Below are 225,123 nucleotides of genomic sequence, written 5' to 3' on the forward strand. Positions count from 1 at the left end.
GTAAGGCTCCCAGTAGACGACTGGGTTGATAGGCCGGATCTGGAAGCCAGGTAACTGGTGGAGGTGACCGGTACTAATAGGCCGAGGGCTTGTCCTCAGACGCTCGCGTTCACTGTGTTGGTTCTGAAACCACGAACAGCCCCGCCCGTGATGGGTGGTGTGGCGTTCACAGTTTCATAGTGTTTCGGTGGTCATAGCGTGAGGGAAACGCCCGGTTACATTCCGAACCCGGAAGCTAAGCCTTACAGCGCCGATGGTACTGCAGGGGGGACCCTGTGGGAGAGTAGGACACCGCCGAACTAATCGTGGGGAAACCCCGCATTCTTTGAATGCGGGGTTTTCTGCGTTTAGGATCGGGGCATGCGCATGGAAGAGCGGTACGTCGTCCGGGAGATACGTGCCGATGAATGGCCCACCGTGAAGGCGCTGCGGCTCGACGCGCTGCGGGACCCCGTCGCGCGGCTCGCCTTTCTGGAGACGTACGAGGATGCCGCCGCCCGGCCGGACACTTTCTGGCAGGAGCGGGCGGCCCGGTCCGCTGACGGGGCGGGCGTGGTGCGGCAGTTTGTCGCCGTGGCGCCGGACGGGGTGTGGGCCGGAACCCTGACGGTGCTGATGGAGGAGGCCGGCACCAAGGACTGGGCCGGGTATCCGGTGGAGCGCCGGCAGGGCCATGTGGTGGGGGTGTTCATCAGGCCGGAGCATCGCGGGCGCGGACTGATCGAGACGTTGTTCGCCGTCGGCCTGGAGTGGGCGTGGGAGCGCGGGGCCTCACGGGTCCGGCTGCTCGTGCACGAGGACAACGGGCGGGCGCAGGGCGCCTACCGCAAGGCGGGCTTCGTGCCCAGCGGGGCCACCGTGGATCTCGCCGGGGGCGAGGGCCCGGAGCTGGAACTGGTCGTCGAACGCGGATGACGGCGGGGCCCCTAGACGGGCAGTTCCTGGTGGGGCCAGCGGGTGCGGCCCTGCTCGCGGGAGCGGAGGAGGGCCAGCGTCGGCAGACCCTGCGCCGGCCCGGTGGCCAGCAGCTCCGGGAGCTGAGGGAGCGGGGCCACGGCCGCGACGTCGTCGAGGACGAGGGTCAGTGGTGGGTCGAGCCGACCGGAGGATGACCGTTCGGCCATGCGCCGGCCGCGCTCGACCACGCTGGAGACGAGGGCCGTCAGGAGGGGCATCGCGCCGGGGTTCGTCCTGGGGTCCTCGATGGATTCACCGACCACATAAAGGGTGCCCCCTTCGGCGACGAAGGAATCCAAGGCGAGTGCATCACTTCGGTTCGGGGTGCATGCCTCGCGGATGTTGACCGTGAAGAGCGCGGCGAGTGCCCGGCTCGTCAACTCCTGTGCCATGTCGCGGCGTTCGGGGTGCGCGGTGAGGGCGGCTTCGAGTTCGCCGGCCGCGCCGGGGGCCGCCTTGGGATTGGTGCGGAGGGTGCGTACCGCGTCCTGGATCTGAGTGCCCTGGGTCCAGCGGTGGACGTGGCGGATGGTGCGGCCGTCGACGGCGGCCGCGTGCAGATAGCTGCGGAGCAGCGTCTCGGCCGTGTCCGCGAGGGCTTGGTCCAGCTTGGCCGTGGGTCTGACCGGGGCGAGCAGGGCGGCGGCTCTGTGCCGTGCCGTCTGCTTGTCCTCGCAGCCCGTCGTCGGCGGCCAGTGCAGGCGGGCCGGGGTGTCGCAGCGGTGGGTGGGGTCGTAGAGGTGGGTGGGGCCCAGTTTGGCCCGTGCGTCCTTCGTCTCCGCCCACAGAGCGGGGTTGGAGGTGACGACCAGCGCCGGGCCTTCCGCGTCGTGTACCGCCTGGGCCGCGGTGGCCTGGCGGGACGTGGGGTCGGCGTACAGGACGGCGGCTTCGGCGCGGGGTGTCTCCCAGCCGCCCATCCGTCCGCCGTCGGCCGTGAGGGCGGCGGGGGGTTCCTGGGGCCGGGGTTCGCCGCGGGGCACGGGTACCTCGTGCCGGGGTTCGGGCGGCCGGGTGGGCGCCGGCTTCGGTGCGCTCTCCGGAGCCCGTTCCTGGGCCTGTTCCAGGGGCGGCTCGGGCCGCGGTTCCCGCATCCGCTCGGCCGCCGGTTCCTGTGCGGCGGGGGCGGGTGCCGTGGCCGTCGTGTGCTGGGCGTGGCGGCGCCGGGCCCGGCCGGCCCGCCAGCGGGCCACCGTGCCGATCACGAACACGGTCAGTACGAACAGCACCATCAGCTGGCTGATGAACAGTCCCCAGACCAGTCCGTACCCCGACAGCTGGGCGGGCGGTGTCTGCGGCCAGGCGCCGGGGATGTCGTGCGGTTCGGCGATGAGCTGCCGCATCGCCAGCGGGGTGCGGGTGAAGGTGACGCCGGACGGCCAGGAGCCGTGGGCGAACAGACCCGCGAGGCCCGTGGCCGTCCACACCAGCAGGGCCATGCCGAGGAGGAACGCGAGCAGGCCCACCAGCAGACCGTCGGGGATGCCCCCCTGGCCGCCGCCGCGGCGGCCCCGCTCTTCGGCTCTCATCTCAGGCCACCGTCGACTCGGACGACCCGTCCAGGTCGCCGATGTGCTGTTCCACGAAGGCCGCCGCCCGCTGCTCCGCCTCCAGTTCCGCGGCGTGCAGCGCGTCGTCGGCGGCGACGTCGCTGGCCGACTCGGTCATCGCCCGGTCGGTGAAGACCAGGGGGCGTTCCGTCTCCGTCACCAGGTGCTTGACCACCTGGACGTTGCCGTTGACGTCCCAGACCGCGATGCCGGGAGTGAGGGTCGGGATGATCTCCACGGCCCAGCGGGGCAGGCCGAGGACCCGGCCCGTCGCGCGTGCCTCGTCGGCCTTCTGAGCGTAGATGGTGCGGGTCGAGGCCATCTTCAGGATGGCTGCGGCCTCCTTCGCGGCGGCGCCGTCCACGACGTCCGAGAGATGGTGGACGACCGCGACGAAGGACAGTCCGAGCCGGCGCCCGAACTTGAGCAGCCGCTGGAACAGCTGCGCCACGAACGGGCTGTTGATGATGTGCCAGGCCTCCTCGACCAGGAAGATGCGTTTCTTGCGGTCGGGGCGGATCCAGGTGTGCTCCAGCCACACGCCGACGATCGCCATCAGGATCGGCATGGCGATGGAGTTGCGGTCGATGTGGGACAGGTCGAAGACGATCAGCGGGGCGTCCAGGTCGATGCCGACCGTCGTGGGGCCGTCGAACATGCCGCGCAGGTCGCCGTCGACCAGCCGGTCGATGACCAGGGCCACGTCCAGGCCCCAGGCCCGTACGTCGTCCACGGCGACGTTCATCGCCTCCGCGGACTCCGGTTCCGGGTGGCGCAGTTGCTCCACGATGTCGGACAGCACCGGCTGGCGCTCGACGATCGTCTCGTTGACGTAGGCGTGGGCGACCTTGAGGGCGAAGCCGGACCGTTCGTCCAGGCCGTGCCCCATCGCGACCTCGATGATCGTGCGGAGCAGGGCGAGCTGGCCGGTCGTGGTGATCGACGGGTCGAGCGGGTTGAGCCGGATGCCGTGGTCCAGGGCCGCCATCGGGTCCAGGCGGATCGGCGTTATGCCCAGCTCCTGCGCGATGAGGTTCCATTCGCCGACCCCGTCCTCGCCCTGTGCGTCCAGGACGACGACCTGGCGGTCGCGGAAACGCAGCTGGCGCAGGACGTAGGTCTTCTCCAGCGCCGACTTGCCGTTGCCCGACTCGCCGAGGACCAGCCAGTGCGGTGCGGGGAGCTGCTGCCCGTACAGCTGGAACGGGTCGTAGATGTAGCCCTTCCCGGAGTACACCTCGCGACCGATGATGACGCCGGAGTCGCCCAGGCCCGGGGCGGCGGTCGGCAGATAGACCGCCTGGGCCTGGCCCGTGGACGTGCGCACCGGGAGTCGGGTCGTCTCGACCTTGCCGAACAGGAAGGACGTGAAGGCGTCCGTGACGACGGACAGCGGGTCCCGCATCAGCGCATCAGCCCCTACCTTCGGATTCCGGTGGCGAACGGGAGGGTGTTCACGAAGGCCCGGTGGTGCTCGCGGTCGCACCACTCCAGCTTCAGATACGACTTGCCGGCCGAGGCCCTTATGGTCCGCTTGTCGCGGGCGAGGGCTTCGGGGGAGCGGGCGGAGACGGTGATGTAGCCGACCAGGTTGACCCCGGCGGCGCCGCTGGCCAGGTCCTCGCCGCGCTGGTCGAGGCGGTTGTGGGCGGCGATGTCGCGCGGGTCGACGGTGCGGTTCATCTTGGCGGCGCGGCTGGCCTCGGCCTCGTCGTTGGTCTTCTCGGTCAGCATGCGCTCGATGGCGACCTCGGTGGGTTCGAGGTCCATCGTGACCGCGACGGTGCGGATGACGTCCGGGGTGTGGACGAGCAGCGGCGCCAGGAAGTTCACGCCGACCGGGGTCATCGGCCATTCCTTGACCCAGGCGGTGGCGTGGCACCAGGGTTCCCGGGTCACGGACTCGCGGGTCTTGGCCTTGAGGAAGGTGGGCTCCATGGCGTCCAGCTCGGCCGGCCAGGCGTTCCGTTTCGTCATCGCCTGGATGTGGTCGATCGGGTGGTCCGGGTCGTACATGGAGTGGATGAGGGAGGCGAGCCGGCCCTGGCCGAGCGGCTGGCGGACCCGGATGTCGGCCTCCTGGAGCCGGGAACAGATGTCGGTCAGTTCGCGGGCCATGACGACGGCGAGTCCGGAGTCCCGGTCCAGCCTGCGGCCGGCCTGGGGGCGGGCTGCGCGGGCCATGGCGTGCGCCTCGGCGGCCAGTTCGCGGGAGTAGTGCATGCAGGCCACGAGGTAGGCGCGGTGCTGTTCGCTGCTGGTGGACACCATGGACTGGAGCTGGTCGTAGGACCGGGCCAGCCACTGTGGGGCCTTCTCGTCGCCGCGCTGGGCGACGTCCTTGGCGTGCGCGTCGGGGTCGGCGGGCAGGGTGCGGGCGAGCATCTGCAGCCGGGTGACGAAGCCGTCGCCGTTGGCCACGTGCTTGAGCAGCGTGCCGAACCGGTCGACGAGGGCCTCCTGGTCCTCGGAGTCGCGCAGTCCGACGCCGGGGCCCTCGATCTCGATGGCGGCGGTGACGGTCTTGCGGTCGGCGTGCAGCAGTACGGCGATCTCGTCGGGCCCGAAGGGTGCGGCGAGCCAGCTGATCCGTCCGATGCCGGGGGGTGGGCCGACCTCCACCTCGCGGCCGTCGAGGCCGGTGCCCGCCTCCATGGCCCCGGACCGGTAGACGGTGCCCTGGTGCAGGGTGCGCTTGAAACTGCGGTTGATCTCGAACCACTTGTAGAACGTGCGGTGCTTGTACGGCACGTACACCGCGGCGAGCGCGAGCAGGGGGAAGCCCATCAGCAGCGCGATCCGCAGGGACAGGACGGGGACCAGGAGTCCGCACATCATGCCCAGGAACGCGCCGCCGATGATGAGCGCGATCTCGCCGGTCTCACGGTTGCGGCCGATGACCGCGTTCGGCCGGGCGCGGCCGATGAGATACGTCCGGCGGGGCGTGACCGGATGGGACAGATGGGACTCGGTCGTCAACGCCCTTCACCTCCCGAGCGGTTGCTGCTGCTGTTGCGGGTGTTGCCGGCGTGCGGGGTCTTCGCCGGGCTTGGCTGGCGCGGTGCGGGTGCGGCGGAGGGGACAGATCCGCCGCCACCGCCCGGGGCGCGGGTGCTGTGCGCGGCGACTCCGCCGGAGGCCGGGTTGGCCGGGCGGGCGCCCGCGGAGGACGGCTGGCCGCCGCCTCCGTTGTTGTCGGCGCGGGCGCTGTGCGTCTTGATGCCCTGGGCGACCAGGGTGGCCGGGGAGCTGATGACCGCGGCCGCCTTGCCCTCGGCGCCCTGCATGATGCGGTTGTTGCGGCCGGAGGCGATCTCGTCGCCGAAGCCGGGGACGAAGCGGTAGATCATCGCGCTGGCGAAGATGGCGAGCAGGATGATGGCGAGTCCGGAGACGACGGCGGAGAACGCGTCGGGGCCGTTGTCCGAGGACAGGGCGCCGGCCAGGCCGAGCACGATGACGATGACCGGTTTGACGAGGATGACCGCGATCATGATGCCGGCCCAGCGGCGTACGTGGCTCCACAGGCTCTTGTCGACCAGGCCGGCGTAGACGACGGTGCCGAGGAGGGCGCCGACGTAGAGCAGGGCGGCGCGGATGACCAGCTCAAGCCAGAGGATGCCGGCGGCGAGGATGGAGACGAGCGAGACGACGATCAGCATGATCGGGCCGCCGCCGATGTCCGTGCCCTTGTCCAGGGCGCCGGCGAAGGTGCCGAAGAAGGTGTCGGTCTGGTCGCCTGTGGTCTTCGCGAGGACGTCCGTGACGCCGTCGGCGGCCGACACCACGGTGTAGAGGATCAGCGGGGTGAAGGCGGAGGCCAGCACGGTGAGCCAGAGGAAGCCGATGGCTTCGGACAGGGCGGTGGTGAGGGGGACGCCGCGGACCGCGCGCTTGGCGACGGCGAGGAGCCACAGGAGGAGGGTGAGGATGGTGGACGCGGCGAAGACGACCGCGTACTGCTGGAGGAACTTGGTGTTCGTGAAGTCGACGTTCGCCGTTTCCTGTACCGCGTCGCTGAGTTTGCGGATGGTCCACGAGGCGGCGTCGGCGCAGCCCTTGGCGAGAGAGCTGAGGGGGTCGAGGGTGGAGGTAAGGCTCTTCCGCGACTCCGCCCCACCGGAGTTACTGCCTTGCTCGCAGTAGTCCTTGGCGGGGCCGCGGATCAAGTCGCAGGCGTTGTCCGGGCTCGGCTCGGGGGTGGGTGCGGCGACCGCTCGGGTCGCGAGCAGCACCGCGGTGGTCTGTACGGCTCCGAGAACGGCCGTGACCTTGAGGATGCGGTGGTTAGCGCGCATACGTGAACCCTCCGTATTCCTCCACGGCCTTGGTCATGTCGTCGGCGGTGGAGGCCTTCTGGTCGCGGCCGACCGGGACCGGGCCGTCCTTCTGCTGGAAGTCGGTGACTTTCCAGTCGTCGCCGACCCACCGCAGTTCGTAGGTGGTGGTGTACCAGCTCTCGGACACCGGGTTGGTCGAGGCATCGCCGGACAGCCCGAAGAGCGACGTGTACCAGACTTCTACGGTGGCGTTGTCGTTGCCGGACGACGTGACCTTGGTGCCCACCGGAATGATCCGGGAGACGAAGGTCTGGCCGCGCGGGGTGCTGCCGTCCTTGGCGAGGCCGATGTTGGACAGGAACGACTCGTTGGAGTAGGCGCTGTCCAGGGCCGCCTGTCTGGCGGCTGCGATGTCGGGGGCGTAGACCGTGTCGACGATTTCGTGTCGACGGGCCTTGTTGAACATTTCTGCTGAGCCCAGGGCTACCGCATAGTTGGCTGCTGCGCTTTGGGCGCCCTGTTGGGTGTGGGGGAAGCCTGTGGGGATTCCGGCTGTTGTGGACCGGACCGGGGTGTCGCCGCTTGCCGCGGTGGCGGAGGTGGCCGGCTTGTCGCTGGAGCCGCGGGCCGGGGAGTCGTCGTCGCCGCCACGGTTCGCGAAGGCGATCGCGGCGATCAGGAGGACGACGATGCCGACGACCGTGACCAGGCTGCGTGAGGACGAGCGGCCGCCCCGGCGGGCCCCGCCGTAGGGGTCGCCTTCGGGGAGCCGGGTACGGGTCTGACCCGTGTCGGCGTAACCGCCGGAGGCTCCGTTCTCGTCTCCGAGACTCATGCCGCGTACGCTCCCTCGACGTCGTACAGGAACACTCTGTGCCGGACCGCGTAGGAATACGACGGTAGCCGTGCTGGTTCCCGCGCGGGCGCGGTGTGGTGAGTCGACATCAGGGAAACGCAACCTCAGCCGGTGGGCACGACGGGCGGGTGGGGGTAGAGGGACCGGGCGCGCCCGGAGCGGACAGAGAGGGGGACGGGGGCGGTCGGGTCAGACGGCCATGCCGTACACGATGGTGAACAGCGTGCCGAGTGAGCCGATGATGAAGACTCCGGTCAGACCGGCGATGATGAGGCCTTTGCCCTGTTCGGCGCTGAAGGTGTCCCGGAGGGCCGTCGCGCCGATGCGCTGCTTGGCCGCGCCCCAGACGGCGAGGCCGAGGCAGAGCAGGATGGCTACGGCCATCACCACCTCGATCATCACCTTCGCTTCGTTGCCCAGGCTGCCGAAGGGCCCCCAGTCCGGAGCGATCCCGCCGATGATGGTGTTGATGTCTCCCTTGTCGGCCGCAAAGAGCATGTAAGTCACCGCCCCTGGTGGGTAGTTCCGCTATCCCCTGCGGTGTGCAGAGGTCAGACCTCATTCTCGCCGACAATGACGCCGTCGCATGTCGACTTGACGTCATTGGTTGGCGGGTTTCGTACGAATAGCACGTACGGTCACTCTGTGTATCACGGCAGGTCACGCCGGGCAATGAGGCCTGAGCGGAACCGGTCGTGTGGTTCCCTCGTTGACCTTCTTCACGACCTGGCACGGTTTCTGACGGCTGGTCGGGTGAAACGTAGTGACGATGTTCTCACGGGCGGGGGGACGGGCGGGGGTGCCGGGGGCGTCCTGGACGGTGTGCCTGGGGCCGCCGGTGCCGGTCTGCCGGCGTGGGCTCGGTAACTCGTGGGGTGGGCGCGGGGGTTGGCGGGCCCGTGGGGAGGGTCAGCGTGGGCGCAGGCCGTACAGGATGTGGTGGACGGACTCGTCGATGCCGGCGAGGGCGGCCTCCGCCTCCAGGGCGCCGCTGGCGACGAGTGCGGCGATGCCGTGCAGGCTGGCGGCGGCGACCATGTTGAGCCGCTCGGGATCGCCTTGGATGATCTCGCCCCGCTGCTGAGCCTCGGCGATCAGCTGGATGAGGGAGCCGAGGGACCGTTCGACGGCGGCGGCGAGCAGTGCGGAGCTGTCGGGGCGGTGCTTGCGGGAGAACATCAGCTCCAGCAGCTCGGGGTTGTCGATGGTGAACCCGAGGTAGGCGCGGCCCAGTTCGGTCATCCGCGGTTCGAGCGGCAGCCCGGGGCGGTCGGCGGCCTCCAGGGTCTGTGTCAGCCGCTCGTAGCCGTCGAGGGCCAGGGCGTCCAGCAGGGCCTGCTTGTCCTTGAAGTGCCGGCCCGGGGCGGCGTGGCTGACGCCTGCCTCGCGGGCCAGCTCGCGCAGCGACAGTGCGCCGGCCCCCTTCTCCCGAAGGGTGCGCTCGGCGCTGGTCAGCAGCGCGGCGCGCAGGTCTCCGTGGTGATAAGGGCGGGTCGTGGGCATGTGCATCATCCTAACCTGATGTTGACGATGCCTTCTTTGTTGGCGTCGGCAGCATTGTTGTCATTGACATCATTGTTGGCGTCGCCTACTTTTGCGGCATGGCTACGACGACTGACACGACCGCATGGGACGCGACCCGCCTCCCCGACCTCTCCGGCTGCCGGGCCCTCGTCACCGGCGCGAACAGCGGCATCGGCTTCACGGCCGCGGACGCGCTGGCGCGCGCCGGCGCGCATGTGGTGTTCGCCGTCCGTGACGTGGAGCGCGGCCGGGCCGCCGCCGCGCGGGTGACCGGCAGCACCGAGGTGCGCCGCCTGGACCTGGCCGACCTCGTCTCGGTGCGCGAGTTCGGCGAGGCGTGGCGGGACCCGATCGATCTGCTGATCAACAACGCCGGCGTGATGATGCTGCCCCGGCAGCAGACCAAGGACGGCTTCGAGATGCAGTTCGGCACGAACCACCTGGGCCACTTCGCGCTGACGAACCTGCTGCTGCCGTATGTGACGGACCGGGTGGTCACCGTGTCCTCGGGCGCCCACCGCTGGGGTGACGCGCGGATCCGCTTCGAGGACCTGAACCTGACCCGCGACTACACCCCGCGCGGCGCCTACGCCCAGTCCAAGCTGGCGAACCTGCTGTTCACCCTGGAACTCCAGCGCCGCCTCACGGAGTCCGGCTCGGCCGTCCGCGCCGTCGCCGCCCACCCCGGCTACGCGGCCACGAATCTGCAGAGCCACACCGGGAACCGGCTCGTCCACCTGTTCCTGGCGGTCGGCAACAGGTTCTTCGCCCAGGACGACCGGGCGGGCGCCCTGCCCACCCTCTACGCCGCCACCCAGGACCTGCCCGGCGCGAGTTACGTCGGCCCGAACGGATACGGCGAGATGCGGGGAGCGCCGGCGCTGGTGGGCCGGTCGAGCGCGGCGAGCGATCCGGTCGTGGCGCGGCGGCTGTGGACGGTGTCGGAAGACCTCACCGGAGTGCGCTTCCCGTCGGCCGCCGCTACGCCGGGGAAGTGACCGCCGGAGAAGGGCCACCGGCGGGCGTCGGGCGTCGGGCGAGGCCGGTCCCGGGGTCGGGGTGGGGTGCCTGTGGGTGCCGCCATCGGGCGTCGGGCGAGGCCGGTCCCGAGGCCGGGGCGGGCGTGGCCGTGGGTGCCGACGGCGGGAGCCGGGGGTGGGCGCCGCCGCCAGGCGGTCCGGTTCCTGCGGGTCGGCAGGCCCGACGGCGGTCCGGGGGGTCAGGGTCGGCGCCTGTGCCGCGCGGGCGTGAAAGCCGCGTACGTGAGGCGGGCTGTCGGGCGTTGGCCGGGCGCGGGGCGAAGGTCCGCGGGCGGGCGGACGGGGCGTGAAGGCGACAGGCGCCGGGGATGCGCGTCGGCAGTGCCTGGGCCGGTGGGGGCGTTCGCGGGTCCGTGGGGTTTGCCGGTGGTCTTGCGGACGGGGCATGACGACGACGTACGGCGGGCGGGGTTCACAGGAAAAACTCAGTTAAGGCAGGGGCGGTTTTTCATCTCCCTGGGACAAAGTGGGACCGATGAAGCGCACCTCACGCATCTCGGGTACCTCCGGCACCTCGCACCTGGCGTTGTTCGGCGCCACGGTGCTGCTGGCGGTCACCTCGGCATCCGTGGCCGCCGCCGACAACGGGCCGGGGCCGCTCGGAGTGACGGCGGTGGCGGCCGAGACCCGGCAGAGCGAGCGGGTCGGGGCGCTGTTCGACGCCGACCGTGGATCGGCTCTGGCCGGGGGCCACTTCTGCACCGCCTCCGTCGTGCACAGCCCGCGGCGGAATCTCATCGTGACGGCGGCGCACTGTGTGGACGAGGACGCGTCCGGCCTGGTGTTCGCTCCCGGCTACCGGGACGGGCAGGCGCCGTACGGGCTGTGGAAGGTGGGCAGGTGGTTCCTGCCCGACGGATGGTCCAAGGGGCAGGACGAGGACAGCGACGTGGCCTTCGCGGTGGTGGCGGACGCGGGCGGGAAACGGATCGAGGACGTCGTGGGGGCGAACCGGTTCACGCCGGGTACGGCGACCGGGGCGACCGCGGTGACCGTCACCGGGTATCCCGACTCCGGTGAGACGCCGATCCGTTGCTCCGACAAGCCGTCCGCGCACAGCCGTACCCAGCAGCGGATCGGGTGCCCCGGCTTCACGGGCGGAACCAGTGGCAGCCCCTGGGTCAACGGGGACCACGAGGTCGTCGGCGTACTGGGCGGGCACGAGCAGGGCGGTGCGACGGCGGACGTCTCGTACAGCGTGGTCCTCGGGACGGAGGCGGCGGAGCTGTACCGGGACGCGGTGAGCGGCGGGTGAGGTGCAGCGGGGCGGCCAACTGGGCGTATTGAGGGCGGTGGTTCGGGGGGATGCCGTGGGGGAGGGGTGTCCGGCCCTCGTGTCTGGTTTGCTGTGACCTGGCGTCACGGTTGGCGGATATGGTCATGAACCGCCGTTCTATGGGGGAGTGTTGACCCGTGCGGAAAGTATGGGTGATCGGTGGGGCCGCGGCTGGGCTCGGACTGAGCTTTGTCATGCTGCTGGTCGTCGGGGTGTACATGGTCGCCGGGAACCTGACCAACGGCGTCGGCGCCGGCAGTGTCGGGCTGGCCAAGGGTGCCGTGCCCGCCGCCTACAAGTCGCTTGTGCAGCAGTGGGGCAACCTGTGTTCCGCCATCAACCCCGCGCTGCTCGCCGCCCAGCTCTACCAGGAGAGCGGCTGGGACCCGAATGTGGTCAGCCCGGCCGACGCGCGCGGTATCGCGCAGTTCATCCCGAGCACCTGGGCCAGCCACGGCATCGACGGCAACGGCGACGGCAAGCGCGACATCTGGGATCCGCATGACGCGATTCCGTCGGCCGCGTCGTACGACTGCGAACTGGCGAAGTACGTCAAGGATGTGCCCGGGGACACCAGCGACAACATGCTCGCCGCCTACAACGCCGGTGCGTACCGGGTCATAAGGGCGGGTGGGGTTCCGGCCATTCGCGAGACCCAGAACTACGTCAAGACGATCCGCACCCTGGAGGAGAGCTTCGCCGCGCCCGTGTCCCGGGTCGACCCCAGCCGGCAGGCGGCCGGAGCCATCGCGTTCGCCCAGAAGAAGCTCGGCACGGAATACCTGTGGGGCGGCAACGGCACCGCGGACCAGGGCGGACGGTTCGACTGCTCGGGGCTGACCAAGGCCGCGTACGAGAGCGTCGGGATCACGCTGCCGCGGGTCGCCAACGACCAGTACAACGCCGGACCGCACCCGCCGCGGGACGAACTGCTCCCCGGGGATCTGGTGTTCTTCTCGGACGACCTCACCGATTCCCGCGCGATCCGGCACGTGGGGATCTACGTGGGCGGCGGCTACATGATCGACGCGCCGAGAACGGGGGCTGTGATTCGGTTCGACCCGATTGACACCCCGGACTACTTCGGGGCGACCCGGGTCACCGAAGATGGCGCGAAAGCGCTCCCCACGGCGGTGTGACAGACCGTTAACCCACACCCTGAGCTGCGGCGATGAGTCTCTCTTCGGTAACGTCTGCGTGATCATTCGGTGGAGCGTGGAACGTATCAACTGGGGCCGTGCGTTCCTGTTGACGTAGTCGGGCGGACGGTGAGTGCGCACATCTACACACCACGGGGGTGGGCAGCGGCGACGCACGCGAGGTGCGTCCGGGAGAACGACGAAGGGGCCGTAGCACCATGGCTGTACTCGCCGAATCCGGCTCGAACCCCGACGTCGACCTGCTCTACGACATCAACGGACTCGCCAAGGATGCGCCCCGGTGGTTCGACCGGGTCATGGAGTTCGTGGGTGAGTACGGGCTGCTGCTCGCCATGGTGCTGCTGGTGGTGTGGTGCTGGTGGTCCGTGCGGCGCCGGTCCGACAGCGAGGAGGAGGCCGCCTCGTCGGTCGCCGCTCTGGTGTGGGCGCCGCTCGCGGCCGCCGTCGCCGTGCTGGTGAACGTGCCGATACGGGGGTTTGTGGAGCGGCCCCGCCCCTTCCTCGACCACCAGGGGCTTGAGGTGCTCGTCTCCGGCAAGACGGACTACTCGTTCGTGAGCGACCACGCGACGATCACCATGGCGCTCGCGGTCGGGCTGTTCGTGGCCAACCGGAGGTTCGGGATCGCCGGGCTCGGGCTGGCGCTGCTGGAAGGGTTCTGCCGGGTCTACATGGGCGTGCACTATCCGACGGACGTCGTCGGTGGGTTCGCGCTCGGCACGGCCGTCGTGCTGCTGCTGTCGCCGCCGGCCACGGCCCTGCTCACGCCGGTGATGCGGGCGGTGGGGCGGTCGCCCCGGGCCGGATGGCTGATCCGGCGGCGTACACCGGCGGGCGACGGGGGCCGGGCGATGGTCCCGGGCGCCCGCAAGCCGACACCGTCCGAGGAACGCGACCTGGCGGCCTGACGCCCCACCCGAACCCGGAGCCGATCCGAGCCACCCCACAAGCGGCCTGCCCCACCTCGGGAATGGTCGGCCCCGCCCGGCAATCCGCCCCGGCAACTGATCCGTCGCGCCCGACAAGCGTTCCGACCCGCCCCGGGAGTGGTCTGTCGCGCCCGGTAAGCGGTCTGACTCGCCCGGGGAGGGGTCTGGCTCGGCTCGGGAGTGGTCTGTCGCGCCCGGTAAGCGGTCTGACTCGCCCGGGGAGGGGTCTGGCTCGGCTCGGGAGTGGTCTGTCGCGCCCGGTAAGCGGTCTGGCTCGCCCGGGGAGCGGTCTGGCTCGCCCCAGGAGGTGGCCCGTCGCGGCCCGCAAGTGCCTGCCGTACGTCGCCGCCTGGGACCGAGACTGGCCGGCCGCCGGGCCCGGGTCCGCCGATGTCCGCCGCGCTGCCCGCCCTGACCTTGGTGCGCGCCCCCGCGCGCCAAGGGAAGAGCCCGCCGCGGCCGGACTGGCGCCCCTCGCCCGTGACCCGGGCACCGGCGTGGAGACCGCGGACGCCTTCGCTGGGCTGCGCCGCTGTGACCGTGACCGCCACCACGCTCCGGGCCGGCCCGGCGCGGTCCGGCGCGTCCAGGGGGTGGACCGCTCAAAGTCGGAAGCGGTCGGGCAGGCGCCCGGAGGCGGTCTGTCTCAGCCCGTCGGGGGTCGGTCCCGATCCATGAGGCGGCCTGCCCCGACTCGCAGTGGTACGGGGGTCATGCGGAGGTGGGCCGTCTCAGCCGGGAGGCGTCTGCCGGGTATCCGCGGTCTGGTGCGGGGTGGGGCCGGCGGGGGCGGGTTTACAGGGACTGTGGGTAGGTGAAGGAGTGGTTTGGGTCGTACTGGTTCTTCAGTTGGGTCAGGCGGGCCGCGGCGTCGCCGTAGTACGCCGTGCGCCAGTTCGTCAGGGTCGGGTCCGTGTAGTTCTGGTAGGCCGCGCCGGAGGCGTACGGCTTCATCGCGCCGTGCGCCTCGGTCAGCCAGGACTGTGCGGTGGCCCCCGACGTGCCCGCCCGCCAGGACGCGATGTACTGGGCCAGCATCCGGGAGCGGCGGTGCACGAAGGCCGTCGCGGTGGGGGAGACGCGGTTGACCGCGCCGCCGAGTGCGGTCAGGGCGATGCTGCCCGAGCCGCCGCGGGCGGCCTGGATCTGGTTCAGGAGCGTCTGGACGCCGGCCGCAGAGAGCGAACGGTCGAAGAAGTCGGAGCGGGCGGCGTACGTTTCGCGGCCCAGGGCGCCCTGCGGGGAGCGGCCCGGGGTGGAGCCGGGCAGATGACACTGGGCCGCCGCGGCGAAGGACGAGCAGCCCGCGTAGACCTCCATCGCCTCCGCGTAGCCACGGCGGCGCAGGGACACGCTCGACGCGCTCGCGCCCACGGTGGCGGCCAGGCGGTCCACCGCGTTCTGGAGTTCGCCGTATGTGCCGAGGGAGAAGACGGACAGGGACACGGTGGGGGCGGCGCCGGCCGCGCGCTCCAGGTGCAGGGCCGACCAGATCTCGTCGGGCTGGTCGGGGCCCCACTCCTGCCAGGCCCTGATCAGGGCGGCCGCCCTGGCCCACGGCCAGGTCAGATATCCGGCCACGGCCTGCGGCGCGGGGTGGGTGGCGAAGCGCAGCTCGGTGACGACGCCGAAGTTGCCGTTGCCGGCGCCGCGCAGGGCCCAGAACAGGTCCTGGTTGGTCCGTGCGTCGGTGGTGAGTTGCTTGCCGTCGGCGGTGATCAGGGTGGCCCCGGTCAGGCTGTCGCAGGTCAGGCCGTAGGCGCGGGAGACGACTCCGTGGCCGCCGCCGAGGACGAGGCCGGAGACGCCGACCGTGGGGCAGGAACCCGCGGGTATCGTCGCGCCCTTGGCGGTCAGCGCGCGGTAGACGTCGATCAGTTTGGCGCCGGCGCCGACGACGGCCTGTCCGCCGCTGACCCGGATCCGGTTCAGCCGTGAGACGTCGATGACGAGGCGGCCGTTCCCGGACGACCAGCCCGCGTAGGAGTGGCCGCCGTTGCGTATCGCCACGCGCAGGCCGTGCGCTCCGGCGTACGCCAGGGTGGTCCGGATGTCGTCGGGGTGGGCGACATAGGCCACCGCCGCGGGCTTCAGGCCGTCGAAGCGGGTGTTGTAGAGGAGGCGGGCGGTGTTCCAGGCCGCGTCGCCTGGGCGGACCAGTTGCCCGTCGAGGTCGCGGGCGAGGGCGCGCCAGTCGGCGGCGGCCGTCGCGCTGGTGGTCCTCAGGGGCATGCGGGAGGATGTGGAGCCGAGGGGCGCGCCGGGCGCGCTCGTCGAAGAACCGGCGGAGGAACCACCGCCGCCGGAGCAGCCCGCCGCCACGGCGGCCGTTGCCAGTGCCGCCGCGCCGTGTGAGATGAACGAACGCCGTTCCATGCCCGTGCCCTTCGTACGGCTTTCGTGGATCGAGACGGGGTGTCGGCTCGATGGGTTCCACGGCCGTCGAATATGTGTGCTGGGTGCACGTTACTCGCGCCGTCAAGCGGCTGTGTGGACCGCCTTTGCTCGCGCGGTCGCCGGGACCTCGACGTGCTCTCCCCGTAAGCATTCCGTGACCTAACCGGGCTGATGGCAGGGGTTCACCCTCCGTTCACCGTTGGCCATCGGCGGCTTCACCTGTTCTGCCTAATTTCGGCCGTACCCGGTGCGGTGTGCGGCACAAGAGCGCAGACGCACCACGACGACTACGCGCGCCGCCGACGGTGGCGGCTCCTTGGAAGGAACTCCCGAAAGTGAAGCTTCAGCGCAAGAACCGGCTGCGCGCCCTTTCCCTCGGTGCTGTCGCCGTCTCCGGCGCCCTGGCCCTCACGGCGTGCGGCTCGGACGACACCGGCGACAAGGCCAGCGACTCCTCCTCCTCTTCCTCGTCGGCCGGCACCAGCTCCATCAAGTGCGACGACGCCAAGGGCCAGCTGCTGTCGGACGGCTCCTCCGCGCAGAAGAACGCGATCGACGCCTGGGTGGCCGAGTTCTCCAAGGCCTGCGGCGTGCAGATCAACTACAAGGCCGGCGGCTCCGGTGCCGGTGTCACCGCCTTCAACCAGGGCCAGCTGGCCTTCGCCGGTTCCGACTCGGCGCTGAAGCCCGAGGAGATCACGGCCTCCAAGAAGGTCTGCACCGGCGGCCAGGGCGTCGACCTCCCGATGGTCGGCGGCCCGATCGCGGTCGGCTACAACCTGGAGGGCGTGGACACCCTGGTCCTGGACGCCCCGACCCTGGCCAAGATCTTCGACGGCAAGATCGCCAAGTGGAACGACGCGGCCATCAAGAAGCTGAACCCCGACGCGAAGCTCCCCGACCTCAAGATCCAGGCGTACCACCGCTCGGACGAGTCCGGCACCACGGACAACTTCACCAAGTACCTGAAGGCCGCCACCCCGGAGAACTGGAAGTACGAGGGCGGTAAGGCCTGGCAGGCCAAGGGTGGCCAGGCCGCCGCCCAGTCCTCGGGTGTGGCCGCCGGTGTCAAGCAGACCAACGGCGCCATCGGCTACTTCGAGCTGTCCTACGTCGCCGACGGCATGAAGGCCGTCAGCATCGACACGGGTGCCAGCGCGCCGGTCGCCCCGAGCAGCGACGCCGCCTCCAAGGCGATCGCCGACGCCAAGGTCGTGGGCACGGGCCAGGACCTGGCGCTCGAACTGAACTACGCGACCAAGGCCGAGGGCGCCTACCCGATCACCCTCGTCACCTACGAGATCGTCTGTGACAAGGGCAACAAGGCGGACTCCCTGCCCGCCACCAAGGCGTTCCTCAACTACATCGCCTCCGAGGAGGGCCAGGGCAAGCTCGCCGACCTCGGCTACGCCCCCATCCCCGCCGACATCATCTCCAAGGTCCGCACCACCATCTCGGGCCTGAGCTGAACTGAGAGTGCGGTCCGGTCCCGGGTCTGATCCGGGACCGGGCCGCACCGTCCGGTGCACCGCCGCCATGAGCCGTGCGAGGCGTACGGCTTCGCAGAGCCGTACCTCCCATGCGGCTCCGCAGACCGGAGAACCTGATGGACATAACGACACACAACACAACAGACGCCCCTCCCCCCACCCCACAGCCGACCGAGGTCGAGCGGAAGCGCGCCGCCCGTGGCGCCACCCGGCCCGGGGACCGGATCTTCCTCGGCCTCTCCCGTGGGTCGGGCATCCTGCTGCTGGTGATCATGGCCGCGATCGCGGTCTTCCTCACCTATCGGGCCGCCCTCGCCATCAGCAAGGACCACGGCAACTTCCTGACCACCTTCGAGTGGAACACCGGCATCCAGCCACCGTCCTTCGGTATTGCCGTCCTGGCCTACGGCACGGTGATCTCCTCGATCATCGCCATGGTCATCGCGGTCCCGATCGCGGTCGCGATCGCGCTGTTCCTCACCCACTACGCCCCGCGCCGGCTGAGCGGCCCGATCGCCTATGTGATCGACCTGCTCGCCGCCGTGCCCTCCATCGTCTACGGCCTGTGGGGCGCGCTGGTGCTCGTACCGCACCTGAACGGCCTGTTCGGCTGGCTGAACGACTACCTCGGCTGGACCGGCATCTTCTCCTGGGACGAGGGCGCCCCGCGCTCGATGCTCACCGTCGGCATCCTGCTCGCGATCATGATCCTGCCGGTCATCACCAACGTGAGCCGCGAGGTCTTCCGCCAGGTCCCGCAGATGCACGAGGAGGCCGCCCTGGCCCTCGGCGCCACGCGCTGGGAGGTCGTCCGGATGGCGGTCCTGCCCTTCGGCCGCTCCGGTGTGATCTCCGCCTCGATGCTCGGCCTCGGCCGCGCGCTCGGCGAGACGATGGCCGTCGCGACCGTGCTCTCCCCGGACTTCCTCATCCACGCCAGCCTGCTCAACACGGGCGGCGGCACCTTCGCCCAGAACATCGCCAGCAAGTTCGGCGAGGCGGACGAGTTCGGCCGTGACGCGCTGATCGCCTCCGGTCTGGTCCTGTTCGTCATCACCCTGCTGGTCAACGGCGCCGCCCGCATGATCATCGCGCGCCGTGCGGAGTACTCGGGGGCCAACGCATGAGCAACGCCGCCATCGCCGACAAGCGCCCCAGCGCCCTGCGCGGCGCCAGCCTGCCGAAGTGGTCGCCGTGGGCGATCGCCGCCGGCTCGGTGGCCGTGGCCATCGGCATCTGCCTGGCCGCCGGCTTCGACAGCAAGATCCAGTGGGGTCTGCTGTCCGGGCTGATCTTCCTCGTCGCCACCTACGGCATCGCCGCCCGCGTCGAGGGCCGCCGCCAGGCCAAGGACCGCATCGCGACCGGCCTGGTCTGGGTCGCCTTCCTGTTCGCCCTCGTGCCGCTGGTCTCCCTGGTGTGGACGACCGTCTCGCGCGGCGTGAAGGTCCTCGACGTCTACTTCCTCACCCACTCGATGGGCATCGTCGCCGACGCCCAGCCGGGCGGCGGCGTCTACCACGCCATCATCGGCAGCCTGGAGCAGGTCGGCCTCGCCACGATCATCGCCGCGCCGATCGGCATCCTCACCGCGGTCTACCTCGTCGAGTACGGCCGCGGCAAGCTCGCCCGGGCCGTCACCTTCTTCGTGGACGTGATGACCGGTGTCCCGTCGATCGTCGCGGGTCTGTTCATCCTCAGCCTCATGCTGATCTTCGAGATGGAGCCGTTCGGCTTCGCCGGCTCGCTGGCCCTGGCCATCCTGATGATGCCGGTGGTCGTGCGCTCCACGGAGGAGATGCTCAAGCTCGTCCCGAACGAGTTGCGCGAGGCGTCCCTCGCGCTCGGCATCCCGAAGTGGCGCACCATCCTGAAGGTGGTCCTGCCGACCTCGATCGGCGGCATCACGACCGGCGTCATGCTGGCGATCGCCCGTATCGCCGGTGAGACCGCGCCCGTGCTGCTGCTGGTGTTCGGCAACCGGTACATCAACAACAACCCGTTCGAGGGTGCGCAGCAGTCGCTGCCGCTGTACATCTACCAGCAGTACGCGCAGAGCGCCGGCGCGAACGCGGCGTACGACCGGGCCTGGGCGGCCTCGCTCACGCTGATCGCCTTCGTGATGATCCTCAACCTCGTGGCCCGTGGCATCGCCCGCTGGAAGGCCCCGAAGTCCGGTCGCTGAGGCGACTATCTCCGGCTCCGCCGGGTGGGGCCATACAGCGACCAGACTCCCCCTCGAAAGAAGCAGTGATTTCCATGGCCAAGCGAATTGACGTCAGCGGCCTCAGCGCCTACTACGGATCCTTCCGGGCCATCGAGGACATCTCGATGACCATCGAGCCCCGTACCGTCACGGCCTTCATCGGCCCGTCCGGCTGCGGCAAGTCCACCTTCCTGCGCACCCTCAACCGGATGCACGAGGTGACGGCCGGCGGCCGGGTCGAGGGCAAGGTCATGCTCGACGACGAGAACCTGTACGGCGCCGGGGTCGACCCGGTGGCCGTGCGGCGCGAGGTCGGCATGGTCTTCCAGCGCCCGAACCCGTTCCCCACGATGTCCGTGTTCGAGAATGTCGCGGCGGGCCTGCGGCTGAGCGGCTCGTACAAGAAGAGCGAGCTGGAGGACGTCGTCGAGAAGTCGCTCCGCGGCGCGAACCTCTGGAACGAGGTGAAGGACCGCCTGAACAAGCCCGGTTCCGGTCTCTCCGGCGGTCAGCAGCAGCGTCTGTGCATCGCCCGCGCCATCGCGGTGGAGCCGAAGGTGCTGCTCATGGACGAGCCCTGCTCGGCCCTCGACCCCATCTCGACCCTCGCGATCGAGGACCTGATCGGCGAGCTGAAGGACCGCTTCACGATCGTCATCGTGACGCACAACATGCAGCAGGCGGCCCGGGTCTCCGACCGTACGGCGTTCTTCAACCTCGCGGCGGTCGGGCAGCCCGGCAAGCTGATCGAGATCGACGACACCGAGCGCATCTTCTCCAACCCGTCGGTGCAGGCGACGGAGGACTACATCTCCGGGCGCTTCGGCTAGGCCCGACGCCGCAAGAACCCCTCGCGGTGCTGCATGGCGGTGCCACCGCGGGGACGAGAAGGGCCCGCCCCCGGCTCCCGGGGGCGGGCCCGCTCGTCGTTCCCGGCGGCTACAGGAACGCCAGGTCCAGGACGCCGAACACCGCCGCCGCGACCAGGGCGGCCGCCGGCATCGTGATGAACCAGCCGAGGACGATGTTCTTCGCCACGCCCCAGCGGACCGCGTTGACGCGCTTGGTCGCGCCGACGCCCATGATGGCCGAGGTGATGACGTGGGTCGTGGAGATCGGCGCCTTGAACAGGAACGCCGTGGTGAACATGATGGCCGCGCCGGTGGTCTCGGCCGCGAAGCCCTGCGGCGGATCCAACTCGATGATCTTGCGGCCGAGGGTGCGCATGATGCGCCAGCCGCCCGCGTAGGTGCCGAGCGACAGCATCACGGCACACACGATCTTGACCCATACCGGGATCGGGTCGCCATAGGTCTCATGGCCGGAAATCACCAGTGCCATCACCACGACACCCATGGTCTTCTGGGCGTCCTGGAGGCCGTGTCCGAGCGCCATGCCGGCCGCCGACACGGTCTGGGCTATGCGGAAACCCCGCTTGGCCTTGTGCGGGTTGGCCCGCCGGAAGATCCACATGATGGCCGTCATCACCAGGTAGCCGACGATCAGACCGACCACCGGCGACACGAACATCGGGATGATGACCTTGTCGACCACGCCGTTCCAGAACACCGTGGTGCCGCCCGCGAGCGCCGCCCCCACCAGGCCGCCGAACAGGGCGTGCGAGGACGAGGACGGCAGGCCGAAGTACCAGGTGATGAGGTTCCAGGTGATGGCCCCGAGGAGCCCCGCGCACAGGATGCCCATCCCCTGCGAGCCCTCGGGCGTCTCGATCAGGCCCTCGCTGACGGTCTTGGCGACCCCGCTGCCCAGGAAGGCACCGGCGAGGTTCATCACGGCGGCCATCGCCAGCGCGGCCCGCGGGGTCAGCGCCCGCGTCGACACCGAGGTGGCGATCGCGTTCGCGGAGTCGTGGAATCCGTTCGTATACGTGAAAAAAAGCGCGACCGCGATGGTCACGACCAGGGCGAAGGTGTCCATCGACGCCTCAGGACTCCTTGACGGCGATGGTCTCCACCGTGTTCGCCACGTGCTCGAACGCGTCCGCCGCCTCTTCCAGCACGTCCACGATCTGCTTGAGCTTCAGGACCTCGATCGCGTCGTACTTGCCGTTGAAGAGGTGCGCGAGGAGCTTCCGGTGGATCTGGTCCGCCTGGTTCTCCAGGCGGTTCACCTCGATCCAGTATTCGGTGAGGTTGTCCATGGTGCGCAGGCTCGGCATCGCCTCGGCCGTCAGCTCCGCCGCCCGGGCCAGCACCTCGATCTGCTGCTCGACGCCCTTCGGCAGTTCTTCGACGTTGTAGAGGACGACCAGGTCGACGGCCTCCTCCATGAAGTCCATGATGTCGTCGAGGGACGACGCGAGAGAGTAGATGTCCTCGCGGTCGAAGGGCGTGATGAACGAGGAGTTCAACTGGTGGAAGATCGCATGCGTGGCGTCGTCACCTGCGTGTTCGGCGGCCCTCATACGCTCTGCGATCTCGGCCCGGGCGGGTGCGTCCGCCCCGAGCAGTTCCATCAGGAGTTTCGAGCCGGTGACGATGTTGTCCGCGGATGCGGCGAACATGTCGTAGAAGCTCGTCTCCCTGGGGGTCAGACGAAAGCGCACTTGGGGTCCTCGGTCTGCATTGGTTTCGGTCAGCCTGATGCTAAGCGCATCATCCGGCCACGGCTAAGGGGCCGCCCCCCAGTGTCGCCCATCAGACAAAATGATCAGCACGGGGGCGTACCAAGGGCCCTATACCCAGCAAAGTTCGTTACGATATACCCGCTAGGGGTATGTGTCTGGAGGACGCGATGACGACCACCGAGGCCGGCGCGACGGCGCCCTCCGAGAGCGCGCTCGGGGGCACCGGCGAGAATGTGACGCACGGGTACCACAAGCAGAAGGACGAGCACCTCAAGCGGCTGCGCCGCATCGAGGGGCAGATCCGAGGGCTGCAGCGGATGGTCGACGAGGACGTCTACTGCATCGACATACTCACGCAGGTGTCGGCCTCCACGAAGGCCCTGCAGTCCTTCGCGCTGCAACTGCTGGAGGAGCACCTGCGGCACTGCGTCGCCGACGCGGCCGTCAAGGGTGGCAGCGAGATCGACGCGAAGGTGGAGGAGGCGACGAAGGCAATCGGCCGCCTACTGCGCACCTGAGCCTGCCGCTGCCCTCCGCATCCGCCCCACTCCACCACAACCGCTCGCGAGACCCGGCTGCGCCCCCAGCCCGGCTGGGGCCGATCCCCTCCTCTGCCGGGCTGCCGCCGGTCGCTCGGCCCCCGGCCCGGCTGCCGCCGGTCTCTGGCGCCTCCGACCGGTCGGCGCCGGCCACCTCTTTTGCCAGGCCGCCGCTGTCCGGTCGCGCTTTTGTCGGACTGGCGCCGGTCGCTCGGCCATCCCGGCCCGGCTGCCGCCGGTTGCTGGCCGCCGGGCCCGGTTGGCGTCGGTCGCGCGTGCCTCCGTTGGGCCGGTGTCGGCCGCCCCGGCTCGGCTGGCGCTGGGCACGCGTGTCTGTGCCAGTTGGTGCCGGTCGCCGGCGGCTCTGCCGGGCTGGCGCCGGTCGCTCGGGCGCCCCGACCTGATTGGCGCCGGATCGTCCGCGTCTCTGTCCGGCCGGTGTCGGTTGCCTCCTTTGCCGGGCTGTCGCTGCTCGGTGGCGCCTCTGTCGGGCTGGCGCCCTGGGCCCGGTTGGCGTCGGTCGCCCGTGCCTCCGTTGGGCCGGTGTCGGCCGCCCCGGCTCGGCTGGCGCTGGGCACGCGTGTCTCTGCCCAGTTGGTGCCGGTTGCTCGGGCACCCCGGTCCGGCTGGTGTCGGTCGGTCGTTCCTCGGGGTGGTTTCAGGGGATTGCTGAGTGGGCCGCTGCGTCTGCGCGGGCCTGGCTTCTTGCTCGGCGGGCCGGTCCGCGCCAGCCGCAGGTGCAGCGGGCCACGCAGAAGCTGCCCTGCTCATCGGTCATCGTGCGGTGTTGCTGTCCCTCGCGGGCCCGCTCCGGCCCGTCCTGCTGCGCCACTCCGACAACGTTACCGAGCCCGCGGGCAACAGGACCCCGTGGGCTCGCCCACCCGCCGACACGCGTGACGGCACCCCCTACCCGTCGTTAACCGGAACGACAGGGGGCCCGTGACGGACGTACCGGGGGTAGGCAGGCGATGGATCGGCGGCAGCACAGGAAGGCGGGCGGCACGGTCGTCGCTGTGATCATGCTGGTGGGCTCGGGCGCGTGTGCCACGGGCTGCGCCGGCAGCGGCGTCGCCGCCGACGCGCGCGGCCCGGCCGATCCGGTCACCACCCTGCGCCGCGCCGCCGACGACCTGCGCGCCGCGGGCAGCTCCCGGGCGGGCACGTCGATGGAGATGGCGACCGGCGGCACCCGGGTCACCATCCGCGGCGAAGGCGTCTACGACTACCGTCGGCAGCTCGGGCAGCTCACGGTCGTGCTGCCGCAGGACCCGACGGGAGCCACCGAGCACCGGCCGATCACCGAACTCCTCGCGCCGGGCGCGCTCTACATGAAGAACCGGGGTGCCGGGGTGCCCGTCGACAAATGGGTACGGGTCGACACGGCGACCCTCTCCGACGGCAACCTGGTGACGGGCGGCGCGACCGACCCGTACGCCGCCGCGGAGCTGCTGCGCGGCACGCGGACGGCGAGGTACGCGGGCCGGACCGAGGTGGGCGGCATCGCGGTGCGGCACTACCGGGGCACCGCCGACCTCGCCGCAGCGGCCCGGGCGGCCTCGGCGGGCAACCGGGCAGCCCTCGCGGCGGCGGCCAAGGGGTTCGCGACGGCCGAGGTCCCCTTCGACGCCTACCTCGACGACCAGGGCCGCATCCGCAAGCTCAGGCAGCGGTTCAGCTTCGTCAACGGCCAGCAGCAGACCCCCGTCGCGGTCGCCTCGACGACGCTGTTGTACGACTTCGGCACCGACGTGGACGTGCGACTGCCGCGCCCGAAGGACATCTACGCGGGCCGGATCGCGGAGGACCAGCCGGTGGATCACCCCGGGGAATAGCCCGTCCGTGCCATGCGCGATGTGTAGACCACTGCCTACCCTAGGAAGTCGGTGACGGCAGAGACGAGGTGATGCAGCGTGGCTCCGGGCGGCGGTACGGCGGTGCAGGACCACGTGGCCCTCGCCGAGATCGAACTGTGCGGCGAGCTGATCATCGCGGCGTCGGCGGCCGACGAGGACCGGCTCAGCCTGGAGAGCATCGACGCGATCCTGAGGGTGGCCGAAGAACGCAAGACCCCCACGGGCTGACCCGGAAGGGCTCGCCCGGGGGCGTCAGCTTGACGGGCGCAGGTGTTCGAACCGGCGGACCAGGGTGTCGACGAGGTCCCGGTCGCGTGGCTGGGTGAGACGGGCGCGGGCCGCGGCGGGGGAGAGCCACAGGATGCGGTCCACCTCGTGGTTGGGCGCGAAGCGGCCCGCGGCGGCCTCGGCCGCCCAGTAACGCACCTGTTTCGGGCGGCCGTTGGCCGGATAGCGCAGGGTGGGCAGCTCCCCACCGGGGGCGGCGGCGTACCCGGTCTCCTCCGTCACCTCCCGCAGGGCGCCGGCCAGTGCCTCCTCGCCGCGCTTCAGCTTGCCCTTCGGGTGGGACCAGTCGTCGTACTTCGGCCGGTGGACGAGGCAGATCTCCACCTGGCCGTCGACGGGAGAGCGGCGCCACAGGACGCAGCCGGCCGCCTGGACGGTGGTGTCATTCGTGCTGGTCACCGGTTGGTCACCCTCCTGGTCCGTGAGGCTCCTTCGGATTCGGGGTCACATTCCGGGTCGGAGCCGGGTTCGGCTTCGGGGTCGTGTCATGGCGTTTCGGGGCCGTCGGCGGCCGGTCAGGGCGCGCTGACCGGCTGCTTCTGCCAGGACTGCTGGAACTCGAACCGTGCGGCCTCCACCTCGTGCCGCTGGTCGGCGTGGAGCACGCCGAGCGCGTACGCCGTCGCGGGCGCGATGCGCGGGGTGCGGGCCGCCTGCGCCGCCGCTCCGGCCGCCTCCGCCGCGTCCCGGTGCCGGTCGAGCGCCCGGCCCGCCGTGAGCAGCCGCAGCTCGGCCGGGGGCGTGCCGAGCCCGCCGCCGCACAGCACCTCACGGGCGTAGCGGTGCAGCCGCAGCAGCAGGCGCACCTGGTGCCAGGGGCCGTCCTGCGGGTGCGGGGTGGGCTCCGGGGACAGCCCGTGGACCAGTGCCTCCGCGTTGTACGGGTGCCCGGCGGTGACCAGGGGCAGCGCGGCGATGGCGTCCATGAGCCGCTCCTCCGCCGCCGCGGCGGCCGGACGCAGGTCGGTGCTGACCGCGGCCGGGGTCAGCGGAACCTCGCTGGCCAGGACGGCGACCTTGTCGGCGACCGCGTGGAAGCGGGAGGAGCCGAGGGCCTGGAGGGCGGTGGAGTGGGCCCGGGTCCGGGCCAGGGTGAGCTGGCGTTCGAGCAGGGCGCCCGCCTTGGCCGCGCCCACGGTGAGGTTGCCGCGCTCCTGGGCGGCCGGGCCGGCACCGGTGACCGCCGGGCCGGCACCTGCGGTCACCGACTGCGCCGGGAACGGCGTCGAGCCGGACAGCCGGTGCAGCGCGAGCAACAGCCGCTCCAGACGCGCCTCGTACGCGTGCTCCATCCCCAGCGTCCCCGACAGCCAGGCCAGTTCGGGGCGCATCTCCTCCGACCAGTCGGCGTCGAGGAGCGGGCGGAAGGTGTGCAGGCTGCCACTGATGCGACGGGCCGAGCGGCGCAGGGCGCGCGCCGCGTCGACGGACTCTTCCGGGCCGGCGGACGTACCGGTCTCCCGGTGCAGCCGCAGCGCGCGCAGGAACTCCGTGGCCTGGGCGCGCAGGTAGACCGCGAGGGCGTCTCCGGTCGCCGACCCGGCCGTGGGGTCCGTCGGTTCAAGGTGTTGCTGTGCCACGCCGGCGCCTCCGGGCGTCTATGAGCATCTCCTGGACGTTGCGCAGGGGCTGTCCGTCCGCGTCGGTCGCGTACCGGGTCCACTCGCCGTCGGGGCCCAGGTGCCAGGAGGAGGTGGTGTCGGACATGCCGGTGTCGAGCAGCCGGTTGAGGGCCGCCCGGTGGGCCGGGTCGGTGACCCTGACCAGTGCCTCGATCCGGCGGTCGAGGTTGCGGTGCATCATGTCGGCGCTGCCGATCCACACTTCGGGCTCGCCGCCGTTGCCGAAGACGAACACCCGGGAGTGTTCCAGGAAGCGACCGAGGACGGAGTGGACCCGGATGTTCTCCGAAAGGCCCGTGACGCCCGGCCGGAGCGCGCAGATCCCGCGCACCCAGACGTCCACCGGCACGCCCGCCTGGGACGCGCGGTAGAGGGAGTCGATGACCGCCTCGTCCACCATGGAGTTGACCTTGATGCGGATGAGGGCGGGGCGGCCCGCACGGTGGTGCTGGGCCTCCTTGTCGACGCGTGAGACCAGCCCGTCCCGCAGGGACTTGGGCGCGACCAGCAGCCGGCGGTAGGTCTCGCGGCGCGAGTATCCGGAGAGCCGGTTGAACAGGTCGGACAGGTCGGCGCCGACCTGCGGGTCCGCCGTCAGCAGGCCCAGGTCCTCGTAGAGCCGGGCCGTCTTCGGGTGGTAGTTGCCGGTGCCGACGTGGCTGTAGCGGCGCAGCGTCTCGCCTTCCTGGCGCACCACCAGGGACAGCTTGCAGTGCGTCTTCAGGCCGACCAGGCCGTACACGACATGGCAGCCGGCCTCCTCCAGCTTGCGCGCCCACTTGATGTTGGCGTGCTCGTCGAAGCGGGCCTTGATCTCGACCAGGACGAGTACCTGCTTGCCGGACTCGGCGGCGTCGATGAGCGCATCGACTATCGGGGAGTCGCCCGAGGTCCGGTACAGGGTCTGCTTGATGGCGAGGACGTCGGGGTCCTCGGCCGCCTGCTGGAGGAAGGCCTGCACCGACGTCGAGAACGAGTCGTACGGATGGTGCAGCAGTACGTCCCGGCCGCGCAGGGCGGCGAAGATGTCCGGCTCGGAGGCCGATTCGACCTCGGCGAGGTCGCGGTGGGTGCCGGCGACGAACTTCGGGTACTTCAGCTCGGGCCGGTCGAGGCTGTGGATGCGGAACAGCCCGGTGAGGTCCAGGGGGCCGGGCAGCGGATACACCTCCGCCTCGCTGATCTTCAGCTCGCGCACCAGCAGGTCGAGCACCTCGCGGTCGATGGACTCCTCGACCTCCAGGCGCACCGGCGGCCCGAAGCGGCGCCGCATGAGTTCCTTCTCCAGGGCCTGGAGCAGGTTCTCGGCGTCGTCCTCCTCGACCTCCAGGTCCTCGTTGCGGGTCACTCGGAAGGCATGGTGCTCCAGCACCTCCATGCCCGGAAACAGCTCTTCGAGGTGGGCGGCGATGACGTCCTCAAGGGGGACATAGCGGCCGGGGGCCGCCTCCAGGAAGCGGGAGAGCAGTGGCGGCACCTTCACCCGGGCGAAGTGCTTGTGGCCGCTGACCGGGTTGCGCACCACCACGGCCAGGTTCAGGGACAGGCCGGAGATGTACGGGAAGGGGTGCGCCGGGTCGACCGCCAGGGGGGTCAGGACCGGGAAGATCTGGTGCCGGAACAGGGTGAACAGGCGGGCCTGCTCCTTCTCGGCCAGTTCGTTCCAGCGGACCAGGTGGATGCCCTCCTCCGTGAGGGCGGGGGCGACGTCCTCGTGGTAGCAGGCGGCGTGCCGGGCCATCAGCTCGCGGGAGCGGGCCCAGATCATCTCCAGCACCTCGCGGGGCTGGAGGCCGGAGGCGGACCGGGTGGCGACACCCGCCGCGATGCGGCGCTTCAGACCGGCCACCCGGACCATGAAGAACTCGTCCAGGTTGCTGGCGAAGATCGCCAGGAAGTTCGCCCGCTCCAGCAGGGGCGTCTCCGGGTCCTCGGCGAGTTCGAGGACCCGCTCGTTGAACGCGAGCCAGCTGCGCTCCCGGTCGAGGAACCGACCCTGCGGCAACGGGGCGCCGTCGGTCTGCGACTCTTCATACCCGTCGAGATCGGCGTCGAGGTCGGGTTCCAGGTCGGAGACCGTCGCCGCCACGGTGTGCGGGCGGTGCGCGGCTATGGAGCCCACGGAGGGCTGCGCGTTCGCATGGCTGCCGCGGCCCGCAGGGCCCCCACCGAGGGCGGTGGTGGGAGACGGCTGGGCCTCTGCCCGGGTGTTCTGGCTCATGTTCCCATTGTTCCGCGCGACCAGGGAGAAGGGCGCGTCGGAACGTGCGGGAGGGAGTCTCACGGTCCCGTTCTCACCGGACCCATCGGGGGGCGGCGAAGGTTCTGGCGCGGCGGTCTTCATTGGCTGAGCGTCGCAAGCCCGTCTGAATCAACGGTTACGGCGACATGACGTGCGGGATAGCGCGGGGCGGCTCCCCGGCGTCCACGGAGGCCGCGGGCCCGTACGACGGCCAAGGTCCGACGGGGTCGTACCGGCGGTACGGGTGGCGGGCGCGCGGCGCCGGTGCTGTGGGTTCGCCTTCGGGGCGGGAGGTACGGGACGGGCGGCGTGCCGGGGCCCGTGCTGCGCGGCACGCCGTGCCGCGCAGCGGCGTGGTTCAGGCCGTGGCGTCGGGGCCGCTCACGCGGTGGCCCGCTTGGCGGTCCGGCTCCGACGGGGCGCGCGCCGCCCGTCGGCGAGCGGCGGTGTCGCGGTGCGGTGGCGCAGCAGCCAGAACGACGTGGCCGTGCACAGCCCGGCCACGCCCAGGACGAACGCGCCGGTGGTCAGCTGGAGCGGCCAGTAGTGGGAGGCGGGGTGGTACGTGCTGTAGTAGCCGACCGCGCCGAGCCTCTCGAACGCCTTGTCGCAGCCGTCGGACGTGGCCGCGTAGCACTCGGGCTCGGGGATGTGCGCGCCGCCCGCGGTGACCAGGCCGTGGTCGGCCTGGATCCCGGAGTAGAGGTGTCCGTAGCCCTTGTCGAGGCCGGTCACCTCGGTGACGGCCGGCCACAGGTGCGGCATCAGTTGCTGGGCCGTGCCCCACACGCCCGCGGCCAGCGCGAGGCCGAGCAGCAGCGCGGGCAGGGTGCGGCGCCGCAGCAGGCCCGCGAGGACGCCGACGGCGAGTCCGGCCAGGGCGAGGGCGACGGTGGTCGGGCCGTTGGCGTGGAAGGTCCACACGTCGTGCCACGGCTTGCCGGTGTCGACGCGGCCCTGGGCGGCCGACCACGCCCTGCGGTGCAGCACGACCAGCAGGCTCGTGCCCGCGGTGATCGCGACCGCCGGCACGGCCGTGTGCAGGGCCAGCCAGCGGGTGGGGCTGATGCCCTGGGTCCAGGCGAGCTGCGCGGTGCCGGACTCCAGTTCGCGGCCGGTGAGCGCGGCGCCCGCCCAGGCGGCCACCACGAACGGCAGCCCGACCATGCCGGCCGTGAGGTAGTCGTAGGTGGACTTGTGGAGGAGGATCGCGTCCTGGTCGTAGGTGCACCGCGGGGTCATGCCGCAGGCGTTGTACTGCCGCCAGCCCTCCGCCGCCGCATCGGTGAGCGGTCCGGCGAGCCACAGCAGCAGGGCGGAGCCGAGCAGCACCAGCACCGTCCAGACGATGAGCGCGGGCCGGTGCAGGCGCAGCAGCCAGCGGGTCAGCCGGGGGCCGCCGTGGACGGGGCCGGCGCTGGTGGCGGCCGGGGCGGTGAGGGCGGTCACGCGGCGGTCTCCTCGGTCTGTCCGGTCTGCTCGGTCTGCCGTGTCTCCGCCGGGGCGGTGGTGGTCAGGGCGGGGGCCTCGGGGTTGCGCAGATGCGCGAGGATCAGGTCCTCCAGCGTCGGCGGGCCGGTGCGCCAGTCGGCGGGCAGCGGGGCGGCCCGGCGGATCAGGGCGCTCAGCTGGCGGCCGGTGGTCCGGGACTCCACGACGGTGTGCGCGCTCAGGTCGGCGGAAGCGGCGGGCGCGCTCACCCGGGTGTGGGCGGCCAGCAGTTCGTCGATGTCCCCGGCCAGCCGGATCCGGCCGCCGCCGAGCAGCAGCAGATGGTCACAGGAGTCCTCCAGTTCGGCGACCACGTGCGAGGACATCACGATGGTGGTGCCGTGCTGTGCGGACTGCCCCATCAGCACGCCCGTCAGGTCGTGCCGGGCCAGCGGGTCGAGGTCGGCCATCGGCTCGTCCAGGAGCAGCAGTTCGGTCCGCTTGCCGAGGGCCAGGGCGAGGGCGACCCGGGTGTGCTGCCCGCCGGACAGCGACCGCACCCGGGCGTCCGGGTCGAGGCCGCCCGCGGCCACCACCCGCTCGGCGGTGGCTCCGTCCCAGTGGCCGGGGTTGAGGTCGGCGCCCATGCGCAACGTCTCGGCGACGGTGAGCTGCGGATGCAGCGGCTTGTCCTGGGCGACGAAGCCGACCCGGGCGCGGGCCCCTGCCGGGTCCGTGCCGAGGACGGAGAGGCCGCCCTCGGAGGGGACGAGCAGCCCGGCGGCCAGGGCAAGGAGCGTGGACTTGCCCGCGCCATTGGGCCCGACGACGGCGCAGACGCGTCCCGCGGGCAGCCGGAACGCGCAGTCGCGCAGCGCCCATCCTCCTCGCAGGCCGAAGCGCTTGCCGAGCGCGACCGCCTCCATGGCCGCTCCGGTATGGGTCGTCATGACTGTTCTCCCTGGAAGTGCTGCTCGGCGTGGCTATCGGCGTGCTGCTCGGCGTGCTGATCGGCGTCGTACGCGGCGTTCTTGTCGAGTACGGCGGTGAAGAGAGCGGCGATGTCGTCCCGGTCGAGCCCGGCCTCCCGGGCCCGGACCGCCCATGCCTCAAGCTCGGCGCGCAGGGGCGACTCGGCCGGGGCCGAGCCCAGCGTGCGGCGCACGAAGGTGCCGAGCCCGCGCCGCGCCTCGACCAGTCCCTCGCGTTCCAGCTCCCGGTAGGCCTTGAGGACCGTGTTGGGGTTGATGGCGGTGGCCTCGACGACCTCGCGGGCCGTCGGCAGCTGGTCACCGGGCCGCAGCAGGCCCAGCCGGATGGCCTGTTTGGTCTGCTGGACGATCTGCACATAGGTGGCCACGCCGCTGTGCCGTTCGATGCGGTACTCGACCACTCGGACAACCACCCTTTCACTAATTGAGTAGTGGAAAGGTGGTGTAAGGGCACCGCAAAAGTCAAACGCCCAGCTCAAGCGCGCGGAGGCCCGGCCGCACGGCCGGGCCTCACCTCACCTCTGTGTTCCCGCTGTCCTCGTACGTCCCTGTCCTCACGTCTCCGTGCGGTACATGAGGTCGGTCTCGTGTGTCACGAAGCCCAGCCGTTCGTACACCGACACGGCCGCCGTGTTGTCGGCGTCGACGTACAGCATCGCCGTCGGCAGGCCCTGCGCGGCCAGGTGACGCAGGCCGATGGTCGTCAGGGCCTTGCCGAGGCCGCCGCCCTGGGCGCCGGGTGCCACGCCGAGCACATACACCTCGCCCAGCTGCTCCTCCGCGTGCACCTTGGTCCAGTGGAAGCCGACCAGGTGCCCCGCCCGTTCGGCGAGGAAGAAGCCGGCCGGGTCGAACCAGGGCTCGGCCTTGCGGTCGTCCAGGTCGCGCTGGGTCAGTGAGCCCTGCTCGGGATGGTGCGCGAAGGCCGCCGCGTTGACGGCGAGCCAGGCCGCGTCGTCCCGCCCCGGCACGAACGTGCGTACCGTGACGCCCTCCGGCAGCCGCGGCTCGGGCAGCTGGAGTCCGGTCAACGGCCGCCGCATCTGGCGCAGTTCACGGAACAGGGACATCCCAAGGACCTGGGCGAGGTGACGGGCCGCGGCGTGCCCGCCGTGCGCCCACACCCGCAGCCGCTTTCCGGACGCGGCGAGCAGCGCCGAGCCGAGCGCCCGGCCGTGCCCGTGCCCCCGATGCGAGGGGTGCACGACCAGCTCGGCGGCGGGTGCCTCCACCGGGTCGGTGTCCTCCAGCTGGGCATAGCCGACGAGTTCGTCGCCGACGCTGAGCAGCAGATGGGAGACGCCCTCGCGCGCGCCCCCGCGCAGTTGCAACCTGCCCTGCTCGGACACCGCCTGCTGACCGTCGGTTGCGGCGGCAGCCGCGAGCAGTTCCAGGACGCGCTCGGCCTGGTCCGTGGAGAGCGCCGAGCAGGTCTCGACGGAGCGGGAGGGGAAGGGCGGTGCGTCGTCGTCGCTGGTCATGCGTACGAGGGTACGGGGAGCCCGCGGCAAAGTGGTGACAAGGGCAAACGCAAGGAAGTCGACAAAGGGAAACCAGGATGTAACCGTGAACCCCCTGTCGCGCTACGCGCGTTGAATCTAGGCTGCGCCATCGGATTCACCCGTCACGATCAGCCCACAGGGGGGCACATGCCGACGCCAGCCGATCCGCGTCACCGCGGCAGACGCCGCACGCACACGTTTCTCGCGACCGCCGTTGGTCTCGCCACCGTCGCGGCCCTGGCCGCGGCGCTGCCCGCGCAGGCGCACAACGACCGGGACGACCACGGCGGCCACGGTCGTCCGGGCCGCTACCAGGACGTCCAGCTCCTCTCCTTCAACGACCTGCACGGCAATCTGGAGCCGCCGTCCGGCTCCTCCGGCCGGGTCACCGAGCTGCAGCCCGACGGCACCACGAAGACGGTCGACGCGGGCGGCGTCGAGTACCTGGCGACCCACCTCCGCCAGGCCCGCGCCGGCCATCGATACTCCATCACGGCGGCCGGCGGTGACATGGTCGGCGCCTCTCCGCTGATCTCCGGCCTGTTCCACGACGAGCCGACCATCGAGGCGCTCAACGGGCTGGACCTGGACGTCACCTCCGTGGGCAACCACGAGTTCGACGAGGGCGCCAAGGAACTGGCGCGGCTGCAGAACGGCGGCTGCCACCCGACGGACGGCTGCTACGACAAGAAGAAGAAGTTCACCGGCGCCGACTTCCCGTACCTCGCGGCCAATGTGCTGAACGAGAAGACGGACAAGCCGATCCTGAAGCCGTACTGGGTCTGGAAGAAGAAGGACGTCAAGGTCGGCTTCATCGGCGTCACCCTGGAGAACACCCCGGGCATCGTCTCCGCCGAGGGCGTCAAGGGCCTCAAGTTCAAGGACGAGGTCGAGACGATCAACAAGTACGCCAAGGAGCTGCAGCGCCGGGGCGTCCAGTCGATCGTGGCCCTGGTCCACGAGGGCGGCTTCCCGGCCTCGTCGAGCTACAACTACGACTGCGACTCCTCGGGCGCAGGCGCCGGCATCTCCGGCCCGATCGTGGACATCGCGAAGAACGTCACCCCTGCGGTCGATGCGCTGGTGACGGGCCACACCCACAACGCGTACGTCTGCACCATCAACGACCCGTCGGGCAAGCCGCGCATGGTCACCTCGGCCGCCTCCTTCGGCCGCCTCTACACGGACACCACGCTGACCTACGACCGGGTGACCGGTGACATCGCCCGTACGGCGGTGAAGTCGGCGAACCGCGTGGTCACGCGCACCGTGCCCAAGGCGGCGGACATGACGCAGCTGATCTCCAAGTGGAACACGCTGGCCGCGCCCATCGGCAACCGCCCGATCGGCTACATCTCCGGCGACGTGGCCAACACCGGCACCGAGTCCCCGATGGGCGACCTGATCGCGGACGCACAGCTCGCCCACGGCCGGGAGCTGGACCCGAAGACCTCCCTGGCGCTGATGAACCCGGGCGGCGTGCGGGCCGGCCTGACGTACACGGCCTCGGGCGCCGAGGGCGACGGCGTCGTCACCTACGCCGAGGGCTTCACCGTCCAGCCGTTCGCCAACACGGTGAACCTCCAGGACCTCACCGGCGCGCAGCTGATCCAGGTGCTGAAGGAGCAGGTGAGCGGCGCCAACGCGGCCGCGCCGAAGATCCTCCAGCCGTCGGCCGGGCTGACCTACACGCTGGACCTGACGAAGTCCGGCGCGGACCGCGTGGTGACCGACTCGATCCGGCTGAACGGCGCCGCGATCGATCCGGCCGCCACCTACCGGGTCGCCTCCAACAGCTTCCTCGCGGGCGGCGGCGACGGCTTCACCACGCTCGGCCAGGGCACCAACCCCCTGGTGGGCGCGGACGACCTGACCGCCCTGGCGGACTACCTGACGGCCAACTCGTCGGCCGGCAGCCCGATCACGCCCCCCGCGGCGGACCGGATCACCATCGTGCGGTAATCCGCACAGCGGCTGCTTCCCGTCCCGGGGCCCGGTACGTACTCACGTACCGGGCCCTTTCCGTTCCATAAAACCTGTGTGAGTTGCCAAATGGTTCCGCATTGCATCTGAAAATTCATCTCAGGCCCAATTAACCCAGGTCTCACCGGACCCGCAAGCCCGCCCCGGTCGCGAAGAAGCCGGCGCCGAAGAAGCACACTCCGAAGCGGCGTCCGGTCGGCGGCGAGTGCTGACCAAGAATTCACCTGAGTAAATCACAGGGAATTCCCGGGAAGAGAGGGACGGCAAGTCCCGCCACGAGGCGGGGTCATCGGGTCGGGCACGCTCGCACCGATGACCCCGCCTCGGCCGTGTCCGCACCCGCTTCCCGGGCGCCGTATCCCCTGATCCGTAAGGGAGTTGACCATGGGGGAAGCCCGCCGGGCGTTCCGCCGCTTCTGGCCGCTGACCCGCGGCGACCGCAGCAGGCTGGCGCTGATCGTGGCCTGCGTGGTGGTCTCCGCGCTCACCGAGACCGCCGCCATCCTGCTCTTCGCCGACCTCACCGACCACGCCCTGCAGGCCGGTTCGCTGTCCGCCTTCTGGGGCCCGGCCGCCGCCTGGCTGGGCGTGGCCGCCCTCGGCGCGCTGGTCGGCTACCTCGGCAACTCGCTCGCCACCTGGACCGCCGAGCGGTTCGTGCGGCGGCTGCGCGCGCACGCTTTTGGGCATGTGCAGCGCCTGCCCCCGCACTTCTTCCAGCGGCACCGCCAGGGCGACCTGGTCGAGCGGCTCACCGGTGATGTCGAGGCCATCGAGCAACTCGTCGTCTCCGGGGTGGTCGGCTCGATCGGCGCCGCCTTCTCCGCCGTCTTCTACGCCGCCGCCGCGTTCTGGCTGCGCTGGGACCTGGCCCTGGCCACGTTCCTGCTCGCGCCCCTCTTCCTGCTCGCCCCCCGCCGCTTCGCCGGCCGCGTCAAGAAGGCGTCCCGGGACGAGCGGGTCGCCGACGGCGCCATCACCTCGGTGGTGGGACCGAGGCGCTGGGCAACATCGTGCTCACCCAGGCCTACAACCGTCGCCGCGACGAGGAGGCGCGGCTCGATGCCGAGGCCCGCGGCCGGCAGCGGGCCATCGTGCGCGGCGCGCGGCTGAGCGAGCTGTACGAGCAGTTCGTCGAGGTGGTCGAGACGCTGTGCGTGCTCACGGTGATCGGGCTCGGGGTGTGGGAGATCTCCGCCGGGCGTATGACGCTGGGCCAGCTGCTGGCCTTCGCTGCCTTCCTCGGCTACCTCTACCCGCCCGTGCGCGCCCTCGGCCGGCTCGGCCTCACCGTCACCGAGGCCGTGGCCGGCGCCGAACGCATCGGCGAGATCCTGCACGCCGAGCCCGCAGTCACCGACCCGGCCCGGCCGGTACCCGCCTGGCCGGTACGCGGCCGGGTCGACTTCGAGGGCCCGACGGCTACGACACCCGTATCGCCCCCGGCACGGCCGCCCTGTCCGGCGGTCAGATGCAGCGCCTCGCCATCGCCCGCGCGATGGTCCGGGCCGCGCCCGTCCTCGTGCTGGACGAGCCGACGGCCGGCCTGGACGCGGTGGCCGCCCGTCAGGTGGTGCGGCCCCTGCGCCGGTTGATGGCCGGCCGGACCACGATCGTGATCACCCATGATCTGACGCTGGCCCCGGATGCCGACCGCATCCTGGTCGTGGACCGCGGCCGGCTGGTGGAGGCGGGCACCCACACCGAACTGCTCGCCCACGGCGGCGCCTACGCCCGACTGGCCGCGCCTCGGTCGGCCGGCCGCCCGGAAGACACACTGATCCTCCGGCGGTAGGGCCGGACGGCCGCCGGGGGCGGTGGTACGGGTGCGCAGGTCCCTGCAGAGCCCGGCGAAGGCGAAGCGTCGAGGCATCGCCCCGAGAGGGGCGCGGGGAACTGCGCGTCCAGCCACAACGCACCCGCAGACGAACAACGGCGCACAACGGCCGACTCAGCGGAGCGCCGGGGCGGTTGGTCAGCCCACTGTGGAAAGCGGCGGCACCGTCACGGTACCTGTACCAGTTCCGGTGGGGCCGTGGGTGCGCCGGGCAGGCGGACCGTGGCCACCGTGCCGCCACCCTCCGCGGGGGCCAGGGACACCTCGCCGCCCGACTGCTGGACCGTGCGGGCCACGATCGACAGGCCAAGGCCCGAACCCGGCAGCGCCCGCGCACTCGGGGAGCGCCAGAACCGGTCGAAGACATGCGGGAGTTCCTCGACGGCGATGCCGGGACCGTGGTCCCGGACGGTGAGGACGCCCCTGTCCAGGGCCACGTCCACCGTGCCGCCGTCGGGGCTGAACTTCACCGCGTTGTCGAGGACGTTGACGATCGCCCGCTCCAGCGCGGACGGTTCGGCGCGGACGTACCACGGCGCCAGGTCGGCCGTGATCGTCAGCTCGGGGCCGCGCAGCCGGGCGCGGCGCAGCGCCGTCGCCACGGTGTCGTGGAACGCGATCACCTGGACCCGCTCGCCGCGCTGGCCCTCCGAACGGGACAGCTCCTGGAGGTCACCGATCAGCGACGCCAGCTCCGTCATCTGCGCCTTCACCGACGCCAGCAGCGCCTTGCGGTCGGCCGGCGGCAGGGGGCGGCCGGTCTCCTCGCTGCGGGTGAGCAGTTCCACGTTCGTCCGCAACGAGGTGAGCGGCGTCCGCAGTTCATGACCGGCGTCCGCGATCAGCTGCTGCTGCAACTCGCGGGAGCTGGCCAGCGCGGACGTCATCGAGTTGAACGACCGGGACAGACGGGCGATCTCGTCCTCGCCGTCGTCCGCCACGGGGATGCGGATGGTCAGGTCCTCGGTGCGGGCGACATGCTCCACCGCCTCGGTGAGCTTGTCGACCGGGCGCAGCCCGGCCCGGGCCACGGCGAGACCGGCGGCACCGGCCCCGACGACGCCTATCCCGGAGACCAGCAGCAGCACCAGGGCCAGGTCCTTGAGCGTGGTCTCGGTGCCCTTGAGGTGGACGGCGGCCATGAGGACCGCGTTGGTCTGGGAGACGGGACTGCTGATGGTGATGGGCGTGGTGAGCACGCGCACCCGGTTGCCGTCCGTGTCGGTGCTGTTGTGGAAGACGCCCTTGCGGGTGTCCGCGTTGCCGTTGTCCGCGTTCTTGACCACGTTCTCGTCGGTCTGGGTGACCTTGATCCGGCCGACCGAACTCGGGAAGAGACAGAGGGTTCCGTCCGAGGTGACCACCTGGGCGTAGGTGTTCCAGTTGCCGTTGCTGGCGCCCTGCGGGGTCTGCGTGCAGTTGTTGAGCGCCGTCCGGATGTTGTCGAGGTCCTGGGGGCGGCCCATGAGCATGGCCGTCGCGGACTTCTGCAGGTCCTTGTCGATCTGCTCGTACAGTTTCCCCTGCACGATGAACCAGCAGGTCACCGAGACCGCCGCGACCGCGAACGCCACCGCGGCCGCCACCAGCAGCGACAGCCGCGAGCGGATCGGCAGGGCCCGGAACCGGCGTGCCAGCCGTGTCACTCGGCGCCGCCCTGGCGCAGCACGTACCCCACGCCGCGGACCGTGTGGACGAGCCGCGGCTCGCCGCCCGCCTCCGTCTTGCGGCGCAGGTACATGACGTACACGTCCAGCGAGTTCGACGACGGCTCGAAGTCGAAGCCCCAGACCGCCTTCAGGATCTGCTCACGGGTGAGCACCTGGCGCGGATGGGCCATGAACATCTCCAGCAGCGTGAACTCGGTGCGGGTCAGCTCCACCTGCCGGGTGCCGCGGGTGACCTCGCGGGTCGCGAGGTTCATCCGCAGGTCGCCGAAGGTGAGGGCCTCGTCGTCCGGGGTGGCGCCGGCCAGCGAGGCGGCGTACGAGCTGCGCCGCAGCAGCGCGCGGATGCGGGCGAACAGCTCGTCCAGTTCGAACGGCTTGACCAGGTAGTCGTCGGCCCCGGCGTCCAGGCCGGTGACCCGGTCGCCGACGGTGTCGCGGGCCGTGAGCATCAGGATCGGTGTGGTCTCGCCCGCACCGCGGATGCGGCGGGCGGCCGTCAGGCCGTCCATGCGGGGCATCTGGATGTCCAGGACGACCAGGTCGGGCCGGTACGCGGCCGACTTCTCCAGCGCGTCGGCGCCGTCGACGGCGACCTCGGTGTCGTACCCCTCGAAGGCCAGGCTGCGCTGGAGCGCTTCGCGTACGGCGGGCTCGTCGTCGACGATCAGGATGCGCTGCGGGTCACGGTCGCCTTCGGCGGAGCTCATCGTCGGGGTTCCTCGGGGGTGGGATGGGGCCTGGGACGTCATTCAGCCTCGCATGTTTCCGACCGAACGGGTAAGCACGAGCCGCCGGCGCCGACACCGGTACCGACCGCGGATCGCGTCAGACGGCGGTCCGTGCTCGGGCCCTCGCCCCCCGGGATCCGCCGCTGCGGCCCCGGGCCGCCGCGGCCCCCGGCCTCCCGGTCCCCGGTTCGGGGAGGCCGCGGTGGGCGGGGGTGTCGATGCCGGTGGCCCGGGGACGGAGTCGGCGTCGTGCGGGTGGGGTCGGGACCGGGTTTCCGGCCGCGGGTGGAGCGCCGGGCTCGGCCCTCGCGCGCCGCTCGCGGGTCCGGGTGCACCGCGAACCGGTCCGGGACGGGTTCGGCCGGTCCGGGCTCAGGCGTGGACGGCGGTCAGGCGCTTCAGGGGGATCTTGTGGCGGTGCGGGCGGGCGGCGGGCAGGCGCAGCCCCATCAGTTCGGGGGTGGCGACCTCCGTGGCCCGGGCGGGCGGCCGGGGCGCGTGGAGTTCGTACGCCACCTCAAGGGCCAGGGCGGTGCAGGTCGGGCCGAGCCCGGCCGCCGGGTGCGAAAGCTGCTCGATCGTGTTGATCATGACGTGCTCCCTAGCTCTTCGTGCTGCCGAGCCTTCGTGCTGCCGAGCCCTTCGTGTTCGGGCTCGTCGTGTTCGGGCTCGTCGTGTTCGGGCTCGTCGTGTTCGTGCGTGTGCGCTGCGCTCTCCGCTCCCGCCCGCTCAGCCGGTGGCGCCGGCCCGCAGCTTGGCCAGGTCGGACTTGACGGTGTTGACGGGGATCGCGAAGCCGAGGCCGACGCTGCCCGCGTCCGAGGACGACGAGGAGTCGGTGGCCGAGTACATCGCGGAGTTGATGCCGATGATGTTGCCGCCCGCGTCGATCAGGGCACCGCCGGAGTTGCCGGGGTTGAGGGACGCGTCGGTCTGGATGGCCTTGTACGTGGTGGTGGAGGAGCCCGTGTCGCCGTTGAACTCCTGGCCGCCGAACTGGAACGGCCACCGCCCGTCGCCCTGGCCCTGCCCCTGGCTCTCGTCCGTGGAGACGGTCACGTCACGGTTCAGGGCGGAGACGATGCCGCTGGTGACGGTGCCGGTCAGCCCCTCGGGGGAGCCGATCGCCACGACCGTGTCGCCGACCTGCACCCCGGAGGAGTCGCCGAGGGAGGCGGCCGTCAGACCGGAGGCGTCACGCAGCTTGATCAGGGCGAGGTCCTTGGAACTGTCGGTGCCCACGACGTCCGCCGTGTACTGCTTGCCCTCGCTGGTCCGCACCTTGATCGACGAGGCGCCGGAGACGACGTGGTTGTTGGTGATGATCTCGCCGTCGGAGGTGATGACCACGCCGGAGCCGGTGGACGAGCCGCCCGCGAGCGTCGCGTTGACCTCGACCACGCTCGGGCTGACCGCGGCGGCGATGGCGGCGACATCGCCCTTCTTGCTGGACGGCACCACATGGGTGGCGGCGCTGCTGACCGCGGCGGACTCCTTGCCGGTCAGCTCCTGGAAGGCGTAGGCCGTGCCGCCGCCCACGGCCGCGGCGACGATCGCCACGGCGGCCAGCAGTCCTATCGGGCCCCGGGCGCGCTTCTTGTGCGGGGGGTGCGGGGCGTGCGGCGCGGCGCCGTCGCCGCCCGGCGCGGTCGGAAGGAGAGCGGTTCCGCCGTCGTGCCCGCCGGCGCCGCCCCGACCGGCGTCGGCGGCGAGCGGCGCGGTCGTCGCGGCGGCCCCGCCGCCCGGCCACACGGTGGTTCCCGGCTCGACGGAGACCGGTTCCGCGGGCGGGTGGGCGGGCGGCGGCGGCCATTCCGGGTGCACGGGGGAGGAGGCGTGCTGCTGGGGGTACGCGCCCTGGTGGGCGTCACCCTGGGGGTTCTCGTACGCGCCGCTGCGGCGGAGGCTCTCGGTCATGCCATAGAGCTTTGCCCGCCACCATGAGAGCTTCCTGAGCGCTCCCTGAGAAGCCCGGCAGAACCTCGTTTGCCCGATATAAAGAGGGTTCTCGCAGCTGGGCGGCGACTCTCAGAAAGCCCTCATGGACGCCTGAGAAACCTCACACGCAGCCGCAGGAATGGCGTAGTACCAGCCGGGACGGGAAGGTTTTCAGTCGCTCGCGGCGGGAGCCGGCCACCCGTAGGCCGTCGTCGAGGACGAGGTCCACGGCGGCCCGTGCCATCGCGGACCGGTCCGAGGCGACCGTCGTCAGCGGCGGGTCGGCCAGGGCCGCTTCTTTGATGTCGTCGAAGCCGGCCACGGCCAGCCGGTCCGGCACGTCGAGCCGCAGCTCCCGCGCGGCCCGCAGCACGCCGATCGCCTGGTCGTCGGTGGAGCAGAAGATCGCGGGGGGCCGGTCGGGACCGGAAAGGATCTCCAGGGCGACCCGGTAGGCGTCGTAGCGGTTGTACGGGGCTTCGAAGAGGCGGCCCTCGGTGGGGATGCCGGCCTCGTCCAGGGCGCGCCGCCAGCCCTCGACGTGGTCGGAGACCGGGTCGCCGACGGCGGGTGTGTCGGCCGTACCGCCCATGCAGGCGACGTACTCGTACCCGTGCTCCAGCAGGTGGCGCACCGCGAGCTGGGCGCCGCCCAGGTCGTCGGTGACGACGGCGACGTCGTCGATTGCCTCGGGCCGCTCGTGCAGCAGCACCACCCGGGCGTCCCAGGCCTCGATCTCGGCGGCGGCGAGGTCGTTGAGCGCGTGGGAGACGAGGATCAGACCGGAGACCCGCATCCCGAGGAAGGCCCGCAGATAGTGGACCTCGCGCTCGCCGACGTAGTCGGAATTGCCGACGAGCACCATTTTTCCGCGCTCGGAGGCGGCCTGCTCGACCGCGTGGGCCATCTCCCCGAAGAAGGGCTGGCGCGCGTCCGGCACGATCAGTCCTATGAGGTCGGTGCGCCGCGAGGCCATGGCCTGGGCCACCCGGTCGGGCCGGTACCCCAGTTCCTTGATCGCCGCGAGGACACGCTCGCGCGTGGCCGGGGCCACCGGCCGGGGTCCGTTGTTGATGACGTAGCTGACCACGGCGGTGGAAGTGCCCGCCAGCCGCGCCACGTCATCCCGAGTCACCTTGGCCACGCGCGGAGTCTACGCGGAGAGATTCGCGCTGGGCAGGGGCTATCGCAGCTTGTCTGTGCGCAAGCAACGCCCCGCCCCGGCCGCGGCTATGCCTCGGCCTTGACCTCGGTGTCGTCGAGAACGGCCGATGTGTCCGCATCCTCCGGCTTTGGCCGGGCCGCCTTGGCCTTCGCCTCGTCCGCGGCGCGGTCGCCCTTCTCAGGAGTAACGAATCGATAACCGACGTTCCGGACGGTTCCGATCAGCGACTCGTGCTCCGGGCCGAGCTTGGCGCGCAGCCGCCGTACGTGCACGTCGACGGTCCGCGTGCCCCCGAAGTAGTCGTAGCCCCATACCTCCTGGAGCAGCTGGGCCCGGGTGAAGACGCGGCCCGGGTGCTGCGCGAGGTACTTCAGGAGCTCGAACTCCTTGAAGGTCAGGTCGAGGACCCGGCCCTTGAGCTTGGCGGAGTAGGTCGCCTCGTCGACCGACAGGTCGCCGTTGCGGATCTCCATCGGGGAGTCGTCGTTGACGAGCTGCTGGCGGCCCATGGCCAGCCGGAGGCGGGCCTCCACCTCGGCGGGGCCGGCCGTGTCCAGGAGTACGTCGTCGATGCCCCAGTCGGCGGTGACGGCGGCGAGGCCGCCCTCGGTGACGACGAGGACGAGCGGACAGCCCGGTCCGGTGGAACGCAGCAGCTGGCACAGGCTGCGTACCTGGGGGAGGTCGCGGCGGCCATCGATCAGGATGACGTCGGCGCCGGGGGTGTCGACGAGGGCGGGTCCCTCCGCCGGGGCCACCCGCACGTTGTGCAGCAGCAGTCCGAGGGCGGGAAGCACCTCCGTCGACGGCTGGAGGGCGTTGGTCAGGAGCAGCAGAGAACTCATGTGTCTGGTTCCTCCTCGGTCCCTGCGAGGACGTGTGCGGCGGGAACTGCTCTGCGATCCCGAAGGCCCCGTACACCTGCGGTTTCCCGCTTCGTATACAACGCTTCCGAAAGCACAAAAGGACCCGGGGGCTACGCTGCCCGAGTCCTCTGCCCAGCAGAATAGCCGACATGAGCAACGGTCCGGCAGGTCATGTGGCACGTTCCCGCATTCGTCCGGGGTCCGAGACGAGCAGACAGGCACCTTTGCGGACGTTTCTGCGCACGGCCGACGGGGTTTCCCTCGATTCCGTATACGACCCGGGCGCGGTCGTATACGACTCCTCCGCGCCACTCTCCGGTGACCTGGTGTTCGTCGTCGCCCACGGCTTCACGGGGGACGTGGACCGGCCGCAGGTGCGCCGGGTCGCGGCGGCCCTCGCCCGCAGGGGCGCGGTCGTCACCTTCTCGTTCCGCGGCCACGGGGCGTCCGGCGGGCGTTCCACGGTCGGTGACCGGGAGGTGCTGGATCTGGCCGCCGCGGTGGAGTGGGCCCGCGGGTTCGGGCACGCGCGCGTGGTCACCGTCGGCTTCTCCATGGGCGGCTCGGTGGTGTTGCGGCACGCGGCGCTGCACCCGGGTGCCGACGCCGTGGTCGCGGTGAGCGCCCCGGCCCGCTGGTACTACCGGGGCACCGCGCCCATGCGCCGGGTGCACTGGCTGGTGACGCGCCCCGAGGGCCGCCTGGTCGGCCGCTACGGGTTCCGCACCCGCATCCACCACCGCGACTGGGACCCGGTCCCGCTGTCCCCGGTGGAGGCGGTCCCGCGGATCGCGCCGACCCCGCTGCTGATCGTGCACGGCGACCGGGACGGCTACTTCCCGCTCGACCATCCCCGGATGCTGGCCGCCGCCTCCGGTGACCACGGGGAACTGTGGCTGGAGCCCGGCATGGGCCACGCCGAGCACGCGGCCGACGGGGCACTGCTGGCCCGGATCGGGGACTGGGCGGCCGCCCGGGCGGGCTAGCCTGGCGTGTTGAGACTTACGTACTGGTGTACACACGGACTTGAGGACGAGATGGCAAAGGTCACGGTGCGCTACTGGGCCGCCGCGAAGGCCGCGGCCGGGGTCGCCGAGGAGGCCCATGACGCGGCGACCCTCGCCGAGGCGCTGGCCGCGGTGCGCGAGCGGCATCCCGGCGAACTGCCGCACGTGCTGCGGCGATGCTCGTTCCTGGTCGACGGCGACCCCGTGGGGACCCGCGCGCATGAGACCGTACGGCTGGCCGAGGGCGGCACGGTCGAGGTGCTCCCGCCATTCGCAGGAGGGTGAGCGATGACCCATCAGCCGTATGAGGGCGGTCCGTACGAGGGGTACGACCCCTACCGGCCGCAGCAGCCCCAGCAGGCCGGGCACCAGGCCCCGCAGGCGTGGCCCGCACAACAGGGCTACGACCAGTCCGGGTACGGGCAGCCTGGGTACGGGCAGCCCGGTTACAGCCAGTCCGGGTATGGGCAGCCCGGTTACAACCAGTCGGGTTATGACCAGTCCGGGTACGACCCGCAGCTCACCCAGCAGTGGCAGGGCCAGACCTGGGAGACGCAGGTCCACGCGCCGCTGCCGTCGGCCGAGGAGGCCGCGTCGACCGCGTACCTGCCGGCGCACGGCTACGCCGCCCAGGCCCCCGCCCCCGCCGCGCCCCACGGGCATCAGGCGCCCCAAGTGCCCCAGGTGCCCCACGGGGCGCCCACGGCGCAGGAGGCGCCCGCTCAGACCCGCCCTGCCGTCCCGCAGACGGCAGGGCCCGCGTACGGCCCCGCCACCCTCGCCGGGAACACCCGCGTCACCGACGCCCAGCGGGCCCGCATGGAGGGCCGCTCCCCGATCATCGAGCCGGGGATGCAGCCCGCCGCGCTCACCGCGCTGCTCGGCCTGCTGCTCGCGGGCGCGGCGGCGGTCGGCTCGTACGCCCTGGTCGTGCCGCTGGTCGTGCTCCAGGCCGTGACCGCGGCGGGCTGGTTCCGGCTGAACGGCATGTGGCCCGCCCGGCAGGGCATCGCCCTCGCCTTCGCCGGAGCGCTCACCGCGGATGTGGCGCTGCTGGTCGCGGGCCGTGAGCACGCGCCCGCGGCCATCCTCGGCCCGCTGGGCGTGTGGATCCTGCTCGCCCTGGTCCTGCAACTGCGCTCGCACGCCGACCCGGACGAGCGGATGTACGGGCTGATGGCGACGGTCGCCGCCACCGCGCTCGCGGTCATCGCGACGGGCTACCTGGGCGCCGATCCGCACGCCGCGTCGGTCGGCGCCGCCGCGGTGGCCGTGGCGGTCCTGGCCCGCGCGCTCCCGCTGCCCACCCCGGCCTCCGTGGCCGTCTCGCTCCTCGCGGCGACGGGCGCCGGCATCGCGGTCGGCGGGATGACCGGTCTCGGCGCGAAGGGCGCCCTGGTCGGCGCGGCGGCGGCCGTGTGCGCGCTCATCGGGCACCGCGTGGCCGGCTACGACTACCCGTCCCGCTTTGTGCACTTCACGGCGGGTGTGGCACTGCCGCTGTCGGCCGCGGCGCCGGTGGTGTGGGTCCTCGGCCGGGCCCTGGGCTGACCGCGCACGTCACAGGTGATCGACAAAACCCGGGGACCGGCCCCGGCCGGCGTTACCGTGGCTGCGTTGCCGACTGCCTAGGTGGGGACCCCATGCGCGCGTTGCGAATACTCCTGATCGTCGTCGTGATCCTCGGCGGTCTGTTCGTGATCGTCGACCGCGTCGCGGTCCACTTCGCACAGGGCGAGGCGGCCGACAGGCTCAGGACGACGGAGAACCTGTCCGCCACCCCGGACGTGTCGATCAACGGCTTCCCCTTCCTCACCCAGCTGGCCGGCGGCTCGCTGGACGACGTCGAGGTCGGCATCAAGGACTACCAGGCCCCCACCGGCACCGACGGACAGACGGTCCGTATCGACGGCCTGAAGGCGCACATGAAGGGCGTCGAGTTCTCCGGCGACTTCAGCTCCGCCACCGCGGCGACCGCCGACGGCACCGCGACCATCGCCTACGACGAGCTGCTGAAGACCGCCAAGTCCGACACCACCGAGGTCGCCCCCGGTGTCACCGCCCGCGTGATCGGCCTCTCCGACGGCGGCAACGGCAAGATCAAGGTCTCGGTGGAGGCCACGGTCCTCGGCACCAAGCTGCCTAACCCCGTCTCCGTGCTCAGCACGGTCACCGTCAAGGGCGACTCGGTGCAGGTGCACGCCGACAGCCTGCCCAAGTTCGGCGGTGCGGACCTCGCCGAGGACCGGGTCCGGGAGATCACCGACTTCCAGCAGGCCATCGACCAGCTGCCCGGTGGCATCAAGCTGGACACGGTGCAGGCGGCGCCGGACGGCGTCGAGATCACGGTGAAGGGTTCGAACGTCCGGCTGGCCGGGTAGGACGGACAGCGCCGACCGCCGCCGCGAGGCACCACACGGGCGGGCCTGGGCACCGACGCGCGGCCCACGGCGGCCCAACGGCGTCCGACGGTCGCCGACGGGCCGACACGGAGCGTCCGACAGGCGAGACGGCCATGTCCGCACCGCAGATGCCGGGCGCCGCGGAGGTCCGCGGGCCCGTGCGGGGTGGCGCGGCGCCTCCCTCAATCCCACATTGCGGACGATCGCATCTCATCATGCGACACACCGGTGACATGCCCGCCCGTCCGTCCCTACGATCGAGGCCATGAAGCGACAGGCGGACCTCACGAAGCGGCGGGCAGTAGACCTGTGCCGCGTCTCCGCCATGCTCTGTCGCCCCTTCTGAGCGGGAGCCCCGACTTCCGCGTTCTTCGACCGCCCAGCTGAGGGCACCCGTGCGCGCTCCCCCCGGGGAGTCCGCGCCCCACGCACTCGCACGCCCCGCCGTAACTGCCCCGGAGGAGAAAGAGCATGAGCCGCAGCGACGTCCTGGTCGACGCCGACTGGTTGCAGGAGCACCTCGACGACCCGAACATCGCCGTCGTCGAGGTCGACGAGGACACGACCGCGTACGAGAAGAACCACATCAGGAACGCGATCCGCATCGACTGGACCAAGGACCTCCAGGACCCGGTCCGCCGTGACTTCATCGACCAGGAGGGCTTCGAGAAGCTCCTGTCGGCGAAGGGCATCGCCAACGACACGCTGGTGATCCTCTACGGCGGCAACAACAACTGGTTCGCGTCCTACGCGTACTGGTACTTCAAGCTGTACGGCCACGAGAACGTCAAGCTCCTCGACGGCGGACGCAAGAAGTGGGAGCTGGACGCCCGCGAGCTGGTCGACGGCACCGAGGTGCCCGAGCGCGCCGCGACCGACTACCAGGCCAAGCCGCAGGACAAGTCCATCCGCGCGTTCCGCGACGACGTCGTGGCCGCCATCGGCGCGTACAACCTCGTCGACGTCCGTTCCCCCGACGAGTTCTCGGGCAAGCTGCTCGCCCCGGCGCACCTGCCGCAGGAGCAGTCCCAGCGGCCCGGCCACGTCCCGTCCGCCAAGAACATCCCGTGGTCGAAGAACGCCAACGACGACGGCACCTTCAAGTCGGACGACGAGCTCAAGGAGCTGTACACCGACGAGAACGTGGACCTCGCCAAGGACACCATCGCCTACTGCCGCATCGGTGAGCGCTCCGCGCTGACCTGGTTCGTGCTGCACGAGCTGCTGGGCGTCCAGAACGTCAAGAACTACGACGGCTCCTGGACGGAGTACGGCTCCCTGGTGGGCGTGCCGATCGAGCTGGGCGCCGGCAAGTAGGCAACGCGACCCGTCAAGACCTCAAGACCTCTGACCTCTGGAGAAGCAGTATGTGTGGAGCGAAGGCCGGCGGCCCGGACCCCTCGACGATCAAGCCCGGTGAGACCACGATCCAGGGCCAGGTGACCCGCGACGGCGAGCCGGTGACGGGCTACGTCCGGCTCCTGGACTCGACCGGCGAGTTCACCGCGGAGGTCCCGACCTCCGCCACCGGACAGTTCCGCTTCTACGCGGCCGAGGGCACCTGGACCGTCCGCGCCCTCGTGCCCGGCGGCACCGCCGACCGCACCGTCGTCGCCCAGCAGGGCGGCCTCGCGGAGGTCGCGATCGCGGTCTGAGCAAGCACGTACGGCCAAAGGGCCGCGCCCCACGGGTTGGACGCCCGGGCGCGGCCCTTCGGCCCGTCCGGACCTACCCTGGAGTTATGTACGCACGGCGGCGTCACATGTACTTCGCCATGATGGGCGTGTGCATCGCGCTCTTCATCCTGGCCTGGGGGGTCGTGCGCATCTGGTCCGTGCCGGCGGCCGTCGCGCTGTGTGTGGTGGCCATGGTCATCCCGCCCGTCGCCGCGATGATCGCCAACCGGCGCGGCCCCGAGGACCGCTGGTGGGACGACCCGTCGGGCGACCCGGAGTCCGACGAGTGGTGGGACGAGCTGGACGGCAAGAAGCGCCACTGAGCGCTCCGCTGGAAGTGCCGCTATGGGCCGTGGTCCGTCCGCGGCGCCGTCGTGGCTGGTCGCGCAGTTCCCCGCGCCCCTTTGCGGCGCCGTCCTTTCGGTTCGTTCTCAGTAGACGAGAGCCTGGGTGTCGTCGCCCAGCGCCTCCTGCACGAAGACCTGCGCGCCCGCGATCCGTACGCCCTCGACGACGTCCTTCTCCGTGATCTCACGACGGGCCGCGCACTGTGTGCAGAGCGTGACGCTGCCGCCGACCAGGATCGACTCCAGCAGATCGGGCAGCGGGGCGGCGTGCGGCAGCTCGAACTCGGCGGCCCGGCCCGGCAGCGCGAACCACGACGACTCGCCGGTCAGCCACAGGGAGACCTCGACCCCGCTGGCCACGGCCACCGCCGCAACCGTGAACGCCTGCGAGCAGCGTTCGGGGGCATCGGCCCCCGCCGTCACCTTGATCACGAGCTTCTTCGCCATGCCTGAATCGTAATCAACTTCCCTGCAACGGTGCGTGTTGCCCATGGGTCTCCTGTGCGCGCGATGTGAAAGACGCGCTCAACGTTCTGAGAGGGATGTCGTGGAAGATCCCGAAAGACCGGGTGAGGAAGCGGCCGTCGCCGAAGCGGCCGAGCCGAACGCACCCCGCCCACACCGCCGCGGCCGTACGACGGCGCTGATCGCCGCCGCAGCCGTGCTCGGCATCGTCGCCGGCACCTGCGCCGGCTACCTCGTCCAGGCGGACCGCGCACCGACCACCCGCCGGCCGCTCCACCGCCGCCCAGGGACCGTCGTGTCCTGCGGGCCGTCCTGCGCTGGACCGCCGCGCTCACGGTCTTCGCGGCGGTGGGGGCCGGCACCGCGTACGGGATCACCCAGCTGGACCGTACGGACGTACCCGGGCTCGCCACCCAGTCGGACGGACGCTGGCCCTACCCGCAGATCAGCGCGGCACCGCTGCCGCCCGGCAGCCCCGGCCCGCTGGACCCCGACAACGAGGCCGGTACCCACCACACCGACCTGCGCGCGCTGCTGCTGCCCGCGCCGGACGGGGCGACGGACGACAAGGCGCTGCGCGGCACGGACGGCTGGCTGCCCACGAAGCGGTTCCTGACGGTGTTCGCGGCACGGGAGGACCGGGAGGAGATCGGACAGCTGCTCACCGACTCCGGGCTGCGGCACATCGCCGCCCGCGGCTGGACCACCGGGGACGGCACGCACACCGGCATCTACCTGCTCCAGTTCGACACGGCACTCATGGCCGAGGACGTCCTGGGGGAGCTGGCCGACTACAGCACGCCCGTCTACGCCGCCCGCGGTGCCGCCGCGGCGGAGGCCGACGACGGCTACCCGACCGCCGCCGACATCAGCGGGATCACGCGCTTCGCCTACGACGAGGTGAGGCCGTACGGCGCGGCACACGTGCGGCAGGCCTACCTCGGCGCGGGCGATGTCGTGGCCCTGGTCGTCCAGTCCCGCAAGGGCAGCGCCGCGGCCGTGCCCTTCCAGCAGACGGTGACCTTGCAGAGCCGGCTGCTGGGCTGAACGGCCTGCGCGGGGTGGGGTGCCTTCGTGGAGGGTGGCAAGGAGGGCTGACGTAAGCTGGGGCCGCCCCGGCCCTGTATGCCACCCTCGCTCAAGGAGCACCCGTGGAGATGTTCTTCTCAGCCCTGCTGGTCCTGGTCTGCGTCGGCGTTCTCGCCTTCGCCGGGCTGGCCGTGAAGAAGCTGTACCAGGGCCAGCGCTGAGCCCGTACCCGAACCGATCCAGGAAACACCGCTCATGATCGAGATCCCGTCGGACCTTCACAAGGACCTGGTCCCCCTGGCCTTCCTGCTCGGCGACTGGGCCGGCGCGGGCGTGCACGACTTCCCCGGCTCCGAGAAGTGCAACTTCGGCCAGGAGGTCACCTTCAGCCACGACGGCCGGGACTTCCTGGAGTACCGCTCCCACACCTGGGTGCTGGACAAGGACGGGAACAAGGTCCGCCCGCTGGAGTCGGAGTCCGGCTTCTGGCGGATCGACGCCGACCGCAAGGTCGAGGTCACCATGACCCGCGACGACGGCGTCATCGAGATCTGGTACGGCGAACTGGCCGCCAAGAAGCCGCAGATCGACCTGGTCACGGACGCGGTGGCGCGGACGGCAGGCGCGCGCCCCTACACCGGCGGGAAGCGGCTGTACGGCTATGTGAAGAGCGACCTGATGTGGGTCGGCGAGAAGCAGACCCCCGAGGTCGAGCTGCGCCCCTACATGTCCGCCCACCTGAAGAAGGTCGTCACCCCCGAGGAGGTCGAGCGCTGGGCAAAGGCCCTCCCCGACGACCTCCCGGACAACGGAATCACCTTCTTCAAGTAGCCCCCGCTCCAGTCGCTCACAGGCCGGTCTCCGCCTCCGCCGCGGCGTGGATGGACCGGATTTCCGCGATGGCTTCCGTCGGGTCCTCCGTCCCTGCGCTGATCACTTCCTCCAGATGCCGCAACCGCGCTGCACGGGAAGGGCGCCGCTGAGCCCCTCGGGGGTGAGGGCGGGCATCGGGATCAACGGCTCATGGCGCGATTCCGGATACTGAGCGGTCATGGGGGCTTCCTCCGCATCGAAGGCCGGTGCTGGGGTCGACAGTACCGATCGCGCCGCCCGGCCGAGTACCGCAGCGTGCCGGCCGATGCCCTGGTGAGGGGTGTGCCGGCGGACGAGGCATGATCGGGCGCGTACCGCCCTAGACTGGGTGTGTGGTGAGCACCGACTGGAAGAGCGACCTCAGGCAGCGCGGCTACCGGCTGACGCCGCAGCGGCAACTCGTGCTCGAAGCCGTGGACACCCTGGAGCACGCGACCCCCGACGACATCCTCGTGGAGGTGCGGAAGACCGCGTCGGGGGTCAACATCTCCACCGTCTACCGCACGCTGGAGCTGCTCGAAGAGCTGGGCCTCGTCTCGCACGCCCACCTCGGGCACGGCGCCCCGACCTACCACCTCGCCGACCGCCACCACCACATACACCTGGTGTGCCGGGACTGCCAGAACGTCATCGAGGCGGACGTGTCGGTCGCCGCCGAGTTCACCGCCAAGCTGCGCGCGAACTTCGGCTTCGACACGGACATGAAACACTTCGCGATCTTCGGTCGGTGCCGCGACTGCTCCCTCAAGTGTTCAACTACCGAGTCGTAGGCTTGTCGCATGAAGAGCCCCCTGCTGACCCTGCCCGGCGCCGTCCCCGCCGAGGGTGCGGACGAAGGCGTCGCCGCCCACTACGGCGACCTGTTCCGCGAACAGCGCGCCCTCGCCGACGGCACCGGTTTCGTCGACCTCTCGCACCGCGGAGTGGTGACCGTCTCCGGTGCGGACCGGCTGAGCTGGCTGCACCTCCTCCTCACCCAGCATGTCAGCGAACTGCCCGCGGGCGAGGCCACCGAGGCGCTGGTCCTGTCCGCGCACGGCCACATCGAACACGCCCTCTACCTGGTGGACGACGGCGGCACCGTCTGGGCCCACGTGGAGCCCGGCACCCAGGACGCACTGATCGCGTACCTGGAATCGATGAAGTTCTTCTACCGGGTCGAGGTCGCCGACCGTACGGCCGACTTCGCCGTCGTCCACCTGCCCGCCGGTTCGATCGCCGAGGCCCCGGACGGCGTCGTCGTCCGCGAGACGGCGTACGGCCGTGACCTCTTCCTCCCGCGCGCTGACCTGGAGTCGTACGCCGAGAAGGCCGGCCCGCCCGCCGGGATACTCGCCCACGAGGCGCTGCGCGTCGAACGGCACCGGCCGCGCCTCGGCTTCGAGACCGACCACCGCACCATCCCGCACGAGCTGGGCTGGATCGGCTCCGCGGTCCATCTGCAGAAGGGCTGCTACCGCGGCCAGGAGACCGTCGCCCGGGTGCAGAACCTGGGCAAGCCGCCGCGCCGCCTGGTCTTCCTGCACCTCGACGGCAGCGAGGTGCACCTGCCCCCGCACGGCACCGGGATCCGGCTCGCGGACGAGGACCCCGACGGCCGCAAGGTCGGGTTCATCACGACGTCCGTGCGCCACTACGAGCTGGGGCCGGTCGCCCTCGCCCTGGTCAAGCGGAATGTGCCGGTGGACGCGCGGCTGATGGCCGGGGACACGGCGGCGGCCCAGGAGACCGTCGTAGAGCCCTGATTCACATCTCCAGCAGCACGGTGAACGGGCCGTCGTTCGTCAGTGAGACCCGCATCTGCGCGCCGAACCGGCCCGTCGCCACCGTCGCGCCCAGGGCACGCAACTGGGCGACCACCTCGTCCACCAGCGGCTCGGCGACATCGCCGGGGGCCGCCGCGTTCCAGGTGGGCCGACGTCCCTTGCGGGCGTCCCCGTACAGCGTGAACTGGCTGATGACCAGCAGCGGGGCGCCGATGTCGCTGCACGACCGCTCGTCGTGCAGCATCCGCAGCGACCAGAGCTTGCGGGCGAGCTGCGCCGCCTTCTCCTTGGTGTCCTCATGGGTGACCCCGACGAGGACGCACAGACCCTCGCCCTCGATCGCCCCGACCGTCTCGCCGTCCACGACGACGCTCGCGCCGTCCACCCTCTGCACCACTGCACGCATGCCGACCATGATGCCGGGTGCCCGGGAGCGGCCCGCTGGTGGGCCGAAAGGACCTGTCGGCGAGCCGATTTTTGCGCCTTAACCCCCCATCTGGGGCCGTTCGGGGGCAACTCGGCCGCAGAGTGGCCACTTGGGGTGGCACGATGCTCCCGTACGCCGGTCGAGGGGACGGTAGAGGCACATGAGCACACCGAGTATCGGGCAGCCGCCCGGTGCGATCGCGGCCGCCCTGGCGGGCGGGCAGGAGACGCACCGGCCGCCTGTCCAGCGCAACGACAGCCCGATGCTGGACCCGGACACACCGGAGCACGACCTGACCCTGCTGAGCCTGCCCGAGCTGCGGGCCCTGCGCCGGGACGCCCAGCGCGACGAGGCGGACCTCAGTTACGTACGGCGGCTGCTCCAGGGGCGGATCGACATCCTGCGTGCGGAGCTGGCCCGGCGGGGGCCGGCGTCCGTCGCCGCGGCCGAGGCGGCCTCCGTGGTCGACCGCCTCCCGGAGATCCTCACCGACGCCCCGGCCCGGCAGCGTTCCTCGGCCCGCCATGTCACGGTGGGCACGCCGCACGGCGAGGAGTACCGGCGGCTGGCCGCCGACATGCTCGCCGAGGTCGAGCTGTCCGACCTCACGGCGCGCACGGACCAGGAACTCAGCACGGCGATGGGCCGCCTCGTCCGCTACGAACGGCAGGCATCCCGCCGCCGCCACCACCTCCAGCGCACGGCGGACGACTGCGGCGCAGAAATCACCCGCCGCTACCGAGACGGCGAGGCCCAGATCGACGACCTCCTGCTCTGACGCCGAGGCTTTCCGCCCCCTGGCCGCCATGACCGCCTCGGCGACAGCCCCCGCGGGGGTGCTTGGGCCGACGGGTCGGCTGCGGCCGGGGACGCCGGGCGAGTCGGGTGGGTGGGCCGAAAAACCCGCGACAGCGCAGCGCACCGGACCTACCGTGACCCCATGACCGACGTCCGCCCCGTCACCGAGACCGAGCTGCCCGACTGGCACCGCGCCCTGAACACCGGCTTCCTGCGCCCGCCCACCCCGACCCCCGAGCAACTGGAGGCGCGCCGCCCCCAGTTCGTCCCCGGCCGCCTCCTCGGCGCCTTCGACGGCGACCGCTGTGTCGCGACGTTCCGATCCTTCGCCCAGGAGATCACCGCGGTCGGCGGCGCCACCGTCCCCGCGGACGCGATCTCCAACGTGACCGTTTCCCCCACGCACCGCCGCCGCGGTCTGCTCACCCGCATGATGAACCTGGACCTCGCCGCGGCGAAGGACCGCGGTGACGTCGTCGCGACGCTCATCGCCGCCGAGTACCCGATCTACGGCCGCTACGGCTTCGGCCCCGCCACCTGGACCACGGAGTGGACCGTGGACGTGCCCCGCGCCGGCCTCGACCCCCGCTGGTCGGGCCCGGCGGACGGCGCCCGGATCGACCTGGTGGGCGCGGCCGAGGTCCGCAAGGCGGGCCCGGAGCTGCATGAGCGGGTACGCCGTGCCCAGCCCGGCGCGGTGAGCCGCGACGACCTGTGGTGGCAGGTCAATACGGGCGCCGTACGCTTCAACGAGTGGACCGAGCCGTACTACGTCGCCTACCGCTCCGCCTCCGGCGAGGTGGAGGGCCTGGTCTCGTACCAGGCCGACGACACCTGGCACGGCAAGCAGCCGCAGAACACCGCCGACGTGAACTGGCTGATCGCCTCGACCCCGGCGGCCGAGCGCGCCCTGTGGCACTACCTGTGCTCGATCGACTGGATCACCAAGGTCAAGAGCGGCCGGCGCGCACCGGACGACCTGCTCCCGCTGCTGCTGCCGGACCCGCGCGCGGCCCGGGTCACGACCCACTCGGACTGGCTGTGGGTGCGCATCCTGGACGTGGTACGGGCGCTGGAGTCCCGCACGTACGACGGCACCGGCACGCTGGTGCTGGAGGTCGTCGACCGGCAGGGCCTCGCGGGCGGCCGGTTCCGGCTGGCCGCCTCGCCGGCCGGCGCGAGCTGCACGCCGACCGACGATGCCGCGGAACTCGTCCTGGACATAGCAGAGTTGGCCACGCTGTGGCTCGGTGACGAGTCGGCCGTGCGGCTGCTGGCGCTGGGCCGGGTACGGGACGTACGAGAGGGCGCCGCCCAGGTGGCCGACGCCCTGCTGCACACGTCCGGGCGACCGTGGTGCCCGGACCTCTTCTGACTCCTTCCTCCCGGCCGACCGTGTTCATCCGTAGCGAGCTTGTTCAGTTGTGACTGTGCTGTACGGCTGCTGGGCCGCGATTGTTCAGTTGTCGGTGTTCAGTTGTGGCTGTGCTCCGGCGGCGGCGGTTCGATACACGGTCGAGCCGGACCGACCAGGCTCCCGGCTCCCCTCCGGAAGGGAGCCCGGTCGGCCAACCACCGGGAAGTATGACCAGGTTGCCTAAGTTGGCTACCAACTTCACTGTACTTATCTCCGCTTGGAAGCGGCTCATAACCACCTTCCCATGAACTGCCGAAAGATGGCGGGAAGTTGTAGGGTTTCTTCGTGGACCCGGAACACGCCCCCGCCACTGAGCGGGAGAGGTCACAGCGGCCACAGAAGTCACACCACGAGGTGGCCGACGAGTTGCGCGCCAGGATCAAGTCCGGCGTGCTCCGCCCAGGCCAGCGCATGCCCACGCAGGCCAGGCTGGCCGACGAGTTCGGCGTGGAACGCGGCGCCGTACGACAGGCGTTGCGCATCCTGCAGTCGGAGCGGCTGCTCACCAACGTCTCCAAGGGCGCACCCGCCACCGTGGCCCCCGACCTGGGCCTCGGCCGCGCCCCGGCCGGTCAGGCGGCCCCTCCGCAGCCCACCATGGTGGCCCTCGCGTCCCGGGTGGCCGCCGCCTTCGCGGCCCCGCACGTCGAGATCGACGCCCTGTGCCTGACCTCCGTCTCGCTCACGCTGGCGATCGGTGAGCCGCTGCGTCAGATCCACGCCGGCCGATTGAAACCGGCCAAGGTCGATGTCCGCGTCCTGCTGCCCAGCCGGGACATCGACCTCGCCTTCCCGGCCCCGGTGGAGGCCTCGGCCGCGGGCCTGCTGCACCGCCGCTGGCTGGCCCAGCGCAATGCCCAGGGCCAGGTGTTGCAGCACAACCTGCTGGCGCTGCGCGCCACGCACGGCATCGACGTGCATGTCACGTTCCGTGCACTGCCGTTCACCCCGCCGGTGAAGCTGTACCTGCTCAACGGTGCGGAGGCGCTGTTCGCTTACTACACGCTGTCCCGGCGCGAGCGGGAGATCGAGCACGAGCAGTTGGAGATGTACGACTCCGACGGCACCCGGTCGATGCTGTTCGGCTTCGAGCAGGGTGCCGGGTTGCGGGACACGACGTTCGTCGAGCAGTCCCATCTCTGGTTCAACGCGCTGTGGGAGACGATCAGTTCGGATCTGCAGCTGTCGTCATAGGGCGGGACCGGCCAGCAGGACGGCGAGCAGTACCGCGCCGGCCGAGCTGACCGCCGGGCTCTTCGCCTTGACGCCTATGGTGAGCAGCAGCAGGCCGACAATGCCGGTGGCACCGTACTTCCATTGCACGAGCTGTTCGAAGCCGACGACGAACACGGCGCAGATGAGGGCGAGGGCGGGCACTTGGTTCCCCCTTCGGGCTGCCAGGAAGCAAAACTTCCGCCAATTCCGCCAACTCGGCCAAGTTGGCAACCAACTATGCTTAGGTTGTCCCCACTTGGCTACTATCCATAAACAACTTCTAGGCAACTCCCGTTAGATGGATCGAAGTTGTAGCGTTTGGTCGTGACCCAGGAGAACGTGGCAGTGAACGGCAGCAGAAGGCTCACTCCCCAGGAGATCGCCGACACCCTGCGGGAACGTATCCGCGTCGGAGAGCTGAAGGCCGGCGACCGGCTGCCCACCCAGGCCGAACTGGCCGAGGAGTTCGGCGTCGAGCGCGGCGCCGTACGCCAGGCGCTGCGCGTGCTCCAGGACGACGGCCTGCTCAGCAACGTCAGCAAGGGCAGCCCGCCGCGGGTCGCCGAGCCGGCGCCCGCGCGTGACGAGCCCCAGCCGACCATGGTCGGACTGGGTCCCCGGCTGGCGGAGGCGTTCTCGGCGCCCCGCGTGCGCATAGACGCCGTCTGTCTCACCGCCGAGACCCTGATGCTGGCGATGAGCGAGCCCCTGCGTCAGATCCACGAGGGCCGCATCCGCCCGGAGAAGCTGGACGTACGCATTCTGCTGCCCTCCAGGGACATCAACCTCGCCTTCCCGGTCCCGGTCGAGGGACGCGGCGAGGAGGACCCGGTCCACCAGCGCTGGCTGGCGATGCGCAACGCCCAGGGACAGGTCCTGACGTACAACCTCCACTCGCTGCGCTCCACGCACGACGTCGATGTGCATGTCACATTCCGGGCGCTGCCGTTCACCCCGCCGGTGAAGCTGTACCTGCTCAACGGGACGGAGGCGCTGATCGGCTACTACATGGTCGCGCGCCGCGAGGAGCCCACGGACAGCGGGACGCTGGAGATGTACGACACCCTGGGTTCCAAGTCCGTCCTGTTCTCCTTCGAGAAGCGGGCCGGGCAGCGGGACGCCGCGTTCGTGGAGCAATCGCAGAAGTGGTTCGACGCCCTCTGGGAAACCATCACGTCGGACCTGACACTCTCCTAGTGACTTCTGATACGACGCAGACTGAACCGGTGACAACCGAGACCGAAAATGACAACCCGGGCGGGATCCAGCACGCCACCCAGGACGCGACCGAGCACCTGAGGGAGCTGATCGCGGGCGCCCGCGTCGTGCTCTGGGACTTCGACGGACCGATCTGCCGGCTGTTCGCCGGACACACGGCGGAGCGCGTGGCGATCGACCTCGTGGAGTGGCTGGAGGGGCGGGGCCTGCACGGACTGCTCACGGAGCCGGAACGGGAGTCCCTGGATCCGCACGTCGTGCTGCGCGCCGTGGACCGCAGACACCCCGGCAGCGACCTGGTCGCGGAGCTTGAGGAGCGTCTTACCCAGGAGGAGCTGCGGGCCACGGCCACGGCGATGCCCACCGGGTACGCCGACCCGCTGATCCGCACCTGGACGGCGGTCGGCTGCCGGCTCGCCATCGCCACCAACAACTCCCCGCGCGTGGTGCGGGAATACCTGCTGAGCCGCGGCCTCACCTCCTGTTTCGTCCCGCACATCTACGGCCGTACCCAGGAACTCCAGCATCTCAAGCCGGATCCGCACTGCCTGAACCGGGCCCTGAGCACGATGGGCGCGGCCCCCTCGGCGGCCCTGATGATCGGCGACACCCCCTCGGACCTCGCCGCCGCTAACGCCGCCAAGGTTCCGTTCCTGGGCTACGCGCGTAACGACCGCAAGGAGAAGATCCTCCGCGACGCGGGCGCCACGGCCATCGTGCACTCACTGTCGACGATCCTGGCCCTGGTACGCGCTCAGGCCTGAGTCATCAGCAGGGTGAACACCACGGCGGTCCCGACCGCCAGACCCACCCGCTGCGCCCGTATGCCCACGCCCACCGTCATCAGCAGCAGCACGCCCACGAGCCCGAGCCTCGCCTGCGCCGCCATGCCGAGCAAGAGTTCGAGGAGTGCCCCGGTGACCTGAGGCAGAAGCATGCCCACCACCCCCTATCCAGTTTCGGCGTCCCATCCATGATCAGTCCAATTGGACTGGTTGCCTGATGATGGTCTGCCCCAGTTGGCTGATCGCTTAACCAACCGGCCAATGCGTGCTCCTGGGAGGGGAATTGGTTTGCCAGTGGCCCGAAAGCGGTACGGTCGAGTCGTGGATGCGCAACACACCGGTGACGGCGGCGGAGGCCGGAAGTTCCAGCGGGTCTCCGACGAACTGCGGACCCGGATCACCGACGGCACCTATCCGCTGCGCTCCTTCCTGCCCTCCGAACGCGACCTCGCCGAGGAGTTCGACGTCTCCCGGGACACGGTCCAGCGGGCGCTGCGAGAACTGGCCAGCGAGAACTGGATCGCATCCCGCCAGGGCAGCGGCTGGCGGGTGGCCAAGACCCAGCGCATACACTCCCCGACGCCCAGGGCCACCCGCTCCAGCCGGGGCGTGACGCTCGGCCCCCTCATCAGCGAGGCGTTCGAACAGCCCGAAGTCACCCTGGACGTCTACACGTTGACGTCCGAGTCGCTGGACGCCCACATCCGCCTCCAGGTGGAGCGCATCCGCGGCGGCTTCATCCACCCCGAGCGCATCGCCCTGCGCATGCTGCTGCCCTCCGAAGGGCTGCGGCTGCCGTATCCACGGGTCAAGGACGACCCGGCCGACGAGCGCCCCAGAGTGCGCCTGACGGCCATCAGCCGCCGCCACACGGACTCGCTGCGCGGCCTGGTGAAGGACCTGTCCACCGAGGAACTGGTGGACTCGGTCGACGTGCAGATCCGCCACGTACCGCTGGTTCCGGCCTTCAAGCTCTATCTGCTCAACGGCACCGAGGCACTGCACGGCATGTACGACGTGATCGAACGTCAGATGGAGCTGGACACCGGCGAGGTGATCACCGCCCTCGACGTCCTCGGGCTCGGCGCCACCCTGACCCACCACGTCACGGACGCGGACCCGAACTCGTCGGGTTCGGTGTTCGTGGCCAGCATGCAGTCGTGGTTCGACTCGGTCTGGAACAAGCTCGCCGAATAGCGCCGCTGCCGGGGAAGGGCAGGCGGGTGCGCTACCATTCGCGCACCGCCGGACGACGGCTCCGTCGTCCAAGGGACGGCGAACCGATCCGTCCCCAACGACCCGGACGAGAAGAGTGGCACCCCGACCACCCGTTGTGCGTACTCGCATCTGACTCCGGTCGTGCCCGTCAGCACCCGCCATTACTGTGTGGCATACCTTTCGTCCCTCCTGCGAGTCACCCGGAGCGGCCAGTGGGCGCACCACCTCTTCCCCATCGGCACTACGGGGAACGCGCCGGATCCGACGCCATCGGCGTCTTCGTGGAGCGGGCCGCGGACTTGGGGCAGGCGAGCAGCGGCCACCACAACCAGAACTACGTCCTGCCGCTGGCCGACGACGTGGCCCGGCTGCTGGGCCGCGAGGCCGGCACCTCCGTGACCGTACGGATCCGCCGGGCCGACGCGCTGCCCGTGGTGATCAGGACCTGGCAGGACGAGGCGGAGATCCTGGACGCCCTCCGGGGCATCCTGCCGCACGTCCCGGAATGCCTCGCCAAGGGCGACGGCTACGCCATCCACAGCTACGTCGAGGGCATCCCCCTGTCCAGCGTGTGCGACAACGGCAAGCCGGTCGACACCCTGCTCATCAAGGCACTGGCCGGCCTGCTCGCCCAGATGGCCCAGGTGCGGCGGGAGGCGCTGCCGCCGCTGCCGGCGGTCTGGCCGCGCAACGACAAGGACAGCCAAGGCTTCCTCCAGACACTGGCGCACCTGGCGGACCGGCAGATCAGGCAGCCCAATTGGCGGGCATTCGGTGGGCTGCTCACCGCGCTGGGCATTCCCGAGGACGCCCTGATCCGGCTGGCCGAGCGGGTCCCCGCCATGGCCCGGCGGCCGTACAGCCTGCTCCACGCCGATCTGCACCGCGACAACCTGATCATGTCGTACAGCGGGCTCCCGCCCCTCATCTGCGTCGACTGGGAACTGGCGACCTACGGCGATCCGCTGCACGATCTCGCCACACACCTCGTGCGCATGCAGTACCCGTCCCATCAGTGGGGCGAAGTGATCGACGCCTGGGCGGACGCCATGCGGCTGACCCGCCCCGCGGCCGTGGGCGGCCTGGGCAAGGACCTGCGCCACTACATCGCCTTCGAACGCGCGCAGTCCGTCTACCCGGACGTGATGCGGGCCGCCAACCGGCTCCACCAGGCCGCACCCGACCAGAAGAGCCTGGACGACGCGACCGCCGCGGTGCGCCGCGCCCTGGAGGCGGCGGCCGAACCGCTCAGGCTCCGCAACGTGCCGGACGAGCGGGAGATCGAGCGGATCCTGTTCCGCTGGCGGGCCGCCCGGAACGGCGGCCTCGGCCTGTCCGCGAAGGTCAGCGACTGGAACCCCGACCTGCGGGCGCCCGAGCACCCCGACTTCCCCCGTTCCGCCGTGCGCCCGGCCCTGTTCGCGGAGGGCGCCGCGCCGGCCAGCCGCGTCTTCAAGGGGACCGGCCACCTCAATTCGGTGGTGCGGGTGCCGGGCATCGGCTTCCCCGTCGTGGTGCGCCGCAAGGTGGCCAACGTCTGCCGGCGCGAGCGCGGCTTCCTGAGCGAGCACGCCGTCCTGCGGGCCATCGAACTGTCCCGGGTCGGGGTGTCCGCACCGAAGTTCCTCGCCCTGGGGACCGGCTACCAGGGAGAGCGGTTCGCCATCCACACCTACGAAGGACCGCGCCGCACCGACCAGCCCCCCAACCACCCGGTGCACGGGCTGCTGCCGCACGAGGCGGACCGGCTCGTGGACCAGCTCGGCGCCCTGACGCAGGTGAACTACAAGGCACTCGACCCGGCCGCGGGCGAGGGCGGGTTCTACAACTGGCTGTGCGAACAACTCGTCCTGCTGGTGGGGGAGCTGCCGAAGGAGTCCCAGCAGCTCGCCCGGCTGCTCGGGCTGCCAGACGCACCCCGGCTGCGGCAGATCCTGGCGCGGCACACCGTGAGCCACCGGGAGCCCGCCCTGCTGCACGGCGACCTGAACCCCTGGAACCTGGTCCGCCGCGAGGACATGCTGGCGCTCACCCTCATCGACTGGGAGATGGCCGTCGTCGGCGACCCGCTCTACGACCTGGTCCGGCACATGCATCTCACCCCGACCCGGCCGGAGATCCGCGACCGCATGTTCCGTCGCTGGGAGGAGCGGCTGCCCGAGCGGCATACCGTCGACTGGCGGCGGGACTGGCGGGTGTACCGGTGGATCGAGATCGTACGGTCGGCGTACGTCGACCTCGACCGCCTGGTGACCGGCGCGAGCCTGGACGCGCCCAACGTCCGCCGGGCCGTGGACTCGTACGCCATGACACTGGCTGCGGCGACCGGCTCCCTCGGCCTGCCGACCCGCCCCACCGCGAACCCGTACCTCGCCCGCGCCCTGGCCTGAGGGGGCCTCGCGGCCGGGGGAGCGGCGTGGTGGGGTGGTGGTGCGGCGGGGGAGCGGTGCGGGCTTGTGCCGGTGGCCGTCCGTCGACGGCCACCGGCAACGGCCCGGAGCCGGACCGCGGTCAGGCCACGGGGGTTTCGAGGAGCGGGAGCAACTGCTCCTCCTCGTAGGCCAGATGGGCCTCCAGCTCCTGGGTCAGGCGTATCACCTCCGCCCGGGCTGCGGCGGGGTCACGCGTCGAGACCGCCCGGCGCAACTCCTCGGCCAGCTCGGCGATCCGCTCGTGCTCACGGACCAGCCGCTCCCGCGCCGACGCGAAACCGGGGTGCCGGTCGGCGAGGTGCGGGAACAGGGCGACGTCCTCGCCCTGGTGGTGGTTGTGCAGGCCCTGGCACAGGGTCAGGCAGTTCACCCGCAGCTGCGCGCCCAGCGTGGATCCGTTCCCCCGGTCCAGCTCCGCCCGGATCAGGGCGAGTTCGCGCCGGAAGACGTCGTGGATCAGCCGGATCGCCTCGCCCGGCGAGGCGGCGCTGACATCGGGTGGGCCGGCCTTGGCGATCTCGCGCAGGGCGACCACCGGAATCACCCGGTCCGTCTTCTCCTGGTACTCCGCCCAGCCCGGGTCGGCCTCCACCGCCCGCGCGAAGGCCGCGTCCCGTTCCCCGCCGTGCAGGACGACGGCTTCCGCCTCGTATGTGAACACCCCGCTCTCGACGGTCACCCGGGGGTGCGCGAGGAGGTTGTGGTACCAGTCCGGGTGCCGGGGTGAGCCGCCCGCCGACGCGATCACCAGGACCCGGTCGCCGCCGTCCGGGAGGTAGCCGACCGGGGCGGTGTGCCGGGTGCCGGTGCGGGCGCCCGTCGTGGTGAGCAGGAGCAGGCGGGCGCCTTCGAAAGGGCCGCTCAGCCGGCCGTGGTGGGCGCGGAACTCGTCGATGATGCGTTGGTTGAAGTCATGGGGCACGCTGTGTTCTCTCTTTCTTCTCCGCGGTGGTTTCTGTGGTGCAGAGAAGAAAAACGGGCGGGCCCCTCGCCCTCCCCCGGGCCCCGTCGGCCGCGGGGACCTGCGGCCTCACCCAGAGGCCGGGCACCCAACTCGCTCACGGCCCAAGGCCGACCCGGCAGTCATGCCACGGACGCTACCGCCTCCCGCCCACCCCCGCCACCGACTTTCCCGAGTACGAGCCGGACGCCGCACTGCCGGGGCTCGCCTCACCGACTTTTGCCGAGCATCCGCTGCCGGCCCGCATCGATACACCACTACGACCTGAGACCGGGGCTCGGTGTTCAGTGCAGGGTGAGGGGGGTTTCGGAGGTTACGCGGGTCAGTTTCTCCGGGTTGCGGACGTAGTAGAGGCCGGTGATGCGGGCGTCCTCGACACGGATCGCGACGACGCCGTCGAACTCCCCGTCCACGCGCACGAGGAGCGCCGGGTTGCCGTTGACCACGGTGGGGTCGCCGGTGAGCGTGACGCCGGCCTTGCCGGTGCCGCCGACGATGAAACGGGCCACCTTGCCGGCGCCGACGGTCGGCCGCAGCGCGGCCCTCTTGATGCCTCCGCCGTCGCTGACCATCACGACGTCGGGGGCCAGCACGTCGAGGAGGCCCTGGAGATCGCCGGTTTCGAGCGCGCGCCGGAAGGCGTCCAGGGCCGCCCGGGTGGCGCTCGGGGAGACCGTCTGGCGAGGCCGGCGGGCATCGACGTGCCGGCGGGCGCGGTGGGCGATCTGGTGGACGGCCGCGGGGCTCTTGTCGACGGCCGCCGCGATCTCGTCGTAGCCGACGCCGAAGGCCTCGCGCAGCACGAAGACGGCGCGCTCGGTCGGCGACAGCGTTTCCAGCACGAGCATCAGTGCCATCGACAGGTTCTCGGCCAGCTCGACGTCCTCGGCCACGTCCGGCGCGGTGAGCAGCGGTTCGGGCAGCCAGGGGCCGACGTACGCCTCCTTGCGGCGCTTCAGGGTGCGCAGCCGGTTGAGCGACTGCCGGGTGGTGATCCGGACCAGGTAGGCGCGCCGGTCGCGCACCTGCTCCAGGTCGGCCTCGACCCAGCGCAGCCAGGTCTCCTGGAGAACGTCCTCCGCGTCGGCCGCCGATCCGAGCAACTCGTACGCGACGGTGAAGAGCAGGTTGCGGTGGGCGAGGAAGGCCGCGGTCGCCGGATCGGCGGCGGCCCGGTCGCCCGCCTCCGGGCCTTCCTCCTGCTCGGCCGGCCCCGGTTGCCGAGGGCCGTCATGCGGTGCGTGCACGGCAAGGTCCTTTCTCGTGGGTGATGTCCTCGGCAGCCGTTCGTCCGGTCGGTCCGCGATCGAGGCCAGGGCGCCGCTGCCCGGCCTAGGCCGCTCGTTCAGGGGCGGCCGGGGCCTGTGAGCGCTTGGCCCGCAGCCGTTGTGCGCGCTTGTCGTCCTTGGCCCACCAGGTGCGCACACCGGGCTTGCGCGCCTCGTACGCCAGCTGCCAGACGATGCTCCTGCACACGACCTCCTTGAGTTTCCCGCCCGGGCGTCCGCCGAGGTGGAGCCCGATCGCGGTGTCGTCCTTGTGGGCGAACTGGAAGACGCCGGCGCGGCGCCCCAGGCTGATGCACTGACCGGCGAACCCCACGCTGACGGGTGCGGGCCGCCGACCCGCGATCCGGCTGAGCACCGTCTCGGCGGCCTGCGGGCCCAGCTGGACCGCCGACTGGCAGCCCATCCGGAACGGCAGGTCCGACGGTGCCGCCGAGTCACCGGCGGCGACGATGCGCGTGTCGTCCACGCTCGTCAGGGTCTCGTCCGTGAGCAGACGGCCGTCGGCATCGGTGCTCAGCCCGCTGCGCGCGGCCAGGTCCGGCACGCCGAACCCGGCGGTCCAGACGGTCACCGCGCTCGGCACCGTACGGCCGCCGTCGAGCCGCACGGCATCCCGCGTCACCGCGGTCACCTTCGTGCCGGGGCCGTCGAGCACGGTCACCCCGAGCCGGGCCAGCCGCCCGGAGACCGAGCGTCGGCCCCGGGGGTGCAGATAGGGGCCGAGCGGCCCGCCGCAGACCAGGGTCACGGCACGGCCCTCCTCCGCCAGTTCGGCGGCGGTCTCGATGCCGCTCGGACCGGCTCCGACCACCGTCACCGCGGCCGTCGCGGGCGTTGCGTCGAGCGCCGTCCGCAGGCGCCGTGCCTCCTCCAGGCCGGCGACCGGACAGGCGAACTCGGCCGCTCCGGGCACGCGCGGCTCGGCGCTGCCGCTGCCCACCGCGTAGATCAGGTAGTCGTAGCCGAACGTGCCGCCGGCCGCCGATGTCACGCTGCGCTCGGCCGCGTCGATCCGGGTCACCGCGTCGACCACCAGCCGGACGCCGCCGGCCAGGACCTTCCGGTAGTCGACCACCGCGTCGTGGGACCCGCCCACCAGCTGGTGCAGCCGGACCCGTTCGACGAAGGCCGGGCGCGGGTTGATCAGCGTCACCGTCACGTCGTCGCGCTGCGTCAGGCGATTGGCCGCCATGACACCGGCGTATCCGCCGCCGATCACGATCACCTCGGTGTTCCCCACCATGACGTCTCCTCCGTCCCTCGAACCTCGCCCCCAAGACACCGCCCACTGACGCACCCTGACAGCTTGTGACGCACATCACCCCAGAGCCGTACGCTCGCCATGCGCCAGGTGTCCTGTCCGAGTTAACTGCTGGCATGGTGTGGCCCTGACCTGCTGTGCTTACGGTTGAGCGGAACGAAGGCGCTCTCGGCTCGGAGGTCTCATGCCCCTGCAGATGGAACTGGTCGCGATAACACTCGATTGCCCTGATCCGCCGGCTCTGGCGGCGTTCTATCAGCAGGCCACGGGCTTTGAACCGCACCCGAAGTCGGACGCCGAGTTCGCCGGTCTGAACCGTGGGGACGGACTCTTCATCGGCTTCCAGCGGGTCGCGGACTACCGGGCTCCGAGTTGGCCTGACCAGATCGTTCCCCAGCAGCTTCACATCTGCTTCAAGGTCGCGGAGAGCCTGGACGAGGCCGAGGCCCGGCTGCTGGAGCTGGGCGCGGGCAAGCCCGATCACCAGCCGCATGGCGACAAGGCGAGGGTCCTCACCGACCCAGCCGGGCATCCCTTCTGCATCCTCACACGCTGATCGGCGTCCTGTCGGGTCCTGATCAGCTCGGTGACAAACCAGGGCCTGGCCGTGGTCCGAACGCTCAGTCCGGCGTGATCCCCCGTCGCTGGGCCGTGTCTCTTGTCTGCTGAGGTGAGGCCAGGGGCTTTCGGTAGGCCTCGTAAGGTGTAGGCATGTGGACCCAGCACATCCAGGCTCTGTGATCACGAGGCGTTGAGGGCGATGCCGTAGGGCGTCGCCCTCCTTGGTGTGCCTGTTACGTGATCCATCTTCCTTGCGCTTGCGCCGCCCGCACTGAGGCGGCGGGATGCCGGGCCTCGTTCTTCTCAGGACGGCGGCCTCTGAGAGCGCGTACAGGCACGGTCCCTTCCCTTCACCGTTGCCAGGAGTGCCTCGTGCCTGCGTTGCTTCCCGCTGCCCTCGAACCGTTCCTTGAGTTGCTGTGCTGCCCGGTGTGCCGCGCCCGTCTCGGACCCGACCGTGGCTCACTGCGCTGCCGGGCGGGCCACACCTTCGACATCGCACGTCAGGGCTACGTCAGCCTCCTCACCGGCATCCGCGCCACCAGCGGTGACGACGCAGCCATGGTGCAGGCCCGAAACCGGTTCCTGTCCACCGGCAGGTACGCCCCCGTCCGCCGGGCCCTGACCCGTCTGACAGCCGACGTCCTGCCTGGTCAAGGCACGGTCGTGGACATCGGATGCGGCACCGGCTACTACCTGGCCGGCGTACTCGATCAACTGCCCGGCGCCCGCGGCCTGGGGCTGGACGCGTCAGGACCCGCCCTGCGTTCGGCGGCCCGAGCCCATCCGCGAGCCGCTGCGGCGAGCTGGGACGTCTTCCGCCCCTTCCCCTTGGTCGACCAGGCGGTCGACGTCATGCTGGACGTGTTCGCCCCGCGTAACCCGTCCGAGTTCCACCGAATGCTCCGTCCGACCGGCCGGTTGATCGTGGTGCGGCCCATCGAGCGGCACCTGGCCGAGCTACGGGGCGAGGTCCCCGCGATGGTCACGATCGACCCGGACAAGGAGCAGCGTCTGCAACAGGCGCTGGACCCCTACTTCGAGGCCGCCGGTACCCGGCACATCGAATACACCGCACCCCTGACCAGGCAAGAAGCCATTGACCTGGTGGGGATGACACCGAGCGCACGCCACCTGACCCACGCGGACCTGAGCGATCACGGTCCCCTACCCGACCAGGTCACCGTCTCCGTGCTGGCCACCTGCTACCGGCCTCGGTGACCACGAGCGGCGGACACGCCTGCTGACCGACGCACCAACGGGCGCGCCCGGCGCCCCACCCTTTCCGGCAACTCGGGGAAGGTGGGGCGTCCGTCCGCCGGCCGAGAGGACCAGCCCCGCGCCCTCGGCCTCGCCCCGAACGCCGTGGTGTGGCGGAACACCCTCTGGACGCCGCCGTCAGAAAGATCCGCGCCGACGGGTCCCCCGCCATCGACGACGTGCACCCGGCTCTCGCCGACCGCTTACGAGCACATCAACTTCCCAGGCCGCTACGCCTTCACCCGCGCCGGTCCCACGTCGTCGGCGTGACGCTACTGGGCGATGCCGCCCATCTGATGCCCCCATTGGGGGCGGGCGCGAACCTTGCGATGCTGGAAGGCGCCGAACTCGCCGAAGCCCTCGCACTCTTCGACCAAGTCCAGCCATCCTGACTGCCGAGCGCGAGACCACCGGCACGGACGTTCGTACCGAACGCAACACTCGACGGGAAACCGCAGACATACCGGGAACCGACAGTCATGCACCAGGTCGGCGGGTGTGGGCGGTGTGGGCTGGGTGTACTTTTGCAAGCGGGTGCTTGCAATTGTTAGCGAGGGTGGGGCAAGGTGGACGTATGGCATCGCTCAACGTCGGCAATCTCGGGGAGTACCTGCGCGAGCAGCGCCGCAACGCGCGGCTCTCACTCCGGCAGCTCGCCGACGCCGCCGGTGTGTCCAATCCGTACCTGAGCCAGATCGAGCGCGGGCTGCGCAAGCCGAGCGCGGAGGTGTTGCAGCAGGTCGCCAAGGCCCTGCGGATCTCCGCGGAGACGCTGTACGTCCGCGCCGGGATCCTCGACGCCGAGCGGGACCGCGACGAGGTGGAGACGCGCGCCGTCATCCTCGCCGACCCCACCCTCGACGAACGGCAGAAGCAGGTGCTGCTGCAGATCTACGAGTCCTTCCGCAAGGAGAACGGATTCCGGGGCGAAGGCGGCGTCCGCGGCGCCACCGACGGCGGCGCAGGAGCCGGCCGCGGTGCGGTGGACGCGCGGGCGGGCGCCGACGGGAGCGACGGCCGCGAAGACCGGCACGACGACACGACCACCGTGCAGGACACCCGCACGGACGACGGCAGTGACGCCGACCCGCAGCGGACGGCCGGTTGAGCCGGACCAGGGCACCGGCCGCCCCGCCGCGGACCACACAACCCTCAGCCGAACGTGAATCCGGGAGGACCATCACCATGGCCATCACCGACGATCTGCGCAAGACCCTCAGCGACCCGACCCCGCTGTACTTCGCCGCCGGCACCGCGGACCTGGCCCTCCAGCAGGCCAAGAAGGTCCCCGGCCTGGTGGAGCAGCTGCGCACGGAGGCCCCGGCCCGTATCGAGGCCGTGCGCAACACCGACCCGAAGGCCGTGCAGGAGCGGGCCGCCCTGCGCGCCAAGGAAGCGCAGGAGACCCTCCAGAGCAAGGCCAGGGAAGCGCAGGAGAGCCTTCAGACCAAGGTCAACGAGTTCTTCGGCACCCTCGACGGCGACCTGAAGAAGCTCGGCAGCACGCTCGACGCCGATCTCAAGAAGCTCGGCGAGTCCGCCCAGGACCTGGCCCTGCGCGGCGTCGGCGTCGCCGCCGAGTACGCCGTCAAGGCCCGCGAGACCTACGAGAAGGTCGCCGAGCACGGCGAGCAGACGGTGCGGACCTGGCGCGGCGAGGCCGCCGAGGAGATCGAGGACCTGGCCGTCGCCGTCGAGCCGAAGACGGAGCGGGTGGCGGTCAAGGCCGAGCCGAGGCCCGCCGAGGCCGGGCCCGCGCCCGCGCCGGCGAAGAAGCCGGTGGCGAAGAAGGCCCCGGCCGAGAAGGCGCCTGCGGAGAACGCGCCTGCGGAGAGGGCCCCGGCCCCGAAGACGTCTCCGGCCCAGAAGGCGTCCCCGGCCCAGCGGGCCACCCCCCCCGTCCACAAGCCGTCCCCGGCTCAGAAGACCCCTCCGGCCCAGAAGCCCGCGGTCAAGAAGACCACGCCGCCGGCCAAGTAAGGGGCGTTCTCGCGTACGGGCCGGGCACCCTTGGGGTGTCCGGCCCGTTGTACGGGTACGGTTGCCGCGTAGGAGTCGGGAAGAAACGGGCGGTGGGCGACATGCTGATGTTGGGCTTCGCGGGGTTCCTGGGGCTGTTGAAGATCGTCCTGATGGCCCTGGCCGCGTTCGGGCTGTTCGACGCGGCGTTCCGCCGTGAGGACGCCTTCCGCGCGGCCGACAAGCAGAACAAGGTGTTCTGGCTGATCATCCTCGCCATCGCGCTGGTGGTGAGCTACCTGTTCTCGATCCTGTCGTTCCTGCCGGTCATCGGTGTGATCGCGAGCATCGTCTACATCGTGGATGTGCGGCCCGCGCTCAAGCAGGTGTCGGGCGGCAGCGGCTGGGGCCGCCGCCGTGGCGGAAGCAGCAGCGACGGCCCGTACGGCCCGTACAACGGCGGCCGCTGACCATCGCGTCCCGACGCACCCCGGCCGGCCAGCACCCCGGCCGGCCAGCACCCCGGCCGGCCAGCACCCCGGCCGGCCAGCACCCCGGCCGGCCAGCACCCTGGCCGCCCAGCAACCCGGCCGCTGAGCATCCCGGCCGCCCAGCAACCCGGCAGCCGGGGACCGCGACCGCCGAGCCTTCCGGCTGACCCGTCCGCGCCATGACCGCCGCCCACCACGGTCCTGGGCGCCCGCACGGGTGTGTTGCCGCACGACGGCGGCGACACCAAGGCAGTTGCGGTCCTGGCACCGCCACGCCGGCCACAAAGGGAACCGGGGCGCTGCCGCGGCAGGCACGAACGCCACGTAGGCCACGCGCCGCCCGGGGTCGCCGTTACGGCTGTGGCGTTCGGTCCAGCAGGAGCACCGCCACGTCGTCCGTCAGTTCTCCGCCGTTGAGGTCGCGGACCTCGTGGACCGCGGCCCGCAGCAGGTTCTCGCCGCGCAGGCCCTCGGCGAACTGGCGGCGGATCATGCGCACCATCCCGTCCTGTCCGAGGCGCTCCCCGCCCTTGCCGATCCGGCCCTCGATCAGACCGTCGGTGTAGAGCATCAGGCTCCACTCCGCACCCAGCTCCACCTGCATGCGCGGCCAGCGGGCGCCGTGGAGCAGACCGAGTGCGGGGCCGTTGTTGTCATACGGCAGCAGCCGGGCCGGGCAGTCCGGGCGGGCGAGCAGCGGGGAGGGGTGGCCGGCCAGGCACAGGCCCGCCCAGCGGCCGTCGGGGGAGATGTCCACCGTGCACAGCGTCGCGAAGATCTCCTCGTCCGAGCGCTCGTGCTCCAGCACCTGCTGGAGCGTGCCGAGCAGTTCGTCGCCGCACAGTCCGGCCAGCGTCAGCGCCCGCCACGCTATGCGCAGCTCCACACCGAGCGCGGCCTCGTCGGGGCCGTGCCCGCTGACGTCGCCGATCATGGCGTGCACCGTGCCGTCGGGCGTGCGTACGGTGTCGTAGAAGTCACCGCCGAGCAGCGCGCGCGAGCGGCCGGGGCGGTAGCGCGCGGCGAAGCGCAGGGACGAGCCCTCCAGCAGGGGCGTCGGCAGCAGGCCGCGCTCCAGACGGCGGTTCTCCTGGGCGCGCACCCGCCCCTCGGCGAGTCGCCGCTCGGCCGATTCGGAACGCTTGCGCTCCACCGCGTAGCGGATGGCCCGGCTCAGCAGCCGCCCGTCCAGTTCGTCCCGGACGAGGTAGTCCTGGGCGCCCACGCGCACCGCCTCGGCGCCGCGCTCGGCGTCGTTGGACGCGGTCAGGGCGAGGACGGCGTGCCGGGGTGCGAGTTCCAGGACGTGCTTGAGCACGGCCAGCTCGTCGTCGTCACCGTCGCCGGACCGGCCGGGCGCCGGGAGCGCGAGGTCCAGCAGGATGCAGTGGACGTCGTCGGTGAGCAGCCGTCCGGCCTCGGTGAGGTTGCGGGCGGTGCGGACGCGGATCGGCTTGCCGGCCGAGTCCAGCAGTTCGGGCACGATCGGCGAACCGGCCGGATCGTCCTCGATCAGCAGCAGGGTCAGGCTGGTGCCGGCCGAGGCCGGGGCGCCGGCTTCCCTTCGGTCGGCCTCTTCCTTGAGGGGGCCGCCGACCGCCGACCCGGCCTGCGCCTGACCACTCTCCACGGCCGGGATGGCTCTCTGCCGCGGTACGGGTACGGGCATGGTGTTGGGTTCCTTCCCTCCCCCCGAGGGCGCGGCGGGGCGAGGGACCTCGACCCACCCGACGGGGACCATAGCGGTACTGGCCACCGCAACGGAATGGTGTGAGCCGCGTCGCTCCGCCTCAGGCCACTGTCATATGCCGCGTTCCGTACCGCAGTTGGACACGGTGGCGGTACCGTCGGAATGACGAAGCTCACGTCCCGCCGGGGTTTGCTGGGCGTGCGCTGGGTCACATGGCCCGCGTCACGCTCCCCTTCACGCCACGGCCGGCATCCGTCCCCTGCCCCCGCGCACGCGCCCGGCGCCCCTCGAATCCGGCCTCACGCGCCTGGAATCCTTTGCGCCCGGCTTACGTGCCCGGCGCCCCCTGCATACGGGTTCACGTGCGGGCGCCCCTCGCATACGGGCTCACGTGCGGGCGCCCCTCGTATACGGGCTCACGTGCCCGGCGCCTCACGCGTCCGGTCGTACCACGCCCAGGATCGGCATCGTGCCCGCTCCCGCGATCGTCACCGTCCGTCCGGGGCGGGGGGCGTGGACGATCGCGCCGTCGCCCACGTACATCCCGACGTGGCTGGCGTCGTCGAAGTAGATGATGAGGTCGCCGGGGCGCATGTCCGCGACCTCGATGTGCTGGAGCTGCTTCCACTGCTCCTGCGAGGTGCGGGGGACGGGTCGGCCGGCCGCCGCCCATGCCTGTGAGGTCAGGCCCGAGCAGTCGAACGTGTCCGGGCCCTCGGCGCCCCACTCATAGGGCTTGCCGAGCTGGGCCGAGGCGAACGCGACGGCCTTCTTGCCCGGCGTGGACGCCTTGCCGGTGATCTCCTTGAGTATCCCGGTGTCGAGCCAGGCGGTCTGCGCCTGGTACGCGGCCTGCCGTTCCAGTTCGGCCAGCCGCTTCTTCTCCTGCTTCTCCAGCTGGGATTCCAGCTTCTCCGCGGCGGCGATCTGCTGCTTGATCTTCTTCTTGGCGGCGGCCTTCGCCTTGCGGCCCGCCTCCAGCTTCTCCCACTGGGCGGAGGCGTCCTTCGCGTACTGCTCCAAGTCATGCTGGGTGCGGGTCATTTCACCGATCAGGCCCTTGGTGGCCCGCTGGCCCTGGAGCACCCGTCCCGCGCCGTTCAGGAACTGCTGCGGGTCGTCGCTCAGCATCAGCCGGGCCTCCGGCGGCAGCCCCCCGGTGCGGTACTGGGCGCGCGCCGCGGCGCCCGCGCGGTCCTTCAAGTCGTCCAGTCTGCGCTGGCCTTGGACGATCTTCCGGGCCAGCTCGACGATCTCGGTGGACTGCTCCTTCGCCTTCTCCTCGGCCGCGTTGTAGGCGTCGGTGGCCACCGCCGCGTCGTGGTAGAGCCTGTCGAGCTTCTTATGGACGGCCTCCAGGTCCTTGTTGGGCGGAAGGCTCGGGGCGTTCGACGGCGAGGCGGTGGGGGACGGCGTGGGCGAGGGGTTCGCGAACGCCGGGCCGGGCGCCGCCAGCACGGTGATTGCGCAGACAACGGCCACTGCCGTCATGGTCAGGCCGCGCTTGCCCGGTTCCATACCATGCCCCCAAACTGATTTACCGTCAGTAACTTGTGCGCATGGGGGATCGTGCCATGTCGCGGCGTAAAGCGACAGAGGGGTACTTGGCGAGTCCTGCCCTCTTTCCCGCTCGATCACGACGATCTCCCGCCTTTGTGACGAACGACTCACGTAGATCGTTCCTCACCACGCATAGTGCCGCGCACCTTCGGTTGCATCGGGTCACGGCGCGCGGAACTTGGGCAGCTTGGCGCTGTGTTGATGACCTTCGGCAGGCGGCGGATGAGGACTATCGGCTGTTCATACCGACTACCGCCACCGCCCGGCCGATACGCGCCCCACCCCCAACCCTGGGCCTTAACGCCCCTGCCCCCAGGCCAACCGACACCCGCCCGCCCCCGCCCCCGGGGCGCCGCCGCCCCAAGCTCCCTGCCCCGAGGGGCATCGAGGCCCGGCCGCCCCTGCTGACCCCGGAGATGTCGATTACGCGCCCCACCCTCCGGCCCTGGGGCGCCGCAGCCCTCAAGCCCGCTGCCCCCGGAGGGGCGTCGGAGTCCGGCCGCCCCTGTCGAGCCCGGAGAGGGCGATACGTGTTCCGCCCGACCCCGGGGTGTCAATGCGTCCTACCCCTGGGTCCCCGGCGCCCTGCTACTACAGGGGGACGTCGATGTGGTCCAGTGCGCTGCTGCCCGCGCGGGCCCAACCCCGGTGTGCCGGTGCGCGCTTGGTGCCGTAATGCCGTCGTCCTCTACCCCCGGGGTGCCAACGCCGCCCATTTCAGGGTCACTTCGCCCTGGCGCCAGCGCGGTGGTGAGTCCGTCACCGGCCAGTCGGTCGTCAGGTCCCGTACCGCTCGGATCCAGCGCTGCCGGGCGCCGTAGGCGGCGTAGGGCGCGGCGGCGGCCCAGGCGCGGTCGAAGTCGCGCAGGAAGGCGTGCACCGGCTCGCCGGGCACATTGCGGTGGATGAGCGCCTTCGGGAGGCGTTCGGCGAGGTCGGACGGGCGCTCCAGGGTGCCGAGCCGGGTCGCGAAGGTGACCGTCCGCGGGCCTTCCGGGCCGAGCGCCACCCACACGTGCCGGCGTCCGATCTCGTCGCAGGTGCCCTCGACGAGCAGCCCGCCGCGGGAGCGGCCGTCGGCCGGGGCGAGCCGCGCGCACAGCCGCGTCCAGACGTCGGCCACCTCGGCCTCGTCGTACTGGCGCAGTACATTGGCGGCTCGGATGAGGTGCGGGCGCCGTGGCACGGGGACCTCGAAGCCGCCGTGCCGGAAGCGCAGCCCGGCGCGCTCGTACGGCTTGGCCGCCGCGACCCGGGCCGGTTCGATCTCGACGCCGACCACCTGTGCGCGGGGTGCGACGGCGCGCAGCCGGCCGAGCAGTTCGACGGCGGTCCAGGGTGCGGCCCCGTAGCCGAGGTCGACGGCCAACGGGTCGGCGGCGCGCCGCAGTTCGGCGCCGTGCGTGGCGGCGATCCAGCGGTCCATGCGGCGCAGACGGTTCGGATTGGTGGTTCCGCGTGTCACCGTTCCCACGACGGGGGCGCCCCCGCTTGAGCGAAGCCGAGGGCGGGGGAGGGCGGCGGCGCGGGCTGTCATGCGTACGAGAGTAGGGCGCCGCGGGTGCCCCACGCATTCCGGTATCGAACGGTTGAGCGATCACGGGTAATGGTTGAGTAAAGCCTGTGATCGGGAAAATGATCCGGAAATGGAGCTGCCCCCTCCGCTGTTGCACCACCTTGGAGGGCGTACCACGTCCTGCGAACGGCATGCCCGCGACGAGGAGGAACGCCACGTGAGCCAGTACGTCAGCAGGCTCGGGCGTCGCTCACCGGCCACGCCCCCGCGGCTGCGACTGCACCGCAGACCCCGCCGCGTGGCCATGCTCTCCGTGCACACCTCACCGCTCCACCAGCCGGGCACCGGCGACGCCGGCGGTATGAACGTCTACATCGTGGAGCTGGCGCAGCGCCTCGCCGCGATCAACATCGAGGTGGAGATCTTCACCCGGGCCACCGCGGGCGGCCTCCCGCCGACGGTCCAGCTCGCCCCCGGCGTGCTCGTCCGGCACGTCGACGCGGGCCCCTACGAGGGCCTGGCGAAGGAGGACCTCCCGGCCCAGCTGTGCGCCTTCACCCATGGTGTGATGCAGGCGTGGGCGGGCCACCGCCCCGGCCACTACGACCTGGTCCACTCCCACTACTGGCTCTCCGGCCACGTCGGCTGGCTCGCCGCCCAGCGCTGGGGCGTGCCCCTGGTGCACGCCATGCACACCATGGCCAAGGTCAAGAACGCCAATCTGGCCGAGGGCGACACCCCCGAGCCCGCCGCCCGGGTCATCGGCGAGATGCAGATCGTCACCGCCGCCGACCGGCTGATCGCCAACACGGCCGAGGAGGCGGGCGAACTCGCGCGGCACTACGCCGCCGACCCGGCGAGGGTCGCCGTGGTCCACCCCGGCGTGAACCTGGAGCGCTTCCTGCCGGCCGACGGCCGCGCCGCCGCCCGTGCCCGCCTCGGCCTGCCGCAGGACGCCCTGGTGCCGTTGTTCGCGGGCCGCATACAGCCCCTGAAGGCCCCCGACGTGCTGCTGCGCGCCGTGGCCGTCCTCCTCGACGAGTGCCCCCGGCTGCGGTCGCGGATCGTCGTGCCGGTGGTCGGCGGCCCCAGCGGCAGCGGCCTCGCCAAGCCCGAGGGGCTGCAGAAACTCGCCGCCCGCCTCGGCATCGCCGATGTCGTGCGGTTCCGTCCGCCCGTCGGCCAGGAGCGGCTCGCCGACTGGTTCCGGGCCGCCTCGGTGCTGGTCGTGCCGTCGTACAGCGAGTCCTTCGGGCTGGTCGCGATAGAGGCGCAGGCGGCCGGCACGCCCGTGCTCGCGGCCTCGGTCGGCGGGCTTCCGGTCGCGGTGCGCGACGGCGAGACCGGCTTCCTGGTGCCCGGCCACGACCCGGCCGACTACGCGCGCGTGCTGCGCCGCTTCGCCGAGGACCCGACGCTGTCCGCCCGTATGGGCGCCGCCGCGGCCCGGCACGCGCTGTCCTTCGGCTGGGACACCGCGGCCGCCGCCACCGCCGACGTCTACACGGCCGCGACCCAGGCGCACCGCCGTCGCGTACGCTCGCCCCATGGGTGAGGCTTCACAGCAGCAGCGGGCGGCGCAGGTCATCGAGGATGCGCTGAAGGACGCCGAACTGGAGTGGGAGAGCCCCGAGTCCGGCACCTACGTGGTCAAGCTCCCCGGCACCCGCAAGCTGTCGACGACGGTCTCGCTCATCGTCGGCCGGCACTCCCTCTCGCTCAACGCGTTCGTGATCCGCCACCCCGACGAGAACGAGGCGGCCGTCCACCGCTGGCTCCTGGAGCGCAACCTCAAGCTGTACGGCGTGAGTTACGCCGTCGACCCGCTCGGCGACATCTACGTCACCGCCCGGCTGCCGCTGTCCTCCGTCACCGCCGAGGAGACCGACCGCCTGCTCGGCCAGGTCCTGGAGGCCGCGGACGGCAGCTTCAACACGCTCCTGGAACTCGGCTTCGCCTCCGCGATCCGCAAGGAGTACGCCTGGCGGGTCTCCCGGGGCGAATCCACCCGGAACCTGGACGCGTTCACTCACCTGACTCAACGCCCGGCCGACTGACCGCCCGAAGCGCTCCGTACGACGCTCAGCGCGCGCTGAGCCGGTAGCGCCCCGGGGTGACGCCCACCAGCCGCTTGAAGTGCCGGGTCAGATGGGCCTGGTCGTAGAAGCCGGTCACCGAGGCCACCTCGCCCGCCGCCCGCCCGTCGAGCAGCAGCCGACGGGCGCGCTCGACCCGGCGTGACATCAGGTACTGGTGCGGCGCGATCCCGTAGGCGGAGCTGAACGCCCGCACCAGATGCGCCGGATGGGCGTACAGCAGCCGCGCCGCCTCCTCAAGACCGATGCCGTGCGCGATCCGCTCGTCGAGCAACTCCCGCAGGGAACGGGCCAGCGCGGGATCCCGCCGGACCGGCGCCGCCCCGACCCGGGGCCGCAGATGGGCCCGCAGCCGCTCCTCGACGAGCGTCAGCCGGCTCTCCGCCTCCAGTTCGTCGCCCGGCCGCGCGAGCGCGCCGTGCACCTGTCCGACGCGCCGCCGCAGCAGCGGATCACGCAGGTCGGGGCCGTCGACCGCGGGGCCGATCAGATCGTCGCCGAGCCGCGAGGCGTCAAGGTAGAGGACGCGCTTGCGGAAGCCGTGCGGGGTGGCGGGGGAGCCGTTGTGCGGGACGTGCGGCGGCAGCAGCGAGACCGTGTCGTGCGGGGTGCCGTGCTCGTGCCGGTCCAGGTCGTAGCGGACGGCGCCGTCGTCGACGATCAGCAGTGTCCACGCCTGGTGGACGTGCATCGGATATGCGTACTCGGTGAAACGCGCATGGAAGACCTCCACGACACCCGGGACCCGCGGGCGCCAGGCGGAGACTTCCGGACGCACGGCCATGCAAAGAACGTACAAGACGGCATCCCGGGCCGCCGGGCAGGCTCACTGCATGAGCACGCAGAGCCCGGAACCCGTCCGTTTCGACACCAAGATCGCCGTACTGCTCCGCGCCGACCTGGAGCCCTGGCAGCGCCTGAACGTCACCGCGTTCCTGGTCAGCGGCCTCGGCGCGCAGGCGCCCGAGGTGATCGGGGAGCCCTACGAGGACGCGGACGGCGTGCCCTACCTGCCCATGTTCCGCCAGCCGGTCCTGGTCTTCGAGGGCACCAAGGAGACGCTGACCACCGCCCACGGCCGGGCCCTGACCCGCGCGCTGCCCCGGGCCCTGTTCACCTCGGACCTCTTCACCACGGGCAACGACCGGGACAACCGGGCGGCCGTCCGGGCGGTGCCCACGGCGGAACTGGACCTCGTGGGACTCGCGGTGTACGGGCCGCGCAACGCGGTCGACAAGGTGCTGAAGGGGGCACGGATGCACCCGTGACGCGCGACGGCCCCGGTGTGCAGATCCCGCGCGGACCTCGGGTTCGCTCGTGACGCGCGACGGCCCCGGTGTGCGGATCAGGCCGCCCGGACCTCGGGTTCGCTGCCGTTGGGCGCGGGGGAGGGCGGCGCGGTCCGTTCGGCGGGCAGCCGCCGCATCAGCAGCCCGTACCCGAGGGCCGCGGCCGTACCGACGAGGGCGCACATCCCCCACAGCCACTCCGCGCCGAAGCGGTCGATGACCAGGCCGGACATCAGGGGCGCGACCAGCGCCGCGACGGACCAGGACAGGGTGTACATGCCCTGGTAGCGACCGCGTCCGTGCACCGGCGACAGACGCACCACCAGACCCGTCTGGGTGGGCGCGTTCACGATCTCGGCCAGCGTCCACACGCATACGGTGAGCGCGTACACACCGACCGACCCGGCGAACGCGGTGAGCCCGAAGCCGTACCCGGCGATCAGCGAGGAGATCACGAGCAGCCGCCGCGGGTCCCGGTGCTCGATGAAGCGGGTCACGGGGATCTGCAGGGCGACGATCAGCACACCGTTGACGGCGATCGCCATGCCGTAGTCGGCGGGCGAGAACCCGGCCGAGCCCATCGCCACCGGCAGTCCGACCGCGCCCTGCTGGAAGACCACCGCGACCAGGAAGGACAGCCCGACGACGGCCATGAACCGCCCGTCGCGCAGCACGGTCCGCAGACTCACCTCGTCCTTGGGGCCCTGGCCGCCCTGCTCGCCGACCCGGACCGGCCGCGACTCGGGCAGCTTGACGAACACGACGACCGCGCAGACGGCCGTCATCGCCGCCTCGATCAGGAAGCCGGCCAGATAACTGACCTCGGCGATGAAGCCCGCGCCCATGGAGGAGACGGCGAAGCCCAGGTTGATGGCCCAGTAGTTCAGGGAGAACGCCCGGACCCGGTCCTCGGGCCGGACGATGTCCGCCATCATCGCCTGCACGGCGGGCCGCGAGGCGTTGGAGGCCATGCCGACGAGGAACGCGACGGCGGCGATGGCGACGGGGTCGCGCATGAACCCGAGCAGCGCCACCGAGGCGGCGGTGGCCGACTGCGCGATGAGCAGCGTCGGCCGCCGCCCCAGCCGGTCGGCCATCACGCCGCCGCCGAGCGAGGAGACCACCCCGCCCAGCCCGTGCAGCGAGGCGACGAGACCCGCGTACGACGCGCTGTACCCCTCGTTCACGGTCAGGTAGAGCGCCATGTATGTGGCGACGAAGCCGCCGAGCCGGTTGACGAGAGTGCTGGTCCACAGCCACCAGAACTCGCGGGGCAGCCCGGACACGGTCTGCCGGGCGGCGCGTCTGAGTGCGGCGACGGACATGGACGGACCCCCCGGATGTAAGCGGCTCAAGCGTTGGGCACAACTTACGAGAGCGTCTTCGGCGAGGGCCACTCGATTAACAGATGCCGTCAACCGTCCGGCTTCCGGGCGCTTTCCCGGGGGGCCGAATGCGTGGATTACGCTCTGAGGCATGGCCGACGCACCGTACAAGCTGATCCTGCTCCGCCACGGCGAGAGCGAGTGGAACGCGAAGAACCTGTTCACCGGCTGGGTGGACGTCAACCTCAACGAGAAGGGCGAGAAGGAGGCGACCCGCGGCGGTGAGCTGCTCAAGGACGCCGGCCTGCTGCCCGACGTGGTCCACACGTCCCTCCAGAAGCGCGCGATCCGCACCGCGCAGCTTGCGCTGGAGGCCGCCGACCGCCACTGGATCCCGGTCCACCGCTCCTGGCGCCTGAACGAGCGCCACTACGGTGCGCTCCAGGGCAAGGACAAGGCGCAGACGCTCGCCGAGTTCGGCGAGGAGCAGTTCATGCTGTGGCGCCGCTCGTACGACACCCCGCCGCCCCCGCTGGCGGACGGCGCGGAGTTCTCCCAGGCGGACGACGCGCGCTACGCGTCCATCCCGCCGGAGCTGCGCCCGAAGACGGAGTGCCTGAAGGACGTCGTCGTCCGCATGCTCCCCTACTGGTACGACGGCATCGTGCCGGACCTGCTCGCGGGCCGCACGGTCCTGGTCGCCGCCCACGGCAACAGCCTGCGCGCCCTGGTCAAGCACCTGGACGGCATCTCGGACGACGACATCGCGGGCCTGAACATCCCCACGGGCATCCCCCTGGCCTACGACCTCGACCAGAACTTCAAGCCCCTCACCCCCGGCGGCACCTACCTCGACCCGGCCGCAGCGGCAGCAGCCATCGAGGCCGTCAAAAACCAGGGCAAGAAGAAGTAAGCGTCCACCTTTTGAGCCCCCGGCCTGTGAGTTCTTTGCGGGGTGGGGGCTTTTTGGTGGGGGCTGTTGTGCTCAAGGGAAGCGGCTGTCAGAGGAGCATGATGATGGCGAGGAGGAGGATGCCTCCGGAGGCCATGGCATGGATCCGGGATCATGGTTCAGCCGGTGCGTTGCACCGGCGGTGGGGCCCAGGCTCCGGTGATGGCGGGCTCCTCGGGCCAGTAGAGGCGCAGGAAGAGGTTGAAGCTGCCTTCGGGCGCTGGGAGCCAGTTGCTTTCGCGGTCGGGTCCGGGGGTGTCGTGCTGGATGTGGATGTCCAGGGAACCGTCGGAGTTGGTGCGCATACCGCTGCGGTCGCCGATCGCGTAACGGTCCAGGGGGTTGTCGACGAACAACTGGCGATCGTTCATCATCGTCAGGGACCAGAATCCCCGGACAGGCGGAGTCCGGCCCGCATCGAAGTGCAGGACGTAGCGGTTGGCGCCGTCGAGGGGCTTTCCGCTCGCGTCGGTGGTGGCGTGCGGATAGAGCGCGTCGACGTCAAGGTTGGCGCCATAGCCGACCCAGGTGACGATGGCCCGCTTGGCATAGTCAGTTCCGTAGTCGCCGAGGCCCCGATGAATGGTCCATCCGTTGACCTGATTTCCGGGGGACTCGGCCTGGGCCATGAGATCGTGCAACGTCTTGGGGCCGCGGGCGGCTGCGGCGTTCAGGGCGGCCAGCACTTCCTCCGGCGGGCTGTCGAGAGCCGCCCCGGGCGAGATGCCGAGCCGGGTCAGGCGGTCGAGGAACGCGGCGTCGGCGGGGGAAGGCGGATTGTCGACCATGAGCTGGTTCAGGAGCGCGAAATACTCCCGGCCGCTGAGATGGTCGACCTGGTCGACGGGCGCGGTGGTGGTATCGACTTGGGCCGCGACAGGGACGTCACTCGGCGGAGAGTAGTCGTCGGGATTCCCGGTCCACTGCGACAGAGGAATGAGCCGGGTGCGGTCCTGAAGGCGGTGAACGGCGGGGTAGTCCGATGGGCCGCCGGTGGCATACCGGGCGATGATCCAGTTCACGGCCGTGGGCGATTGCAGCAGCGTCACGCCATCCGGGGCCTGTCCGGACCAGGAAGGCCCGGCCAGGAGGAACGGGCCGGCCGTCGAGCCGTGCTGACGTTTGCCGGGGACAGCGAAGACATCGGACCAGGCGCTGAGGATCGGCACCATCCAGAACCGGTCCCCGAAGTCGGGCAGGCTGAGCACCAGCGGCTCTTCGGAGAGGTCCAGCCATGCGCTGGAGTAAAGGGTGTCGGCATTCGGGGAGACGACCTCGGTGAAGGAAGCATCCGGGGTACGGCGCATGTAGCAGAATTGGTTGACCGGAGCCTTGCGCCGATCATCGTCACGGGTCGCGACTGCTGTCATGACGTCCCTGGACACGGCCGCCGTCATCAGCGGGTACCCATACAGCCACGCCTCCGTGGCCAACTGCTCCAGCTGTTCATCCGCCATCGGCTTCTCCTGGGCACTTGAGCGAATGCTCTCCCGATCCACACTATGAAGCCCGGTCATGACCCGCACCCCAGCACTGGCGACCACCATGTATGACCTTCAATGACCGCCGTCACTCTGGATGGGGTCGCGATAGGGAAGCCGGGCATCCACCGGGCAAGCCGGCGGCGGATGTTGGCGGTGGGGCGGTGGAACGGGGAGTTGGGTGGGGCTGTGTGATGATGCGGGGCGATGGGTGGTCCTGGGGAGGGACCGGGAGATGAGCAGGGGGCGGGGAACGCTTCGTGGGTAAGGGTGAAGGGTCCATATCGGACGAGGAGTGGGAGCGCTTCCTGCGGGAAGCCGAGGCCGGGGCGCCGGGCGCGCCGGAGGAGCCGTCGGCGCGGGCCCGCATGGTGGCGCGACGGCTGCGGGAGGAGACCGGCCCGCCGGAGCCGTGGCGCGGTCACCGACCGGCCCGGCGGCGAGGGGGCAAGGGCTGGTACGTGGTCGGCCTGTTGGCCGCGGCCGGTCTGCTGGCCGCGGCGCTGGCTCCGGGCCGGCTGACCGGCTGGTTCGGGGGTGGCGGCGGCGAGGGCGCGCCGCTCGCCGTGGAGTCGGCGCGTCCGGACCAGCCGCCGCCGACTGAAGCGGCCCAACTGCCCACTCTGGAACGGCCGTTCAAGGGGTCGCCCGCTGCACGGTGGGGGGACGGGACGGCCGGGATCGGGCTGCCCGAGGCTCGGGCGACCGGCTGGATGACCAAGAAGCAGGTCGCGCAGGCACTCGACAGGACCCGGGACTTCCTTGTCGCGTCCAGCCTGAGTCCCGCCGTGCTGCGCGGGGAGCGGCCGGACAGGGCGATCGCCTTGATCAATCCGCATCAGCAGGACGTGCAGGACTACTTGGCGACCGCGTTCCGCGCGCCCAGTCGCGAGAACGATCCCCTGCTGCTGTTCAGCCGGTTCGATGCGGCGCAGGTCCGGCTCGTCGGGGACGTGGTCAAGACACGGGGGCGGATCACGTACCGGGAGGGTGAGCGCGGCGCGGTCGAGGTGTCCACCGACGTCACGTACGTCTATCCGGTCGCACCCGCGGCGGCGGAAGGCGACGAGGTCACGCGGACCGTTGTGCGCCGCGAGGTCGTGATGAGCTGGGACGACCCGGCGAAGGTGGTCATCGAGCCGGGGACGTTCTCCCTCGTCTCCTACAAGGTGGACACCGCCAACGGCGGCTGCGACACCTTCACCGGCTATCTCACCCCCCGGTTCGACACGGACCGCGCGGGTACGGGAGACGGTCCCGAGGTGGACCCGTACGACCGGAGCACGTCGATGGACGCGCGCATGCGGGAGGCCGGCGACGCCGGGTGCGGGACCGCCTCGCGGCTGTGAGCGACCGGCCTACCCGGCCGGCGTGCGCCGAAGGGCCCGGGTGAGGTAAGTCACCCGGGCCCTTCTGAAGCGACGGTTGTCGTCAGCCGCACTGGCAGGGGTTGCCCGACTGGCACCCACAGCCGCAGCCCGAGCCGCAGCCGCACGCGCCGATGAGCGGGAGGTTCCTGATCTCGGCGGGCTGTTCGGTCTCGCGCTCCCGCGTGGGGTCGGGCATGGTGCTGGGGGATTCGGTCATGGGTCCCTCCTGGAGGCCTAGAGGCTGGCGCCTGGTGCCTTTTGCCCATTCCATGCCCGTTCCCTCGGGCGCATCAACGGCGCACGGAGGCGCCCGTACATCGGAAGCGCACACATCCGAGCCCCGCAAGCCCACCACCCGAGCCGGGACCGTCCCCGCACGAGCCGGGACCGTCCCCGAAGGAGCCAGGAGCATCCCCGTACGAGCCGGGGAGCCCCGAAGGAGTCAGGGCCGTCCCCGTACGAGCCGGGGCCCGCCCCCGAACGAGCCAGGAGTGTCCCCGAAGGAGCCGGGACCGTCCGCGCCCGCGCCAGGGAGCCTGCGAGCGCGCCAGGACCGACCCCGGCCCGGTCGTCCGATGCCGGCTCCCGGGCCGCCTGTCCCCGGCCCGACCCCCGGAGGGCTACGCTCCCTCGACCCCCGTCACCGGCTGGATGTCCGGCTGCAGTTCGTCCGCGTGCTCGCCCGTCACCAGGTACACCACGCGCTTGGCGACGGCGACCGCGTGGTCGGCGTACCGCTCGTAGTAGCGGCCGAGCAGGGTGACGTCCACGGCGGTCTCGATGCCGTGCTTCCAGCGGTCGTCCATCAGGTGCTGGAACAGGGCGCGGTGCAGGAGGTCCATCTCGTCGTCGTCCTGCTCCAGCTGGAGCGCCAGATCGACGTCCTTGGTGATGATGACCTCGGCGGCCTTCGCCATCAGCCGCTGCGCGAGCTGGCCCATCTCCAGGATGGTGGCGTGCAGGTCGTGCGGGACCGCGCGCGCCGGGAAGCGCAGCCGGGCCAGCTTCGCCACGTGCTGCGCCAGGTCGCCGGACCGCTCCAGGTCGGCCGACATGCGCAGGGACGTGACGACGATACGCAGGTCGGTGGCCACCGGCTGCTGCCGGGCCAGCAGGGCTATCGCCCGTGCCTCAAGGTCGTGCTGGAGTTCGTCGACCTTCTGGTCGGCCTCGATCACGTTCTCGGCCAGCTTGAGGTCGGAGTCGAGGATCGCCGTCGTGGCGCGCCCGATGGCCGATCCGACCAGCCGGGCCATCTCCACCAGTCCGTCGCCGATCGAGTCCAGTTCCTCGTGGTACGCGTCCCGCATCAGGGTTCCCTCTCGTACGTGTGTCCTTCGGTGGGTTTCCGGGGCCGGGGCCCGTGGTGAAACCAGGCGGTGTGAACCCCACGCTCCCACGGTCCGGCTCGTACGCGTCCGTTTGTGCCACCACAAATGAACCAATACTGGCTCCAAGGTGAACTCTGGGCGACGAGTGTTCGAGGTCGCACTCCGACGGCTGTGGGCATGTCGTACCCCATGCCTAACCTGGATGCATGGACGTGAACGCGGCGGTCGCCGCAGCAGCAGCGATCGCCGGGGTGCTCACCGGCGTCATCGCCATGCTGGCGTTCCGCTGGAGCGAGCGGGAGCAGAAGCGCCCGACACGGACCTCCCTGCACACGGACCCGGTGCTTCCGCCCGGTGTGGACACCGTGCTGTCCGTGCTCCGCTCCTCCGCCGTCGTGCTCGACGAGGCCGACGGCGTCGTCAAGGCCAGCTCGGCCGCGTACGCCCTCGGGCTGGTGCGCGGCGGCAAGCTGGCCGTGGAGCCCATGCTCCAGATGACGCGGGACACCCGGCGTGACGGGGAGATAAGGCAGGTCGAGCTGGATCTTCCCCGGCGCGGGACCGGCCGGGGCGAGGCACTGGCGGTGTCCGCGCGGGTGGCGCCGCTCGGCTCCAGACTGGTGCTGCTCCTGGTCGAGGACCTCACCGAGGCCCGCCGCATCGAGGCGGTACGCCGCGACTTCGTCGCGAACGTCAGCCATGAGCTGAAGACCCCGGTCGGCGCGCTGTCCCTGCTGTCGGAGGCCGTCATGGACGCCTCCGACGACCCGGAGGCCGTGCAGCGCTTCGCCGGCCGCATGCAGATCGAGGCGACCCGCCTGACCAACCTGGTCCAGGAGCTGATCGACCTGTCCCGGGTGCAGAACGACGACCCCCTGGAGGACGCCGAACCCGTCCGGGTCGACGAACTGGTCGCCGAGGCCATCGACCGCTGCCGCCACCAGGCCGGCACCAAGCAGATCACCATGGCCGCGGGCGGCACCGCCGACCTGCATGTCTGGGGGAACCGCGGGCAGCTCGCCGCCGCCCTCGGCAACCTCGTCGAGAACGCCGTCAACTACTCACCGGCGCGCACCCGCGTCGGCATCGCCGCCCGCCGGATCAGCGGGTCGGGCGGCGACCTGATCGAACTCGCGGTGACCGACCAGGGCATCGGCATCTCGGACAAGGACAAGGAGCGCATCTTCGAGCGCTTCTACCGCGTCGACCCGGCCCGCTCCCGGGCCACCGGTGGCACCGGTCTGGGTCTCGCGATCGTCAAGCACGTGGTCGCCTCGCACGGCGGGGAGGTCACGGTGTGGAGCGCCGAGAACCAGGGCTCCACGTTCACCCTGCGGCTGCCGGAGGCGGGTGCGGCCCGCGACCGCGCTCAGCAGCACCCCGACCTCGACGAAGAGGACGGGCAGTCCCCAACCCCAGATCCGACCGCGTACGAAACGCTTTCCGCCCCGGAGGTCCTTCCGTGACCCGAGTGCTCGTCGTCGAGGACGAGGAGTCCTTCTCCGACGCCCTGTCGTACATGCTCCGCAAGGAGGGCTTCGAGGTCGCCGTGGCGGCCACCGGGCCCGACGGACTCGACGAGTTCGAGCGCAACGGCGCCGACCTCGTCCTCCTCGACCTGATGCTGCCGGGCCTGCCCGGCACGGAGGTCTGCCGCCAGCTGCGCGGCCGCTCCAACGTCCCGGTGATCATGGTCACCGCCAAGGACAGCGAGATCGACAAGGTCGTCGGCCTGGAAATAGGAGCCGACGACTACGTCACCAAGCCGTTCTCCTCGCGTGAGCTGGTGGCCCGTATCCGGGCCGTGCTGCGCCGCCGCGGCGAGCCGGAGGAGGTCGCTCCGGCGGCCCTGGAGGCCGGCCCGGTCCGGATGGACGTCGACCGGCACGTGGTCACCGTCTCCGGCTCCAAGGTCGACCTGCCGCTCAAGGAGTTCGACCTGCTGGAGATGCTGCTGCGCAACGCCGGGCGCGTGCTGACCCGGATGCAGCTCATCGACCGCGTCTGGGGCGCCGACTACGTCGGCGACACCAAGACCCTGGACGTCCATGTCAAGCGCCTGCGCGCCAAGATCGAGCCCGACCCGGGCGCCCCGCGCTACCTGGTGACGGTCCGCGGTCTCGGCTACAAGTTTGAGCCGTAGACCTCAGCGCGCACACGTAGATCTCAGCGCACACGGTGAAGGGCGGCGCCCCGAAAGGCGCCGCCCTTTGCCGTACGGCGATGTCGTCACGGGTCGGCCCGGCGGCCGGGCCGGCCGCTCAGTGACCGGCCGGCGTGGCCGAGGCGGAGGCCGGGTCGCTCGCGGTGGCCTCGCCCGCCGTGGCCGACGGGTCCGCGGCGGTGCCGCTGTGCGACGGCTTGGCGCTGTTGCTCGCGGCGGCGCCCGGGGCCGCCGGGGCCGAGGTGGTGGCCGACGGGATCTCGCTCGGGCCCCAGGAGCTGAAGTAGCTCTCGGCGGGCACCACGAAGGCGCGCAGGCTCACATCACCGGCCTTGTTGAAGGTGAAGGTGATCTTCTGGGCGTTGCCGTCCTGGATCGCCTCGCGGCTGCTGGGCAGCACGGCGGAGGCGTTGTTCTTGCCGCCGAGGATCAGCGAGCCGCCCGGCGGGATGGTCAGCGACTGGCCCTTGGCGGGGGAGAGCTGGGCGGACTTGTTGGTGCCGGCGACGACGATCGACTGGAGGGTCTCGTCGGTGCTGCCGTCGTTGAAGATGGTCGCGGCGATCACCGCGGGGCCCGTGGACTGCAGCTCGGGCTGGGTCACGACGACCGCGTTCTGCACCTTGAGATCGCCGACCTTCGTGGCCGCGTTGTCCGGCTTGATCTCCAGGGTCTGGGAGTTGTTTCCGGCGCCGCACGCGGCGAGCGAGGCGATCGAGAACACGATGGCGGATGCGGCGAGGGCGCCGCGTCGAAGGCTGCTGCTCACGGCGGCGGCAACTCCTTGAACGCAGGGGCGGCTCCCTGATAAAGCCGCCCTAAGTATCTGTCGGCGCGCTCAGGTTACCGAGCCGTTCCCGCGCGCCCGCACCCGACCCTCCCCAAGCGCCCCGCATCCCTCCCGCAGGGGGTACGCCCACGCCGCACAAGTGACTCCCGAGTCACTTTGACTCCGTTTGGCTCCACGCTCGTCCGGCATTCACATAACAGGCGGCGCAAAATTTACGTGAAGGAATGCAGGGATGCTTCGGATATTGATCACGTACCGCTCGGCCGGACGGCTGTGATCAATTCCGGATTCGTCTCGTGCCCGGCTCAAGCCGCCGAACGGAGTAGCGGAAGTCGCACGCCTGGAACCGGACAAATGGGGACGTTCGTCCAGTCGGAGGTGCCTCCAGAGGTGTGCAACGCACGCGTTTCTCCCTGGCCGAAGAGGCGCTCCGACCTGCGAATACCTGCTTCCGGTGCCCCCGCGAAGCACGTTCCTGTCGCAGTTGTCAAGCCCCGAGATATGCCCTGACCTGCGAAAACGCCATTCAGAAGACGCCGTATCCGTGTTACCCTGGATAGCCACGGAAGGGGTACCTGTCACATGACGTTCAAGGTTGGCGACACCGTGGTCTATCCCCATCACGGGGCCGCGCTGATCGAGGCCATCGAAACTCGTCAGATCAAAGGCGTGGACAAGACCTACTTGGTGCTGAAGGTCGCCCAGGGTGACCTGACGGTGCGTGTGCCAGCGGACAATGCGGAGTTCGTCGGCGTGCGTGATGTGGTCGGTCAGGACGGGCTGGACCGGGTCTTCGAGGTGCTGCGCGCGCCGTACGCCGAGGAGCCCACGAACTGGTCGCGTCGATACAAGGCAAATCTGGAGAAGCTCGCCTCCGGCGATGTCATCAAGGTCGCGGAAGTCGTGCGTGACCTGTGGCGTCGCGAGCGCGAGCGCGGACTCTCCGCCGGTGAGAAGCGCATGCTCGCCAAGGCTCGTCAGATCCTGGTGAGCGAGTTGGCCCTCGCGGAGAACACCAACGAGGACAAGGCCGAGGCCCTGCTCGACGAGGTGCTCGCGTCCTGACACGAGGCAGGCTACGCCCGCTCTGCTCAGCACAGTGAAATGCCGCGGTGCCCGATGACGATCTTCTGTCGCCGGGCGCTGCGGCATGTCCGTCCCCACAGGCATCCGATATCCCGGATGTGCGTGGTGTCGTACGCCTCGGGGAAAAACCCCCGTGCACCGTGGGGAACCCCCGGATACTCGATGTGCCGGGCCCGGGCAGCAGGCTCGACCGGGGTCACGGAAGGGTCCGGTCAAGGCGTCGCGCCCGGCACTCTCCAGGCCATACCCACGTAGGCCGAGCACACAAACCTGACAGGAACCGATGTCTGACGTTTCGCGCCCTTCCCCCGCGCCGTCCCTCGTCGCCGCCGTGATTCCGGCCGCCGGCCGGGGCGTACGCCTCGGTCCGGGCGCTCCCAAGGCGCTCCGCACGCTGGGCGGCACCCCCATGCTCATCCACGCGACGCGCGCGCTCGCCGCGTCCCGTGCCGTCTCCCTCGTGGTCGTCGTGGCCCCGCCGGAAGGCGCCGCCGAGGTCAAGTCGCTGCTCGACGCGCACGCGCTGCCTGGGGGCACCGCCGGCGGTAGCTGGGGGAGCACGGACTTCCTGGTCGTGCCCGGCGGCGAGTCGCGCCGGGAGTCCGTGCGGCTCGGCCTCGACGCGCTGCCGCCGGAGTACGGCATCGTCCTCGTGCACGACGCGGCCCGCCCGCTGGTGCCGGTGGACACGGTGGACGGGGTGATCGAGGCGGTCCGGGACGGGGCGCACGCCGTCGTGCCCGCGCTGCCCCTCGCCGACACCGTCAAGGAGGTCGAGCCCGCCGCGCGGCCGGGCGCGCCCGAGCCGGTGGTGGCCACGCCCCCGCGGGCCAGGCTGCGCGCGGTGCAGACACCGCAGGGCTTCGACCGGCAGACGCTGGTGCGGGCCCACGAGTCGGTCACCGACGACGTGACCGACGACGCCGGCATGGTCGAGCGGCTCGGCGAGCAGGTCGTGGCCGTGCCGGGCCACGAGGAGGCGTTCAAGGTCACCCGCCCGCTGGACCTGGTCCTCGCCGAGGCGGTCCTCGCCCGCAGGAGGCTCAACGATGGCTTCTGACGCTTCCGGTACCTCGGGCGTCTTTGACGCTTCCGGCGCTGTCGAGCGGGGGCCGCTGCTGCCCCAGGTCGGCATCGGCACCGACATCCACGCCTTCGAGGAGGGCCGCGAACTGTGGTGCGCCGGCCTGAAGTGGGAGGGCGAGGGCCCCGGCCTCGCGGGCCACTCCGACGCGGACGTCGTCGCCCATGCCGCGTGCAACGCGCTGTTCTCCGCCGCCGGCCTCGGTGACCTGGGGCAGCACTTCGGCACCGGGCGCCCCGAGTGGTCCGGCGCGTCCGGCATCACGTTGCTCACGGAGGCGGCCCGCATCGTCCGCGCCGCCGGCTTTCGCATCGGCAACGTCGCGGTGCAGGTCGTCGGGGCCCGCCCGAAGATCGGCAAGCGTCGCGACGAGGCCCAGAAGATCCTCTCGGCGGCGGCCGGTGCCCCGGTCTCGGTCTCCGGCGCCACCACCGACGGCCTGGGCTTCCCGGGCCGGGACGAGGGACTGATGGCGATCGCCACGGCGCTCGTCGTGCGGGTGGATTGAGGGCGTGCGAGGGTACCCGCAGCATCACCGCATCGTCACCGCAGACCAGGAGGTACCCCGCATGTCCGCCGCCCTGTCCGACCGGCTCAAGGCCCTGCTCGACACCCCCGTCTTCATCGTGTTCGGCACGATCCAGCCCGACGGCAGCCCGCAGCTGTCCCCTGTGTGGGTGAAGCGGGACGGCGACCAGATCCTGATCTCCACGACGGCCGACCGCCGTAAGAAGCTCAACCTCGACCGCGACCCCCGGGTGAGCGTCGTCGTGCAGGACCCCGACTCGCCCTACGAGTACGCCGAGATCCGCGGCGTCGCCGAACTGACCACCGAGGGCGGCCAGGAACTCATCGACGAACTCAGCCTGAAGTACACGGGCAAGAAGTACGCCGAGTTCAACCCCGCGTCGGCCCAGGACGCCGAGCGGGTGGTGGTGCGGATCACCCCGCGCAGGGTCGCCGGCTCCGTGTGACCCGCGCGCGATCCGCCGCCGATCGCACCGGGCCCCGCGCGCGATCCGCGCGGTGGCGCACGCGATGTCACGAATGCGCGGCCCTTGGGCGCAAGGTCGCGAGGCACTGCCCCGCGCCCACTACCCTGGAGTGGTGACCATTCGCCTGTACGACACCAGCGCCCGGCAGATCCGTGACTTCACCCCGCTCAAGCCGGGTTGTGTCTCGATCTACCTGTGTGGCGCCACCGTGCAGGCGGCACCGCACATCGGGCACATCAGGTCGGGCCTCAACTTCGACATCATGCGCCGCTGGTTCGAGTACCGCGGCTATGCCGTGACCTTCATCAGGAACGTCACGGACATCGACGACAAGATCATCGCCAAGGCCCGGGAACAGGGCCGGCCGTGGTGGTCGATCGGGTACGAGAACGAGCGCGCGTTCAACGACGGCTATCAGGCGCTGGGCTGCCTGCCGCCGACGTACGAGCCGCGCGCCACCGGCCATGTGCCAGAGATGGTCGAGATGATGCAGGGGCTCGTCGAGCGCGGGCACGCCTACGCGGCGGACGGCAATGTCTACTTCGACGTGCGGTCCTTCCCGCAGTACCTGGAGCTGTCCCGGCAGGAGCTGGACAACCTCCAGCAGCCCGCCGGCGCGGGCGAGACCGGCAAACGGGACCCGCGTGACTTCGCCATGTGGAAGGCCGCCAAGCCCGGCGAGCCGACCTGGCCCACGCCGTGGGGGCCCGGACGCCCGGGCTGGCACCTGGAGTGCTCCGCCATGGCGCACAAGTACCTGGGCGCCGCGTTCGACATCCACGGCGGCGGTCTCGACCTGATCTTCCCGCACCACGAGAACGAGATCGCCCAGGCCAAGGCGTACGGCGACGACTTCGCCCAGTACTGGGTGCACAACGCCTGGGTGACCATGGCCGGCGACAAGATGTCCAAGTCGCTGGGCAATTCGGTTCTCGTCTCCGAGATGGTCAAGCAGTGGCGGCCGATCGTGCTGCGCTACTACCTCGGCTCCCCGCACTACCGCTCGATGATCGAGTACAGCGAGGAGTCGCTGCGCGAGGCCGAATCGGCGTTCGCGCGGATCGAGGGCTTCGTGCAGCGCGTGATGGAGAAGGCCGGGGGAGTCGTCGAGCCCGCGGCCGAGGTCCCGCCCGCCTTCGCCGAGGCGATGGACGACGACCTGGGCGTCCCGCAGGCCCTCGCGGTCGTGCACACCACCGTCCGGCAGGGCAACTCCGCCCTCGCCGCCGACGACAAGGAGGCCGCCGTGGCCCGGCTCGCCGAGGTGCGGGCCATGCTCGGCGTCCTCGGCCTGGACCCGCTGGACGCGCACTGGGCCGGCGAGGCCGACCGCGGCGAGGACCTGCACGGCGTGGTGGACAGCCTGGTACGGCTCGTCCTGGACCAGCGCGAGTCCGCCCGCGCCCGCAAGGACTGGGCCACCGCGGACGCCATCCGCGACCAGCTCAACCAGACCGGCCTCGTCATCGAGGACAGCCCGCAGGGTCCCCGCTGGAGCCTCGGCCCGCGCTGAGCCCGCCGGGAACCCGGTGATCGACGGTGCCGCCCGGCCGTCCGGGCGGCACACCGCACAGACGTATGTACGACGCTTCAACAGACAGGTAGTGGGTCATGGCCGCGAACAACCGCCGCATGTCCGGCAAGAAGGGCGCGCAGGTCGGCAGCGGCGGCAAGCGGCGCCGGGGCCTGGAGGGCAAGGGACCGACCCCGCCCGCCGAGATGCGCAAGGGGCACGCCAAGCAGCGCGCCGCCGCGGCGCGCACCCGCCGCACGCAGGGCCGTCCGCCGCAGCGCCGGGGCGCCGGAAGGTCGTCGTCCGAACTGGTCGTCGGCCGCAACCCGGTCGTCGAGGCGCTGCGCGAGGGCGTGCCCGCCTCCACCCTGTACGTGCAGCAGTTCATCGACAGCGACGAGCGGGTCCGTGAGGCCCTGCAACTCGCCGCCGAGCGCGGCGGCATCAACCTCATGGAGGCGCCGCGCCCCGAACTGGACCGGATGACGAACGGCCTCAACCACCAGGGGCTGGTGCTGCAGGTCCCGCCGTACGAGTACGCCCATCCGGAGGACCTGGTCGACGCCGCCCACGACGCGGGCGAGGACCCGCTGATCGTGACCCTCGACGGGGTGACCGACCCGCGCAACCTCGGTGCCGTCGTCCGCTCCGTCTCCGCCTTCGGCGGGCACGGTGTCGTCGTCCCCGAGCGCCGCGCGGCCGGCATGACCGCCGGCGCCTGGAAGACGTCCGCCGGTGCGGCCGCCCGTACACCCGTCGCCCGCGCCACCAATCTGACCCGTGCCCTGGAGGCGTACAAGAAGGCCGGGCTGGTCGTCGTCGGCCTCGCCGCCGACGGGGAGGCCGAACTCGGCGCCCTGGACGCCCTGGACGGCCCGGTCGTGATCGTCGTCGGCAGCGAGGGCAAGGGCCTGTCCCGACTGGTCGGCGAGACCTGCGACTTCCGGGTCCGCATCCCCATGCCGGGCGGCGCCGAGTCGCTGAACGCGGGCGTGGCGGCCGGCATCGTGCTGTACGAGACGGCTCGCCGACGGGCCTGAACGCGCATGCGTCAGTCCACCCGTACGGATTAATTCCGGCGTCCAGGACATGCTTGACGCGGTCCGGACAGATCCGCCGGGTCCAGGCAGTGTCCTAACTCCGCATCACTCGGTTAGATGAGTGTGGACACCAGAACACCCCGCACACCCACGGGGGACCGCTCGTCGGGATTCGACGACGCTCCCGCGCTGAGCATGGTGAAGGTGCCGAGCGATCCGGCGCAGGTCATCGTCAACCACGCGAGCTTCCGCGTGCAGCTGGGCGCCTCGACATGGCGTAGCCAATACCCGCGCATCGGCGGGCAGTCGCGCGCCGCCCAGGACACCGCGCGCGTCCCCGTCGGCGGCGCCGCGGGTGGCGTGGGCCCGGCCGTGGCGCGGCGCCGACCGGTCATCTGGAGCGGCCGCTCGGCCCCCGACGACAGTGGCGCCCACCGGCTGCTCCAGGCGGTGCGGGGCGGCAGCGTCCGCCACGCCGACGAGCCGTCCCTCGACATCGCGGGCACCCAGGTCATCCCGCGGATCGGCACCGACTACGGCACGTACGGCGGCTATGGCGGCTACGGCGGCTACGACGACCTCGACCGGACCGTCGAGACGCCCGTGGTCGGCCACCAGCGCACGCCCGGCTCCGGCGAGACCAGACTGCTGCCGCACATGCGGACCGTCGGCAGCGCGTACGACGAACCCGGCTACGCCGACGAGCAGTTCGAGGACTTCGACGAACCGGCCGGGACGGACGAGGCGCCCTCGGGCAAGCGGCACGGCGACGACCCGGCCCGGCACGCGTACTACCCCGGCCGCCGGATGAACCTCGGCGTCGTCCTGCTCCCGCTGCGCATCTTCCTCGGCTTCATCTCCGTCTACGCCGGCATGGGCAAGCTCTGCGACCCCGTCTACTTCGACGGCGGCAAGCGCGGCTCGATGGTGAAGTGGCTCAACACCCTGCACCCCTGGGACGTCGCCGAGCCGCTGCGCCAGTTCGCCCTGCAGCACCCCGTCGGCTCCGGGCTGGTCATCGCCTTCCTCCAGGTCGTCGTGGGCGTCCTCACGATCCTGGGCTGCTGGCAGCGGGTCGCCGCGGTGGTCGGCGTCGGGCTCTCGGCCGCGCTGATCGTCACCGTCAGCTGGAAGACCGTCCCCGCCTACGACGCGCCCGACATCATCTACCTCGCCGCCTGGTCCCCGCTGATCATCGCCGGCGCGCCCGTCTACTCCGTCGACGGGCGGCTCGCCGGCCGGGCCTGGCGCACCCTCGGGCCGCGCTCCGACATCTGGGAGCTGCGCCGCTATGTGCTGCGCCGGGGCGCCCTCGTCACCGCCGTCACCGTGGGCCTCACCCTGCTCATCGGTTCTCTCCTCGGCGGTGCCGTGCGTGACTCCAGCCGGGTGGTGGTGCCCCGACCCGGCGAGGCCCCGCGCAACAACGTGCCCGGCTCGCCGCTCCCCGACGAGTCCGGCAGCGGGCACTCGACCAGTCCGTCGGCCTCCAACGCGCCGAGCGGGGGTGCCACGGCCGGCGCCGACCCGTCCGGGTCCGGTGCGGCGACCACCCCGGGCGCGGCCCACTCGTCCGGTACCGCCACCGGCGGCTCACCGAGCCAGACCCAGGGTGCCGTGGGTCAGGCCCCGCCGCGGCGGACCTCGCCGGCCGGGCAGGCCCCGAGCACCAGCGCGGGCCCCAGCTCCGGCGGCACGCAGACCGGCGGCTCGGGCGGTTCCGGCGGCGCCGGCGGCTCGGACGGTTCGCCCGGCGGCACGGGCGGCTCGGGCGGTACGGGCGGCTCGGACGGCGGCGGCTCCTCCACCTCGGGCCAGTCGGGCCGTCTGGTCGGCGGCCTCCTCGGCTGACCCCCGCCCCGGCAGGCCCACACAAGGGGTCCGGCACCATCCATGGCGCCGGACCCCTTCGCCATACCTGAACGCCCATCCACACAGCCCTGCCGAAGCCGCCCACGGCAGGGGGCTGTGGCTGTGTGCTGGGGTGAGCGTCCGCGGTAGGGGGCTGTGGCTGTGTGCTGGGGTGAGCCCGTGGAGGGGGGAGCCGTGGGACGGGGGGCCGACCGCGCCGTAGGGGCCTCGTACCCCTGGGACTCCCGGGCGGGGCCTCCCGTGCTGTGGGGGCCTCGTGTCCCGAGGGCTCCCGGTGGGGGCATTCCGTGCTGGAGGGGCCGTCCGCCGGGGCGCACCGGGGCGTGACGGGTCTCGTGGCCCTGGGGCTTTGGGGTGGGGCGGGGGCGGTGGGGCTCAGTGGCCCAGGGTTGTCAGTTCCTTGGCCGCTTCCGTGAGGTCCTTCGCGGTGTCGATGGCGCGCCAGTAGGCGCCGTGGGGGATCGGGAAGCCGGCCAGGCGGCGTTCGCGGGCCAGGCGCGGGAACGTGGTGCGCTCGTGGTCGCCCCGCTCGGGCAGCATCGTGGCGAACTCCGACGAGAACACATACACACCCGCGTTGATCTCGAAGGTCGACGGGGGCGCCTCGATGAAGTCCGTGATGTGGCCGAAGCCGTCCGTCTTGACGGCGCCCCACGGGATGCGCGGCCGGGCCAGGGCGAGGGTCGCGACGGCGTCGCGCTCGGCGTGGAAGTCCGCCATCTCACGCAGCGAGAAACGGGTCCAGATGTCACCGTTGGTGGCGTACCAGGGCCGGTCGGGGTGGGGGAGACGGGCCGCCGCGTACTTCAGCCCGCCGCCGCGGCCGAGCGGCTCGCTCTCCACGACGGTGCTGACGCGGACCGGCAGGTCGGCCGTGTCCAGCCACTTCTGCAGCACCTCGGCGAGGTGCCCGCAGGAGACCACCACGTCCGTGACGCCCTCCTCGGCGAGCCAGGAAAGCTGGTGGCCGATGATCGGGGTGCCCGTGCCGGGGATCTCGACCATCGGCTTGGGCCGGTCGTCGGTGTAGGGGCGCAACCGGGAGCCCTGGCCGCCGGCCAGGACGACGGCTTGGGTGGGGCGCGACGCGGCGTTCGGATCGGTCATGTCCGAACTGTACGTGGCGCCCCACCCGTGGGGGTCGGTCGCGATCGGCTCCTCGGGCAGCCGTTACCCACTTCTCGACGGCCGCTTGCCCAGGCGGTGGTGCGGCTAGCCGTGCGCGGTCAGCACCCCGGAGGCGAAGGAGGTGTCGCAGACGGGGCGGGCGTACGACTGCGCGCGTGAGGCGCCGTACATGCGCACGGCCGCCTGGCCGAGGGCGCGGGCGATGGACGTGCAGTGCCTGGCCAGCGACGGGCGGCCGTTGACGGCCTGCTGGAGGTGGGTGAGGACCGCGCCCGGGTTCTTCTCCTGCAGTTCGGCCATCAGCTGGTCGCGCAGTACGTCCTGCGGCGCGCGCTGCACGGTCCGGACGGAGCTGCTCACCGAGGAGACGTCGGAGGCGGTGAGCACCGAGTTCGAGGGGTTCCCCGACCAGTTGACTCGGGTGACCGCGAGGGTCCCGGAGAGCACCAGGACGACGGGCAGGACGAGGGCGAGGGTGCGGCCGATCCGGCGGGCGGGGCCCCGGCGACCGCGCCGCGTCTGTTGGGTGGTGGAGTGCTTCACGCGTGTGAGAGTAGCGCCCGGTGATGATTTGGCGACATTTGGTCACCGGTTCGAGGGACAGAGAAGTGCCCTTTCCCATGTGAGGAGTTGACGCACACTGCTCGAAATGCACTCCTTTGCCGGGGAATTTGTCGACAACGGAAAGGGCCCCGCAGCAGCCTGCGGGGCCCTGATTCGTCAACCTGAGTGAATTACCCGGGATTCTTCCGCTCCGAGGGGAGGCCGTGCGGAGGTCAGTCGGAGAGCCGCTCGCCCGTGGAGGTCGAGAACACGTGGGCCTCGCCCGGCCGCGGCACGACGTGCACCTTCGTGCCCTTCTCGGGGACGGAGCGGCTGTTGACGCGGACGACCAGGTCCTTCTGCGTGCCGCCGACCTCGACGGAGCCGTAGACGTAGCCGTCGGCGCCGGTCTCCTCGACGACGTTCACCGAGACCGCAAGGCCCGCCGGGGCGTCCTCGCTGTCCTTGGACAGGGACGCGCTGGCGCCGCCGTTGTGCTCGACCACGTCGAAGTGCTCGGGGCGCACGCCGACCGTGACCGTCTTGTCACCCTTGTCGGTGGCGGCCTTCAGCGCCTCGCGGTTGACCGGGACGACGCTGTTGCCGAACTTCACGCCGCCGTCGGTGATCGGCACCTCGATCAGGTTCATGGCCGGGGAGCCGATGAAGCCGGCGACGAACAGGTTGGCCGGGCGGTCGTACATGCTGCGCGGCGAGTCGACCTGCTGGAGCAGACCGTCCTTGAGGACCGCCACGCGGTCGCCCATCGTCATGGCCTCGACCTGGTCGTGGGTGACGTAGACGGTGGTGATGCCGAGGCGGCGCTGGAGCGACGCGATCTGCGTACGGGTGGAGACGCGGAGCTTGGCGTCCAGGTTGGACAGCGGCTCGTCCATGAGGAAGACCTGCGGCTCGCGGACGATGGCGCGGCCCATGGCGACACGCTGACGCTGACCGCCGGAGAGCGCCTTCGGCTTGCGGTCCAGGTACTCGGTGAGGTCGAGGATCTTCGCGGCCTCTTCGACCTTCTGCCGGATCTCCGCCTTGTTGACGCCGGCGATCTTGAGCGCGAAGCCCATGTTGTCGGCGACCGTCATGTGGGGGTAGAGCGCGTAGTTCTGGAACACCATGGCGATGTCCCGGTCCTTCGGCGGCAGGTGGGTGACGTCGCGCTCGCCGATGCGGATGGCGCCGCCGTTGACGTCCTCCAGACCGGCGAGCATCCGCAGGGAGGTGGACTTGCCGCAGCCGGACGGGCCGACCAGGACGAGGAACTCGCCGTCCTCGATCGCGATGTCGAGCGAGTCGACGGCGGGCTTCTCGGAACCCGGGTAGATCCGGGTCGCCTTGTCGAACGTAACAGTGGCCATGGTGAGCAGGCCCCCTTCTACCGGCAGGAACGTGCCGGACGATCCGAGTAGGAAGGTGGATGGTGTAGTCCACGCGAGTGGACTGGGTCAGGACGGTACCTGGCGTTTCCCTGATCTGTCAGTACCTGGGGGACTGTGAACTTCGCGGAAATTTTCGACAAGGCGCCCCGGGGACCTGGGTACACTGCACGAGCGCGCATCCGCACGCCTCCTTAGCTCAGCTGGTCAGAGCGCCGCTCTTGTAAAGCGAAGGTCGTCGGTTCGAATCCGACAGGGGGCTCAGGGAAGCCCACTCTGACCTGGGGTTTTTCCCGGCTGAGAGGCTTTGTGCGGCCTCGGACTCCTCGTCCGGGGCCGTTCGCGCGCCGGTCCGCCGCGGTCCCGGCTGCCTGCTCCGTCGGCCGTGCGGGAGCCTCCGGCGGACGAGCCCGTCGAAGAAGTCGTCCTGCGTGCCGGCGACAGGCTGTGCCTGCCCCGGGGCCGGCGGCATGCGGTGGAGGCCGCCGGGGGCGGCTCCCTGCCCTGACGGGCGGGCTCCGGACAACGACCGGCGCGGATCTGCCGGGCCGGCTCTCGGACCGGCCGCGGACCTCGGAAACCGTACGTGCGCACCGGCCGTCCTCGCTCCCTCCGCCGCGGGAACCGGCCGCCTGCCCCGAACTCCTCCGCAAGGAGGTCACGGCGCCCACGGCGTCCACGGGGCCCTCCAACGAAAGCGGGACCGGGGGCTTCCCCACCGTGCGGGACGGCGTCGAACCGGGCCGTCCCATGCCGTCACCGCCGTTCCTGCATGCCGCGCGACGACCTGCGTGTCCGGCTCGGCGCCGCCCGGATCCGGCCGGCCGGCGATGCGTTCAGCCGGCGATCCGCTCCGGATCGAGCACCACAGGCAGCTCGGCGAGTCCGCGGAACGCCGGGAAGGGCACGGTCAGCCAGCGCACCTCGTGCGGGGGCACAGCCAGCGTGATCTCGGGGTACCGGCGGAACAGCGTGGTGAGCGCGATGTGCATCTCCAGGCGGGCCAGCGGCGCTCCGATGCAGTAGTGGGGGCCGTGGCCGAACGCCAGATGGGGCTGACCTCCGGTACGCGTGACGTCGAGCCGGTCGGGCTCGGCGTACACCTGCGGGTCGCGGTTCGTGGCGGTGATGGCGATCTGGACGAGCGCCCCCTTGGGGATCACCACACCGCGCATCGGGATGTCTTCGGTGGCGTGGCGGAAGGTGGAGCTTTCCACCGACCCCTCGTACCGCAGCAGTTCCTCCACAGCCTGCTTCAGGGCCTCGGGGTTCGCGAGGGCCTCGCGGCGCTGGTCCGGCTTCGAGAGCAGGTGGTACACGGCGTTGCCGATGAGGTACGCGGTGGTCTTGTGGCCCGCGAAGAACAGCACCCACGCCGTCGAGACCAGCTCATGGTCCGTCAGGGCGCCGTCCTGGTCCTGGGCCGCGATGAGCGCGCTCATCAGGTCGTCGCCGGGCGTGCTGCGCTTGCGCGCCACGAGGTCGACCAGGAGGTCGCGCAGCTTCCCCTCGGCCTCCTCCAATGCCTTCTTCGCCTCCGGGCCGAATCCGGTCTTCGCCACGGTCACCGCCCACTGGTGGGCGCGCTCGCGCTCGTCCTCCGGCACGCCGAGGAGTTCGCAGATGACCTGGAGCGGCAGCGGGAACGCGAAGTTCGGGAGCAGGTCGACGGACGCGTCGGTCGGGCAGCGCTCCAGCAGTTCTTCGGTGACCTGCTGGATACGCGGGCGCAGCGACTCCACCCGGCGCGGTGTGAAGGCGCCCTGCACGATCCGCCGTAGCCGGGTGTGCTTGGGCGGGTCGGAGAACAGCATGTTGTCGTCGAGCGCGATGGAGGAGTCGCCGAAGATGCGTTGGTACGCATCGAGGGCGCCGTACATGTCCTTGCTCAGCCGCGGGTCGGCCAGCGCGGCGCGCGCGTCGTCGTAACGGGTGATCAGGTAGGTCTCCACGCCGTGCGGTGGCTTCAGCGGGCACACCGGGGCGCTCTCCCTCAACTCCGCATACACGGGGTGCGGGTTGGCGCGGAAGTCGGGTGTGCATCGGGAGGCGGCGGCCACGGGGTCCGCGGATCCGGGTTCGGTGTGCATGGGTGTGTGCGTCATGGCCTCGACGGTTCCCGGCGGGCCGCCGCCAGCAAACGTCCTTAGCCCGTCCGGAGCGGCGCTCGGACGTGGGGTCGCGATCGGAGCAACAGAAGGTGCGGGGCCCGTGGAGCGGGCGAAAAGTTGATGCCGATTGGAAACGCCCCGAGTCGCCGTTTTTTGGGGGGTTCGGGGCGTTCGGCTTCGGACGACCGACGATGACGAAAGATGATAGGGGATCAGTCGATGAGCAAACGAGCCGTGGAATCCGTACCGGTTCTGGTGGTAGGCGGCTCCTTGGTGGGCCTGTCCACGTCAGTCTTTCTCAGTCGCCTCGGCGTCGAGCACCTTCTCGTCGAGCGTCACGCCGCGACGTCCACTCACCCTCGCGGCCGTGGGAACAACCTGCGCACCATGGAGCTGTTCCGGACCGCGGGCGTCGAGCAGGACATCCGCGCCGCGGCGGGCGCCCTGGCGGGAAACGACGGCGTCCTCCAGGTGAGCACGCTCTCGGGCGGCGACCGCCGGTGGATCGTCAAGGCGATCGACACGGGTCCGGCCCTGTCGCAGATCACCTCGTCCGGCTGGTGTCTGTGCAGTCAGAACGACCTTGAGCCCGTCCTCCTGCGCTACGCCCGCTCCCTCGGCGGCGACATCCGCTTCGGCACCGAGCTGGTCTCCTTCACACAGGACGCCGAAGGGGTGCACGCGGAGGTACGGGACCGTGACAGCGGCGAGACGCGCATCGTGCACGCCCAATACCTCGTGGCCGCCGACGGGCCCCGCAGCCCGGTGCGCGAGCGGCTGGGCATCACCCAGACGGGACCGGGCGCGCTGTTCCACAACGTGAGCATCACGTTCCGCAGCAAGAAGCTGCAGGACGTCGTCGGCGACCGGCACTTCGTCGTCTGCTACGTCACCGATCCCGCCGGCGAGGGTGCCCTGCTGCCGGTGGACAACCGCGAGCGGTGGGTCTTCCACGCCCCCTGGGCCCGGGACCAGGGCGAGACGCTGGACGACTTCACCGATGCGCGTATCGTCGCCCACATCCGTGCCGCGGCGGGCGTCCCCGACCTCGACGTCGAGGTCACCGGCAAGGCCCCCTGGCATGCGGCGGACCGCGTGGCCGACAGCTACGGCGAGGGCCGGGTCTTCCTGGCCGGTGACTCGGCGCACGAGATGCCCCCCACCGGGGCCTTCGGCTCCAACACCGGTATCCAGGACGCCCACAACCTCGCCTGGAAGATCGCGGCCGTCCTGCGCGGCTGGGCCGGACCGGGGCTGCTCGACACGTATCAGACGGAACGTCGGCCGGTCGCGCTCGCGACGACCGCACGCGCCCTGTTCCAGGCGGGCGAGGAAGAGCACCCGGGCTACACCCCGGAGAAGCGCAAGGACGATCCGGCGGATGCCCTGACAGTGGCCTTGTGCTACCGCTACCCGTCGGGCGCCGTCGTCGGCGCCGACCCGGACGCCGCGATCGTGCCCGCCGAGTTCCGGCTGGGCGGCGCCCCCGGGAGCCGCGCTCCCCACATGTGGGTGACCGCCCGGGACGGCCGGCGGATCTCCACCCTGGACCTCTACGAACGGTCCTTCGTCGTCCTCACCGGCCCCGGAGGCGATGCATGGCGCACCGCGGCCCGCGGCGTCACCGCACGCCTCGGCATCCCGGTGGAAGGCTACGTCGTCGGCGCGGACCACGACCTGGTACCCGAGGACGGGGCCGACTGGGCGGCGCTGCACGGCACGGCGGAGTCCGGTGCCGTCCTGGTCCGCCCCGACGGCTTCGTGGCATGGCGGTCGCCCGGGCTCGTAGCGGACCCGGAAGGGGCCCTCGCGGACACGCTGATGACGGTGCTTCGCCGCGAGACGCCACCGGACGCCGCGGCTGAGCCGCGGGGGACGACCGCGACGGGGCAGCCCCTGGCGACGACATCCGACGGGCGTGTCTGAGCGCCTCCACCCGAACGCCGCTTCTGAACACCGCTTCTGAACGAAGAAAGAGCCCACCATGATATCCACTGACCTCAGTCACCTCTCAGGGTCTGCCCCGGCCGACGACGACGCCCGAACCTCCCGTGTGGACGTCCACCACCACTTCACCGCGCCTGCCTGGCTCGACTGGGCCGAGGCGCAGGGCCTGGTCCGGCGCGACAGACTGCCCTGGTGGACCCGCTGGGACCTGGACTCCGCGCTCGCCCTCATGGACCGCACGGGGATCCGCACCACCGTCATGACCGTGGCCATGCTCGGCCGCATCCAGGAGCGCGGCAAGCGAGAGGAGAGCGCACGGGTCGCGCTGCAGGCGGCGGCGGAAGTCGCCGCGAGCCACCCCACCCGCTTCACCTTCTTCACGCCGGTCTTCCTCGACGACCTCGACCTGTCGAGTTGGTCGCTGAAGTACGGCCTCGACGACCTCGGCGCCGTCGGGGTGAGCACACGCACCAGCGCGGGCGGTGTCTATCTCGGCGACCCCTCCCACGACCGCCTCCTCGCCGAACTGAACGACCGCTCCGCGGTCATCAGCACGCATCCGATGGATGTACCCGGTGGCAACGCCGACGGGGCGGGCGTGCCGGGCCTGCCGCCGTTCATGTGCGACTTCCTCATGGACACGACTCGCGCGGCGATCAACCTCATCCTCAACGGCGTCCTCGACCGCTACCCCGACATCACCTTCGTCCTCCCGCACGGCGGCGGCTTCCTCCCCTATATGGCCACCCGCCTGGAACTCCTCAGCGACCACCTCACCCCCGAGATCGAACCGTCCCGGATACGCGACTACCTGCACCGCTTCTACTTCGACACGGCGGGCCCCATGTCCCCGTCGTCGACCCCCACCCTCATGGCCACGGTCGACCCCGCCCGGATCCTCTACGGCACCGACTGGCCGCCCACCCCCGCCCACATCGTCTCCGACATCGCGGCACCGGCCCTGGACAGCGACCCGGCCATCGCCGACCACCAGCTCCGCGGCATCAACCGGGACAACGCGCTGCGCCTGATACCCGCGCTCGTACGGGCCTGAGCCGGTCGCTCCGGCCAGGCGCTGATCCCGGTGCCGTCGCGGAGCAGTACCCGTTGCCGGGCGGGTGATTCCCGGCAGCCTCGGCCCGACCGGCGGCGCCGTCCACGGCAGGACCTGGGACCCGGCCGTGCCGTTCCGGGTGGTTCCCCGATGAGCCTGCGCGGCCACGGCTCCGGATGATGAAGGCCACCCGTGCCCTTGCGGCGCGGGTGGCCCTCGTGTCACCGGTACTGCCGGTGTCGCCGTCTCAGCTCGTGCGCAGGACTTCCTTGAGGACGCCGCGCAGCTCTGCCTCCGGGTCCGCCACCGCGCCGGAGGACCGCCAGGCCACGAACCCGTCCGGCCGCACCAGGACGGCACCGTCGGCCGTCGTGCCGTGCAGCCGCGTCCAGTCGGCCGGTCCGGCGGCGCTCTCCGTGTCGTATGTCAGGTCCGCGTCGGCGCCCGGTCCGATCCGGTAGGCGTCGAGCCGTACGCCGTCCTGCTCGGCGATCCGGCGGGCCGCGGTGTACCAGCCCGCGTCGTCCGGGGCGTCGGCGAGCAGGACCATGGAGCGCTCGTACAGGTCGATGGTGGAGACCCGCTCGCCGTCGCGGCGCAGCCACAGGTGCGGGGCGCGGCTGCCGGGCTGTCCGGCCAGGCGCAACTCCTCGGGGACGACCGGCTGTTCGGGGTCGGCGCCGACGACGGCGCCCTGCGGGTAGTGGTAGCCGAGGACGACGTTGAGGATGCCGCCGCGCCGGCCGCCGCCGACGCCGGGGGCCGGGACGAAGCCGGGGTGGCTGTGCTCGACCGAGCGGGCGGAGGCGCGGGCGCTGGTCGCCAGGGCCACCGGGCGGCGCTCGGTGCCGTAGGTCTCCAGCAGGCCGGGACCGGCCCAGCCGTCCAGCACCGCGGCCAGCTTCCAGGCCAGGTTGTGGGCGTCCTGGACACCGGTGTTGCAGCCGAACGCCCCGGTGGGGGACATCTCGTGGGCGGAGTCACCGGCGAGGAACACCCGGCCGGACGCGTACCGGTCGGCGACCCGTTCGGCCGCGCGCCACGACGCCTTTCCGGTGATTTCCACATCGAGGTCGGGGACGCCGACGGCCCGCCGGATGTGCCGCTGGAGGCGTTCCTCGGTGAACTCCTCCAGCGTCTCGCCGTGCTCCGGATGCCACGGTGCGTGGAAGACCCAGCGTTCCTGGTTGTCGATCGGGAGCAACGCCCCGTCCGCCTCCGGGTTGTTGAGGTAGCAGCAGATGAAGTGCCGGTCGCCGACCACGTCGGCGAGCACTTTGGACCGGAAGGTGACGCTGACGCTGGCGAACAGGTCACCTGGTCCCGACTGTCCGATGCCGAGGCTGTGGCGCACCGGGCTGCGCGGGCCGTCCGCCGCGATCAGGTAGTCCGCGCGGACCGTGTACTGCTCGTCGGTGGTGCGGTCGAGGACGGTGGCCGTCACCCCTTCGGCGTCCTGCTCGAAGGACTCCATCCGGTGGGAGTAGCGCAGGTCGCCGCCGAGTGCGCGGGCGCTCTGAAGGAGTACCGGTTCGAGGTCGTTCTGGCTGCACAGGCACCAGCCGGTGGGGCTGAACCGGGCGAGTCCGCCGCCCGGGTCGATGTGCTTGAACAGCCATTCTCCGGCGTCGCCGACCAGTGTGGGGGTCTGCAGGATGCCGTGGTTGTCGGCGAGCAGCGAGGCCGCCGCCTTGATGTCCGGCTCGATGCCGGCCACCCGGAACAGTTCCATCGTCCGTACGTTGTTGCCCCGTCCGCGTGGATGGGTCGAGGTGCCGGAGTGCCGCTCGACCAGCATGTGCTGCACACCGAGACGGCCCAGGAACAGGGACAAGGACAGGCCCACCAAAGAGCCGCCCACGATGAGGACGGGAATCCGGTGGTTGGCTTTTTGATGCATCGAAGTCTCCATGGGCAGAGGTGCGCCGATGGGCGCCTGTGATTTTCCATGCCCTCTGGGGGCGGCTCGGTGCGTCTCGGCGTTCCCAATCACCCGCGTGGTTCACAGCCTTGGGCGGGCGGCTCAGAGCGTCTTCGCGGGGCCCATCACCCGCGTGGTTCATACGAGTCGCGCGCTCCTGGGGACCGGCACAGGATCAAGGAACGCTGACGTCGCGTCATCATCGGCCGGCGTCCGCATCTGCACCCGAAGGAGATGTACGCAGATGACCACCATGGCTGAACGTGTGTCAGAAGAGCTGACACGACAGATGTCGAAAGTCTCCCAGTCCGTGTTCGACGGCTCCCGGCTGCGGGTCGTCCTGCTGGTCGACGTCTACGACGGAGCCCAGCAGCAGTTCCTGAAGGCGTACGAGAAACTGTGCAACCAGGTTGCGTCCGTGCCCGGCCACGTCAGCGACCAACTCTGCCAGTCCATCGAGAATCCCTCCCAATGGCTCATCTCAAGCGAGTGGGAGAGCGCCCCGCCGTTCCTCGACTGGGTGAACAGCGAGGAACATGTGGAGATGGTGAAGCCGCTGCACGGCTGCGTCCGGGACACCCGGTCGCTGCGCTTCCACGTCGTGCGGGAGACCGGGGTGGGTGTAGAGCGGTCGCCGCAGCGCCGGCTGCAGAACTCGCCGCGGATCGGTGATGGGCTGATCCGGCACGCGCTGACCTTCACGGTCCGGCCGGGCAGCGAGGAGAAGGTCGAGAAGATCCTCGCGGACTACCGCTCGCCCGAGCCGCGGGTCGACGACAGCACACGGCTGTGCCGGACCTCCCTGTTCATGCACGGCAACCGGGTGGTGCGGGCCATCGAGGTACGCGGCGACCTGCTCGCGGCACTGCGGCACGTCGCCCGGCAGCCCGAGGTGCGCGCGGTCGAGGAGGCCATCAACCCGTACCTGGAGCAGGACCGGGACCTCAACGACCAGGAGTCGGCGCGGATCTTCTTCACCCGGGCGGCACTGCCGGCCGTGCACCACGTGACGACGGACGGGATGGCCTGGGGCGAGCGGTGCGCCCTGTACTACCCGGCGGTGCCCGGCCGCGGCATGCGGCTGGCCGAATTGCTCGCCCAGTACGACGAGATGGTCGCCGAGGACCCGACCAGCCCGGTGCTGCGCAGCACGATCTTCCAGCGCGACGACGTCGTGGTGCGGCTGCTCGACCTGCGCGAGGAGAGCGGCCTCCAGCCCGTGGTGCCTCCGTCGGCGCACGCGGCCGAGCTGAAGTCGCTCCTCGACGGCGAGGCCGCTCGCATGAGCCTGGTCACCGACCGCCGTTCGAACGCCTGACCCGGCGGCCCGATCCGGCGTGGCCCGTTCCGTGGCCACGTCCCTCATCCCGCCGCAGCACACCAACGGAGGAACGTTGTGATCAAACCCCGTCCCAGAATCGTGGACCTCAGCGAGGTCGAGCCCAACGTCCGGCGCGGCGGCGATCTGCGCGCCATGCTCACCCCGGCCACGGTGGGTGCCACCAGCGGTTTCATGGGCGTGGCCATCGTGCAGCCCGGCGACCGCATCGGTGAGCACTACCACCCCTACTCCGAGGAGTTCGTCTACGTCGTCTGCGGTCAGCTGGAGGCGGACCTGGACGGCGAGGCGCACACGCTGCGGCCCGAGCAGGGGCTGATGATCCCCGCCTATATGCGGCACCGCTTCCGCAACGTCGGCAAGGTGGAGGCCCGGATCGTCTTCCACCTCGGCCCGCTCGCGCCACGCCCGCAGCTGGGCCACGTCGACACGGAGGAGACTGAGGAGACCGAGGTGATCGGAGCCGCCGCCGTCACCACCGAGGCGGTCGCGGCGGGCGCCGGCCACGCGGCCGACGCGGGGAAGGTGCCTTCATGACCCGGCGCGTGGCGGTCACCGGCATAGGCATTGTCGCCCCGGGTGGCATCGGCGCACCGGCCTTCTGGGACCTGCTCGCATCCGGCCGTACGGCGACGCGTGGCATCACGTTCTTCGATCCGGCGGGCCTCAGGTCCCGGATCGCCGCCGAGTGCGACTTCGACCCGGCGGCGCACGGGCTGGACGCCGAGCAGGTCGAACGGGCGGACCGCTACATACAGTTCGCGCTGGTCGCCGGTGACGAGGCGGTGCGGGACTCGGGTCTCGACCTGGCCGGGGAGAACCCCTGGCGGGTCGGGGTCTCCCTGGGCACCGCGGTCGGCGGCACCACCCGTCTCGAACACGACTACGTCCTGGTCAGCCACCGGGGACAGCGCTGGGACGTGGACCACCGGGAGGCGGAGCCGCAGCTGCACCGGGCGTTCTCGCCGAGCACGCTCGCCTCGGCGGTGGCGGAACGGTTCGGCGCGCGGGGTCCGGTGCAGACCGTCTCGACGGGCTGCACCTCAGGACTCGACGCGGTCGGATACGCCTTCCACACCGTGGAGGAGGGCCGGGCCGACGTCTGCATAGCCGGTGCCTCGGACTCGCCGATCTCACCGATCACCATGGCGTGCTTCGACGCGATCAAGGCCACGTCCCCCAACAACGACGATCCCGCACACGCCTCCCGGCCCTTCGACAACAACCGTGACGGGTTTGTCATGGGCGAGGGCGGCGCGGTGCTCGTCCTGGAGGAACTGGAACACGCGCGGGCCCGAGGCGCCCACGTCTACTGCGAACTGAGCGGCTACGCCACCTACGGCAACGCCTACCACATGACCGGCCTGACCAGCGAGGGCCTGGAGATGGCACGGGCCATCGAGGACGCCCTCGACCACGCCCGGCTCGACCCCACGGCCATCGACTACGTCAACGCCCACGGCTCGGGCACCCGGCAGAACGACCGGCACGAGACGGCCGCCGTGAAGCGGGCCCTGGGACAGCACGCGTACCAGACGCCCATGAGCTCCATCAAGTCCATGGTGGGGCACTCCCTCGGCGCGATCGGCGCGATCGAGGTCGTGGCCTGCGTGCTCGCCCTGGCCCATCAGGTCGTACCGCCGACCGCCAACTACGAGACCCCGGACCCCGAGTGTGACCTGGACTACGTCCCCCGTGTCGCCCGCGAGCGCTCGCTCAGCAGCGTGCTCTCCGTGGGCAGCGGGTTCGGCGGCTTCCAGTCCGCGGTGATCCTGACCCGGCCCCGGGAGTAGGGAGAGGACACGATGAGCGCACCCCGCGAACGCCGCGCGGCCATCACCGGAATCGGTGTCGTCGCACCCAACGGAACCACCACCGACGCCTTCTGGAAGGCCACCCACGAGGGGCTCAGCGTCCTCGACCGGATCACCCGGGAGGGCTGTGAGCACCTGCCGCTGAAGGTGGCCGGCGAGGTCCGCGCCTTCGACCCGGCGGCGGCGGTCGAGGAGCGCTACCTCGTCCAGACCGACCGGTTCACGCACTACGCGATGGCCGCGGCCGACCTCGCGCTGGACGACGCCCGGCTCGGCGCCGCCGACACCGCCGACGAGCCGTTCTCGATCGGTGTGGTCACCGCGGCCGGTTCCGGCGGCGGTGAGTTCGGCCAGCGGGAGCTGCAGCGACTGTGGGGCAAGGGCAGCCGGTTCGTCGGCCCGTACCAGTCCATCGCCTGGTTTTACGCCGCCTCCACCGGTCAGATCTCCATCCGCCGCGGCTTCAAGGGGCCGTGCTCGGTCGTCGCGGCCGACGAGGCGGGCGGCCTCGACGCCCTCGCCCATGCGGCGCGGGCGGTGCAGCGCGGCACCGACGCGGTCGTGGCCGGCTCGACCGAGGCGCCGCTCGCCCCGTACTCGATGGTGTGCCAGCTCGGTTACGAGGAGCTGAGCACCGCCGAGGATCCGGCCCGCGCCTACCTCCCGTTCACGGCGGCGGCGGCCGGGTTCGTGCCCGCCGAGGGCGGCGCCATGGTCGTGGTGGAGGCGGAGCGGTCGGCCAGGGAGCGCGGTGCGCCGCAGCGCGCCCTGCTCGCCGGGCACGCGGCGACGTTCACCGGCGCCTCCCGCTGGGCGGAGTCCCGCGCGGGTCTCGCCCAGGCGATCCGGGGCGCCCTGGACGAGGCCGGCTGTGCGCCGGAGGAGATCGACGTGGTCTTCGCCGACGCGCTCGGCGTGCCGGAGGCGGACCGCGCGGAGGCGCTGGCGATCGCCGACGCGCTGGGCGGGCACGCCGCGCGGGTGCCCGTCACCGCGCCCAAGACGGGCATCGGCCGGGGCTATTGTGCGGCGCCCGTGCTGGACACCGCGGCGGCGGTGCTCGCGATGGAGCACGGTCTGATCCCACCCACCCCCAACGTGTTCGACGTCTGCCACGACCTGGACCTCGTGACCGGCCGGGCCCGCGCCGTCGAACTGCGTACGGCGCTGGTCCTCAGCCGGGGGCTCATGGGGTCGAACTCGGCGCTGGTGCTGCGGCGCGGCGCCGGCGAAGGGGTCTGAAGAACCTGACGCCTCCTACGGAGGCCGTCTCACAGCATCTCCCGGAGAGAAGGAGAACAACGCATGAGTGCCCACATCACCGTGGAAGAGCTGTCCGGGCTCATGAAGCAGGCCGCCGGGGTCACCGTCGCCCCGCAGGAGCTGGAGCAGCGGTCCGACACCGGCTTCGACGCGCTCGGCGTCGACTCGCTGGGCCTGCTCGGCATCGTGGGCGAGCTGGAGAACCGGCACGGCACCCCGATGCCGCCCGACGCGGAGCGCTGCAAGACGCCCCGGCAGTTCCTCGACCTCGTCAACAGCACCCTTATGGCAGGAGCCTGACATGGCAGGACACACGCAGAACGAGATCACCATCGCCGCCCCCCTGGACCTGGTCTGGGACATGACCAACGACCTGGAGAACTGGCCCCAGTTGTTCAGCGAGTACGCGTCGGTCGAGATCCTCTCCCGGGAGGGCGCGAAGACGACGTTCCGGCTGACCATGCACCCGGACGACAAGGGCGTCGTGTGGAGCTGGATCTCCGAGCGCGAGCCGGACCGCGAGACGCTCACCGTCAAGGCCCGCCGGGTCGAGACCGGGCCGTTCGCGCACATGGACATCCACTGGCGCTACGAGCAGGTCCCGGCCGGCACCCGGATGGTGTGGACCCAGGACTTCGCGATGAAGCCGGACGCCCCGGTCGACGACGACTGGATGACCGACAACATCAACCGGAACTCCAAGATCCAGATGGCCCTGATCCGGGACAGGATCGAGAAGGCCGCGGCCGGGCAGCGGTCCGCGGCCGCGCTGGCCGACTGAGCACGGAAGGACGCATCCGATGCACCAGGCCCTGATCGTCGCCCGCATGGCCCCGGGCTCCGCCCCCGACATCGCCAAGGTGTTCGAGGAGTCCGACCGGGGGGAGCTGCCGCACCTCGTCGGGGTCGTCCGGCGCAGCCTCTTCCAGTTCGGCGATGTGTATCTGCATCTCGTCGAGTCCGAGCGCGAGCCCGGACCGGCCATCGCCAAGGTCACCGGGCACCCGGAGTTCCGGGACATCAGCGAGCGGCTGTCGGCGTACGTCAGCGCGTACGACCCCGAGACCTGGCGCTCCCCGAAGGACGCCATGGCGCAGCGCTTCTATCTGTGGGAGCGCGACTGAGCAGGCCGCCCCCACGGACACCGGTCGCCGGGCCCGCCCTGCCGCGGGCCCGGCGACCGGTGTCCGTGTGTGCCGGTGCGCCGCGTCCTTGCTGCCCGGCCGCGGCAGGGCTTGTCGAGCAGACCCCGCAGCCGGGTGCCGCCTGCACGGGAGGCACATCGGCCTGACACCCCGCACCGCCCGGCCGTGGCCCGGTCGGGCGGTGCGGCCTCAGTGGGGGTGGGACACACCGCCGTCCGCCGATGGCCGCGCCCGCATCGCCGGCAGCCGGGACCGCACGGACATACCGCCGTCCTCACCCGCACCGGCGGAAGCGGGCCCGCACCGGCACACCCCCGTCCGGGTCAGCCCGGGACGTGGCAGTCGAACGCGTCCAGGTACGGGTTGACCGGACTGATGGCGTCGACGACCAGGCCGGCCGAGGTCAGCCTGGTCACCATGGAGTCGGTGGTGTGCTTGGCCCCGCCGACGTTGAGCAGCAGCAGCAGGTCCATGGCGGTGCTGAAGCGCATCGAGGGGGTGTCGTCGACGAGGTTCTCGATGACCACGACCCGGGTGCCCGGGCCGCCCGCACCGATGACGTTGCCCAGCAGCCGGGCCGTGCTCGCGTCGTCCCACTCCAGGATGTTCTTGATGACATAGACGTCGGCCTTCACGGGGACCGCCACCCGGGCGTCGCCGGGCACGATGCGCACCCGGTCCGCGAGGTCGCCGCCCTTGCGCAGCCGCGGCACGGCGTTGTCCACCACGCGCGGCAGATCGAGCAGGCTGCCGTGCATCGAGGGGTACTTGTCGAGCAGGCTCGCCACCACATGGCCCTGGCCGCCGCCGATGTCCGCCACCGAGGCGCTGCCGGACAGGTCGAGCAGAGCGGCCACGTCCCGCGCCGACTGCTCGCTGGACGTGGTCATCGCACGGTTGAAGACGTCCGCCGACTCGGGGGCGTCCTCGTTGAGGTAGGTGAAGAACTCCTTGCCGTACAGGTCCTCGATCACGTTACGGCCGGTGCGCACGGCCTCGTCCAGCCTGGGCCAGGCGTCCCAGGTCCACGGTTCGGTGCACCACAGGGAGATGTCGCGCAGGCTGTTCGGGTCGTCCTCGCGCAGCAGCCGGGACATGCCGGTGTGCGCGAAGGTGCCGTCCGGCCGCTCCTCGAAGACGCCGTAGCAGGACAGGGCCCGCAGCAGCCGGCGCAGCGGCTTCGGTTCGGTCTTCACCGCGGCCGCGAGGTTCGCCACGGTCATGGGGGAGTCCCCGAGGGCGTCGGCGACGCCCAGCCGGGCGGCGGCCCGGACGGCGGCGGCACAGGCCGCGCCGAACACCAGTTCTCTCAGCCGCATGGACGGCGGCGGGGACGCCGGTCCCGCCTTGTCGTGCGGGATCGACGGATTGGCGGAGGTTGCGGTCGTCATGCGCCGCCTTCCTTCCTGGGGTCGGGCTTGTGGGGGCTACGGGAAGCGGTGGCCGCCGGTCAGCACATGCCCGAGGGCTTGGAGGCCCGGCAGGAGTTGCCGCTGAACGTGTTGCCCCGGCCGGGGTCCGTGTTGACGAGGTCCGCGGGGGCGTTGTCCCCCAGCAGGTTGTCGCTGATCCGGTTCCGCTCGCTGGTGACGCCCACGAAGCTCTTGAACAGGACGACGCCGCCGGACAGCGGTGACCTGCCGGCGTGGCCGGTGATCAGGTTCCGGGTGACCAGGGTGTCCTCGGCGCCGGTCAGCACGATCCCGGAGCCCTGCAGCTCGGGCAGCCGGTCGGTCTTCGGGCAGGCCCTGTTGTTCTGTGTGATCCGGTTGTCCCGCACGGTCAGGGCGCCCGCCCGCGGCTTGTTCTCGTCGCCGACGACGAACATGCCGACGCAGTTGCCGGTGACGTAGTTGTCCGCCACGGTGAGATTGCGCAGCCGCCGGACCGTGACGCCGATGCGGTTGCCCTCCAGCCGGTTGCTCTCGACCAGCGCGCCCCCGGTGTCCTGGGCGCCCTCCTCGGCCGTGACGGTGTTGGCGAGGAAGAGGCCGGCGTCGCCGTTGTCCTTGGCGTAGTTCTGCCGGAAGGTGCCGTGCACGGACCGCTGCTGGGCGATGCCCCAGACGCCGTTGCGGACGGCGTACACCTTGCTCACCGTCATCCCGTCGGTTCCCATGCCGAACACGCCGGCCCGGGGGAAGCCGGTCACGGTCAGGTCGGCGACCGTGACGCCCTCCACGTTGCGGGTCTTGGTGCCCATCACACAGATGCCGTTGCCGCGCTCGGCGCATTCGGTCGTGGCCTTCTGCCCGGACGGCTGGAGCACCGTGCCCTGGCCCATGCCGCGTAGGGTCAGTCCGGGCGTGCTCACCGTGACGCTCTCGCGGTAGCTGCCGGGGGTCAGCAAGACGGTGTCACCGGGCCGGGCGGCGTCGACCGCCTTCTGGATGGACTGGCCCGGGCGGACCACATGGGTCGTGGGGGAGGCGGCGGCCGGAGTGGTGGCACCGAGCGCCGCGCCGGCGAGCGCGCCGGCGCAGGCCAGATACGCGATATGGCATTTCGTCATATTCGGTACGCTATGGCTGATTAGCCGATGATCGGGGTGGATGGGCCAACCGGTGGCGTGTCATCCGCGCAGTGCACGCCCGATCTCCAACTGGGCGGTCTCCAGCGGCCGTCCGTCTTCTGTCTCCCACAGACAGTTCTGCAGCACCCGCCCCAGCGTCCAGGCCCGCGCCCGCTCCCGGTCCAGGCCCAGGGCGTCGGTCAGCGCATCGAAGCGCCAGTGGGTCTCGGCCGGGTCGTAACGGTTGTCGATCGCGGGGAGCAGCTCGAATCCGGGGTCGCCTGCCAGCGGCTTGGGGTCGATGGCCAGCCAGTCGGCCCGCCGTGCCGCGAGCACGTTCTCGAAGTGCAGATCCCAGTGCAGCAGCCGGTCGCCGGGCTCGGCCAGCACCTCCCGAACGGCCGCCGCGCAGTCCGCCACCAGCCGCCGGTCCGCCGGGTCCGGGATGCGGTCAAGGGCCCACGGCACCTGTTCCAGCATCAGCCGTGCGATGTCCCCGAGCCGCCGCATCCCCGGCGGGGCCGGCCGCGCGGTCAGCCGGGCCAGCAGCGCGCCGATGACCCGCACGGCCGCCCGGGCGTCCGGCACGTCGCCCAGCATGCGGCCCTCGTCCAGCCGCTCCAGCAGCAGCGTGCAGGTCGGCTCGTCGTGCTCCAGCAGCCGTACCGACCCGTCGCCGTCCCAGGCCTGCAGGGCGAGGGGTTCACCCGCGCTCTCCTCGTCGAGCGGCTGGAGCTTCAGCGCGGCCGGCCCGCCGTCGGCGCGGACCACCGGCAGGACCAGCGCGCACACCCCGTACATGGCCGGACCGTCGATCCGCAGCTCCCACCGCCGCAGGAACTCCGCGGCCCGCCGTGGCAGGTCCGCGACGAACGCGCGCCCCGCCTCCCCGTTGAACTTCTCCTGTGAGGCGGCCAGCTCGCCAGGCACTTCGATCACCTAGCCGACCATACTGACGGGTGTGAACCGGGTCATCCGAATTCGGCGCCGGCTCAGGGCGGTGGCGGGCTATGTGCGCAGCGCCCCGGGGACCTACGTCTGGCTGCTGATCCTGTTCGTCACCACCGTTGCCCTGCACTACATGTCGCCGGCCTTCGAGCGGGAGTTCCTGCGGCAGCGCTCGACCAACATCCACGAGCTGTCCCGGGACCCGGTACGGGTGCTGATCAGCAGCGCGATGTGGATCGACGGCGGCCACTGGCTGCCGTACGCCGCCCTGTACACGGTCTTCCACGCCCAGGCCGAACGCTGGCTGGGCACCCTGCGCTGGCTCGCGGTGTGCGTCGCCGCCCATGTGCTGGCCACCCTGATCAGCGAGCTGACACTGCTGAACGCCATCCGGGAGGGTGCCGCACCGCCGCGGGCCGTCGACACCCTCGACATCGGCGTGAGCTATGCGCTGGCCGGTGTGGTCGGCGTGCTCACCTATCGGATCGCGGCACCCTGGCGGTATCTGTATCTGGCGGCCGTGCTCGCGATCGTCCTGGTGCCGCTCGTCACCGGCGCCACCTTCACCGATTTCGGGCACTTCCTGTCCGTACTGGTCGGCCTGGCCTGCTATCCGCTGGTCAGGGGCCGGGGGAAAGCATGGGATCCAAAGGAGACACTGACCGCCCTCAGGGGTTAGCGTCCGCCCATGAGCAGCACGGCGAGCACTGTCGTCCACGGCGGCACCTCCTTCTGGTACGCGCGGCCCGAGCCCTTTTGCCCACGGGGCCGGGCGGCGGGGCGGCGCCCGTGATCCGCGCCGCGACCCCCGCCGACATCCCCGTCATCCACGCCCTGATCCGGGAACTGGCCGCCTACGAGAAGGCCTCGGACGCGGCCAGGGCCACCCCCGAGCAGTTGCACACCGCGCTCTTCGGGCCGCACCCGGCGGTCTTCGCGCACCTGGCGGTGGACGACTCGACCGGGGAGGCGGTCGGCTGCGCGCTGTGGTTCCTCACCTTCTCCACCTGGCGCGGCGTCCACGGCATCCATCTGGAGGACCTGTACGTCCGGCCCGCCGCGCGCGGCGGCGGCCACGGGCGCGCCCTGCTCGCCGAACTGGCCCGCATCTGCGTGCGGCGCGGGTACGCGCGTCTTGAGTGGTCGGTCCTCGACTGGAACGAGCCCGCGATCGGCTTCTACCGGTCCCTCGGCGCACACGCGCAGGACGAGTGGCGTGCCTACCGCCTGACCGACGCCGCACTCACGGCCCTGGCCGCACGACCCACACAGGGCACCCCGGCCCCCTGACCCGGCCGCGCTTCCGGCTCGGCGGCTGCCGGCCGGGGTGCGGTCCTGACCTGACCGGGGGAGCCGGCCGGGGCATGGCGCGGCTTGGCTGGGGGAGCCGGTCGGGGCGTGTTGTGGCTTGGCTGGGGGAGCCGGTCGGGGCGGGGATCCGGACTGGTTGGTGGTCTGTCCCGGTCATGGTCCGGCGCGGACAAGGGCCCTGGCCGGGCTGCGCTTCCGGCTCGGGTGCGGGGCCTGGCCGGGGTGCGGTCCTGGTCTGACCGGGGGAGCCGGTCGGGGCAGGGTTCCGGACCGGCCGGTCATCCGTCCCGGTCATGGCCCGGCCCGGACAAGGGCCCTGACCGGGCTGCGGTTCCGGCTCGGCGGGCTCTGGCCGGGGTGCGGCCCTGGTCTGAGTCTCGGGCGATCTCCGGCAGAGACAGCCGACCGATCTCCCCAATGGCACCGCCCTGGCACAGTCGACTATGGCCGTCAAATCCGAGCTGAAGCCGCGCGCGGCTCCTGGATCAAGGGGAGGATCGCAGATTCGGGAAGACCGGTGTCCATCGCCTTCATCCCTTTTTCTTCTCAATCGACTTGACAGCCTTGACGACTTCCAACGCACGCCAATGGTTTGAGGGTACTACCCTCCCGGACAGAATGGCTTTCTGTGCCGAATCACATGCTTCGTCGAGCCGGTCCGCCTTGAGAAGAATCAAAGCCAGATCGATATTCGCTGAAGCTACACGCCGTGGCCACTGGCTTACGTCGTCACTCGGGCTCCAATCCGGCCTCCCGGGGCCGGAACATCGAGGCTACGAATCACGTCTCTCAGCAGCACTTCATCACCACCTGTGGGATCCGGCCCGCATACAGGGGGGCCGAGCCCGGCACATGCGGGCCACGCCGAAGTTCTGAGAAAGAAAGGACCCCGGCGTCCCTCGCGTCTACGGGGCGGATACCGGGGCCATCTCTGCGTTGTGGGGCGCCATCAAAAACTAACGGGTGTTGCGCGCGACCATAATTCTTCGGCGTGCTCGGTAAACCGCTCGAATAGCCCGTCCTGATCGCGTCGACGTAGATGCAACAGCGGGGAATCGTGGCCCACAAGCCTGGCAAGGTGAGGTGTCACGAGAGCCTGAGAATCGAACCGGAACACAGAAAGGCTCACGTGATTCGCTGCATCTTCCGAGACGCTAAAACGCGTTTCGAGCTTTTCCGCGCTGCCCAACTTGCGTAGATTCTCTAGCGTGATACGGATGCGCGTGGAGACAGACAGGGCAACATCTTCAATAGCTTCACGCTGGCGCGTGATTTCACTTTCAGGGTCGCCCAGAAGAAATCGGACTCGGCATCCGTTTTCCAGTTTTTTGCGCAGGGCGGCTACAAAGTTCGGCTGGTCGATGAATAGGAAGTAGTTCGTGTATCCGGCGAAGAACAGGTCTTCTTTCGTGCTGGCCACAAGCTCGCCCCAGACCGTTGACGGGCATGCGGAGCGGTAGGGGTAAGTCCGCACGATTTCCAGGTCTCCGCCCGTCTTTAGGCGATCCTTTACTACCTGGGGCCAGAGCATTTCCTCATCTACCTTCAGCGCTTCGGCGGCGTCTGCCCTGTTTCGAGCATGCGGAATCAGGTTCTCATCCGCGACCCAACGTTCAATGGTCTTGCTCGCAACTCCCACACGGACCGCAAGCTGTCGGGGGGACAGCCCGGCATCGTCCATAGCTGACCGTAGGACTCGGTTCAAGTCCCCTCCTCTGGACGTTTGGGCGTTTTCAACGCTACCGCCCAACCGGCCCAACTGTCCGTCGATGTCAGGCGATACGGCCACCAGAGGTCAGGACGATTGAGCGCACAAGAGACCCCGGCGACCGCGCGAACGGTCCCGGGGCGTGGCCAACGCTTCAGAGGAGCGCTGACTGTGTCCTACCTATCACAGGCACTCGAACGGGTGAGAGCCGTCCTGTTCGGGCGCCGTACGCCCGGCAAGCACACTGCCGCCCATACACCCCCCGCAGCGACCCCGGTGCCCCGCAGGAGCCCTACGCCGGACGTCTTGGGGACACGGCTGGTCGTCGCCCGCGGGCGCCGCGCGGCTGGGCGGCAAGGGGAGCCTGGGAGCACAAAGGGCCTGTTGTCCGGCCCAACGTCGACGCACAGGGCGGAGCCGACCAGGAACAGCCGCGCAGGCGCCCAGATGGACCCCTGGGGGCGCGTCCAGTGATGACGATCGAGGTCTACAGGGTGAACCCAGAGACAGGCGCCCGTACGCAGGTGCGCGAAAAGCACACCGTGAAACCGTCGGACGCGCCGGACTTCTCCAGTGGGTACCCGCCCTGCGCGTGTCCGCGCTGTACCGCGCCCGGCAGTCGCAGCAGGCTGCATGCCCTCGTGACCGAAGTAAACCGGCGCAGTAGGGGGAACTGTGATGCGCGCGATCATCAGTGCCGCTGAATGGACCCTCGGGGCCGAGACGGCCGAAGGGGCGCCCACAGGCATCTACTCGGCCGAGTGCCGCACGTGCGCGGCGCAGGCGCAGCCGACTGGCTATGGGTGCTTGCGAGACAACCCGTACGCCGAGCAGGAGGCCCGGGGCGCGCCCAGCGCACCAGTTGCACCCCCAATGGCTGCCGCTCCGGGGCGCTGCAAGGCGGACAGCCCGTGGGGTCAGTTCTTCTACGCCCTGGTTCTGGCCGTCCTCATGGGCGCCCTCGTGGCCGGTATGGGCCGCTGACCCACTGACCGGCTCCGGTCGCTCGCGCCCCAGGGGGCGGCCGGAGCCCCCATAGCGCCCGCCGGCTTCCCGCTCCCGGCTCTCCCCCACGGGGGGCCGGCGGGCCCGGCCCGGCACACCCGGCCCCGTGATGCCCTGCGGTGTGCCGGGCCGCCACCCCCGACATAGGAAGGTTCTCGATTGTGTTGCCTCCGGCACCGCCAGGCGTCGTCCCGTACATCGCCGGATGGAGCGAGGAACGACTCCTGACCCGCCCGCTCGTCCGCCGCCGCGTGGGCCCGGGGATCGCGTACGCGGATGAGACGCCGTACGACCGGGACAGTTTCGGTGTGCTCTGGGTCCGGTACGCCCTGCGGCCGAAGCAGCGCAGGGGCAGCCCGCAGTTGCGGAACGTCCACCCCTACCGGCAGCGCCGAGCGATGCTGAACATGATGTGCCAGGTCTGCTCCCGCATGCCGCCCGACCCGCACGGCCCGCACCTGTTTCTCCTGCGGGACAGCGTCGGCCCGATCCGCGAAGGCGAGCGCACGACGAGCCCGCCGGTGTGCGTACCGTGCGCCGGGATCTCCATCCAGCTCTGCCGCGCCCTGCGCGGTGGCCGGTTCGTGGCGGCGTGGGCGAGGCGCGTACCCGCGTGGGGTGTGGTCGGTCCTCTCCATCATCCCGTGACGCTCCAGCCGGTTCCGGGGTGTCACATGGAGCAGGTGAAGTACGGGTCGGAGTGGGCGCCATGGGTCCGGGCCGCCCGCACGGTGGTGGAGCTGCGCGGGGTGACACCGGCGGACCTGAACCGGGAGTTCGCGGCCCTCGGACGCGACCGCCTGGAGGAAGAGTTCGCCCGGGTCGCGGAGCTGGCGGCGGTCGCCTGACGGCCCGGCCCGCTCCGAACCATCACCAGTGCACGGTACGGGCATGGTTTCGTACCGTACGCGTGGTGTTCGGAGCCAGTCCTACGTGGCCTCGTGCTTAATCCTCCTGGACCTCGCGCCAGCCGTGTTCGGGCCGTCGCCTCCGACCCGACCGCCCCGGCCTGGTCGACACCCTCAACCGCCGGACGCCTCACGCGATCCGGGCCGCCCCCGATGTGCCGGGTTTCCCGGACGCCGCGCGCGGGCTCCTTCGGCTCGCCGCTTGCCGTAGGGGCTGCGGTGCGGCGCAGTGCGCAATACCTCCGTGCTGCAAGCACGGTCAGCATGCGGCGGTTCAGTCGGTGGCAGGTCTCGCGGGGATGGCCGCGACTGCCGCTGCGGTCATCTGCCGTGCGGTGGTCACGAGGCTGGCGATCGCGTCGTCGGGGGTCAGGCCACAGAGGTCGACCAGGGCGAACAGCGACTCAGCGCTGATCACGAGGGCGAGACCGCGGACCAGTTGTTCCACGTCCGCGCGCTGCGCGGGGCCGCACCTGTCGGCCCACGGGGCAAGAGCGTGCTCGATGAGTCCGAAGCGGTGGGCGGGACGATCCTTGGACGTCGAGGGTTTCGCGATGGTCGAGGCGACGACCACCCGGACGGCACCCTGCCTGCGCAGCACCGCCCGGCCGAGGATCTCCGCGGCCTGACCGATCCGTTCGACCGGGTCGTCGCCGCGCGTCGCCGATCGCAGGACCGCGACCAGATCCTCCGTCATCACGGCGGCACGCAGGAGCGAAAGGAGGTCGGGGAAGTAGCGATAGGCGGTCGCTTCGGAGCCCCGTGCCTCGGCCGCAACCCCCGGCATCGTGATCTCCGCCCCGGTGTCGGCGAGGTTGCGCGCGGCCGCGACGATCGCCGACCTGGTGCGTTCCATCTGATTGCTGAGCCCGCTCGGGCGACTCCGCTCGGCCATGATCATCCTTCCGTGCCGACCGAAAGCACCACCGCCTGGGGATGGGTGAGATCACCATCCCCCAGCACACCGCCGGTCCTCCGCAGCACCGCCATGCACAGCACGACGAGGGCTTCTACATACTTTCGGACAGCGTGCGGTTCACCGTCGGGCAGGACGACTACGACGCCGGAGCCGGTACGTGGGTCATGGTCCCGCCCGGCGCACCGCACACCTTCGCCAACGTGACCGACGACACGGCGGTCATGCTCAACACCTTCACTCCGGACCTGTACGTGCAGTACTTCCGCGACCTCAAGGCCATGGTCGAGTCAGGGCAGCCGTTGTCACACGACGCCGTCGCAGAGGTCTGGACGAAGTACGGCACCGAACCGTCGGCCGAGTACGCCTCGTGAACGTTCTCTTGGGGGGGCCAACGCCGTCGCCGCGGTCGCCGGGATCCCCTTCGCGCTGGTGGGAGGCGTACGCCCGGCGGCGCTGAGTGAGAGCGGTACGCCGACCGCCGGCGAACGCTTCTACGGCTGGATGTACGCGACCAGGGGAGTGCCACTGGTGGGTGGCGGCCCTCAACGTTCTCTTGGGGGGGCCAACGCCGTCGCCGCGGTCGCCGGGATCGCCTTCGCGCTGGTGGGAGGCGTACGCCCGGCGGCGCTGAGTGAGAGCGGTACGCCGACCGCCGGCGAACGCTTCTACGGCTGGATGTACGCGACCAGGGGAGTGCCACTGGGGGTGGCGGCCCTCGTCGCACCGCTCGCGTGGTCGGGTCCCGCCGGCTCGCTGATCCTGTGCGCGGCCGCCGCAGCCCAGGTGGGCGACGCCGTCATCGGAGTCGCCACTCGGAAATGGACGATGATCGCGGGTGCCTCGCTCCTGACCGCGATACACGTCGCAACGGCTGTCACCACCGCGTGAGCGCGGCTCGCTCTCGCTGAAGGCCGGACAAGTTCCGCAACCGGCACTGTTTGAGCGTGGTGCCGGGGTTTGGGCGGCTCGGGGCATCCGAGCCGGATCGTGACGGGATACATGCTCGCCGAGACAATCGCGGCGGTCCTGGGGCCCGCCGACTCTGGTCATTTCACCGTGATGCCCCGGTAGTCGGTCCATGCCCGGGACGACGCAACCATGGACTTCAGCCAGTCCGCATCCGGGTTTCGCTCGGCGCGTTCGCTGTACATCCGCAGGTAGGCGGCGGCGAAGGCATTGATCGCCCCTGGAGCGGCCTTGCGCCACGCAGGCAACGGGGCCACCCACTTCTCTGCACTGTCCGGGGTGTCCCCGGCCGCGATCGGGGGAGCCGGCCGGGGCATGGTGCGGCTTGGCTGGGGGAGCCGGTCGGGGCAGGGTTCCGGGCCGGTCGGTCGTCCGTCCCGGTCATGGCCCGGCCCGGACAAGGGCCCTGACCGGGCTGCGGTTCCGGCTCCGGCATGGGCCCGGCCGGGGTCGCGCTTCCGGCTCAGGCGCGGGCCCGGTCGGGGTCACGGTTCCAGGACCACCTTGCCGATCGTCGCGCGGGTCTCCAGTGCTCGGTGGGCTGCCGCCGCCGCGGTGAGCGGGAAGCGGGTGACGGCGGGCCGCAGGCGGCCCGCCGCCGCCTCGGCGAGCGCGCGCAGCTCCAGCGTGCGCATCGGGTCGGTGCCGCCCGCCCGGCCCAGCATCACCGGGCCCAGCACCTGCTCGGAGACCCCCTCGACGAGGTACGGCCCGCCGGCGCCGATGCCCTCGGCCGACCAGCCGAAGACGAGGTGCCGCCCACCGTCCCCGAGCAGCGCGACCGCCTCCCGGGCCACGTCCCCGCCGACCCCGTCGAAGACGACCGTGGCCCGCCGCCCGCCCAGGTACGCGCGGACCTTCTCCGGCCAGCCGGCCTCCGTGTAGTCGACGGCGAGGCCGGCGCCGTCCGCCCGTACCCGCGCGACCTTCCCGGGCCCGCCAGCGAGCCCGATCACCGTCGCGCCGGCGTGCCGCGCGTACTGCACCAGCAGCGTGCCGATGCCGCCCGCCGCCGCGGGGACCACGACCACCGAGTCCGGGCCCAGCTCGGTGAACTGCAGGATCCCCATCGCCGTACGGCCCGTGCCGATCATGGCGACGGCCTCGGCGAAGTCCAGGTTCTCCGGGATCTCATGGACCCGGTCGGCGCCTGCGACGGCGAGTTCCGCATAGCCGCCGGGCGCGAACCCGAGGTGGGCCACCACGCGTCGGCCGCGCCACGGCTCGGCGACCCCCTCGCCGAGCGACTCGACGACACCGGCCACCTCACGTCCGGGCACGGTGGGCAGGACGGGCGGCTCGGGCAGCGGGCCGAGATGCCCCTGCCGCAGCGCGGTGTCGAGGAGGTGGACCCCGGCCGCGGCCACGGCGATCCGGACCTGGCCCGGCCCCGGCACGGGATCGGCGACCTCCTCGTGCACCAGGTTCTCGGCCGGGCCGAAGGCGTGCAGGCGTATGGCGTGCATGAGGGTCCCCCCGTGAGGCGTTCCGGTGTCCTTCCGCCGCCCACCCTTCAACCTCAAGCAGGCTTGAAGTCAAGCGTGCTTGAGGTCAAGCGTGCTTGAGGTCGAGCACGCGCCGGCCGAGGGCCAGTGACACGGCGGTCAGGGCGCTGTTGAAGGACACCTCCGACAGCACACCGGGCGCCGCGACCTGGTCGCCGGCGAGGTACACGCCGTCGCCGCGGTCGATGCCCGGCCGGTCCCGCCAACCGGTGCCCGGCAGGTCCACCGCGCCGGTACGGCCCCGTGCGACGGCCTCCCGCCGCCAGGTCACCCGTTCCCGCCAGCCGGCGAACCCCAGGTCGAGCAGCTGCTCGGCGCGGGCGACGCCGTCCGCCCGTGACCCGCCGGGCTCGATCGGGATCTGCCCCTGGATCAGCTGTTCACCGGCCGGGGCGAGGGACGGGTCCGCGGCGGTGAACCGCTCCAGCCAGCCGGGCGCGTCGAGGTCCGACACGGCGAAGGCGTCGCCGCGCCGGGTGCGCACCGCCATGTCGACGAGGACCGCGCACCCGCTGGGCCAGGCCAGCGAGTCGTCGCCGAGCAGCCCGCGGGCGGCGTCCAGCGACGTGGCGACGATCACGGGCGTGTCGGTCGGCACGGTGTCGACGCGGGAGAGCGTCTCCATCCGCACCCCCAGGTTCCAGGCACGCGCGGCCATCCGGTCGATGACACTCGCCCAGCCGCCGCGCGGATAGTGCGCCTCCGGTGGCAGCCGGGTGGCGCGGCGCAGCCGCTCCTGTACAAAGGCGGCGGACAGCGAGCCCGGGTCGTGGTGGAAGAGCGCCACGGCGCAGTAGTACGCGGCGGCCCGGGCGCCCTCCTCGCCCGCGACGGACGTCGCCCAGCCGAGGAAGTCCCGGTCGACGGGGGCCTTCGGGGCGCCTGGGCGCAGCAGCTTGAGCATCGCGAAGGGCGGGGTGCGGCGCAGCACACCGCGGTGACGCAGCCGCAGCCCGGCCGCCGCCAGCGGCGGGACCGGGGCGATCGGCCCGAGCAGACCGCGCCGCTTGAGCCACGCCCAGTGCGGGCCGCCGCTGTACAGGGCGTGCGGGCCCTCGTTCGTCCGGTACGGTCCCTCGGCGGTCCGCGCCCGCCCGCCGAGGGTGTGGTGGGCTTCGTGGACGGTGACCTTGGCGCCTGCCTCCGCGGCGGCGACGGCCGCGGTGAGCCCGGCGAAGCCGCCGCCGATGACGGTGATGCGGTGCATGGGTTGGTCCTCCTCCGGGCCGGGACGGCCCTGCGGTTGCGTTCTGGGCGTTCGACGTTCTGGGTGTTCGACGTTCTGTGTTCGACGTTCTGTGTTCGACAACAGGACTGGTGACGGCACCCGGAATGTGACATGCGTGGCATCGCCGCAGGTCAGGACGGACTGTCAGAGGCGTGCGGCAGGATGAGGGCATGGCGAGGAAAGTGACGGGGGGCACCGGCGGGTCCGGCGGGCCGGGCCGGACCGGGGTGCGGGCGGCGCGCCGCCCCGAACTGCGGCTGCCGCCGCTGGCGCCGTACGACGGACGGGAGCTGCGGCCGGACGGTGACTACGACGGCGTCGAGTTCCGGGAGGCGGACCTGGCCGGCCAGGACGGCGCGGGCGCCCGCTTCATGGACTGCGCGCTGACGGGGTGCGTCCTCGACGAGACGCGGCTGCGCAGAGCCCGGATCCTCGACACCGCGCTGACCGGGATCCGGGGCGTCGGCACCGACCTCGCCGACTCGACCCTGCGGGACGTCGAACTGCTCGACGCCCGCCTGGGCGGCACCCAGGTGCACGGCGCGGTCCTGGAGCGGGTCCTGGTCCGCGGCGGCAAGATCGACTACCTCAACCTGCGCACGGCCAGACTCAAGGACGTCGTCTTCGAGAACTGCGTCCTGGTCGAACCGGACTTCGGCGGAGCCCGCCTGGAGCGGGTCGAGTTCGTCGACTGCACGCTGAAGGGCGCGGACCTCGGCGGTGCCACCCTCACGGACGTGGACCTGCGCGGCGCCGTCACGCTGGAGATCGCCCGTGGCGTGGAGCGGCTGTCCGGCGCGGTCCTCAGCACCGCTCAACTACTGGATCTGGCACCGGTGCTGGCGGCCCAACTGGGCATCCGCGTACAGGACTGACCGACAGCCATCACCCCGGCGGCGCCTGCGACGGCGGTGCCCGCGACGGCGGTCTCCGCCAGGGCGGACCTCACCAGGGCGGTGCCCGCGACGGCGGACCTCACCACGGCGGTCTCCGTCACGGCGGACCTCACCACGGCGGTGCCTGCGACGGCGGTGCCTGCCACGGCGGTGCCCGCGACGGCGGACCTCACCACGGCGGCCTTCGTCACGGCGGACCTCACCACAGCGGTCTCCGTCACGGCGGCCCGACCACGGGTCCGCGACCACGGGTTCCGGTCACGGATCCGTGACCATGGGGCCCGCCATGGGGACCCGTCACAGGCCGCGGCCTCGGGCGCCGCGACCGCGGGCGGCCCGGTCCGGCTCACGGCATGCGGGGGAAGCGGGCCTGGAGTGTCCATACGGCCGGGTTCTCCGCCAGGGATTCGTGCAGGTCGGTCAGGTCGGCGAGCAGGTCGTGCAGAAAGTCCCGTGCCTCACGGCGCAGTTCGGCGTGGGAGAAGGACAGCGGGGGCTCCTCGGCCGGCATCCAGTCGGCCTCGATGTCCACCCAGCCGAAGCGGCGTTCGAAGAGCATGCGGTCGGTCGACTCGGTGAAGTCCAGTTCAGCCCGCTGCGGCCTCGACGCCCGCGAGCCCGCCGGGTCCCGGTCCAGCCGCTCCACGATGTCGCACAGCGCCCACGCGAAGTCCAGCACCGGAACCCATCCCCAGGCTGTGGACAGTTCCCGGTCCGTCTCGGTGTCCGCGAGATAGACGTCCCCGCAGAACAGGTCGTGCCGCAGCGCGTGGACGTCCGTCCGCCGGTAGTCCGTCTGCGGCGGGTCCGGGAAGCGCGGGGAGAGGGCGTAGCCGATGTCGAGCACGGGTGCGATGGTGTCACGCCCGCGGACCCGCACCGCGGCGGCCCTCACGGCAGCAGCCGCCGTTCCTTCGCCACGGCCACCGCGCCCGCCCGGGTGTCCACGCCCAGCTTGTCGTAGATCCGGCTGAGATGGGTCTTCACCGTGGCCTCGCTGATGAACAGGGCACGCGCGATCTCCCGGTTGCCGAGGCCCTGCGCGAGCTGCGCCAGGATGTCACGCTCGCGGTCGGTGAGCGTGGGGCGCGGGCTGCGCAGCTGGGCCATCACCCGGCCGGCCACCGGCGCGGAGAGCGCCGTACGGCCCTCGGCCGCGGCGGCGATCGCCGCGAACAGTTCCTCGGGGCGCTCCGCCTTGAGCAGATAGCCGGTCGCGCCCGCCTCGATGGCACGGGTGATGTCGGCGTCCGTGTCATACGTCGTCAGGACCAGCACATGCGGGGTGGCACCGGGCCCGCGGACCAGCCGCCGCGTGGTCTCCACACCGTCGATGCCCGCCCCCAGCTGGAGGTCCATCAGCACCACGTCCGGCGTCAGCTTCGCGGCCATGGCCAGCGCCTCCTCGCCCGTGCCGGCCTCCCCGACCACCTCGATGCCGGGGGCGCTGTCGAGCAGCGCGAGCAGCCCGGCCCGGACGACGGCGTGGTCGTCGCACACCAGGATGCGCACGGCACCGCGGTCACTCATCGGACGGCCCTGCCTTCCTGATCATTGGGAAGCCTCCAGGGGGACGACGACGGACAGGACCGTGCCCTCGCCGGGCGCCGACTCCACGGTGAGGGCGCCGCCGAGCTGCCGCACCCGGGCGCGCATCGCGGGCAGCCCGTACCCGCGCAGCCCGGACGCCGCACCGGACCGGGCGGCGGGATCAAAACCGTGGCCGTCGTCGGCGATGTCCAGGACGACCCGGTCGTCGAGCAGGGTGAGGGTGAGCGCGGCGGTGGTAGCGGCGGCATGCTCACGGACGTTGGCGAGCGCGCCCTGCGCGATGCGCAACAGGGCCGACTGCACCCGCTCGGGCAGCTCCGGGGCCCGTCCGCCGTCGTCCACATGCACCCGCACACCGAGGTGCCCGCCGGACTCCCGGGCGGCGAGGGCGCGCAGCGCCGCCCCGAGCCCGCCGTCGCCGGCCAGATCGGCGGGGGCCAGATCGCGCACGAAGCGCCGGGCCTCGGCCAGGTTGTGCTCGGCGACGGACGCCGCGCTGCGGACGTGCGCACGGGCCTTGGCCGGGTCCCGCTCCCACATCCGCTCGGCCGCCTGGAGCAGCATCCGCTGGCTGGACAGGCCCTGGGCGAGACTGTCGTGGATCTCCATGGACAGCCGCTGGCGTTCCGCGAAGACGCCCTCGCGACGTTCGGACGCGGCCAGTTCGCGGCGGGTGCGCAGCAGATCGTCGATCAGGTCGCGCTGGCGGGCCGCCTGCCGCTGCGCCTGGAGGAAGACGGTGGTGGCGAGGGCGGCGACCGCGGGCGGGGCGAACAGCAGGTTCGGGTCGAAGCGGCCGGCGAACCTCAGCTGCGCGGCCACGACGAGGACCGTCAGGACGACCACCAGAGCGACCGCCGCCCGCGGCGGCAGGGTGCGCAGCCCGGCGTAGAAGAGGGGAATCGCGCACCAGGCGAAGCTCGGCGCGAGCACGACCAGCACGGTCCACACCATGACGACGAGGCCGAGCCAGGCGTGCTGCCACCGGGCCGGCCAGGGCCCCGTGCCGCCCAGCGTCGGTCCGAGGACGTACAGCAGCGCGAGAACCACGGGCAGGGCGATGATCCACGGGATGAGCGGATCGCCCGGGTGCCGCAGCAGAAAACCGGTGAGCGCGCCGCCGAGCAGCAGGAAGAACGCCGCGTGCAGCACGGCGGACGGCCACCGGGCGTACGGCTCGTACGACTGCGCCACCCGCCCGCCCTCCCCTCCGACCGTCTGAACTGGGCGAACCCCCTTCATTGTGGCCTTCATTGTGACCAGCCCCTGCGGCCTCTCGGGTCAGCCGATCGGATGACCAGGGCGTCCCCCGAACGAGCCCCGCCGAGCACTCGCCGTGAGGGGCGGGCCGGGTCGGGTCGTCAGGCGACCGCCGCCAGCTCCGCGACCCGGGCGAACTCCTCCTCCAGGCGGTCGCGTCCGAGGGCCGCGAACTCCCGGTTCAGGTCCGCCGGTGTCACCCCGCGCAGCTCCACCACCGTGCGGGCGGCCCGGACCCACGGCGCCCACTCCGACCCGTACTTCACCTGCTCCATGTGACACCCCGGGACCGGCTGAAGCGTCACGGGGTGATGGAGGGGCCCGACCACACCCCACGCGGGTACGCGCCTCGCCCACGCCGCCACGAACCGGCCACCGCGCAGGGCGCGGCAGAGCTGGATGGAGATCCCGGCGCACGGTACGCACACCGGCGGGCTCGTCGTGCGCTCGCCTTCGCGGATCGGGCCGACGCTGTCCCGGAGGAGAAACAGGTGCGGGCCGTGTGGGTCGGGCGGCATGCGGGAGCAGACCTGGCACATCATGTTCAGCATTGCGCGGCGCTGCCGGTAGGGGTGGACGTTCCGCAGTTGTGGGCTGCCCCTGCGCTGCTTCGGCCGCAGGGCGTACCGGACCCAGAGCACACCGAAGCTGTCACGGTCGTACGGGGTTTCATCCGCGTACGCGATCCCCGGGGCCACGCGGCGGCGGACGAGCGGGCGGGTCAGGAGTCTTTCCTCACTCCATCCGGCGATGTACGGGACCACGCCTGGCGGTGCCGAAGGCAACACAATCGAGAACCTTCCTTGTCGAGACGAGAGCGACGGCCCGGCACACCGCTGGACATCACGGGGCCGGATGTGCCGGGCCGGGCCCACCGACTCCCCGTGGGGGAGAGCCGGGAGTGGGAAGCCGGCGGGCGCTATGGGGGCTCCGGCCGCCCCCTGGGGCGCGAGCGACCGGAGCCGGTCAGTGGGTCAACGGCCAATACCGGCCACGAGGGCCCCATGGGGGCGGCCGCTCCTCCAGATGGGGGCGTCGAGTTGAGTGCGGACCATCTCTGAGGCAGGCGAGTCTTGCGCTTCCTCCCGGGTGTTGCGCTGTTCCACGGAGATCACCGCTCCGCCTTCGGGGCGCAGTCCGTGTGCCAGTACGCCACCAGCGCAGGAGCGTCACGGCGGGCCAGCATCCCCCGGCGGCACGCCTCAAGGCTCTTGATCGCATTACCGCATGACGGGCACGTTTCACCGGGCGGGGCGTACGTTGTGTATTCCATCTGCCGTGCGTCGGTGCCCCCTCCGGCCCGCTCGGGACTTCGCGGGAGTCTGGTTGTAGCTTTGGGCACTGTCGTCAACCCCTTGATGGTTGGTGACCAAGCCCCCGGACGTTCGCCCGTCGCGGGGGTCTCTGTTGTCATGAGTCAACGCCCCATCCGCCCGGCCGACTTGCACACTCCTTGCACAGATGCCGGGCGGGTTGCACGTGCGTTTGGGACCATGGGACGTGAGGACGTCACCGAGCGGGGAAGACGCAAGGTATGAGCGCTACGCAGGTACCCGGACCAGGCGCCAACGTCGCTGCGCGCCGGAAGGAACTCGGGCTGAGTCAGGTTGCCCTGGCCCGTAGGGCGGGGGTGTCGGTATCCCTTCTCAGCAAGATCGAGGTAGGGGACCGGGCACTTACTCAGGGCGTGGGCGCCGCCCTTGCTCGCGCAATGAACCTCACCCTTGATGAATTGCTGGGCAGCGCCCCGGAAGCGAACCTGAACGAACTCAACTGGTCTCTCCGGCGATTCGATGTTCCAGGTGAGCCACCGGAGCATCCCGAGAGGCTTCAGCAGGAAGTCGACGAGCTGAACAAACTCCGATGGAATACGGAGCTTTCCAAGGTTCTCCGGAGGCTTCCTGGGATTCTCACGAGAGTTACCAACCATGCCCATCTGACGAGCGAACCGAAAGCATGGGGCTTGGTCGCGGACGTATACAGCGTCATTTATTGGCTGGCTGCTCGTCACAGGTGGATGCATCTTGCCGAATTGGCGACGCTGAAACAGCGCATGGCAGCCGAGAGGGCAGACCCGATTGCGGCGATCGTCGCAGCTCGGGACGACGCGGGTACGTTCCTGAACGCCGGTGACTTTGCTGGTGGACTGGCCATCATCGACCGAGCCGTCGTTCAGGCGGAGTCGATGCTCACCGGACGGGACCGCGCCTACGGTCTCGGCATTCTGCACCTGCGAGGCTTGACCCTCGCCGGGCGCCTGAAAGACAAGCAAACGACCAACCGGCACATCGAAGCGGCATGGCGCGCGGCCGAAGAATTTCCGGAAGATATCGCCGAGCACGGAATCCATTTCGGCCCGGAAAATACGGCCACTCATGTGATCTCCACCGCATCGGATATGGATCAGCACCGCCGAGCGCTGGATACGGCGGACGACTTGATCAGGGGCGGTATGTCTCTTCCGGCAACCCGTGTCGGCCCTCTGTATATGAACCTTGGCCGTTCCCAGCTCGCACTCGGGGACCAGGACGGGACCTTGGAAAGCCTGGAGAAGGCTTGGGGAATCGCTCCCGAGATGGCAGCCGTTCACCCAACATCATTGGAACTCACCCGCGTTCTGATCTCCAAGCACAAGAGGAGCAATGAACGGCTCACCAGGATCGCGGAAAGGTCCGGTATCCACGTCTGAGCCGTAGAGACCCATTCGATAGGAAACGCACCCAGGCCGCGCGCCCCCTTAGTAATTTCAGTACGCCCCGACATTACGTTCCGGGATGCGGCCGAGAGGTGGCGCTAGTCCCGTATCGGTCGAACATGGCAAGGGCTGTCCGGCAGCATCTGAACGCGTACGCCTATCCGGTGTTCGGGGGCAAGCTCCTGTCTGCGTTCTACCCTTCGGATATGCAGACATGGGGGATCAGCCTGATGACGACCTCACGCCGCACCGGTCCCCAGGAAGCGTGTACAGCCGCTCACGGCCGAACACGTACAGGCACTGGCCGAACGGTGTTGAATCTGCCGCCCTCGCACCGCAACAACGGGATCGTCGTCTCCGCGCTGCGGGTCCGGCATGCGCTGATGGCCGGTCCCGCGCGCATGGCGGGCGTCGCCCGAGATCTCCGCGTGGAGATCGATGCTTTCCCGGCGAGCCGACCCCGCACTGCGCCGGCGGTAGAGTCCGCGCCATGCATCCGGTCGCTCGTTCCGGCACTCGCCTCGCCCTCCGCGAACTCGCCATCGAGGACGTGGACATGGTGCTCGCCGTTTACGGCAGCCCTGAGGGCAACGGAGCACCTGTCGTTCGAGCCGCGCACCCGCGACCAGGTCGCCCAGATCGTGACCCGGTCCATCGCCGCCGCCACGGCGGACCCGCGCAGCGAGTACGCGCTCGCCGTCGTCAAACGGGACACAGACGACGAGATCGGGTTCGGCCGGATCGCCATGGACCCCCACCAGCAGCCGCCCACACCGGCGCGGGCATCCGCCGCTGGGCGAAGAAGAACAAGGTCGAGCTGTGCTTCAGCCCGACCTACGCTTCCTGGGCCAACCCGATCGAGGCCCGCTGCGGCAGTTCACCCTGGCCAACTCCCACCACCGCAGCCACCCTGCGCAAACCCAGGCACTGCACCGCTACCTGCGCCGGCGCAACACCAACGCCCGCCACCCCGACGTACTCGCCGCCCAACGCAAGGAACGCGCCTGCACCCGCGGCGAAAAGGGCATGCGCTGGGGCGGATGCCCCCTCGACACCGCGGCCTGACCAACCGCGAACAGCAGCCCCCGAACGCCGACGGGGCAAGTTCAGGAGAAGGACAGCGACAGAAGGATGACTCAGGAGGCGAACGGCTCGATCTCCCCCGCGAAGACGATGACCTGGTCGATGAGGCTCCGTCGCAGATGGACGACATCCGTTCCCGCCAGGCGGGGGCCTCCATCAGGCGTGGTGAAGACCCACTGGTACCGGGCCCATTCGTCAGGCATGTCCACTGCTGAGCAGCGCACCATCGTGCCGGTCCCCGCCGGGTGGCGTCGGATGTCCAGTACGAACCGCTCGACCGCCCCGATTCCTTCGCTGCGACCCAACGGCCCCCAGAAGATCACGTCTGAGGTCAGGGCCTGGGAGAGCAGGGCAGTCACATAGCTGTCGTCCGAGGCGTTGAACGCGGAGATGAATGTGTCGATCGCGGAGCGTGCGGTCTCTTCCTGCATGCCCCAGTAATACCAGCCGTTTCGCGTGCGCTCGTCCCACGAGCCGCCTTCCGATCACGGTGAACCTTCCCGGTCACAGCACTCGCCGCGCCTGGACGGCCCACCGCTGGGACAACCGGCCCAACCGCCGCCCGTGAACACCCGCCCGATGGCGCGTCGAGCGGTTCATTCCTCGTCGTCGAAGCCCTCGTCGTCGAAGCCCTCGTCGTCCAGGCCCTCGACGTCGACAGGCTGCGTTCCGTTGAACGTCACGAGGATTCCGTAAGGGTCCGCCAGTCGGAACCTGCTCTCCGTGAAACGGATCGCCCAGCTCTGGTCGGCCCACACGGTTGCTTCGGGAACTGCCAGTGGCAGCTCCGGAAGGTCCAGCCAGCTCAGTTCCTCAGCTGTGAGTTCGAACTGCGATTCCCTCAGTCGGGTGCGGCAGTACTCCACAGCTTGGTCGACGAGGACATCGAAACGGCTCATGACGTCGTGAGCGAAACGGAGGGTGGCCTCTTCCGGCGGGGCGGCCGGCTCGATCAGCAGACTCAATCCGGTCTCGACCGCGCCTGCCGGTTCCGGGAAGCAGCCGGACCAGCAGGCCAGCGATGGAGGGCTCTCCACCCTTGTCAGCACAACCTCGGCGATACGCACGGTCTCGGGCAGTTTCGCGTCAACGCCAGGCTCTTCAGCGGCCGAACTGCTCGGTGGTGCGCCGTTGTCGGACATTGGCTCAGCATAGGTCAAGCCCGGCACGATGATGATCGACAGCCGAGGCACGTGGCCATCCGCGCGGCCACATCTGCCACCCCGCGCCCCGAGCCCACGCGTACACCCCGCTGCCCGGTCTGCACGGCGTGGACCTGGATCGGGTGCTTGCGCCACGGGCAGGCGGGCGGCCCCCTCGGTCTGGCGGCTGGGTGGAAGCCGCGGTTGGAGGCGTGGAGCGCGATGAGTTCGACGCGGCCGGGCCCGGACCGGTCCTCCCCGGTCCGGGCCCGGCCGCGTACGGGTCAGACGTTGACGCCGAAGTCCTGGGCGATGCCGACCAGCCCGGACGCGTAGCCCTGGCCGACCGCGCGGAACTTCCACTCGGCGCCGTTGCGGTACAGCTCGCCGAAGACCATGGCCGTCTCCGTGGCCGCGTCCTCGGAGAGGTCGTAACGGGCGATCTCGGCGCCGCCGGCCTGGTTGATGATGCGGATGTAGGCGTTGCGGACCTGGCCGAAGTTCTGGCCGCGGTTCTCGGCGTCGTAGATGGAGACCGGGAAGACGATCTTGTCGATGTCGGCCGGGAGGGCCGCCAGGTTGACGTTGATCGCCTCGTCGTCGCCCTCGCCCTCGCCGGTGCGGTTGTCACCCGTGTGGACGATCGTGTTGTCCGGGGTCTGCTTGTTGTTGAAGAAGACGAAGTGGCCGTCCGAGTAGACCTTGCCCTGCGTGTTCACCGCGATCGCGGAGGCGTCCAGGTCGAAGTCCGTGCCGGTGGTGGTGCGGACGTCCCAGCCGAGGCCCACGGTGACGGCGGTCAGGCCCGGAGCCTCCTTGGTGAGCGAGACGTTGCCACCCTTGGACAGGCTTACAGCCATGGTTTGGGAGTCCCTTCCCTCGTTACGTATGTACGGCTTCGTACTGGGGACGAAGCTACCGTCATCGGGAAGAACGCCAAGGGGGGCCCAAGAGGTTCCGCATGCCTTTACCTTTTTTACCTTCCGCTAATTCGGGTGACGCGGAGCGGGTGGGGACGCGACCATGGACGCATGTCCGGTCCTTACGTCATCCGTGGCTCCGTCTCACTCCCCGAGGCCGAGCTGATGTGGCGTTTCTCACGCTCCTCGGGGCCCGGCGGACAGCATGTCAACACGAGTGACTCCCAGGTGGAGTTGCGCTTCGACCTGGCGCGGACCGAGGCGCTTCCCCCGGTGTGGAAGGACCGGGCGTTGCGGCACCTCGCGGGGCGGCTGACCGATGGCGTCATCGCCGTCCGCGCCTCCGAGCACCGGTCCCAGTGGCGCAACCGTGAGGCCGCCGCGGTGCGCCTCGCGGCCCTGCTAGCGCAGGCGACGGCGCCGCCGCCCAAGCCCCGCAAGCCGACCCGGATCCCCCGTGGCATCAACGAGCGGCGACTACGGGAGAAGAAGCAACGCTCGGAAACCAAACGAGGCAGAACAGGCCGCGACTGGACCTGACCCCCGCCGCGTCAAGGCGCTCCACCCACCGGCCTGCGTCACCACTGTGCCGGCTTCAGCACCCCACCCCGAGTCGGCTCCGGCGGATCGCTCTACGTCAGCTCCCATACCCCGACCGTCTGGTCGCCGCTGGTTTCCGTGGTCGTGTGGAAGCCCAGGCGTCGGTAGAAGTTCTCCGGGCCGGTCGGGCCGGGGTGCCAGGTGGCGTAGAGGTGGCTGTCGCCGCGGCGGCGGAGTTCGGCGGCGACGGACTCGACGGCGAAACGGCCGTACCCCCTGCCCTGTTCGCCGGCCGCGATGTTCAGCCGCCACAGGCCCGAGCGGAACACGCTCCCGTCGCCGTGCCAGTCGATGCCGAGGAAGGCCATCAGGAAGCCGACCGGGCGGTCGTCGTCGCCGTCCACGATCAGTCGCGGCCAGGCGACGCCCGCGGGGTGGGCGTATGCCTCGGCGAGGGAGTGGGCGACCGGCCGCACCGCGTGCTCCTGCTCGGGCCGGACCCGGACGCCGAGGGCGGCGTCGACGGTGCGCGGCGTGATCTCTTCCAGGCGGGGTGTCATCCCGGCACGCCAGACCGGATGCCGATCACGGACCATGGAATTTCGCCTCCACCGCGCGAACCCTCCCGTTCCTCCCGTCCTCACCCCAACTGCCGGTAGCGGCCCTGGAAATACAGCAGCGGTCTGCCGTCCGCGCTGGGCAGTTCCGCGGTCAGTACGCGGCCGATCACCAGCGTGTGGTCCCCGGCCGCGACCCGTTGTTCGGTCCGGCACTCCAGGGTCGCCAGGGCGCCGCGCACCAGGGGCGCGCGGGAGGCCTCGCCGCGGGCGTAGGGGATGTCCTCGAACAGCAGCCGGTCGCTGAGGCGGCCCTTCATGGCGAAGCGGCCCGCGATGTGGCGCTGGCTCTCGGAGAGCACGGAGACCCCCCACAGGGGCTGCTCGGCGAGCAGGTCGTCCATGCGGGCGCCCGTGCGCAGGCTGACCAGGACCAGTGGCGGGTCCAGGGACACGGACAGGAAGGCCGTGGCCGTCATGCCGGCGTCCTCGCCGGCCGGCGCCCCGGGGTCGTCCGGGTCGAGCGGCGGCTCCTGCGCGGACACCAGGACCACGCCCGCGGCCAGCCGGGACATGGCGGCCCGGAACTCGTCGTTGCTCACCCCCTCAGCATGCCCGGGAACGGCGGGGGCGGCGGGGGAGGGCAGCGGAGTTGGAGTGTTCAGCACGCCGGAAACGCTAATCTTCGCTGCGAGCGGGTCGCATCGGGCCTCCGCCCGAACCTGGTCCTAGGTCCCTGGAACGAAGAAGAACGATGAAGAACGAAGAAGAACAAAGAAGAACGAAGAAGGCGGACACTCTTCTCAATTGTTCATGTTCTCCTGTGACTTGAGTCACAAGACAGATGAATTGTTGACCCTGTGTACCGAGTGGGCAGCGCGCTGTGATTCAGTGGCGGGGAAGCTGCTGCAAGGGCACCACCGAAGAGAAGCGCCGAAGAGCACCCTTGATTCGCTGCGAGGTCTCGGGGGGAGGGCGAGCATGGAAATGGAGTCGGAGCCCTACGTCCGTCTTGCGTCCCTCCGGCAACTGCACCAGGCCATGGCCGACATGAACACGGCACGCAGCCTGGCGGACACGCTGCAGACCGTCGCCGACGGCGCCGTCACCGCCCTCGGGTACGAGATAACCTGCGTCAACCTCGTGCGCCCCGACGGCGACCTCGTGGTCGCCGCCTTCTCCGGGAACTCCGCCGCCGAGGCCCTCATCACCGGCCGGGTCGGCTCCCGCGAGTCCTGGGAACGCCGGCTGACCATGGGCGAGGCCTGGGGCGACCTGCGGTTCATACCCCACACCGAGGGCTGGGTCCTCGACGACGACGACGTTCCGCAGTGGTACACCGACGGGCCCGCACCCCGCTTCGAGGACGAGTGGCACCCCGCCGACCGGCTCTTCGCACCCATGTACGCGCCCGGCGTGCAGGGCGGCGGCTCCGGCGAGCTGCTCGGCGTGATCTCCGTGGACCGGCCGCGCAACGGCCGGCATCCGGGCGCCTGGGGCCGCGAGGCCCTCCAGATGTACGCGTTCCAGGCCGCCATCGCGATCAGCAACGCCCGGCTCAGGTCCAACATGCAGCGCGCCCTGGTCCGCCTGGAGCGCGAGCAGCAGGCGCTGCGCGCGAGCGAGGAGAGTTTCCGGCAGGCGTTCGAGTACGCCCCCTCCGGCATGGCGATAGCCGAGATGGGCGGGGACCAGCACGGCCGCATCCTGCGCACCAACGACGCGCTGTGCCGCCTGCTGGGCCGCCCGGCCTCCGCGATGCGCCGCTACTCCTTCTCCGACCTGGTGCACCCCGAGGACATCGGCACGCTGCTGCGCACCTCCGCCGAGGGCGGCCGCGCGGAGCTGCGCCTCGGCCGCCGCGACGGCTCCTACGTCTGGGTGTCGCTGCGCAACTCCGTCGTCGCCGACGCCGCCGACGGCCCGCGCTTCCTGCTCACCCACGTCGAGGACATAGAGGAGCGCAAGCGCCGCGAGCTGCAGCTCGCCCACCGCGCCTCGCACGACTCCCTCACCGGCCTGCCGAACTCCGCCGAACTGCGCTCACGCCTGTCGGCCCGTCTGTGCCGGCGTCCCGCGCACGGCGACGAGCTGGACTCCCTGGACGCCGCGTACGGCCATCCCGCCTACGACGTCAACGGTCACGGCTTCGACTTCGCCTCCGGCACGGACGCCTACGACGGCTTCGACCACCATGTGCACACCGTCGCCCCCGAGGACGACCGCGACGACGGCACCAAGGGCCTCGCGGTCCTCTTCTGTGACCTGGACGGCTTCAAGTCGATCAACGACCGGTTCGGGCACAACGCGGGCGACGCCGTCCTCATCGAGGTGGCGCGCCGGCTGTCGCGGGGTGTGCGGGACGGGGACACGGTGGCCCGGCTCGGCGGCGACGAGTTCGTCATCCTGGCCGACGGCCTCGGCAAGGCGGACGCCCAGGACCTGGCCGTACGCCTGCGCAACGAGATCATCCAGCCGATCCGGGCCGAGGGCCGGGCCGTGCGGGTGGGCGCCAGCTTCGGCATCGGCTGGGCCCACTGCGGCATGACGGCGGACGAGGTGTTGAAATCCGCTGACGAACGGATGTACGTCGAGAAACGATCTCGTCCCAAACAGCACCGTCGGGCCGGATGAACCCCAGGTCAGTGGGCTGAAGCACATCGAGCCACCCGATTGGGTCAGTGAGAGCGGGTAGGCTCGCTCTCCAATACCCGTCTTCACCTGTCTTCCGTATCCGTACCGCATCCGCCCGCACCTGTTGAGGAGTACCTAGGGATGACGCCCGGCGACAACGGCGCGAGCACGCCCGAGGACGACGACCCGTTCGGCTACCTGTACGCCGACGGGCAGGCCAGGGGAGCCCAGCCGCCGTCCGGTGGCTACGGCTACCCGAACTCGGTCAGCAGGGTGCGTGCGGTCGGCGAGCGCCAGTACGGCCAGCAGTCCGCCCCCTACGGGCAGCAGTCCCAGGCCGCCGCCTACGGGCAGCAGCAGACCGTGCCCCCGCAGCAGGGCGCCTACGGCCAGCCGAACGCCCACTACCAGGCCCCGGAGACCTTCCCGGGCGGCCCGCCGGCCGGCCAGCAGCCGCCGCAGGCCGGCGGGGGCGGCGGCCGGGGCGGTCGCGGCCCGAACACCAAGGGACTGCTGATCGGCGCGATCGCGGTGGTAGCCGCGGTCGTCATAGGCATCAGCGTCGCCATGCTCAACGGCAACGACGACGACAACAAGACCGGCGACCAGGCCGCGGACACCACCCCGACGCAGTCCGAGAGCAGCTCACCGAGCCCGTCCGCCAGCGACTCGGCGGCCGGCGAGGGTGAGCTGCCGACGATCGATGCCAAGGCGCTGCGGCTGGGCGGCAGCGCCGCGCTGGCGTCGGACGTCGAGGGCGCGCAGGCGGACGGCGGCACCTATGTGGGCAACCTCAACCAGCCCGGCAACTCCGTCACCTGGACCGTCAACGGCATCCCCGACGACGGCGCGTACACCGTGTTCGCGCACTACAGCACGGCCGGCGACGACCAGTCGATGACGCTCACCATCAACGGCAAGGCGTTCGGCAGCAAGCTGAGCCTCAAGAACTACGCCAAGGCCGACGACGGTGACTTCGCCAAGGGCTGGACCACCACCTTCGCCTGGCCCACCCTCAACAAGGGCACCAACACGATCACGCTGTCCTGTGAGAACGGCGACAAGTGCAACGTCCTGCTGGACCAGCTCTGGCTGAAGAAGGGCCAGGTCAAGAAGTAACCCCGGCCCCGACCGCGCCGACAACCACCGGCGGCAGACCCCGGGGAACCCCTGTGGAACCAGCCGTGTAGGGCTTCAGGCGAGTGGGGATCAGGCGGCGTTGGTCTCCTTGGTGACCGTGACCTGGGGGCGTAGCTTCTCGTAAGTTGCGCGGTCGAATTCGCCTGCTGTCGGTGCTGCCACGGTCGCGGCGGACAGGGCGATCGCGCGGGTCAGCCGGTCCGGCCAGGGGAGGCGTTCCACGAGGCCCGACAGCAGGCCCGCCACCGCCGAGTCGCCGGCGCCGGTCGGGTTGCCGTGCACGGCGGAGGGCGGGGTGGCCCGCCAGTGGCCCTCAGGGGTGTGGGCGAGCAGCCCCTGCGGCCCGAGGGAGGCGACCACCGCTTGCGCGCCGCGCCTGCGCACGTCCCGGGCCGCCCGCAGCGGCTCGTGCGAGCCGGTGAGTTCGGCCAGTTCGTCCGCGTTGGGCTTGACGATGTCCGGGCGGGCCGCCACCCCGCGGCGCAGCGGCTCCCCGCTGGTGTCCAGCAGCACCGGGACACCGGCCGACCGGGCCGCCCGTATCAGGCCCGCGTACGCCCCCACCGGCACCCCGGGCGGCAGACTGCCGCACAGTGCCACCGCCGCGGCCGGCCCGAGCAGACCCTCGTAGGCCTCCTGGAACGCGTCCCACTCGGCGGTGGTCACCTGCGGTCCTGGCTCGTTCAACTGGGTGGTGTCGCCGGTGCTTTCGTCCACGACGGCGATCGTGCGCCGGGTGGCATCCGCGATCGGGACCAGCGCGTCCGCCACGCCCGGAATGCCGGTGAGCCGGTCGCGTACCTCCCGGCCCGTGCCGCCGCCCGCGAACCCGGTGACCGTCACCTCGTGCCCGAGGGCCGCCAGCACCCGGGCCACGTTCACACCCTTGCCGCCCGGCCGTTCGGCGACCGCGGACACCCGGTGCGAGGCGTGCGGCCGCAGCGACCGCACGCGGTAGGTGAGATCGAGAGCGGTGTTCAGTGTGACCGTGAGGATCACCCGGGCCGACCTCCCTCGCTGTTGAGCTGTGCCGTGAGTTCTGGTCCCGATCATGCCAAACAGTTGGCGAGGGGCCCAGACCACGTGCGGTCACCGGCTCTCGTCGGCGGCCCGGCCGGGGGACGTATCAGGGCAGTCTGGGATCGACCACCCAGGCGCCCCGTCGCATCACGCCCTTGACGTCGAAGTCCGCGTCGAGGAGTACCAGGTCGGCGTCCTTGCCGGGTTCCAGGGAGCCCACCCGGTCGGCCAGGCCGAGCAGCCGCGCCGGGTTGGCGGACAGGGCCGCCACCACGTCCGGCACCGGCAGCCGGTCGACCGTCACCGCCCGCTTGAAGGCGTGGTCCAGGGTCAGGGTCGAGCCCGCGATCGAGCCGCCCCGCACGAGCCGGGCCACGCCGTCGCTGACCTCGACCTCCAACGGGCCGAGCATGTAGCAGCCGTCGCCGATACCGGCCGCGTCCATCGCATCGGTGATGAACGCGACCCGCCCGGCGCCCGCGTGCCGGAACGCCAGTTCCAGCGCGGCCGGGTGGAGATGGGTGCCGTCGTTGATCAGCTCGACCGTGACCCGTTCGTCCGCCAGCAGGGCGGCGACCGGGCCGGGGGAGCGGTGGCCGAGCGGCGGCATCGCGTTGAACAGGTGGGTGGCGACCGTGGCGCCCGCGTCGATCGCCTGCACCGTCTGCTCGTACGTCGCGTCGGTGTGCCCGACGGCGGCGATGACGCCGTGCTCCGCCAGGAGCCGTACCGAGTCGATGCCGCCCGGCAGTTCGGCGGCGAGGGTGACCATCCGGGTCCAGCCGCGTCCCGCGTCGATCAGCCGGCGCACCTCCTCCGGGTCCGGGTCGCGCAGCAGCTCCTCGGAGTGCGCGCCCTTGCGGCACGGCGAGATGAAGGGGCCCTCGAAGTGGACCCCGGCGAGATCGCCCTGTTCGGCCAGCTCGGACAGCAGCCCGGCCTGCTTGACCAGGAAGTCCATGTCGTCGGTGACGGTGGAGGCGAGCAGCGTGGTGGTGCCGTGCTGCCGGTGGGTGCGGACGGCCGTCAGGATCTCGTCGGCCGTGCCCGAGAACGAGGCGCCCCCGCCGCCGTGGTTGTGCAGGTCGACGAAGCCGGGCACCAGCCAGTGGCCCCGTACGTCGATCACCTCGGCGTCCGCGGGGGCGGCGGCCGTGATCCTCGTGCCCTCGACGATCAGGCGTCCGTCGGTCACGATCCCGGTGGGCAGCACCACCCGGGCGCCGGCAAGAACCGTACTGGGGGCCATCAGGCGGTTACCTCCGAAGGGTCAGTGGTTTCGAGGAGATCCCGGGCGAGGAGCCCCGCGCCCAGGCAGCCGGCGGTGTCCCCGAGGGCGGCGGGGACGATCGACGGGAGTTTCTGGAAGGTGACGCGGCGCCGGACGGCGTCCCGCAGCGGCCGGAACAGGGTCTCCCCCGCCTCGGCGAGCCCGCCGCCGATGATCAGCGTGCGCGGGTCGAGCAGGGTGAGCGCGGTGACCAGCCCGTCGGCCAGCGCGTCCACCGCCTCCTGCCAGACCCGGACGGCGTTCGGATCACCGGACGCGACGGCCTGCGCGCAGTCCGCGGCGTCCGCGTCGGGCCTTCCCGAGGCGGCCGCCCAGGCCGCGCTCACCGCCGACGCGGAGGCGTACCGCTCAAGGCAGCCGCGCTGCCCGCACGGACACGCGGTCCCGCCGGGCCGTACGACGATGTGGCCGATCTCGCCCGCGAAGCCGTGCGCGCCCGCCTCCACCCGGCCGTCGAGGCCGATGGCGCCCGCGATGCCGGTGCCCAGGGGCACGAACAGGAAGCGGTCCGCGCCCCGGCCCGCGCCGATCCGGCCCTCGGCCAGCCCGCCGGTGCGCACGTCGTGGCCGAGCGCCACCGGGATGCCGAGCCGGTCGGCGAGCAGGGCGCGCAGCGGCACGTCGCGCCAGCCCAGGTTGGCCGCGTAGGCGGCGATACCGCGTTCCTCGTCGACGATGCCCGGCACCGCGATGCCGGCCGCGACGGCGGGTTCGCCGCACCGCTCGGTGCCGTATGCGCGCAGTTCGGCGGCGAAGCCGAGGATGCCCTCGACCACCGCCTCGGGCCCGCGTTCGCGCCCGGTCGCGCGGCGGTCCTGGTGCAGCAGTTCGCCGCCGTCCCCGACCAGGGCGGCCTTCATCCCGGTGCCGCCCACGTCGAGGGCGATGACATGTCTCACGGGGAACAGTGTGGACCGCGGACCCGTAAGAGGTCTAGTCCACTTACGCCACGGCCCCGGGAACGAGCCGCTGTCGGTGCCCGGCGCTACCGTTCACCCATGGAACCGGACGACCGCCACGAGCTGGGCCGCCGCGAACAGGCCATCCTCACGCTGGAGCGCCGGGGCTTTCCCGGCCCCGGCGCCAAGGAGCGCGCGATACGCGAGGAGCTGGGCCTGGCCCCGGTCCGCTACTACCAGCTCCTGAACGCCCTGCTGGACGACGAGCGCGCACTGGCCCACGACCCGGTGACGGTCAACCGCCTGCGCAGGACCCGCGAGACCCGCCGCACCGGGCGCTGACCCGCGCTGCCAGGCGTGCGGGGTGGACCGCGTGGATAGGGTCGGGTCATGGGCACCCATATGACGGACTCGACCGAGCCCCAGGACGCGCTTCCGACGCCCGTGACACAGGCCGGGCGGGACGGGCTCGCCGCGCTGATCGCACGGCCCCGCACCGCGGTGATCGGCCTCGACTTCGACGGCACGCTCGCACCGATCGTCGCCGACCCCGAGCAGGCACGCGCACACCCGGACGCCGTACCCGCGCTCGCCGCCCTCGCCCCGAAGGTGGCCTCGATCGCGGTGGTCACCGGACGCCCGGCCGGCGTGGCGGTCCGCTACGGCGGCTTCGCGGGCGTACCCGGCCTGGAGCACCTGGTCGTCCTCGGCCACTACGGCGCCGAACGCTGGGACGCGGTCAGCGGCACCGTCAGCGCCCCGGCCCCGCACCCCGGCGTCGCCGCCGTCCGCGCCGAACTGCCCGGCTTCCTCGACCGGATCGGTGCCTGGCGGGGCACCTGGATCGAGGAGAAGGGGCGGGCCGTGGCCGTGCACACCCGCCGCGCCGAGGATCCGCAGGCCGCGTTCGAGGCGCTGCGCGGTCCCCTCGCCGAGCTGGCCACCCGGCACGGCCTGATCGTCGAGCCCGGCCGCCTGGTCCTCGAACTGCGCCCGCCCGGCATGGACAAGGGCGTCGCCCTGCTGGAGTACGTCCGGGAGATCGGCGCCGAGTCCGTCGTGTACGGCGGCGACGACCTCGGTGACCTCCCCGCCTTCGCGGCCGTCGACAAGCTCCGCTCCGACGGCGTGCCCGGACTGCTGGTGTGCAGCGGCAGCAGCGAGGTGACCGAACTCGCCGCGCGCGCCGACCTGGTCGTGGACGGCCCGGCCGGGGTGGTGCGGCTGCTGCGGGCGCTCGCCGATCAGCTGGAACGGCCGGCCTGAAGGGCGTGCAGCTGGTCCAGGAACCACTGGGCCGGCGGCAGCGCCGTGGCCGCGGCGGCCAGCCGCTTGGTCCGCTCCGCCCGCTCGTCGTCCGGCAGGGTGAGCGCCCGGTGCAGGGCGTTCGCCGTGCCACCGATGTCGTACGGGTTGACGGTGATCGCGTCCTCGCCCAGTTCCTCGTACGCCCCGGCCTCCCGGGACAGCACCAGCGCGCAGCCCTGGTCGGAGACGACCGGCACCTCCTTGGCGACCAGGTTCATGCCGTCCCTGATGGGGTTCACCAGGGCCACGTCGGCCAGCCGGTAGGCGGCCAGTGAGCGGGCGAAGTCGTCCTCGACGTGCAGCAGCACCGGCGTCCAACCCGGCGTCCCGTACCGCGCGTTGATCTCCTCCGCGACGCGCCGCACCTCGGCGGTGTACTCCCGGTACACGGCCAGGTCCTGGCGGGAGGGGTAGGCGAAGGCGACGTGCACGACCCGCTCGCGCCACTCGGGGCGGTCCGCCAGCAGCTGCCGGTACGCCAGCAGCCCGCGCACGATGTTCTTGGACAGCTCGGTGCGGTCCACCCGCACGATCGCCTTGCGGTCCGCGCCGATCTCCGTGCGCAGCGCCGTCATCCGTTCGGCCACGTCCGGCTCGTGCGCACGCGCGCGCAGGAAGTCCGCGTCGGCGCCCAGACCGTGCACGCCGATGCGGGTGCCGGCCGGGATGCCGGGCCCGAGGACCAGGTGGCAGCAGTCGGTGAAGGCGTCCGCCCAGCGCCGGGTGAGGAACGCCGCGCGGTCCGCGCCCAGGATGCCGCCGAGCAGTTCGGCCGCGATGTCGTCGGGCAGCAGCCGGAAGTAGTCCGGCGGCGCCCACGGGGTGTGCGAGAAGTGGCCGATGCGCAGGTCGGGGCGGAGCTGCCGGAGCATCCGGGGGGCCAGCGCCAGGTGGTAGTCCTGTACGACGACCGCCGCGCCCTCGGCCGCCTCCTCGGCCAGCGCCTCGGCGAACGCCCGGTTGTAGGTCCGGTACGACGCCCACTGGCGGCGGAACTCCGCGTCGAAGACCGGCTCCAGCGGGGTCTGGTAGAGCATGTGGTGCACGAACCACAGCACCGAGTTGGCGATGCCGTTGTAGGCGTCGGCGTACACGTCGGCCGGGATGTCCAGCATCCGTACGCCGGGCTCGCCGACCCCGCGGCGCACCGCCTGGCGGTCGCTGTCGGACAGCGCCGAGCACACCCACAGCGCGTCCGCGTCGGGGCCGATCGCCGAGAGCCCGGAGACCAGCCCGCCGCCGCCCCGCCGGGCGACCAGCGAGCCGTCCTCCTGGACGGAGTAGGAGACCGGGCCGCGGTTGGACGCGACCAGTACCTGGGCAGCACCGTGCGTGGAAGCCATACGCCTCAACCTAGCCCGACCCACAAACCCTCAAACGTACGACCCACTCCCCACACCCCGCCCCCCACAACCCACGCCCACCTCCCACCGCGTTTCGGTTCGCGCCGCGTTTTGGCTCGTGCCTTGCCTCGGACCGTGCCGTGCTTCGGCTCGCGCCGCGTTTCGGCTCGTGCCTTGCCTCGGCCCACGCTTGCCCCGGCCTGTGTCCGGTTTCAGGCCGTGCCTTGCCTCGGCTCACGCCTGTCCCGGCTCGCGTTGTGTTTCAGCCCGCGCCCTGTCCCGACTTGCGCCCCGGTTCGGCCCGCGTGCCTTGCGCCGGCCCGCGCCGTATTTCGGGCCGTGTCCTGTTTTTGGGGGCTGTGTGTTGTGGGGTCAGGCCACTTGGCGGGTGGCGTATTCCGTGATCTGCAGCATGGGCGGCCGTTCCTCCGTGTCCACCGGGTAGGTGCGCGGCTCGAAGCCGTCCGTGCCCCGCTCGAACTGGGTGAGGGAGGGCCGCACGAGGTGCCCGCGGGCCAGCCGCAGCTGCGCGGTGCGGTAGATCGCGGCGGCCATCCGGCCCAGCGCCTGCCCGTCCTGGTGCCGGTGCTTGCGCACACCGACGTCGACCTGGGCGAGGGCGTCAAGGCCCACCAGGTGCAGGGCGTCGACCAGCATGCCCAGTTCGACGCCGTATCCGACGGGGAACGGCAGCCGCTCCAGCAGTGAACGGCGGGCCGCGTACTCGCCGCCGAGCGGCTGCACGAAACCGGCCAGCTGCGGCCAGTGCAGGTTGAGCAGCGGTCGGGCCATCAGCTCGGTGACCCGGCCGCCCTGGCCGGCCGCGCCGGCCAGCGGGCGGTCGTACATGGCCTTGACCAGGTCGACGTCCGGTTCGGTGAGCAGCGGCCCGACGATCCCGGTGACGAAGTCGGAGGAGAACTCCCGCAGGTCCGCGTCGACGAAGCAGACGATGTCCCCGCCGGTGACGAGCAGCGAGCGCCACAGGACCTCGCCCTTGCCGGGCGCGGTGGGCAGCCGCGGCAGGATGGCGTCGCGGTGCACCACCCGGGCGCCCGCCGCGGCGGCCACCTCGGAGGTGCGGTCGGTGGACCCCGAGTCGACGACGACGATCTCGTCGACCAGCGGCGCCTGCCGCATGAGGTCGTGCCGGATGACGGCGACGATGTCGCCGACCGTCTCCTCCTCGTTGAGCGCGGGCAGCACGACGGAGACCGACTGGCCCGTACGCTGCTTCGCGGCGAGGATCTTGTGCAGCGGCCGGTCGGTCACGGACCAGGAGCGGGTGGCCAGCCAGCGCTCGACTTCTTCCAGCACAGTCAGCTGCTCCTCACTGTCGTGATCACACCTGGTGCCTGTGTGATCCATCTCGCGGTTCGGACGACTATCTCAACTGTCCAGGCCGTCGGTTACAGTCTTGAACAACGCGGATGACCATCGCATGTCGGGGGTCTTCGGCGTTCACAACCGCATACAGCTCATCCAGAGGGGCAGAGGGATACGGCCCGATGAAGCCCCGGCAACCCTCCAGCCGGTACTCGTACTGATCGCTGCGCAAGCCGATCGTTTCCGCGAGGCTCCCGGCTAGGGAAGGTGCCAAATCCGTCTCACGGCGAGATGCGTCGTGAGGAAGATGAGGAGAAAGGGCCTCGCCTCACATGGCTGTGCAGACCGTTGCAAGCACCACGAACCAGTCGGTGGACCTCGGTACCGCCGCGGCCCTCAGCTGCCGCGAGTGCGGTCACCGGGTGCCGCTCGGCCCGGTGTTCGCCTGCGAGGAGTGTTTCGGCCCGCTGGAGATCGCGTACGACTTCTCGGTGTACGACACCGAGGAGCTGCGCCGGACGATCGAGGCGGGTCCCGCGAACATCTGGCGCTATGCGCCGCTGCTGCCCGTCCCCGCGGACGTGGCCGAAAAGCCCAACCTGAACCCGGGCTGGACCAAGCTGGTCCAGGCCGACAACCTGGCCCGCGAACTCGGCGTCACCGGCGGCCTGTATGTGAAGGACGACTCCGGCAACCCGACGCACTCCTTCAAGGACCGGGTGGTCGCCCAGGCGCTGGAGGCGGCGCGCGCCTTCGGCTTCACGACCCTGTCCTGCTCCTCGACCGGCAACCTCGCCGGGGCCGTCGGCGCCGCGGCGGCCCGGGCCGGCCTGCGCTCCTGTGTGTTCATCCCGTACGACCTGGAGCAGGGCAAGATCGTCATGGCCGCGATCTACGGCGGTGACCTCGTCGGCATCGAGGGCAACTACGACGACGTGAACCGCTTCTGCTCCGAGCTGATCGGCGACCCGGCGGGCGAGGGCTGGGGCTTCGTCAACGTCAACCTGCGCCCGTACTACGCGGAGGGCTCCAAGACCCTGGCGTACGAGATCTGCGAGCAGCTCGGCTGGCGGCTGCCCGACCAGCTCGTCGTGCCGATCGCCTCCGGCTCCCAGCTCACCAAGATCGACAAGGGGCTGCGGGAGCTGATCGCGCTGGGTCTGGTCGAGGACCGGCCGTACAAGATCTTCGGCGCGCAGGCCGAGGGCTGCTCGCCGGTGTCCACCGCGTTCAAGGCCGGTCACGACGTGGTCCGCCCGCAGAAGCCGAACACGATCGCCAAGTCCCTGGCGATCGGCAACCCGGCCGACGGGCCGTACGTACTGGACATCGCGCGCCGTACGGGCGGTGCGGTGGAGGACGTGACGGACGAGCAGGTCGTCGACGCGATCAAGCTGCTGGCGCGCACCGAGGGCATCTTCGCGGAGACGGCCGGCGGTGTCACCGTGGGTGTGACGAAGAAGCTCATCGAGCAGGGTGTCCTCGACCCGGCGCTCACCACGGTCGTCCTCAACACCGGCGACGGCCTCAAGACCCTCGACGCGGTGGCCGGCACCGGCCTGACCGCCACCATCCGCCCGAACCTGGACTCCTTCCGAGAGGCTGGCCTCGCATGAGCGTGACCGTTCGCATCCCCACCATCCTGCGTACCTACACGGGTGGCCTGTCGGAGGTGAGCGCCGAGGGCGCGAACCTCGCAGAGGTGATCGCCGACCTGGAGAAGAACCACACCGGCATCTCCGCACGCGTCCTGGACGACCAGGGCAAGCTGCGCCGCTTCGTGAACGTGTACGTCAACGACGACGACGTCCGCTTCGAGCAGGGCCTGCAGACGGCGACGCCGGACGGTGCGGGCGTGTCCATCATCCCGGCGGTGGCCGGCGGCTGACGGTCCCTTACCCTCGGTAACTTCGGTTACCGGCTGTTCATCAGATGGCCCCCTCCGTGAGAGAAGCGGAGGGGGCCATTCAGTGGGGTTGAGCGCGGTAGAGTTGGGGAACGCGTTCCCGGCCCCCGGGTCGGAAGCCCCGGATTCAATCCGCGCAGCCGCCAAGAAGTCGCCAAAGTCCATGCGTTCTTCGCGGCTTTTATTCCTTTTATAGGGCCCGACTTGCCCTGAATTCTGCCGAATTCTCGGCAGATTCCCGACCGAGTACGTCCAGATTTCTCGTCCGACTGACCTGTTGCAGACGGCAGTTGGACAGATACATTCAGCCGCGGTCGACGCGTTCCGGCGCACGCCCCCAACCTTGGGGGGTGAGGTCTGACCCGGGTCCGCGAAGTGTGGATCTGTGCAAGGGCCAGTAATAGGGGAGTTAGGCATGGCTCAGGGCACCGTCAAGTGGTTCAACGCGGAGAAGGGGTACGGCTTCATCGCGGTCGACGGTGGTGCGGACGTCTTCGTCCACTACAGCGCGATTCAGATGGACGGCTACCGCACCCTGGAAGAGGGCCAGCGGGTCGAGTTCGAGATCTCGCAGGGTCAGAAGGGCCCGCAGGCCGACATGGTTCGCCTCACCGCCTGAACATTCTCAACGCGAAGGGCCCGCACCCCCCGGGGTGCGGGCCCTTCGCCGTGCCCATGCCGCAGGGCCCGTACCGCGGTGTCCGGGCCGTCGTGCCGGGGGCGCGCGCCCCGTCGTCACCACCCGGCCGCACCCCCCGCGACGGACCCGCGGCACGGCCGCATCTTGCACTCGGGTGGGTCGAGTGCTAATCATTGGCGTTAGCACTCTGAAGGTGAGAGTGACAATGAAGGACCGGGTCGGTGAGGCCCGCAGGCCGGGTGGGGCAAGGAACCACAAGGCCGGTGAGCCGTCCGTCGCGGGCGCGGGCGCGGTCCGAAGGAATCACCCCCAGTCCTGGAGGGACCACTTCACATGGCCAAGATCATCGCGTTCGACGAGGAGGCGCGGCGCGGCCTTGAGCGCGGTATGAACCAGCTCGCCGACGCCGTCAAGGTCACCCTCGGCCCCAAGGGCCGCAACGTCGTCCTTGAGAAGAAGTGGGGCGCCCCCACGATCACCAACGATGGTGTGTCCATCGCCAAGGAGATCGAGCTGGAGGACCCGTACGAGAAGATCGGCGCCGAGCTGGTCAAGGAAGTCGCCAAGAAGACCGACGACGTCGCCGGTGACGGTACGACCACCGCGACCGTCCTCGCCCAGGCCCTGGTCAAGGAGGGCCTGCGCAACGTCGCCGCCGGCGCCAACCCGATGGCCCTGAAGCGCGGTATCGAGAAGGCCGTCGAGGCCGTCTCCGCCGCCCTGCTGGAGCAGGCGAAGGACGTCGAGACCAAGGAGCAGATCGCCTCCACGGCCTCCATCTCCGCCGCCGACACCCAGATCGGCGAGCTGATCGCCGAGGCCATGGACAAGGTCGGCAAGGAAGGCGTCATCACCGTCGAGGAGTCGCAGACCTTCGGCCTTGAGCTTGAGCTCACCGAGGGCATGCGCTTCGACAAGGGCTACATCTCGGCGTACTTCGCCACCGACATGGAGCGTATGGAGGCGTCGCTCGACGACCCGTACATCCTGATCGCCAACTCCAAGATCAGCTCCGTCAAGGACCTGCTCCCGCTCCTGGAGAAGGTCATGCAGTCGGGCAAGCCGCTGCTGATCATCGCCGAGGACGTCGAGGGCGAGGCCCTGTCGACCCTGGTCGTCAACAAGATCCGCGGCACCTTCAAGTCCGTCGCCGTCAAGGCCCCGGGCTTCGGCGACCGCCGCAAGGCCATGCTCGGCGACATCGCCATCCTCACGGGCGGCGAGGTCATCTCCGAGGAGGTCGGCCTCAAGCTGGAGAACGCGACCCTGGACCTCCTGGGCCGCGCCCGCAAGGTCGTCATCACCAAGGACGAGACCACCATCGTCGACGGTGCCGGCTCCTCCGAGCAGGTCAACGGCCGGGTCAACCAGATCCGTGCCGAGATCGAGAACAGCGACTCGGACTACGACCGCGAGAAGCTCCAGGAGCGCCTGGCCAAGCTGGCCGGCGGCGTGGCCGTCATCAAGGCCGGTGCCGCCACCGAGGTGGAGCTCAAGGAGCGCAAGCACCGCATCGAGGACGCCGTGCGCAACGCCAAGGCGGCCGTCGAGGAGGGCATCGTCGCCGGTGGTGGCGTGGCCCTGCTGCAGACCACCAACGTCTTCGAGAAGCTGGAGCTGGACGGTGACGAGGCGACCGGCGCGCAGGCCGTGAAGCTCGCCCTGGAGGCCCCGCTCAAGCAGATCGCGGTCAACGCCGGCCTTGAGGGCGGCGTCGTGGTCGAGAAGGTCCGCAACCTCACCCCGGGTCACGGCCTGAACGCCGCGACCGGCGAGTACGTCGACCTGGTCGCCGAGGGCATCATCGACCCGGCGAAGGTGACGCGTTCCGCCCTGCAGAACGCCGCGTCCATCGCTGCGCTGTTCCTCACCACCGAGGCCGTCATCGCCGACAAGCCGGAGAAGGCCGCTCCGGCCGCCCCGGGCGGCATGCCGGGCGGTGACATGGACTTCTGATCCTTCCCGAGGATCGGACCCGTCCGCCACACACCGAGGGCGGCACTCCCTGAACCCCAGGGAGTGCCGCCCTCGGGCATGTCACACCCCGTCGCCGCGGCTTGGTGGGCGGCAACGAGCGCCAGAAGCCGCACCCCAGGACCTCCCCCCACACCCGGCCCGCCCCACGGTCACCCGTCTCCGGACCCCACGGTCACCCGTCTCCGGACTGGGCCGTCGGCCGTTCCCGGACTGGGCCGTCGGCTGCCTCCGGACTCGGCTGTGCCCGAACCACCGGACGCACGAGGGGAGATCACGCCCGACTGCCGCTCCCGCACGCATCCCGACCCCGAAGGCCTCAGCACGCCGGCGAGCACCGGCTCCCCGAACGACAAGGGCGCCGCCGAACTCCGCACGGCCAAGGGCATACCGGATGCGGCACAGCGGCCGATCGCCGCCCCGGCCGCGACAACGCAAGCGGTGCAGCCGCTCCCGGCCTCGGCCGTCAGCCGTTCTCGGACTGGGCCGTCGGCCTTCCCAGAACTCCGCCGTCGGCCGTCCCGGAACTCCGTCGGCAGGCGCTCTCGGAGGCGCCGCTCGCGGGCACAGCGACCCGGCGGTGGGACGGTCGGTGTACCGGAGGAGTCCGGCCGTTATCGCGCCGCGGCTGAACCCGGACGGGCGACGGACCGGATGCTCGCGGGGGGCCGGTCCGCGTACGCGGGTCAGTCGGTCGTGTCTGGCAGCGCGGCGCGCAGATGGCCGTCGGACTGTTTCAGAAGGCGGGCGGCCGTCGGGCCGTCGACACCGGCCAGGATGGCCAGGATCGCGTTCTTCACCTCGCCGCCGGTCTCGGTCAGGGCCCGCACGATCTCCTCGTCGGCCGCGCCGGTGGCGAGGGCCACGATACGGCGGGAGCGAGCGCGCAGCTTGTCGTTGGAGGCGCGCACGTCGACCATCAGGTTCCCGTACGTCTTGCCCAGCCGGATCATCGTGATCGTCGACAGCATGTTGAGGACCAGCTTCTGCGCCGTGCCGGCCTTCAGCCGGGTCGAGCCGGTGATCAGCTCGGGGCCGACGACGACCTCGATGCCGTGCTCGGCCGCCGCCGCGAGCGCGCTGTCCGCGTTGCAGGCCAGGCCGACGGTCAGGGCGCCCAGGGCGCGGGCGTGTTCGACCGCGCCGATCGCGTACGGGGTGCGGCCGGAGGCGGAGACGCCGACCACCGTGTCGTCCGAGCCGAGCGCGAGCGAGTCGAGGTCCTTGCGGGCCAGTTCCTTCGAGTCCTCCGCGCCCTCGACGGAGGTCACCATCGCCTCGGCGCCGCCCGCGATCAGGCCGACGACCCTGGCGGGGTCGGTGTTGAAGGTGGGCGGGCACTCGGAGGCGTCCAGGACGCCGAGGCGGCCCGCGGTGCCCGCGCCGGCGTAGACCAGCCGGCCGCCGCGGGCCATGCGCGCGGCGATCGCGTCGACGGCGGCGGCGATCTGCGGGAGGCGTGCGGCGACGGCGGACGGCACGGCGGCGTCCTCGCCGTTCATCAGCCGGGCGATCTCCAGGGTGGGCAGCCTGTCGATGCCGGCGAGTTCGGGCCGGAAGGCCTCGGTGGTGAGCGTCTCCAGTTCGGCGCGGAGCTGACGGTGGTCGGACGTGGAGGTCATGACGGGCGGCTCTTTCCGTGCTTCTTGTGCCTTCGGTGCGGGTGGGGGCGTGCGAAGTCCGCCGCGGTCCGGCAGCGGCCTGAAAGGGGCGCGAGAAACTGCGCGACCAGCCACGGTGTTGCGGCAGCCGAACGACGACGCACAACGGCCCGGCCGGCGGAGCGCTCGGCGCTCAGCGGTGCCGGTGGGCCAGCGCCTCGTAGGAAGCGGCCAGCGCGGGCGCGGCGGTCTCGTACGTGCGCTGCGCCACTCCGATGAACAGGCAGTCCACGACGAGGAGTTGACTGGTCCGGGAGGACATCGCGGCGGGCCGCAGCTCGCTCTCCCGGGAGATGGAGGTGGTGAGCACGTGGTCGGCGTACTGGGTGACCGGTCCGCTCGGCCGTCCGGTGATGGCGATGGTGGTGGCCCCGTGCTCGAACGCGGCGCGCAGCGGCTCGATGACGTCCCCCGTCGAGCCGGAGTGGGTGATCGCGATGGCCACGTCCCCGGAGCGCAGCTGCACCGCGTTCGTCACCGCGAGATGCGGATCGCTGTGGGCGTGGGCTATCAGCCCTATCCGCAGCAGCTTCTGGGTGAGGTCCTGGGCGACCAGCCCGGACGCGCCGATCCCGTACACATCGGTGCGCCGTGCGCCGACGAGCGCGGCGACCGCCGCGCCCAGCTGCACGGTGTCGAGCCCGGCGGCCGTGTCGGCGAGGGTCTGCTGCTCGTCGTAGGCGAGCTTGGCGACGACGTCGGCGATCGGGTCGTCGACCGCGATGTCGGTGGTGAGGGCGGGGGCGCGGCCGGACTGCTGCTGGGCGGCCAGGCCGGCGAGGGCGAGCCGCAGGTCGCGGTAGCCCGGGTAGCCGAGCAGCCGGGCCGTCCGTACGACCGTGGCCTCGCTGGTGCCGGTGAGTTCGGCGAGCCCGGTGACCGTGAGGGCCGCGCAGCCGGCCGGATCGCCCGCCACGGCCTCGGCGACACGTTGCATCGAACGGGTCATGGTGGGGGCGAGCGTGCGCACCTTGGCGGTGAGGGCGGCCGGGGCCGGCGGCGCGCTTCCCGGGCCGCCCGGTTTGCCGAAAGTTTCCTTCATGTCCTGGGTCACAGATGAAAGGTATTTTCGGCTGGTGTCGGGGTCAAGACCACGCACAATGGGTCCATGGAACCCATCAACCCGCTGGAACGTGCCCTGCACACGGCTCGCGCCCGCGTGCTCGCCGACCTGGTCGCCGGAGAGGTCGCCGAGGCGGACGTGGTCTCGCTGGTCGAGGACTCGGTCGCGCAGCGCCGCTGGTGGGTCGAGCAGTGGCCGGACGGGGCGGCCTATGTGGCCGGACTGGTCGCACAGGACGTGCAGGACGCGCTGCTTGAGCGGTACGGACGCTGGCCGCTGTGCCCGGTGTGCGGCTCCGGCGACCCGCACGCGCTGGACGTCGAGCCGGAACTCGGCCCCGACCCGCACTGGGTCTGCCACCAGGCGGGCGTGAAGGTCGCGGCGGTCGGCTCCCTGGGACGGGCCACAGGCGGAGTGCCGTCCTCATGAGGCACCCATGGTGACGGCGTACACCGCCCCCGCCGACCTGACGCCCGCCGGCGTGGTGGCGGCCGGGCTGTCCGAAGGGGGCTGGGCTGCCGGAAGGGGTTGCCTGCCGTGAGGCCGGGCTGTCTGAAGGGGTTGCGCGCCGTGGGGCCGGACTCTCCGAGGGGGTTGCGCTGCGGGGTTGGGCTACCCGAGGGGGCCGCGATTCAGGGCCGGGCTGTCTGAAGGGGTTGCGCGGCGCGAGGTCGGGCCGGCCATGGGGCTGCGCCGCCGCGGGGGCGCGTCGATCGGAGGGCTGTCAGGCGCGGCGGACGTACAGGCCGAGCGAAGGGTCGGAGCCGTGCCGCTCGGCGTACGCGGTCTCCTCCGCCGCCCCGGCCCGGCCGAACCCGGTCCGGGCCAGCACGCCCTGCGACGGCAGATTGGCATGGTCGACGCGCGCGAACAGCAGGTCCACCTCGTCCCGGGCCAGCGCCCACTCGGCCAGCGCGCCCAGCGCCTCGGTCGCATAGCCCCGGCCGCGGGCGGCCTCGACGAGGTCGTAGCCGATCTCCACGCGGCCGTCCTCGTCCGGGGCGGAGTGGAAGCCCAGGCCGCCGACCGCCCGGCCGTCGTCCCGGCGCACCACCACGAACAGCCCGAACTCGGGCCGGTGCGACCCGGATTCATACGCCTCGACCAGCATCCCGGCGGCGTCCCGGGTGCCCTGGTACGGCCCGCCGTCGATCCAGTCGAAGCCGCCGTCGCCGCCCAGCCGCAGATCGCGCGCGGCGGCGGGCCGCACGCCCTGGAGGGTGAGCCGCCTGGCCGGGACGACCAGGTTGTTGTACCAGCGCCAGCCGGTGACCGGGGCCCGGCCGGGCAACTCGCCGCGGCCGGTCGCCCACAGCAGCGTCGGCCAAGGCGCGGGGCCGGGCCGGACGTGCGGGAAGATGCAGGCCAGGACGGACTCGGCGAGTTCCGCCGGCGGCTCGTAGGGCAGCCCGAGCCCCGCGGCCATGTCGTGCGTGTGCAGCAGTACCTCGGCGATGCCCATCGCGGCGAAGCCCGCACGGTCCGCGCTCCCGAAGGGGAACGGGTGGAACGCGCGCACCTCGCGCGGGGTGGTGCGGACGGTGGTGGCGAGCAGCACGCCGGTGGTCTCGATCACCTGGAGGACGCCGGCGTTGTCGGCCGCGTGCATGCCCTCGTCGCCCTCGCCGTCGAGGGTGATGTCGAAGGGGACGTACGCGTCCTGTGCCCGCCCCGCCAACTGCCCGGCGTACGCGATGAGATCGCTCGCGACATGCACGGCGGTCCGCCGGACGCTCCAGTCCAGCCGGCCCGCCCGCACCGCCGTCCAGTCCCGGTCCACCGCCGTGCGCAGCGTCGCCACACAACCCGCTACGGCCTCGTTCACCTGGTCCCCGCCCACTTCCTGCATGCGGCGCAGACTAGGTCATCGGATCGGTGCGCGAACCTGGTTTTCCGGCTGGCCGGCGTCGGCCCCGGCGACGACGCGGGACGCGGACGCACGGCGGTGCAGCCGCAGGGAGACGCCGGCCGCGCCGATCGCCGTGAGGGTGAGGCCCGCGCCCGCCCAGGCGGGCGACGCATAGCCGAGGCCGGCGTCGATGACGGTGCCGCCGAGCCAGGGGCCGCCGGTGTTGCCCAGGTTGAACGCGGCCGTGGTGGTGGCGCCGGCCAGCGTCGGGGCGGCCGAAGCGACGTTGAACAGGCGGGCGTTGAGGGCGGGCGCGGTGAAGAACGCGGAGAAGCCGAGGAGGAGGGAGCAGCCGACGGCGGCCGCCGCGACCTGGCCGAGGAGCGCGAGAAGGACGAGGATCACCGTCGAGGCCGCGGTCCCGGAGAGCAGGACACCGAAGAGATGCGCGTCGGCGATCCGGCCGCCGGCCGTCGTACCGGCGATCGCGCCGATCCCGAACAGCGCGAGCACGGTCGGCACCCAGCCGTCGGAGAGCCCGGCCACGTCCGTGAGCAGCGGCGCGAGATAGCTGAAGGCGCAGAACACACCGCCCGCGGCCAGCGCGATGAGCACGATGCCGAACTGGACCTGTCGGTCGCGGTAGATCCGCAGCTCCCGCCGCAGCCGTGGCCGCTCGGCGGGCAGCGGGATGCGCGGCACGAGCGTGGAGACGCCGATGAGCGCGATGCCGGTGGCGAGCGCGACGGCCCAGAACGCCGAGCGCCAGCCGAGGTGTTCGCCGAGGAAGGCGCCGGCCGGGACACCGAGGACGTTCGCGACCGACAGTCCGCCGATCATCACGGCGAGCGCGCGGGCCCGTACGCCCGCGTCGACCATGGCGACGGCCACCGCCGCGCCCACGGCCCAGAAACCGGCGCAGGCCAGCGCGCTGACCACGCGGGACGCGAACAGCACCCCGTACGACGGGGCGAGCGCGCCCGCGACCTGGCCCAGGCCGAACACGGCGAGCAGGCCGATGAGGGTGGTACGGCGGGGCAGCCGCAGCGTGGCCACGGCCAGCAGGGGCGCGCCGACCACCATGCCGATCGCGAAGGCCGAGATCAGCAGGCCGGCCCGGGGGATCGACACGTTCATGTCGTCGGCGACGGCCGGCAGCAGGCCCGAGAGCATGAACTCGCTGGTGCCGAGGGCGAAGACGGACAGTCCCAGAATGCGGACGGCGAGGGGCATACGGGCGGAGCGTATGTCGGGTGCGGGCATACCGGGTGCGAACATCCGCGCTGCTCACGGCATTCCCCGCCCGTCAGCCGGTGAGCAGCTCCAGCTCGGCGGAGAGGTTGTAGCGGGCGGTCGGCTCCCACTCACGCTGCCCGTACGGGGTGCGGAACAGCCGGGGCAGCTCCAGCAACTGGCGCAGGATCGCGGCGCGGCCGTCCCGGAAGGCGTCGTTCGGAACGAAGTGGTACTCCGCGCGGACGGCCGCGGTGTAGGCGGCGTACGCGGCCGGCGGCGCCGCCAGGATGGCCAGATCGGCGTCGCACAGCACCTGTCCGTCACGGTCGTCCGCGGCCGGGTCGTGGGTGGCGGTGAGCCGGACCAGCCGGGCCACCTCGGCGGTCCTGTCCGCCGGGACGCCGGCCTCCGGCAGCGCCCGCTCGGCGAGGCGGGCCGACCGCTCCTCGTTCTCGGAGCGGTCGGGGAGGTAGACGGCGTCGTGGAACCAGGCGGCCAGGCGTACGACGTCGGGGTCGGCGGCGTACTCCGCCAGGGTGTCGACGTGGTCCAGGACGGCGGTGAGATGCGCGAGCGTGTGATACCGACGCTGCGGCTCCTGCCAGCGGGCGAGCAGCCGATCCGCGTACGCCGCCGGATCGGGCCCACCACCGGCCCCCCGAACCCCTACCAGAGCCCTGCTCCACCGCCCCCGCAACCCCTCAACATCAACCATCCCCCCATCCTCCCGCACCCCGAACCAACATGAGCCTGCATCGAAGATGCGGCTCCGCCCCGCTAGGGGCGCGGGGCTGTATTGATATGCGGCTCCGCCGCGTGGGCGCGACAAGCCACGACGTGCCCGCACGGATCGACGACGCACCAGCCCCCTCACCGTCGTCAGCCAACCGGCGGAGCCCTACCGTGGGGGCCATGACCGACACACACGAACCACGGGACCCCGAACTGCCCGGCCGGCTGCTCGCCGTAGAACGCGACGCCCTGCTGCCCCTGCTCCGCTCCCTGCCCGACGCGGATTTCGCGCGGGCGATCGCGGCCTGCCCGGGATGGACCGTACGGGATGTGCTCGCGCACTGCGCGGCCGTGCTGACGCGGGTGGTGGAGAACCGCTTCGAGCGAGGGGTGTTCTCGCCCGAGTCGAACGAGCGGGACATCGCCGAACGTGCCGAGCGCACGCACGCGCAGGTCGTCGACGAACTGGAGCGCGGGATGACCGAGGCCGGGCCGCTGATCGCGCGGGCCGGCGGGGTGCTGGACATGATCGCGCTGGGCGAGTGGGTGCACGCCGGCGATCTGCGCGAAACGTTCGGCGTGCCGGGTGCCTACGCCGGGCCGGGGACGCCGCACGCGCTCGCCCTGCTGGCTTGGGTGACCCGCGAGAAGGGGCATCTGCCGGTGCACGCCGACCTGGACGACGTGGACGAGCCGCTGCGGCTGGGCGCGGCCGACGGGGCGCGCACCCCGGCGCGCTTCATCGGGGACAGCGCCACGCTGGTACGGCTGTACGCGGGCAGGCCGCTCGCCGGGGTGTCGTACGAACTGGTGGGCGCGGCGGCACCGGAGCTGAACATCTTCGGCTGACGGGGGCGATCTCGCGGGGCCGGGCCGGGCGGGCGTACCCTTTCGATTGGACTAGACCTGTAGCAGCTCCAGGGAACACCGTCGGAAAGGGGTCCTATGAGCACGCGTGCAGTCCTGGAGGTGATCGCCCTCGGCGTCGAGGACGCGGTCGCCGCGCAGGCCGGAGGCGCGGACCGCCTCGAACTGGTCACCGACATGGCGGCCGACGGGCTGACCCCGTCGGTGACGACCTTCACCGGGATCCGTGCCGCCGTCGACATCGACCTGCGCGTGATGCTGCGGCTCTCCGACGGGTTCGCCGCCGGCGGGCCGCACGGCGTGGAGCGGCTGGTGCGGGCGGCCAGGGAGCTGCGGTGGGCGGGGGCCGACCAGTTCGTGCTCGGATTCCTGGACGCCGGCGGCGGACCGGACCTGGACGCGCTGGAGCGGGTCGTCGCCGAACTGGACGGCTGCCCGTGGACCTTCCACCGCGCGATCGACCGGGCCGCCGACCGTGACGCCCTGCGCAAGCAGCTCGCCGATCTGCCCGGCCTCGACGCCTACCTGACCGCCGGGTCGGCGGCCGGTGTCGACGACGGGCTGCCCACGCTGCTCGCGGAGGCCTGGCGCGGACAGGAGCCGGGCTACGAGCCGACGGTCATGGTCGGCGGCGGCCTGCGCCTCGACCATGTCCCGGCACTCCGCTCCGCGGGCGTCACCGCGTTCCACATCGGCGGCGCGGCCCGTCCCGACGGCTGGGCGGGCCCCCTGTCCGCCCGGTCGGTGACGCAGTGGCGCCGAACCCTGGACGCGACCGACGAGTCCTGAAGGGCCAACATGGCAACAGCAGCACGATCTACGCGATGGACGTCGATCAAGTCAGTGCAGACACAACCCAAGCGGACTGACGCTGCGGAAACTGCCTCTGCCGACCCCGGGAGTGCGATTACCACCCTTGTTAGCCTCGGCCTTTCGTGACGGCCCGTCGATTTCGCGATGGGGGCCGGGGTCAGGTCAGTTGGGGTGGGAGGGGGGTCGTGTGGGTGATGATCAGACCTGATACGGCTCGGGTCAGGGCCACGTACAGGCGGCGCAGGCCGGTGCGTTCGTCCGGTTCGGCGTCGACCACGGCCCGCGGCTCGTCGAGGACCACGTAGTCGTACTCCAGGCCCTTGGCCAGCGATGCCGGGACCAGGGTCACGCGCGCCTCCCGCGTCGTCTCCTCGCCCGGTGCCAGATACGTGATCCCGGCCGCCGTGAGCGCTTCGGCCAGCGCCGGGACCCGCGCGTCGGCCGCGATCAGGCCGGTCGAGCCCTCGTTGCGCAGCAACTCCTCGCAGGCCGCGACGACATCACCGGTGCCGTCGACCGCGCGCAGGTCGAAGAAGCCCGGGTTCTCCCGGACCGAGGCGACCGGCGTGAGGCCGGGGGCGATGTGCGGCAGCAGCCGGGAGGCGTACGCGATGACGTCCGTCGGCACCCGGAAACCCGCGGTCAGTTCCTCGATCACGCCGTCCGTCTTGCCCAGGTGCGCCAGCGCCTCGTCCCAACTGCGGGTCGCCCACGGGGTGGTGCCCTGCGCCAGGTCGCCGAGGACGGTCGCGCTGCCGGTCGTGCAGCGCCGGCCCACCGCCCGGTACTGCATCGGGGACAGGTCCTGCGCCTCGTCCAGCACCACATGCCCCAGCGAGTGCGTGCGCTGCACAAGGTCGGTGGCCTCGTCGATGAGCACGGCGTCCGCGGCCGACCACCTGGCCGACTTCACGCTGCGCACCGGCTTCGACCACAGCAGCATCTTCTGCTCGTCCTGGGACAGCAGCCCTTCCGCGTGCGCCGCGAGGAAGTCCGCGTCCGTCAGCAGCCGCAGCACCAGCTTCGCCGGATCGACCGGCGGCCAGATCGCCTTGACCGCCGCCTTCACCGCGCTGTTGCGGGCCACCGCGTCCTGCACCCGGTCGTCCGGCGCCTCGCCCGCCCGCTCCATCTGCACCAGCACCGCATGCGCGATCCGCTGCGGCAGGGCCTCGCGGGCGGCCCCGTACCGGATGTCACGGGCCAGCAACTCGCGGACGATCTCCTCCAGTTCGTACGCCGGAACCCGCCAGCGCCGCGAGCCGCGCACCACCACGACCGGCTCGGTCGGCATCGTCACCTGCGCGTACAGGGCCCGCTTCAGCACCTCGGCGAGCCGTGCGTCGCCCTTGACGAGCGCGGCCGCCGCCTCGTCCGTGCCGCGCACCTCCACCTGCCCGACCAGGTCGTCGACGGTGGCCTGCCGCACCGCCAGCTCGCCGAGCGCGGGCAGCACCTGCTCGATGTAGTGCAGGAAGGACCGGTTCGGCCCGATGACCAGGGTGCCGGTGCGGGCCAGCCGCTCCCGGTGTGCGTAGAGCAGATAGGCGACCCGGTGCAGTCCGACGGCGGTCTTCCCGGTGCCGGGGCCGCCCTGGACGCAGACCGTACCGGCCAGGCCGGAGCGCACGATCTCGTCCTGCTCCGGCTGGATCGTGGCGACGATGTCCCGCATCGGGCCCATGCGCGGCCGTTCGATCTCCTGCTGGAGCAGCTTGCTGGTGCGGGCCTCCTCCGTCGGGTCCGACAGATGCTCGTCCTCGTACGCCGTCAGATCCCCGCCGGTGTAGCCGAAGCGGCGGCGCAGCGCGACGTCCATCGGGTCCTTCTTGGACGCCCGGTAGAACGGCTGGGACACCGGCGCACGCCAGTCGATGACCATCGGATCGCCCCCGGCGTCGTGCACATGCCGCCGCCCGATGTAGAACCGCTCGCCGGGCGCGCCCTCGGCCCGGTCCGCGCCCGGCGGGCGCAGGTAGTCGAGCCGGCCGAAGAACAGGGGGGTGTCGCTGAGGTCGGCCAGCGCCTTGATGCGCTCGTCGATCTGCCGGGCCAGCACCTCCGCGTTGACCCAGTTCGCGGTGACATCACTGATGTCGAGGGATTCGACGTCCTCGCGCATGGCGCGCAGGGCGGCACGGGACCGGGCGAGATGGGAGCGTTCCCGGGCGAGCGGGTCGTCCAGCGGGTCGTGGGCGGGCGTGGACAAGGCGGTGCCTCCGGTCGGCTGCTCAAGGCGGGTGCACGGACAGCGCGCGGACGGGCGCGCCTGCGTGACGGGAAGCCGTCCGGTTTCCGGCCGGACGGCGGCGCTCCGGGAGGGAGGCGGGCAAGAGCGGAGATTCTAATGACGAGCCCCGGACCGAAGCCAATGCTTTTCCGCCCCCCTTTTTTTCTGCCCCCTGTTTCCGTTCCTCTCTTTGCCTCCCCTAGGGGACGCCTCCGCCTCGCCTAGGGGGACCGGGTCCCTCCGGAGGGGTACGTGCGGGGTCCGGGATTGGCTCCGGAGACCGATGACGACCTGGTGCCCGGCGTTCCACCATGGAGACATGAGCGCTGCAACCATCCACCCGGCCCCCTCCGGCCCGGCCGGCGCCACGGCCGTCGTCGGCAACCACCACCACCGCCTGGGCAACGTCCTGCGTGCCGTCAAGGTGTTCGCGGAGGCGGCGTTCGGCGTCGTCATCCTCGGCGAGTACGGCGAGGAAGCGGGCGTTCGCCGTAAGTAACCCATAGGTTCACCTCCGTGGCACAACGGACGGTGACGCCTTACCTCCTCCTGACCCTGTCCCTCCTCTCCTTCACCGCCCTGTGCGTCCTGCAACGCGCCCCGATGGCCGACGCGCTGGTCTACCGGGCCGAGGGCGAGGCCGTCGTCCACGGCGGCGACCTGTACGGCTTCACCGTCACCGAGTGGCGGCTGCCGGCGACCTACCCGCCGTTCGCGGCGGTCCTGTTCGTGCCGGCGACCTGGATCCCCGTCCCGGCCATGAAGGCGGCCTTCGTCGCGGGCAATGTGCTCCTGCTCGCCCATCTCGTCGTCCTCTCGGCCCGGCTCGCGGGCCGGACGGCCCGGGCGCCGCAGGTGTGTGCGGCCACCGCCCTGGCCCTGTGGCTCGAACCGGTCTTCCAGACGGTCCTGTTCGGCCAGATCAACCTGGCGCTCGCCTGCCTCGTCCTGTGGGACCTCACCCGCCCGCCGGGCGCCCGCGCCAGGGGACTCGCCCTGGGCGTGGCGGCCGGGATCAAACTGACCCCGGCCGTCTTCGTCGTGCACCTCCTGCTGACCGGGCGGCGACGGGAGGCGGCGACGGCCACGGCCGGCTTCGCCACGACCCTCGCGGTCGGCGCCGTCCTGCTCCCGGCGGCCAGCGCCGATTTCTGGACCGGAGGGCTCTTCGAGACCGGCCGGGTGGGCAAGGTCTGGATCGTCGACAACCAGTCGCTGCCGGGCCTGATCGCACGGGCGGCGGGCGATCAGGCACCGGGTGCGGCGTGGGCGCTCCCGGTCGCCGTCGTGGCCGTCGCGGGCCTGTGGTCGGCGGCACGGGCGACGCGGGAGCGGCACGGCATCCTGCTGGCGGCGGGCACCGCCCTGCTGGTCTCGCCGATCAGCTGGTCCCACCACTGGGTGTGGTGCGTCCCGTTGATCGCCGTACTCCTCGCGGAGGGCCGCGTCCCGCTCGCGGCGCTGACGGCGGCCGTGTTCACCGCCCGCACCATGTGGTTGCTGCCGCACGAGGGCGACCTGGACCTGCGGCTCGCGTGGTGGCAGCAGCCGCTCGCTTCCCCGTACCCACTGCTCGCCCTCGCCCTGCTGATCCGTACCGTCGTCGGATCCCCGGACACCTCCGCTGACCGGGCCACCGGCTCCCCCTATCGCGCTTCCCCGAGCCGTCGACCGGACGGGGCCACGGTGGGCGACAGGTCTGACCAAGGGCGGGGGGCGGAGGGCGGCGCGTGGCTCAGGTCTCGGTCAGGATCTCGTCCGCGTCCATGATGTGGTAGGCGTACCCCTGCTCCGCCAGGAAGCGCTGGCGGTGTGCGGCGAAGTCCTGGTCGATGGTGTCGCGGGCCACCACGGAGTAGAAGTGGGCCTGGTGGCCGTCGGCCTTGGGGCGCAGCACCCGCCCGAGCCGCTGGGCCTCCTCCTGCCGGGAGCCGAAGGTGCCCGACACCTGGATGGCGACCGTCGCCTCCGGCAGGTCGATGGAGAAATTGGCGACCTTCGACACGACGAGCACGCTGATCTCGCCCTCACGGAACGCGTCGAACAGCTTCTCGCGCTGCGCGTTGGACGTCTCCCCCTTGATCACCGGCGCGTTCAAGTGCTCGCCCAGCTCGTCGAGTTGGTCGATGTACTGGCCGATGACGAGGATCTGCTGTCCGGCGAACCGGCGCACCAGGGCCTCGGTGACCCGGCGCTTGGTGTCGGTCGTCGCGCAGAAGCGGTACTTCTCCTCCGTCTCCGCGGTCGCGTACGCGAGCCGTTCCGCGTCGGTCAGGTTCACCCGGACCTCGACGCAGTCGGCGGGCGCGATATAGCCCTGCGCCTCGATCTCCTTCCACGGCGCGTCGAACCGCTTGGGCCCGATGAGCGAGAACACATCCGACTCGCGGCCGTCCTCGCGCACCAGCGTCGCGGTCAGCCCGAGCCGGCGGCGCGCCTGCAGATCGGCGGTGAACTTGAAGACGGGAGCCGGCAGCAGATGCACCTCGTCGTAGACGATGAGCCCCCAGTCACGGGAGTCGAACAGCTCCAGATGCGGGTAGACGCCCTTCCGCTTCGTGGTCAGCACCTGGTACGTGGCGATGGTGACCGGCCGGATCTCCTTCTTCGTACCGCTGTACTCCCCGATCTCGTCCTCGGTCAGCGAGGTCCGCCGCACCAGCTCGTGCTTCCACTGCCGGGCCGAGACCGTGTTGGTGACGAGGATCAGGGTGGTGGACTTGGCCTGCGCCATCGACCCGGCGCCGACCAGCGTCTTGCCCGCACCGCAGGGCAGCACCACGACCCCGCTCCCGCCGTGCCAGAAGTTCTCCACGGCCTGCTTCTGGTAGGCCCGCAGTGCCCAGCCGTCCTCGCGCAGCTCGATCGGGTGCGCCTCCCCGTCCACATACCCGGCGAGGTCCTCGGCCGGCCAGCCCAGCTTCAGCAGCACCTGCTTGATCTGGCCTCGTTCGGAGGGGTGCACGGCGACGCTGTCGGGGTCGATCCGGGCCCCGACGAGCGGCGCGATCCGCTTGGACCTGAGCACCTCCTCCAGGACCGGCCGGTCGCTGCTGGTGAGCACGAGGCCGTGCGCCGGGTGCTTGCTCAGGGTCAGCCGCCCGTAGCGGTCCATGGTCTCGGCGATGTCCACGAGCAGCGCGTGCGGCACCGGGTAGCGGCTGTACTGCACGAGCGCGTCGACGACCTGCTCCGCGTCATGACCGGCCGCCCGCGCGTTCCACAGGCCGAGCGGCGTCACCCGGTAGGTGTGGATGTGCTCCGGCGCCCGCTCCAGCTCGGCGAACGGCGCGATGGCCCGACGGCAGTCATCGGCCCGCTCGTGGTCGACCTCCAGGAGCAGGGTCTTGTCGGACTGGACGATTAGGCAGGACACACATACCTCCAGGGATAAGGTCGTCTCATGACAGAAACAACGCCTGTCACAGCACGGGCTATGCCCCGTGCCCGACGCCGGAAGGGCGTCCCGGCCAGCGCGCCGGGGATGCGCGCCGCTATCTATGTTCGCCTATCGCGCGAAACCGACGAGACGACTTCGCCGGAACGCCAGCGCGCGGCCTGTGAAGCGTTGTGCGAGGCACGCGGCTGGGAGGTCGTGGCCGCCGAGGAAGACATCGACGTCTCGGGCTTCTCACGCGGGCTCGACCGGCCGGGACTGCAACGCATCCTGACCAGGCTCGCCGAGCTGGACGTGATCGTCTTCTTCAAGATCGACCGGCTTGCGCGCTCGACGGTCGACTTCGCGGAGATCATGCGACTCGCCGAGCACCAGAGCGTTGCGCTCGCGTCGGCGACGGAGCCGCTGGACCTCACGTCGTCCATGGGTCGGGCCATGGCAAAGGTGATCGCGGTCTTCGCTGAGCTGGAGTCCGACACCATCGGGATGCGGGTGTCCAGCGCGCACGAGCACCTGCGCCGCGAGGGCCGCTACACCGGCGGTCGGGTCCCCTATGGGTACATGGTCGTCCCCAATCCCAACGGGGCGGGCAAGGTCCTTGCGGTCAACGAGGACGAGGCCAAGACGATCAAGCGGATCGTGGAGCGGGTCCTGACCAAGGACTCGCTCATGCAGATCATCAACGACCTCAACAAGGAGGGCGTCCCGTCGCCCGGCCACTTCTCACGCCAGACCACGGGAAAGCGCAGCGACTCCAAGCAGTGGTACACGACGACGCTGCGCAGCATGCTGGGCAACCCCCAGTTGCTCGGCCAGGTCATCGAGGACGGAAAGCCGATCCTGCGGACGGACGGTCTGCCCTTGGTCAACCGGCCGCCGATCCTCGACACGGACACCTGGCAGGCGCTCCAGGACGAGTTGGAGCGCCGGGCCAACCCCGGTGAGAAGCGCCGGGAGGGTACGTCGTTGCTGCGCGGCATCATGCACTGCGGAGTCTGCGGCGAGCGCATGTACACCTTCAGCGGGCGCAATGGTCAGCTTCGGTACCGGTGCATCGGCCCGCTGAAGTACCGCCAGCGGGCGGCCAAGGGGGAGGAGAAGCCGGGCGAGAAGTGCTACGGGCCGACCGTGGCGGGGGTGACCACCGAGGAACATGTCACCGAGCAGTTCCTTGCGAAGTACGGGCACCTTCCCGTGATGCGGATGGTCCAGGAGGCGGGTGAGGACTTCCGCCCGCAGATCAGGCAGGCCGAGGAAGCGCTGGCCGACCTGCAAAAGGATCGCTACGACCGGGGTCTGTTCAGAGGCGACGACGGAGCGATCCGGTACGCGGAGCAGTACGCCAAGCTGGAAGAGCGACTGGCGACCCTGAAGGAGAGGCAGCGAACGGCGAAGCCGGGCGGCGTGAAGGCGGAACCGACCGGAGAGACGCATGCCGAGCAGTGGAAGCGCTCGGACGTGGCCGGTAAGCGAGATTTGCTGTTGAACGCGGGCGGCTACGTGGAGGTGGCACCCGCGAGGCGCGGCGGCAAGAAGCTGGACACGTCGCGTCTGTCGGTGTACTTCGGCGAGGAGGGGCACATGCGGCGGGCGGCAGCGGCGAAGGAGAGCGAACAGGAGACCGAGGCGGCTGACAGCCAGGGCTGACGCCGACGTCACCGGACACACGCGGCGGCGCCCCCACCGGACGGACGAGGTGGGGGCGCCGCTGTCTGTGTGCAGGTCAGATGGCGTGCTGGTCGGGGTTGCGCCAAGGGCCAATGACCTTGATAGAGGGGCGGCAATACGACAGCGCCACACCGTCGCGGGTTGTGAACTCGACTGTCTCGGCAGCGAGTTCGCAGAGGGCGTCCCCGTCCGTCTCGGACAGTGCCGTCTTCAGCGTGGGGACAGACTCTGCCAGGTCCCATGAGGCGGAACTGAGGCGGAAGCCGCCGAGGGCGTGTGCGTCGGCGAGGCGGAACGAGAGCCGAGTACTGGGCCGGGGTTCATAGCGAGGTGCGGCTGTCAGCAGGCCGGCCCTGATGGATTCGGGGCCGGAGATGACGACCCGCATGGAGGTTGATCGGGGCAGAACTTCAAAGTGGTCGGCTTCGTGGCTGTCATGGGACGGCGATTGCCTGCCGAAGAGCTGCCTGATGACCGTGGCGACTTCCTCAGTCCCAGTGGAGACCCGCCAGGAGCCTTGGCCGCAGTGGAAGCGGCCGACGAACGTCGTCTTGCGGTTGGTCATGAGAAATCCCCCTCCTGCTTGAGGCGTTGGGTGTGGGATATGTCGTGGCGGACCTGGGCTGCGAGGAACTCCTCACCGGGGCGGTAGCCGCTGCTGAGGTAGGTCCAGGAGGAGGCGGTGACGAGGGTCGTCTCGTCGGTGGCGGGGAGGCCGGCGCGGGTGCGGGCGGCTTCTGCGTGGGCGAGACGCCAGGCGCGGCGTACGTCGCGGAGCGCGCCGAGGGTGGTGGAGTAGGCGCGGGATTTGCTGGAGAAGTGGCCGCGGAAGCCGAGCATGTGGGCCCACTTCCAGAGCTTGAGTTCGGCGAACTCTGGCAGGTGGCCGAGGGCCCAGGCGGTACGGATCATCTGGCGTACGTGCTGCTGGATGGGCAGGGCCTTGATGGGTTCGGCCTGTCCGGTGCCGTCGCAGTCGGGGCAGCGGTCGTGGAATCCGTCAGGGCCGCGCAGGTAGCCGCGTCCGGCGCAGGGGCGGCAGATCAGGGTGCGGTCCACGGTGCCCGCACCTTCGGCGTTCTTGGTGGCGTACTTGGCGATGTATCCGGCGACCTTGGCGTCTGTGTATTTGGCAACCCTGGCGTCGGTGAGTTCGCCGTCGCCCAGGGCGGTGATGGGGTCCACCTTGAACCGGTCGCCCCAGGCGATGACGCGTTCGCCGATGGAGTCGGACTCGATAGTGAGCCGGGCACGCTTGACCGCCAGGCCCACGGCGACACGGAGGGCGTCAAAGGTGGCCCAGGCCGGGGGCGGGGTGGTGTGGCCCTCGGGTCCGTCGAAGCGAATCACGGCATGGAAGTGGACCAGGCCGCGCTTCTGGTACTCGGCGACTTTGGCGAAGGAGACGCGCAGGGCGGAGTTCAGCGCCTTCTGCGTCATGCCGAGGTGTTCGGCCAGGGTGCGGCGCAGGTAGGTGGTGAAGCGTGCCCAGAGCTGTCCGGCGTGCGCGTTCCAGAGGACCGCCCCGGCGTAGTCGTAGGTAGCCGGGTTCAGCGGGGTGCTCAGGGCCGGATCGTCGTCGGTGTGCTGGGTTCCGCAGCGGCAGCGGCGGGGTTTGCCCGCGCTGTCGGTGTGGCGGTGGACGGGGCCGAAGGAGGGGGCGGTGAGGGTGACGAAGGCGCGGGGGTGGTCGCGGACGGTTTCGGCGACGTTCTTGCCGCCGGACAGTCCGGCCTTGATCAGGTGGTAGGTGTCGGCGGCGTAGACGCGGGAGCAGGCGGGGCAGCGGGAGGCGCGGCGGTTGCCGCAGGTGGTCAGCAGGCGTCCGGTGGGTTCGTCTTCGGAGTGGTAGGAGCGGACCACTTCCTTGGTGGTCTGGTCGGTGGTGATCGTCCAGCCGTGGAGGTTGACCGGGTTGGTGCAGCCGCGCAGGTTGCGGACCTGCTCTTGTACGCGGTCGAAGTCGTCAGTATTGGCCAGTTCGATCAGGTCCCGCAGGCTGGGGCTGATGACGTGGCGCAGGTCGAGGGGGCGGCGCATGAGTGGCGGGGTCTCCTCTCTGGCGCGAGGGTGGGGACCTGCGGGCAGCAGCGAACAGTGCGCTCGGGCTGCTGCCCGCAGGCATGACGGACTGGGCCCAGGGACGGGCGAGGGTGGGAGATGCCGGGAGGTCGGCGGGGAGAGCGCCGCCTACAGAGCGGCGTGGAGGGCGGTGGCCATGGGCAGGCCGATGCCGAGTCGCCTCTTGAGCTGTGCCGCCGTGATGGGTTCGCCGTGCTCGGCGTGGTGGGATGCGGCGACGGAGCGTGCTTCGGCGAGCAGCGGCTCAGGAACCTTGACCGCAGGCGCAGGAACAAGCGCCGGGGCGCTGGGCGCGACGACCGGGGCCGGTTCCGGCGTGACGGGTGGAGCAGGCGTCGGGGTTGGTTCCGGCTCAGTGGAGGCCGGAGCGGGCTCTTGGGCGGGTTCCGTCTCGGCAATCGAGTCCGGGGCGGGCTCGTGGGTCGGTTCCGTGTCGGCCGCCGGGGCCGGGGCGGCTGCATCGGTGGCGACTGCGTGGAAGGAGCGCAGGAGCTGCGGGCCGACCGTTCCCCAGCCGAGGAGCAGTACCGGGGCCACGGCGTCCACGGCGGCGCGGCCGTAGTGCCGGGCGACGATGGGTTCGGCGATGTTGAGGGCCAGGGTCAGCAGCCCGGAGACGTGCATGAGGCGGGTGGCCGCCTTCATCTGCTCGGACGGGACGCCGCGCAGGGAGAGGTAGCGCAGGGCGACCAGGAGCCCGACCACGGACAGGTCGACCATGGGGGCGATCAGGGGCGCGATGGGGGCGGGGACGCCCAGGCGCAGGGCCAGGGCCCAGACGTTGCCGAAGGAGAAGACGAACGCCAGGGCGGCGATGATGCCCATGACCACGGTCACGGTGCGCTGGGTGATCCGGTCCTCAGACATTGGGAGTTCACCTCCTCTCGTGGTGTCGGCGGGGAATAGGCGGGGGTGGTCAGGGCCTGGGGGCGAGGCCGGCCCGGCGGGCGGCGTTCGGGCCGAGGTAGGTCTCCAGGACCCGACGTTCGTTGGCGTTGGCGAGGCGGTAGGCGGCGATGCCGATCCGAGCGGCCCTGTCGTAGTCCTGGGCGGTGATCGCCTTACGCATGTGCCGGATGTAGATCCTCATGAATCGGCGCACGTCAGGCCGCCATGGCGGGGGGCTCGGGGTCGTCCTTGGTGAGGTCCACGACCGTCCGTCCGGTCAGGTCCTCCAGGAGCCGGGCCGGATGGTGGACCAGGTGGGCGGTGGCTTCGGCGACGCGGGCGGCGTCCTCGTCGGCGACGTAGGGGGTGCGGATGCGGATGAAGCCGGGGCGGCCGTGCTGGGACATGACCGCGACACCGACGTACGCGGGGTCCTGGAGAAGGACCGGGCTCGCGTCGGGCCACTCGCGGATGTCGTCGCCGAGCGCGGCCACGGCGGCGTCAGCGGTCTTCTGCGCGAAGGACAGGCCGACCGGGCAGACATCGCGGATGAAGGTGGGGATGGCGTCTCCGGTGGTCTTCTGCGTGGTGAGCAGGGTCAGGAAACCGACTGAGCGGCCCTTCTTCACCAGGTCCTCCGTGAGTCGGGCGTTCTCCGCAGCGAACGCCGCGAGCCGCTTCGTGGCCGGGTCGGAGCCCTTGTGGTCGCGGAAGTAGGTATGAGCCTCGTCGATGACGACGACGATCAGGGGCCAGTCAGCCGACGGGCCGACGTGCCACATGTTCTTCCTTCCCAGCACCTTGCGGATGCTCGCGGAGCGGGCACGGCGCAGCTCCACCAGCTCCTTGAGGAGCTTGTTCGCTTCTTCCAGGTCGTCCCCGCAGAACGCGAACGCCCGCTGTACGAGGTCGGCGTAGTCGCCCTCGTAGGCGTGGGACACCTTCCCGTCGAAAAAGACGAACTGCACGGCCGGCGAGGGCGCCCAGTCACACACCAGCCGGTTCACACACGAGGTCTTCCCGAAGCCCGGCAGGCCGCCGACAGCCACTCCGGGCACTTCCTTGAGGGGCACGAAGACGGGCATGCCGAACTCGTCCACCCCCAGGTCCCACCTCGCGTACTCCTCAGGTGGCCGTCCGGTGGGCACGTGAACGGTCGGCGTGATCAGCGGGTCCACGCGCACACCGCGCAGCATGACCTGTCCGGGCTTGTCCCCCGGCAGCGCTGACACTCGGGTCATACGCCAGGCATCCGCCAGGTAGGGGGCCGCCTTCTGGAACTCCGCCAGGCCGACCCCGGGCAGGCACCCTGCCCGTGCGATCACCCCGTACGCGTCGTGCGTGACCTTCAGCGCGGGGACCAGGATGCGCGGCTTGACGGGCTTGCCGTCCGTGTTCGCCAGCGAGGCCAGCGGGGTCGGCATCCTGTCCGTGGCGCACAGCTTCAGCATCTGCGCGAGCCGCTTCCACGTCCGCCGCACCCGCACCGCCTGCCGGATGGACTGCCGGGTCATGGCATCGGCCCGCAGGTAGCGCACCACCCACCACACCGACCAGCCGACGAGCACGGCCAGCGCCACGCCGACGACCAGGGGGCCGTAGCCGAAGGCTCCTCCGGTCGGGTCGTTGTCCTTCATGTGTTGCTCTCCTGAGAGTTGTAGAGGAAGGCCGCGAGGGCCGTTTCGAGGGCCGCCCGATCCGGGGCGGCGAGGCGGGGGAAGCCGTAGCCGACGAGCACGGCCGCCACCGAGTTGATGAGGGAGTCACTGAGCCGGGCATCTGGCCCGGCGTGAGGCAGTGGGTAGCTGCACTCGACGCCGGACCGGAACGCACTACCGCTCACGCCGCCTCAGCGGCCGAAGCCGGACCGCCGACCAGGTCCAGCCGCTCCGCGCGGTAGGCGATGCCGTCCGAGAGCGATCCGTTGAAGATCCGGGCCCACGGAGTGGCGAACAGCTCCACCGGCATGACCGGCAGCCCCGGCTTGAGGCCGTTGGGGAGACCGGTCTCCGGAACGGTGATCTTCAGGGCCTCGGCGCGGTCCTCCTCCATGAAGAAGAGCGTGACCGTCATCAGCTTCGCCTTGGTCTCCCGGTCCCTGGCGAACTCGGTCTTCTCGGCGTCCGTGTACTTCGGCACCGGCAGGGTGCCGACCATGAACGACGCGGTGGGCAGCAGCCCAACACGGATTCGAGCCATGGGTGTTACGTCCTTTCGGTAGGTGCTCCGCTTGGGGTGGCGAAGCGAGATCGACAGTGCACCACCTGCCATGGGTCCATCAAGCGCCTAGCGCACATCGCGCCTATGGCGGGGAGGTGTATGTGGAAAATAGGAGGTGCAACAGGGTCTTACTGCGGTAGACGGGCCAGGCCCGCTACCCTCGGGCTATGAAGCTGCCCAAGGATTCCGACACCCCGCCATACCGTCTGGTCGCCGAGGAGCTGCGGCGGCAGATCCGAGCCGGCCGCCTCAAGCCGGGCGAGCGGGTTCCTTCGTCCCGCGACCTGGAAGCGACCTACGAGATCGCGAATATGACCGCGCGTTCCGCCCTGCGCATGCTGCGCGACGAAGGGCTGATCAACACCATGCCGGGGCGGGGCAATTTCGTCGCGGATCCTCTGCCAGAGGCCGACCCGAAGGCCGGCGCTCCCGAGGCGGCAAGCGGCGGGCAGATGCCCACGCCGGAATACATCGAGCTGTCGGAACGACTGGATGCCATAAACGCAAGGCTGGACACTCTGTTCCAGGTCTTCGGGCAGCTCGGCGGCGTCACCGAGGCGAAGAAGTCGCCGAAGAAGTAGTACGGGCGTTTTCGAGCACCCGACGCGCCAGATCTTCCAGCCGCGTCACCTTGTCTTCAACTTCCTTGAGCTTCGCCGCAATCAATGCTGCCTCGTGCTTGTTCATTTCCACCCGTTCGTTGTTGTGCCGTTGCTGCGTGTCGAGTTCAGCCAACCGCCGGGGGCTTGCCCGAAGGCTTGCCCAGCGGTCATCCACCTCCGGATCAGGGCTTGCCCGTGCCGCTCGGCAAGCCGTCATCGCGGCTGTCGAGCCAGGTCTACCGGCCGGACCGGACAGGCGCGAGGGGCATGGCGCCGCGCTCCCGCCGGGCGGGCAACAACCTTTCTTCACGTCCCGCCGTACGGGCCCGTGCCTTTTCAGCGCGCTCATGTCGCTTGTCCTTCCAGTCGTCCGGACAGTGCATCAATGGTCTGGAGAAACGCCGGTTTGGGTAACCGGCGATCGTCGGCTATGTTTCGCCGCCCCGCTTTGAGGGACGTCCATAGAGGCTGGCTTTTCGGGTCTCGCGTGACCCTGCACAGATGTGATGCCGATCACTTCTTACCTCTTCCGTGCCTAGCTCCGCCGGGCCCTCCGGTGTGCGCGACAGCAGATCATCGAAAGCGGACACCTCCACCGCGACGAGCGATCCCCTGCACTTGCTACAGGTTCGAAAACACGCTCCGGTGTGACGCCACCTCTCGTGACCTGCCTCACAGATCACCGGGCATCCGTGCTGCCAGCTCACCATTCGCCACCGACCACGCCACCTACCACGGAGGGGCGGCCAAGGTCACGAGCGCATAACGGCCGCACGTGAGTACCAAGCGACCAGCACGCCCCACTGACCAGACCACCTACCACTAGAGCACCCCCAAGGTCACGAATACATAACAAAGGCTGTGGTAAGCCGCTGGCTTTTCCACAGGCGCCAACCATGCATCGGCCGACTTGTGGATACTTTCCGCAGACCGCTGGGACGAATAGGCAGTTGTGCCGCCATAGGTATCCATAGCGGTTGGGAAGCTGCGGAACGGATGGGAAGGCAGGGTCAACGCATGGCCGCATGGCCGCATGGCCGCATGACCGGCCACGGGTCCAGCGCAGCGGAGCTGTTCAAAGTTTCTTTACTGGATCAAGGCGGCCCGCTGACGCGGGCCGCGCGGCGCGGCGGCCCCAGGCCGCCGCTGGCTCCATGTCTCCGCCACCGCCCGCGACGGCCCCCGCCCGCTCGCGCCGCAAAAGCCCGAGAAGCGGGCAGCCAGACCCACGAAGAACCCCGACAGCCGCCCCATGGCGAGCACGGGCAGCAGGAGCAGAGCGCATGCCAAGTCCGCACCAGTCACCGCGGATTGCCGTTCAATCAGCCCTGACCCGGGCAGCCGGCCCCTGCCCATCCGTCAGGCAACGCGTACGGCAACGCTCAGGCCGGGACGGGGTCGAGGCCGTGACGGATCGGGGAAGCGTGGCTGGGGCCGGTGGGTGGTTGCTGGAGACACACGTGGCGGGTGCTCGTTCGGCGCGCCCGCCGTCGTGGCTGACTTTCTGTGGCTGAGGTCGCCAACGGTATGGGTCAGCTGACCAGAGAAGGCGGCGCGATCGTTCGTGCGCGGTCGTAGAGGTCCCGCGCAGTGGTGTTCTTCAGGTGCGGCCGGAGAAGGCCGAACATGGTTCTGATCCGGTCGTCGGCTCGGCCGGACTGCACCATGGGGTAGTCGTCGAGCGCCTGGTGCCAGGTGTCGCAGGCCGCTTCCAGGTGGCCGATTTCCAGTTGTCGTTCCGCCAGCATGGCGCGGTGTCGGACGCGGGCGCGGCGGTAGACGCTGTAGCGCACCTTGTCGGACTGCTGCATGGCTTCGATGGCGCCGGAGACATCGCCGAGTTCGTAACGAACCTGGCTGATGTGGTAGTTGAGCGATGCCGGGTCGTACGAGCCGAACGCCTTGCCGCGCGACTCGGCGCGATCCATGGCGGTCTCGGCCTCCCGGATGTATCGCAACGCCCGAGTCCGGTCGCCGGTCTGCGCGGCGGCGTGTGCTTGCTGGCCGGCGAGGAACGCCAGCATGCGAGGTCCGGCCTTCGGGGAGGCGGCTGCTGCGGCGTCTGCCAGTTCCATGGCCTTTCCCCCGTGGCGAAGGTCGATCGCCTGGACGCTCATGCCGCGCAGAGTGGTGCAGTAGGTCAGGTGGTCCTCGGCGGCGCCCGCCAGTTCCAGCGCCTTGACGTAGTAGCGCTGCGCGAGGCCGTGCAGCCCCTCGTCCACGGCCATGTAGCCCGTCAGGTACAGCAGGTCCGAGGCCGCGGACAGCATGGCCTTCCGCACGTCGTCGGGGGCGTCGGCGCGCAGGTAGGACGCCACGGTGTTCACCATGAACGAGGCGGCCATGGGGCGTGCGTGGCGACCGCCGAACTGGTCGTCCAGTTCCGAGACGCGCTCGGTCATGGCGATGACCATGTCCACTTCGTTCATGCCGATCCGGCGGGCGCGGCCGGACTGGATTGCTTCGGCACGGCCGATGACATCCGGCCACCCGGGAATCGTGAGGGCGACGGAGAACAGGCCGGCCCCCAAGACACTGCGGCGCGATGGGTCCATGTCCTGCCTCCCGAGGTCGATCAGCCCCTCCACGGTATCCGCGGCTGTCGGGGAGTGATCGCGGGGAACGGGTAGACCGGCCTCAGCGTGCGTTACGGGCCGCCCCAGACGCCGAGAGAGGGCTTCCAGGACGCACACCCGCACGGCTCCGCGAGGCACGGTGCCGCCCAGCCAATGGCTCACTGCCGACTCGTCGTATCGCAGGGGCGTACCCATCTCGGTGCCCACACGGTTCACTGCCCGAGCGAACTGGCGGTAGGTCCAGCGGCTCTCGGTGAGCAGGCGCCCGAGCGCCCCGTTCGGTTCACGCTTGGCCATGCCCTCAACTCCCCGTGCCCTTGCGAACTTTCAAGGCTTTCAAGTCCCGGCGCTGCTGCAACGGTACCGCTGTGCGTGGTCACGCGGTTGCGTAGAGGCAGCAGGGAACGGCGAGACCTCGCCGCAGCCATCGTCTGAGGGACTGAGGGATGAAAAGCGAAGCGCGGGCCCGACTGGCCCAGTTGACCGAAGAGCGCGGCGTGGACGGGGTGCTGAGTATCGACACCTACGAGGGCGCGGATCCGCCGCCGGGCTCGAACCTGTTCCCCCCGTGTGAGTGCCCGCAGCACAGCCGTCCCGAGCATCAGCACAGCGCGGCCGAGCTGAGCATCGCCGTGCGCGAGGCGAACGAGCGCAGTCGCGGCGAGCGGCTGTGAGGCGGTTATCCGCAGTCATCGGCCGTTACGCCGGACCACTGCTGATCATCACCGTCTCCGCATCGGTCGGCTTCGTCCTGGGCGTGGCCGCCGCCTCCACCCCCACCTGACTCCTCCCTGCCACATCCAACCCCACGTGTGGCGAGGGAGGGCCCACCGCCGGAAGCGGTGGGCACCCCGTCCGGCCGCCCTCTTCGCAAGGGACCGGCAGCCGGACGGGATCAACTCCGCAGCATCAGCCGCGGGGTTCGGGTTCAACCGTAAGAGGAGAACGCGATGAACGTGGACGAGCTGTTCACTGGCGACCTGATCACCGGCGTCCCGGCCGTCGAGGCCACGCTGCTCGACAAGATGCCCGGCGGTGGCGACAACAACGGCGACCACTGCTCCAAGTGATCCAGGGCTGACGCCAGGCGGGGCGCGGTCGTTCGCGGCCCCGCCCCGCCGCATGACTTCGGAAAGGGACGACATGCTGTCGATGCGTCTGCGCCTGGCCGATCTTCAGGAGCCCCGATGGAGGCCGGAAGGAGGTCGCTGGGTCAGCGGCGAAAGCTGGATCGAGGCCGCGAACGTGTCCGCGCTGGTCATGGAGGTCCGGGACGACCAGGCGCCATGTGTGCGGATGAGGGTGAAGGAGTACAAGCACGGCGATCCCGACTTCGTCGAGGTCGTCATGACGGCCGGGGAAGCCCGTCTCACGGCGGGCGTCTTCGGGACAGCCCCGCTGTACCTGCTGGAGAAGGTCGGCGAGCTGCACGCGTCATGGGATGTGGCGGCACTGGGGCCGCATCTGTCGGCCGATCGCCTAGCGCCGCGTGTCGTGGCGCGGACGCTGACGAGGCAGCATCGCTACACCTCCGAGACGTTGTTCGAGGGCGTCTACCGCCTGACTGAGCGGGCGTCGGCCACGTTCACTGCTTCCGGACTCAGCATCCACTACCCGGAACCTGCCGTACACGTCCTGGAGCCCCGCGCGCTGCGGCCCGGTGTCGATCCACTCGCCATGCTCGACGAGTTGCTGACCGACGTGATCCGCGAAGCGCCGAGCGCCACGGGGTGCGTGGGTGTCGAACTGTCGGGCGGCGCGGACTCCGGGAACGTCGCCCTGGCCGTGAAGGCGGCGCGCTTCCCGGAGGCGCACAGCTTCGGCTTACTGGTCGGGGGAAGCATCGGCAGGCAGCAGCGCGAGCGCCGCCAGGCGTACGCGGATCACTGCGGCTTCCGAGACGTGGCCATTCCCGCCGTGCAGCACCCGCCGTTCTGCCCCGGCGGCGTACGTGCTCTGCGCCGGCCGCATGATCCGGCGGGGGCGTTCTACCAGGAAGCCTTCGACGTCGTACGCGAGCAGGCAGCCGCCCGACGGTGCGAGGTCATGTTCACCGGCAGCGGAGGGGACGAGGTGAACGCCCACCACTCCAGGACCGACGCGCAACTGCCGACGCCGGAACCCGTTCCGTGGCTCGGTCCGAAGGCGGTCCGCGCCCTGACCGAGGTGAACGAGCACCTGGCGCCCATTCCCGTCCTGCCCGTGCCGACCCTGATGGCGTTCGGGATGCACAATCCCGGCTTCCTGCGGGCCGGCGTCTGGCCGGTGAGCCCGCTCGTACACCCGCGGATCGTCCGGTTCATGCAGCAGCTGCCACACGAGTACAAGCGAGGCAAGGCGCTGTTCCGTGAGCGGATCAGGTGGGCGGGACTGCCGGAGTCGGTGGCGGCGCCGGCCGAACCGGAGAACTTCCTGGCCGTCCTGGAGAAGGGGCTGCGCTCCTACGGCCTGCCCGTACTGGACGACATGCTGAAGGAGTCCGTCCTGGTCGATCTCGGCTACGTTGACGGCAAGGCACTCGCTCAGGCCCGCAAGGACGCCGACGCCGCCCCGACGGTCCCCGATCTGCTGTGCGATGTCCTCGCGCTTGAGGTCGGACTGCGGAGCCTGATGTGACCAGCCACTACACGGAAGCGGAACCAGTGGAAGCGACGAACCTCCTCTACCGGGACCCGGTCCTGTACGACGTGATCCAGTCCGACAGCACTGGTGCCGGGACGTGTCAGACCCTGATCGAGACGCATCGGCCGGACGCCCGGACGCTGGTCGACTTCGGATGCGGCACCGGCAGGGACCTGGAGATCCTGGCCAAGCGCTTCGAGTGCATCGGCCTCGATCTCCAGCCCGGCATGGTCGACTACGCCCGCCAGGTCCGGCCGGAGCTGGACATCCGCGTCGGAGACATGCGCACCGCGCGACTCCGGCGGTGCATGGACGTGGTGACCTGCATGGGCAACAGCCTCGCCTACGTCCACGACAACGACGAGATCACCCAGGTCTTCGCCACCTTCGCGGCCCACGCCCAGCGGGGCACCCTGCTCGTCCTGTGCTCCCCTGTCGCACCCATCACCGGGACCGATCCGATGACCGCCACGGTCGACACCCCGAGCGGCCCGGCGACCGTCACGATCCGCCACGAGTGGGACCTGCGGACGCAGATCAACACCATGCACCGGCACTGGGCGCTCCCCTCAGGGGACGAGGCCCAGGACGAGATCCGCAGACGCGTCCTCTTCCCACGCGAACTCGAACAGTACGCAGAGCGCGTCGGCTTCGAGATCCTGGACATGACCGACAGCTCCGGAGGCACACTCACAGGGCCGACCGCGTACACGGTGGCCCGGTACACCTGACAGCCAGGTGCCGGTGGGCCAGGTGTGGACCGACAGAGGTCGTGAGGGCTCTCAGGGCAGGGAACGAGCAGGTCAGGAGCGCCAGACTGCCAAGCGCTCCCGACGCGCGCGACACTCATCCCGCGCATGTACCGCCTCCTGATGAGAGAAGATCCCACGCCCGGAGTGAGGAGTGCGAGTCTGTGAGCATGGACCTCGAAGAACTACTGCGCGCCATGGACCGTACGGCGGCCAACCTGAGAAAAATGGACAGCGTGTGGGAGCGCGCAAAGCCGTTCATTCCATCCGGCCCGCAACGCGGCTCAGATGTCCAGTACGAAGCCCTTCGGGCGGCCTGGGCGGATCTGCTCCCTGGGCTCCCGCGAATCGATGGCTGGACGATCACTGAGCCGCTCCCGGACATCGACGAAATGGGCCAAGCCTTCATCGACTACCTCGACATCGGCGAGCACCCCACCGCCGTACATGCTGCCGGGGAGACACCGGGAGCGGATCTTGCTGCCTACCGATACCGCCTGGACAGGGCTCGTCGGCGTGCCGCACGGAGTCGACTGGAGCAACTCGTCTCCACGGTCGACGCAGCGCTCCCCCTCGCATTGGGAGACACCGCGCGAGACGCCGTTGAACGCCTGGAAAACGAACAGACCGACGAAGTCGAGACTGCGATCGGGGAAATCGCAAGGCTCCTGGGCGAAGACGCCGAAAGCATTGATCGTTGGTGGGATCTGCAGCGGCACATGCGCTTCAGTCAGGGGCTCGACTGGCACGACATCGCTGAACTCGACTGGCCGGCCGTGCGCGCCGGCATCGAGGCCAAGTCTCTCGGCGACAGCGATCCGCTACCGGTCCCGGACATCGATCTCGGACAGGCGGCCGCGGGCAACCTCACAGGGGCGGCCACGTTGGCGCTTCCATGGGAGTTGCTGAACGACGACGGGTTCGAACGGCTCCTCTACGACCTACTGCGAGACATTCCGGAGCACCAGAACGTCGAGTGGCTGATGCAAACCCGTGCCCCCGACCGAGGGCGTGACCTCTCCATGGACCGGGTTCTTCGAGACGGGTCCGGTGGTGTCCGCACCGAGCGTGTAATCGTTCAGGCCAAGCACTGGCGCAGCCGCTCGGTCAACGCGGCCGCCGTTAGCGAGACGGCAACGGCAGGAAAGCTATGGGGACCCCCGCTCGTGCGAGGGATTGTCATCGCTACGAGCGGCAGATTCACCGCTGATGCGGTGTCCTGGGCGGCACCCTTTCCTTATGGCCACAGTCCCGGCCAAACGTCCAGTGTGCCCTACCGGCAGCTGATCACGGCGAGTCCCCGTTCAGTCGGCGGCCAGCTCCGCGACCCCCGTGACCCGGTGCAGCGGATAGGTCCGTACCTCGTCCGCCGTGTGGTCGTACGCCGTCACGAAGCCGCCCTCGACCCGGATGGGCGCGATGACGCGCTGGCTCGCGGTGCCCTCGGCGTTCACGTATCCGATCCACAGGGCCTCGCCCGTCAGGACGGCGGCCTGCATGGTGGCCAGGGTCTCGGCGGAGCTGGTGCGCGGCAGGTCGCCGCCCGCCGTCGCCGCGCCCGCGGGCCTGCGCGAGGTCGTGGCCGCCAGGTCGCCGGCGCGGATCGCGCGGATCGCGGCGGACAGCAGGGTCGCGTCGGGGACGGGCGGGCCGTCCGGGACCGGCTCGGGGGCCGTGCGGGGCGGGGTGCGGTGGGCGTGGGCGCGGGCGATCAGCACATCGCCCTCGGCGGACTCGGCGGCGGGCGCGTACCCCATCGCGCGCAGGCCCTCAAGCAGCGCCGCCGGGTCGGCCTGCGCCGCCAGCACGGTCGGCGCCAGCCTGCGCAGCCGCAGGGCGGCCGACCGCCGGTCGGCGAGGATCTCGTTCAGCAGCGCGTCGTCGTCGCAGCGTACGTACGCGGAGGCCGCGCCCACCCGTAGCCGGCCGTGCTTACGTGCCACGTCGTCGATCAGATACGTCAGCGGCTGCGGGACCGGGGTGCGGGAGTGCGCGGCGAGGAAGGCGTGCAGGTCGGCGGCGGTCCGGCCGGCGTCCAGGGCGCGGCGCACGGAGGCGGGCGTGAAGCGGTAGACCGTCGCGCCGCCCTTTGACTCCACGTCCGCGAGCACGCCCAGCGTGTCGGCCAGCGGTCGCTCCAGCGGCCCCGGCGCCACCGCCGTCAGGTCCGCCTGGAGCAGCACGTGGTCCAGCGGCTCGGGCAGCAGCGGCGCGAGCAGCCCGGCGGCCACGGTGGCGGCCGCCGCACGCTCGGCCGGGGCAAGGGGCTCGCGGGGCACGGGCGGGCGCCGGTGGTGATGCGCGGGCAGTTTGTCCCCGGGCCCGTCCGCCGGGCCACCGCTACCGGTCCCCGGGCCGCCGTCGGACCGGCGAGGGCCCCTCGACGAGGCGGGCGCCGAGGCGGCCGTGCCCGCGGGCCCGAACGCGCCGAGCAGCGCGCGGCCGTGGGCAGAGAGGGCGCCCCGGCCGGTGATGCCCAGCAACTCCGCCTCCGCCGGTGTCCAGCGCGCGATCCGGGACCGCAGGTCCTCCTCGCCGCCCCGCGGCCGGCCGGCCTCGCGCTCCGGGGCGCCCACCGGGCCGCGCAGCGGACGCTCCCAGCGCAGCCGGGCCAGCATCGAATCGGGGTCCGGCGCGGCGCCCTCCGGCAGCGCGGCCAGCAGCCCCAGCACCCGGCGCCGCACCTCGGGCGCCACGGAACGGTCAAGACCCGGCCCCAACGCCGCCAACGTACGGTCCTTGGTGTCCCGCCCGCCGACCAGACCCGGCGTCCGGGTCGCCGTCAGCCACGCCTCGGCGAGCCGCGCCCAGCGCTCGGCCGGGGGCAGCTCCAGCCACTCGTCGTAGGCCGGGGTCGCCGCGTACCGCTCATCCGCCTCGCCGTCGGAGGCCAGCAGGCCCGCCGCATAGGCCAGTTCGACCCAGAAGGCGGCGACCGGTTCGGACACGTCGAGGGCGACGGCCGTCCGCTTCAGGTCACGGACGCTGAGCCCGCCGGCCCGCAGCACCGTTGGGCCGCCCTCGTCCCAGTCCTTCAGCAGGTCCGCCACGGTCGCCAGCGCGGTGTACGCCTGCCCGGCCGCCGTCGCGTCCACGACCTGAGCGGGATGCGTCGCGGCCGTCTCCACCGGCGGCGGTACGGCCTCGGGCGCACGGTGGGCGCGGCCCTCGCGCAGATGCAGGGCGACCTCGCGGGGCAGTACGACGGTGCCGGGCGCCGTCGGCAGCAGCAGACCGCGGTCGAGCAGCCAGCGCAGATGGGCGGCCGGCTCGGCCGTGACCTGGCCGTACGGCGGCCCCCAGACGAGCCGGGCCAGCACCTCGCGGGACTCCGCCGGGGCGCCGGACAGCAGCGCGGCCATCCGGGCGCGATCGGTGAACAGGGCGCTGAGCGCGGCCACGGCGGAGACCGAGTCATGGGTCGAGGGCAGGCCCGCGGCCGTCACGATCTCCTGGATACGGCCGGGTGACATGCCCGCGGTGGCCTCCCGCACGGTCGGGCCGAGGCCGGTCGGGGACGGGTGCTGTGGGGTCGGGGCCAGCACCTCACGGGCCGTGCGGACCAGGCGCAGCCGGTCGTCACCGCCCCACACCAGGGCCTGTTCACGCAGGGTGGCGAGGGCGTCGGGCAGGGCGGCGGCGACGGCCCGGTCGCCGGCGTCGCCCGCCATCAGGCCCAGCAACTCGTCGTAGGACGCCGGGTCCGCCGCCACGGCCAGGGCCTGGGCCGTCTGCAGGACGAACAGGTCGAGGCGCTCCAGGGCGCGCAGCACCGAGGCCCGGGTACCCGCCCGGGTGGCGAGCTGGGTGAGGTCGCCGGGCACGGGGGTGACGAGGTCGGGTCGGCTGCGCAGCAGCGCGGCCAGGGAGGCGTCGTCCCTGGCGCGGAGCGCCTCCGCGAGGGAACGCGGCGGTGTTGCCGGGTTGCTCATCCGACCCACGGTAGCGGGTACGGGGTCGACGCCGGGAGCACATGCCCCTGGCGATCGCATCCGCCGTACCCGTGCGCTCCGCCCCCGCTCGACGACGCGCTACCCGCGGGCGTGCGCGCCGACGTGAGCGGCGGCCTGCGCTACCGTCGTCCCGACGGGGTATCCAACGCACCGGCCCCGGAGGGGACTTCGTGGGTATCGAGAGCGACCGGGTCGTCTACGAGTATCTGAGCCGCGTCGGCGACATCGCGCAGCAGCGCCAGTTGCCGTCGGCCGACCGCATGCGCCTGGTGTCCGAGCTGCGCAACGAGATCGACCGGCACCGGGCCAGGACCACCGTGGACAGTCCCGCCGCCGTGCGCCGCATCCTCGCCCGGCTGGGCACGCCGGACGAGGTCGTGGCGGCGGCGGGCGGGGGCAGCGGGGTGCCGCAGCCGCCGCCCCCCGCCGTGCCCGTACAGCCCGCACCGCGCGAGCCCGAATCGAAGGGGTTGCTGGGCCCGAAGGGACTGCTGGGGCAGTGGGGCTCGGGTGCGAAGGGCAACGGGGGCAACGGGGGCAACGACAAGGGGCCACGGGAGAGAGGAAAGGGGCTGCGTCGGGTCGTACCCCGGCCGCGCCCCGCTGAGCCGGAGGCCCCCGCCCGTTCGGACGCCACCTCACCGCCTCACCTCGCCGGGGAGGACGAACTCGGCGACAGCGCGCTGCAGCCCGACTGGTGGCGGGTGGACGACAGCCCGTTCGGGGGCGGGGACAGCGTGCCCGGGTTCGTCGGGGGCGTGGAGATCCCCGAACTCCTCAAGCCGCCACCGAAGGAACCGGAGGCCGAGCAGAAGGGGGCCGCGAAGGCGGCGACGGAACCGGCGACGGAGCCGGCAGCGGTCCCCGAACCCGCCGCGGCCGAGACGGCCGACCGGCCTTCGCGTCGCCGGCTGCCGCTGCCCCGCCCCGCCGCGGGCTGGACCAACCCGCTGCTCCTGCTCGCCGCCGCGGCCCTGGTCGCCGGGGCGGTGCTCGGCAACTGGTTCGCGCTGATCCTCGGCTGGCTCATCGCCTACGGCTCCCGTCGCCTCACCTCGGCGGAGAGCAAGTGGGCCGTCCTGGGCCTGCCCGGTCTGGCGCTCGTGGGCGGCCTGGTCTGGCTGTGGGGCAGGAGCGAGGGACGCTGGGGCGACCCCATCGCCCAGGGCCAGATGAGAGACGCCCTGGCCGAAACCTGGCCCTGGACGGTCCGGGCCGCGGCCCTGACCTCAGCCGCCTACGTCCTCTGGCGCTCCCAACGCCCCCGCTGACCGCGTCCGCGGCTTCGGCCGGGCTGCCCGGTGCCGTCGGCCGGGCCGGCTCCGGCACCGGCCCTGCAGCCCCGCCCGCTGCCCGACAGCTCGGCCGCGCTGAGCGCGGGCCCCCGACCTGGGTCTTCTGGTGCAGCGCTGGCCTTCGCTGTCCCGTGGCGTCGGATGGTCGGCCGCGTCGCGGGGGTGTGCGGGGCTGCTGAAGGGTGGGCGTCCGCCGGGTTGCTCGCGGTCACCGGTCGCCCGAGCACGGTCATCCGGTCCGTCGCCTGCGCCGACAGCCTGGGCCAGGTCTGTCGCGCCGCCCCTGCCGGAGCCCAAGGGGCGGGCGCAGCTCCCGGCCGGCGGCCTGCTCGTCCCGGTGGCGTCGGCTGGGTACGGTCTCCTTCGTTCGGCCGCGCACTACCGGACCGCCGGTCGGGACGGGCTTGGCCGCGTCGCGGGGGTGTGCGGGGCTGCTGAAGGGCGGGGTTCCGCCGGGTTGCTCGCGGTCGCTGGGTGTTCGGGCGCACCCATCCGGTTTGCGGCACGCCCACTCGACAGCCCGGGGCACCTCGGCTGTGTGCCTGGTGTCCCCGCCCGCTGCCCGACGGCTCGGGCGCGCCGAGCGTGGGCCTTTGGCTGGTGCGGTTTCTTTCGGTCGGCTGCGTCGCGCGCTGCCGGACCGTCGGTCGGGGCGGGGTGTTGCTCGCGGGCGCCGGGCGCAGCCGTCCGGCCCATGCCGCCCCCGCTGACAGACCCGTGCACCTCGCCTTATGCATGGTGCCCCTGGGCGCAGGGGCTGGACGGGGGCTCCGGCTGCCCGTCCCGGAGGGGCGGGGCGGTCGGGTGCCGGAGGCGGTGGGCACAATGGCGGATATGAGTTCTCGCGTGCTGACCGTCGGGTTCGACCTCGACATGACCCTGATCGACTCCCGGCCCGGCATCCACGCCTGTTACACGGCGCTTGCGGAGCGGACGGGAACCTACATCGACGCCGATCTGGCCATCACCCGGCTCGGGCCTCCGCTCGCCGACGAGTTGGTCAACTGGTTCCCGGCCGAGCAGGTCGCCCCGATGGCGGACCTGTACCGCGAGATGTACCCCGCGATCGCCATCGCCGCGACCCCCGCGATGCCCGGCGCCCGCGAGGCGATCGCGGCGGTGCGCGCATCCGGCGGCCGGGCGATCGTGGTCACCGCGAAGTATGAGCCGAACGCCAAGCTGCACCTCAGCCACCTCGGCATGGAGCCCGACGCGGTGGTCGGCGACCTCTGGGCGGAGCGCAAGGCGGAGGCGCTGCGCGAGCACGGCGCAAGCGTCTACGTCGGCGACCACGTCGGAGACGTACGCGGCGCCCGTACCGCCGGTGCCCTCTCCGTGGCCGTCGTCACCGGCCCGTGCGACGCGGAGGAACTGCACACCGCGGGCGCGGACGTCGTCCTCGACGACCTGTCCGCCTTCCCGCGCTGGCTGGCCGGCTACCGCGAGGCGCCCCGCGCCTGACGCCGGCCGGCCGCGATCGACCGCAGGACCCCCGCGCCGGCCACGAGGAATCCGACCCCCATGAACATGCTCAAACCGAACATGTACGTCGGAAAGGGCTCCGCGCCCAGGAACAACGGGGCCACGGTGACCAGAGTGGCCACGGCACCGAGGAAGAAGACGACGGCACCGGCGCGGATCAGCCCGTCACCGGGCGCGGCGGAATTCGCTTGGGTTTTGTCACGCACCGGACCAGAGTAGTTCCCGGCCCGGAGGAACAACCGGGCGACGTCTTGTCCCCGTCTGCCGGCCGGCCGTGAACAGTGCGAAGGTTCCCGGGCGCAGGTATTGCACGGGTTGTCCGGTGAACGCACAGGAGTATTTCCAGAAAGGCGGCTCTCCCGGTCGGGCGCGAGGAGGAAAGGGCCGCCCGACGAGTTGACGCGACCGAGGAGTATGCCGTCACCCGATCAGCGGCCGCTCGGCTGCCGGCTGCTCGAAGACCGCCGCGTCCGCAAGCCCGACCGGCGCACCGGGTGGCCGACACACTTCCCTCACCTCGCTGAGCCGCTATCCCGCCACTCACGGCGCATGGGGGCCCAGCGCCGTTTTAACGCATGTCCCGCTGGAGAGACCCCCGGTAAGGTGTCATGACGGCAGTTCAACCGGCGTCTGGGGCGTCCGGGACCGATCGAGGGAGCGTGTGCTTTGCCGACTGGCAAGGTCAAGTGGTTCAACAGTGAGAAGGGCTTCGGCTTTCTCTCCCGTGACGACGGCGGTGACGTCTTCGTCCATTCCTCGGTTCTCCCTGCCGGAGTCGATGCGCTCAAGCCGGGACAGCGCGTGGAGTTCGGCGTGGTCGCCGGCCAGCGGGGCGACCAGGCCCTGTCGGTGGTCGTCCTCGACCCGACCCCGTCGGTCGCGGCGGCCCAGCGCAAGAAGCCGGACGAGCTGGCCTCCATCGTGCAGGACCTGACGACCCTCCTGGAGAACATCACCCCGATGCTGGAGAAGGGCCGTTACCCCGACAAGGCCTCCGGCAAGAAGATCGCCGGTCTGCTGCGCGCGGTCGCCGACCAACTGGACGTGTAGCCGGCGGCCCGCGGAGCATCCCGCCGGGCCGCGCCCCGTCAGGGGAAGTCGAGCGCGGTCGGACGGAGGGCAGGGACGAGCCCTTCGGCCGCCGCGCGGGTGAGCAGGCCCCGGATCGCCGCGTACCCGTCCTCGCCGAGGTCCGACGTGAACTCGTTGACGTACAGCCCGATGTGCTGGTCGGCGACGGCGGGATCCATCTCCTGGGCGTGTTCCATGACGTAGGGCCGGGATGCCTCGGGGTCGTCCCAGGCGGCGTGCACGGACGTACGGATCGACTCGGCGAGCAGCCGCAGCGTGTCCGCGCCCAGCGACCGTTTGGCGACGATCGCGCCCAGCGGGATCGGCAGTCCGGTCGTGGCCTCCCAGTGTTCGCCCATGTCGGCGAGTTTGTGCAGCCCGTAGTTCTGGTAGGTGAACCGCGCCTCGTGGATCACAAGCCCCGCGTCGATCTTCCCGTCCCGCACGGCCGGCATGATCTCGTGGAACGGCATGACGACGATCTCGCCGACGCCCTCCGGCAGGGTGTCCGCGGCCCACAGCCGGAACAGCAGGTAGGCGGTCGACCTCTCGCTCGGCACGGCCACGGTCCGGCCGGTGAGGTCCGCGTCCGGCTCCCGGGTGAGCACGAGCGGCCCGCAGCCCCGGCCCAGCGCGCCGCCGCAGGGCAGCAGCGCGTACGCGTCGAGGACGTACGGCAGCACCGCGTACGACACCTTCAGCACGTCGAACTCGCCGCGCTCGGCCATGCCGTTGGTGATGTCGATGTCCGCGAAGGTGACGTCGAGGGCGGGCGCGCCGGGGATACGGCCGTGGGCGAGGGCGTCGAAGACGAAGGTGTCGTTCGGGCAGGGGGAGTAGGCGATCTGCAGCGGTCGGCTCTCAGGGCTCATGCGGGTTCCAACTCTCCAGTGCGGGCGCGAGCTTCCCGAAGCCCTCGGTGAGGGCCGCGAGGGCGTCGCCGATGCGCCAGGCGGTGCGGTCGCGCGGGCCGACGGGGTTGGACACCGCGCGTACTTCGAGGATGGGCACCCGGTGCGCGGCAGCTGCTTCGGCCACCCCGAAGCCCTCCATGGCCTCCGCGAGCGCCCGGGGGTGGCGGGCGCGCAGCGCGTCGGCGCGGGCCGCGGTCCCGGTCACGGTGCAGACGGTGAGCACGGTTCCGGCGCGCGCCCCGGTCGCCGCGGTCACCTCCCGTACGAGTGTTTCCGGCGGACGGTGGCTGACGGTGCCGAACCCGAGTCCGGTGACCGGGAGGAAGCCGTCGGCGGTCTCGGCGCCCAGGTCGGCCGCGGTGATCTCGTCGGCGACGACGAGCGATCCGACGGGCGCCGCGGGCCAAAAGCCGCCGGCGATCCCGGCGCTGACCACGAGCGCGTACGGGGAGCCGTGCAGGGCCGCGGCGGTCAGGGCGGTGGCGGTGGAGGCGGCGGCGAGGGCGGGGCCGACGCCGGCGGCGAGCAGGTCGTAGGTGTGCGCGCCGGTGATCCGGTGGAGGGTGCCGCCCGGCAGGCGCACCTCGCGCGCCGTGCCGGGAAACGCCTGTGCCACCGCGTCCCGCTCGGCGGGGACCGCGGTGGCCACGAGGAAACGCTTGCCGGACGTGGTCAGGAGGCCTTCTTCAGCTTGAAGGACCACAGTCCCTTGACGGTCTTGTCGCCCTCCTTGACCGACACCAGGGTCGAGTTGCCCTGCGCGCCGTACTGGGCGTTGAAGAAGACGCTGCCGGGGATGGTGCGGTACGTCTTGCTGCTGGAGTCGGTGAGCGGCTGACCGTTCATCAGGATCGTCCAGCCGTTGTCGGCGATCTTCGGGTCGACACCGAAGCGGACGGTCTCCTCCGGGTCCACCGTGATGGACTTGATGTCGGTGTCCTTGAGGCAGTTGCCGAGGGCGGCCGTGTCCAGGGCCTTGCCGTCGTTGTAGCAGGTGGCTTCGGAGCTGACCGAGTTGGTGCCGACGGTGACCGTTGCGATCGGGGTCGGCTTTTCGCAGGCCGTGAGGACGAGCAGTCCGGCGGAAACGGCGCCGGCGGCGGCGACGGCGCGGCGGCGTCGCGGAGCGGATTGCATGGTCATGGCCGAAGGCTATCGGGCACCCGGGGGCCGTCCCCCACCTGGGGGGCGGCGTGCCCGGTTCGTTACGCCACTCGCGGCCGGGCCGCCCCGCCGTGCCGGGCCGAGGCGAGCAGCCCGCGCACGGTCGCAAGCCAGCCGACGGCCACGAGGACGGCGGCCACGGCCAGGCCCAGGGTGCCGTTGAGCGGCATCACGATGCCGACGGCGCCGCCGAACACCCACGCCATCTGCAGCAGCGTCTCCGAACGCGCGAACGCCGACGTGCGGACCGGTTCCGGCACGTCCCGCTGGATCAGCGCGTCCAGGGACAGCTTGGCCAGCGCCTGCGCGAACCCGGCGACCGCCGCCAGGCACGCCACCAGGAACGCGCCGAAGAACACCGCGGCGACGACCGCCGTGCCCAGCGCCACCGCGACCACGGTCACGATGATGATCTCCGGTGCCCGGGACCGCAGCCAGGCCCCGACCGCCGTGCCGAGCGCGTTGCCCGCGCCGGCCGCGACGCCCACTATCCCCAGCGAGACGGCCGCGCTCTCGCCGGTCAGCGGGTGCTCGCGCAGCAGGAAGGCGAGGAAGAAGATCAGGAAGCCGGAGAGACAGCGCAGGGCGGCGTTCGCGCCCAGCGCGTGGGTGACGGCCGGGCCGACCGTGCGCAGCCCCGGGCGTCTGGCGCCGGTGCGGCGCGGGCCGTGCAGATGCTCCGCGTCCGCGGCGAGCAGGGCGACGTCCTCGCCCTTGGCGGAGTCGACCTTCCGCGGCAGCGAGAACGACAGGAACGTACCCGCCGCGAAGATCACGAAGGCGCCGTACAGCGGCCAGGGGTCGCCGACGGCGTGCAGGCCCGCCCCGATCGGGGCGGCCACCCCGGTGGCCAGCAGCCCGGCGAGGGTCACCCGGGAGTTCGCCTTCACCAGTGAGAAGCGGGGTGGCAGCAGCCGGGGCACGACCGCGCTGCGGACCACGCCGTACGCCTTCGACGCCACGAGCACCCCGAGCGCGGCGGGATACAGCTCCAGGCTGCCGCTCGCGACCGCCCCGGAGATGATCAGCGCCAGCAGGGCACGGGCCAGCATCGCGGCGGCCATCGCGGCGCGCCGGCCGTGCGGCAGCCGGTCGAGGAGCGGGCCGATCACCGGCGCGAGGACCGTGAACGGGGCCATGGTGATGGCGAGGTAGAGCGCGACCCGGCCGCGGGCCTCGTCCGTCGGCACCGAGAAGAACACGGTGGAGGCGAGCGCCACGGTGATCATCACATCGCCGGCGCCGTTGACGGCGTGCAGTTCGATCAGCTTGCCGAGCCCGGACTCGCCGGCGCCGTGCGCATGCGTGGCCCTCCTGATGCCGCGGGCCGCGCCGGCGACCGGGAGGTGCAGGGCACGGCCGACCGCGCGGACGGCACCGCCCATACGGCCCGGACCGCCACCTCGACTGCTCCCCTTGACTCCGCCGACGCGGGCGGTGCCCTGGGGCGACCTCGCGGCTGCCACGACGTTCATAGTGCCCTGAGAATCCGTTTCCTAGAGCACTTGTCGCCGAGCGAGTCGGTGGCATCACAACCGGGGAGCGGCTGAAGGATCGGCCGAAGAACGGGGGACGTCGCTGGTGAGGCGGGTGGCGGGGCCCGGCCGGGGTGCCGGGTCGCAGCGGTGGAACCGGCGGCGGGGCGGCCGGACGGCCGGTGGTGTCCCAGCCCGTGGAGGCCCCGGAGGCGGACCGGAAACGGCGTCGGGCGGCTGTGAAGCGGCCGTCGGTGTAGGCCGAGCGCACACGAACAGGTAGCGTGCGTATCTCAGCCATCCCGCAGAATGGATGACAGAGGTGCGCCCGAGCGCGATCGGACGCGGACGTCGATGCGGCCCACAGGTCCGCTCCGTCCGCCCCACCGCCTTCAGGCAGGCGCACCCGTGAGACGGCGTAGGAGAGAAGCGATACCTGTGAGCGCAGCGACAACGCGAAGCCGCACCCCCGACCGCCTGTGCGCCGAGGCCGTCGACCTCGCCCGCGCCGCAGCAGAGGAGGCGGCCGCGCCCGGCGTGGTCGGCGAGCACACCGGACTGGTATCCGAGGGCGACCGTGTTGTCACGCACTTCTTCGAGTGCAAGGAACTGGGCTACCGGGGCTGGCGCTGGGCGGTGACGGTGGCCCGTGCCTCGCGCGCCAAGGTGGTCACCCTCGACGAGGCGGTCCTGCTGCCCGGCCCCGACGCGCTGCTCGCGCCGGAGTGGGTGCCGTGGAGCGAGCGGCTGCGGCCCGGCGACCTGGGCCCCGGCGACCTTCTGCCCACCGAGTCCGAGGACCTGCGGCTGGAGCCGGGCTACTCCGGCGAGGACGAGCCGCCGGTGCACTCCGCGGTCTCCGAGGAGATGGCGGAACTGGCCGAGGCGGAGGACGCGGAGGTCACCGCGGGCGCCCCCGCGACACTCCCGGCGGCGCCGACCCGGGGCTCGATCTCGGCGGTGGCGGAAGAACTCGGTATGCGCCGCGCCCGGGTCCTGTCCCGTTACGGCCTGCACCTGGCCGCCGACCGCTGGGAGGAGGCGTTCGGCCCCCGGACGCCGATGGCGCAGGCGGCGCCCGCGCCCTGTGTCAGCTGCGGCTTCCTGCTGCCCCTCGGCGGCTCCCTCGGCCAGGCCTTCGGCGTCTGCGCGAACGAGTTCGCCCCGGCGGACGGCCGCGTGGTCTCCCTCGCGTACGGCTGCGGCGGCCACTCCGAAGCGGCCGTCATGCCCAAGCCGCCCCAGCCGGCGGCGCCGGTGATCGACGAGACGCGGGTGGACCCCTTCCCCCTGCGCCCGGCGCCGGACTCCGGCTCGGTACCGACGATCACCGACGAGTCGACAGCGGAACTCGGCCACTCGTAGCCTCGGGCTCCGTTCGCCACGCACTGTCGGGTCGCTCGGGGCGTAATCCGCTTGCCTGTGCCGTCGGTCGTCTGCGGCGCCGTTGTGGCTGGTCGCTCCCCCAAGTTCTCGGCTTCGCTCGAACAGGGGGACCCCCATCGCGGCGGAGCCGCATGTCGATACAGCCCCGCGCCCCTTCGGGGCGCGCTGTCGAACCGTAACGCGGGCGTGCGGGGCTACCTTGGCAGCACACCGTGGCACGGGTCCGCCGTTCGCCCGGCCCGACCCGGCACCCCGGTGCCGCAGGAGCGGTACCTTCGTCGTCACCGCCCCGACGAGGAGAGTGAACGTGAGCAAGTTCGTGCGGCCCGCGGCCGAGGGTGCCGACCCCTTCGGCACGGCCCGTCTGCGCCGCGGTGTCCTCGACGCCTGGGCCACCAGCCCCGCCCGCTTCCGCGAGGACGCCAACGCGGAGGAGGACCTGGTACTCGGCGGCTACCGCGACCGGCTCGTGATCGAGCTGGCGCAGAACGCCGCCGACGCCGCGGCCCGCGCCCACGTGCCCGGCCGGTTCCGTCTCACCCTTCGCGACGGCGTCCTGTTCGCCGCCAACACCGGCGCCCCCCTGGACGCGGTCGGCGTCGAATCGCTCGCCACCCTCCGGGCCTCCGCCAAACGCGACGACGCCGACGCCCGAGCCGCCCAGGACGCCGAGGACGCCGAGGACGCGGACGCCACCGGGGTCACCGGCGCCACCGGCGCGGGACACGGCGCCGTCGGCCGGTTCGGCGTCGGCTTCTCCGCCGTGCTCGCCGTCACCGACGAGCCCGCCGTCGTCGGCCGGCACGGCGGCGTCCGCTGGTCGCTCGCCGAGGCCCGCGCACTCGCCGCCGACACCGCCCGGCGCAGCCCCGGCCTCGGCGACGAGATCCGGCGCCGCGACGGACACGTACCGCTGCTGCGGCTGCCGTTCGCCGCCGAGGGCACCGCCCCGGACCCGTACGACACGGTCGTCATCCTGCCGCTGCGCGACGCGGCCGCCGCCGACCTCGCCGAACGCCTCCTGCACGCCGTGGACGACGCCCTGCTGCTCGCCCTGCCCGGCCTGGCGGAGGTCGTCGTCGAGATCGACGGCGCCGCACCGCGCACCCTGCGCCGCAGCACGGACGCCACCGGCACGGTCGTGGCGGACTCGCGCGACGGCACCACCCGCTGGCGTACCGTCGCCGCACACGGCCCGCTCACCCCCGCCCTGCTCGCCGACCGCCCGGTCGAGGAACGCCTGCGCCCGCACTGGTCGGTGACCTGGGCCGTGCCGGTGGGCCCCGACGGCGCCCCGGCCCGCCCCCGCACCGCGCCCGTCGTGCACGCCCCCACCCCCAGCGACGAGTCCCTGGGCGTCCCCGCGCTGCTGATCGCCTCCTTCCCGTTGGACACCACCCGCCGGCATGCCGCGCCGGGCCCGCTGACCGACTTCCTGGTGCAGCGGGCGGCGGACGCGTACACCGAACTCCTCGCCGGCTGGCGGCCGGTGACCGAGGGCATCATCGATCTGGTGCCCGGGCCGCTCGGCAAGGGCGAACTCGACGGTGCGCTGCGCCAGGCGATCCTGGAACGCCTTCCGCGGACCGCGTTCCTGCCCCCGGCCGCCGAGGCCAAGGAGGACGACGCCGAGGACCTTCCCGAGACGCTGCGCCCCCGGGACGCCGAGATCGTCGAGGGCGCGGGCGCCGACACCGTGCACGTACTCGCCGAGGTGCTGCCCACGCTGCTGCCCGGCGGCCTCGAACGCCGCGTGGAACTGCGCACGCTGGGCGTCGCCCGGCTGCCGCTCGCCGACGCGATCGACCGGCTGGCCGGGCTGGAGAAGGAGCCCGGCTGGTGGCGGCGGCTGTACGACAGCCTGGCCGGGGTGGACCCGGACCGGCTGTCCGGACTGCCCGTCCCGCTCGCCGGCAACACCGGCCAGGGTCTGGGCCCGGGCGCGGTGCGCACCACCATCGGCCCCCGCCAGGTGCTGCTGCCCACCCCGGACGCCGCCCGCATCGATCCGGGGACGCTCGCCCGGCTCGGCCTGAAGGTCGCGCACCCGGACGCCGCGCATCCCATCCTGGAGAAGCTGGGCGCGCTGCCCGCGACCCCGCGTGCCGTGCTGACCACGCCCCAGGTGCGCGCCGCGGTCGCCGCCTCCCTGGACGAGGAGGGCGCCGTCGGCTGGGAGGAGGACGCGCCGGACGCCGAGGAACTGGCGGACACCGTCCTCGCCCTGGTCCGGGACGCGGGCCTGGAACCCGGCGACGAGCCTTGGCTGGGCGCCCTGGCGCTGCCCGACGAGGACGGCGAACTCGCCCCCGCCGGTGAACTGGTGCTGCCCGGCAGCCCGTTCGCCCGGGTCATCCGCGAGGGAGAACTGGCCGCCGTGGACGCCGAGTTGGCGCAGAGGTGGGGCGAACAGCCGCTGGCCGCCTGCGGGGTGCTGGCTGATTTCGCGCTGGTGCGGGCCACCGACGTGGTGCTCGACCCGGATGAACTGGAGCCCCGCGAAGGGGACTTCGCCGAACCGGACGACGCGGGACTGCTGGACGCCGTGGACGTGTGGTGCGAGGACATCCTCGACCGCTTCCCGGACACGCCGGTGCCCCCGGTCGCCACCGAACTGGTCGCCGTACGCGACCTCGACCTCGTCGACGACGACCACTGGCCCGAGGCGCTTGCCCTGCTCGCCCGCCCGCCGCTGCGCGACGCGCTCACCCAGCCGGTACGCATCCTGCTGCCGGACGGCACCCACGAGGTGGTACGGCCGTACACGGCGTGGTGGCTGCGCGGGCACCCGGTGCTGGACGGCCGGCGGCCCGCCGGGCTGCTCGCGGCGGGCGGCGATCCGCTGCTGCACGGGCTGTACGACGAGGCCGACGCGACCGGTTTCGCCGACGAGCAGGTGCTGCGGGCCCTCGGCGTGCGCACGTCGGTCGCCGCGCTGCTCGACGAACCGGGCGGGGCCGCCGAACTGCTGGACCGGCTCGCCGACCCGGACCGGCCCGTCACCCCCGCCCAACTGCACGGACTGTACGGTGCGCTGGCCGAGCTGGAACCGGAGCAGGTGACCCTGCCGGACGAGCTGCGGGCCGTCGTGGACGGCCGGGTCGAGGTGGTGGACGCGGCCGACGCCGTCGTCGTCGACTCGCCCGATCTGCTGCCCTTCACCGCGGGCGTCCCGCTGCTGCCGGTGCGGCCCGCCCGCGCCGCGGAGCTGGCGGAACTCTTCCAGGTACGGCGGCTGAGCGAGTCCGTCACCGGGCAGGTGGACTCGGCCGGAACCGAGCACGAGGTGCCGGACGCGGTGCGGGTACTGCTCGGCCCGCGCACCCCCGGCAGCTATGTCGAGCACGAGGAACTGGTCGTCGACGGCGTCGACATCGACTGGCGGCTGACGGCCGACGGCGTGCTGCACGCCGCGACCCTGGAGGGTGTCGCCGCGGGACTCGCCTGGGCGGCCGGCCAGTGGCCGCGCCGCTTCGAGGTGGCGGCCCTCCTGGAGGACCCGTCCCGCACAGAGGAACTGTCCCGCAACCGCTGGTTCGACTGAACCGGGGGCGGCCCGGGACGGTGGGCGGCAGGTGGGTTCCGCCGTGGCGGGGGACGTCGCGCTCGGCGAGCCGCGCCGCCGTTGCGATCTTGGTAAATCCCTCACAGTTTCTTCAACTTCCGTACAACCATCGCCCGCCGTCGTGGATCAGACCACCTGAGTCAACAGACTCCACGATCATTTGGGCCCCGCGGTGACGAGCCGCGCGCGACGACCGCCGACGGGGCCCCTCTCTCCATGCAGGGGAACGCATGCGCATTCGTGCCACCGTGGCCGCCGTCACCGGCGCCCTGGCCCTGTCCGCCCTCGCCGTTCCGGCGGCGCACGCCGCCGGCGGCTCCTCGTACGACCGCGACGACGTCGTGAAGGCCGCGCAGGCCGCCCACCGGGCCGTCGCCGGCAAGTCCGCGTTCAGCAGCGCGGGCGCCCAGGACACCGGCGTGCCCTACGCGCTGGACCTCTCCTTCTCCAACGTGAAGATCAACAACGGCAAGCCGATCGTCGTCGGGACCACCAACAAGGTCCGCGTCCCGGTCAGCTACACCGTCACGCACGCCGCCGACATCGACCTCCAGGCGCCCGACTTCGTGCTGGACGTCGAGATCTACCGCGGCTCCTACGACGCCCCGAAGAACTTCCTGATCGGCGACGACTGGCCGACCTGCGTCGACAACTCGGCGACCAAGGCCACCTGCAAGGGCACCATCGACGTCTACCCGGACTACGAGCTGACCAACGCGGACGCCACCACCTGGAAGGCGAACGGCTACGCGATCGACTTCAACGACCAGGACCCGACCTCCGACACCATCGACTGGAGCAAGGTCGGTTACGCCGAGCAGGACGCCCTGGCCACCACCAAGCTGCAGCGCTTCTCCAAGCTGACGGTCAACGCCTCGCCGGAGCCGGTCAAGAAGGGCAAGACCATCACGGTCACCGGCAAGCTGTCCCGGGCCAACTGGGACGACGGCAAGTACCACGGCTACGCCGGCCAGTCGGTCAAGCTCCAGTTCCGCAAGAAGAGTTCCAGCACCTACACCACGCTGAAGACCATCAAGACGAACTCGACGGGCAACCTGAAGACCACGACCAAGGCCACGGTCGACGGCTACTACCGCTACAGCTTCGCGGGCACCTCGACCACCCCGGCGGTCAGCGCCCCGGGCGACTACGTCGACGTGAAGTAACCCCCACAGCAGCCACCACCCCCTTCGGCCCCGGGAAACCCCGGGGCCGAAACGGTGTCGGCTGCGCCGCCCTGCCTAGACCGGGAAGCGGTGGTCGACCCATTTCCACAGGAGTTCCAGGGCCGCCGCGCCGAGTACCGCGATGCCCACCGCCGTCCACGGCATCGTGACGCCGACCAGCTTCAGCGCGAAGAAGTCCTGCAGGGCGGGCACCGCCAGGACGAACAGGAAGGCCACGCCCATCGCGGCGACCAGGGCCACCCGCCACCAGGTGTAGGGGCGGGCGATGATCGCCAGCACCCACATGGAGATCAGGAACAGCGTGAGGGTGGCCGCGCTCGTCTGCGCGGGCAGCGCGTCGGGGCCCGTGTAGTGGTGCCGGGCGAGCAGGTACGTCACGAAGGTGGCGACGCCGGCCACCACCCCGCCCGGGATCGAGTAGCGCATCACGCGCCGCACGAAGTGGGGTCTCGCGCGCTCCGTGTTCGGGGCGAGCGCCAGGAAGAAGGCCGGGACGCCGATGGTCAGCGTGGACAGCAGGGTCAGGTGCCGGGGCAGGAAGGGGTACTCGACCTGCCAGCACACCACCAGCAGGGCCAGCAGCACCGAGTAGACGGTCTTCACCAGGAACAGCGTGGCCACCCGGGTGATGTTGCCGATGACCCGGCGGCCCTCGGCCACCACCGACGGCAGCGTGGCGAAGCTGTTGTTGAGCAGCACGATCTGGGCGACCGCGCGGGTGGCCTCGGAGCCGGAGCCCATCGAGACGCCGATGTCGGCGTCCTTGAGCGCGAGGACGTCGTTGACCCCGTCGCCGGTCATCGCGACCGTGTGCCCGTGGTGCTGGAGCGCGCCGACCATGTCCCGTTTCTGCTGCGGGGTGACCCGGCCGAAGACGGTGGCCCTGTCGAGCGCGTCCGCCATCTCGGTCCGCTCGACGGGCAGCCGGCGCGCGTCCACCGCCGCCCCGTTCAGCCCCAGCTTGGCGGCGACCGCCCCGACCGACACGGCGTTGTCGCCGGAGATGACCTTGGCATGGACGTTCTGCTCGGCGAAGTAGCGCAGGGTGTCGGCCGCGTCGGGGCGCAGCCGCTGCTCCAGGACGACCAGGGCGGTGGCGTGGGCGCCCTTGGCGACGTCGGTGTCGTCCAGGTCGCGGACGGCGCGGGCGAGCAGCAGGACCCGCAGGCCCTGTTCGTTGAGCCGTTCGGTCTCGGCCAGGGCCGGGTCGCCGTCGGTGAGCAGGACGTCCGGGGCGCCGAGCAGCCAGGTGCTGTTCTCGCCGTCCGCCTCGCTGAGGGTGGCCCCGCTGTACTTGCGGGCGGAGGAGAAGGGCAGCGACTCCACGCAGCGCCACTCCTCGCTGTCCGGGTAGGCGTCGATGATCGCCTGGAGGGAGGCGTTGGGCCGGGGGTCCGACTCGCCGAGCGCGCCGAGGACCTTGCGTACGTATGTCTCGTCGCTGCCGCCGAGCGGACGCAGCTCGGTGACGTCCATGCCGCCCTCGGTGAGCGTGCCGGTCTTGTCGAGGCAGACGGTGTCGATGCGGGCGAGACCCTCGATGGCGGGCAGTTCCTGGACGAGGCACTGCTTGCGGCCGAGCCGGATCACGCCGATCGCGAAGGCGACCGAGGTGAGCAGCACCAGGCCCTCGGGGACCATCGGGACGATGCCGCCGACGGTGCGGGCGACGGCGTCCTTCACGTTGTTGTTCTTGACGACGAGCTGGGTGATCACCAGGCCGATGGCGGCCGGGACCATCATCCAGGTCACGTACTTCAGGATGGTGGAGATACCGGTGCGCAGCTCGGAGTGGACGAGGGTGAAGCGGGACGCCTCCTCGGCGAGCTGGGCGGCGTAGGCCTCGCGGCCGACCTTGGTGGCGACGAAGGCGCCGCCGCCGGCGACGACGAAGCTGCCGGACATGACCCGGTCGCCGGGGTGCTTGACGACGGGGTCGGCCTCGCCGGTGAGCAGTGACTCGTCGATCTCCAGACCGTCGGTCTCGGCGCACACGCCGTCCACGACGATCTTGTCCCCGGGTCCGATCTCGATGAGGTCGTCGAGGACGATCTCGGAGGTGCCGATCTCGACGGCGTCGCCGTCGCGGCGGACGGTCGGCCGGGCCTCGCCGATGACGGCGAGCGAGTCGAGGGTCTTCTTCGCGCGCCACTCCTGGATGATGCCGATGCCGGTGTTCGCGAGGATCACAAAGCCGAAGAGGCTGTCCTGGATCGGGGCGACGACCAGCATGACCAGCCACAGGACGCCGATGATCGCGTTGAAGCGGGTGAAGACGTTCGCGCGGACGATCTCGGCGAGGGAGCGGCTGGAGCGGACCGGGACGTCGTTGACCTGGCCGCGGGCGACGCGCTCGGCGACGTCGGCGGCGGTCAGACCGGTCGAGGGGGTCGACGGAACGGGTACCGGGTGCACAGGGTCGAGTTCGGCGCCCGCGTCGATGTGCGTCATGCCATCGACGGTACGTGCGGTCCTACGGCTTCACCCGCCGAGGGGGCAGAAGATCCGACCTGGGGAGGAGACGGGTCGTGCGGTGGTAGTAGGGGCCCCGCCTCCGGGTCATTCCGCCGTCGTCGGACGGCCGGTCGCCTGCTGGTCGGCCGCCCGCTTGATCGCCGCGTCCCGCTTGCGGACGTACCAGACGCCGATCAGTCCGAGGCCGCCGCCGGCCAGGCAGGTCCACAGCCACCAGGTGTGGCCGTGCTCGTCGAACCAGCCGTAGAAGGGGAGTTGGACGAGGAAGAGGACGAACCAGATGATCGTGCCGCCGGTGATGGTGGCGACGACGGGGCCTTCCAGGGGCTCCGGTGCCTCGTGCTTGGGGGATCCGGACGAGAAAGCGGCCATGCGCACAGCTTACGAGGCGTTGCGCCGCCGCCCGCAGCCCCCGTGGTCTACGCGCGGAGATAGCGATCTGGGACCTTATACGTTCATACTGAAACCGTTTGTCTCTGGCCACTTCTGATCGTATGAAACTCCAACGCGGTAAGGGGGAATCCCGTTGGTGATGAGGTCCCGCATGTCCACCTCGGCACCCGCCAAGGTTCCCGCCCCGGAGCAGCCGGGCGGGGCGCCCGCCTTCGCCGCCCTCGACCGCTACTTCAAGATCTCCGAGCGCGGCAGCACTCTGGCGCGCGAGATCCGTGGCGGCTTCGCCACGTTCTTTGCGATGGCGTACATCATCGTGCTGAACCCGATCATTCTCGGCAGCGCGAAGGACATGTACGGGCATCAGCTCGATCACGGCCAGCTGGTGACGGCCACCGCCGTGACGGCCGCCTTCACCACCCTGCTGATGGGCGTCATCGGCAATGTACCGATCGCGCTCGCCGCCGGCCTCGGAGTGAACTCCGTCGTCGCGCTCCAGCTCGCGCCGCGGATGGCCTGGCCCGACGCCATGGGCATGGTCGTCCTCGCCGGCTTCGTGGTGATGCTGCTCGTCGCCACCGGACTGCGCGAGCGCGTCATGAACGCCGTGCCCTACGGCCTGCGCAAGTCCATCTCCATCGGCATCGGCCTGTTCATCATGCTGATCGGGCTCGTCGACTCCGGCTTCGTCAGCCGCATCCCGGACGTCGCCCAGACCACCGTCCCGCTCCAGCTCGGCGGGGACGGCCACCTCAACGGCTGGCCGGTCCTCGTCTTCGTGCTCGGCGCGCTGCTCACGCTGGTGCTGCTCGTGCGCAAGGTCTCCGGGGCGATCCTCATCTCGATCGTCTCCATGACCGTGCTCGCGCTGATCATCAACGCCGTCGCCACGGTGCCCTCCTGGGGCCTGACCACCCCGAAGTGGCCCGGCAACCCCGTCGCCACCCCCGACTTCGGACTGCTCGGCAAGGTCAGCCTCTTCGGCGGGTTCGACAAGGTCGGCGTCCTGACCGGCATCCTCTTCGTCTTCACGGTCCTGCTGTCCTGTTTCTTCGACGCCATGGGCACGATCATGGGCGTCAGCGACGAGGCCAGGCTGACCGACGCACAGGGGCAGATGCCCGGCATCAACAAGGTCCTCTTCGTGGACGGCATCGCCGTCGCCGCCGGCGGCGCCAGCTCCTCCTCGGCCACCACCTGCTTCGTGGAGTCCACGGCCGGCGTCGGCGAGGGCGCCCGCACCGGCTTCGCCAACATCGTCACCGGCGCGCTGTTCGCGCTGGCCCTGTTCCTGACGCCGGTCGCCACGATGGTGCCGTCGCAGGCGGCCACCCCGGCGCTGCTCGCGGTCGGCTTCCTGATCCTGGCCGGCTCGGTCCGGGAGATCGACTGGTCCGACTACACGATCGCGATCCCGGCGTTCATCACGATGCTGATGATGCCGTTCACCTACTCGATCACCAACGGCATCGGCATGGGCTTCATCACCTTCGTGGTGCTGCGCCTCGCGGCCGGCCGCGCCCGGGAGATCCCCGTACCGATGTACGTCGTCTCCGCGGTCTTCGCCTTCTACTACCTGATGCCGGCCCTCGGCCTGACCTGAGCCGCCCGCCCGCTCACGTGACCCCGTAGAACCTCTCCGTCTCCTCGACGGCGGCCTGGAACCGTTCGTCGAAGTCGTTCCGAATGAGCGTCCGGACCACATAGTCCTGGACGCTCATTCCGCTTCTGGCGGCATGGTGCCGGAGCCGTTCGAGCAGGTCGTGGTCTATCCGCAGGCTGAGCACACTGGTCCCCATGGAGACGAGGGTCGCCGCAGTCACCGGAGCGGTGGGTCACGTTCCGCATCCACATCACCCGTATGAGTGATGTCCGGAATCAGTGGCCGGAGTCACGGGCATCCGTGGCGCCTGGAGTGGTCTTTAGTCAGGGTAATGAGTTACCCTAACAAACATGTCGGACCTCACCCATGGCGACGATGCCGCCGCCGTGAACTCCCTGCGTTCCGCCGTGATGCGGCTGTCCCGTCGGCTCAAGCACCAGCGGGTCGACGAGTCGCTGAGCCCCACCGAGATGTCGGTGCTCGGCACCCTGTCCAACTGCGGCCAGGCCACCCCCGGCGAACTGGCCCGCAAGGAACACGTCCAGCCGCCGTCGATGACCCGCATCGTGGCGCTGCTCGAAGCCAAGGGACTGGTCCGTCTGGAGCCGCACCCCGAGGACCGGCGCCAGAAGGTCGTCACCAGGACCGAGCAGGCCGAGGCGATGCTTGAGGAGAGCCGCCGCAAGCGCAACGCGTTCCTGGCCGGCCTGGTCGACGGCCTCGACGAGGACGAGTGGGCCAAACTCCGCGCCGCCGCCCCCGTCCTGGAAAAGCTCGCACACCTGTGAACCCCGCCCAGCCCGTCCCGTTCCGCGAGTGAGCCGCAGGGGCGCACCCGCACCGGCGCAGCGCGCCGGAGGCGGACGCCCCGTTCACAACGGACCAATCCAAGAGGAGGCGAACCCTTTGAGTACGGGATCCGGAGCAGCTTCCGCCCCCGCACCGACCACTACCACCACCCCTCGCACCGCCCGGTCCTCGATGTTCAGCTCGCTGAAGATCAGGAACTACCGGCTCTTCTTCATCGGCCAGGTCGTCTCCAACACCGGCACCTGGATGCAGCGCATAGCCCAGGACTGGCTGGTGCTCAGCCTCACCGGCTCCTCCACGGCCGTCGGCGTCACGACGGCCCTGCAGTTCCTGCCGATGCTGCTGTTCGGCCTCTACGGCGGCGTCCTCGTCGACCGCCTGCCCAAGCGGCCCACCCTCCTCGTCACCCAGACGTCGATGGCCGTCACCGGCCTCGCGCTCGCCGCGCTGACCCTCTCCGGCCACGTCCAGGTGTGGCACGTCTACCTCGCCGCCTTCGCCGTCGGACTCGCCACCGTCGTCGACAACCCGGCCCGCCAGTCCTTCGTCTCCGAGATGGTCGGCCCCGACCAGCTGCAGAACGCGGTCAGCCTGAACTCCGCGAACTTCCAGTCCGCCCGGCTGATCGGACCCGCCGTCGCGGGCGTACTGATCACCGGCGTCGGCACCGGCTGGGCCTTCCTGTTCAACGGCCTGTCCTTCGTCGCCCCCCTCGCCGGACTCCTGCTGATGCGCGCCCGTGAGCTGCACGTCGTCGAGCCGACCCCGCGCGGCAAGGGCCAGCTGCGGGAGGGACTGCGCTATGTCGCGGGCCGTCCCGAGCTGATCTGGCCGATCGTCCTGGTCGGCTTCATCGGCACCTTCGGTTTCAACTTCCCGGTCTGGCTGTCCGCCTACGCGGACGACGTCTTCCACGCCGGCGCCGGCGCCTACAGCCTCTTCAACACGCTGATGGCGGTCGGTTCGGTGGCCGGCGCGCTGCTCGCCGCCCGCCGTGGCACCGCCCGGCTGCGAATCCTGACCGCCGCCGCGGTGGCCTTCGGCACCCTGGAGGTCGTCGCCGCGCTCGCCCCGTCCTACTGGCTGTTCGCGCTGCTCATGGTCCCGATCGGGATCTTCGGACTGACGGTCAACGTGACCGCGAACACCTCGGTCCAGATGGCCACCGACCCGGCGATGCGGGGCCGGGTGATGGCCCTGTTCATGATGGTCTTCATGGGCGGTACGCCGCTGGGCGCCCCCGTCGTCGGCTGGATCACCGACGCCTACGGCCCCCGGGTCGGCTTCGCCGTCGGCGGCGTCATCTCGGCCGCGGCGGCCGCCGCCATCGGGGTGCTCCTGGCCCGCATCGGCAGACTGCGCCTCTCGGTCGGCTGGAACCACGGCCACCCGCAGGTCCGCTTCGTACGGCGTGAGCCGGAGCGCGAGCCGGAGCTGGCGGCGGCCTGACATCCCGCGGGGGTGGGCCGGGGCGGCACCCGCCCCGGGTCACACCCTGCGGGCCAGCACCTGCCCGGGCCAGGCATGCTCGCCGACCGTGAAGGACTCGGCCGGCGTGAAACCGTTGCGCTCGTAGTAGGCGACCAGCTTGCGGTCGCCGCCCGCGTAGCAGTCCACCCGCAGCAGCGAGACGCCGGAACGACGGGTCTGCGCCACCGCGTGCGCGAGCAGTGCGGCCCCGACACCGAGGCCCTTGAAACGGCGGTCGGAGGCCAGGATGTGGATGTAGCGCTCGGGCTCGTCCGCGGGCCGGACATAGGGTGCGGGCGCGTCGGTGAGGGTGAGCGTGGCCGCCGGCACCCCGTCGTACTCGGCGATGAACGGGGCGCCCTCGGTGACGTACCGCTCGACCAGCGCCACCGCCCGCGGATTCGCCGACCAGGGCGTCGACCCCCACTGCTCGGTGCGCCCCTGCGCGACCAGCCACTGGACGCCGCTGTCGAACATGCCGAGGATCAGCGGGACGTCGTCGGCCCCTCCCGCCCTGATCGAGATCTTCTCGCTTCGCTCCACGCCCGCCATGATGCCCCGGTCCGCCCGTCTGGGAGGGTGAGGTATGAGACTTTTCGCCGCCGTGCTGCCCCCGGAGGACGTCGCCGGTGAACTCGCCGCCGAGATCGCCCGGTTGCGGCGGCTGCCCGGCGCGGACGGGCTGCGCTGGACCGGCCGCCCCGGCTGGCACTTCACCCTCGCCTTCTACGGCGAGGTCGACGACACGCTTGTAGCGGACCTGTCGGCCCGCCTGGCGCGCGCGGCCGGGCGCAGCGCCCCGTTTCCGCTGGCGCTCGCGGGCGGCGGGCAGTTCGGCCGCGGGCAGGCGTTGTGGACCGGGGCGCGGGGCGATCTGGAGGCGCTGCGCCGGCTGGCCGGGCGGGCCGAGGCGGCTGGGCGGAGGGCGGGCCTGCCCATGGGGGAGCACCGGCACTACAAGGCCCATCTGACCGTGGCCCGCGGCCGTGACTCGGTGGACGCCCGGCCGTACGTCCGGGCCCTCGCCGCCTTCACGAGCCGCACCTGGACCGTGGCCGACCTCGTCCTCGTGCGCAGCAACCTGCCGAGGTCCGGGGTCCCCGGCGAGCAGCCCCGTTACGAGTCGGTCGCCCGCTGGGCGCTCGGCGGGGCCGGTTAACCTCGGGTACGTGGACCCGAAAACACGGAACCGGATCATGGCCGGTGCGCTTGTGCTGATGCTCGTCGTGGTGGCGCTGGCGGCGGCGTTCGGCTGAGCGCTGACGCTCCGCGATGTGCCGTCGGCGATTTGCGGCGCCGTTGTGGCTGGGCGTGCCGTTCCTCGCGCCCCTTTTTGGTGGTGCCTGTCGTTTGTTGGGTGCGGGGGCGTTGTGGTTGTTTGCGCCGTTCCCCGCGCCCCCTTTGGGGGACGCCTGTCGTTCGTTGGCTGCGGCGCCTTCGTGGTTGATCGCGCCGTTCCCCGCGCCCCTTTGGGGGCGGCTGCGGTGGGCGTATGTCGATGCGGCCGAGCGCGGGGTGCTGTCGGCCGCTCCATGTCTTTCCCGCGCCGTCGTCGGGAGGCGTTCCGGGCGCAGGATGTTTGGCGGAGGCCCCGGCGATGACTGCCGGGGCCTTCGGGGTCGTTACCAGGCGAAGGCCTCCGGGGAGGGGCCCGGACCGGGGAAGATCTCGTCGAGGCCGTCCAGCAGTTCCTGGGACAGCTCCAGCTCCACCGCCCGCAGGGCCGACTCCAACTGCTGCGCGGTGCGCGGGCCGACGATCGGGCCGGTCACACCGGGCCGGGTCAGCAGCCAGGCCAGGGCGGTCTCGCCCGGGTCGACGCCGTGCTTGTCGAGCAGGTCCTCGTACGCCTGGATCTGCGCCCGCACGGAGGTGTCGGCGAGCGCGTCCGCCGACCGGCCCGAAGCGCGCCTGCCGTCCTGCACCTGCTTCTTGAGCACGCCGCCGAGCAGCCCGCCGTGCAGCGGCGACCACGGGATGACCCCGAGGCCGTATTCCTGGGCCGCCGGGATGACCTCCATCTCGGCGCGGCGCTCGGCGAGGTTGTACAGGCACTGCTCGCTGACCAGCCCGATGGTCCCGCCCCGCCGCTCGGCGATCTCGTTGGCCTGGGCGATCTTGTAGCCGGGGAAGTTGCTCGACCCGACGTAGAGGATCTTGCCCTGCTGCACGAGGACGTCGATCGCCTGCCAGATCTCCTCGAAGGGGGTGCTGCGGTCGACGTGGTGGAACTGGTACAGGTCGATGTGGTCGGTCTGCAGTCGCTTGAGGCTGGCGTCCACCGCCCGCCGGATGTTCAGCGCGGAGAGCTTGTCGTGGTTGGGCCAGGCGTCGCCGTCGGCGGCCATGTTGCCGTACACCTTGGTGGCGAGGACGACCTTGTCGCGCCGCTCGCCGCCCTTCGCGAACCAGTTCCCGATGATCTTCTCGGTGCGGCCCTTGTTCTCACCCCACCCATAGACGTTCGCGGTGTCGAAGAAGTTGATGCCCGAGTCCAGCGCCGCGTCCATGATGGCGTGACTGTCGGCCTCATCGGTCAGCGGGCCGAAGTTCATGGTGCCGAGGACGAGTCGGCTGACCTTGAGTCCCGTGCGTCCTAGCTGCGTGTACTTCATGGACACCCAGCCAACGACTTGGAGTGCGCTCTATGCAAGCGCATGAAGAAGACGGATGCGGCCGGACCGGAAGAACTCCGTCCGAGCCGGTCCCGTGGGAAAGGCGTCCGTCGTGAGCCGCAGACGCCTGCGAATCGACAGGCAGTGTGCGGCATCGCGGTCTCCCCGTCCTCAAGTTGATCGCGATCAGCCGAACAGCCGGGAACCGAGCGGGTGTTGCCGGTCGAAGCCGGGGAGGATCAGGAAGGTCGCGCTGGCGGTTGTGGTGGTGAAGGACAGCAGTGCGTCGGAGGTGTCCATGTGGGTGAGCGTGGCGGTGAAGGTCCGCAGGTCGTTCTGGAAGCTGATGAAGAGCAGGCCGGGGGCGGGCTCGTCGGTGCTGTAGGAGCGGCGGAGCATGAGTCCGACCCCGACCACGGTGGCGTGCGCTCTGCGCGCGTGGGCGTCCGCGGGGACGAGATAGCGCCCGTCCGGTGTCTTGGCTCCGAGTTCCGGGCCCGAGGCGGCGGTGCCGCCGGAGAGGGGGACGCCGCTGGCCCGGCGCCGCCCGAAGACCGCTTCCTGTTCGGCTACGGACAGGGCGGCGAACCGCGGCAGATCGAGTTCCATACGCCGCAGTACGGCAAGGGTGCCGCCGGCGACCGCAGGGGGCCCCGCCAGCCACAGGTCGCGTTGTTGTTCGGCGGCCGTGTGCGGGCCCACGATGCCATCGATGAAACCGAGCGGGTTGCGTGGCGCGGTGAGGCCGTTGCCGACGGACACGTTCGCACCGCGGCGTGCGGACTGGCGCCAGCGTTCACGGACGCGGTCACCGGCCTGGTCCAGAAGCGCGGCGGCGACGACCGGTAGGAGCAGCGCGTCGCTGGCGCAGATCTGTATCAGCAGGTCACCGCCGCGTGCTTGCGGGGCGATCCGCTCGCGGGAGAACCGCGGGAGGTCGGCCGCGCCGGGCAGCGAGGCACCGGCCGTGCGCACCAGCCGGGGGCCCACGCCGACGGTCACGGTGAGGTCGCCGGGCGGCAGGCCCAGCAGCCGCCTGTCGGTCCCCGCCGTGAGCGTGCGGATGGCCTGGCCGAGGTCGGCCAGTAACGGGCCGGGAGCCACGGTGGCACCGAGGTCGGCCACCACGGCGAGCAGGTTGGGCTGGGCCGGCTGGGGGAGCGTGATGCCTGCCTGATGGCGGCCCGTCGCCGGAACCGGCGTTGGCGTGGCCCCCGGGGCAGGGGCGTGCCGGCCTGGCTGGGCGGAGTCCGATGTGCACCCGGCGGCCAGACCGGCGGCCATCATGGCGCCGGTGACATCGAGGAACCTGCGGCGTGACGGGGGTTGATCGGCTCGGCGCATGGGATGCAGAATGTCACAGCCGTATAGCGCGGGGCCGGTCAACCCCGCGATTCTGGCGTGCGATTGGGCGCGTCATGCCAGAATGGGATCATGTCTCGATCAGCTCTTCGCGTGTTGGCGGCGGTAGTGGGCACGCTGACCCTGGTGGCAGGCTGCGGCGGCGATGGCGGATCGGACAAAGGCCGGCGTCCGGCCGGTGCGCATGTGACGATCCGAGTACCCGCCGATGCCCCGACGATCTCGGATGCGGTGTCCTTGGCGCGCCCCGGTGACCTGGTGCTGGTCGCGCCGGGCGTGTATCACGAGTCGGTGAAGATCGACACGGCGCGCATCACCCTTCGCGGTTTGTCCCGGGACAAGGTCGTCATCGACGGTCGGTTGCAGCAGCCGAACGGCGTCGTCGTCTCGGCGCCCGGGGTGGCCGTGGAGAACCTGACCGTGCAGAACAACACGCAGAACGGGGTCCTGGTCACCGGTTCGGCGAAGGCGGCCGCCGGCCTGCCGGGGGGAAGCGGCGGCTACGACACCGGCGACGAGCCCGTCACCTTCCTGAAGTCGTTCCTGGTCTCCCACGTGACCGCGACCCGCAACGGTCTGTACGGCATCTACGCGTTCTCCGCCCAGAACGGTGCCATCGAGCACTCGTACGCGTCGGGCGGCGCCGACTCGGGGATCTATGTCGGCCAGTGCAAGCCCTGCAACGTCGTGGTGCGGGACAACGTCGCCGAACTCAACGCGGTCGGTTACGAAGGCACCAACGCCAGCGAGGACATGTATGTGGTCGGCAACCGCCTGGTCGGCAACCGGGTCGGACTCACCACCAACTCCGACCACCAGGAGAAACTGCTCCCGCAGAAGGGCTCCGTCATCGCGGGCAATCTGATCGCCGCCAACCAGCAGACGGCCACCCCGGAGCAGGCCGACGGCGGGTGGGGCATCGGCGCCGGCATCGACGGCGGCAGCGACAACCGGTTCATCCGCAACCGCATCGCCGGCAACCGCAGCACCGGGCTGGTGATCACCGCGACCGCCGACATGCCTCCGGTCGGCAACCAGATAGTGGACAACACGTTCACCGGCAACGGCGTCGACGTCGGCTGGACGTTCCCCACCGCCACGCGGGGACGGGGCAACTGCCTGCGGGGCAACGATCTGCGCACCACCGTGCCCGCCCGGCTGGCGACGACTGCGGTCTGCCCCCTTCCGGCCGGGTCGTCCTCGCCGGCCGGCACATGGGAGGCGCCGAAGGCACCCGGTGGCATCCCGTTCACCGAGGTCGCTGCGCCTGCTCCGCAGCCGCAGTTCCCCGACGCCGGCACCGCGGGCGCCACCGCTGTCCCGCCCGTGCCGGCCCTGCCGAAGACGGAGGACATCCGGCTGCCGCCGGCGTCCCTGCTCGCCGCGAACGCGCGGGTGCAGACGTCCTGAACGGCGGCTACCGGGCCGGGGTGGTTCCGGGCACCGGCTTGACCGGAACGTACTTGTGGGTGTCGAAATCGATGACTACCGGCTCCGGCTGCGAACCCACGCTGACGCGGACCCGGTACATGGTGCCGTCGGAGCCGATCCAGTAGCGCACGTTGCCCGCCGTACCGGAGCGGTCAGGGGAGGACGGTCCGGTCATGACGTCCACCCAGCGCCCGTCCACCTGCTCCCGCCCCCGCCAGGCGGCGCCGTTCTGCGGCAGCAGTTCGGCGTTGTCCGGCCGGTCGCCGCCGAGACCGAGCGCGATGGACAGGGAGGTGTCCAGCGCGCTGCCGGACGCCAGCAGCGGACGGTCGTACCAGCCCGGACGGGGCGGCGACGCGGGTGCGTGCGCCGGGGCGTCCGTCATCGGGCGGACGCGCACCGAGGTGGGCGTCCACTGGATCAGCCCGTCACTGGACTTGTGGCGCCCGGTGCCGTGCACCACGCCGTAACCGACCTTGTGCCGATAGTCGACGGACCCGGTGACGGTCAGCCCGCCGGCCGTGCCCGGCACGGTGATCGTCATCGCGCGGCCCTGCGCCTGGTAGTTACGGAATCGCGTGATCGCCAGTCGGCTCGCCTCATCCGCCGTCAGCGGGCGCGGACCGTCGGCGCCGGAGCCGCCGTCGGCGACCAGGAACGCGGCCACCGCGGCCACCGCAACGGCCGCGATGCCGACGACGACCGCGACCCGGCGCGACCGCGGCCATCGGCGCCGGCCGGCCGGACGACCCGGTGGGGCTTGCCGGATTCTCACACTCCGCACGCGGTTCGACGCTGACACTCTCCGATTCATCCTTTCGATCACCACACCGTCCGGCCGCCGCGGGCTCGCGGCGGCCGGACGGCAGTCCGGTGGCAGACCACGCCAAGGCCGGCCCTCGTGGACCGGCCTAGACGTGATCTGCCCGTCCGCACCGTCCGGATCGTGGACGGGCAGATCACCGTTGTGCGGTTCGTTCAGTGTTGCCGGGCGCGACGATTCCGGGTCACGAACGCGATGACCAGGCCCGCACCCACCAGCAGACCGACGATGCCGATCATCTCCGCCAGCCCGGGCGTACCGGTGCTCGCCAGCGAACCCCCGCCTCCACCGGCCGGGGCCGGGTGGTTGGCAGGCGGCGCGGGCGACGGCGGTGTGGAGGCCGCGGGTGGCGTCGGAGTCGGCGTCGGAGTGGGAGTCGGCGTCGGGGTCGGGTCCGGCGTTTCCTTCGGGATGTACACCCCGGCGTCGATCGTGTGATCGACCCCGCCCGGCTTGTCCGGCGCCGTGACAGGCGCGTAGCCGTTGCACAGCGGTCCGGTGGTCGGCGGGGTCACATTGGAGTCGTGCGCACGGCTGGCACCGGCCCGCGGGAGCGTGAACCTCAGCTCGCTCGCCGGGGGCTGCTCGGGCACCTGGCCGGTGTCCGCGGTGCACACGTCGAACTGCACCGTGTACTTCGCGCCCGGCGTCAGCTCGTACGCGGCGCCGACACCACCGAAGTAGTACTCGCCGGCGGCGTTGGTCCTGGTCGTGGCGACCTGTTTGCCGTCCGCGTCCAGCAGGTTGATCGTCGCCCCCGGCAGCAGCACGTGCCCCGGGTCCTGGATCCCGTTGTGGTCGCCGTCGAACCACACGACGTTGCCGATCTGGATCGGCGCGTTCGCCGCCGCGTACGCGATGTCACCGAGCCCGCCGGCCTTGCCGAACCCGCCCTGTTCCCGGCTGACGAACTGGAACCCGTTGGCGGTCGGGTTGTTGCCCGGGCCCTGACCGGTCGTGATGTCGTGGTAACCGGTCCCCGATGTCGCGACGTTGACGACCGGGTCGAACTCCGTGCTGACGACCCACTGCTGCTGCGGGATATAGGCCACCGACCCCAGCGAGGTCTCCTGGTGCGCGGTGGTGTAGAAGTCGCCCGGGAAGTATTCGACGACATCGGCGGCCTGGCCGCCATTGTTGGCCGGGGTGGCGTGGTTGGGGCAGCTCCCGGTGCCTTCCCACTGGTATTCACCGGTGGGAGTGGCGCAGACCATGGTGATGTCACCACCGGACATGCCGTTTTCCGCCGTGTCGTTCCCCGGGCGGGGGTCAAGACCTCCCCAACCGAGCACGTCCATGAACCGGTCGCGGAAACCCAGGATTATCGAGCCGTCGCGGGCGAAGGCGAGGGAGGCCAGCTCCGGCTGCGGATCGACGAAGACGTTGCCCGACTTCCGGTCGTCCCACGTGTCCAGGCTGGTGTTCCACGGGTTCCAGCCGCTGCCCTTGTCGCTGGAACCGAAGACGTTGCCGCGTTTGGCCGTGAGCGGGTGGTTCAGCACCGTGGTGAACCGCTTGCCGTCGTAGGTGGAGACGACGGCTTTCAGGTCCGCGCGCTGCTGTGTGCTCTCCGCGCTGCACACGCCGCCGACGTACAGCGTGTTGTTGTGGACCTGGAGACCGAACGGCCGCCAGTCGTCGGGGCTCGCGCACCCCGGGTCCGGGATCGGGACCGTCGACTTGGGCGCCGCGGCGGTGTCCCCTGTCGCGTCGAAGCTCACCAGGCTGCGGGTCCGCAGGTTCACCGCGTACAGCGTGGAGCCGTCCGCCGACAGGGCCAGGCCACCGATGCTCTCCTTGCCGGGCGCGTCGGTGAACCCGGCATCCTTGATCATGTTGGCGGTGTCGTGCTGCGTCACCGCGGCGTCCGGCACCCGCGCGAACAGCTCCGGCGCACCCGAGCCGTTGACCGGCACCGTGTAGATCGCGCCTCCGCCCTGCGGCCCGTACGCGGCGTACCGGCGGGCGAACGCGCTCTGGAACAGCCGGGTCCGGTCCTTGTCGTACGCCAACCCGAACGTCGTGCCCACCTGGTCCTGCGTGGCCAGCGTGGTCGGGCACGCCACATCGGTGGGACATGTGCCCCGGGTCTTCGTCCCGAACGCCACCAATGCCCGGTTGTCGGTCCCGTTGGCGCCGTTGTGGACCGGCACGAAGTACCGCGAGTCCGGCAACGCGTAGTCGGCCGGGTCCCACACCCCCGTCACCACAGAAACGTTTCTTCCGGCCGACACATCGACGAACGACGTGAAGCTGTCGAAGTGGTTCTCCGCCGTCGACGCGGGCGCCGCCTTCAGATAGTCGCTGTACGGCGCCGGGATGCTGACGTCGACGCGGTACTGGCCGCCGCTCAGCACGGTCGACTGCGACACCACGACCTTGCCGGTGGCATCCGTGACGCCGTTGACGACGTGCCCGGCGGGGTCGGAGATCTCCACCTTCATGCCCCGCTGCGGCACGTCCATGGTCGCGTTGATCACGCCGGTGCCGAAGAAGTCGCGCAGCACCTCAACCGTCAGCGTGCCGTCGTCGGTTGAAGCGGCGGCCGGTCCAGCCGTCGCTCCCACGGCGCCGCCTGCCAGCAAAAGAACAGATAAGGCGATGCGCGCCGGCGGCTCCACAAGGCTCCGGGCCAACCGGCGCGAGTCTCTGCCGAGTCGGTTCATGGCACCACACTCCACACGTCTCTAGTCGTGAAAACGAAGCACTTGCTTCTCACGAAATCTCCACTTACGTCACGGGGAGAAAAAAGGGGCCCACTGCTGTTGCATGGACCACTTTGTGGTGATCGTATGAGGATGTTGTCGGTGAGTTGTAAGCGCCGCGGGCCAGGAAAAAGCACTTCTTGTAGCTCAATTGCGGTGCCTTCGCCCCTACCCCCGACCTCACCGACCGCCATCGCGAGCAGCGCGCAATATCCTATCCCCCGATAGTCGACGAGCGCTCAGAGAACGGCGAACGGAAGGATGTGCGACAGCGAAGTGATGGCCGAATCTGTACGACTGACTCACCGTCCGCTACGAGGCCACCGTCCAACTCGCCTTGACAGGGCAGGCACTTGCGACCACATCCCGAACACGCCCTAGTCCAGGGGGAACTCGTCCGTCCTGAGGGTGAGGTCGACCACCGTTCCGGTCAGGTCGATGTCGGTGCCGAAGGCCACCCTCGTCTGCACGGCGTAGTCACCGCCCTTGGGGTCGGTGTAGACGTGGCACCGCCCCTGGTACGGGTCGGCGATGACGTAGACGGGGACCTCGGCGACCGCGTACGCGGTCTTCTTGGGGCCGTAGTCGTTGGCGGCCGTGCCCTTGGAGATGACCTCGGCGATGAACTCGACGTCCTGGTAGCGCCAGTGGCCTGTGTCGTCCGGCTTCGCCGAGTCCTTCAGCACGGCGACGTCCGGGCAGAAGCCGTTCTCGTAGCCCGGGAAGTCGATCCGGACGTCCGAGAACACCTTCACCCCCTTTCCGAACCTGCCCCTGACGGCCTGAGCGATCTCGAAGATGATCTCCCAGTGGCTGCTGCGCTGCGGCGTCATATAGACGTAGCCCCCGACGATCTCGACCCGGAATCCTTCGGGGACGGGCATCCGCTCAAGGCGCTCGAACCACTCGTCCAAACGCTCGGTGTTGGCGTCGGCGTCGGCCATCTCGATCCTGTCTGCAAGGACGGTCATCGTGGCGCTCCTCCCCGGCCGCCCCACGGACGGGTGCGGCCGCGCGGTACAACGATATGCACCGCAGCCAGGAGACGCCGGAAACCGGTCAGCTTGGTCCGGCCGCGTACTGGTGTCCGATCCCCCACGCCCCCCACATCGCCCCCGCGAACGCCCCCGCCAGTTTGTGTTCGCCGCTCCGGTTCGGGTGGGTGCCGTCGTAGGTGTCCGCGTGGATGTCGTACGGCTCCGGTATCGAGGCCAGCAGGAGCGGGGAGGACGGCTCGTCCAGGTCCGCCACCGCCTTTGCCAGCAGTTCGTTGAACCGGGTCACCTGGTCGGCGAAGAGCGGGTCCGTCGTGGCGCGGATGTTCGGGATGACCGGGAGCAGCACCATGCGGACGGCCGGGTCGGCCTCGCGTGCGGCGGCGACGAAGGCGCGGGCGTTGCGGGCGGTCTGCTCGGCGTCCGTGTAGAAGCCGAGGTCGATCAGGCCCAGCGACACCAGCAGCACGTCCGGCCTGCGCTCGCGCACCGCCTCGCCGATCAGCGGAGCCATGTGCAGCCAGCCCTCGCCCCAGCCGGCCAGGTGGCCGCGGGGGAAGTCGGGGTCGGCGTAGGCGTAGGAGGTCGGCGCGTCCGCGGACTTGTCGTAGAGCGTCTCCCGCGGGCCGACGAGCGTGAACGGGCCGCCGTACGTAGCGCACAGGTGCCGCCAGAGCCGGTAACGCCATGTGTGGTCGCCCGTGCTTCCGATGGTCATGGAATCACCGACGGGCATCAACCTAAGCATCCGCTCATGATGGTTGATCACGGCGGCGGGTGGGATGTGAGGCCCACCACGTCGGGCCGGCCGCGGGTCGGGATGGCAGGCTTGGGGCATGCGTCGATCGTTGGCCCTCTTCGCCGGGGCTCTGCTCACGGGTGCCCTCGCCGTGCCGCCCGCCACCGCGGCCGACGGTGACGGGGGGTTCACGATCAAGGACCCTCGGATCACCGAGTCCAGCGGCCTGGCCGCCTCCCGCCTGCACCCGGGCATCTACTGGACGCACAACGACAGCGACGACGGGCCGTACCTCTACGCCGTGGACGGCGCCACCGGCAGGACCGTCGCCACGGTGACGCTGAGCGGCGTCGGTTCCCCGCGCGACGTCGAGGCGATCTCCATCGGACCCGGCAACCAGATCTACGTCGGTGACATCGGCGACAACCTCGACGGCTCGTGGCCGTACGTCTGGATCTACCGGCTGCCCGAGCCCGAGACACTGAAGGACCAGACGATCCGCGCGACGCAGTACGTGGTGAAGTACGCGAACGGCGCGCGGAACGCGGAGTCGCTGGCCGTGCACCCCAAATCGGGGCGGGTGTACATCATCGACAAGAAGGAGGACGGCGGGCATCTGTACGAGGGGCCCGCGCGGCTGTCGGCGTCCGGCACCAACGTCTTCAAGCCGGTCGCGCCCGTCGACCTGTGGGCCACCGACGCCGCCTTCTCGCCGGACGGCCGGCAGCTCGCGGTGCGCGGCTATTTTGGCGGGATCCTGTACGACTGGAACGGCGGCGACATCCGGCGCCGGCAGCGGCTCAATGTGCCCTTGCAACGGCAGGGGGAGTCCGTGACCTACTCCGCGGACGGTACCAAGCTCCTGTACGGCAGCGAGGGCGCCGACAGTTCGGTGACGGCCGAGGACGCGCCCGGGGGCGGCGGAGGCTCCGCCCCGTCCTCCGGGAACGGGCACGCCGCGGCCGACGGGGCGGGCGGCCCGAGTGCCGGTTCCGGACTGAAGGTCGCCGCCCTCGTCGCGGTGGCCGCCGCCGCCCTGCTCTGGCTGCGTCGGCTGCGCCGCCGCGACTGAGCGCGGGCGGGCGCGTGCCGCCCATCTTGACGCGTGCATGGTGTGCCAGTTTGCTGGGTGGTGCGCGGTACATGGGAGCGCTCCCATGAGTTCCGGGGCCGCGCCTCCTTGAGAGGACCCAGTCATATGCCCCGCTGCCATACGTTCCGCCGCCATATGTCTCGTGATCACACGTCTCGTGGCCACACGTCCTGTGAGCACACGTCTCGTGGTCACCTGTCCTGCTGCCACATGTCCCGTGATCACATATCGCGTCTCCGCGGATGGCGAAGGGCGCTGTGTGCCGCCGTCGCGGCGCTCCTGTTACCGCTGCTCTCCCTGGTCGCCCTGGTCTCCGCCGGACCCGCGCACGCCGCGGCCGAGGCCGGGGCGGGCTACTGGCACACCAGTGGCCGGCAGATCCTGGACGCGGCCGGACAACCGGTGCGCATCGCCGGCATCAACTGGTTCGGCTTCGAGACCGGCAACCACGTCGTGCACGGCCTCTGGTCCCGCGACTACAAGAGCATGATCGACCAGATGAAGTCGCTCGGCTACAACACCATCCGGCTGCCCTACAGCGACGACGTCCTCAAGGCCGGCACCGTCCCCGACAGCATCGACTTCTCCGGCGGCAAGAACGCCGACCTCCAGGGGCTCACCTCGCTCCAGGTCATGGACCGCATCGTGGCCCGCGCGGGCCAGGACGGCATGAAGGTCATCCTCGACCGGCACCGCCCCGACTCCGGCGGCCAGTCGGCGCTCTGGTACACCGCGGCCGTCCCCGAGTCGACGTGGATCGCCAACCTCAAGGCGCTGGCGACCCGTTACCGGGACCAGGACACCGTCATCGGTATCGACCTGCACAACGAGCCGCACGACCCCGCCTGCTGGGGCTGCGGCGACCAGGCCACCGACTGGCGGCTGGCCGCCCAGCGCGCCGGCAACGCCGTCCTGTCCGCCAACCCCGACCTGCTGGTCTTCGTCGAGGGCGTGCAGACGTACAACGGGGTCTCCGGGTGGTGGGGCGGCAACCTCATGGGCGTCGCCCAGTACCCGGTCCAGCTCGACGTGGCCGACCGGGTCGTGTACTCCGCCCACGACTACGCCACCAGCGTCGCCCAGCAGAGCTGGTTCAGCGACCCCACGTTCCCCGCCAACATGCCCGGCGTCTGGGACAGGTACTGGGGCTACATCTTCAAACAGAACATCGCTCCCGTGTGGGTGGGCGAGTTCGGTACGACGCTCCAGTCCACCGTGGACCAGAAGTGGCTGGCCGCCCTGGTGGACTACCTCCGGCCGACGGCGGCGTACGGCGCCGACAGCTTCCACTGGACGTTCTGGTCGTGGAACCCCAACTCCGGTGACACCGGCGGCATCCTGAAGGACGACTGGACGACCGTGGACACCGTGAAGGACGGCTACCTGGCGAGCGTCAAGGCGCCCGGCTTCCCGGGCGGCGGCGGTGGCGGCGACGGTGGGAGCAAGCCCGCGTGCAGCGCCGTATACACCGTCAGCAGCGACTGGGGCAGCGGCTTCAACGCCGATGTGCGGATCACCAACACCGGCACCACCCCCATCACCTCCTGGAAGGTGACCTGGACGTGGAGCGGCGGCCAGCGGGTGACCTCCCTGTGGAACGCGACGTACACGCAGAGCGGGGCGGGCGTCACGGTGGTGAACGCCGCGCACAACGGGGCGATCGCCGCGGGCGGTTCGGCCGGATTCGGCTTCGGCGGCGCACCCGGCGGCGGCACCGTGCCGAGCCCGACCTGCACGGCCACCTGACCGACCCGCACGAACGAAGGGCGCCCGGCGAGCACCGGGCGCCCCTGCGCCGTACGGGAGGCGGCGGGTCACCGCCGTACGGAAGCGGTCAGAGCTTCTCGATCACGTAGTCCACACAGTGGGTCAGGGCCTCGACGTCCGCCGGGTCGACGGCCGGGAACATCGCGATGCGCAGCTGGTTGCGGCCGAGCTTGCGGTACGGCTCGGTGTCGACGATGCCGTTGGCGCGCAGCACCTTGGCGACGGCCGCCGCGTCGATGTCGTCGGCGAAGTCGATCGTGCCGACGACCTGGGAGCGCTTGGCCGCGTCGGAGACGAACGGGGTGGCGTACTTGGACTCCTCCGCCCAGGCGTACAGGCGGGTCGAGGAGTCCTTGGTGCGGGCCGTGGACCAGGCGAGGCCGCCCTGGCCGTTGAGCCACTCCAACTGCTGGTTCAGCAGGAAGAGGGTGGCCAGCGCCGGGGTGTTGTACGTCTGGTTCTTGCGCGAGTTGTCGATCGCCGTGGGCAGCGAGAAGAACTCGGGGACGTGCCGGCCGCTCGCGTGGATCCGCTCGGCGCGCTCGATCGCCGCCGGGGAGAAGACACCGATCCACAGGCCGCCGTCGGAGGCGAAGGACTTCTGCGGGGCGAAGTAGTAGACGTCGGTCTCGGCGACATCGACCGGGAGGCCGCCGGCGCCGCTGGTCGCGTCGACCAGCACCAGCGCGCCCTCGTCGGCGCCGGCCACCCGCCTGATCGGCATGGCGACACCGGTCGAGGTCTCGTTGTGTGTGAAGGCGTAGACGTCGACGCCCGCCTCGGCCCGCGCCTCCGGGTGGGTGCCGGGGTCGGTGGCGATGACCGTGGGCTCGGCCAGCCACGGCGCCAGCTTGGCGGCCTTGGCGAACTTGGACGAGAACTCGCCGAACGTGAGGTGCTGCGACTTGTTGTCGATCAGCCCGTGGGTGGCGATGTCCCAGAACGCCGTGGAGCCGCCGTTGCCGAGGACGACCTCGTAGCCGTCCGGGAGCGAGAACAGGGCGCCGATGCCCTCGCGCACCTGGCCGACCAGGTTCTTCACCGGGGCCTGGCGGTGGGAGGTGCCCAGCAGGGACGTACCGGTGGCGGCCAGCGCGTCCAGCGCCTCCACCCGGACCTTGGAGGGACCCGCGCCGAACCGACCGTCCGCGGGCTTGATGTCAGCAGGAATCTGGATCTCAGCCACGAGGTGAGGTTAGCCGCGGAAGAAACCCGGGCGAAAGCTCGTCCGTCGGCTGAGACGGCGTTTCGGGTGACGCGCCCTCGCGGGCTGACGGCCATGCCCCCCGCGCGCGGGGGCTCAAGCGCCGGCGCGCACGGCCTCCGGCCCCGGGCCTGTGACGGTTTCGACGCCGCGCGGCGGCGATGGTCCGATGGGTGCCCCGGCCCTTGACGGCAACCTTGACGGCCGCCACCGCGGCCCCCGTTCACACGCCTGCCTGCCCGCTGCGGGCGGCCCCTACACTCCGTCCGCGCCCGATGGCCGTTCCCGTGCCCGATGGGCCGTTCCCGTGCCCGATGGCCGTTCCCGTGCCCGCAAGGCTCAGCGTCCTTGTGCGCAGGCGCTGGCTCCCGCGCGTGCAGGACCCGCGTCGTCCGGCGGAGCGGGGTTTCGGGGGCCTTGGCTTCCCGTGCGCGCCCGAGGATCTTGTCCCCCGTGCTCGAAGGCTTCCGCGTCCGCGCCCGAAAGCCTCGGCTCCCGCGGGTGTGGGCCACGCCCATGTGCCCGAGCCCCTTGCCGTCCGTGACCGAGGGCCCGGCTGCCGAGGGCAGGGCTCAGCGTTCTTGTGCGAAGGCACTGGCTGCCGTGCGCGTCGCCCGCGCGCAGGCCGCGGCCCTCGTGCGCGTAGGCCCCGGTGCCCCATGTGTGGGGGCGCGCATGCGTTCCGGGGGCTGCGGTACTCGCCGGCCGGCTGGTTTGCTGGGCGTATGACGGATCTTGCGGCCGAGCTGCGTGGGGCCGTCCGGGGTGAGGTCGCCTTCGACGTCACGTCCCGGGCGTTGACGACCATGGACGCGTCCAACTACCGGCGGATCCCGCTCGGGGTGGTGGCCCCGCGGGACGCCGACGACGTCGCCGCCGTCCTCGACGTGTGCCGGGCGCGCGGGGTGCCGGTGGTGGCCCGCGGCGGCGGTACCTCGATCGCGGGGCAGGCGACCGGCACCGGCGTGGTGCTGGACTTCACCCGCCACATGAACCGGGTCCTCGACATCGACCCCGGCACCCGCACCGCCGTCGTCCAGCCCGGCCTGGTCCTCGACCGGCTCCAGGAGGCCGCGGCGCCGCACGGCCTGCGCTTCGGACCCGACCCGTCCACCCACGGCCGGTGCACGCTCGGCGGGATGATCGGCAACAACTCCTGCGGCGCGCACTCGGTGGCCTGGGGCACCACCGCGGACAACGTCCGGGAACTGGACGTGTGCACCGCGCGCGGGGAGCGGCTGCGGCCGGGACCGGACTGGGCGGGCGCCCCGCAGGGGCTGCGCGCCCTGGTGGAGGGCGAGTTGGCGCTGCTGCGCACCGGTTTTCCCGAGCTGCCCCGCCGTATCTCCGGGTACGCGCTGGACGCGCTGCTGCCCGAGCGCGGCGCCGACGTCGCCCGCTCCTTGTGCGGCTCGGAGGGCACGCTGGCCGTGCTGACCCAGGCGGTCGTACGGCTCGTCGAGGACCCACGCGCGCGTGCCCTGGCGGTGCTCGGCTACCCCGACGAGAGCGCCGCGGCCGACGCCGCCGCCGGTCTGCTGCCGCACAGGCCGCTCACCGTGGAGGGCATGGCGGCCGACCTGGTGCCGTCGCCTGCCGGGCTGCCCCGGGGCGGGGCCTGGCTGTTCGTGGAGACCGGCGGGGAGTCGGCGGCGCAGGCATGCGCGCGTGCCGAGGAGATCGTCCGCGCGGCCGACGCCGTCGACGCGCTCGTCGTCACCGACCCCGGCGCCCAGCGGGCCCTGTGGCGGGTGCGGGAGGACGCGAGCGGCACCGCGACCCGGATGCCGGACGGCAGGGAGGCCTGGCCCGGCTGGGAGGACTGCGCGGTACCGCCCGCCCGGCTCGGCGCCTACCTGCGGGACTTCCGGGCTCTGCTGGTCGCGCACGGGCTGCGCGGCACGCCCTACGGGCACTTCGGTGACGGCTGCATCCACGTCCGCATCGACTTCGATCTGCTGACCGAGGCCGGCATCGGCCGCTTCCGGCGCTTCTCCGAACAGATCGCCGACCTGGTCGTGGCGCACGGCGGATCGCTGTCCGGGGAGCACGGCGACGGGCAGGCGCGGGCCGAACTGCTCCCGAAGATGTACGGCACGCGGCTCGTCGGCCTCTTCGAGCGGGCCAAGGCCGTATGGGACCCCGACGGCCTGCTCAACCCCGGCATGCTGGTCCGTCCCGCTCCCCTCGACGCGAACCTCCGCTTCTCCGCCCTGCCCCGCGAACCCGTCCCCGTCGCCTTCGGCTACCCCGGCGACGGCGGCGACTTCTCCGCGGCCGTCCGCCGCTGCGTTGGCGTCGCCAAGTGCCGTACGACGACGGCGGCCGGCGCCTCCGTCATGTGCCCCTCCTTCCGGGCGACGGGCGAGGAGGCGCACTCCACGCGCGGGCGTGCCCGGCTGCTGCACGAGATGCTGGCCGGCGAACTGGTCACGGACGGCTGGCGCTCGACCGAGGTCCGGGACGCGCTGGACCTGTGCCTGTCCTGCAAGGGCTGCCGCTCCGACTGCCCGGTCGAGGTCGACATGGCCACCTACAAGGCCGAGTTCCTGCACCACCACTACGCCGGTCGGCGCCGCCCGGCGGCCCACTACACCATGGGCCGGCTACCCATGTGGCTGTGCTGGGTGGCGCGCACCCACATGGCGCCTGCGGCCAACGCGCTCGCCGCCGTACGGCCTCTCGCGCGCCTGGCGAAGCGGGCGGCCGGGATCGCGCCCGAGCGGGACCTGCCGCGGCTGGCCGGACAGCCGTTCGGCCGCTGGTGGCGGCGGCACGAGCAGGCCCCGGCGGACGGCGGTGACCTCGTCGTGCTGTGGCCGGACACCTTCACCGAGCACTTCTCGCCCGCGGTGGGCCGGGCGGCCGTACGCGTGCTGGAGGCCGCCGGACTCCGCGTGGCCCTCCCGCCGACCCTGCACCTGGCGGCGCCCCCGGTCGGCGGAGGCAGGTCGGCCACCGTGAACCCGCTCGCGATCCTCCGGGGCCGGGGCCGGGTCTGCTGCGGGCTGACCTACATCTCCACGGGCCAGCTCGACGGGGCCCGCGCGGTGCTGCGCCGCACCCTCGACCTGATGGAACCGGTGCTGCGGGCCGCGGTGCCCGTCGTCGTCCTGGAACCCAGCTGTGCCGCCACCCTCCGCACCGACCTGCCCGAACTGCTCCACGACGACCCGCGCGCGGCCCGCCTGGCGGCGGCGGTCGTCACCTTCGCCGAGGCGCTGGAGCGGTACGCGCCCGACTGGACCCCGCCCGCGGTGGACCGGCCCGTGGCCGGCCAGACCCACTGCCACCAGCACGCGGTCCTCGGCGACGCGGCCGAGCGGCGGCTGCGCGAGGCCGCGGGCCTGACCGGCGACCTCAGCGGCGGCTGCTGCGGTCTGGCGGGCAACTTCGGCTTCGAGAAGGGGCACTACCAGGTGTCCGTGGCCTGCGCGGAGGAACGCCTCCTGCCCTCCGTACGCCAGGCAGCCGAGGACACGGTGATCCTGGCGGACGGTTTCTCCTGCCGCACCCAGCTGGCGCAGCTGGCCGGGGTCAGGGGGCGGCACCTGGCGGAGGTGCTGGCCGCGGCCCTGGACGACGACGGCGACGCGGGGGAAAGGCGAGCGCATGCCGTGTGACCGCATCGCCGTGCTCTCGGACGTCCACGGCGTGCTCCCCGCCCTGGAGGCCGTACTCGCCGAGCCCGACGTGGCCGCCGCCGACCGCATCGTGCTCACCGGTGATCTCGCGGCCGGTCCGCAGCCCGCCGAGGTGATCGACCTGCTGCGGGCGCAGGGCGAGCGGGTCCTGTGGATCTCGGGAAACGCGGACCGCGAACTGGTGGAGTTCCGGCGCGGCGAACGCGACGACATCCCCGATCCCATCGCCCCGTTCGCGGCCGAAGCCCTGCGCGCCGACCAGGTCGACCTGCTGGCCGGCCTGCCCACGTCCCTGACCCTCGACGTCACCGGCCTCGGCCCGGTCCTGTTCTGCCACGCCACGCCCCGCGACGACGAGGAGGTCGTGCTCGTCGACTCCCGCGCCGAGCGCTGGGCGGAGGTCTTCACCGGCCTCGATCCCGCCGTCCGCACCGTCGTCTGCGGCCACACCCATATGCCCTACGTCCGCCTGGCCCACGGCCGCCTCGTCGTCAACCCGGGCAGCGTCGGCATGCCCTACGGCCGGCCCGGCGCCCACTGGTGCCTGCTCGGCCCCGGTGCCGACCTGCGTGTCACGCCGTACGACATCCCGGCCGCCGTCGCCCGCCTGGTCGCCGAGTGCGCCTACCCGGACATCGCCGCATGGGCCGACTACTTCCTGCACGCGCGGGCCACGGACACCGAGGTGCTGGAGCAGTTCGGGCCGCGTGACGGGCGGCGCTGAGGCCGCCGGCGGACTTAGCCGTACTCGGCTCGTCTCGGCATCCAGGACAGTGGCATACCGGGTTCACACACCTGACGGGAGTCAACTACTCTGGACTCGAAAGTACACCATGATGAACACCTCCTGATCGATCCCCTGGACCGCCCGTGACCACCCGCAGCGCCGCCACACCGACCACCGCCTCGACCACCGCCCCGCCCGGGACCACACCCGCGCAGGGCGCGGCACCGCGCCGGTTCGGGGCGCTCGGACTCGTCCTCTCCGGTGGCATCTCGGTTCAGTTCGGCGCGGCGCTCGCCGTGACCCTGATGCCGCGCGCCGGCGCCTTCGGCGTGGTGACGCTGCGGCTGCTCGCGGCGGCCGTGGTCCTGCTCGTGGTGTGCCGGCCCCGGCTGCGCGGCCACTCGCGCACCGACTGGAGCACCGTGATCGTCTTCGGCATCACGATGGCCGCGATGAACGGCCTGTTCTACCAGGCGGCCGACCGCATCCCGCTGGGCGCCGCGGTCACCCTGGAGGTGCTGGGCCCGCTGGCGCTGTCGGTGCTGGCCTCCCGCCGGGCGATCAACGCCGTCTGGGCGGCCCTCGCACTGGCCGGGGTCTTCCTGCTGGGTGGCGGGGGCTTCACCGACCTCGACCCGCTGGGTGTCGCCTTCGCGCTCGGGGCGGGGGCCATGTGGGCCACCTACATCGTCTTCAGCGCCCGCACGGGCCGCCGCTTCCCGCAGGCCGACGGGCTCGCGCTGGCCATGGGGGTGGCGGCGCTGGTGTTCCTGCCGCTGGGCATCGCCGAGTCGGGCAGCAGGCTCCTGAACCCGACCACCGTCGCGCTGGGCTCGGCGGTGGCGGTGCTCTCCTCCGTCCTGCCCTACACCCTCGAACTCCTCGCCCTGCGCCGCCTGCCCGCCTCCACCTTCGCCGTCCTGATGAGCCTGGAACCGGCCATCGCCGCCACCGCGGGCTTCCTGATCCTCGGCCAGTCCCTGACCGTGACACAGTCCCTGGCCATCGCCCTGGTCATCGCGGCCAGCATGGGCGCGGTCCGCACCCAGGTGGGCCGCGGCAGGAAATCGACCTGACCGGCGGGTTACTGCGTGGCGTGAGCCAGGAAGCCGGCCCAGGCGGGACGGGACGTCACCGACAGCGGGATGGGCTGCCGATCCGGGGCGGCACTTCCCCGCGGTGCAGGCCGATCCTTGAGACGACCCGGGGCACGTGGGCGTTGCTTGCCCGGGACGGGCGTCCCGTGGACCACCCGAGGTGGGCAGAGTACGGGATCGCCCCGGAGAAGGAGGCCAAGATCCTGGCCTCCCTGTGATCACGCTTCGAGAGCGAGCAGCCCGACGTGCGGGCCGATCTGATGCGGTGGGGAAACCCGGTTGAAGTCCTCGATCCGTTCCCGGATCTGCCCGGCGAGCTGCGCGCCGTGGTACGCCGGGCGCGACAGGTGGCGGTAAACACGGGCGGTACGGACGTCCGAGAGCCGCCCGAATCCCGCCGCCCGCACCGCGCCGACGCCGTCCGAGAGCGCCGCCATCCACCTCTGGGCCGTGCCAACTTCGCAGGGGGTGCCGCCAAGTGAGGGCCGCAGGTGCAGAGCGGCGGCCCGTTTCGGTGAGGGGGCCGCCGTGGTGGGGTTGGTCAGCGGGTGGCGCGGATCATCACGGTGAGGAGTGGGGAGGCAGGCGAGGGCTGGCTGTGCCCGATGTCCTGGTAACCCCACGACTGGTAGAGGGCGTGCACCTTGCCGTCACCAGCCGCCGCGTTGACCATGAGCGTCACGTACGGCTCTTCTCGGGTGGCCAGGAGGGCGTCATGGATGCGACGGGCGGTGCCGGTCTTGCGCCAGGACGGCCGTACGCCGATCTCCTTGATGGCCAGGGCCGGGCGTTCGGTGTACTGGTCCGCTGGCGGCGGGGTGGTGCGCTGCCAATATCGGTCCCCGTGCTTGATGGTGTTGGCGTAGGCGTATCCGACCGGCTGGTCGTCCGCGTACGCGAGGACGGCGACGAATCCCGGCTCGCCGCCATGGCGGTCCAGACGCTCGCCGAATGAGGTGACGGCGTAGTTCGGCAGGTGCAGCAGGGGCGCGCGGACCTCGGCGTAGACGTCCAGCAGGTCGCCGCGGACATCCTCAAGCGTGGTGAACGTACGGAGTTCGACAACGGGTGCTGTGGTCATGCGCTGGTCCTCCAGGCGGCCGTGTGCTCGGTCCAGGTCTGCACGGTGGGGCTGCCGGGCGCCTTGGCCCGGAGCGCGGCCCCGAATTCTTGCAGCATGCGGGATACGCGGGCGTGTTGGGTAGCGGCAGTGGCGGGTACCTGCATGGCCGCGGTGGTGGCGGCGTCAGCGTCGCCTTGGTGGAGTTGAGCGTGTGCGAGCCGGGTCGTGGTGATGGCACGGGACCTGACCATGTGGGGTCGCAGGCTGGCCAGACAGCGGTGGCCGTGGGACTCCGCCGTCGGGTAGTCGCCCAGGGTGAGGTAGGCGGACAGCGCCAGGGAGTGCAGCTCCGCCTGGTCGTAGAAGGCGATGAGCCATACCGGCCGGACGGCGTGCGGGTCGGCGCGGTCCATGGCGTCCTGGGCCTGGTCGAACGCGCGGCGGGTGCCGGTGCGGTCCTGGGCGACGCCGTGGATGGCCGCCTGTCGGGCCAGGCCGAGGGAGGCGAACATGGGATCGCGGCGCGTGATGTTCAGGTTCCGGGCCACGTCGTTGGCTGCCAGGGCGTCAGCAGGGCGGCCCATGTGGCGGTACATGGTGCCGGCGTGGCTCCAGATGCGGAACTTGATCGCCTGGTCGCCGGACATCTCGGCGAGGGCCTGGGCCTCTCGCATGTGCCGCTGGGCGTCGTCGTAGCGGCGGCCGTCGATCGCCGCCCACATCGCCGAGGAGCGGAAGGAAGCTGCGCAGGCGTACAGGTGGCTGCGGACGCGCTGGGTCGCCGCGCCGGAGTTCTGGAGGTTCAGCGCTTCGTCGGCGAGCGCGGCGGCGCGCTGCTCGATGCTGAGTTGTCCACCGTGGCGGTGGTCGCTGGCGATGATCTCGGCGAATCGCTGCTGTAGGCGGTCGACGTCGCTCATGCCGATGCGGCGGGGGGCGGTGCCGGGCGCGGCTGCAGCGGCGGCGGCCACAGCGATGCCGCCGACGAGGGTACGGCGCTTCATGTCGGGGTCCTCCTGCTGGGGGGCGGGGGTGGACTGAGCCCGGCCCCGTGGCACGAACCCTAATTCGGTGGCGGGTAGGCCCGTGACGAGTTCAAGGGCCTTGCGTGTCACCGCATTCGGCCATCGGATACGGCCGGATTTCCAGGCACGGACGGATGAGCCGTCGTGGCCGCCGGTCCGGCCGGTCAACTGCTCGGCGGCCGTATTGACCGCCTCGGCCAGGCTGTTGGCGCTGTGGCCGTGCTCCTTCATCCACGCCTCAAGGACCGTGTTGCGCGTGGTGTCCATGAGCGCACCGTAGCGCTGCAACCCCGGTCCGTCATGCAAACGGCAAGTCAAGTCCCCCTAGGGAACGAGGCTGAATCCCTGGCGCATTGCCCTAACCGGCCAACTGTCATCAGGAGTTGTCTGGACGTCAGCCGCCCGCCGCATGTGCGCGGTGGCCTGATGGCCCGGCCCGGCCCCGAGCACCGCGAGGGGAGGACGGGGCTGCCCCAACTCACCCCAGAGGCAAGGCGTGACGATGTCCAGAGCAGCCGCGCAGAAGACCACAGCGAGCGAGGAGCGGCCGCGACCGTCCTGGCGGCCGGTCGCCTCGGTCACCGGAGATCCGGCCTACAGCGGGGTACTCCTACGCGACGAGCAGGCCGCCGAGGATGCCCGAGCCATGGTGGCAATGGTGCTGGCCGTGTGGCACCTTCCACAGCTTGCCGATGACGCCACACTGGTGGCCACGGAACTGGTGAGCAACGCCGTCCGGCACGCCCGTGGCGCGGTCGTGAGAATCACCGTGGCGCGCATCGCCCGCGACCGGGTGCGTCTGGCCGTCACGGACAAGAGCCGGGAGCTGCCGCGCATCCAGCTCGCGGACCCACTTGCCGAGACGGGCCGCGGCCTGCTCCTGGTCGACGGACTCTCCAGCACCTGGGGGGTCATTCCCTACACCTGGGGCAAGAGCGTGTGGGCGGAGGTGGGCACGGCATGACCGCCCTCAAGGCGATACCGGCAGGCGTGCTTGTGGAGTCCTACCTCGCTTCAGCCGCGGCTGCTCAGGACGGACGGTGGCGATGCGTGTGAGGCCGGACAGTCCGAAGGGCCAGTTCTTCTACGCGTTGGTCCTGGCCGTCCTGATGGGTGCCCTTGTGGCCGGTATCGGCCGCTGACCTCATGACCGGCTCCGGTCGCTCGCGCCCCAGGGAGCGACGGGAGCCCCCCAGGTGCCTGCCGGCTTCCCGCTCCCGACTCTCCCCTGCGGGGGCCGGCGGGCCCGCCACTCTCGTTTCGACATAGGAAGGTTCTCGATCGTGTTGCCTCCGGCACCGCCAGGTGTTGTCCCGTACATCGCCGGATGGAGTGAGGAACGGCTCCTGTCGTGTCCGATCGTCCGCCGCCGCGTGGCCCCGGGGATCGCGTACGCGGATGAAACCCCGTACGACCGGGACAGTTTCGGTGTGCTGTGGGCGCGGTACGCCCTGCGGCCCAAGCGGCGCCGGGGTAGCCCGCAGCTGCGGAACGTCCACCCGTACCGGCAGCGTCGGGCGATGCTGAACATGATGTGCCAGGTCTGCTCCCGCATGCCGCCCGACCCGCACGGCCCCCACCTGTTTCTCCTCCGGGACAGCGTCGGCCCGATCCGCGAAGGGGAA

At 71.3% G+C, this 225,123-nt stretch carries 206 protein-coding genes, 1 tRNA gene, 2 rRNA genes, 5 pseudogenes and 1 riboswitch (1 of these 215 only partly in view); of the genes and pseudogenes, 111 read left to right on the forward strand and 103 right to left on the reverse strand.

Annotated elements, in window-relative coordinates; all coding sequences use genetic code 11:
• From ACFYTE_RS22020 to ACFYTE_RS22030, 3 genes are all read left to right on the forward strand, one after another.
• A 23S ribosomal RNA gene (locus tag ACFYTE_RS22020) occupies window positions 1-97 on the forward strand; the annotation flags it as partial.
• An 86-nt stretch (window positions 98-183) separates the two neighbouring features.
• Window positions 184-300: ribosomal RNA gene (gene rrf / locus ACFYTE_RS22025) — 5S ribosomal RNA — on the forward strand.
• Between the two features lie 60 nt (window positions 301-360).
• Window positions 361-915, forward strand: coding sequence for a GNAT family N-acetyltransferase (locus ACFYTE_RS22030; RefSeq protein ID WP_388712868.1), 555 nt, complete (start codon window positions 361-363; stop codon window positions 913-915).
• Between the two features lie 11 nt (window positions 916-926).
• Here ACFYTE_RS22030 and ACFYTE_RS22035 read toward each other — a convergent pair whose 3' ends face one another.
• The 7 genes from ACFYTE_RS22035 to ACFYTE_RS22065 all read right to left on the reverse strand — a co-directional run bounded on the left by ACFYTE_RS22035 (window position 927) and on the right by ACFYTE_RS22065 (window position 9,155).
• Window positions 927-2,486, reverse strand: coding sequence for a type VI secretion protein (locus ACFYTE_RS22035; protein WP_388712871.1), 1,560 nt, complete (start codon window positions 2,484-2,486; stop codon window positions 927-929).
• 1 nt (window position 2,487) lies between these two features.
• The gene (locus tag ACFYTE_RS22040; RefSeq protein WP_388712874.1) at window positions 2,488-3,912 is read right to left on the reverse strand and encodes an ATP-binding protein; all 1,425 of its coding nucleotides are present in this window, start codon (window positions 3,910-3,912) and stop codon (window positions 2,488-2,490) included.
• A gap of 14 nt (window positions 3,913-3,926) precedes the next feature.
• A complete protein-coding gene (locus tag ACFYTE_RS22045) occupies window positions 3,927-5,486 on the reverse strand; it encodes an SCO6880 family protein (protein WP_388712877.1) in 1,560 nt (519 codons plus the stop codon).
• Complete coding sequence (locus ACFYTE_RS22050; RefSeq protein WP_388712880.1) at window positions 5,483-6,805, reverse strand: hypothetical protein; 1,323 nt, start codon at window positions 6,803-6,805, stop codon at window positions 5,483-5,485. Before ACFYTE_RS22050 ends, ACFYTE_RS22045 begins: the two co-directional genes overlap by 4 nt.
• On the reverse strand, window positions 6,795-7,622 hold the full coding sequence (locus ACFYTE_RS22055; RefSeq protein ID WP_388712883.1) for a hypothetical protein: 828 nt from the start codon (window positions 7,620-7,622) through the stop codon (window positions 6,795-6,797). Before ACFYTE_RS22055 ends, ACFYTE_RS22050 begins: the two co-directional genes overlap by 11 nt.
• A 210-nt stretch (window positions 7,623-7,832) precedes the next feature.
• On the reverse strand, window positions 7,833-8,141 hold the full coding sequence (locus ACFYTE_RS22060) for a hypothetical protein (protein ID WP_016436843.1): 309 nt from the start codon (window positions 8,139-8,141) through the stop codon (window positions 7,833-7,835).
• Window positions 8,142-8,552: 411 nt separating this feature from the next.
• On the reverse strand, window positions 8,553-9,155 hold the full coding sequence (locus tag ACFYTE_RS22065; protein ID WP_388712887.1) for a TetR/AcrR family transcriptional regulator: 603 nt from the start codon (window positions 9,153-9,155) through the stop codon (window positions 8,553-8,555).
• Window positions 9,156-9,244: 89 nt separating this feature from the next.
• Here ACFYTE_RS22065 and ACFYTE_RS22070 point away from each other — a divergent pair, with 89 nt between their 5' ends.
• The 4 genes from ACFYTE_RS22070 (at window position 9,245) to ACFYTE_RS22085 (ending at window position 13,551) form a co-directional block, all read left to right on the forward strand.
• Window positions 9,245-10,165, forward strand: coding sequence for an oxidoreductase (locus tag ACFYTE_RS22070; protein WP_388712890.1), 921 nt, complete (start codon window positions 9,245-9,247; stop codon window positions 10,163-10,165).
• A gap of 517 nt (window positions 10,166-10,682) precedes the next feature.
• Window positions 10,683-11,462: a trypsin-like serine peptidase gene (locus ACFYTE_RS22075; RefSeq protein ID WP_388712892.1), complete on the forward strand. Its 780-nt coding sequence runs from the start codon at window positions 10,683-10,685 to the stop codon at window positions 11,460-11,462.
• Between the two features lie 158 nt (window positions 11,463-11,620).
• Complete coding sequence (locus ACFYTE_RS22080) at window positions 11,621-12,622, forward strand: NlpC/P60 family protein (RefSeq protein ID WP_388712895.1); 1,002 nt, start codon at window positions 11,621-11,623, stop codon at window positions 12,620-12,622.
• Between the two features lie 218 nt (window positions 12,623-12,840).
• Entirely contained in the window at window positions 12,841-13,551 is a 711-nt protein-coding gene (locus tag ACFYTE_RS22085; RefSeq protein ID WP_388712898.1) for a phosphatase PAP2 family protein, read from the forward strand.
• Window positions 13,552-14,367: 816 nt separating this feature from the next.
• Here ACFYTE_RS22085 and ACFYTE_RS22090 read toward each other — a convergent pair.
• Window positions 14,368-15,948 (reverse strand): FAD-binding oxidoreductase, encoded by a 1,581-nt coding sequence (locus ACFYTE_RS22090; RefSeq protein WP_388712900.1) that lies wholly within the window; start codon window positions 15,946-15,948, stop codon window positions 14,368-14,370.
• Between the two features lie 356 nt (window positions 15,949-16,304).
• Between ACFYTE_RS22090 and pstS the strand changes: the two genes are divergently transcribed.
• The 4 genes from pstS (at window position 16,305) to pstB (ending at window position 20,495) form a co-directional block, all read left to right on the forward strand.
• Entirely contained in the window at window positions 16,305-17,438 is a 1,134-nt protein-coding gene (pstS, locus tag ACFYTE_RS22095; protein ID WP_388712903.1) for a phosphate ABC transporter substrate-binding protein PstS, read from the forward strand.
• A gap of 137 nt (window positions 17,439-17,575) precedes the next feature.
• Entirely contained in the window at window positions 17,576-18,586 is a 1,011-nt protein-coding gene (gene pstC, locus ACFYTE_RS22100) for a phosphate ABC transporter permease subunit PstC (RefSeq protein ID WP_388712906.1), read from the forward strand.
• On the forward strand, window positions 18,583-19,644 hold the full coding sequence (pstA, locus tag ACFYTE_RS22105) for a phosphate ABC transporter permease PstA (RefSeq protein ID WP_388712909.1): 1,062 nt from the start codon (window positions 18,583-18,585) through the stop codon (window positions 19,642-19,644). Before pstC ends, pstA begins: the two co-directional genes overlap by 4 nt.
• Before the next feature lie 74 nt (window positions 19,645-19,718).
• Complete coding sequence (gene pstB / locus ACFYTE_RS22110; RefSeq protein ID WP_388712912.1) at window positions 19,719-20,495, forward strand: phosphate ABC transporter ATP-binding protein PstB; 777 nt, start codon at window positions 19,719-19,721, stop codon at window positions 20,493-20,495.
• A 109-nt stretch (window positions 20,496-20,604) separates the two neighbouring features.
• Here pstB and ACFYTE_RS22115 read toward each other — a convergent pair whose 3' ends face one another.
• Entirely contained in the window at window positions 20,605-21,603 is a 999-nt protein-coding gene (locus tag ACFYTE_RS22115; protein WP_388712915.1) for an anion permease, read from the reverse strand.
• A gap of 7 nt (window positions 21,604-21,610) precedes the next feature.
• The gene (locus tag ACFYTE_RS22120) at window positions 21,611-22,231 is read right to left on the reverse strand and encodes a DUF47 family protein (protein ID WP_351734678.1); all 621 of its coding nucleotides are present in this window, start codon (window positions 22,229-22,231) and stop codon (window positions 21,611-21,613) included.
• Window positions 22,232-22,419: 188 nt separating this feature from the next.
• Here ACFYTE_RS22120 and ACFYTE_RS22125 point away from each other — a divergent pair, with 188 nt between their 5' ends.
• From ACFYTE_RS22125 to ACFYTE_RS22135, 3 genes are all read left to right on the forward strand, one after another.
• Window positions 22,420-22,770, forward strand: coding sequence for a metal-sensitive transcriptional regulator (locus ACFYTE_RS22125; protein ID WP_388712917.1), 351 nt, complete (start codon window positions 22,420-22,422; stop codon window positions 22,768-22,770).
• A gap of 992 nt (window positions 22,771-23,762) precedes the next feature.
• Window positions 23,763-24,626, forward strand: coding sequence for a hypothetical protein (locus ACFYTE_RS22130; RefSeq protein WP_388712919.1), 864 nt, complete (start codon window positions 23,763-23,765; stop codon window positions 24,624-24,626).
• A 78-nt stretch (window positions 24,627-24,704) separates the two neighbouring features.
• A complete protein-coding gene (locus tag ACFYTE_RS22135; RefSeq protein ID WP_388712922.1) occupies window positions 24,705-24,875 on the forward strand; it encodes a hypothetical protein in 171 nt (56 codons plus the stop codon).
• 24 nt (window positions 24,876-24,899) lie between these two features.
• On the opposite strand, the gene ACFYTE_RS22140 is transcribed toward ACFYTE_RS22135, so the two are convergent.
• From ACFYTE_RS22140 to mshD, 7 genes are all read right to left on the reverse strand, one after another.
• Entirely contained in the window at window positions 24,900-25,334 is a 435-nt protein-coding gene (locus ACFYTE_RS22140) for an NUDIX hydrolase (RefSeq protein WP_388712925.1), read from the reverse strand.
• Window positions 25,335-25,450: 116 nt separating this feature from the next.
• A complete protein-coding gene (locus tag ACFYTE_RS22145; protein WP_388712928.1) occupies window positions 25,451-26,515 on the reverse strand; it encodes a CHAD domain-containing protein in 1,065 nt (354 codons plus the stop codon).
• Window positions 26,496-28,901 carry an RNA degradosome polyphosphate kinase gene (locus tag ACFYTE_RS22150; RefSeq protein WP_388712931.1) on the reverse strand — a complete coding sequence of 802 codons (2,406 nt, stop codon included), beginning with the start codon at window positions 28,899-28,901 and terminating at the stop codon, window positions 26,496-26,498. The genes ACFYTE_RS22145 and ACFYTE_RS22150 overlap by 20 nt, the downstream gene beginning before the upstream one ends.
• 279 nt (window positions 28,902-29,180) lie before the next feature.
• On the reverse strand, window positions 29,181-30,248 hold the full coding sequence (locus ACFYTE_RS22155) for an ABC transporter permease (protein WP_388712934.1): 1,068 nt from the start codon (window positions 30,246-30,248) through the stop codon (window positions 29,181-29,183).
• A complete protein-coding gene (locus ACFYTE_RS22160; protein WP_388712937.1) occupies window positions 30,245-31,180 on the reverse strand; it encodes an ABC transporter ATP-binding protein in 936 nt (311 codons plus the stop codon). Before ACFYTE_RS22160 ends, ACFYTE_RS22155 begins: the two co-directional genes overlap by 4 nt.
• Entirely contained in the window at window positions 31,177-31,623 is a 447-nt protein-coding gene (locus tag ACFYTE_RS22165) for a GntR family transcriptional regulator (RefSeq protein ID WP_388713423.1), read from the reverse strand. The genes ACFYTE_RS22160 and ACFYTE_RS22165 overlap by 4 nt, the downstream gene beginning before the upstream one ends.
• A 153-nt stretch (window positions 31,624-31,776) precedes the next feature.
• On the reverse strand, window positions 31,777-32,703 hold the full coding sequence (gene mshD, locus ACFYTE_RS22170; protein ID WP_388712940.1) for a mycothiol synthase: 927 nt from the start codon (window positions 32,701-32,703) through the stop codon (window positions 31,777-31,779).
• Between the two features lie 168 nt (window positions 32,704-32,871).
• On the opposite strand from mshD, the gene ACFYTE_RS22175 reads away from it, so the two are divergent.
• Both ACFYTE_RS22175 and ACFYTE_RS22180 read left to right on the forward strand, forming a co-directional pair.
• Window positions 32,872-34,686, forward strand: a complete 1,815-nt coding sequence (locus ACFYTE_RS22175) for a bifunctional metallophosphatase/5'-nucleotidase (RefSeq protein WP_388712943.1) — start codon at window positions 32,872-32,874, stop codon at window positions 34,684-34,686.
• A 405-nt stretch (window positions 34,687-35,091) separates the two neighbouring features.
• A pseudogene (locus ACFYTE_RS22180) lies at window positions 35,092-36,502 on the forward strand (ABC transporter ATP-binding protein).
• Window positions 36,503-36,711: 209 nt separating this feature from the next.
• On the opposite strand, the gene ACFYTE_RS22185 reads toward ACFYTE_RS22180, so the two are convergent.
• The 6 genes from ACFYTE_RS22185 to ACFYTE_RS22210 form a co-directional block, all read right to left on the reverse strand.
• Window positions 36,712-38,190, reverse strand: coding sequence for a sensor histidine kinase (locus ACFYTE_RS22185; protein ID WP_388712946.1), 1,479 nt, complete (start codon window positions 38,188-38,190; stop codon window positions 36,712-36,714).
• Complete coding sequence (locus ACFYTE_RS22190; RefSeq protein ID WP_388712949.1) at window positions 38,187-38,921, reverse strand: response regulator transcription factor; 735 nt, start codon at window positions 38,919-38,921, stop codon at window positions 38,187-38,189. Before ACFYTE_RS22190 ends, ACFYTE_RS22185 begins: the two co-directional genes overlap by 4 nt.
• A 393-nt stretch (window positions 38,922-39,314) precedes the next feature.
• Window positions 39,315-39,533 (reverse strand): hypothetical protein, encoded by a 219-nt coding sequence (locus tag ACFYTE_RS22195; protein WP_388712952.1) that lies wholly within the window; start codon window positions 39,531-39,533, stop codon window positions 39,315-39,317.
• Window positions 39,534-39,671: 138 nt separating this feature from the next.
• Window positions 39,672-40,859 carry a S1C family serine protease gene (locus tag ACFYTE_RS22200; protein ID WP_388712955.1) on the reverse strand — a complete coding sequence of 396 codons (1,188 nt, stop codon included), beginning with the start codon at window positions 40,857-40,859 and terminating at the stop codon, window positions 39,672-39,674.
• 142 nt (window positions 40,860-41,001) lie between these two features.
• Window positions 41,002-42,024 (reverse strand): LacI family DNA-binding transcriptional regulator, encoded by a 1,023-nt coding sequence (locus ACFYTE_RS22205; RefSeq protein WP_388712958.1) that lies wholly within the window; start codon window positions 42,022-42,024, stop codon window positions 41,002-41,004.
• An 86-nt stretch (window positions 42,025-42,110) separates the two neighbouring features.
• Window positions 42,111-42,890 (reverse strand): winged-helix domain-containing protein, encoded by a 780-nt coding sequence (locus ACFYTE_RS22210; protein WP_388712961.1) that lies wholly within the window; start codon window positions 42,888-42,890, stop codon window positions 42,111-42,113.
• 170 nt (window positions 42,891-43,060) lie between these two features.
• Here ACFYTE_RS22210 and ACFYTE_RS22215 point away from each other — a divergent pair, with 170 nt between their 5' ends.
• From ACFYTE_RS22215 to ACFYTE_RS22250, 8 genes are all read left to right on the forward strand, one after another.
• Window positions 43,061-43,897 carry an alpha/beta hydrolase gene (locus ACFYTE_RS22215; RefSeq protein ID WP_388712964.1) on the forward strand — a complete coding sequence of 279 codons (837 nt, stop codon included), beginning with the start codon at window positions 43,061-43,063 and terminating at the stop codon, window positions 43,895-43,897.
• A gap of 51 nt (window positions 43,898-43,948) precedes the next feature.
• Window positions 43,949-44,203: a MoaD/ThiS family protein gene (locus ACFYTE_RS22220; protein WP_388712967.1), complete on the forward strand. Its 255-nt coding sequence runs from the start codon at window positions 43,949-43,951 to the stop codon at window positions 44,201-44,203.
• Between the two features lie 3 nt (window positions 44,204-44,206).
• On the forward strand, window positions 44,207-45,469 hold the full coding sequence (locus tag ACFYTE_RS22225; protein WP_388712970.1) for a hypothetical protein: 1,263 nt from the start codon (window positions 44,207-44,209) through the stop codon (window positions 45,467-45,469).
• 92 nt (window positions 45,470-45,561) lie between these two features.
• Entirely contained in the window at window positions 45,562-46,299 is a 738-nt protein-coding gene (locus ACFYTE_RS22230) for a DUF2993 domain-containing protein (protein WP_388712973.1), read from the forward strand.
• Between the two features lie 286 nt (window positions 46,300-46,585).
• Window positions 46,586-46,666, forward strand: coding sequence for a putative leader peptide (locus tag ACFYTE_RS22235; RefSeq protein WP_362163317.1), 81 nt, complete (start codon window positions 46,586-46,588; stop codon window positions 46,664-46,666).
• A gap of 125 nt (window positions 46,667-46,791) precedes the next feature.
• Window positions 46,792-47,637 carry a sulfurtransferase gene (locus ACFYTE_RS22240; RefSeq protein WP_388712976.1) on the forward strand — a complete coding sequence of 282 codons (846 nt, stop codon included), beginning with the start codon at window positions 46,792-46,794 and terminating at the stop codon, window positions 47,635-47,637.
• 50 nt (window positions 47,638-47,687) lie between these two features.
• Window positions 47,688-47,975: a DUF1416 domain-containing protein gene (locus ACFYTE_RS22245; protein WP_351734724.1), complete on the forward strand. Its 288-nt coding sequence runs from the start codon at window positions 47,688-47,690 to the stop codon at window positions 47,973-47,975.
• 86 nt (window positions 47,976-48,061) lie between these two features.
• Complete coding sequence (locus ACFYTE_RS22250; protein ID WP_388712979.1) at window positions 48,062-48,319, forward strand: DUF3099 domain-containing protein; 258 nt, start codon at window positions 48,062-48,064, stop codon at window positions 48,317-48,319.
• A 108-nt stretch (window positions 48,320-48,427) separates the two neighbouring features.
• Here ACFYTE_RS22250 and ACFYTE_RS22255 read toward each other — a convergent pair whose 3' ends face one another.
• Complete coding sequence (locus tag ACFYTE_RS22255) at window positions 48,428-48,790, reverse strand: DsrE family protein (protein WP_388712982.1); 363 nt, start codon at window positions 48,788-48,790, stop codon at window positions 48,428-48,430.
• A 366-nt stretch (window positions 48,791-49,156) separates the two neighbouring features.
• Between ACFYTE_RS22255 and ACFYTE_RS22260 the strand changes: the two genes are divergently transcribed.
• The 4 genes from ACFYTE_RS22260 to ACFYTE_RS22275 all read left to right on the forward strand — a co-directional run bounded on the left by ACFYTE_RS22260 (window position 49,157) and on the right by ACFYTE_RS22275 (window position 52,455).
• Complete coding sequence (locus tag ACFYTE_RS22260; RefSeq protein ID WP_388712985.1) at window positions 49,157-49,855, forward strand: hypothetical protein; 699 nt, start codon at window positions 49,157-49,159, stop codon at window positions 49,853-49,855.
• A 237-nt stretch (window positions 49,856-50,092) separates the two neighbouring features.
• Window positions 50,093-50,668 (forward strand): FABP family protein, encoded by a 576-nt coding sequence (locus tag ACFYTE_RS22265; RefSeq protein ID WP_388712988.1) that lies wholly within the window; start codon window positions 50,093-50,095, stop codon window positions 50,666-50,668.
• Window positions 50,669-51,042: 374 nt separating this feature from the next.
• Entirely contained in the window at window positions 51,043-51,480 is a 438-nt protein-coding gene (locus tag ACFYTE_RS22270) for a Fur family transcriptional regulator (RefSeq protein ID WP_388712990.1), read from the forward strand.
• Between the two features lie 9 nt (window positions 51,481-51,489).
• On the forward strand, window positions 51,490-52,455 hold the full coding sequence (locus ACFYTE_RS22275; protein WP_388712993.1) for a YgfZ/GcvT domain-containing protein: 966 nt from the start codon (window positions 51,490-51,492) through the stop codon (window positions 52,453-52,455).
• Between the two features lies 1 nt (window position 52,456).
• On the opposite strand, the gene dtd is transcribed toward ACFYTE_RS22275, so the two are convergent.
• Window positions 52,457-52,882 carry a D-aminoacyl-tRNA deacylase gene (gene dtd / locus ACFYTE_RS22280; RefSeq protein WP_388712996.1) on the reverse strand — a complete coding sequence of 142 codons (426 nt, stop codon included), beginning with the start codon at window positions 52,880-52,882 and terminating at the stop codon, window positions 52,457-52,459.
• Between the two features lie 181 nt (window positions 52,883-53,063).
• Here dtd and ACFYTE_RS22285 point away from each other — a divergent pair, with 181 nt between their 5' ends.
• The 3 genes from ACFYTE_RS22285 (at window position 53,064) to ACFYTE_RS22295 (ending at window position 56,312) form a co-directional block, all read left to right on the forward strand.
• Complete coding sequence (locus ACFYTE_RS22285) at window positions 53,064-53,681, forward strand: aerial mycelium formation protein (RefSeq protein ID WP_388712999.1); 618 nt, start codon at window positions 53,064-53,066, stop codon at window positions 53,679-53,681.
• Window positions 53,682-53,843: 162 nt separating this feature from the next.
• Window positions 53,844-55,076 carry a GNAT family N-acetyltransferase gene (locus ACFYTE_RS22290; RefSeq protein WP_388713002.1) on the forward strand — a complete coding sequence of 411 codons (1,233 nt, stop codon included), beginning with the start codon at window positions 53,844-53,846 and terminating at the stop codon, window positions 55,074-55,076.
• Window positions 55,077-55,403: 327 nt separating this feature from the next.
• Window positions 55,404-56,312, forward strand: coding sequence for a GntR family transcriptional regulator (locus ACFYTE_RS22295; RefSeq protein ID WP_388713004.1), 909 nt, complete (start codon window positions 55,404-55,406; stop codon window positions 56,310-56,312).
• On the opposite strand, the gene ACFYTE_RS22300 is transcribed toward ACFYTE_RS22295, so the two are convergent.
• Complete coding sequence (locus ACFYTE_RS22300; RefSeq protein WP_388713007.1) at window positions 56,307-56,495, reverse strand: hypothetical protein; 189 nt, start codon at window positions 56,493-56,495, stop codon at window positions 56,307-56,309. The two genes, ACFYTE_RS22295 and ACFYTE_RS22300, sit on opposite strands and share 6 nt — an antisense overlap.
• Window positions 56,496-56,651: 156 nt before the next feature.
• Between ACFYTE_RS22300 and ACFYTE_RS22305 the strand changes: the two genes are divergently transcribed.
• Both ACFYTE_RS22305 and ACFYTE_RS22310 read left to right on the forward strand, forming a co-directional pair.
• Complete coding sequence (locus ACFYTE_RS22305; RefSeq protein ID WP_388713010.1) at window positions 56,652-57,530, forward strand: GntR family transcriptional regulator; 879 nt, start codon at window positions 56,652-56,654, stop codon at window positions 57,528-57,530.
• Window positions 57,479-58,315, forward strand: coding sequence for an HAD family hydrolase (locus tag ACFYTE_RS22310; RefSeq protein ID WP_388713013.1), 837 nt, complete (start codon window positions 57,479-57,481; stop codon window positions 58,313-58,315). Before ACFYTE_RS22305 ends, ACFYTE_RS22310 begins: the two co-directional genes overlap by 52 nt.
• Here ACFYTE_RS22310 and ACFYTE_RS22315 read toward each other — a convergent pair.
• Window positions 58,306-58,488, reverse strand: a complete 183-nt coding sequence (locus ACFYTE_RS22315; RefSeq protein WP_388713016.1) for a hypothetical protein — start codon at window positions 58,486-58,488, stop codon at window positions 58,306-58,308. The genes ACFYTE_RS22310 and ACFYTE_RS22315 overlap by 10 nt on opposite strands.
• 169 nt (window positions 58,489-58,657) lie before the next feature.
• Here ACFYTE_RS22315 and ACFYTE_RS22320 point away from each other — a divergent pair, with 169 nt between their 5' ends.
• Window positions 58,658-59,533 (forward strand): GntR family transcriptional regulator, encoded by an 876-nt coding sequence (locus tag ACFYTE_RS22320; protein ID WP_388713019.1) that lies wholly within the window; start codon window positions 58,658-58,660, stop codon window positions 59,531-59,533.
• 233 nt (window positions 59,534-59,766) lie between these two features.
• Window positions 59,767-61,944 carry a phosphotransferase gene (locus tag ACFYTE_RS22325; protein WP_388713022.1) on the forward strand — a complete coding sequence of 726 codons (2,178 nt, stop codon included), beginning with the start codon at window positions 59,767-59,769 and terminating at the stop codon, window positions 61,942-61,944.
• A gap of 121 nt (window positions 61,945-62,065) precedes the next feature.
• On the opposite strand, the gene ACFYTE_RS22330 is transcribed toward ACFYTE_RS22325, so the two are convergent.
• From ACFYTE_RS22330 to ACFYTE_RS22340, 3 genes are all read right to left on the reverse strand, one after another.
• Window positions 62,066-62,908 (reverse strand): nitroreductase/quinone reductase family protein, encoded by an 843-nt coding sequence (locus ACFYTE_RS22330; RefSeq protein WP_388713025.1) that lies wholly within the window; start codon window positions 62,906-62,908, stop codon window positions 62,066-62,068.
• A gap of 323 nt (window positions 62,909-63,231) precedes the next feature.
• Window positions 63,232-64,074, reverse strand: coding sequence for an RNA polymerase sigma-70 factor (locus tag ACFYTE_RS22335; protein WP_388713426.1), 843 nt, complete (start codon window positions 64,072-64,074; stop codon window positions 63,232-63,234).
• Window positions 64,075-64,279: 205 nt separating this feature from the next.
• Window positions 64,280-65,479: an NAD(P)/FAD-dependent oxidoreductase gene (locus ACFYTE_RS22340; RefSeq protein ID WP_388713028.1), complete on the reverse strand. Its 1,200-nt coding sequence runs from the start codon at window positions 65,477-65,479 to the stop codon at window positions 64,280-64,282.
• 202 nt (window positions 65,480-65,681) lie between these two features.
• Between ACFYTE_RS22340 and ACFYTE_RS22345 the strand changes: the two genes are divergently transcribed.
• The 6 genes and pseudogenes from ACFYTE_RS22345 to ACFYTE_RS22370 all read left to right on the forward strand — a co-directional run bounded on the left by ACFYTE_RS22345 (window position 65,682) and on the right by ACFYTE_RS22370 (window position 69,747).
• Window positions 65,682-66,053, forward strand: a complete 372-nt coding sequence (locus ACFYTE_RS22345) for a VOC family protein (protein ID WP_388713031.1) — start codon at window positions 65,682-65,684, stop codon at window positions 66,051-66,053.
• Window positions 66,054-66,430: 377 nt separating this feature from the next.
• Window positions 66,431-67,279, forward strand: coding sequence for a putative RNA methyltransferase (locus ACFYTE_RS22350; RefSeq protein ID WP_388713034.1), 849 nt, complete (start codon window positions 66,431-66,433; stop codon window positions 67,277-67,279).
• Between the two features lie 293 nt (window positions 67,280-67,572).
• Window positions 67,573-67,683 (forward strand): annotated as a pseudogene (locus ACFYTE_RS22355) (FAD-dependent monooxygenase); the annotation flags it as partial.
• A 209-nt stretch (window positions 67,684-67,892) separates the two neighbouring features.
• Window positions 67,893-68,426, forward strand: a complete 534-nt coding sequence (locus ACFYTE_RS22360) for a helix-turn-helix domain-containing protein (RefSeq protein ID WP_388713037.1) — start codon at window positions 67,893-67,895, stop codon at window positions 68,424-68,426.
• A 77-nt stretch (window positions 68,427-68,503) separates the two neighbouring features.
• Window positions 68,504-69,298 carry a hypothetical protein gene (locus ACFYTE_RS22365; protein ID WP_388713040.1) on the forward strand — a complete coding sequence of 265 codons (795 nt, stop codon included), beginning with the start codon at window positions 68,504-68,506 and terminating at the stop codon, window positions 69,296-69,298.
• A 101-nt stretch (window positions 69,299-69,399) separates the two neighbouring features.
• On the forward strand, window positions 69,400-69,747 hold the full coding sequence (locus tag ACFYTE_RS22370) for a DUF2516 family protein (protein WP_351734894.1): 348 nt from the start codon (window positions 69,400-69,402) through the stop codon (window positions 69,745-69,747).
• 373 nt (window positions 69,748-70,120) lie between these two features.
• Here ACFYTE_RS22370 and ACFYTE_RS22375 read toward each other — a convergent pair whose 3' ends face one another.
• From ACFYTE_RS22375 to ACFYTE_RS22385, 3 genes are all read right to left on the reverse strand, one after another.
• A complete protein-coding gene (locus ACFYTE_RS22375) occupies window positions 70,121-71,437 on the reverse strand; it encodes a PP2C family protein-serine/threonine phosphatase (protein ID WP_388713043.1) in 1,317 nt (438 codons plus the stop codon).
• A gap of 453 nt (window positions 71,438-71,890) precedes the next feature.
• Complete coding sequence (locus ACFYTE_RS22380; RefSeq protein ID WP_388713045.1) at window positions 71,891-72,976, reverse strand: NlpC/P60 family protein; 1,086 nt, start codon at window positions 72,974-72,976, stop codon at window positions 71,891-71,893.
• A 730-nt stretch (window positions 72,977-73,706) separates the two neighbouring features.
• The gene (locus tag ACFYTE_RS22385; RefSeq protein WP_388713048.1) at window positions 73,707-74,555 is read right to left on the reverse strand and encodes a class I SAM-dependent methyltransferase; all 849 of its coding nucleotides are present in this window, start codon (window positions 74,553-74,555) and stop codon (window positions 73,707-73,709) included.
• A gap of 196 nt (window positions 74,556-74,751) precedes the next feature.
• On the opposite strand from ACFYTE_RS22385, the gene mshA reads away from it, so the two are divergent.
• Together mshA and ACFYTE_RS22395 are read left to right on the forward strand one after the other, a co-directional pair.
• Window positions 74,752-76,089 carry a D-inositol-3-phosphate glycosyltransferase gene (mshA, locus tag ACFYTE_RS22390; RefSeq protein ID WP_388713429.1) on the forward strand — a complete coding sequence of 446 codons (1,338 nt, stop codon included), beginning with the start codon at window positions 74,752-74,754 and terminating at the stop codon, window positions 76,087-76,089.
• Complete coding sequence (locus ACFYTE_RS22395; protein ID WP_388713050.1) at window positions 76,082-76,591, forward strand: YbjN domain-containing protein; 510 nt, start codon at window positions 76,082-76,084, stop codon at window positions 76,589-76,591. The genes mshA and ACFYTE_RS22395 overlap by 8 nt, the downstream gene beginning before the upstream one ends.
• 25 nt (window positions 76,592-76,616) lie before the next feature.
• Here ACFYTE_RS22395 and ACFYTE_RS22400 read toward each other — a convergent pair whose 3' ends face one another.
• The gene (locus ACFYTE_RS22400; protein WP_388713052.1) at window positions 76,617-77,414 is read right to left on the reverse strand and encodes an AraC family transcriptional regulator; all 798 of its coding nucleotides are present in this window, start codon (window positions 77,412-77,414) and stop codon (window positions 76,617-76,619) included.
• 49 nt (window positions 77,415-77,463) lie between these two features.
• On the opposite strand from ACFYTE_RS22400, the gene ACFYTE_RS22405 reads away from it, so the two are divergent.
• A complete protein-coding gene (locus tag ACFYTE_RS22405) occupies window positions 77,464-77,898 on the forward strand; it encodes a DUF2000 domain-containing protein (RefSeq protein ID WP_351734794.1) in 435 nt (144 codons plus the stop codon).
• A gap of 77 nt (window positions 77,899-77,975) precedes the next feature.
• On the opposite strand, the gene ACFYTE_RS22410 is transcribed toward ACFYTE_RS22405, so the two are convergent.
• Window positions 77,976-79,244: an MDR family MFS transporter gene (locus ACFYTE_RS22410; protein ID WP_388713055.1), complete on the reverse strand. Its 1,269-nt coding sequence runs from the start codon at window positions 79,242-79,244 to the stop codon at window positions 77,976-77,978.
• Between the two features lie 151 nt (window positions 79,245-79,395).
• Between ACFYTE_RS22410 and ACFYTE_RS22415 the strand changes: the two genes are divergently transcribed.
• Window positions 79,396-80,157, forward strand: coding sequence for a phosphoglyceromutase (locus ACFYTE_RS22415; RefSeq protein ID WP_388713058.1), 762 nt, complete (start codon window positions 79,396-79,398; stop codon window positions 80,155-80,157).
• A gap of 158 nt (window positions 80,158-80,315) precedes the next feature.
• Here ACFYTE_RS22415 and ACFYTE_RS22420 read toward each other — a convergent pair whose 3' ends face one another.
• Window positions 80,316-81,743 carry a DUF1254 domain-containing protein gene (locus ACFYTE_RS22420; protein WP_388713060.1) on the reverse strand — a complete coding sequence of 476 codons (1,428 nt, stop codon included), beginning with the start codon at window positions 81,741-81,743 and terminating at the stop codon, window positions 80,316-80,318.
• A 194-nt stretch (window positions 81,744-81,937) separates the two neighbouring features.
• Between ACFYTE_RS22420 and ACFYTE_RS22425 the strand changes: the two genes are divergently transcribed.
• The gene (locus tag ACFYTE_RS22425) at window positions 81,938-83,026 is read left to right on the forward strand and encodes a hypothetical protein (RefSeq protein WP_388713063.1); all 1,089 of its coding nucleotides are present in this window, start codon (window positions 81,938-81,940) and stop codon (window positions 83,024-83,026) included.
• An 82-nt stretch (window positions 83,027-83,108) separates the two neighbouring features.
• Here ACFYTE_RS22425 and ACFYTE_RS22430 read toward each other — a convergent pair whose 3' ends face one another.
• Entirely contained in the window at window positions 83,109-83,264 is a 156-nt protein-coding gene (locus ACFYTE_RS22430; RefSeq protein WP_388713066.1) for a hypothetical protein, read from the reverse strand.
• Window positions 83,265-83,667: 403 nt separating this feature from the next.
• Window positions 83,668-84,357 (reverse strand): phosphate signaling complex protein PhoU, encoded by a 690-nt coding sequence (gene phoU / locus ACFYTE_RS22435; RefSeq protein ID WP_388713069.1) that lies wholly within the window; start codon window positions 84,355-84,357, stop codon window positions 83,668-83,670.
• Between the two features lie 227 nt (window positions 84,358-84,584).
• On the opposite strand from phoU, the gene ACFYTE_RS22440 reads away from it, so the two are divergent.
• Both ACFYTE_RS22440 and ACFYTE_RS22445 read left to right on the forward strand, forming a co-directional pair.
• Window positions 84,585-85,844 carry a sensor histidine kinase gene (locus ACFYTE_RS22440; protein WP_388713072.1) on the forward strand — a complete coding sequence of 420 codons (1,260 nt, stop codon included), beginning with the start codon at window positions 84,585-84,587 and terminating at the stop codon, window positions 85,842-85,844.
• Window positions 85,841-86,521 (forward strand): response regulator transcription factor, encoded by a 681-nt coding sequence (locus ACFYTE_RS22445; RefSeq protein WP_076087010.1) that lies wholly within the window; start codon window positions 85,841-85,843, stop codon window positions 86,519-86,521. Before ACFYTE_RS22440 ends, ACFYTE_RS22445 begins: the two co-directional genes overlap by 4 nt.
• Before the next feature lie 118 nt (window positions 86,522-86,639).
• Here the strand turns inward: ACFYTE_RS22445 and ACFYTE_RS22450 are convergent, their stop codons facing one another.
• Window positions 86,640-87,311 (reverse strand): DUF461 domain-containing protein, encoded by a 672-nt coding sequence (locus ACFYTE_RS22450; RefSeq protein WP_388713076.1) that lies wholly within the window; start codon window positions 87,309-87,311, stop codon window positions 86,640-86,642.
• Window positions 87,312-87,914: 603 nt separating this feature from the next.
• On the opposite strand from ACFYTE_RS22450, the gene ACFYTE_RS22455 reads away from it, so the two are divergent.
• The 7 genes from ACFYTE_RS22455 (at window position 87,915) to ACFYTE_RS22485 (ending at window position 94,901) form a co-directional block, all read left to right on the forward strand.
• The gene (locus ACFYTE_RS22455; protein ID WP_003953493.1) at window positions 87,915-88,397 is read left to right on the forward strand and encodes a CarD family transcriptional regulator; all 483 of its coding nucleotides are present in this window, start codon (window positions 87,915-87,917) and stop codon (window positions 88,395-88,397) included.
• Window positions 88,398-88,701: 304 nt separating this feature from the next.
• Window positions 88,702-89,478: a 2-C-methyl-D-erythritol 4-phosphate cytidylyltransferase gene (gene ispD / locus ACFYTE_RS22460; protein WP_388713078.1), complete on the forward strand. Its 777-nt coding sequence runs from the start codon at window positions 88,702-88,704 to the stop codon at window positions 89,476-89,478.
• Window positions 89,468-90,010: a 2-C-methyl-D-erythritol 2,4-cyclodiphosphate synthase gene (ispF, locus tag ACFYTE_RS22465; RefSeq protein ID WP_388713081.1), complete on the forward strand. Its 543-nt coding sequence runs from the start codon at window positions 89,468-89,470 to the stop codon at window positions 90,008-90,010. Before ispD ends, ispF begins: the two co-directional genes overlap by 11 nt.
• Before the next feature lie 61 nt (window positions 90,011-90,071).
• A complete protein-coding gene (locus ACFYTE_RS22470; RefSeq protein ID WP_388713084.1) occupies window positions 90,072-90,476 on the forward strand; it encodes a PPOX class F420-dependent oxidoreductase in 405 nt (134 codons plus the stop codon).
• A 133-nt stretch (window positions 90,477-90,609) separates the two neighbouring features.
• Complete coding sequence (cysS, locus tag ACFYTE_RS22475) at window positions 90,610-92,010, forward strand: cysteine--tRNA ligase (protein WP_388713087.1); 1,401 nt, start codon at window positions 90,610-90,612, stop codon at window positions 92,008-92,010.
• Between the two features lie 98 nt (window positions 92,011-92,108).
• Window positions 92,109-93,050, forward strand: coding sequence for a 23S rRNA (guanosine(2251)-2'-O)-methyltransferase RlmB (gene rlmB / locus ACFYTE_RS22480; RefSeq protein WP_388713090.1), 942 nt, complete (start codon window positions 92,109-92,111; stop codon window positions 93,048-93,050).
• A 117-nt stretch (window positions 93,051-93,167) separates the two neighbouring features.
• The gene (locus ACFYTE_RS22485) at window positions 93,168-94,901 is read left to right on the forward strand and encodes a DoxX family membrane protein (RefSeq protein ID WP_388713092.1); all 1,734 of its coding nucleotides are present in this window, start codon (window positions 93,168-93,170) and stop codon (window positions 94,899-94,901) included.
• 396 nt (window positions 94,902-95,297) lie between these two features.
• Here the strand turns inward: ACFYTE_RS22485 and ACFYTE_RS22490 are convergent, their stop codons facing one another.
• The 3 genes from ACFYTE_RS22490 to ACFYTE_RS22500 all read right to left on the reverse strand — a co-directional run bounded on the left by ACFYTE_RS22490 (window position 95,298) and on the right by ACFYTE_RS22500 (window position 97,963).
• Window positions 95,298-96,029 (reverse strand): NDP-sugar synthase, encoded by a 732-nt coding sequence (locus tag ACFYTE_RS22490; protein WP_388713095.1) that lies wholly within the window; start codon window positions 96,027-96,029, stop codon window positions 95,298-95,300.
• A gap of 105 nt (window positions 96,030-96,134) precedes the next feature.
• Window positions 96,135-96,593: a hypothetical protein gene (locus ACFYTE_RS22495; RefSeq protein ID WP_388713098.1), complete on the reverse strand. Its 459-nt coding sequence runs from the start codon at window positions 96,591-96,593 to the stop codon at window positions 96,135-96,137.
• 233 nt (window positions 96,594-96,826) lie between these two features.
• A complete protein-coding gene (locus tag ACFYTE_RS22500) occupies window positions 96,827-97,963 on the reverse strand; it encodes an ABC transporter ATP-binding protein (protein ID WP_388713101.1) in 1,137 nt (378 codons plus the stop codon).
• A gap of 206 nt (window positions 97,964-98,169) precedes the next feature.
• Between ACFYTE_RS22500 and ACFYTE_RS22505 the strand changes: the two genes are divergently transcribed.
• Window positions 98,170-98,243 (forward strand) — tRNA-Thr (locus tag ACFYTE_RS22505).
• A gap of 574 nt (window positions 98,244-98,817) precedes the next feature.
• On the opposite strand, the gene ACFYTE_RS22510 is transcribed toward ACFYTE_RS22505, so the two are convergent.
• Window positions 98,818-100,086: a cytochrome P450 gene (locus ACFYTE_RS22510; protein ID WP_388713104.1), complete on the reverse strand. Its 1,269-nt coding sequence runs from the start codon at window positions 100,084-100,086 to the stop codon at window positions 98,818-98,820.
• Between the two features lie 225 nt (window positions 100,087-100,311).
• On the opposite strand from ACFYTE_RS22510, the gene ACFYTE_RS22515 reads away from it, so the two are divergent.
• Together ACFYTE_RS22515 and ACFYTE_RS22520 are read left to right on the forward strand one after the other, a co-directional pair.
• Complete coding sequence (locus ACFYTE_RS22515) at window positions 100,312-102,018, forward strand: FAD-dependent oxidoreductase (protein ID WP_388713107.1); 1,707 nt, start codon at window positions 100,312-100,314, stop codon at window positions 102,016-102,018.
• Between the two features lie 127 nt (window positions 102,019-102,145).
• Window positions 102,146-103,093 (forward strand): amidohydrolase family protein, encoded by a 948-nt coding sequence (locus ACFYTE_RS22520; RefSeq protein WP_388713431.1) that lies wholly within the window; start codon window positions 102,146-102,148, stop codon window positions 103,091-103,093.
• A 247-nt stretch (window positions 103,094-103,340) separates the two neighbouring features.
• Here ACFYTE_RS22520 and ACFYTE_RS22525 read toward each other — a convergent pair whose 3' ends face one another.
• Complete coding sequence (locus ACFYTE_RS22525) at window positions 103,341-104,993, reverse strand: FAD-dependent oxidoreductase (RefSeq protein ID WP_388713110.1); 1,653 nt, start codon at window positions 104,991-104,993, stop codon at window positions 103,341-103,343.
• A 265-nt stretch (window positions 104,994-105,258) separates the two neighbouring features.
• On the opposite strand from ACFYTE_RS22525, the gene ACFYTE_RS22530 reads away from it, so the two are divergent.
• The 7 genes from ACFYTE_RS22530 (at window position 105,259) to ACFYTE_RS22560 (ending at window position 110,554) form a co-directional block, all read left to right on the forward strand.
• Entirely contained in the window at window positions 105,259-106,332 is a 1,074-nt protein-coding gene (locus ACFYTE_RS22530; RefSeq protein WP_388713113.1) for a SchA/CurD-like domain-containing protein, read from the forward strand.
• Between the two features lie 78 nt (window positions 106,333-106,410).
• Complete coding sequence (locus ACFYTE_RS22535) at window positions 106,411-106,890, forward strand: cupin domain-containing protein (RefSeq protein WP_388713116.1); 480 nt, start codon at window positions 106,411-106,413, stop codon at window positions 106,888-106,890.
• Window positions 106,887-108,146 (forward strand): beta-ketoacyl-[acyl-carrier-protein] synthase family protein, encoded by a 1,260-nt coding sequence (locus ACFYTE_RS22540; RefSeq protein ID WP_351734842.1) that lies wholly within the window; start codon window positions 106,887-106,889, stop codon window positions 108,144-108,146. The genes ACFYTE_RS22535 and ACFYTE_RS22540 overlap by 4 nt, the downstream gene beginning before the upstream one ends.
• Before the next feature lie 12 nt (window positions 108,147-108,158).
• The gene (locus ACFYTE_RS22545; protein WP_388713121.1) at window positions 108,159-109,409 is read left to right on the forward strand and encodes a beta-ketoacyl synthase N-terminal-like domain-containing protein; all 1,251 of its coding nucleotides are present in this window, start codon (window positions 108,159-108,161) and stop codon (window positions 109,407-109,409) included.
• A 63-nt stretch (window positions 109,410-109,472) separates the two neighbouring features.
• Window positions 109,473-109,730: an acyl carrier protein gene (locus tag ACFYTE_RS22550; protein ID WP_388713124.1), complete on the forward strand. Its 258-nt coding sequence runs from the start codon at window positions 109,473-109,475 to the stop codon at window positions 109,728-109,730.
• A 1-nt stretch (window position 109,731) separates the two neighbouring features.
• Window positions 109,732-110,211, forward strand: coding sequence for an SRPBCC family protein (locus ACFYTE_RS22555; RefSeq protein WP_388713127.1), 480 nt, complete (start codon window positions 109,732-109,734; stop codon window positions 110,209-110,211).
• 19 nt (window positions 110,212-110,230) lie between these two features.
• Window positions 110,231-110,554: a TcmI family type II polyketide cyclase gene (locus ACFYTE_RS22560; RefSeq protein ID WP_388713130.1), complete on the forward strand. Its 324-nt coding sequence runs from the start codon at window positions 110,231-110,233 to the stop codon at window positions 110,552-110,554.
• Window positions 110,555-110,898: 344 nt separating this feature from the next.
• On the opposite strand, the gene ACFYTE_RS22565 is transcribed toward ACFYTE_RS22560, so the two are convergent.
• From ACFYTE_RS22565 to ACFYTE_RS22575, 3 genes are all read right to left on the reverse strand, one after another.
• Entirely contained in the window at window positions 110,899-111,894 is a 996-nt protein-coding gene (locus tag ACFYTE_RS22565) for a methyltransferase (RefSeq protein WP_388713434.1), read from the reverse strand.
• Window positions 111,895-112,025: 131 nt separating this feature from the next.
• Window positions 112,026-113,087 carry a nitrous oxide reductase family maturation protein NosD gene (locus ACFYTE_RS22570; RefSeq protein ID WP_388713133.1) on the reverse strand — a complete coding sequence of 354 codons (1,062 nt, stop codon included), beginning with the start codon at window positions 113,085-113,087 and terminating at the stop codon, window positions 112,026-112,028.
• A gap of 60 nt (window positions 113,088-113,147) precedes the next feature.
• Window positions 113,148-114,026, reverse strand: a complete 879-nt coding sequence (locus ACFYTE_RS22575) for an aminoglycoside phosphotransferase family protein (protein ID WP_388713136.1) — start codon at window positions 114,024-114,026, stop codon at window positions 113,148-113,150.
• Between the two features lie 22 nt (window positions 114,027-114,048).
• Here ACFYTE_RS22575 and ACFYTE_RS22580 point away from each other — a divergent pair, with 22 nt between their 5' ends.
• A complete protein-coding gene (locus tag ACFYTE_RS22580) occupies window positions 114,049-114,714 on the forward strand; it encodes a rhomboid-like protein (protein ID WP_388713139.1) in 666 nt (221 codons plus the stop codon).
• A 110-nt stretch (window positions 114,715-114,824) separates the two neighbouring features.
• Window positions 114,825-115,325 (forward strand): GNAT family N-acetyltransferase, encoded by a 501-nt coding sequence (locus tag ACFYTE_RS22585; protein WP_388713142.1) that lies wholly within the window; start codon window positions 114,825-114,827, stop codon window positions 115,323-115,325.
• A gap of 970 nt (window positions 115,326-116,295) precedes the next feature.
• Here ACFYTE_RS22585 and ACFYTE_RS22590 read toward each other — a convergent pair.
• Window positions 116,296-117,027: a DUF5919 domain-containing protein gene (locus tag ACFYTE_RS22590; protein ID WP_388713145.1), complete on the reverse strand. Its 732-nt coding sequence runs from the start codon at window positions 117,025-117,027 to the stop codon at window positions 116,296-116,298.
• Window positions 117,028-118,220: 1,193 nt separating this feature from the next.
• Between ACFYTE_RS22590 and ACFYTE_RS22595 the strand changes: the two genes are divergently transcribed.
• A complete protein-coding gene (locus ACFYTE_RS22595) occupies window positions 118,221-118,907 on the forward strand; it encodes a hypothetical protein (protein ID WP_388713148.1) in 687 nt (228 codons plus the stop codon).
• 334 nt (window positions 118,908-119,241) lie between these two features.
• On the opposite strand, the gene ACFYTE_RS22600 is transcribed toward ACFYTE_RS22595, so the two are convergent.
• A complete protein-coding gene (locus ACFYTE_RS22600; RefSeq protein WP_388713150.1) occupies window positions 119,242-119,862 on the reverse strand; it encodes a TetR/AcrR family transcriptional regulator in 621 nt (206 codons plus the stop codon).
• A 29-nt stretch (window positions 119,863-119,891) separates the two neighbouring features.
• On the opposite strand from ACFYTE_RS22600, the pseudogene ACFYTE_RS22605 reads away from it, so the two are divergent.
• Window positions 119,892-120,257: pseudogene (locus tag ACFYTE_RS22605) on the forward strand (cupin domain-containing protein); the annotation flags it as partial.
• Between the two features lie 58 nt (window positions 120,258-120,315).
• Window positions 120,316-120,774 (forward strand): hypothetical protein, encoded by a 459-nt coding sequence (locus ACFYTE_RS22610; RefSeq protein WP_388713153.1) that lies wholly within the window; start codon window positions 120,316-120,318, stop codon window positions 120,772-120,774.
• Between the two features lie 158 nt (window positions 120,775-120,932).
• On the opposite strand, the gene ACFYTE_RS22615 is transcribed toward ACFYTE_RS22610, so the two are convergent.
• From ACFYTE_RS22615 to ACFYTE_RS22625, 3 genes are all read right to left on the reverse strand, one after another.
• Entirely contained in the window at window positions 120,933-121,109 is a 177-nt protein-coding gene (locus ACFYTE_RS22615; RefSeq protein ID WP_388713155.1) for a hypothetical protein, read from the reverse strand.
• A gap of 228 nt (window positions 121,110-121,337) precedes the next feature.
• Window positions 121,338-122,318 (reverse strand): zinc-binding dehydrogenase, encoded by a 981-nt coding sequence (locus tag ACFYTE_RS22620; RefSeq protein WP_388713158.1) that lies wholly within the window; start codon window positions 122,316-122,318, stop codon window positions 121,338-121,340.
• 85 nt (window positions 122,319-122,403) lie between these two features.
• Window positions 122,404-123,564, reverse strand: coding sequence for an NAD(P)-binding protein (locus ACFYTE_RS22625; protein WP_388713161.1), 1,161 nt, complete (start codon window positions 123,562-123,564; stop codon window positions 122,404-122,406).
• A gap of 191 nt (window positions 123,565-123,755) precedes the next feature.
• On the opposite strand from ACFYTE_RS22625, the gene ACFYTE_RS22630 reads away from it, so the two are divergent.
• A complete protein-coding gene (locus tag ACFYTE_RS22630; protein ID WP_388713164.1) occupies window positions 123,756-124,460 on the forward strand; it encodes a pentapeptide repeat-containing protein in 705 nt (234 codons plus the stop codon).
• 367 nt (window positions 124,461-124,827) lie between these two features.
• On the opposite strand, the gene ACFYTE_RS22635 is transcribed toward ACFYTE_RS22630, so the two are convergent.
• From ACFYTE_RS22635 to ACFYTE_RS22650, 4 genes are all read right to left on the reverse strand, one after another.
• Entirely contained in the window at window positions 124,828-125,328 is a 501-nt protein-coding gene (locus ACFYTE_RS22635; protein ID WP_388713437.1) for a hypothetical protein, read from the reverse strand.
• A gap of 44 nt (window positions 125,329-125,372) precedes the next feature.
• Window positions 125,373-126,011 carry a response regulator gene (locus ACFYTE_RS22640; protein WP_388713167.1) on the reverse strand — a complete coding sequence of 213 codons (639 nt, stop codon included), beginning with the start codon at window positions 126,009-126,011 and terminating at the stop codon, window positions 125,373-125,375.
• Between the two features lie 21 nt (window positions 126,012-126,032).
• Window positions 126,033-127,226: a sensor histidine kinase gene (locus tag ACFYTE_RS22645; protein ID WP_388713171.1), complete on the reverse strand. Its 1,194-nt coding sequence runs from the start codon at window positions 127,224-127,226 to the stop codon at window positions 126,033-126,035.
• 167 nt (window positions 127,227-127,393) lie between these two features.
• A complete protein-coding gene (locus ACFYTE_RS22650; protein WP_388713174.1) occupies window positions 127,394-128,080 on the reverse strand; it encodes a hypothetical protein in 687 nt (228 codons plus the stop codon).
• A gap of 746 nt (window positions 128,081-128,826) precedes the next feature.
• On the opposite strand from ACFYTE_RS22650, the gene ACFYTE_RS22655 reads away from it, so the two are divergent.
• Both ACFYTE_RS22655 and ACFYTE_RS22660 read left to right on the forward strand, forming a co-directional pair.
• On the forward strand, window positions 128,827-129,981 hold the full coding sequence (locus ACFYTE_RS22655; protein ID WP_388713177.1) for a helix-turn-helix domain-containing protein: 1,155 nt from the start codon (window positions 128,827-128,829) through the stop codon (window positions 129,979-129,981).
• 637 nt (window positions 129,982-130,618) lie between these two features.
• Window positions 130,619-131,052: pseudogene (locus ACFYTE_RS22660) on the forward strand (IS630 family transposase); the annotation flags it as partial.
• 71 nt (window positions 131,053-131,123) lie between these two features.
• On the opposite strand, the gene ACFYTE_RS22665 reads toward ACFYTE_RS22660, so the two are convergent.
• From ACFYTE_RS22665 to ACFYTE_RS22675, 3 genes are all read right to left on the reverse strand, one after another.
• The gene (locus ACFYTE_RS22665; RefSeq protein WP_388713179.1) at window positions 131,124-131,501 is read right to left on the reverse strand and encodes a nuclear transport factor 2 family protein; all 378 of its coding nucleotides are present in this window, start codon (window positions 131,499-131,501) and stop codon (window positions 131,124-131,126) included.
• A 165-nt stretch (window positions 131,502-131,666) separates the two neighbouring features.
• Window positions 131,667-132,212 (reverse strand): hypothetical protein, encoded by a 546-nt coding sequence (locus ACFYTE_RS22670; RefSeq protein WP_388713182.1) that lies wholly within the window; start codon window positions 132,210-132,212, stop codon window positions 131,667-131,669.
• 284 nt (window positions 132,213-132,496) lie between these two features.
• Window positions 132,497-133,072, reverse strand: coding sequence for a TerD family protein (locus tag ACFYTE_RS22675; protein WP_388713185.1), 576 nt, complete (start codon window positions 133,070-133,072; stop codon window positions 132,497-132,499).
• A gap of 171 nt (window positions 133,073-133,243) precedes the next feature.
• Here ACFYTE_RS22675 and arfB point away from each other — a divergent pair, with 171 nt between their 5' ends.
• Window positions 133,244-133,672 (forward strand): alternative ribosome rescue aminoacyl-tRNA hydrolase ArfB, encoded by a 429-nt coding sequence (gene arfB / locus ACFYTE_RS22680; RefSeq protein WP_388713187.1) that lies wholly within the window; start codon window positions 133,244-133,246, stop codon window positions 133,670-133,672.
• 92 nt (window positions 133,673-133,764) lie between these two features.
• Here arfB and ACFYTE_RS22685 read toward each other — a convergent pair whose 3' ends face one another.
• Window positions 133,765-134,232, reverse strand: coding sequence for a GNAT family N-acetyltransferase (locus ACFYTE_RS22685; RefSeq protein WP_388713190.1), 468 nt, complete (start codon window positions 134,230-134,232; stop codon window positions 133,765-133,767).
• An 80-nt stretch (window positions 134,233-134,312) separates the two neighbouring features.
• Complete coding sequence (locus tag ACFYTE_RS22690) at window positions 134,313-134,897, reverse strand: flavin reductase family protein (protein WP_388713193.1); 585 nt, start codon at window positions 134,895-134,897, stop codon at window positions 134,313-134,315.
• Window positions 134,898-135,210: 313 nt separating this feature from the next.
• Here ACFYTE_RS22690 and cdgB point away from each other — a divergent pair, with 313 nt between their 5' ends.
• Entirely contained in the window at window positions 135,211-136,863 is a 1,653-nt protein-coding gene (cdgB, locus tag ACFYTE_RS22695) for a diguanylate cyclase CdgB (RefSeq protein WP_388713195.1), read from the forward strand.
• A gap of 141 nt (window positions 136,864-137,004) precedes the next feature.
• On the forward strand, window positions 137,005-137,982 hold the full coding sequence (locus ACFYTE_RS22700; protein ID WP_388713198.1) for a carbohydrate-binding protein: 978 nt from the start codon (window positions 137,005-137,007) through the stop codon (window positions 137,980-137,982).
• A gap of 90 nt (window positions 137,983-138,072) precedes the next feature.
• Here the strand turns inward: ACFYTE_RS22700 and ACFYTE_RS22705 are convergent, their stop codons facing one another.
• From ACFYTE_RS22705 to ACFYTE_RS22715, 3 genes are all read right to left on the reverse strand, one after another.
• Window positions 138,073-139,002 carry a 1-phosphofructokinase family hexose kinase gene (locus tag ACFYTE_RS22705; protein ID WP_388713201.1) on the reverse strand — a complete coding sequence of 310 codons (930 nt, stop codon included), beginning with the start codon at window positions 139,000-139,002 and terminating at the stop codon, window positions 138,073-138,075.
• Window positions 139,003-139,129: 127 nt separating this feature from the next.
• The gene (gene nagA / locus ACFYTE_RS22710) at window positions 139,130-140,272 is read right to left on the reverse strand and encodes an N-acetylglucosamine-6-phosphate deacetylase (protein WP_388713203.1); all 1,143 of its coding nucleotides are present in this window, start codon (window positions 140,270-140,272) and stop codon (window positions 139,130-139,132) included.
• A complete protein-coding gene (locus tag ACFYTE_RS22715; RefSeq protein WP_388713206.1) occupies window positions 140,272-141,213 on the reverse strand; it encodes an ROK family protein in 942 nt (313 codons plus the stop codon). The genes nagA and ACFYTE_RS22715 overlap by 1 nt, the downstream gene beginning before the upstream one ends.
• Before the next feature lie 99 nt (window positions 141,214-141,312).
• Here ACFYTE_RS22715 and ACFYTE_RS22720 point away from each other — a divergent pair, with 99 nt between their 5' ends.
• Entirely contained in the window at window positions 141,313-141,555 is a 243-nt protein-coding gene (locus ACFYTE_RS22720) for a DUF3263 domain-containing protein (RefSeq protein WP_388713213.1), read from the forward strand.
• Window positions 141,556-141,603: 48 nt separating this feature from the next.
• The gene (gene otsB, locus ACFYTE_RS22725) at window positions 141,604-142,479 is read left to right on the forward strand and encodes a trehalose-phosphatase (protein ID WP_388713216.1); all 876 of its coding nucleotides are present in this window, start codon (window positions 141,604-141,606) and stop codon (window positions 142,477-142,479) included.
• On the opposite strand, the gene ACFYTE_RS22730 is transcribed toward otsB, so the two are convergent.
• Window positions 142,458-143,864, reverse strand: coding sequence for a trehalose-6-phosphate synthase (locus tag ACFYTE_RS22730; protein WP_388713219.1), 1,407 nt, complete (start codon window positions 143,862-143,864; stop codon window positions 142,458-142,460). The two genes, otsB and ACFYTE_RS22730, sit on opposite strands and share 22 nt — an antisense overlap.
• Window positions 143,865-144,236: 372 nt before the next feature.
• Window positions 144,237-145,181, reverse strand: coding sequence for a glucosyl-3-phosphoglycerate synthase (locus ACFYTE_RS22735; protein WP_388713222.1), 945 nt, complete (start codon window positions 145,179-145,181; stop codon window positions 144,237-144,239).
• Between the two features lie 158 nt (window positions 145,182-145,339).
• A riboswitch (SAM riboswitch) is annotated at window positions 145,340-145,504 on the forward strand.
• 18 nt (window positions 145,505-145,522) lie between these two features.
• On the opposite strand from ACFYTE_RS22735, the gene thrC reads away from it, so the two are divergent.
• The 4 genes from thrC (at window position 145,523) to groL (ending at window position 149,692) form a co-directional block, all read left to right on the forward strand.
• The gene (thrC, locus tag ACFYTE_RS22740; protein WP_388713225.1) at window positions 145,523-146,806 is read left to right on the forward strand and encodes a threonine synthase; all 1,284 of its coding nucleotides are present in this window, start codon (window positions 145,523-145,525) and stop codon (window positions 146,804-146,806) included.
• Window positions 146,803-147,078 (forward strand): MoaD/ThiS family protein, encoded by a 276-nt coding sequence (locus tag ACFYTE_RS22745; RefSeq protein ID WP_388713228.1) that lies wholly within the window; start codon window positions 146,803-146,805, stop codon window positions 147,076-147,078. Before thrC ends, ACFYTE_RS22745 begins: the two co-directional genes overlap by 4 nt.
• Window positions 147,079-147,511: 433 nt before the next feature.
• Entirely contained in the window at window positions 147,512-147,715 is a 204-nt protein-coding gene (locus tag ACFYTE_RS22750; RefSeq protein WP_219092312.1) for a cold-shock protein, read from the forward strand.
• A 354-nt stretch (window positions 147,716-148,069) separates the two neighbouring features.
• Window positions 148,070-149,692: a chaperonin GroEL gene (gene groL / locus ACFYTE_RS22755; protein ID WP_388713231.1), complete on the forward strand. Its 1,623-nt coding sequence runs from the start codon at window positions 148,070-148,072 to the stop codon at window positions 149,690-149,692.
• 704 nt (window positions 149,693-150,396) lie between these two features.
• Here the strand turns inward: groL and murQ are convergent.
• Both murQ and ACFYTE_RS22765 read right to left on the reverse strand, forming a co-directional pair.
• A complete protein-coding gene (gene murQ, locus ACFYTE_RS22760) occupies window positions 150,397-151,332 on the reverse strand; it encodes an N-acetylmuramic acid 6-phosphate etherase (RefSeq protein WP_388713234.1) in 936 nt (311 codons plus the stop codon).
• A 172-nt stretch (window positions 151,333-151,504) separates the two neighbouring features.
• Entirely contained in the window at window positions 151,505-152,425 is a 921-nt protein-coding gene (locus tag ACFYTE_RS22765; protein ID WP_388713237.1) for a MurR/RpiR family transcriptional regulator, read from the reverse strand.
• Between the two features lie 54 nt (window positions 152,426-152,479).
• Here ACFYTE_RS22765 and ACFYTE_RS22770 point away from each other — a divergent pair, with 54 nt between their 5' ends.
• Window positions 152,480-152,863 carry a hypothetical protein gene (locus ACFYTE_RS22770; protein WP_388713239.1) on the forward strand — a complete coding sequence of 128 codons (384 nt, stop codon included), beginning with the start codon at window positions 152,480-152,482 and terminating at the stop codon, window positions 152,861-152,863.
• A gap of 295 nt (window positions 152,864-153,158) precedes the next feature.
• Here the strand turns inward: ACFYTE_RS22770 and ACFYTE_RS22775 are convergent, their stop codons facing one another.
• From ACFYTE_RS22775 to ACFYTE_RS22785, 3 genes are all read right to left on the reverse strand, one after another.
• Window positions 153,159-154,283: a GNAT family N-acetyltransferase gene (locus ACFYTE_RS22775; protein WP_388713241.1), complete on the reverse strand. Its 1,125-nt coding sequence runs from the start codon at window positions 154,281-154,283 to the stop codon at window positions 153,159-153,161.
• A 15-nt stretch (window positions 154,284-154,298) separates the two neighbouring features.
• Window positions 154,299-155,516 carry a Cmx/CmrA family chloramphenicol efflux MFS transporter gene (locus tag ACFYTE_RS22780; protein WP_388713244.1) on the reverse strand — a complete coding sequence of 406 codons (1,218 nt, stop codon included), beginning with the start codon at window positions 155,514-155,516 and terminating at the stop codon, window positions 154,299-154,301.
• 73 nt (window positions 155,517-155,589) lie between these two features.
• The gene (locus ACFYTE_RS22785) at window positions 155,590-156,234 is read right to left on the reverse strand and encodes a hypothetical protein (protein WP_388713246.1); all 645 of its coding nucleotides are present in this window, start codon (window positions 156,232-156,234) and stop codon (window positions 155,590-155,592) included.
• Between the two features lie 197 nt (window positions 156,235-156,431).
• Between ACFYTE_RS22785 and ACFYTE_RS22790 the strand changes: the two genes are divergently transcribed.
• Window positions 156,432-157,100 (forward strand): maleylpyruvate isomerase family mycothiol-dependent enzyme, encoded by a 669-nt coding sequence (locus ACFYTE_RS22790; RefSeq protein ID WP_388713249.1) that lies wholly within the window; start codon window positions 156,432-156,434, stop codon window positions 157,098-157,100.
• Between the two features lie 96 nt (window positions 157,101-157,196).
• The gene (locus ACFYTE_RS22795; RefSeq protein ID WP_388713252.1) at window positions 157,197-157,907 is read left to right on the forward strand and encodes a copper homeostasis protein CutC; all 711 of its coding nucleotides are present in this window, start codon (window positions 157,197-157,199) and stop codon (window positions 157,905-157,907) included.
• Between the two features lie 181 nt (window positions 157,908-158,088).
• On the opposite strand, the gene ACFYTE_RS22800 is transcribed toward ACFYTE_RS22795, so the two are convergent.
• Window positions 158,089-160,140 (reverse strand): HelD family protein, encoded by a 2,052-nt coding sequence (locus ACFYTE_RS22800; protein WP_388713255.1) that lies wholly within the window; start codon window positions 160,138-160,140, stop codon window positions 158,089-158,091.
• Window positions 160,141-160,480: 340 nt separating this feature from the next.
• On the opposite strand from ACFYTE_RS22800, the gene ACFYTE_RS22805 reads away from it, so the two are divergent.
• A complete protein-coding gene (locus tag ACFYTE_RS22805) occupies window positions 160,481-160,660 on the forward strand; it encodes a hypothetical protein (RefSeq protein ID WP_388713258.1) in 180 nt (59 codons plus the stop codon).
• 104 nt (window positions 160,661-160,764) lie between these two features.
• Window positions 160,765-161,931: a glycosyltransferase 87 family protein gene (locus tag ACFYTE_RS22810; RefSeq protein WP_388713440.1), complete on the forward strand. Its 1,167-nt coding sequence runs from the start codon at window positions 160,765-160,767 to the stop codon at window positions 161,929-161,931.
• On the opposite strand, the gene ACFYTE_RS22815 is transcribed toward ACFYTE_RS22810, so the two are convergent.
• Window positions 161,897-163,537, reverse strand: coding sequence for a DNA repair helicase XPB (locus tag ACFYTE_RS22815; RefSeq protein ID WP_388713261.1), 1,641 nt, complete (start codon window positions 163,535-163,537; stop codon window positions 161,897-161,899). The genes ACFYTE_RS22810 and ACFYTE_RS22815 overlap by 35 nt on opposite strands.
• Before the next feature lie 108 nt (window positions 163,538-163,645).
• Between ACFYTE_RS22815 and ACFYTE_RS22820 the strand changes: the two genes are divergently transcribed.
• Window positions 163,646-165,205 carry a recombinase family protein gene (locus ACFYTE_RS22820; RefSeq protein WP_388713264.1) on the forward strand — a complete coding sequence of 520 codons (1,560 nt, stop codon included), beginning with the start codon at window positions 163,646-163,648 and terminating at the stop codon, window positions 165,203-165,205.
• 76 nt (window positions 165,206-165,281) lie between these two features.
• Here the strand turns inward: ACFYTE_RS22820 and ACFYTE_RS22825 are convergent, their stop codons facing one another.
• The 7 genes from ACFYTE_RS22825 to ACFYTE_RS22855 all read right to left on the reverse strand — a co-directional run bounded on the left by ACFYTE_RS22825 (window position 165,282) and on the right by ACFYTE_RS22855 (window position 170,395).
• Window positions 165,282-165,791 carry a hypothetical protein gene (locus tag ACFYTE_RS22825; protein WP_388713267.1) on the reverse strand — a complete coding sequence of 170 codons (510 nt, stop codon included), beginning with the start codon at window positions 165,789-165,791 and terminating at the stop codon, window positions 165,282-165,284.
• Window positions 165,788-167,266, reverse strand: a complete 1,479-nt coding sequence (locus ACFYTE_RS22830; protein WP_388713270.1) for a replication initiator — start codon at window positions 167,264-167,266, stop codon at window positions 165,788-165,790. Before ACFYTE_RS22830 ends, ACFYTE_RS22825 begins: the two co-directional genes overlap by 4 nt.
• Window positions 167,267-167,416: 150 nt before the next feature.
• Complete coding sequence (locus ACFYTE_RS22835) at window positions 167,417-168,175, reverse strand: DUF2637 domain-containing protein (protein ID WP_388713273.1); 759 nt, start codon at window positions 168,173-168,175, stop codon at window positions 167,417-167,419.
• 49 nt (window positions 168,176-168,224) lie between these two features.
• Window positions 168,225-168,398 (reverse strand): hypothetical protein, encoded by a 174-nt coding sequence (locus tag ACFYTE_RS22840; RefSeq protein WP_388713276.1) that lies wholly within the window; start codon window positions 168,396-168,398, stop codon window positions 168,225-168,227.
• A 13-nt stretch (window positions 168,399-168,411) separates the two neighbouring features.
• Window positions 168,412-169,833, reverse strand: a complete 1,422-nt coding sequence (locus ACFYTE_RS22845) for an FtsK/SpoIIIE domain-containing protein (RefSeq protein WP_388713279.1) — start codon at window positions 169,831-169,833, stop codon at window positions 168,412-168,414.
• Complete coding sequence (locus tag ACFYTE_RS22850; RefSeq protein ID WP_388713283.1) at window positions 169,830-170,039, reverse strand: hypothetical protein; 210 nt, start codon at window positions 170,037-170,039, stop codon at window positions 169,830-169,832. The genes ACFYTE_RS22845 and ACFYTE_RS22850 overlap by 4 nt, the downstream gene beginning before the upstream one ends.
• A complete protein-coding gene (locus ACFYTE_RS22855) occupies window positions 170,036-170,395 on the reverse strand; it encodes a hypothetical protein (protein WP_388713286.1) in 360 nt (119 codons plus the stop codon). The genes ACFYTE_RS22850 and ACFYTE_RS22855 overlap by 4 nt, the downstream gene beginning before the upstream one ends.
• Window positions 170,396-170,583: 188 nt before the next feature.
• Between ACFYTE_RS22855 and ACFYTE_RS22860 the strand changes: the two genes are divergently transcribed.
• On the forward strand, window positions 170,584-170,997 hold the full coding sequence (locus ACFYTE_RS22860; RefSeq protein WP_388713289.1) for a GntR family transcriptional regulator: 414 nt from the start codon (window positions 170,584-170,586) through the stop codon (window positions 170,995-170,997).
• On the opposite strand, the gene ACFYTE_RS22865 is transcribed toward ACFYTE_RS22860, so the two are convergent.
• Window positions 170,966-171,193: a hypothetical protein gene (locus ACFYTE_RS22865; RefSeq protein WP_388713292.1), complete on the reverse strand. Its 228-nt coding sequence runs from the start codon at window positions 171,191-171,193 to the stop codon at window positions 170,966-170,968. The genes ACFYTE_RS22860 and ACFYTE_RS22865 overlap by 32 nt on opposite strands.
• A gap of 1,357 nt (window positions 171,194-172,550) precedes the next feature.
• Window positions 172,551-173,891 carry a tetratricopeptide repeat protein gene (locus tag ACFYTE_RS22870; protein ID WP_388713295.1) on the reverse strand — a complete coding sequence of 447 codons (1,341 nt, stop codon included), beginning with the start codon at window positions 173,889-173,891 and terminating at the stop codon, window positions 172,551-172,553.
• Window positions 173,892-174,040: 149 nt separating this feature from the next.
• On the opposite strand from ACFYTE_RS22870, the gene ACFYTE_RS22875 reads away from it, so the two are divergent.
• The 3 genes from ACFYTE_RS22875 (at window position 174,041) to ACFYTE_RS22885 (ending at window position 176,947) form a co-directional block, all read left to right on the forward strand.
• A complete protein-coding gene (locus ACFYTE_RS22875) occupies window positions 174,041-174,268 on the forward strand; it encodes a hypothetical protein (RefSeq protein ID WP_388713297.1) in 228 nt (75 codons plus the stop codon).
• 448 nt (window positions 174,269-174,716) lie between these two features.
• The gene (locus tag ACFYTE_RS22880; protein WP_388713300.1) at window positions 174,717-176,210 is read left to right on the forward strand and encodes an asparagine synthase-related protein; all 1,494 of its coding nucleotides are present in this window, start codon (window positions 174,717-174,719) and stop codon (window positions 176,208-176,210) included.
• Window positions 176,207-176,947 carry a class I SAM-dependent methyltransferase gene (locus ACFYTE_RS22885; RefSeq protein WP_388713303.1) on the forward strand — a complete coding sequence of 247 codons (741 nt, stop codon included), beginning with the start codon at window positions 176,207-176,209 and terminating at the stop codon, window positions 176,945-176,947. The genes ACFYTE_RS22880 and ACFYTE_RS22885 overlap by 4 nt, the downstream gene beginning before the upstream one ends.
• Before the next feature lie 302 nt (window positions 176,948-177,249).
• Here the strand turns inward: ACFYTE_RS22885 and ACFYTE_RS22890 are convergent, their stop codons facing one another.
• Window positions 177,250-177,684, reverse strand: coding sequence for a hypothetical protein (locus ACFYTE_RS22890; protein ID WP_388713306.1), 435 nt, complete (start codon window positions 177,682-177,684; stop codon window positions 177,250-177,252).
• Between ACFYTE_RS22890 and ACFYTE_RS22895 the strand changes: the two are divergent.
• Window positions 177,685-178,182 (forward strand): annotated as a pseudogene (locus ACFYTE_RS22895) (restriction endonuclease); the annotation flags it as partial.
• Window positions 178,183-178,269: 87 nt separating this feature from the next.
• Here the strand turns inward: ACFYTE_RS22895 and ACFYTE_RS22900 are convergent.
• Window positions 178,270-180,897 (reverse strand): helicase-associated domain-containing protein, encoded by a 2,628-nt coding sequence (locus tag ACFYTE_RS22900; RefSeq protein ID WP_388713309.1) that lies wholly within the window; start codon window positions 180,895-180,897, stop codon window positions 178,270-178,272.
• A gap of 191 nt (window positions 180,898-181,088) precedes the next feature.
• Here ACFYTE_RS22900 and ACFYTE_RS22905 point away from each other — a divergent pair, with 191 nt between their 5' ends.
• Together ACFYTE_RS22905 and ACFYTE_RS22910 are read left to right on the forward strand one after the other, a co-directional pair.
• A complete protein-coding gene (locus tag ACFYTE_RS22905) occupies window positions 181,089-182,189 on the forward strand; it encodes a hypothetical protein (protein WP_388713311.1) in 1,101 nt (366 codons plus the stop codon).
• A gap of 849 nt (window positions 182,190-183,038) precedes the next feature.
• Window positions 183,039-183,674: an HAD family hydrolase gene (locus ACFYTE_RS22910; RefSeq protein ID WP_388713313.1), complete on the forward strand. Its 636-nt coding sequence runs from the start codon at window positions 183,039-183,041 to the stop codon at window positions 183,672-183,674.
• Here ACFYTE_RS22910 and ACFYTE_RS22915 read toward each other — a convergent pair.
• Window positions 183,650-183,901 (reverse strand): hypothetical protein, encoded by a 252-nt coding sequence (locus ACFYTE_RS22915; RefSeq protein ID WP_388713316.1) that lies wholly within the window; start codon window positions 183,899-183,901, stop codon window positions 183,650-183,652. The genes ACFYTE_RS22910 and ACFYTE_RS22915 overlap by 25 nt on opposite strands.
• 460 nt (window positions 183,902-184,361) lie before the next feature.
• On the opposite strand from ACFYTE_RS22915, the gene ACFYTE_RS22920 reads away from it, so the two are divergent.
• A complete protein-coding gene (locus ACFYTE_RS22920) occupies window positions 184,362-184,745 on the forward strand; it encodes a cold-shock protein (protein ID WP_351214051.1) in 384 nt (127 codons plus the stop codon).
• Between the two features lie 38 nt (window positions 184,746-184,783).
• Here the strand turns inward: ACFYTE_RS22920 and ACFYTE_RS22925 are convergent, their stop codons facing one another.
• The 4 genes from ACFYTE_RS22925 to ACFYTE_RS22940 form a co-directional block, all read right to left on the reverse strand.
• Window positions 184,784-185,638, reverse strand: a complete 855-nt coding sequence (locus ACFYTE_RS22925) for a 1,4-dihydroxy-6-naphthoate synthase (protein ID WP_388713319.1) — start codon at window positions 185,636-185,638, stop codon at window positions 184,784-184,786.
• Entirely contained in the window at window positions 185,628-186,329 is a 702-nt protein-coding gene (locus ACFYTE_RS22930; RefSeq protein ID WP_388713322.1) for a futalosine hydrolase, read from the reverse strand. The genes ACFYTE_RS22925 and ACFYTE_RS22930 overlap by 11 nt, the downstream gene beginning before the upstream one ends.
• 23 nt (window positions 186,330-186,352) lie before the next feature.
• Window positions 186,353-186,823 carry a DUF2771 domain-containing protein gene (locus ACFYTE_RS22935; protein ID WP_388713324.1) on the reverse strand — a complete coding sequence of 157 codons (471 nt, stop codon included), beginning with the start codon at window positions 186,821-186,823 and terminating at the stop codon, window positions 186,353-186,355.
• 62 nt (window positions 186,824-186,885) lie between these two features.
• Complete coding sequence (locus tag ACFYTE_RS22940; protein WP_388713327.1) at window positions 186,886-188,310, reverse strand: MFS transporter; 1,425 nt, start codon at window positions 188,308-188,310, stop codon at window positions 186,886-186,888.
• Window positions 188,311-188,757: 447 nt separating this feature from the next.
• Here ACFYTE_RS22940 and ACFYTE_RS22945 point away from each other — a divergent pair, with 447 nt between their 5' ends.
• From ACFYTE_RS22945 to ACFYTE_RS22955, 3 genes are all read left to right on the forward strand, one after another.
• Window positions 188,758-189,684, forward strand: coding sequence for a DUF3027 domain-containing protein (locus tag ACFYTE_RS22945; RefSeq protein ID WP_388713330.1), 927 nt, complete (start codon window positions 188,758-188,760; stop codon window positions 189,682-189,684).
• Window positions 189,685-190,012: 328 nt separating this feature from the next.
• Window positions 190,013-193,249: a molecular chaperone Hsp90 gene (locus ACFYTE_RS22950; RefSeq protein WP_388713333.1), complete on the forward strand. Its 3,237-nt coding sequence runs from the start codon at window positions 190,013-190,015 to the stop codon at window positions 193,247-193,249.
• A 251-nt stretch (window positions 193,250-193,500) separates the two neighbouring features.
• A complete protein-coding gene (locus ACFYTE_RS22955; RefSeq protein WP_388713336.1) occupies window positions 193,501-194,436 on the forward strand; it encodes a hypothetical protein in 936 nt (311 codons plus the stop codon).
• Window positions 194,437-194,511: 75 nt separating this feature from the next.
• Here ACFYTE_RS22955 and ACFYTE_RS22960 read toward each other — a convergent pair whose 3' ends face one another.
• Both ACFYTE_RS22960 and ACFYTE_RS22965 read right to left on the reverse strand, forming a co-directional pair.
• Window positions 194,512-196,908: a cation-translocating P-type ATPase gene (locus ACFYTE_RS22960; protein ID WP_388713338.1), complete on the reverse strand. Its 2,397-nt coding sequence runs from the start codon at window positions 196,906-196,908 to the stop codon at window positions 194,512-194,514.
• 108 nt (window positions 196,909-197,016) lie between these two features.
• Window positions 197,017-197,304 carry a DUF2530 domain-containing protein gene (locus ACFYTE_RS22965; RefSeq protein ID WP_388713341.1) on the reverse strand — a complete coding sequence of 96 codons (288 nt, stop codon included), beginning with the start codon at window positions 197,302-197,304 and terminating at the stop codon, window positions 197,017-197,019.
• A 172-nt stretch (window positions 197,305-197,476) separates the two neighbouring features.
• On the opposite strand from ACFYTE_RS22965, the gene ACFYTE_RS22970 reads away from it, so the two are divergent.
• Window positions 197,477-198,928 (forward strand): NCS2 family permease, encoded by a 1,452-nt coding sequence (locus ACFYTE_RS22970; protein ID WP_388713344.1) that lies wholly within the window; start codon window positions 197,477-197,479, stop codon window positions 198,926-198,928.
• A 13-nt stretch (window positions 198,929-198,941) separates the two neighbouring features.
• Here ACFYTE_RS22970 and ACFYTE_RS22975 read toward each other — a convergent pair whose 3' ends face one another.
• Window positions 198,942-199,124: a ribbon-helix-helix protein, CopG family gene (locus ACFYTE_RS22975; RefSeq protein ID WP_351739239.1), complete on the reverse strand. Its 183-nt coding sequence runs from the start codon at window positions 199,122-199,124 to the stop codon at window positions 198,942-198,944.
• Between the two features lie 154 nt (window positions 199,125-199,278).
• On the opposite strand from ACFYTE_RS22975, the gene ACFYTE_RS22980 reads away from it, so the two are divergent.
• Together ACFYTE_RS22980 and ACFYTE_RS22985 are read left to right on the forward strand one after the other, a co-directional pair.
• Complete coding sequence (locus tag ACFYTE_RS22980; protein ID WP_358900320.1) at window positions 199,279-199,716, forward strand: MarR family transcriptional regulator; 438 nt, start codon at window positions 199,279-199,281, stop codon at window positions 199,714-199,716.
• Between the two features lie 193 nt (window positions 199,717-199,909).
• Window positions 199,910-201,187 (forward strand): MFS transporter, encoded by a 1,278-nt coding sequence (locus ACFYTE_RS22985; RefSeq protein ID WP_388713348.1) that lies wholly within the window; start codon window positions 199,910-199,912, stop codon window positions 201,185-201,187.
• Window positions 201,188-201,226: 39 nt separating this feature from the next.
• Here the strand turns inward: ACFYTE_RS22985 and ACFYTE_RS22990 are convergent, their stop codons facing one another.
• Window positions 201,227-201,685: a GNAT family N-acetyltransferase gene (locus ACFYTE_RS22990; RefSeq protein ID WP_388713443.1), complete on the reverse strand. Its 459-nt coding sequence runs from the start codon at window positions 201,683-201,685 to the stop codon at window positions 201,227-201,229.
• Between the two features lie 109 nt (window positions 201,686-201,794).
• Here ACFYTE_RS22990 and thpR point away from each other — a divergent pair, with 109 nt between their 5' ends.
• Entirely contained in the window at window positions 201,795-202,367 is a 573-nt protein-coding gene (gene thpR, locus ACFYTE_RS22995) for an RNA 2',3'-cyclic phosphodiesterase (RefSeq protein ID WP_388713351.1), read from the forward strand.
• 463 nt (window positions 202,368-202,830) lie between these two features.
• On the opposite strand, the gene ACFYTE_RS23000 is transcribed toward thpR, so the two are convergent.
• The gene (locus tag ACFYTE_RS23000; RefSeq protein WP_388713354.1) at window positions 202,831-203,823 is read right to left on the reverse strand and encodes an aldo/keto reductase; all 993 of its coding nucleotides are present in this window, start codon (window positions 203,821-203,823) and stop codon (window positions 202,831-202,833) included.
• A 186-nt stretch (window positions 203,824-204,009) separates the two neighbouring features.
• Window positions 204,010-205,167 carry a Dyp-type peroxidase gene (locus ACFYTE_RS23005; RefSeq protein ID WP_388713357.1) on the reverse strand — a complete coding sequence of 386 codons (1,158 nt, stop codon included), beginning with the start codon at window positions 205,165-205,167 and terminating at the stop codon, window positions 204,010-204,012.
• Window positions 205,168-205,257: 90 nt separating this feature from the next.
• Between ACFYTE_RS23005 and ACFYTE_RS23010 the strand changes: the two genes are divergently transcribed.
• The gene (locus ACFYTE_RS23010) at window positions 205,258-206,595 is read left to right on the forward strand and encodes a right-handed parallel beta-helix repeat-containing protein (protein WP_388713360.1); all 1,338 of its coding nucleotides are present in this window, start codon (window positions 205,258-205,260) and stop codon (window positions 206,593-206,595) included.
• A 7-nt stretch (window positions 206,596-206,602) separates the two neighbouring features.
• On the opposite strand, the gene ACFYTE_RS23015 is transcribed toward ACFYTE_RS23010, so the two are convergent.
• The 4 genes from ACFYTE_RS23015 to ACFYTE_RS23030 all read right to left on the reverse strand — a co-directional run bounded on the left by ACFYTE_RS23015 (window position 206,603) and on the right by ACFYTE_RS23030 (window position 211,887).
• Window positions 206,603-207,283, reverse strand: a complete 681-nt coding sequence (locus ACFYTE_RS23015; RefSeq protein WP_388713363.1) for a hypothetical protein — start codon at window positions 207,281-207,283, stop codon at window positions 206,603-206,605.
• Between the two features lie 311 nt (window positions 207,284-207,594).
• The gene (locus ACFYTE_RS23020) at window positions 207,595-210,006 is read right to left on the reverse strand and encodes an SdrD B-like domain-containing protein (protein WP_388713366.1); all 2,412 of its coding nucleotides are present in this window, start codon (window positions 210,004-210,006) and stop codon (window positions 207,595-207,597) included.
• Window positions 210,007-210,521: 515 nt separating this feature from the next.
• Complete coding sequence (locus tag ACFYTE_RS23025; protein ID WP_388713369.1) at window positions 210,522-211,115, reverse strand: Uma2 family endonuclease; 594 nt, start codon at window positions 211,113-211,115, stop codon at window positions 210,522-210,524.
• Window positions 211,116-211,203: 88 nt separating this feature from the next.
• A complete protein-coding gene (locus ACFYTE_RS23030; protein ID WP_388713372.1) occupies window positions 211,204-211,887 on the reverse strand; it encodes a GDSL-type esterase/lipase family protein in 684 nt (227 codons plus the stop codon).
• 88 nt (window positions 211,888-211,975) lie between these two features.
• On the opposite strand from ACFYTE_RS23030, the gene ACFYTE_RS23035 reads away from it, so the two are divergent.
• Both ACFYTE_RS23035 and ACFYTE_RS23040 read left to right on the forward strand, forming a co-directional pair.
• The gene (locus ACFYTE_RS23035; RefSeq protein WP_388713375.1) at window positions 211,976-212,950 is read left to right on the forward strand and encodes a WD40 repeat domain-containing protein; all 975 of its coding nucleotides are present in this window, start codon (window positions 211,976-211,978) and stop codon (window positions 212,948-212,950) included.
• Between the two features lie 231 nt (window positions 212,951-213,181).
• Window positions 213,182-214,717, forward strand: a complete 1,536-nt coding sequence (locus tag ACFYTE_RS23040; protein WP_388713378.1) for a cellulase family glycosylhydrolase — start codon at window positions 213,182-213,184, stop codon at window positions 214,715-214,717.
• 88 nt (window positions 214,718-214,805) lie between these two features.
• Here the strand turns inward: ACFYTE_RS23040 and serC are convergent, their stop codons facing one another.
• A complete protein-coding gene (gene serC, locus ACFYTE_RS23045; protein ID WP_388713381.1) occupies window positions 214,806-215,924 on the reverse strand; it encodes a phosphoserine transaminase in 1,119 nt (372 codons plus the stop codon).
• A gap of 743 nt (window positions 215,925-216,667) precedes the next feature.
• Between serC and ACFYTE_RS23050 the strand changes: the two genes are divergently transcribed.
• The 3 genes from ACFYTE_RS23050 to ACFYTE_RS23060 all read left to right on the forward strand — a co-directional run bounded on the left by ACFYTE_RS23050 (window position 216,668) and on the right by ACFYTE_RS23060 (window position 221,389).
• Entirely contained in the window at window positions 216,668-219,565 is a 2,898-nt protein-coding gene (locus tag ACFYTE_RS23050) for an FAD-binding and (Fe-S)-binding domain-containing protein (protein WP_388713384.1), read from the forward strand.
• Window positions 219,555-220,310: a metallophosphoesterase family protein gene (locus ACFYTE_RS23055; RefSeq protein WP_388713386.1), complete on the forward strand. Its 756-nt coding sequence runs from the start codon at window positions 219,555-219,557 to the stop codon at window positions 220,308-220,310. The genes ACFYTE_RS23050 and ACFYTE_RS23055 overlap by 11 nt, the downstream gene beginning before the upstream one ends.
• Window positions 220,311-220,456: 146 nt before the next feature.
• Entirely contained in the window at window positions 220,457-221,389 is a 933-nt protein-coding gene (locus tag ACFYTE_RS23060; protein ID WP_388713389.1) for a DMT family transporter, read from the forward strand.
• A gap of 239 nt (window positions 221,390-221,628) precedes the next feature.
• On the opposite strand, the gene ACFYTE_RS23065 is transcribed toward ACFYTE_RS23060, so the two are convergent.
• The 3 genes from ACFYTE_RS23065 to ACFYTE_RS23075 form a co-directional block, all read right to left on the reverse strand.
• Window positions 221,629-221,847: a hypothetical protein gene (locus ACFYTE_RS23065; RefSeq protein WP_388713391.1), complete on the reverse strand. Its 219-nt coding sequence runs from the start codon at window positions 221,845-221,847 to the stop codon at window positions 221,629-221,631.
• A 104-nt stretch (window positions 221,848-221,951) separates the two neighbouring features.
• Window positions 221,952-222,491: a GNAT family N-acetyltransferase gene (locus tag ACFYTE_RS23070; RefSeq protein ID WP_388713394.1), complete on the reverse strand. Its 540-nt coding sequence runs from the start codon at window positions 222,489-222,491 to the stop codon at window positions 221,952-221,954.
• Window positions 222,488-223,765 (reverse strand): XRE family transcriptional regulator, encoded by a 1,278-nt coding sequence (locus ACFYTE_RS23075; RefSeq protein WP_388713397.1) that lies wholly within the window; start codon window positions 223,763-223,765, stop codon window positions 222,488-222,490. The genes ACFYTE_RS23070 and ACFYTE_RS23075 overlap by 4 nt, the downstream gene beginning before the upstream one ends.
• 235 nt (window positions 223,766-224,000) lie before the next feature.
• Between ACFYTE_RS23075 and ACFYTE_RS23080 the strand changes: the two genes are divergently transcribed.
• A complete protein-coding gene (locus ACFYTE_RS23080) occupies window positions 224,001-224,462 on the forward strand; it encodes an ATP-binding protein (RefSeq protein ID WP_388713400.1) in 462 nt (153 codons plus the stop codon).
• 409 nt (window positions 224,463-224,871) lie between these two features.
• A protein-coding gene (locus ACFYTE_RS23085) for a hypothetical protein (RefSeq protein WP_388713402.1) crosses the window boundary here: on the forward strand, window positions 224,872-225,123 show its beginning. It continues 345 nt past the right edge of the window; 252 of the gene's 597 nt are visible here — the first part of the coding sequence; the start codon lies at window positions 224,872-224,874; its stop codon lies beyond the right edge, outside the window.

The organism is Streptomyces sp. NPDC004629, assembly GCF_042873595.1.
GTDB lineage: Bacteria > Actinomycetota > Actinomycetes > Streptomycetales > Streptomycetaceae > Streptomyces.

Coding starts and splice junctions, on each gene's coding strand:
- ACFYTE_RS22030 (WP_388712868.1), top strand. CDS start 361: ATGCGCATGGAAGAGCGGTACGTCGTCCGGGAGATACGTGCCGATGAA.
- ACFYTE_RS22035 (WP_388712871.1), bottom strand. CDS start 2,486: ATGAGAGCCGAAGAGCGGGGCCGCCGCGGCGGCGGCCAGGGGGGCATC.
- ACFYTE_RS22040 (WP_388712874.1), bottom strand. CDS start 3,912: ATGCGGGACCCGCTGTCCGTCGTCACGGACGCCTTCACGTCCTTCCTG.
- ACFYTE_RS22050 (WP_388712880.1), bottom strand. CDS start 6,805: ATGCGCGCTAACCACCGCATCCTCAAGGTCACGGCCGTTCTCGGAGCC.
- ACFYTE_RS22055 (WP_388712883.1), bottom strand. CDS start 7,622: ATGAGTCTCGGAGACGAGAACGGAGCCTCCGGCGGTTACGCCGACACG.
- ACFYTE_RS22060 (WP_016436843.1), bottom strand. CDS start 8,141: ATGCTCTTTGCGGCCGACAAGGGAGACATCAACACCATCATCGGCGGG.
- ACFYTE_RS22065 (WP_388712887.1), bottom strand. CDS start 9,155: ATGATGCACATGCCCACGACCCGCCCTTATCACCACGGAGACCTGCGC.
- ACFYTE_RS22070 (WP_388712890.1), top strand. CDS start 9,245: ATGGCTACGACGACTGACACGACCGCATGGGACGCGACCCGCCTCCCC.
- ACFYTE_RS22075 (WP_388712892.1), top strand. CDS start 10,683: ATGAAGCGCACCTCACGCATCTCGGGTACCTCCGGCACCTCGCACCTG.
- ACFYTE_RS22085 (WP_388712898.1), top strand. CDS start 12,841: ATGGCTGTACTCGCCGAATCCGGCTCGAACCCCGACGTCGACCTGCTC.
- ACFYTE_RS22090 (WP_388712900.1), bottom strand. CDS start 15,948: ATGGAACGGCGTTCGTTCATCTCACACGGCGCGGCGGCACTGGCAACG.
- pstC (WP_388712906.1), top strand. CDS start 17,576: ATGGACATAACGACACACAACACAACAGACGCCCCTCCCCCCACCCCA.
- pstA (WP_388712909.1), top strand. CDS start 18,583: ATGAGCAACGCCGCCATCGCCGACAAGCGCCCCAGCGCCCTGCGCGGC.
- pstB (WP_388712912.1), top strand. CDS start 19,719: ATGGCCAAGCGAATTGACGTCAGCGGCCTCAGCGCCTACTACGGATCC.
- ACFYTE_RS22115 (WP_388712915.1), bottom strand. CDS start 21,603: ATGGACACCTTCGCCCTGGTCGTGACCATCGCGGTCGCGCTTTTTTTC.
- ACFYTE_RS22125 (WP_388712917.1), top strand. CDS start 22,420: ATGACGACCACCGAGGCCGGCGCGACGGCGCCCTCCGAGAGCGCGCTC.
- ACFYTE_RS22130 (WP_388712919.1), top strand. CDS start 23,763: ATGGATCGGCGGCAGCACAGGAAGGCGGGCGGCACGGTCGTCGCTGTG.
- ACFYTE_RS22150 (WP_388712931.1), bottom strand. CDS start 28,901: ATGAAGACCGCCGCGCCAGAACCTTCGCCGCCCCCCGATGGGTCCGGT.
- ACFYTE_RS22160 (WP_388712937.1), bottom strand. CDS start 31,180: ATGACGACCCATACCGGAGCGGCCATGGAGGCGGTCGCGCTCGGCAAG.
- mshD (WP_388712940.1), bottom strand. CDS start 32,703: ATGACCAGCGACGACGACGCACCGCCCTTCCCCTCCCGCTCCGTCGAG.
- ACFYTE_RS22175 (WP_388712943.1), top strand. CDS start 32,872: ATGCCGACGCCAGCCGATCCGCGTCACCGCGGCAGACGCCGCACGCAC.
- ACFYTE_RS22190 (WP_388712949.1), bottom strand. CDS start 38,921: ATGAGCTCCGCCGAAGGCGACCGTGACCCGCAGCGCATCCTGATCGTC.
- ACFYTE_RS22195 (WP_388712952.1), bottom strand. CDS start 39,533: ATGATCAACACGATCGAGCAGCTTTCGCACCCGGCGGCCGGGCTCGGC.
- ACFYTE_RS22200 (WP_388712955.1), bottom strand. CDS start 40,859: ATGACCGAGAGCCTCCGCCGCAGCGGCGCGTACGAGAACCCCCAGGGT.
- ACFYTE_RS22210 (WP_388712961.1), bottom strand. CDS start 42,890: ATGAGTTCTCTGCTGCTCCTGACCAACGCCCTCCAGCCGTCGACGGAG.
- ACFYTE_RS22215 (WP_388712964.1), top strand. CDS start 43,061: ATGAGCAACGGTCCGGCAGGTCATGTGGCACGTTCCCGCATTCGTCCG.
- ACFYTE_RS22220 (WP_388712967.1), top strand. CDS start 43,949: ATGGCAAAGGTCACGGTGCGCTACTGGGCCGCCGCGAAGGCCGCGGCC.
- ACFYTE_RS22225 (WP_388712970.1), top strand. CDS start 44,207: ATGACCCATCAGCCGTATGAGGGCGGTCCGTACGAGGGGTACGACCCC.
- ACFYTE_RS22230 (WP_388712973.1), top strand. CDS start 45,562: ATGCGCGCGTTGCGAATACTCCTGATCGTCGTCGTGATCCTCGGCGGT.
- ACFYTE_RS22235 (WP_362163317.1), top strand. CDS start 46,586: ATGAAGCGACAGGCGGACCTCACGAAGCGGCGGGCAGTAGACCTGTGC.
- ACFYTE_RS22240 (WP_388712976.1), top strand. CDS start 46,792: ATGAGCCGCAGCGACGTCCTGGTCGACGCCGACTGGTTGCAGGAGCAC.
- ACFYTE_RS22245 (WP_351734724.1), top strand. CDS start 47,688: ATGTGTGGAGCGAAGGCCGGCGGCCCGGACCCCTCGACGATCAAGCCC.
- ACFYTE_RS22250 (WP_388712979.1), top strand. CDS start 48,062: ATGTACGCACGGCGGCGTCACATGTACTTCGCCATGATGGGCGTGTGC.
- ACFYTE_RS22255 (WP_388712982.1), bottom strand. CDS start 48,790: ATGGCGAAGAAGCTCGTGATCAAGGTGACGGCGGGGGCCGATGCCCCC.
- ACFYTE_RS22265 (WP_388712988.1), top strand. CDS start 50,093: ATGATCGAGATCCCGTCGGACCTTCACAAGGACCTGGTCCCCCTGGCC.
- ACFYTE_RS22275 (WP_388712993.1), top strand. CDS start 51,490: ATGAAGAGCCCCCTGCTGACCCTGCCCGGCGCCGTCCCCGCCGAGGGT.
- dtd (WP_388712996.1), bottom strand. CDS start 52,882: ATGCGTGCAGTGGTGCAGAGGGTGGACGGCGCGAGCGTCGTCGTGGAC.
- ACFYTE_RS22285 (WP_388712999.1), top strand. CDS start 53,064: ATGAGCACACCGAGTATCGGGCAGCCGCCCGGTGCGATCGCGGCCGCC.
- ACFYTE_RS22290 (WP_388713002.1), top strand. CDS start 53,844: ATGACCGACGTCCGCCCCGTCACCGAGACCGAGCTGCCCGACTGGCAC.
- ACFYTE_RS22315 (WP_388713016.1), bottom strand. CDS start 58,488: ATGCTTCTGCCTCAGGTCACCGGGGCACTCCTCGAACTCTTGCTCGGC.
- ACFYTE_RS22340 (WP_388713028.1), bottom strand. CDS start 65,479: ATGGTGGGGAACACCGAGGTGATCGTGATCGGCGGCGGATACGCCGGT.
- ACFYTE_RS22345 (WP_388713031.1), top strand. CDS start 65,682: ATGCCCCTGCAGATGGAACTGGTCGCGATAACACTCGATTGCCCTGAT.
- ACFYTE_RS22360 (WP_388713037.1), top strand. CDS start 67,893: ATGGCATCGCTCAACGTCGGCAATCTCGGGGAGTACCTGCGCGAGCAG.
- ACFYTE_RS22365 (WP_388713040.1), top strand. CDS start 68,504: ATGGCCATCACCGACGATCTGCGCAAGACCCTCAGCGACCCGACCCCG.
- ACFYTE_RS22370 (WP_351734894.1), top strand. CDS start 69,400: ATGCTGATGTTGGGCTTCGCGGGGTTCCTGGGGCTGTTGAAGATCGTC.
- ACFYTE_RS22375 (WP_388713043.1), bottom strand. CDS start 71,437: ATGCCCGTACCCGTACCGCGGCAGAGAGCCATCCCGGCCGTGGAGAGT.
- ACFYTE_RS22380 (WP_388713045.1), bottom strand. CDS start 72,976: ATGGAACCGGGCAAGCGCGGCCTGACCATGACGGCAGTGGCCGTTGTC.
- ACFYTE_RS22385 (WP_388713048.1), bottom strand. CDS start 74,555: ATGACAGCCCGCGCCGCCGCCCTCCCCCGCCCTCGGCTTCGCTCAAGC.
- ACFYTE_RS22395 (WP_388713050.1), top strand. CDS start 76,082: ATGGGTGAGGCTTCACAGCAGCAGCGGGCGGCGCAGGTCATCGAGGAT.
- ACFYTE_RS22400 (WP_388713052.1), bottom strand. CDS start 77,414: ATGGCCGTGCGTCCGGAAGTCTCCGCCTGGCGCCCGCGGGTCCCGGGT.
- ACFYTE_RS22405 (WP_351734794.1), top strand. CDS start 77,464: ATGAGCACGCAGAGCCCGGAACCCGTCCGTTTCGACACCAAGATCGCC.
- ACFYTE_RS22410 (WP_388713055.1), bottom strand. CDS start 79,244: ATGTCCGTCGCCGCACTCAGACGCGCCGCCCGGCAGACCGTGTCCGGG.
- ACFYTE_RS22415 (WP_388713058.1), top strand. CDS start 79,396: ATGGCCGACGCACCGTACAAGCTGATCCTGCTCCGCCACGGCGAGAGC.
- ACFYTE_RS22420 (WP_388713060.1), bottom strand. CDS start 81,743: ATGGTGGTCGCCAGTGCTGGGGTGCGGGTCATGACCGGGCTTCATAGT.
- ACFYTE_RS22430 (WP_388713066.1), bottom strand. CDS start 83,264: ATGACCGAATCCCCCAGCACCATGCCCGACCCCACGCGGGAGCGCGAG.
- phoU (WP_388713069.1), bottom strand. CDS start 84,357: ATGCGGGACGCGTACCACGAGGAACTGGACTCGATCGGCGACGGACTG.
- ACFYTE_RS22440 (WP_388713072.1), top strand. CDS start 84,585: ATGGACGTGAACGCGGCGGTCGCCGCAGCAGCAGCGATCGCCGGGGTG.
- ACFYTE_RS22455 (WP_003953493.1), top strand. CDS start 87,915: ATGACGTTCAAGGTTGGCGACACCGTGGTCTATCCCCATCACGGGGCC.
- ispD (WP_388713078.1), top strand. CDS start 88,702: ATGTCTGACGTTTCGCGCCCTTCCCCCGCGCCGTCCCTCGTCGCCGCC.
- ispF (WP_388713081.1), top strand. CDS start 89,468: ATGGCTTCTGACGCTTCCGGTACCTCGGGCGTCTTTGACGCTTCCGGC.
- ACFYTE_RS22470 (WP_388713084.1), top strand. CDS start 90,072: ATGTCCGCCGCCCTGTCCGACCGGCTCAAGGCCCTGCTCGACACCCCC.
- rlmB (WP_388713090.1), top strand. CDS start 92,109: ATGGCCGCGAACAACCGCCGCATGTCCGGCAAGAAGGGCGCGCAGGTC.
- ACFYTE_RS22485 (WP_388713092.1), top strand. CDS start 93,168: ATGAGTGTGGACACCAGAACACCCCGCACACCCACGGGGGACCGCTCG.
- ACFYTE_RS22490 (WP_388713095.1), bottom strand. CDS start 96,029: ATGACCGATCCGAACGCCGCGTCGCGCCCCACCCAAGCCGTCGTCCTG.
- ACFYTE_RS22500 (WP_388713101.1), bottom strand. CDS start 97,963: ATGGCCACTGTTACGTTCGACAAGGCGACCCGGATCTACCCGGGTTCC.
- ACFYTE_RS22510 (WP_388713104.1), bottom strand. CDS start 100,086: ATGACGCACACACCCATGCACACCGAACCCGGATCCGCGGACCCCGTG.
- ACFYTE_RS22515 (WP_388713107.1), top strand. CDS start 100,312: ATGAGCAAACGAGCCGTGGAATCCGTACCGGTTCTGGTGGTAGGCGGC.
- ACFYTE_RS22525 (WP_388713110.1), bottom strand. CDS start 104,993: ATGCATCAAAAAGCCAACCACCGGATTCCCGTCCTCATCGTGGGCGGC.
- ACFYTE_RS22530 (WP_388713113.1), top strand. CDS start 105,259: ATGACCACCATGGCTGAACGTGTGTCAGAAGAGCTGACACGACAGATG.
- ACFYTE_RS22540 (WP_351734842.1), top strand. CDS start 106,887: ATGACCCGGCGCGTGGCGGTCACCGGCATAGGCATTGTCGCCCCGGGT.
- ACFYTE_RS22545 (WP_388713121.1), top strand. CDS start 108,159: ATGAGCGCACCCCGCGAACGCCGCGCGGCCATCACCGGAATCGGTGTC.
- ACFYTE_RS22550 (WP_388713124.1), top strand. CDS start 109,473: ATGAGTGCCCACATCACCGTGGAAGAGCTGTCCGGGCTCATGAAGCAG.
- ACFYTE_RS22555 (WP_388713127.1), top strand. CDS start 109,732: ATGGCAGGACACACGCAGAACGAGATCACCATCGCCGCCCCCCTGGAC.
- ACFYTE_RS22560 (WP_388713130.1), top strand. CDS start 110,231: ATGCACCAGGCCCTGATCGTCGCCCGCATGGCCCCGGGCTCCGCCCCC.
- ACFYTE_RS22565 (WP_388713434.1), bottom strand. CDS start 111,894: ATGCGGCTGAGAGAACTGGTGTTCGGCGCGGCCTGTGCCGCCGCCGTC.
- ACFYTE_RS22570 (WP_388713133.1), bottom strand. CDS start 113,087: ATGACGAAATGCCATATCGCGTATCTGGCCTGCGCCGGCGCGCTCGCC.
- ACFYTE_RS22590 (WP_388713145.1), bottom strand. CDS start 117,027: ATGGACGATGCCGGGCTGTCCCCCCGACAGCTTGCGGTCCGTGTGGGA.
- ACFYTE_RS22600 (WP_388713150.1), bottom strand. CDS start 119,862: ATGGCCGAGCGGAGTCGCCCGAGCGGGCTCAGCAATCAGATGGAACGC.
- ACFYTE_RS22620 (WP_388713158.1), bottom strand. CDS start 122,318: ATGCACGCCATACGCCTGCACGCCTTCGGCCCGGCCGAGAACCTGGTG.
- ACFYTE_RS22625 (WP_388713161.1), bottom strand. CDS start 123,564: ATGCACCGCATCACCGTCATCGGCGGCGGCTTCGCCGGGCTCACCGCG.
- ACFYTE_RS22630 (WP_388713164.1), top strand. CDS start 123,756: ATGGCGAGGAAAGTGACGGGGGGCACCGGCGGGTCCGGCGGGCCGGGC.
- ACFYTE_RS22640 (WP_388713167.1), bottom strand. CDS start 126,011: ATGAGTGACCGCGGTGCCGTGCGCATCCTGGTGTGCGACGACCACGCC.
- ACFYTE_RS22655 (WP_388713177.1), top strand. CDS start 128,827: ATGAGCGCTACGCAGGTACCCGGACCAGGCGCCAACGTCGCTGCGCGC.
- ACFYTE_RS22665 (WP_388713179.1), bottom strand. CDS start 131,501: ATGCAGGAAGAGACCGCACGCTCCGCGATCGACACATTCATCTCCGCG.
- ACFYTE_RS22670 (WP_388713182.1), bottom strand. CDS start 132,212: ATGTCCGACAACGGCGCACCACCGAGCAGTTCGGCCGCTGAAGAGCCT.
- ACFYTE_RS22675 (WP_388713185.1), bottom strand. CDS start 133,072: ATGGCTGTAAGCCTGTCCAAGGGTGGCAACGTCTCGCTCACCAAGGAG.
- arfB (WP_388713187.1), top strand. CDS start 133,244: ATGTCCGGTCCTTACGTCATCCGTGGCTCCGTCTCACTCCCCGAGGCC.
- ACFYTE_RS22685 (WP_388713190.1), bottom strand. CDS start 134,232: ATGACACCCCGCCTGGAAGAGATCACGCCGCGCACCGTCGACGCCGCC.
- cdgB (WP_388713195.1), top strand. CDS start 135,211: ATGGAAATGGAGTCGGAGCCCTACGTCCGTCTTGCGTCCCTCCGGCAA.
- ACFYTE_RS22700 (WP_388713198.1), top strand. CDS start 137,005: ATGACGCCCGGCGACAACGGCGCGAGCACGCCCGAGGACGACGACCCG.
- nagA (WP_388713203.1), bottom strand. CDS start 140,272: ATGGCCCCCAGTACGGTTCTTGCCGGCGCCCGGGTGGTGCTGCCCACC.
- ACFYTE_RS22720 (WP_388713213.1), top strand. CDS start 141,313: ATGGAACCGGACGACCGCCACGAGCTGGGCCGCCGCGAACAGGCCATC.
- otsB (WP_388713216.1), top strand. CDS start 141,604: ATGGGCACCCATATGACGGACTCGACCGAGCCCCAGGACGCGCTTCCG.
- ACFYTE_RS22730 (WP_388713219.1), bottom strand. CDS start 143,864: ATGGCTTCCACGCACGGTGCTGCCCAGGTACTGGTCGCGTCCAACCGC.
- thrC (WP_388713225.1), top strand. CDS start 145,523: ATGGCTGTGCAGACCGTTGCAAGCACCACGAACCAGTCGGTGGACCTC.
- ACFYTE_RS22745 (WP_388713228.1), top strand. CDS start 146,803: ATGAGCGTGACCGTTCGCATCCCCACCATCCTGCGTACCTACACGGGT.
- ACFYTE_RS22750 (WP_219092312.1), top strand. CDS start 147,512: ATGGCTCAGGGCACCGTCAAGTGGTTCAACGCGGAGAAGGGGTACGGC.
- groL (WP_388713231.1), top strand. CDS start 148,070: ATGGCCAAGATCATCGCGTTCGACGAGGAGGCGCGGCGCGGCCTTGAG.
- murQ (WP_388713234.1), bottom strand. CDS start 151,332: ATGACCTCCACGTCCGACCACCGTCAGCTCCGCGCCGAACTGGAGACG.
- ACFYTE_RS22770 (WP_388713239.1), top strand. CDS start 152,480: ATGGAACCCATCAACCCGCTGGAACGTGCCCTGCACACGGCTCGCGCC.
- ACFYTE_RS22775 (WP_388713241.1), bottom strand. CDS start 154,283: ATGCAGGAAGTGGGCGGGGACCAGGTGAACGAGGCCGTAGCGGGTTGT.
- ACFYTE_RS22780 (WP_388713244.1), bottom strand. CDS start 155,516: ATGCCCCTCGCCGTCCGCATTCTGGGACTGTCCGTCTTCGCCCTCGGC.
- ACFYTE_RS22785 (WP_388713246.1), bottom strand. CDS start 156,234: ATGGTTGATGTTGAGGGGTTGCGGGGGCGGTGGAGCAGGGCTCTGGTA.
- ACFYTE_RS22790 (WP_388713249.1), top strand. CDS start 156,432: ATGACCGACACACACGAACCACGGGACCCCGAACTGCCCGGCCGGCTG.
- ACFYTE_RS22795 (WP_388713252.1), top strand. CDS start 157,197: ATGAGCACGCGTGCAGTCCTGGAGGTGATCGCCCTCGGCGTCGAGGAC.
- ACFYTE_RS22805 (WP_388713258.1), top strand. CDS start 160,481: ATGAGCGCTGCAACCATCCACCCGGCCCCCTCCGGCCCGGCCGGCGCC.
- ACFYTE_RS22810 (WP_388713440.1), top strand. CDS start 160,765: ATGGCCGACGCGCTGGTCTACCGGGCCGAGGGCGAGGCCGTCGTCCAC.
- ACFYTE_RS22820 (WP_388713264.1), top strand. CDS start 163,646: ATGCGCGCCGCTATCTATGTTCGCCTATCGCGCGAAACCGACGAGACG.
- ACFYTE_RS22825 (WP_388713267.1), bottom strand. CDS start 165,791: ATGACCAACCGCAAGACGACGTTCGTCGGCCGCTTCCACTGCGGCCAA.
- ACFYTE_RS22830 (WP_388713270.1), bottom strand. CDS start 167,266: ATGCGCCGCCCCCTCGACCTGCGCCACGTCATCAGCCCCAGCCTGCGG.
- ACFYTE_RS22835 (WP_388713273.1), bottom strand. CDS start 168,175: ATGTCTGAGGACCGGATCACCCAGCGCACCGTGACCGTGGTCATGGGC.
- ACFYTE_RS22840 (WP_388713276.1), bottom strand. CDS start 168,398: ATGAGGATCTACATCCGGCACATGCGTAAGGCGATCACCGCCCAGGAC.
- ACFYTE_RS22845 (WP_388713279.1), bottom strand. CDS start 169,833: ATGAAGGACAACGACCCGACCGGAGGAGCCTTCGGCTACGGCCCCCTG.
- ACFYTE_RS22855 (WP_388713286.1), bottom strand. CDS start 170,395: ATGGCTCGAATCCGTGTTGGGCTGCTGCCCACCGCGTCGTTCATGGTC.
- ACFYTE_RS22860 (WP_388713289.1), top strand. CDS start 170,584: ATGAAGCTGCCCAAGGATTCCGACACCCCGCCATACCGTCTGGTCGCC.
- ACFYTE_RS22870 (WP_388713295.1), bottom strand. CDS start 173,891: ATGGCCAAGCGTGAACCGAACGGGGCGCTCGGGCGCCTGCTCACCGAG.
- ACFYTE_RS22875 (WP_388713297.1), top strand. CDS start 174,041: ATGAAAAGCGAAGCGCGGGCCCGACTGGCCCAGTTGACCGAAGAGCGC.
- ACFYTE_RS22880 (WP_388713300.1), top strand. CDS start 174,717: ATGACTTCGGAAAGGGACGACATGCTGTCGATGCGTCTGCGCCTGGCC.
- ACFYTE_RS22900 (WP_388713309.1), bottom strand. CDS start 180,897: ATGAGCAACCCGGCAACACCGCCGCGTTCCCTCGCGGAGGCGCTCCGC.
- ACFYTE_RS22910 (WP_388713313.1), top strand. CDS start 183,039: ATGGCGGATATGAGTTCTCGCGTGCTGACCGTCGGGTTCGACCTCGAC.
- ACFYTE_RS22925 (WP_388713319.1), bottom strand. CDS start 185,638: ATGAGCCCTGAGAGCCGACCGCTGCAGATCGCCTACTCCCCCTGCCCG.
- ACFYTE_RS22935 (WP_388713324.1), bottom strand. CDS start 186,823: ATGACCATGCAATCCGCTCCGCGACGCCGCCGCGCCGTCGCCGCCGCC.
- ACFYTE_RS22955 (WP_388713336.1), top strand. CDS start 193,501: ATGCGCATTCGTGCCACCGTGGCCGCCGTCACCGGCGCCCTGGCCCTG.
- ACFYTE_RS22960 (WP_388713338.1), bottom strand. CDS start 196,908: ATGACGCACATCGACGCGGGCGCCGAACTCGACCCTGTGCACCCGGTA.
- ACFYTE_RS22965 (WP_388713341.1), bottom strand. CDS start 197,304: ATGGCCGCTTTCTCGTCCGGATCCCCCAAGCACGAGGCACCGGAGCCC.
- ACFYTE_RS22970 (WP_388713344.1), top strand. CDS start 197,477: ATGTCCACCTCGGCACCCGCCAAGGTTCCCGCCCCGGAGCAGCCGGGC.
- ACFYTE_RS22975 (WP_351739239.1), bottom strand. CDS start 199,124: ATGGGGACCAGTGTGCTCAGCCTGCGGATAGACCACGACCTGCTCGAA.
- ACFYTE_RS22980 (WP_358900320.1), top strand. CDS start 199,279: ATGTCGGACCTCACCCATGGCGACGATGCCGCCGCCGTGAACTCCCTG.
- ACFYTE_RS22985 (WP_388713348.1), top strand. CDS start 199,910: ATGTTCAGCTCGCTGAAGATCAGGAACTACCGGCTCTTCTTCATCGGC.
- ACFYTE_RS22990 (WP_388713443.1), bottom strand. CDS start 201,685: ATGTTCGACAGCGGCGTCCAGTGGCTGGTCGCGCAGGGGCGCACCGAG.
- thpR (WP_388713351.1), top strand. CDS start 201,795: ATGAGACTTTTCGCCGCCGTGCTGCCCCCGGAGGACGTCGCCGGTGAA.
- ACFYTE_RS23000 (WP_388713354.1), bottom strand. CDS start 203,823: ATGAAGTACACGCAGCTAGGACGCACGGGACTCAAGGTCAGCCGACTC.
- ACFYTE_RS23005 (WP_388713357.1), bottom strand. CDS start 205,167: ATGCGCCGAGCCGATCAACCCCCGTCACGCCGCAGGTTCCTCGATGTC.
- ACFYTE_RS23010 (WP_388713360.1), top strand. CDS start 205,258: ATGTCTCGATCAGCTCTTCGCGTGTTGGCGGCGGTAGTGGGCACGCTG.
- ACFYTE_RS23025 (WP_388713369.1), bottom strand. CDS start 211,115: ATGACCGTCCTTGCAGACAGGATCGAGATGGCCGACGCCGACGCCAAC.
- ACFYTE_RS23030 (WP_388713372.1), bottom strand. CDS start 211,887: ATGCTTAGGTTGATGCCCGTCGGTGATTCCATGACCATCGGAAGCACG.
- ACFYTE_RS23035 (WP_388713375.1), top strand. CDS start 211,976: ATGCGTCGATCGTTGGCCCTCTTCGCCGGGGCTCTGCTCACGGGTGCC.
- ACFYTE_RS23040 (WP_388713378.1), top strand. CDS start 213,182: ATGTCCCGTGATCACATATCGCGTCTCCGCGGATGGCGAAGGGCGCTG.
- ACFYTE_RS23050 (WP_388713384.1), top strand. CDS start 216,668: ATGACGGATCTTGCGGCCGAGCTGCGTGGGGCCGTCCGGGGTGAGGTC.
- ACFYTE_RS23055 (WP_388713386.1), top strand. CDS start 219,555: ATGCCGTGTGACCGCATCGCCGTGCTCTCGGACGTCCACGGCGTGCTC.
- ACFYTE_RS23065 (WP_388713391.1), bottom strand. CDS start 221,847: ATGGCGGCGCTCTCGGACGGCGTCGGCGCGGTGCGGGCGGCGGGATTC.
- ACFYTE_RS23070 (WP_388713394.1), bottom strand. CDS start 222,491: ATGACCACAGCACCCGTTGTCGAACTCCGTACGTTCACCACGCTTGAG.
- ACFYTE_RS23075 (WP_388713397.1), bottom strand. CDS start 223,765: ATGGACACCACGCGCAACACGGTCCTTGAGGCGTGGATGAAGGAGCAC.
- ACFYTE_RS23080 (WP_388713400.1), top strand. CDS start 224,001: ATGTCCAGAGCAGCCGCGCAGAAGACCACAGCGAGCGAGGAGCGGCCG.